Below are 225,755 nucleotides of genomic sequence, written 5' to 3'. Positions count from 1 at the left end.
TGACGTCGGTGAGCAATCATCTGACGCTCTATAACAAGGGATATTAGTCCTTCACCTAGCCCTTCTCGCACGGACTGGCGTTGCTCCTGACCTGCCCCGTTGCTTCGAGAATCGCCTGCCTGATGCGCGGATAAGTGCCGCAACGGCAAATGATGCCGTGCATCGCACAGTCGATGTCCTTCGCGTTCGGATGCGGGTTGTTGAGGATCAGCGCGCTCGCGGCCATCAGTTGCGCGCTCTGGCAATAGCCGCATTGCACGACGTCGATACGCGTCCACGCTTCTTTCAGCGCACGCGCTTGCAGTCCGCGCAATCCTTCGATTGTCGTCACGTCATTGGCGCCGATATCGGAGAGCTTTTCCTGGCAAGAGGTCTTTGCTTCCTTGCCGACGAGTACGGTACACGCACCGCACACGCCGACGCCGCAACCGAATTTCGTGCCTGTCATCTTCAGTTCGCAGCGCAAGACCCAGAGCAACGGCGTCGTGGGATCGGAATAGACGTCGACCGTTTTGCCATTGATATTCAGCTTGAGCATGTTGCACTCCCGGAGTACAGCTTCACTTTGAACGGCAACGTGCGAAAGCGCATGCCCGTCAGCGCGAATAGCGCATTCGCGACGGCGGGCGCGATGGGCGGCAGCGCGGCTTCTCCGACGCCTTGCGGATGCCCTTTGGACGGCATGATCTCGACGCAGATGTCGGGGCATTCGTCCATGCGCACGACGTCGAATTCGCTGTAAAGACTCTCGACAACTGCGCCGTTGTCGAGCGTGATTTCTTCCTTGAGCGCAGCGGACAGGCCGAACACGATCGCACCTTCCACCTGCTGCCTGATCAGATTCGGATTGACGGGCAGGCCGCAGTCGATCGCGCAAAATACGCGGTTCACCTTCAACGCATTGCCCGCTTCCATCGACACATCGACGACCTGCGCGACCACGCTGCCGAATGCTTCATGCAATGCGACGCCGCGTGCATGCCGGATACCGTTGTCGGACCATGCGAGGGGCGCACGCCATCCGGACATGCTCGCCACTTTCTGCAGAACGGCAAGATGCCGCGAGTGCCGCGTCAAAAGACTCGCGCGAAACGCGACAGGGTCTTTGTGCGCGGCAACGGCCAGTTCGTCGATAAAGCTCTCGATGAAAAACGCCTGATGCGAATGTCCGACGGAGCGCCAGAAGCCGACGGGCATCGGCAAATCGATCGTGCGTTGCCCGATCCAGACGTTCGGCATTTCATAAGGCTGATCGAACGCGCCTTCGGAAACGGTCTTGTCCAGATTGAGGCCGATGTCGGGGATATGGTAATTGCGCGCCATCCAAGTGGTGACGATCGATTGGCTCACCGATGCGTTATGCCACGCGATCAGTTGGCCCTGCGCATCGAGTCCCGCCTTGAAGCGCGACAGGCAGGCAGGCCGATAGAAATCGTGGCGCATGTCCTGCGGACGCGTCCAGAGCGTTTGCACAGGGCGTCCGTCGGCTTCGCGCGCAATCGCCACCGCCTGCACGATAAAGTCGACTTCGAGCCTGCGTCCGAACGCGCCGCCTATCAGTTGCTGCTGCAAATCGACCTGCTCGGCGTCGATGCCCAACAGCTTCGCGACATGCATGCGCGCGACGGCGGGCACCTGGGTCGCGGCCCATACCGTTGCCGTGCCGTCCTTGATTTGCGCGGTGCAGTTGATGGGTTCGAGCGCCGCGTGCGCGAGATAGGGCACGTGATATTCGGCCATGATGGTGTGCGCCGCACGGTCCAGCGCAGCATCGACGTCACCGTGGCTGTACCACGCGTGGCCGTCACTATCATCGAGCGCCTGTGACAGACGCTCGACGACGGCTACATTGTTCAACCCTTTCGTCGGGCCGTCGTTCCATTCGATCGACAGCACGTCGAGCGCATTCATCGCGACGAACATGTTGTCCGCGATCACGGCGACGCCGCCCGTGCCGCCGTTGTATGCATCGACGGAAAATACGCGTTGCACGCCTGGCAGCGCCGCCGCCACCGAGCCGTCGAATGTGCGCACCGTGCCGCCGAGTGTCGGACACATCGCGATGCTTGCATACAGAAGGCCATCCGGCAGCACATCGATGCCGAAGCGCGCGGTGCCGTCTATCTTCGAAGCCGCTTCGATACGCGTGAGCGGCTTGCCGATCAGCCTGAAGGTCTCCGGGTCTTTCAGCACGGGTTTGCGCGGCAGCGGCTGGCGCGCGGCTTCGGCGGCGAGTTGCCCGAACGATGCACTGCGCCCCGAGCCGTGCAGCACCTTGCCCTTTTCGACGCGGCATTCCGACGCCTTCACGTTCCAGATTTCGGCGGCGGCGCCGATCAGCATCGCACGCGCGCATGCGCCCGCCTCGCGCATCGGTTGCCAGAGATCGTTGATGGTCGACGAGCCGCCCGTCATCGACGTGCCGAAATCGCGCGCGAGCTTGCGCGCGAACCACACTGTGAGTTCCTTGATGACGCCGTCTTCATCGGGACGAAACGGCAAATCGCCGACGACGCTCTCGACGTTGTTATAGATGCCGTCGACGGGCGCATGAGCCACGCGGATGTCGCGCCAGTCCGCATCGAGTTCCTCGGCCACCAGCATCGCGAGCCCCGTGTGCACGCCCTGTCCCATCTCGGCCCGGCACATCATCACGGTGACGGTGTCGTCGTTGGCGATCTTCACGTAGCCGTTGAGCGCCGATTCGCCCGGCCGCACGCGCAAGGGCGCCGATGCGACGATCCGCTGACGCGGCGGCAGCGCCGACCATCCGACGACCAGCGCGCCGACTGCGCCCGCACCGCCCAGCAGGAAGGTTCGACGCTTCAGCATGGCATCTCTCAGAGGAATACAGCACGGACACCAGTAAAACGCACCAGTCGCGGCTCAACTGAAAGCCTGTGTTTTCATTCGCCGACGATGCACCGCTGCATACTTCGATTACCTGTTCGAAAAGCGCCAATTCAGTCCGGTCAAAGTTCATATTAGTGCGCATTCGCCGAATTGCGACGCACTAGATGAAAAAGCCAGTAGAGCCTGAAAAGATTGCGACAGTGCGGAAAAACCCGCATTGCCGGACTTTGCGACGCGAACGCAATGCGCAAAATCCATGCGTGTGAGATCGCCATGAATAAGCGGTTGGATCAAGCCGCATCAGGGCTTGAGCGTAGATACAGCGCGATGCTGCAACGCAATCCGATCCAGTGGCATATCGCTTGCGTGATCCGAGCTAAGCGCTGTGTCACGACGACCGCCTGGTCTCGGCAGTCGCACAGGGAGAAAAGAGATGCCTTATCTGATCGGTTGGTTGCTGGGTGTGCCGCTTATCGTCCTCGTGATTCTGTATTTGATTTTTCACTAAAGACGCACAGCTCACGCGGCCATTGCAGCCGCAACAATAATCGAAGATGCGGGACACATCCGCGCATTCCATCGCAAGCGCGTCGACTGTCGTTCATCCACAGTCGACGCGTTTCATTCGCTATAGAGGCGCATCAAGCGCGATATCGCGCGCGATATCAAACGCCGCCAGCCTGCTTTTTCAGCGCGCCGAGAATGCGCTTTTCGAGCGCCGCGTAGTCATGCCCGAAGTGATGGTCGCCCGATGTGCGGATCACTTCGATACCCGTCTTCGTGAGTGCCGGGCACAGCGTGTCTTCTTCGTGCTCGCCATAGAAGCACTGCACGATCTGCGGCGGCAGACGCTCGAACTCGGGCTTCACCTTCAGCGCCTTGTCGCTGGCGGGCATGCCGAGCCAGCCCGTCACGCGAATCTGGAAGTCCGCTGCGGGCGCGAAGCCGAGCAGCGAAATCAGCGAGACTTTCGCGCGCATCGCATCGGGCAAGCGGTTGTACGCGAACGGCATCACGTCTGCGCCGAACGAATAGCCGATCAACGCGACGTGTTCCGCGTGCCAGCGCGTCGTGTAGGTTTGCAGCACGCGCGCGAGGTCGTGGCTCGTCTGTTGCGGCGAGTGCTCGGACCAGAAGTAACGCAGGCTGTCCCAGCCGATCACGGATACGCCATCTTTCTGCAGTTCTTCGGCAATCGTCTTGTCGAGATCGCGCCAGCCGCCGTCGCCTGAAATCACGATCGCCATCAGGCCGTTCGGATGCGCGGCCGGCAGTTCGATCAGCGGCAGATCGGAGACATCTTCTTCCTTCATCGGCGCGACGCGCAGATGCGGCGTCGTCAGTTCAACGATGCGTTGCGTGCCTGCGGACGCATTAGCATCCGTTTCAACGAAGCCGGGCAAGCCGGGGCCGTGCGTGATGGTCGGGTCCGGCGGGCAGGGGTTGAAACGCTTGTCGAGATCGCGCTGCGCCGCAACCGATACGGCGCCCGCCACGGTGTTCTCGGCCGCCTGCTTCAGCACCGCCATCGCGAGCGTCGCGCCCTGGCCCGAGCCCGCGACGATCGGCATAAAATAGCGGTTCGACTGCACCTGGCGTTCGAGCTGATGACTGACAGCTTCCGCGTCGCCGACGATCTGATGGCAAGTCTCTTTCTTCGCAGCAGAGAGATTCGACGCGTACTTCTTCGTATCGACGCCGACCACCATCGCACCGTTCTTCGCGAGCGCCTCGGCGGCCTGCTGATCCGCAGTGCTCCAGCCGCTTTCGCGCGAGAACAGCACGACGAAGCCGTGCACTTCGCCCGCGGGCTTCGTCACCGTGACCTGGCCATAACGGCCGCCGGAGACGGTTTCATATGCGTGCGCAGTCGGCACGATGCCCGCGAGCGAGCACAGCGAAATGCTCGCCAGTGCGGCGAGCCGGTAAAACTTTTGCTTGATCATGAACGCCGGCCCCCTGCCAGCAATGACAGATCCGCGAGCGTGAAGAACACGCCGACGGACCCCGATGCAGCGAGATAGCGCGGCTCCCATTGAGGCTGGAATTTGCTCTTGAAAGCGCGCAGTCCGCGAAAGTTATAGAAGCGGCCGCCGAAGCGCCACACGATGCCCGCGAGCCGGTGCCAGCGCGATGCGAGCGGCGTCGGCGACATGCCGGAGAACGGCGCCATGCCGAGGCTCAGCGAACGAAAGCCCGCGTGCTTCAGATGCAGCGCGAGCTGGGTGAACAGATACTCCATTGCGTACGGCGACGCTTGCGGCACGTGGCGCATCACGCCGACGGTCGCTTCCGTGTTCAGGTCCGTCGTCATGAACGTGACGAACGCGACGGGCTCGCCGTTCTGACGCACGAGCATCACCGATTGGGCGGCCAGATAGTCCTCCGTGAATGCAGCGACAGAGAAGCTCTTTTCGCGCGCATCGCGGCTGTCGAGCCAGACGTCGGAAATCGCGCGCAGCGTCTCCATCGATTCGGGCACGAGCGCCGGCTCGATCACTTCGACTGTGAAGCCATCGCGCTCGCCGCGCTTCAACGCATAGCGAAGATGCGCGCGATGCGAGCCCTTCAGATCGAATTCGTCGAGCACGACCTGCGCTTCCTCGCCGAGCTTCATCAGCGTGAGACCCGCGTCGAGATAGAGCGGCAGCGCATTCGCGCGCACCTGATAGAACGCCGCGCGCCCGCCATGCGCATGCGCGAGCGCGACGAACTCGCCGATCAGCTCGGCCCACTCGCAGCGAGGGCCGACGGGATCGTGCAGCGCGGCCCACGTGCGGCCGTATTTCGCGTACATCAGAAAGGCCTGGCGCGACTTGGAGAAAAGAAAGCTCTTGTCGCCCATCAGCGCGAGACCGGCGTCGCTGCGTTCCTGCGCGCGGAAGATGCGGGCTGCGTCCTCGAGATCCTGCTTCGCCGGCTTTACGAAGCGGCCCGCTGCAGGACGCAGCAATTGCCAGAACGAGAACGTCGCGGCGAACAGGCTGGCCGCAAGCGTCGCGCGCAGCGCGCGCGGCGCGCGTTCGTCGAAAGCGAATTGCCACCACAGGTCGCGCGTATAGGGCACGTCGCGGAACGCGAACAGCATCACCCACACCGCGAGCATCACCACCATCATCACCGACACCAGCCAGGCCATCGTGAACGGCTCGGCAAACAGCGACGAGCGGCGGTTGAAGCGCGAGCGCGTCGCGAGAAGCAGCACGATCAGCGTGGACAGCACGCCCGCTTCGACGAACGCGAGACCCTTCGTCAGCGACAGCGCGAGACTCAGGACAGCGAGTCCGAGCGTGAGCCACCATGCCGCATCGAGACGCCGCAACAGGCCGCGCGCGACGAACAGCAGCGCCACGCCGACGAGGCTGCACAGCAACTGCGAGCCTTCGAGCACCCACAGCGGCAGAAAGTCCCGCAGGATCGCGATGCGATGCCAGAATGCGGGCGTCGCGCTGGAGATCACCAGCATGCCGCCGACGACGAACGTCACGAGGCTCAGAAAAAGCGGCGCAAGCTGCGATACGGCCGCTGCGTGATGCAGCGGCAGATGCTTCTTCAGCGCGCGCCCTTCGAAGCCGGCCAGCAGCGCCGCCGACACGATCAGCGGCAAGCCGAAATAGATCGCGCGATAGGCGAGCAGCGCGGCGACCATATAGTGCGTCTGCACGCTGCTGCCGAGCGCGAACACCATCGCCGCCTCGAACACGCCGACGCCGCCCGGCGTATGGCCGATCAGGCCGAGCAGCATCGCGGCCGCGTAGATCGTGATGAACGACATGAAGCTCACGTCCGTGTCCGGCAACAGCGCCCACAGTGCGAGACCGGCGGCGATCACGTCGAGCGCGGCGAGCAGGACCTGCGCGACGAAGTCGCGGCGCGACGGCACATCGAACGCGAGCCAGCGCCAGCGCGTGCGAATTTGCCGCGTGTTGTGGCCGCACGCGAGCGTGATGAGCCCGAGCAGCGTCAGCAGCGCTGCGCCGCCCCACGCGAGCGCGCCCGTCGGGCTGTGGAGCATCGGCGCGAGCGTCGTTGCGTCGCACAGCATGCCGAGCGCCGTCATCAGGACGAGCGCGAGCGCAAGCGAAACGCTCGTGAACACGGTCATGCGGCCAATCTGCGCGGGCGTCACGTCGGCGACGGCGTAGACGCGCGCGCGCACCGCGCCGCCCGTCAGCGCGCCGAAGCCGGTCACGTTGCCGAGCGCCGAGCCCGCCGTCGCGCCGATCCAGAGCGCCGCGCGCGGCACCGTCTTGCCGACGTAGCGCAGCCCGACGGCATCGCGGCCCGCGAGAGCGATATAGCTGAGCACGGTTGCGCCGAGCGCGGCCGACCACTCGCCCGCCGTCAGTTGCCGCAGGTGGCGGATCACCGAGCGATAGTCGACAGCCTGCGACAGATGCTGGAAGACGATCAGTAGCAGCACGCAGACGCCCAGCGACAGTACGGGCGACAGCAGCCGCCGGCTGCCGGACGTGGCACACGCTCGCTGAAGCAGCGCGGCCGCGCGGCTCGAAAAACGGGGTTGGTCAGACATGGATGAATTCGGGTGTTGCCTGGATGCGCAGCAATGGTCTCGTTGCGTCCGCATCGAATAGGGTTGGATTTCGAAGCGATACGGGGCTATAGCCACCTTGGCTTCGTCTTTTTCAACTCTTTACAAACGGACAACGGCAATTTGCCCAAAAGGTTGACACCGGGACGAACCCGGAGACGATTTTTTGCGGTTTTCGCTTAAGAAACCCTGATGTGGCCGGCAATCGGCCTGACATTGAGGCGGATCTTCCCGACGACGATTTGTCCCGACCGGGCGCTGCCCAGAACGCGCGGCGGCGTGCCGACCCGCATGGCGGCTTGCTCTCAGGCCGGCGCAGAGTCGACGGATGTACCAGTTGGAACAAATCCTGGCGATACCGGTTTTCGTGTTCAGGCCGATTGAGCCCGCGCGCACGATACCAGATTTGTCCTTACGTGTACCCTTATTTGACATTTCATCTGCTTTCATCACCATACGGATCTGAAAGCAGACGGAACGGCAACTGTCAAATCGATACCATGTGATGCCCGCGATCCGACTCACGCCCAAGGATCGTTGCCCGTCTCCCAACACTCCTGCGCCTTATCGCCCGCCTGGCCTTGTTTCCGCCAGCGTCAGACGAATTGGCATGTTCGATGCCTTGTGACAGGTGCGCCAATCGCAGCGCAACGCAAGGAGACACCATGAAATCTCTCGACAATCCGCTCGCCGCGTTGATCTGGGCGATACGGTTCCTGTGCCGCCATGTGCTGTATCTCGGCATCGTGATCCCGCTCGTCCTCGTCGCGGCGTTCTATCTCGGGCCGCGGATCATCGCGCTGTGCGGCGCATGGTTCGACCCGATGACGCTCGTCGAGCCGATCGCGGTCTCCGACGATTTCAAGCACCGGGGCTATACCGATCAGACCTTGCAGCATGTGCTCGTCGATACGCTCGGCGATCTGCGCAAGGAAGCCGAATCCGTCACGCCCGCAAACGATACCGAGCACGTGCTCTCCGAGTTCAAGCTGCCTGACATCACCGTGCCCGGCACCGATCTGTCGATTCGGCCGCTGATCGAATTCGCGCGCACGCTGCTCAAGCGCGACTCGTCGGTGTACGGCACGGTCGTCGGCACGCCGTCGTCGTTCGCGATGATGCTCACGCTGCGCGATCCCGACGGACGCACCGTCGCGCTCGGCAACGGCGTGTCGCCCGAAGCGGCCGCGCACGCCGACGCTTCGAGCGAATCGCAGGCGCTCACGCACGCGCTGCGGCAAGCGGCGATGACGATTCTTCAGCATCAGAGCCCGCTGCTGTACGCGTCGTATCTGACGCAGATGGAGCAGAAGCGCTGCCTGAAGGGTGGCGCGGGCGACGCGCCCTGCCAGTTCGACGACATGCGCGAGCGCTTCGAACGGCTCGCAGCGGGCTCGGGGCGCGATGCGACGGGCGCATCCAAAGAGGATGCCGCGTGGGCGCTGCTCGCACTATCGAAGCTCGACACCTACGCGCGCGACTACGAAGGCTCGATCCGGCACGCGCGCCGCATCGTCGACATGAGCGGCGAGCTGCACGCGTGGAAGAAAGTGCGTCCGTGGGCGTACTACAACTGGGGCGTCGCGCTCGCCGACATGGGCTGCTACCAGCACGCCGCCGACGTGCTCAAGCGCGCCGTTCAACTGCACAAGGACTACGCGCCCGCGCACAACGCACTCGCCCGCGCGTGGCTCGGGCTCGCGCAGATGCCGGCGCTCGCGGGTGCCTCGATGCAGTCGGGCACCGACTACATCGACTATCGCGCCGCCGCCGTCAACGAACTGCGAGTCGCAATAGCAAAGAATCCCGGCTATCAGGAAGCGTATGTGAATCTCGGCGACGCGCTGCGTCTGCCGTCGATGAAGACGGGTTTTGTCTCGCCCGCCGCAATGGACGAAGCACGCGACGCGTATCGCACGGCCGTTGCACTGAACATCGACGACGCCGGGCGCGCGTATGAGCGGCTCCAAGCGCTGCACGACAGCGTGTTCATGAAGGTCGCGGCGCGCATCACGCGCGGCCGCGCGCAATGCTCGACGGGAATGGCGCGCTCGCTGCTCGAATCGTGGGGATGCAGCGATGCGCAGATCGCAGCGGGCGCGGACCCGAACTCGGCGAGCATGCAGCCCGTCGCGATGCAGCCCGAAGCGCGCGCGAAAGCGTGCAACAAACCTGAGTTGATGCTGCCGACAACCGCGCCGACGAACAGCGTCAACGCACGCGGCACCGGCATCATCGAAGTGAAGAACATCGACGCGACACCGACGCCACATGACTCAACGCCCGCTGTCGATCCCGTTCGCAAGACCGTCGCGCAGCAGCGAGGCTGAGCGCATCAGCGCTTTAACCAAAAAGCGCCGGTCCATTGATCGAACCGGGGGCTTTACACACGTGCTCGCGATCGGCTCAATCGGCTCACGCTCAATGCGCGCCCGCCGCTGCCGCGCCGCCACCGCCCTTTGCTGGCCGCGTCAGCCAGATCAGCGGAATGATCACGATGAAGATCATCGACGACAGCCAGAAGATGTCGTTCAGTCCGAGCATCGCGGCCTGCGCATTCATCGACTGCTCGAAGAACGCGACAGCCTGATTCATGCTGCCGCCGAGCGTCGAGTGCACGTTCGCGATCGCGTTCGTGTACGCGGGATTGTTCACGTACGACTGCTCCGCGAGTTGTGCGTGGTGCAGGATGGTCCGGTTGTTCCAGCCCGTCGTGATCAGCGACGTGCCCACGCCGCCCGCGAACACGCGCACGAAGTTCGACAGACCCGCGGCCGCCGGAATCTTGTCGGCGGGCAGGCCCGACAGGATGATCGCCGTCAGCGGCACGAAGAAGAGCGCCATCGGAATGCCTTGCAGAAGCGTCGGCAGGATCAGCGTCCATGGGTCGACGCCCGTCGTGTACTGCGAGCGCATGAAGAACACGCCTGCGAAGCCGATGAAAGCGAGCGTTGCGAGCACGCGCGCATCGGACTTCGGCATGATCTTCGCCATCACGGGCGCGAGCAGCACGGCGAAGATGCCGAGCGGCGCGGTCACGAGACCGGCATCGACGGAACGATAGCCCAGATAGCCCTGAATCCATTGCGGCAGGATCACGAGGTTCGAGAAGAACACCGCATACGCGACCGAAATCGCAATCGTGCCGCCGCGGAAATTGCGCACCGCGAACAGGCGAATATCGACGATCGGATTCTTCTCCGTGAACTCCCAGATCAGGAAGAACAGGAAGCTGATGGCCGCAATGACGGCGAGTGTGCAGATCACAGGCGAGTTGAACCAGTCGAGGTCCTTGCCCTTGTCGAGCATGATCTGCAGCGACGCGACCCAGGCGATCAACGACAACAGACCGACTATGTCGATGGGCAGCTTGCGGGCCGGCGATTCGCGGTCGCGGTAGATGATCCACGTCACGGCGGCGGCGAACAGGCCCACGGGAATGTTGATGTAGAAGATCCACGACCAGCTGTAGCTGTCGGTGATCCAGCCGCCCAGCGCGGGGCCTGCGATCGGGCCGACGGTCGCCGTCATCGCCCACAACGACAGCGCCGTCGAGCTTCTTTCTTTCGGATAAGAGCCGAGCAAAATCGCCTGCGATAGCGGGATCAACGGGCCCGCGACCGCGCCCTGCAACACGCGCGCGGCAAGCAGCACGATCAGATTCGGCGCGACGCCGCACAGCCACGACGAGAACACGAACAGCAGGATCGCGGCGACGAACAGCTTGACCTGGCCGACGCGCTGCGTGAGCCAGCCCGTCAGCGGAATCGCGACGGCATTGGCCGCCGAGAACAGCGTAATGACCCACGTGCCTTCGTCGACGGACACGCCGAGATTGCCGGAGATGGTTGGAATCGCGACGTTCGCAATCGACGAATCGAGCACGTTCATGAACGTCGCAAGCGCGACGGCGATTGTCGCGAGGACCAGCTTGCCGCCCGAGAGCGGTGGCGGTGAAAGTTGCGTCGAGGGATTCATGTCAGTTCAAGTCAAAAGTTTTCTATCGGGCGGCGGCTTTTATCTGACTGATCAGATAATTGGGCGAACCGGGGCGCGGATGTGAGCCGCGTCCCGGCGTGTGAACTAGCCGGCGCGCTGGGACGAGCCGACGCGCTTGTCTCGCTTGTCTCCTTTCTCGCCCTTGTCATCGCCCGCGTCGCGCTTCGCAAGCGGCCGCGACGATGCTCCGCTGGCCATCACGCCTTCATGCATCGGCACGCTGTTCTGCGCGATGATCTTCTCGATCTCGGCATCGGCCTGCGCGCCGTATCCGTCGAACACATCTGTGTGATACGTGGTGTTCATCGCCGTGCCGAGTTGCGCGCCGGTGTCGTCGCGCGTGTCGACGTCGACTTCCATTGAAAGGCCGATACGCAGCGGATGTGCTTCGAGTTCCTTCTGGTCGAGCTGGATGCGCGCGGGCAAGCGTTGCACGACCTTGATCCAGTTGCCCGTCGCGTTCTGCGCGGGCAGCGTTGCGAACGCGCTGCCCGTGCCCGCCGAGAAGCCGACCACGCGGCCGTGATACTGGACCTTGCTGCCATACACGTCGGCCGTCAGCGTCACGGGCTGACCGATGCGCATGTTGCGCAACTGGCTTTCCTTGTAATTCGCATCGACCCACACGCCGTCGAGCGGCACGATCGCCATCAGCGGCGTGCCCGGCGACACGCGCTGGCCCACTTGCACCGAGCGCTTCGCGACATAGCCGGTGACGGGCGCGGGCAGCGTGTTGCGCGCATAAGCGAGGTACGCGTCGCGTACTTTCGATGCGGCGGCCAGCACGTTCGGATGCTGCTCGATCGTCGTGCGGTCGGTCAACGCGCGGTTCGCTTCCGCCTGTTGACGCGCGGCATCGAGTGCGGCCTGCGCCGCTGTCACGGTGTCGCGTGCATGTGCAATGTCTTCTGCCGACACCGCGCCCGTATCGGCGACGGCCTGGCGGCGGCGCAGATCGTCTTGCGCGCGCGCCAGATCGGACTGCTTCTGCGCAATGTTGGCCGCGTAAAAATCGTTGTTCACGTACAGGCTGCTCACTTGACGCACCGTCTGGCCGAGCGTCGCTTCGGCGTTGCCGAGCGCGACCTTCGCATCGGCGTTGTCGAGCTTCACGACGGAGTCGCCCGCTTTCACGATCTGCGTGTCGTCGGCATTCACGGCGACGACGGTGCCCGTCACTTGCGGCGTCAGCTGCACGAGGTTGCCGCTGACATACGCGTCGTCAGTGGTCTCGTGATAGCGGGCATATGTCATGTAGTACGCGCCATACGCCGCCGCCGACACGACGACGGCGACGCCCAGCAGCGCCAGCATAAGCTTGCGCTTGCGCGTGTTGGGCTCGTTCGCGGCGGCATCGTGTTTCGCGGGCGCTGCGGCCGTGGCTGGCGTGTCTTGCGTCGCTTGACGCTCCGGGGTATTGAGTTCGCTCATTTCGATTCTCCAGGCGGATTCGGTGAGTTGCCGCTCAGCGCGCGGCGACGGCAGGCGTGTTGGGATCGGACGCATTCGACGCATCGACGAAGCCGCCGCCAAGCGCGGAGGCCAGCGCGATCTGCTGATCGCGGCGGTCCATGCGCAGGTTTGCGACGGCCTGATCGGCGGAAAGCGCGTTGACGTCGGCATTCAGCACGGTCAGCTGGTTCGTGAGACCGGCCTTGTACTGCACCAGGGCGAGCTTGTCGGCCTGGCGCGCGGCGTCCTGCGCGTTCTGCGCATCGACGAGTTGCCCGTCCGTCGAGCGCACATCGGCGAGCTGCGTCGCGACTTCGCTCAACGCGGTGACGAGCGTCTGGTTATAGGTCGCGACGGCGTAGTCGAAATCGGCGTAGCGGCCCTTCAGTTGAGCGCGCAGTTCGCCCGCATCGAAGATAGGCAGATGGATCGCCGGGCCCACCGACGCCGTGCGGCTCGCCGCCGTCAGAAAGCGCCCGAAGCCGAACGCGTCGAGACCGATCGCGGCGCTCAGGTTGATGTCGGGATAGAACTCTGCCTTCGCTTCCTTGACGTCGTGCGTCATCGCATCGACGCGCCAGCGCGCGGCCACGATATCGGGGCGGCGGCTCACGAGATCGGCAGGCAGATTGTCGGGCAGACGCACTTCGTCGCCAATCCCGAGCGTCGGACGCGCGATCTGCAAGCCACGGTCCGGCCCCGCTCCGAGCAGCGCGGCGATCTGATAGCGCGTCGTGAGAATCCGGCCGTCGAGCGCCTTCAGCGTCGCGCGGCTTGTCGCGAGATTGGCCTGCGCGGTCTTGCGCTCGACTTCCGTATCCAGCCCCGTCGCGATGCGGCCCGCCGTGATGCGGTCGATCTGCTCGCGCTGCGCGATCTCCTGTTGCGCGATGTCGCGCAGCACATACAGGCGCGCGAGCTGGTTATATGTGCGGGCAATCGACGTCGTCAGCGTCAGCTTGACGAGTTCCGCGTCGGCCTGGCTGGCCTGAAGCTGCGAGACAGCCGACTTCAATGCTTCGCGGTTCTTGCCCCACAGATCGAGATCGTACGAAGCGCTCAGCAAGCCCTTGTTTTCCGTCTGCCACGAACCGCCGTAGGGACGCGGCACGAGCGCCGTGCTGGAGAACTGCTGGCGCGTGAGCGAGTAGCTCGCGTCGACGCGCGGCATCGTGCCCGCCTTCGCTGTTTCGCTATACGCCGAAGCAGCCGCGACGCGGGCGCGCGCCTGGTCGAGCGTCGGGCTGCTCTTCAGCGCTTCGTCGATCAGCGCCTTCAGTTGCGCATCGCCGAACTGATCGGCCCAATTGGCGGCGGGCCAATGGCCCTGCTCGGCGGGAATGCTCTGCTGCGTCGCGTACTGCTGCGGCTCGGCCGTCTTCGCGTCGCTGTGGATGCCCGCGTAGTTCACGCACGCCGACAGCACCGCCGCGAACATCACCGACACACCCACTTTCAGCACGCGCGACGCGCGCTGTCTGGTGTTTATTTGATCGTTTGACTGATTGCTCATTTTCTGACCTATCAGATAATTGGATAAAAAATTGCTCAATCGTCGAGGAATTTTCGAAGCAGACGGCGCAGTTCTTCGAATTCCGCTGTGGTGAAGCGCCCGAGGCGCGCGTTCAGCACTTCAGGCGCGATCCCGGCGATGCGCAGCGCCACCTCGCGGCCCGCGTCCGTCAGTTCGAGATTCACGACGCGCCGGTCGTCGATGCTGCGCGAGCGCGTGAGCATGCGGAGCGCTTCGAGCTTGTCGAGCATGCGCGTCATCAGGCCCGTGTCGATGCCGAGGTGCCGCGACAGCATCGCCGGCGTCGTATCGATGCCGCGCATCAGCGACAACAAAATGCCCACATGGTGCGCCCTGATGTTCAGGTCCTTCACCGCTGCATCCATCTGCGTCATCACGACGTTGCGCGCCTTGCTGATCGCGCAAATGACGTCTTGCGTCAAACGGAAATCGTCTTTTGGATCGTGCGACATCTCTGACTCCGTGCTATTTGCAAGAACAATAATTGACATGTCAGATACAGTCAACGGCGCATACGTGAAACTCATTGTTCCATCAGATGCGACAGTCCTTTTTCAACCGGAGAATGCGGGCGCGGGCCGAACGGCCGCGCAGACCGTGTTCACTCGCCCAGGAATTTGCGCAGCAAGCGGCGCAGTTCGGTGAGTTCGGCCTTCGTGAAGTCCTTGAGGCGCGCGTTGAGCACGTCAGGCGCGATTTCGGGAATCTGATCGGCGACGGCGATGCCGTCTTTCGTCAGCGAAAGATTGACGACGCGACGGTCTTCCTGATCGCGAGAGCGCACCAGCAGCCCTCTCGTTTCGAGCTTGTCCAGCATGCGGGTCATCAGCCCTGTGTCGATGCCGAGCATTTTCGACAGTTCGAATGGGGTCGATGCGAGTTTCTGTCTGAGCATCAGCATGATGCCCATTTGCTGGCCGGAGATGTCGAGTTCCTTGAGGGCCGCATCCATTTCGGTGACGATCAGGTTGCGCGCCTTCACGAGCTGGAAGCCGACACTCTCCCTCACCTTGAAATTGTCCTTGGTGTAATGACGCACGCGAGGTCTCCTGGAACATACGGCAATCTGATTGACTTATCAGATACTACCAAATCAGGTCTCGCGGGCCGCTCGAAACATGCTCACTTCAATCCGAGACGCTTCGCGAGCCGGTTCAGGTTCGCGCGATCCATGCCGAGCGTGCGCGCGACGGCGGCCCAGTTGTGGTTGTTGCGTTCGAGCGCGTCGCTGACTAGCGTTCGCTCGTAAGCCGTGACGGCGCTGCGGAAATCGGTGTGACCTGCTTCGCCTGTGTCCGTCGAAGACGAACTCAATGCAGGCGCGGACAGATCACCACCAGGGTTCGCCGACATGCCGAGGTCAGCAGCCGTCAGCGTCAGAATGCGCGGCCGCTCGCGATGGCGCGACAGCGCCTTGAACGCGCTGCGCCCGATCATGTGCTCAAGCTCGCGCACGTTGCCCGGCCAGTTGTACCCAAGCAGCGCGGCCTGCGCGTCGTGCGCGAGCCGGATGCTGAGTAACCCGAGCCGCGCGCGGTTCTCTTCGAGGAAGAAGCCCGCGAGCAGCAGCACATCGCGTCCGCGTTCGCGCAGCGGCGGCACGCGCAACGGGTAGACACTCAGCCGGTGATACAGGTCCGCGCGAAAACGCCCGGCGCGCACTTCTTCGGCCAGGTCGCGATTCGTCGCGGCGATAAGCCGCACGTCCACCTTGTGCTCACTGTCCGAGCCGATGCGCTGCAACTGCCCGTTCTGCAGCACACGCAGCAGCTTCGCCTGCACGCCGAGCGGCAGTTCGCCGACTTCGTCGAGAAAGAGCGTGCCGCGGTCGGCCAGTTCGAATTTGCCGCTGCGGTCCGACGACGCGCCCGAAAACGCGCCGCGCACATGCCCGAACAGTTCGCTTTCGACGAGCGTATCGGGCAGCGCCGCGCAGTTGAGACTGATCATCAGCTTGTTCGCGCGCGGTGAGCCGCTGTGAATCGCGTTCGCGACGAGCTCCTTGCCGACGCCCGTTTCGCCCGTGACGAGCACCGTCAACTCGCTGTTCGCGACGACGCGGATTTCGTTGACGAGTTGCTGATGCGCCGCGCTGCTGCCGATCAGATCGCGACTGCTCTGCCCGCTCGCCTGGCGGTATGCCTCCGCGCGTTGACGCTCTTCTTCCGTGTTGCGCTCGAGCGTGTGGATGCGCTCCGCGACGCTCACCGTGGCCGACGCGAGGCTGAGAAACGCCCGCAGCGCATCCATGTCGATGGTGTCGAAGCGCTCCGGATCGAGCGCATCGAGCGTCAGCAGGCCCCACGGCCTGCCGCCGATGAACAGCGGACAGCCAAGGCAATCGTGCACTTCGAGATGACCGCTCACGCCCTGCACCAGGCCATCGTAGGGATCGGGCAAAGCGGAATCGGCGGGAAAACGCGTCGGCCCGTGAGTCGAGAGCAGCGCTTCGAAACGCGGATGATCGCCGACGCGAAAGCGCCTGCCGAGCGTATCGCCGCTCAGGCCGTCGATCGCGAGCGGAACGAGCGTGTCTTCGTCGAGACGCAAAAGGGCCGCTGCATCGCCGGGAAAAAGCGTGCGCAGCGTCGTCAGCAGACGCCGATAGCGCTCGCGTTCCGGCAAGTCGCGCGTCAGGTCCTCGACGAGCGGAAGCAGCGCATCGAGCACCTCGGATGCAGTCAATTTGACTTCGTATGAAGTCTGTTTAACCCTTGTCATATCCACAGACGATTTTTCCAACCCTTTGATTTTACGACACTCACAAGCTGGCCCGATACCTGCATTAGGTGATTACCCGAAAACCCGCCCCATTGGCGGGCGCCACTCACCCCAACTGCGAGGAACAAACTCATGCTGTCAGCCGAACAACGCGCCATCATCAAGGCAACCGTGCCCCTGCTCGAAAGCGGTGGCGAAGCGCTCACCACGCACTTCTACAAGATCATGTTGTCGGAGTACCCGAGCGTGCGCCCGCTGTTCAACCAGGCTCACCAGCAATCGGGCGATCAGCCACGTGCGCTGGCGAATGCGGTGCTGATGTACGCGCGTCATATCGATCAACTCGAACAACTCGGCGGACTGGTTTCGCAAATCGTCAACAAGCACGTCGCGCTGAACATCCTTCCCGAGCATTATCCGATCGTCGGCGGATGTCTGCTGCGCGCGATCCGCGAAGTGCTCGGCGCGGAGATCGCAACGGATGCCGTGATCGAAGCATGGGCCGCGGCCTATCAGCAACTGGCCGACCTGCTGATCGGTCTCGAAGAGAAGGTGTATGTCGAAAAGGAAACGGCCAATGGCGGCTGGCGCGGCACGCGTGAGTTCGTGGTGGCGCGCAAGGTCAAGGAGAGCGACGAGATCGCGTCGTTCTATCTGCGCCCGGCCGATGGCGGCGATGTGCTCGAATTCCGTCCGGGCCAGTACATCGGCCTGCGCCTGGTCGTCGAAGGTGAAGAAATCCGCCGCAACTATTCGCTGTCGGCTGCGGCAAATGGCCACGAATATCGGATCAGCGTGAAGCGCGAGCCCAATGGCAAGGGTTCGAACTTTCTGCATGACTCCGTGCACGAAGGCTCGACGCTGGACCTGTACGCGCCGTCGGGCGATTTCACGCTGGAGACGAGCGACAGGCCGCTCGTGCTGATCAGCGGCGGTGTCGGCATCACGCCGACGCTCGCGATGCTCAACGCCGCGCTTCAGACGTCGCGTCCGATTCACTTCATCCACGCAGCGCGTCATGGTGGCGTGCATGCGTTCCGCGATGTCATCGACGATCTCGCAGGTCGTCATCCGCAACTCAAGCGCTTCTACGTGTACGAGAAGCCGCGTGCCGACGATGAGGCGCATCATGCGGAAGGCTTGCTCGATGAAGCGCGTCTGATCGAATGGATGCCCGCGACGCGCGACGTCGATGTGTATTTCCTCGGACCGAAGCCTTTCATGAAGGCCGTGAAGCGGCATCTGAAGGCGATCGGCGTGCCCGAGAAGCAAAGCCGTTACGAATTCTTCGGGCCTGCTGCCGCGCTCGACTGAGCAAGCTGATTTTTGTTGTAGTGGTTGTTGTCTGGTAGGGCTACCCTGGTAGTACTTTGGAAGAGACGCGTGCCTGGTCTCTTCCTTTTTTGTTTTTACGGCCTTCGCGAAAGCAAAAGCAGAAGCTAAAGCGCTTAGCGATCGTCTTCATGAATCGACGACGGATGCCGGCACATCGCATCGACTTCTATTTCCATATACGGATAGAGCGGCAACTGCATGAGCAGATCATTGAGTTGCGTGGGACTTTCCACATCGAACACGCTGTAATTCGCATACAGCCCGGCGATACGCCACAAGTGTCGCCAGATTCCTTCCTTCTGCAGCCGCTGCGCCATGGCTTTTTCATTGGCCTTCAATTCGTTCGCGCGCTCCACAGGCATATCGGGCGGCAGCTTAACGACCATCTTCACGTGAAATAGCATTCGGGTACTCCGCTTGTTTAGAGTGACTTTCGGGTGGCTTTCGTGTGATTGCGCGACATTCGCTACACGCCGCGCTTTCAATGCACGCGACCGCCTTAAGCGGCGGCCGCATTCAACCATTCGACGATGCTGCGCGATCAGGCGCGAGCGCGCTCCACTTCACTCGTCGGCACGTCGTTGCGCTCCTTGACGAGATTGAAGTCGAAGTCGATCAGCGCGAACTGGCCGTCGATGCCATAAGGCTTGCCGGTAGCGCCCTCTTCCTTCTTCAGCGCGGGCACGAGACCTTCGCGCGTGGCGAACGCAAAATCGTCCCACAGATACGGATCGCCTTCGATATTGATCTGCGTCGTCAGCTTGCGATAGCCTGGCGCCGACACGAAGAAGTGAATGTGCGCGGGACGATGGCCGTGACGCCCGAGCAGATCGAGCAGTTGCTGCGTCTTTCCTTCGGGCGGCACACTATAGCCGATGGGCACCACGCTGCGGAAGCTGTAGTTACCGTTTTCGTCGGTGCGGATCGAGCGGCGCAGGTTGTATTCGGGTTGCGACCTGTCGAAGTGCGAGTAATTGCCGAGATGGTTCGCGTGCCACACTTCAACGAGCGCACCGCGCAGCGGCTTGCCGTCTTCGCCCGTCACGCAGCCGCGCATCACGAGCGTTTCGCCCGGCTCGTTGCCGTTGTCCAGACGCGCATGGCCCGTCGATTCCGGCGCGCCCGCCACATACAGCGGACCCTCGATCGTGCGCGGCGTGCCACCCGCGACACCAGCTTTCTTTTCCGCTTCGTCGAGACGGACGTCCAGGAAGTGCTCGAAGCCAAGACCCGCTGCCAGCAGGCCGAGCTCGCCGCTTTGGCCCGCTTCGCCGAGATAGTTCAGCGCCGACCAGAACTCGTTCGGCGTCACATCGAGTTCGTCGATCGTGATGAACAGATCGCGGATGATGCGGTTGACCACCTGCTTCGTACGGGCGTTGCCTTCGTGCGTGGCGCTCTCGTTGATCGTGTTCAACAGGGCGTCGATGGCTTTGATTTCCATGGGGATGTCTCCTTTAGTCCAATCACTGACGACGATGCTTAACGGGCCGTGTCAGCACCGTCATAGCTTCACTACACTCGCGCCACGCTTCGTGTCGCGGCGCAATCTCTCGATCTTGTCGAGGTCGAGTTGAATGCCGAGGCCCGGCCCTTGCGGCAACTTCAGCGAGAAGTTCTCGTAGCGCAGTGGCTCGACGAGAATTTCTTCGGTGAGAAGCAATGGCCCGAAGAGTTCGGTGCCCCACTTCAATTCGCGGAAAGTACTAAACAGTTGCGCTGAAGCGATCGTGCCGAGTGCGCCTTCGAGCATCGTGCCGCCATACAGGTCGACGCCCGATGCGAGCGCAATCGCGGCCACGCTCGCCGCGCCCGTCAAACCGCCGGATTGCGCGATCTTCACGGCGAATACATCGGCGGCGTGGGTGCTGGCGAGAGCGAATGCATCGACGGGGCCGTGCAATGCTTCGTCGGCCATGATGGGCACCTTCGATAGATGCGTGAGACGCTTGAGGCCGCGTCGGTCTTCGGCGGCAATCGGCTGTTCGATCAGATCACAGCCCGCATCCGCGAGCCGCTCGATGGCCCACAGCGCTTCGGCCTGGCTCCATGCCTGATTCACATCGACGCGCACTTGCGCGCGCTCGCCCACGGCCGCCTTGATCGCGGCCACATGCGCGATGTCGTCAGCGGGCGCACGCGCGCCGATCTTCAGCTTGAACACACGATGGCGCTTCATTTCCAGCATCTGATGCGCTTCGTCGATATCGCGGCCGGTGTCACCGCTCGCGAGCGTCCACGCGACTTCGACGGAATCCGTCACGCGGCCGCCGAACAGTTCCGACAGCGGCACGCCGAAGCGTCGAGCTTGCGCGTCGAACAGCGCCGTTTCGATCGCGCACTTCGCAAAGCGATTGCCTTGAAAGCTCTCGCGTAGCTTCGCCATGATCTGGCCGGGGCGCGTCGCATCCAGGCCTTTGAGCATCGGCGCGAAGTAGGTGTCAATATTGGTCTTGATGCTCTCCGGGCTTTCCTCGCCATAAGCGAGACCGCCGATCGTTGTCGCCTCGCCCCAGCCCGCTATACCATCCGCGCATTGAATCCGGATGAGCACGAGGACCTGACAATTCATCGTGGCGACGGACAGGCGATGCGGCCGGATCGTGGGAACATCGACGAGAATGGTGTCTACGGCTTGTATCTGTATGGGGCTTGGTATCATACGGCTCTCCTGCTGTTGGTCCCATACTAGGGGCGTCAGCGGAATCCGTCCAAGACCGATTGAGTCTGTTTCCATACCTTCAGGGCATAGATGGAACTGCGTCAACTTCGCTATTTCGTCGCGGTGGCGGAAGAAAGGAACTTCACGCGCGCCGCCGAACGGCTGAACATGACGCAGCCGCCCCTCTCGCGGCAAATCCAGCAGATCGAAGACAGCGTGGGCCTTGCGCTCTTCGAACGTGGCGCGCGCCCACTCAAGCTGACGGAAGCCGGACGCGTCTTTTACGCGCAGGCGAAGCGCCTGCTCGAAGAGAGCGACGAGTTGCTGCCGCTCACGCGGCGCCTCGCGCAACTCGCCGAGCGCATCGTCATTGGCTTCGTACCGTCGACGCTGTACGGTCCGTTGCCCGAGGTGATCCGCGCATTCAGGGAAGCGGCGCCGCTCATCCAGATTTCGCTGATCGAGATGTTCACGATCGAGCAGTTGAGCGCGCTAAAAGGCGGACGCATTGATGTCGGCTTTGGTCGCCTGCGTTTCGACGAACCGCAGTTGGCGCGCGAGGTGCTCGTCGAAGAAACGCTGATCGCCGCATTGCCTGCTGGCCATGCGCTGGCGGAAAACGGGACATTGACGCTCGATGCGCTCGCAAAAGAAACGCTGATCGTCTATCCGTCCACGCCGCGGCCCAGTTACGCGGACCAGCAGCTCTCCGCATTCCGCGATCATGCCGTCGAACCGGCAACCGTCCATGAAGTGCGCGAGTTGCAGACCGCGCTCGGTCTCGTCGCCGCGCAGGTCGGCGTGTGTCTCGTGCCGGAGAGCGTCAGAGGTTTGCGCGCGCGAGGCGTGACGTATCGTTCGCTCGATGACGCGCAGGTGTCGTCGCCGATCATCATGAGCCGCCGTTTGCAGGATCAAAGTCCCACGACCGATCTGTTCTGCTCGATCGCGCGCGATCTGTTCAGGCGACCGCTAACCGTCTAGTACGTTTAGCGTTGCCCGAGGGTATTGGAAGAAGATTCGCTGACGACATTCCACGCGATCACTGCCATGTGTGATGCGCGCGATGCACGCGAAAAGCCCAACGCGAGCAAAGCACCCGCCTTGAGCAGGCATTCGATCAGCGATTGCGAGAAAACCCACACCGACTCGCCATCCTTTTTAGACGATTCGACCGACGGCGCTTTGAAGAACAACAGTGACATACGTGAAAGCCACTATGTGACGCTTCCGTTTTGTTCAGGCTCTCGCCCGAGCCACGGCGCCACGCAGTCCGCGACGACAACGAACATCAGCGCCACTGCGCCGATTGCAAACAGCAAACGATGATTGCCGCCACTCGCGTTGAAAATCGCCGAATACGTGTAGCCCGCAATCGCCTGAAATGCTGCGAAGGTCGTCGTCACCCGGCTCCATACCACGTGCTGCTTGCCGTGGTCATGCACGACTTCGTGGATGCGCGCGAGCATCGTCGGCACGATACCGGGCGGATAGCTGCCGACCAGCAGCGTGAGCGCGCCGACCAGTAGTCTGTTGCTCGACATCGCCAGCGCCGCGACCGCCATGACTTGCAGCAGCGACAGCACGCGGATGGCGAAACGTCCGCCCAGGCGGTCTGCCACGAATCCATATACAGGCGCGCCGAAGATCGCGCCCACGCCATAGAGAATCCAGTACGAAGCGCCGATATGCGCGCCCGCGCCGAGCCCGCGCGCGATGAAGTCAACGAGAAAGACCATGGTGGGAACGAGGCCGAGCGCCATCAATGCGTACTCGACGTAAAGCACGCGGACTGTCGAAGGCTCGCGCGTCTTCACAGTGTGAGACACCGATGAAGCGTGCAACAGGTGCCTTGCGGACGGCCATCCGTGCCACGTCGCCAATGTGAGAGCGGCGGACAAGGCAGCGATGCCGATCCACGTGTTCTGCAAGCCGAGGTTGAGCAGCAAAGGAACGATCGTGCCCGACGCTGCAATGCCGACGCCGAGTCCGAGGAAGATCGCTCCGCTGGCAAGCCCCTTGCGAGCTGCAGGCACGTGCGGCAGCACGGTCGCGGCGACCAGCACCATGATCGTTCCGCCTGCCACGCCCGACATCAATCTCCAGAAGAAGAACCACGCAACCGATACCGGCAACGCACACGCAAGAAACGCCGCCGTAACGAGCAACATCATCGCTCTCAATGCCGACGTGTTCGTCACGCGATGCGCAAGAGGACGTCCGAGCAACGCGCCGATCAGATAGCCGGCGAGATTGGCCGCGCCGAGATACACGACATCCGATGCCGCAAACCAGTGCGCTTGAATCAGCGGTGGGATGAGCGGCGTATAGGCAAAGCGCGCGAGTCCGATACCGACGAGGCTCGCACTGAAACCCGCAAAGATATGTCGCCATACGGCGACACGGCCTGTGTCAGCCGTCGATGAGAGAGATGCATCTGTAGACATGGTGAAGTGTGTTCCGCTTGAAGCCGCGCGCTGCGTGACAGTTTTCCAGGGAGGAGAACGAGCCGCTCGCTATGTTTGACTTAAATGTCAATGATGCGAATTCTAGACACTTGTGACAAACATCGCAAGCGGAATGTGACAGCAGCATCCATCACATCGAACCGTAGATCGATTGCGATGAACGGAGACCAAAATCTCGCTATATGGGAAAGGGCCGGCTACGAGGCTTTCATACGTTAACGGTGGCACGCGCGATGTTGCTTTAGCAGTTCCAGCAGAGCGTTCACTCTCGAAAACTACGATTTTTATGGTCTTGGTTATAAACGCACGTTCGTATGCGCAGGGCATTCGTGGCGGCAGGAGCACATCAGCCCGGCGTTCCGGACAGCCATTGCAAACGTGCCCGGCAAGACCATGACTGCGATCCCGTCGATGGCGAAGAGCGCGTGTATCACGCGAGTGAGAGCTGGACGGAGGCGCCGGTCGGGTCACCATCTGGTCAGCGAGAACGCCGGCAAGACCAGGCCTGCGAAGCTGCTTGCCATCTTTGTCGCGGACGACAACGATAAGAGTCTCGTGACGCGGGACAAGAAGTAGGTCAAGCGCATATTTGACTTATCGAACCAGAGCAACAGCACGCAAGGGACGCGCAAACTTCAAGCATTTGTTGCCCATTGGTAGTGGCTATCGGCCATCGAATCGCGCGCGCCTTATCCAGCTTGCGATGCATGCGCTCATCGTCTCCTGCCGCGCGTCGACCGATCCCTTATCAGGCGAAATTGCCTCTCGATTGGCGAAGCTTAGCTTGCCGTATTGCGGTCTGAACGTCCAATATAGAGTCATGGCGCAGCGATGCCTCGAATCGATGCCGCGTATCGATGCGCCATGCAGGCATGTCAAACAAATTGCCTTGCGAGCCACACCGTACAACAACGTTGACGTCAGCAGCAGCACCTCGGCCGCGCGATCGCGAGCCGCCAGCCAAACTCTGTGACGGAGGTGAATGATGACTCGTCCGGTCGAAGAAGATATTGTTCGACGCGCATTGGTGGGCGTTTTGATGCCCACACCCTCGACGCTCGAATCGACCAGAAAAGCGCAATACGGTCCAAAGAAGAAATTCCGCATGACCAAACGGCCGCCGCCTGAAGCGCTGGAACCTGTCGAAGTGGAACCGCCGCCCGCGCATATTTCAATTCTCGAACTTCTATCGTCGAAAACGCTTAGCGTGTGCTGGAGCGACCCGCGCTCGGGCCATTACGCGGATCAGGTATGGCGAATCGGCCTCGCGCGCAAGGACGCCTTTTGCGTGCTGACGGGCAGGCCGATTCGACGCGGCGATCCTGTGTTCCGTCCGCGTGCATGCGAAACGTATTTCCCCGCAAACCGTAATCGAATGATTCTCGCGTCGGAAGTGCCCGGCTATGCGAGGGGCATCGTACTCGATTAGTTTCGACGGTCGATTCGTCCGCGCATAGATGTATATAAGGAAGTGGAGAAACTTAAATACTTCTGCGTCGGTGTCATACGCTTGACTTCTTTCCTGTTCAACGGCGGCCAGATGGCCGCTGTTTTCTTTGGCGCGTGCGATGCGTTCTGGCGAAACACTGTTTCCGGTTTTCGTCATGAATGCTCCCACCGTCTACCTCGATAACAGCGTAAGCCTCGCTGCATAAGGGCTCTCGCGTCTTCACACGAATTCCGGATGTCACGACGCCCGGAATCTCTATCCGCATCCCTCCGTTGCATTGAATTCACAATGGAAACGTCTCTCGTGCTACAGAGGACGCGTGCTGTCGAGCGGGTGCAGCTCAAGCGCATCGTCGACGGCGAGTTCGTGCGCAATGAAGTCGATCAGCGCGCTGACGCGCCGGCTCGGCACCGCGCCCACATAGACGGCGAACAGATCGACGCGTTCACCGATGAATGCATCCAGCACGGTTTCGAGCCGGCCGGACATCAGCTCGTGATAGAGGTCCCAACGGTTCTTGAGGACCACGCCATAGCCATTGACAGCCCATTCGCGCAGCACGCTGCCATCGCTCGCGACGCGGTTTCCCGATACCTTCACCGACACCTTCTTGCCGTCGATGATGAACGGCCAGTCCGACAGCGGCCCATCGGGCCGCGCGAATATCAGGCAATTGTGCGAAGAAAGCTGCGACGGGTGCATCGGTTTGCCGTGCGCCGTCCAGTACGACGGCGCCGCGCAGACGACGAGCGGGCCCGTCAGCAGCAGCCGCGCCTTGAGCCGCGAATCGATCAGAGGTCCGTTGCGCAACGCAAGGTCCAGACGCTGATCGACGAGATCGACCACGCCGTCCGTCAATAGCAACGACACCTGCACTTGCGGATGCAGGCCCATGAACTTGTCGAGCAATGGCACGATGCGGGTCCGGCCAAAATCGTTGCTGGCCGTCAGACGGATCGGTCCGTTCAAGGGGCCGTCGTCGCGCAGGCTCAGTATTGCGGCATCCCAGTCGGCGAGCACGCGGCGCGCATCGTCGAGAAAACGTTGACCTTCGTGCGTGAATGATAGCCGCCGTGTCGTGCGCGTAATGAGCCGCGCACCGACTTCCTCTTCCAGCTTCTGCAGCGCAAGCGTGACTGTGGAAGTCGAGATCGTGCTCTTTCGCGCGGCCGCGGAAAAACTCCCGGCTTCGGCGATTTCGACGAACAGCCTTAACGCGTCCAGCCGGTCCATCTTCGTGTCCGTTCGAAAGAGTCGTAGCAGTATGGGTGTTTGCTTCGGCGGCTCTTGCTATATACGCGCGCGCATATGGCGACGGTGGCGCGCCATCGGCGCACGCCACGAATCGACACCTGAGTATCGAATAATTCGATCGGCCTCTAAAGACAAACTAGCGCCGAAATCGGTCCATTAACGCTTTTCCCGAGCCCATATTATTTCGCCTCGGAGAACTTTCGCGCGGACGAATACGTGCACGGTCATTCTGAACGCGTACCGGTCGTTCTTTCAGGTTCTCCGCGCAAACCGCATCATTGCCACGTACAGCACCGCGCCCGCGACCGCACCGATCAGCCAGCCGAAATTGTTTTCGGGCAGCACGTGCAGCAACTGCGTGCACAACTCCCAACCTACGGAGATGCATCCAGACAGCACGAGCGCCGCAACCCCCACCTTGTTCCAGCCGCCGTCGTAATAGAAACGACCCGTCGGCGCCATCGTATAGAGTTCGGCCGTTTGCACCTGCTGTTTCTTGATCAGATAGAAGTCGGCCATCATTACGCCATACAGCGGTGCGAGCACCGAGCCGAACACGCTGACGAAAATCGTAATGGCCTTTGGACTGTCGACAAAAATCCACGGGCAAACGAGCACGGCAAGAATGGACGCGATCAGGCCGCCGCGCTTGAAGTCGACATGCTTCGGGAAAAGATTGGCGAGATCATAGGCAGGCGAAACAAAATTGGCGACGATATTGATGCCCATTGTCGCCACGATAAACGTCAGGCTGCCGATCACTACGGCCACCTTGTTCTGGATGTGCGCGACGATTGCCACGGGGTCCATGATCATCGAACCGAATACGCTCGCGCTACCCGACGTGACGATTACCGTAATGATCGCAAAGACGATGAAGTTGATGGGCAGGCCAAGGAAATTGCCGACTTTCATCTGCTGCTCGCTTCTTGCGAAACGCGAGAAGTCGCCGAAATTCAGCAGCAACGCAGCGAAATAACTGACCACGAGAAGTATGGCATTACCCATGCCCACAAACTGTTCCGTGCCCGTCAGCGTTTTACCGCCAAGAGTCAGGCTCAAGCTGCCAAGCCCCGCTTGCGAAAGGATCCACGCCATCAGCGCGAACATCACGACGTACACCGCTGGTCCGCAAAAATCGATGAACTTGCGGATCGTCTCCATCCCGCGTTGGAAAATAAAGAGCTGGAAGATCCACATGAAAAGAAAGCTCACCCAGCCCAGGCCATCGAGTTTCAGAAAGCTCACCTCACGCAATGCCGCTGATGCAGGAATGAACAACAGCAGCAGTGTCGCGACGGCTTTGGACGCGAAGTACGTTTGCACGCCATACCAGACGATGCCGACTATGCCGCGAATCATCGCCGCCAGATTTGCGCCCATCACGCCCATGCTGACGCGCGCCATCACCGGAAACGGAATGCCATGCATATAGCTCGGCTTGCCGACCCAGTTCATCAGCATGTAGACGACAAGAATGCCGACCGTCAGCGCGATCAGCACCTGCCAGCCGGAAATGCCGAGCAGAAAAAGACTCGCCGCAAACGTATAGCCGCCGACGCTGTGCACGTCCGACATCCACATCGCAAAGATGCTATAGCCCGTCCATGTCCGGCGGTCGTGTGGAACGGGCGCGAGATCGCGGTTATGCAGGCGCGAATCGGCCTGCCCGGCCAAATCGCCGGAACCGTGCGGCGCATCGAAAAGAGGTGACGTGGACATGGCTTCCCCTGCTGGTTGAAGCATGGCCGTCTCCCGAAGACCGCCATGACTTGACGATGCGACGTGGCGCGCACGCGTGATTCAATGCCGGGCCCGACTGAAATCACGTCCGCGATGACAGGTTTTGTTTCTGCAATATAGGTTGATTGTTTTCGTAATAAAAGCGCCTGTCGATACGCCAAAAAAGAGGCGTGCGAATAGAAGCGGGGAAAGAGACGCGCAAGACCGCGCGAGAACCGCGCAGAGGATGAATGCTTCCGTGACCGATGAACGCGTCGCACAGCGTGGGTTTCGCCGCTGACCATCCCTGCCGGCGCCATCTTGCGAATGACGCGGCTCCCGTCGGCGGAGGGTTATCCGCCTGTCGTTGCAGGCAAGGAAACATGGTGAAGAATATACCGGTGATGCACGGGGATAGGCTTCCTGTCCCTCGTGAAAGGCGGACGTAAGTCGGAATATCGTTCCGGTAGAATTGGAATTCTCCGAACATTCTTCCAGACGCACATCATGCAAGCCCGCAACCGCCCGCTGGACAATCAGGACCGCGCGATCATGCGCGCGCTGCAGAAGAACGCGCGCCTGTCGAATGCGGAGCTGGCCGAGCTCGTCGGCATGTCGACCACTGCATGCTGGAACCGCACGCGTCAACTCGAAGCCGACGGCTATATCCGCGGCTACGTCGCGTTGCTGGACCAGCAGAAGCTGGGCTTCGCGGATGTCGTGCTGATCGAGGTCACGCTCGACCGGCACGACGACGACGCGCTGGCCCGCTTCGGCGCCGAACTCGCGACGCTGCCCGAAGTGCTCGAGGCGTACCTCGTCTCGGGCGAGTACGACTATCTGATCAAGGTGGCCGTCGATGGCACAGCGGGCTACGAACGCTTCCTGCGCGAAAAGCTCTACAAGATCTCCGGCATTCGACACAGCCGCTCGATGTTCGCGCTGCGTTGCATGAAGAGTATTCCCTCGGTGCAGGTCTAGGAAATCAAGCCGACGCCTGTTCCGCGATGCGCTGTGCAGGCACGCCGCGCAGCAATGCGATGCCGCTCATGAACAGCAGTGCTGTCAGCAGATAGAGCGCGTTGTCCATGCTGCCCGTTTGCGTCTTGATGAGACCGATCACCCACGGGCTCACGATGCCGCTCGTAATGCCGATGCTGCTGATCAGCGCGATGCCCGCGGCCGCCGGCTTGCCGGACAGATAACCGGACGGCACGGTCCAGAAGATCGGCAGCGCGGCGAAGATCAGCACGGCGGCAATCGACAGTATGCCGAGCATCGCGGCAAAGCTGCTCAGATGCAGCGTGAGCAACGACAGCGCAATGCCGCCCCCCATCGTGCAGAAGGCGAAATGCTTGCGGCGCTCGCCGTGATGGTCCGAATGACGCGCGATGGCAATCAGCCCGACCGCGCCGATCGCATTGGGGATCACCGTGTACAGGCTGATCCACAGCACGTCGTGCACGCCGAAATCGCGGATCATCAACGGCATCCAGAAGTTGAGTGTCAACGATGCGCACGTCAGCGAGAAATAGATGAACGCAAACAGATAGACGCGCGGGTTGCGCAATGCGTCGATGAACGAACGCGAAGAATGCGAACTCGCGGGGCGATGCTCGGCATCGCGTTGTGTAATCAGATGCTCCTTCTCCTGCTGCGTGAGCCACGCGGCCTTTTGCGGCCCATCGACGAGCCAGAACGCAGCGAGCAGTCCGAGCACGACAGCGGGCGCGCCTTCGATCGCGAACATCCATTGCCAGCCGAACATGCCCATGACGCCCGCCATGTCGCGCATGATCCAGCCGGAGACGAGGCCGCCGAGCACACCGGCCACCGCGACGCCCGCGAAGAAGATCGACAGGATCACGGCGCGCCGCTGCGCGGGATACCAGTAGGTCAGATACAGCACGATGCCCGGAAAGAAACCCGCTTCGAACACGCCGAGCATGAACCGCAGCAGATAGAAGTGCGACGGTTGCGAGACGAACATCATGCACACCGACGCCGCGCCCCACAGCAGCATGATCCGCGTGAAGGTGCGACGCGCACCGAAGCGGGCCAATAGCAGGTTGCTCGGCACTTCGCACGCGACGTAGCCGATATAGAAGACGGCCGCGCCGAGTCCATACATCGCATCGCTGAAGCCGAGATCGTGCTTCATCTGCAATTGCGCGAAGCCGATGTTGATGCGATCGAGAAACGAAATGACGTAGCAGAGAAACAGAAACGGCACGATGCGCAACGTGACCTTGCGATAAAGCGCCGTGTCGTCGTGCTGCGTGGCGGCAGAACCACCAGGCTCATAGGCATGCGGAACGGAGTGGCTCATGGACTGACTCATCAGGATCTCCAGACAATACGGGTCCAACGGACCCAACGGGTCCGGCGTTTGTTGCGCCGTGTTGTGAGGTTGTGAAGGTGTGAAACTGTGAGGCTGCGGGAAAAGCGGCGGCTCGCGTGTGCTTATGCTGCGAACCGCATCAAAAGATCAGGCCGCGACGCGCGGCGTGTCCGCTGCGTGCCCGGCAGCAGCGTGCGCATTCTTTCCGTCGACGCCTTCGCGCGCATATCGAATCGCTTCCATCAGCGTCGCGTGGTCGCCGATATGATTCGCGAGCAGCAGAATCAGCTGCGCGTTGGCCGCCTGGCTTTGCGCTTCATCGAAGTCGCGATGCATGTCGATCAGCGCTTCGTAGAAGTCGTCGGGTTGTGTCAGATTGAGTTGCGTGATGAGTGCCACTGTTGTCTCCTTGCTCCGTTCCCTGTATTCACGCGACGCCTTCCACGCACAATGCCCGCTTGAGCGCAGCTTCGACGCGCGCCGCGTCGAGCGTGCGCCAGCGCGCGCACACATGCTGGTCTGGGCGGATCAGATAGAACGTGCCGGGCTTCGCGTCGTAACGCGAGAACGCGAGACCTTCGGCATCATCGAGCACGACGGCGCCCTTCAGATCACGTATCGAATCGCGCGCGTCATCAGACGAGACGATGACCAGCTTCAACGGAATCGGTCCGTCGTGCAGTGTGTTCAACGCGCTTTGCGTCGCGGTGTCGATGCCATCCTTGTCGCAGAACAGCACGCCCGTGAACACCTCGCCCATTTGCGCGAGCAGCCAGGCGGGCGTGCCGTTCAGCAATACCGGCGCATCCGCGCACGAAGTCCCCGGCACCATCTTGCCTTCGAAGCTGTCGCGATCAGCCGTGTTGAGCGCCGAATCGCGCAGCACCGCTGGCACCGAAAGACGTCCACTGTTCGCGAGCGCACGCGCGAACGGATGCTGACGCGCGAGCTTCAGCACGGCGTCACGGAACGTGCGGCTGACGGGCGACTTCGGCGTGATGAAATCAGTGGAACGCGTCGAATTGCGGATGTTCTCGTCGGCTGCGTATTCGCGTTCGCTCGCATACGTGTCGAGCAACGTATCCGGCGCGCGGCCGTCGAGCACCATCGCGAGCTTCCACGCGATGTTCTCCGCGTCCTGAAAGCCGCTGTTAGCACCGCGCGCGCCGAACGGCGACACGAGATGCGCGGCATCGCCGACGAACACCACGTTGCCATGCCGGAAGCGATCCATGCGCAGACACGAAAACGTGTAGACGCTGACCCATTCAAGTTCGAACTTCACGTCCGGTCCGAGCAGCGCGCGCACGCGCGGCAGCACACGCTCGGGCGTTTTTTCGAGGACAGGGTCGGCGTCCCAGCCGAGCTGAAAGTCGATGCGCCACACGTTGTCGGGCTGGCGATGCAGCAGCACCGACTGATTCGGATGAAACGGCGGATCGAACCAGAACCAGCGCTCGCTCGGAAATTCCGCTTCCATCTTCACGTCGGCGATCAGGAAACGGTCCTTGAACACGCGGCCTTTGCTGTCGAGTCCCATCATGTTGCGGATCGGGCTGCGCGAGCCGTCGGCGGCGATGACATAGCGGCCGCACAACGGATAGTCGCCATCGGGCGTCTCGACGGTCAGCGTGACGAACGCATCGGCGGAACCCGGCTTGCCGTGCTGCTGCAAGCCGACCACCTTGTTCTTCCAGCGGATGTCGATATTCGGCAGCGACTGCGCGCGTTCGAGCAGAAAGCCTTCGACGTAGTACTGCTGCAAGTTGATGAACGCGGGACGATGATGCCCTGCCTCCGGCAGCAGATTGAACGTGTACACCAGTTCGTCCTGCAGGAACACCTTGCCGACGTTCCAGCTGATGCCCTTGTCGACCATTCGGTCGCCGCAGCCGAGGCGATCGAAGATATCGAGCGAGCGCTTCGAAAAGCAGATCGCACGCGAACCTGTCGAAAGCGAGCAATCGTCATCGACGAGCACGACGGGCACGCCGTGCTGCGCGAGATCGATTGCCGTCGCGAGACCGACGGGCCCCGCGCCGACCACGATCACGGGATGCTTCGCCGCGCCGTTGTCCTGTTCGGCGCAGCGCCGGTATTCGAACGACAAGGTCTGGTAGTCGATGCTGCTCATTCTGCTGTCTCCATCCGTCTGCTCTGTGCTTCGTCCATGCAGTCACGCATCACGCCTGAAGCGCGTCCCACATGTCCTTGTCGCGCTGCGCGGTCCAGATGCGCGGATGCGTGATGCCGCTCGCTTCGTCATACGCACGCGACACGTCGAACGGCAGGCAGTGCTCGTAGATGAAGACCTGGCCGAACTTCGGGTCCATCGCCTTGCGCGTGTGCGCCATCGCAGCCTTCAGATCGAGCTTTTCGGCGACGGCTTCGCGGCCGCTTTGCAGCAGCGTCGTGACGAAGTCCTTCGTATAGTCGAGGCCCTTGTTCACGTCTTCGGGCGTGGTCAGCGCGGGGCCACGGCCCGGCACCAGCTTCTCGGCGTTAAGCGCGCGCAGCGCTTCGAGCGTCGCGGGCCACTGTTCGAGCTGCGCATCGCCGCAATAGCACGCGGCCTCGTACTCGACGAGATCGCCCGAGAACAGCACCTTTTGCGAAGGCAGCCATACGACGGTATCGCCCTTCGTATGACCCGCGCCCAGATGCGCGATGCGCACTTCGAGCTTGCCGAGGAACAACGTGATTTCCTTCTCGAACACGAGCGTCGGCCACGTGAGGCCCGGCACCGTTTCGACGCCCGCAAAGAGACGCGGAAAGCGCTCGATCTCCGACTTCATGTCGGCCTCGCCGCGCTCGACGATCATTTCATACGTGCCGCGGCTCGCGATGATCTGCTGCGCGCCTTCGCTGAAATACGCCGACGCGCCGAGCACGCGCACTGCGTGGTAGTGCGACAGCACGACGTATTTGATCGGCTTGTCGGTGACGCTGCGGATCTTCGCGATCAGGTCTTGCGCCATCGCGGGCGTCGCGGTCGTATCGACGATCAGCACGCCGTCGTCGCCGACGATCACGCCCGAGTTCGGGTCGCCTTCTGCCGTGTACGCGTATGCGTTCTCGGACAGCTGCGTCCACGTGATCTTTTTCTCTTCGAGGTCGGCTTGCGATGCGAATGCCTTGGCCATGCTCGTCTCCGTCAATTGATGGGGCGAAGGGCGAGACGGCGCGCGCCGCATGCAAACGGCCGGCGCACTGATGGATGACTGTCTCGCCCCATTGGTTGGAATTCCCGGCGGCTGTTGCTGTCGCGTCGGGTTGATTCCATCTTAGACCCTGTCGATTATTTGTCAATAGCTAAACGTATCGCTATTTGCTAATTTCGCGTTTACCCTGAGCGCTCGCCGGATCGGCGCGATCGTCGGCGGTCGAAGGCGCGCGTTCGTTTAACATGGACCTTTTTTCGGAGCACACGAACGTCGTGAGCGGCATGAGCAAGGCAGCCAAGGTAGCGAAAGCAGCAGCAGACGGCGAAACGGGCGCGGGCAAACAGCAGCGCGGCATCCAGAGCGTCGAAGTCGGCGGACGGCTGCTGCATGCGCTCGCGACGGCGCGTGCGCCGCTCGCGCTCTCCGATCTCGCATCGGCCGCCGACATCGCGCCGGGCCAGGCGCACGCGTATCTCGTTAGCCTCACGCGGCTCGGCCTCATCAAGCGCGACGAACTCTCTGGACGCTACGAGCCGGGCCCGCTGTCATTGCGGCTCGGCCTGATGCGGCTCGCGAACCAGCCTGCGTTTCGCGCCGCCGTGCCGCGCGTCGCGGCGCTCGCCGAGGAGATCGGCTTTAGCGTCGCGATCTGCACGGCCGGTCCGCAAGGGCCGACCATCGTGCGCTACGAGCACGCGGGCTTTCCGCTGCATGTGAACCTGCATGTGGGCACGGTGATGTCGTTACCGGCCACGTCGACGGGACGGGTGTTCTGCACGTTCGTCGCGCCCGCTCAATTGCAGACGATGTGGGCGAACCAGTCGGGCGGCACAGGCGACATCGTCGCGCCCGCCGAGCGCAAAGCGTTCGACGCGACGCTTGCCGCGATCCGCACGCGCGGCATCGAGCGCGGCATCGACGCGCCGAGTCCCGGCATCAGCAGTCTTGCCGTGCCCGTGCTCGATGCCGCTGGCCAGTTGTGCCTCGCGCTGACGGTGATCGGCCCGAGCGGCGCAATCGACGTGGACTGGACAGGGCCGATCGCGCGAGCGCTGCAAAACGCGGCGCGCGAGATCGGCGCGGATATGGTGGCGCAACCAACATGAGCGACGCGATCAACACTCAAGCGTCTAACCCTGCCGACGCAAAACAGCAGCGCGGCATCCAGTCGCTCGACAGCACGGGCGAACTGCTCACGGCTCTCGTCGCGGCGGGCAAGCCGTTGTCGTTGCGCGATCTGGCGGCGGCAGCGGGCATGCCGGCCGCGAAGGCCTTTCCGCATCTGGTGAGCTTGCAGAAGGTCGGCTTGCTCGGGCGCGACGCGTCTGGCTGTTTCGAAGCGGGGCCGCTTGCGCTAGAGCTGGGTCTCATCGGATTGCAGCGCCTGTCGCCGACGCGCGAAGCGGAGCCCGAAATCGTCGATCTCGCGGTGACGACGGGCATGAGCGTCGCGATGGCCGTGCTCGGTCCGCTGGGGCCGACCGTCGTGCGGCTCGAAGAATCGGCGCGGCCGTTGCATGTGAGCCTGCGCGTGGGCACGGTGATGTCGCTCGTCAACACGGCGCTCGGCCGCGTGTTCGCCGCCCATGTCGCCGACGATGTGCGGCACGGTCTGCTCGCGCAGGATCATCTGCGTCTCGCGGGTGCGCAGCGCGCGGAGATTTTCGCGTCGCCGGATACGCGCGCGGCGAAGCTCGCGCCGCCGTATGCGGAACGTCTCGCGCAGATCCGCGAGCATGGCATCGACACCGCGCTCAACAAGCCGATTCCCGGCATCAACACGCTGGCTGCGCCTGTCTTCGATCACACGGGCAGCATCGTGCTCGTGATCGCGCTGATGGGCACGGCGGGGAGCTTCGACAGCGACACCCAGGGCGGCGCCGCGCAAACATTGCTCGCGGCGACGCAACGTTTGTCGCGGCGCTTCGGCTATGTGCATCGCTAAACATCGACGACGAACGCCTGACTAACGAGGCTCAACGAGGCTCGTCCTCGGCGGCCTCGTCCGCTTCGTGCGACAGGCGCGCCTTCGCGTGGCGCATCTTCTCCAGCGTATGCGGTTCGAGCCGCAATGCGACGCCGATCGCGAGCGCATCCATCACGCACAGATGCACGAGCCGCGACACGCCCGGCGTATTCGGATCGACGGGACTCGGCACGCGCAGCAGCAACGGAATATCGACCATCCACGCGAGTCGCGAGCCAACGTTAGTCAATGCAATCGTCGTCGCGCCGCGCTCCTTCGCGATCTGCATGCTTTCGTTCACTTCGACGCTGCGCCCCGAATGCGAGATCGCGAACGCGACGTCGCCGGGTTCGAGCAGGCCCGCGTACAGGCGCTGCAAATGCCCATCCGTAAATGCGCTCGCGGCGATGTCGAGGCGCAGGAAACGCAACGCCGCGTCCTGCGCGACGAGTCCCGAGCCCGAGCCGACGCCGAAGAAATACACGCGGCGCGCACTCGCCAGCGCGGCCATCGCGGCGTTCACCGCGACGGGGTCGATCGCACTGCGCGCCTGCATGATGCCTTCGACGGCCGCCTCGCCGACCTTTTGAATCAGCGCCTGCGTGTCGTCGTCGCGCGCGACGGCCTGCGACGCATACGGCATCCCGCCCGCGACGCTTTGCGCAAGCTGCATCTTGAAGTCGCGCAGGCCGTGCGCGCCGACGGCACGGCAAAAGCGCGTGACGGAAGGCTCGGAGACGTCCGCGCGCTGCGCAAGCTCGGTGATGCTCGCGCGCATCGCGAAGTCGACATCCGACAGCACCATGTCGGCGACCTTGCGCTCGGCGGGCCGCAGCGATTCGAGCGCGCTGCGGATATGAGGAATCAGGTTCGGTGCGGACACCCGTGCGTTCCTTTGGGTTGAAGGTGAATCAACGGCATGTCGTCGCGTCGCTGTGTCGTGCCGTACCGTGCCGTCAGCCGAGTCTGCGTCCGCTCTCCGTGTCGAACAGATGCATGTGCTGCCCGGGAAAGCGCACCGTCACGCGCTGGCCCGGCTCGATCGACGCGCGCTGGCGCATCGTCACGCACCACGACGCGCCGCCGATCTTGCCGTACAGATGCGTTTCCGCGCCCGTCGGCTCGATCACTTCGACGTCCATCGGAATGCCCTCGTTCGATGCTTCGATATGCTCGGGCCGCACGCCGAGCGTGACCTTCGCGCCGGGCTTCGCGATCGTGCCGTTCACGCCGTTCGCGCCCTGCAGCGGAATCTGCGCGCCGTCGCCGAGCTGCAACGCGACTCCGTTCGCCGTGCTCACCACTTCGCCCGCCGCGAAGTTCATCGAAGGCGAGCCGAGAAAGCTCGCGACGAACAGGTTCGCCGGCCGATCGTACAGTTCCAGCGGGCGCCCGATCTGCTCGATGCGTCCCGCGTTCATCACGACGATGCGATCGGCCATCGTCATCGCTTCGATCTGATCGTGCGTGACGTAGATCACCGTGTTCTTCAACCGCTGATGCAGCGCCTTGATCTCGGTGCGCATCTGCACACGGAGCTTCGCGTCGAGGTTCGACAGCGGCTCGTCGAACAGGAACAGCGACGGCTCGCGCACCACCGCGCGCCCCATCGCGACGCGCTGACGCTGGCCGCCCGACAGCGCGCGCGGCAAGCGGTCCAGATAGCCGCTGAGGTTCAGCATCTTCGCGGCCGCCTCGATGCGCGGCCTGAAGCTCGTCGACGCTTCCTTGCGGATGCGCGGACCGAACGCGATGTTGTCGTACACGGACAGGTGCGGATACAGCGCGTAGCTCTGGAACACCATCGAGATATTGCGCTGCTGCGGCGGCAAACCATTCGCGCGCGTGCCGCCGATCGTCAGTTCGCCGCCGCTGATTTCTTCGAGGCCCGCGACCATTCGCATCAACGTGCTCTTGCCGCAACCCGACGGGCCGACCAGCACGACGAACTCGCCGTCGTCGATGTGCAGGTCGATGCCGTGCACGACCTGCGTGTCGCCGTAACGCTTGTAGATGCCGCTCAGTTGCACTGCTGCCATGCTGTCCTCATCGTCGTCGTGCGCGGCGTTGCATGTCGCCGCGTTGCGGTTGTGCGGTCACGTTGCCTGTTCGAAGTCGTTAAAGGCATTAAGGGCGTTAATCGCGCTATAGCGATTCGAGCGTCAGCTCCTCGGCCATCAGACGATTGCCCGCCATCAGGCCGCCATCGACGGGCAGCGCGACGCCCGTGATCACGCGCGCCATCGGCGACGCGAGAAAAAGCACGGCATCGGCGATGTCGTCGGGCGTCGCGAAGTCGCGCAGCGGATACCACTTCTTCAAGTTCTCGAAGACCTGCGGGTTCTTGTCGACGCGCGCCTGCCACGCCTTCGTCTTCACGGTGCCCGGACACACGATGTTCGCGCGGATGCCATAACGCCCGAGTTCGATCGCGAGCGACTTCGTATAGCTGATGAGCCCCGCCTTTGCCGCGCTGTACGCGGGATGGCCGAGCGCCGCCATGCCGTTCACCGAGCCGATCAGCACGATCGACCCGCGCTGCCGTTCGATCATCGACGCGCGCACCGCTTCGACCGTGTGATACGTGCCGTTCAGGTTCAGATGGACGTCGCGCTGCCAGCTTGCGGCGTCCGTCTTTGCGAGCGTCAGCCCGTCCGCTGCGCCCGCGTTCGCGACGAGCACGTCGACGGGACCGCGCACGGCCACCGCTTGTGCCACGCGCTCGCGCACCGCATCGGAATCGCCGAGATCGACGGCGACGGGCGTCACGTTGCCGGCGCCCAGACTGGAAGCAAGTTCGTTCAGCGCGGCTGTGTCGATGTCCAGCGCGAGCACCGTCGCGCCGTCTTCAACGAAACGCCGGCACAACACGCTGCCGATTCCCCCGCACGCTCCTGTGACCAGCACGACACGCTTCATGTCCGTCCTCTCCGCGTTCGCGAACGGCCCGCGCTCCAAGCGCGAGACCGTCAATCGCCGTGTAAATTTCCTACATAGTGCGCATTTTCGGGGCTCGGGAATGATGTGTTCGCTACATACATCGTCAAACCCGCACCGCACAAAAAGCCCATCTTTTACGGCATCTTATGCAAAAAACCCGACGACAAAAAATATCGTCAGCCCTACGTGACAACATTTTTTTTCGTGTGTAGGATTTTTTCAAACAATCAACCCAAGCAGCCGGCTACGGCGGCGGACCATCCCAGGAGAGACGAAATGTCGTTGCATGCACGTGCTTCCCTTACGCTCGGCAAAGTCGCCGCAGCGCTCGCGTTTGCAGGTCTTGCCCTATCGGCGCACGCCGAGACGGTGCGTGTGACGGTCGCGCACTACAGCGACGCGACGGCCCCGTACTTCGAGAAAATGGCCCGCCAGTTCGAGAAGGCCAACCCCGGCACCACGATCAAGATCGAGGACGTGAACTGGGACACGCTGCAACAGAAGCTGCAAACGGATATCTCGGGCAACGCCAACGCCGATCTCGCGATCGTCGGCACGCGCTGGCTGCTCGACTTCGTGAAGGACGACGTGGCCGAGCCGCTCGACGGTTACATGGACGCGAACTTCAAAGGCCGTTTCATCAGCCCGTTCCTCGCGCCCGGCCAGATCAACGGCAAGACATACGGCCTGCCGATCGCCGCTTCGGCGCGCGCGCTTTACTACAACAAGGATCTGCTCGCGAGCGTCGGCTATCCGAATGGCCCGAAGACGTGGAACGACGTGATCGACGCATCGAAGAAGCTGAAGGCGAAGGGCGTCGCCGGTTTCGGCCTGCAGGGCAAGGAAATCGAAACCGACGTGTACTACTACTATGCGCTGTGGACCAACGGCGGCGACGTGCTGAACAAGCAAGGCAAGGCCGGCTTCGATTCGCCCGCGGGCATCAAGGCGGCGACGCTGTACAAGTCGATGATCGACCAGGGGCTGACTCAGCCGGGCGTGACGGGCTACAGCCGGGAGGACGTGCAGAATCTGTTCAAGCAGGGCCGCGTCGCGATGGTGATCTCCGCGCCGTTCCTCGCGAAGCAGATCAAGAAAGAAGCGCCGAATCTGAAGTACGGCATCGACCCAGTTCCCGTCGGCACGAACGGCGCAACGTATGCCGTCACCGATTCGATCGTGATGTTCAAGAACTCGAAGGTGAAGAAGGACGCGTGGAAGTTCCTCGACTATCTGTTCACGAAGGAACCGCGCGTCGAGTTCACGAGCACGGAAGGCTTCCTGCCGACGACGAAGGCGGAAGCCGCCGACCCCGCGTTCAACGATGCCGACACGAAGGCGTTCATCGCACTGTTGCCGCAAGCGCGCTTCGCGCCGACGGTGACGGGCTGGGAAGACACCGCGAAGGCCGTGACGAACGCGATGCAGGCCGTGTATCTCGGCAAGGCGAAGCCCGACGATGCGCTGAAACAGGCGGCCAACCAGGCGAACCAGGCGCTCGGCCACTAACGCGCGCTTGAGCCGTCGTTGAAGATTGGCTATTAGCGTAGTACGGAAGCCGCATCGGCTCGATGTCGATGCGGCTTCAAGTTCGATGAGCGCGCGCTGCGCCTTGTTCATGCGAAGCGTGCGCCGTATTGCATCCGGCCCATTCCGTCCCGAGGGCTTCATGAGTTCCAACGCCCAAGCAACTGTCGATCGAGCGCGCATGAGCCGTTCCATTGCGCCGCGTGCCGCCGCGCCATGGTGGCTGATCGCGCCGAGCCTGATCCTCGCGCTGTTCATCATCAGCTATCCGATCTTCAACATCGTGTACCAGTCGCTGCACGATGTGTCGCGCTTCGGTGCGATTCGCGATTTCACCGGCCTGAAGAACTTCTATACCGTCTTCGCCGATCCCGTGTTTCTCGATTCGCTGCGCCGGACGATCGTGTGGACGGCTTGCGTGGTCGGCGGCACGGTCATCATTTCCGTGCCCGTCGCGCTCGTGCTGAATCAGGACTTTCATGGCCGCGGCATCGCGCGCACGATCGTGATGCTGCCGTGGTCCGTCTCACTGACGATGACGGCCGTCGTCTGGCGCTGGGCCTTCAACGACGACTACGGGATGGTCAACGTCACGTTGCAGCGCCTCGGGATGATCGGCGGGCCGATTCACTGGCTCGCGACGCCCGAGCTCGCGTTCCCGGTCGAGATCGCCGTCGGCATTCTCGTATCGATTCCGTTCACGGTGACGATCCTGCTCGGCGGTCTTTCGTCCGTGCCCGGCGATATCTACGAAGCCGCGCGCATCGACGGCGCAAGCGCGTGGCAGCAGTTCCGCCAGTTGACGCTGCCGTTGCTGCGGCCGTTCGTGAACATGGCGATCCTGCTCAACGTGATCTACGTGTTCAACTCGTTTCCGATCATCTGGGTGATGACGCAAGGCGGCCCCGACAACGGCACGCATATTCTCGTCACGTATCTGTATGAACTCGGCTTCCGGCTCGGGCGGCCCGGACAGGCGGCCGCCGTGTCGCTGATCATGCTCGTGATGCTGTTCGTGTTCTCGGTGCTGTACCTGCGCATTCAGCCGTCGAAGGAAGGAGAGCCCGCATGAACGCGAAGATGAAGCGCACTGTGTGGTGCTGGCTCGCGCTGTCGCCGCTCATCGTGATCGTGCTGTTTCCGTTCGCCGTGATGCTGTTCACCGCGTTGAAGCCCGCGCAGGAAGTGTTCATCTATCCGGCGCGCTGGTTCCCGGTGCATTGGCAATGGCAGAACTTCGTCGATATGTGGACGGCCGCGAACTTCGGCGTCGCATTGCGCAACAGCTGCGTGATCAGCCTGCTGTCGACGGCGCTCGCGCTGGCCGTCAGCCTGCCTGCCGCCTATGCGCTCGCGCGCTTTCCGTTTCGCGGGCGCGGGCTCTATCGACAGTTTCTGCTCGTCACGCAGATGCTCTCGCCGATTCTGCTGGTGGTCGGCCTGTTCCGTCTCGCCGCGATGATTCCGTATGGCGACGGCAATCTCGTCGACTCGAAGATCGGCGTGATCGTCTCGTATGCGGCGTTCAATATCGCGTTCGCCGTGTGGATGCTGTCGTCGTATTTCCAGACCGTGCCGCGCGATCTCGAAGAGTCGGCGTGGCTCGAAGGATGCAGCCGCTCGCGCGCCGTGTTCAAGGTGTTCTTGCCGCTTGCCGTGCCCGCGATCGTCGTGACGGCGATCTTCACGTTTATCAATGCGTGGAACGAGTTTGCCGTCGTCTATACGCTGATCCGCTCGCCGGAGAACAAGACGCTCACCGTGCAAGTCACCGATATGGTGGCGGGCAAGTACGTCGTCGAATGGCATCTGGTGATGGCCGCGACGCTGTGCGCGACATTGCCCGTGTCCGTCGTGTTCGCCTGGCTGCAGCGTTATCTCATGAAGGGGCTCGCGCTCGGCGCGGTGAAGTAGCGCGCGTTGTCGATTCGTTGCGCGAGGGTCGTCGCGGGTCGGGCTGCGGTTATGGTCCGCATCGTCGTTGTGAGGACGAAGCTGCCGCCGTTGTGCTGCGTCAGCCAGCGGCGCTTCGTCCGGTTCGTGGGGGTGCGCGCGTTGCGCTAGCGTCCTCTGTACGTCAGTGTCGCCGGGTCGCTGCGCTTGAAGATCAGGAACCACGGAGAAACGAGCGGCCCGCCCGCGCTATTTGCCGCGACGATGACGTCACAGTGCTTCGTCTCCGTGTCGCAGCGACGAAGCTGCCCCGTCGTCTCGGCCGCATTGCCTGCGATGGGAATGAACAGCTTTCCATCCGGCCCAAAGAGAATGGCCTGGGCAAACGCTCTCGGCGCGCCTGTCTCCCACAGCGGCAGCGAATCGCGAAGCTGGCCCGTTCGTCCGTCCAGCTTCAGAATCCTGTCCACATCGTTCGCGTTGCTGTTGTCCCGGAAGCTCGTGATCCAGAGATCGCCGTGGTCGTCGAATACGAGTCCCTCGGGACGGTGAAAATCGGGCACGGTGTTGCTGGACGCGAACACGTCGATGAACTTCCTCGAGTGCGGATCGAAGCGCAGCACATAGGCGATGAGCGCGTCGGCAGGGTCTGTCGAGAGAGGACAGCCTCTCGCGGCGACATACAACAGGCCATCGGGACCGAAGACCACGCCGCGCGGATAGAAAGCGGGCTTGAAGCCGCGCCGGTCGAGATTGCCGAGGAACGCGCCTGCATCGTTGTATTCGTTCACGTTGCCTTCGTTGGCGCAGTCGTCGCCCCGAAGACCGAGGTCAGCGACGTAAAAGCGGTCGCCCGGATCGCCGCGAACGACTCCCTGTGGAGCAAAGCCAGCACCCCGGTCGGTCGAAGAAACGAGCTTGCCGAGGAACATGCCCGTGTTGCTGTCGAAGCGCAAAACGTCGCCAGCCACTGAGCCGAAGTCCTGATTGACCACGATCAGTTGCCCATCGGTGAAGATCATGCCCATCGGGCCATTCAGGCCTGCCGTCCCCGGCTGCACGAATGTTCCTCGTGACACGCCCGTCGCTGCATCGAAGCGTTTGACCGTGTTGTCGCCGGTATCGCCGACGTAGATGTCATCGGCTCTGGCAATCTGACCGCCCAGCAGGGTGCCGATCACGAGAGCAGCGCCGACAAACAGCGAACGTCGTGCTTTGGTGATGGCCGAGCTGCGTCTTGTGCGCTGACCGTAGCGCGAAAATAACGGAGTACCTGTGTTCATCGCCTGCCTCCATGGGGTTATGCATCGTTGGTGTTGCCCTGTGTGTCCTTGCACGGATGAGCCGCGTGTTCATGACTCATGCACGTGACTTATGCGCACGACTCACGCGGCCCGTGCGCATTACGACGTCGTGCGCATCTACCGCCTGTCGATAAGCCGGCTTTGCTCAAGCCGCGCGTTGCACGCGGCCTTCGCTCAGCTGGTCTTGATTGGGACTTCGCGGCCGAAGGGTCGAAGTGGCGACGACACTCGAAGGACGACACACGAGCATCTGGAGCGAAGGCTGTTGTTCATGGCAGCTCCTTTCGAAGAATCGCCGACAGGCAAAGCGGGCCCTCCGCGCACCTGGACGGATCGATTGACATGCACGCCGGGAAATCGAAGCCGGCAAAACAGGACGGTCTTTCTTTTGGTGATCGTTGTCCGCCTGGCATCCGGCTGGCGCCGGATAGGAGTTACGCGTGTAGTGAATATCGACAACGGCCTTGGCCAGTGAGAGCCAGTCGTTCGAGTCCGTCAAAGCCGTGCGCTCGGGATAGCGCTTGTCGTGCCAGAACAGGCAAACCCTTGATCGACAGGGCATCGAAACGGCAGCGAAAGTCAGTGAGCTTTCACGCAGAAAGAATGCGGCAAGAACCATTTCAATCGTGATACGCGGTGCCTCCGAAGTACCTTCACTATTCGCCAACGTTTCGCCGGCACTGGCCATCTGGACGCTGAAACCCTTGTGGGCGTTGAGCGTGAGTACGCTTCCGCCGAACGTTGCATTCCTGAACAGCGAATACCGGCACACGGGCGCGACGACGCTGCGAGCGCACGCCGGAGCGTAAGTTTGGATCAGCGCCCGCCTGATGCATTCCTGAAACCCTCAGTCAGTTATGATCGTGCAACGCGCGCCCGTATTCGAAACAATCGCTGCGGCTGTTGTCAAAGCGGCTAAGTGCAGCGGATTGATGTCATGGGCATGCAAAACTCACGGACGACAATCCGCCGAACAATGTTCACCACGTTGACACATACGACTCGCTAACATGAGGCGTGACGCGACGGGCAAGGCGATGAGGCGATGCCATATCGGTCTGCGTCACGGCTCACAGGCTCATAGACACAAAGACGGGAGATCGATTTGACCGAGCGCCATCTTGCATTGCGTGCCGTTTCGAATCCTAAAGACCCATTCGAAAGCCTGTTTATCGACTTGGGCGAACACTCGGCCGACAAGGCGCTCCTCGCTCTGACTGATGCAATGCATGCGCAACAGCGGGACATGAATGCGTATGAGTGGATTCTGAGCGCCCTGCCCGGCGCAACGTTGAAGCCCGCTTTCGCAATCGGCACTGTCGGCGAGCTGTATCGGTCGTTCACGAGGCCGGCCGAGTTCGCGCGCTTGAACCGTCTCCACAGGTCGTAGCGAATCATGTGGGCATCGTCCGGAAGCGGCTGCCCCCGTCTGCAAAGTGGTTACCTCAAATTCATCTGAATTGGCCATTTCGCAGAGCCAGTTCAGCGCCTAATCTTGAGGTTGTCGCGCAAGCAAACGCGCTCGATCACTGAGGAAACCATCATGGAACAACGTCTCGACTTCTACAAAGCGAACCCGCACGCAATCAAGGCGATGCTCGCCCTGGAAGAACGCATCGGCAAGAGCGACCTCGAAAAATCGCTGGCCGATCTGGTGCGTCTGCGCGCTTCGCAGATCAACGGCTGCGCGTTCTGCGTCGACATGCACACCACCGACGCGCGCAAGGGCGGCGAAACCGACCGTCGTCTCGCGACGGTCGTCGTGTGGCGCGAAACGCCGTTCTTCACGGCCCGCGAGCGCGCGGCGCTCGAATGGACGGAAGCCCTCACGCTGGTGTCCGAAAACCATGTACCGGACGCGGTGTGGGAAGCAGTGAAGCCGCACTTCAGCGAGGCTGAACTGGTCGACTTGACGCTGCTGATTTCGTCGATCAACGCATGGAACCGCTTTGCGATTTCGTTCCGGAAGTTGCCGTCGTAAGCGCGCTCCAAACCGCGCATCGAGGTCGAAGAGGAAGCGGGCGATGCCCGCTTTTTTCGTGTGTCCGCAGTCTGCGTCGCCGGATCAACGGCGCTATGCTATGGCGTCCAATCAACAATCAACCATCAACAGGAAGACGCTCATGACAAGGACAACGGGAACCATGATTACTTTTCGCCGGCCCGATGGCCAGGAACTGCAAGGCTATCTCGCCACGCCCGACAATTCCGATGGCGCGCCCGCCGTGGTCGTCATCCAGGAATGGTGGGGCTTGAACGATCAGATTCGCGGCGTCGCGAATCGCCTCGCGCAATCAGGCTACCTCGCGCTGGTGCCCGATCTGTATCGCGGCAAATCGACGGTCGAAGAGGAAGAGGCGCATCATCTGATGGATGGGCTCGACTTCGGCGATGCGGCATCGCAGGACGTTGTCGGCGCGATCCAATACCTGAAGCAGCGCGCGGGCCGCGTCGGCGTGATGGGTTACTGCATGGGCGGCGCGCTGACGCTGCTTTCGCTGTGCCAGAGCCCGGATGTGTCCGCGGGCGTCGTCTTCTACGGCTACCCGCCGCTGGATTACATCGACGCTTCGAAGATCAAGGCGCCCGTGCTCGGTCATTGGGCGACGCAAGACGCGGCCTTTCCGATCGCAAACGTGGATACGCTCGAATCGAAGCTGCGCGAAGCAAAGGTCGACGTGCAGTTCCATCGTTATCTCGCGCAGCACGCGTTCGCCAACGAGACGGCTGTCGGCAGCGGACGCATCGCCATCACGCAGTACGACCCTGCGTGGTCGCAACTGGCTTGGGACAGAACGCTGACCTTCTTCGGCCGCACCCTGTGGGCGAAGTAAGCGCGAGCGATTCGCGCGACTGACATCGGGGCGCTGGTGCCTTCGCGGAACTCAGCGCCCGGCGTGGTTTGACGCAGCGCGTCGCCCGTTACAGAACGACTTTGGCGCTGCGCCGAACCACGCTGTGTTCACCGATCAGTCGTCGTAGTGACGATGCTTGTGATGGCGCTTGCCGTGGTAGCCATGATCGTCCGCATACGAGTTGGAACGCGAGACGTTGCCGCCGAGCGCCGCGCCCGCGCCGCCGCCCAAGGCTGCGCCGATGAGACCGCCTCCGCGTCCGCCCATCGCATTGCCTGCCGCCGTGCCGGCGCCGCCGCCCAGCGCGCCGCCGACGATAGCGCCCGTGCGCTCGCGGCGATTCGACGTGACGGCTCCGCCAGCGCCGCCGCCGACCGCGCCACCGATCACGGCACCCGTGCTGCCGCCGACTGCGCCGCCCAACGCCGCGCCGGCCACACCGCCAAGCGCGCCGCCAAGCGCATTGTTCATATCGCCGGCCAGCGCCGGCACCGACGTTGCAGCCGTAAGCGCTGCAATCGCGACCATCTGAATGATTCGGTTCGACATAGAAGGGTCTGTTGTTTTTGAGACGGCGCGAGTATAACCGGACATCTGAAAGGCTCTAGTAACGGCGGCCGCCCTTCCCCGTAAGAGGTGTAACAAAGTTCGCTTCGAATGTTCGCATGCCGCCGGAAGCAAGGCTGGAGCGGCTTCGGGCGGATTATTTCGCGTTCGGCACGACACTTTTCGCTGGCGCAGCGTTGCGTGACAGCGACGTGGGCTTGCACTATTTGATGGACTCCGCTAGCGCTCGAAGCGAGCGACGATCGATCGACGCCCGATCGGCATGGAGGATGCTCGACACGGCATGACGAAACGCGCGCTGCACCGGACCACTCGACACATGTATCCGGTCACGCGCCGCTACACCCACTTGATCAGGAGGGTTCGATGAATATCAGCATCATCGGTGCAGGCAACATCGGCACGGTGCTCGCGCGCCGCCTCGTCGAAAAAGGGCACGCGGTACGCATCGCCAATTCGCGCGGCGGCGCTTCGCTGCAAGCCGTCGCGCAGCAAACGGGCGCAACGGCGAGCAACGTGCCGGACATGATCGCGGACGCCGACGTGATCGTCGTGACGATCCCGCTCGCCAAAGTCCCGCAGCTGCCGAAGGGACTCTTCGACAACGCGAAGCCGTCGGCCGTCGTGATCGATACGTGCAACTACTATCCGCGTCAGCGCGACGGCAGGATCGACGGCATCGAGGCGGGCACGACCGAGAGCCGTTGGGTCGAAGAGCAGATCGGGCATCCCGTCGTCAAGGTGTTCAACAACATCTACGCCGCGCATCTCGAAGGGATGGGCAAGCCGTCGGGCGCGGCCGGACGCATCGCGTTGCCCGTCTCGGGCGACGATCCGAAGGCGAAGCAGATCGTCTTCGGACTCGTCGACGACATCGGCTTCGATGCCGTGGACACAGGCACGATCGCCGATTCATGGCGTCAGCAGCCGGGCTCTCCTGTCTATACGGCCGACCTCGACGCGCAAGGCGTAAACGATGCGCTGGCGCGCGCATCGAAGGAACGCACTGCGGAATGGAAAGGGACGCCCGCCAGTCCAGGCACCTTCGATCATCCCGCGTGATCGAACGGACGTTGCACGACTATCACGCGATCGCGTCTCTTCGCGAACATGCAGAACGGCCGCCTGCTACATGACTCGCGCCATGTAGCGACGGCTATTGCGTATAGCCGAAGCCGGGCTCGAACTGTTTCCCGACGAACGCGATATGCGCGTACATCGCTCGTTGCTCGGCATCGGGATCGCGGTCCCGCACTGCGAAGAGAATGGATTCGTGCTGGTCGAGCCGCATCGCCGATTGCCTGAACGCGTTCGCATTGTTGAGCGTCGCATCGCGTAGCCGCCTCTCACAACCGCCATCGTTTTGGGGTCGTTCATCGGACCACGAAGGGCGTTCGACCTATGCCCTTGATTTGATGACAATCGCTATCCCGAGCGGGAGCAGCCTCCGGATAAACTACGGTTCGCTAGCAGTCGCGTAACAGACGACTGATTGATCCAAGCCGCTCAACCGCGGCGAACCGCAAGATCCCCCGACCATCAAACGAAAGGAGAGACCTCATGCCTGGACTTGAGCGAGGCCGCGCGGCCATGCTTGTCGACTCTGTCTGGCGCATGGTACTTCGCTTCGGATTTCCGCTCGCTCGCGCGTGGTGGCACCTGCGACGGCCTCGCCATGAGGGCGCGCTAGTAGCGATCTACGTCGGGCAGGCGCTGTTGCTGGTGAAGTCATCGTACCGGGCCGAGTGGAGTTTTCCCGGCGGCAGTATCAGGGCCGGTGAGACGCCTGATGCAGCGGCGCAGCGCGAAATGGAGGAGGAGATTGGTTTCTCATCGTCCCCACTACTCCCCGCAGGCAGCGTCTGCGGCACTTGGGACGGTCGAAGAGACCGGGTGCATTTCTTTGAACTGCACCTCGATCGCATACCCGAGTTGCGCCTTGATAATCGTGAGATTATCAAGGCGCATCTGGCATCGCCGGAGGAATTGCAGGGCATCGCGCTGACAGGGGCGGTTGCTGCGTATCTCCGCGGTGATCTCTCCCGCTAGCTGAGCCCTTTTCCTTGGGACATCTTGACGGGTTCTGGTAAAACGCGGCCGCCGCCCGCAGCGGTCGCATATCGTGTCGTGCATTCCTACGGATCAACGGTATCTGACCGCTCCTCCGCCGCCGCGCCATTTTACTTGACATCTAAACTATCAAAACCTAAAGTAAAGGCGAGCACTCCAGTTGGGGAACCAGCATGCGTATCGTCTGTATTGGCGGCGGGCCGGCCGGGCTGTATTTCGGGCTGTTGATGAAGCGGCGCCATCCGGCGCACGAAGTGATCGTCGTCGAGCGCAACCGCCCGTACGACACGTTCGGCTGGGGCGTGGTGTTTTCCGACCAGACGCTCGGCAATCTGCGCGCCGCCGACGCGAAAAGCGCCGACATGATCCTCGACGCGTTCAATCACTGGGACGACATCGAGATCAACTTTCGCGGCGCGAAGGTGCGCTCGTCGGGGCACGGCTTTTGCGGGATCGGCCGCAAGCGTCTTTTGAACATCCTGCAAGAGCGTTGCGAGGAACTCGGCGTGAAGCTGGTCTTCGAAACGCAGGTCGTCGACGACGACGATTACGACGCCGACCTCATCATCGCGAGCGACGGCCTGAATAGCGCGATGCGCCAGAAGTACGCATCGACGTATCAGCCCGACATCGACATGCGCAACTGCCGCTTCGTGTGGCTCGGCACGAAAAAGCTCTTCGACGCCTTTACGTTCGCGTTCGAACAGACCGAATGGGGCTGGTTCCAGGCCCACGCATATCGCTTCGACGATCAAACGTCGACGTTCATCGTCGAAACGCCCGAGCGCGTGTGGCGCGCCGCCGGCCTCGACGAAATGAGCAAGGAAGACAGCATCGCGTTCTGCGAGCGGCTGTTCGCGAAGTATCTCGACGGCCAACCGCTGATGTCGAACGCGAGCCATCTGCGCGGCTCGTCGCAATGGATCCGCTTTCCGCGCGTCGTCAATCGCGAATGGGTGCACTGGAAAACACGCGCCGACAACAAGCAAGTGCCCGTCGTGCTGATGGGCGACGCCGCGCATACCGCGCACTTCTCGATCGGCTCCGGCACCAAGCTCGCGCTCGAAGACGCGATCGAACTCGCGAACAGCATCGATGCGCATCCGCACGATCTCGCCGCAGCGCTCGCGCATTACACGCAAGTGCGCAGCGTCGGCGTGTTGCGCATCCAGAATGCGGCGCGCAATTCGACGGAATGGTTCGAGCACGTCGACCGTTACGCGTCCTTCGAGCCCGAGCAGTTCGCGTATTCGCTGCTCACGCGTTCGCAGCGCATCTCGCACGAGAACCTGCGCGAACGCGATGCCGGCTACCTCTCGTCATTCGAAAACTGGCTCGCGGAGCGCGCGGGCATCGAACGCGATCGGCAAAGGCATTCCATCCCGCCGATGTTCACGCCGTTCAAGCTGCGCGGCGTGACGCTGAAGAACCGCGTCGTCGTCTCGCCGATGGCGCAGTATTCGGCCGTCGACGGCGTGGCGGGCGATTATCACCTGATGCATCTCGGCGCGCGCGCAATGGGCGGCGCAGCGCTCGTGATGACGGAAATGACCTGTGTGTCGCCGGCGGCGCGCATCACGCCCGGATGTCCCGGCATGTACGCGCCCGAGCATCTCGCCGCGTGGCGTCGCATCGTGCAGTTCGTGCATGCGCAAACCGACGCGAAGATCGGCATGCAACTCGGCCATGCGGGCGCAAAGGCTTCGACGCGCGTCAGTTGGGAAGGCATCGATCAGCCCTTGCCCGACGGCAACTGGCCTTTGGTGTCGGCGTCGCCGCAGCAGTATCTGCGCGGCGTCAGCCAATGGTCGCGCGAAGCGACGCATGACGAGCTGCGCGACATCGAAGCGCAATTCGTCCGCGCGACGCACATGGCTGCTGAGGCGGGCTTCGACTGGCTCGAACTGCACTGCGCGCACGGCTACTTTCTGTCGAGCTTTCTCTCGCCGCTCACCAACCATCGCACCGACGAATACGGCGGCTCGCTCGCGAACCGTCTGCGTTATCCGCTGCAGGTGTTCGCCGCGATGCGCGAGGTGTGGCCGCAGGACAAGCCGATGTCGGTGCGCATCTCGGCGCATGACTGGGTCGACGGCGGCACGACGCCTGACGATGCCGTCGAAATCGCGCGCGCCTTCAAGGCCGCGGGCGCCGACATGATCGACGTGTCGTCGGGTCAGGTCAGCAAGGAAGAAAAGCCCGTGTTTGGCCGCATGTTCCAGACGCCGTTCGCCGATCGCATCCGCAACGAGGCGGGCATCGCGACGATCGCAGTCGGCGCGATCTCCGAAGCCGATCACGTGAACAGCATCATCGCCGCGGGCCGCGCGGATTTGTGCGCGATCGCGCGACCGCATCTCGCGAATCCATCGTGGACCTTGAATGAAGCCGCGAAGATCGGCTACTTCGACGTGAACTGGCCGAAGCAATACACGGCGGCCAAATCGCAGCTCGAACGCAATTACGAACGCGAGCGCGCGCAGGCTGCGGAAAATGCGCGTCTGTCGCCGCTCGAACGCGCGCAACGCGCGGAAGGAGCGGTTTGATGAACACCACGCTTGCAGGCAAGCATGCCGTCGTGACGGGCGGCGGCAGCGGCATCGGCGCCGCAACTGCCGATGCGCTCGTTCGCGCGGGCGCGCGCGTCACGTTGATGGGCCGCGATGCGCAACGTCTCGCCGCGCAACGCGAAACGTTGAGCCAGCATGGCGAGGTCGCCGCATGCATCAGCGTCGACGTGTGCGATGAGAGTGCTGTAAACAAGGCATTTTCCGAAGCCGCATCGAATGCCGGTCCGATCGACGTGCTCGTCAACAACGCGGGCCAGGCCCAGGCCGCGCCCTTCGCGAACATGGACATGGCGCTCTGGCAACGCATGCTCGACGTCAACCTGACGGGCGTGTTTCTCTGCACGCGCGCCGTGTTGCCGTCGATGCTCGAACGCGGCTACGGACGCATCGTCAATGTCGCGAGCACGGCGGGACAGATCGGCTACGCGTATGTCGCCGCTTATTGCGCGGCGAAGCACGGCGTGATCGGACTCACGCGTTCGCTTGCGCTCGAAGTCGCGACGAAGGGCGTCACGGTCAACGCCGTGTGCCCCGGCTATACGGAAACGGAATTGCTGCGCGCATCGCTCGATCAGATCACCGCAAAGACGTCGCGCAGCGAACAGGAAGCGCGTGACATCCTTGTGCGCCACAACCCGCAGCGCCGCTTCGTCGAACCCGCCGAAGTCGCGAACACGGTGCTGTGGCTGTGCATGCCGGGGTCCGGATCCATCACAGCTCAATCGATTTCCGTTTCAGGCGGAGAAGTCACATGAGTCAAGCTGCAAAGAAAAAGGCCACCGACGCGGCCGAAGCGAAACCCACGCGCAAAGGCGTCGCGAAGCCCGCGGAAAACGTCGTGGACATGGAGATGAGCACGGGCGCCGATAGCCACATGGGCCTGCGTCTGTGGCTGCGCATGCTGACGACGACGAACCTCGTGCAAGCGGAGTTGCGCAAGCGCCTGCGCAACGAGTTCGACACGACGCTGCCACGCTTCGATCTGATGGCGCAGCTCGAGCGTCATCCGCAAGGGCTGAAGATGACGGAACTGTCGCGCCGTTTGATGGTGACGGGCGGCAACATCACGGGCATTACCGATCAGCTCGAAAAAGAAGGGCTCGTCGCGCGCGACACCGATCCGAACGACCGTCGCTCGACGAGCGTGCGCCTCACGCCAGAAGGCCGCGCGCTGTTCGACAAAATGGCCGTCGCGCACGAGCAATGGGTCGTCGAAATGTTCGGCGGCCTCGATCTGGACGAGAAATCGCGCACGCATCAAAAGCTCGGCAAGCTCAAGCAGCATCTGCTGAACACGATCAAGAGCCAGGAGACGTAAATGACCCGATCCGCTGCCGATGCCCTGCTGGCCGGCAATCGCACGACGCTCGCCGCCTATGACGCGAAGCACTTCGGCTGGTCCGTCAAAGCGGGCGTCGCGACCGTCACGCTCAACCGTCCCGAGCGCAAGAACCCGCTGACCTTCGAATCGTACGCGGAGTTGCGCGATCTCTTTCGACAGCTCGCCTACGCGACCGATGTAAAAGCCGTCGTGATTCACGGCGCGGGCGAGAACTTCTGTTCGGGCGGCGACGTGCACGACATCATCGGCCCGCTGATCGACCTGCCGATGCCGGAGTTGCTGCTCTTCACGCGCATGACGGGCGATCTCGTGAAAGCGATGCGGCATTGTCCACAGCCCATCATCGCGGCTATCGATGGCGTCTGCGCGGGCGCGGGCGCGATCCTCGCGATGGCCTCCGACATGCGGCTTTCCACAGCGCGCAGCAAGCTCGCGTTCCTGTTTTCGCGCGTGGGTCTCGCGGGCTGCGACATGGGCGCCTGTTCGATCCTGCCGCGCATCATCGGTCAGGGACGCGCCGCCGAACTGCTGTACACGGGCCGCTCCGCAAGCGGTGACGAAGGCTACGCGTGGGGCTTCTACAACCGCCTGTGCGCGCCGGAAGCGCTGCTCGACGAAGCGTCGAAGCTCGCCGCCGATCTCGTCGCGGGCCCGACGTTCGCGCACGGCATCACGAAGAAGATGCTGCATCAGGAATGGAGCATGAGCATCGACGAGGCGATCGAGTCCGAAGCGCAGGCACAGGCCATCTGCATGACGACCCGCGATTTCGAGCGCGCGTATCGTGCGTTCGCGGCGAAGTCGCGGCCGGTGTTCGAAGGAGACTGACCTTGAATATCAACGATCCGCACAGCGCATTGGCCTGGCCGTTTTTCGAAGCGCATCATCGTGAGCTGGCAGAAGCGATAGAGACATGGGCCACGCAGCATCTCGCACACGTGCAGCATGAAGATGCCGACGCGTCGTGCAAGCAGTTCGTGCGTGCATTGGGTGAAGCGGGCTGGCTGAAGTACGGTGTCGGCGGCACGCAATACGGCGGGCACGGCGATACGATCGACACGCGCGCCGTGTGTCTGCTGCGCGAAACGCTCGCGAAGCACGACGGTCTCGCGGACTTCGCGCTCGCGATGCAAGGTCTCGGCTCCGGCGCGATCACGCTCGCGGGCACACACGAACAGAAGATGCGCTATCTGCCGCGCGTCGCAAGGGGCGAAGCGATTGCCGCGTTCGCGTTGTCAGAGCCCGAAGCGGGATCGGACGTCGCGGCGATGTCGTTGCAGGCGCGCGCAGAAGGCGACGTCTACGTTCTCGACGGCGACAAGACGTGGATCTCGAACGGCGGCATCGCAGACTTCTATGTGGTGTTCGCGAGAACGGGCGAGGCACCGGGCGCGCGCGGCATCAGCGCGTTTATCGTCGACGCGAACACGCCGGGCCTGGAGATCGCCGAACGCATCGACGTGATCGCGCCGCATCCTCTCGCGCGTCTTCATTTCGACGGCGCGCGCGTGCCGCGCAGCCAGATGCTTGGTGCGCCCGGCGAAGGCTTCAAGATCGCGATGCGCACGCTCGATATCTTTCGCACGTCGGTTGCCGCTGCATCGTTGGGCTTTGCGCGTCGCGCGATGCAGGAAGGACTCGCGCGCGCCGCGTCGCGCAAGATGTTCGGTCAGACGCTCGGCGACTTTCAACTCACGCAAACGAAGCTCGCGCAGATGGCGTTGACGATCGACAGCAGCGCGCTGCTCGTCTATCGCGCCGCGTGGCTGCGCGATCAGGGCGAAAGCGTAACGCGCGAAGCCGCGATGGCGAAGTGGCACGCAAGCGAAGGCGCGCAACAGGTGATCGACGCCGCCGTGCAACTGTGGGGCGGCATGGGCGTGCGAAGCGGCGCGACCGTCGAGCGGCTGTATCGCGAGATTCGCGCGCTGCGCATCTATGAAGGCGCGACGGAAGTGCAGCAACTGATCGTCGGCCGCGATCTGCTGAAAGCACATGCGGCGAGCCAGCAACAGGAGCGCACGTCATGAACGCGTCGTTCGACATGCCCGTGCGCATCCGCTTCGCGCATTGCGACCCTGCGGGCATCGTCTACTTTCCGCAATATCTGGTGATGACGAACATGCTCGTTGAAGAGTGGTTCAACGAGCGTCTTGCCATCGACTACGCGCACATGATTCAGACGCGCCGCGTCGGCCTGCCGATCGTCAAGCTCGATTGCGAGTTCTCGCGGCCGAGCCGCATGGGCGAAACGATCACGCTGTCGCTTGACGTGACGCGTATCGGGCGCCGCTCGATCGGCCTCGCCATCGTTGCGCGCTGCGCGGGTGAAGTGCGCTTTCGTGCAGCACAGGTGCTCGTCACGACGTCGCTGGAAAGCGGCCAGTCGATCGACATTCCCGATGACATCGCGACAGCGCTCGCAGCGTTCGCGCCGCATGCCGTTCAATCCGAGGAGCAACGCTCATGAAAAAGAAACCGCTACTGCCTGCGGGCTGGGTGAAGCCGCGCGGCTATGCGAATGGTGTCGCGGCGAGCGGCACGCAGGTGTATATCGCCGGACAGATCGGCTGGGACGCAGAAGCGCGCATGACGAGCGATCTCTTCGCCGAGCAGGCCGCGCAAGCGCTGCGCAATGTGCTCGCCGTGTTGCGCGAAGCGGGCGGCCGGCCCGAGCATCTTGTGCGAATGACGTGGTACGTCACCGACAAGCGCGAGTATCTCGCGTCGCTCAGGGAGATCGGCCAGACGTTTCGCGAGCTGATCGGCGATTACGACATTGCGATGAGCGCAGTCCAGGTCGTCGCGCTGATCGAGGATGAAGCCAAGGTCGAAATCGAAGCGACAGCCGTGATTACCGACTAGGCCCGCTTCGCATCCGCGCAGACCAACCCGCGCCGCACGGCTTGCAACGATTAGCATGCATGGCAGAGGAGTTTCATGATGGAACCGTCAGCTCACGTCGATACCTTCGCGCGCGACCACTTGCCGCCCGAGGATCAATGGCCGCTCTTTTTGCTCGACAATCCGGACGTCGCGTATCCGGCGCGCTTCAACTGCGCGACTGAACTGCTCGATCGTGCTGTCGAAGGCGGACATCGCGACCGGCCTGCCATCTGGTCGGATGTCGACGGCAAACCGCAGACGACCACTTATGGCGAACTGCTCGCGATGGTCAATCGCAACGCGCATGTACTCGTCGATGAAATGCGCTTGCAGCCGGGCAATCGCGTGCTGCTGCGCGGCCCGAACACATTGCAGATGGCCGCCGCATTTCTCGCTGCATTGAAAGCGGGTCTCGTCGTCGTGCCGACGATGCCGTTGCTGCGCGCAAAGGAACTCAAGCAGATCATCGACAAGGCGCAGATCAGCGCGGCGCTGTGCGACACGCGGCTGACGGAAGAACTTGCGCGCTGCACGTCGCAAGGCGACGAGTTCTTTTGCGAGGGCCTTGAGCAGACGCTGGTCTTTCATGACGACGTGCCCGGATCGCTCGAAGCGCTGGCCGCGTCGAAGCCCGCTGAATTCGACGCGTGCGACACGGCCGCCGACGATGTCTGCCTGATCGCCTTCACGAGCGGCACGACGGGCGCGCCCAAGGGCTGCATGCACTTTCATCGCGACGTGCTCGCGATGTGCGACCTGTTCCCGCGTCACGTGCTCAAGCCCACCGCCGACGACGTCTTCTGCGGCACGCCGCCGCTCGCGTTCACGTTCGGTCTCGGCGGCCTCTTGTGCTTTCCGTTGCGCGCGGGCGCATCGACGGTGCTGATCGAAAAGCAGACGCCCGAAACGCTGCTGCAAAACGTCGAGCGCTTTCGCGCAACCGTGATGTTCACCGCACCGACGTTCTATCGACAGATGGCGCCGTTGATTCCGCGCTTCGACGTTTCGTCGCTGAAGAAGACCGTTTCCGCAGGCGAAGCGTTGCCCGATTCGACGCGCGCGCTATGGCGCGAAGCGAGCGGCATCGAGATGATCGACGGCATCGGCGGCACCGAGCTGATCCATATCTTCATCTCGGCGGCCGGCGGCGACGTACGGCCGCACGCGATCGGCAAGGCCGTGCCTGGCTACATCGTGCAAGCCGTCGACGACGACATGCGCCCCGTGCCCGCAGGCACGATCGGCAAGCTCGCGGTGCGCGGTCCGACGGGCTGCCGCTATCTCGCCGACGACCGCCAGCGCAAGTTCGTGCGCGACGGCTGGAACCTGCCCGGCGACTCCGTCTATATCGACGAGGACGGTTACGTGTTCTATCAGGCCCGTGCCGACGACATGATCGTGTCCGCCGGCTACAACATCTCCGGCCCCGAAGTGGAGAGCGTGCTGATGCAACACAAGGCCGTCGCCGAATGCGGCGTGATCGGCGTGCCCGATGAAACACGCGGGCAGATCGTGAAGGCGTTCATCGTGCTCAATCCGGGCTATAGCGGCGACGAAAAACTGATCGCGGAATTGCAGGAATTCGTGAAGAATACCGTTGCGCCGTACAAGTACCCGCGCGTCGTCGCCTTCATCGACGCGCTGCCTCGCACGGAAACCGGCAAGATCAAACGGTTCGCATTGCGTGCGATGTAGCGCGCCCGCATCTCGACGTTGAGACGAAGGGACGACTGAGGACGCGCGCAGTCCCCATCATCTGATCATGGAGGAGCATCCCGTGGCCGGTTCCTTTATCGAAGTCGCCGCTCGCGATGGCGGCCGTTTCAATGCATACGTTGCGCGTCCGGCGCAGGGGTCCGGTCCGGGCCTCGTGCTGCTGCAAGAGATCTTCGGCATCAACACCTATCTGAAGACGACGGCCGACCGCTACGCGGAAGAAGGCTACGTCGTGCTCGTGCCCGATCTGTTCTGGCGCATCCAGCCGAATGTCGTGCTCGGCTACGAAGGCGAGGACATGAAACGCGCGCTCGACTTTCATGCGAAGTTCGATGTCGACCGCGCAATCGACGACATCGCCGCCACCATCGATACGTTGCGCGCGCTGCCCGAGCACGCGGGCAAAGTGGGCGCGATCGGCTATTGCCTCGGCGGCAAGCTTGCGATGCTCGCGGCTGCGCGCACGGACGTCGATTGCGCGGCGAGCTATTACGGCGTCGGGCTCGAAGCGTATCTGGACGAAGCGAAGCACATTCGCTGCCCGATGGTGTTTCATTTCGCCGAAAACGATTCGTACTGTCCGCCGCCCGTGCGCGAGCAGATCATGGCCGCGCTTCGCACGCATCCGAACATCGAGCAGTATGTCTATCCGGGCTGCGATCATGCGTTCGCGTCGCCCGCGCGCCCGCAATACGACAAGCCCGCCGCGATGATGGCGTACTCGCGCACGCTCGCGCTGCTGCGCAAGGTGCTCGGCCCCGTCTACGATCTGAACACATTGTGGGAACGGCACTGCTATTTCGAGTTCGCGACGCGCGATGTCGACGCCGTCATGCCGACGATGGTCGCGCAGCCCTACGTCAATCACGTGCCGACGATGACGGGCGGCGTCGGTTATGATAATTTGAAGCGCTTCTACACGAATCACTTCGTCAATTCGAATCCGCCTGACACAAAGCTGATTCCAATTTCGCGGACCATCGGTTCCGATCGCATCGTCGACGAATTCATCTTTGCGTGCACGCATAGCTGCGAGATCGACTGGCTGCTGCCCGGTGTCGCGCCGACGGGCAAATACTTCGAGGTGCCGATGCTCGCGGTCGTCTGCTTTCGCGGCGACAAGCTGTATAACGAGCACATTTATTGGGATCAGGCTTCCGTGCTCGTGCAGGTCGGGCTGCTCGATCCGGAGGGCTTGCCCGTCGCGGGCATCGAGAGTGCACGCAAGCTGCTCGACGAAACGCTGCCGTCCAATGAGCTGATGGGCGGCAAGTGGTCGGCGTGATTTGCGCTCCGGTGTTGTGATTTGTGATGAATAGAGGCCGCCGTCCTGCACGGCCTCGTATGGCGTTTCCTCCGCGCGGCGGCGAACAAAAATTGTTGGACTGGGCCGTGTCGATTTCCTCCGCCTTCGATCGTCGTGTGTAGAAGAGCGATGCGCAAATCCGTTGTCTAGTTGAAGTTTCGGGCGGCCCCTGACGAGACTGGAAGCGCATCGACCGCCACGGAGGAACGCGCGCATGACGCATAACATCGAAGGTCAAAAACGCTGGCTGGCACTCGTCGTGCTTTGCATGGGCGTGCTGATGATCGTGCTCGATACGACCATCGTGAACGTCGCCTTGCCGTCGATCGCGACGGATCTGGGCTTTTCCGAAACCGCGCTCGTGTGGGTCGTCAACGCGTACATGCTGACGTTTGGCGGCTTTCTGTTGCTGGGCGGCCGGCTCGGCGACCTGTACGGCCATCGCAAGCTCTTTCTCGCGGGCATTACGCTGTTTACGCTGGCGTCGCTTGCATGCGGGCTCGCGAATTCGCAAGTCATGCTGGTTTGCGCGCGCGCGATTCAAGGCTTGGGCGGCGCAGTGGTGTCGGCCGTCTCGCTGTCACTGATCATGAATCTCTTCACCGAAGAAGGCGAGCGCGCGAAAGCGATGGGCGTCTATGGCTTCGTGTGCGCGGGCGGCGGCAGCATCGGCGTGCTGCTGGGCGGTCTGCTGACCAATCTGCTGAGCTGGCACTGGATCTTCCTCGTCAATCTGCCGATCGGCATCGCCGTGTACGCGGCGTGCATTGCGCTGCTGCCCGCGGGACGCGGACACGCACATGGCGAGTGGCTCGACGTCGCGGGCGCAGCGACCGTCACCGCATCGCTGATGCTCGCCGTCTATGCGATCGTCAACGGCAATGAAGCCGGTTGGCTGTCGACGCAAACGGTCGGGCTGCTCGTCGTCGCGCTTGCGCTGCTCGGCGCGTTTCTCGCGATAGAAGCACGCGTCGTGCATCCGCTGATGCCGCTCGCGCTCCTCACGTTGCGCAATGTCGCGACGGCCAACGTCGTCGGCGTGTTGTGGGCCGCCGCGATGTTCGCGTGGTTCTTCATTTCCGCACTCTATTTGCAGCGCGTGCTCGGCTATGCGCCGTTCCAGGTCGGCCTCGCGTTCCTGCCCGCGAACCTGATCATGGGTTTCTTCTCGCTCGGCCTGTCGGCGCGCATGGTGATGCGCTTCGGCATCCGGCGTCCGCTCGCCGCCGGTCTGCTGCTGGCCTCGCTCGGCCTGCTGCTGTTCGCACGCGCGCCCGTCGACGGTCACTTCGTCATGGATGTGTTGCCCGGCATGGTGCTGCTCGGCATCGGCGCGGGCGTCGCGTTCAATCCGCTGCTGCTCGCGGCGATGAGCGATGTCGATCCCGCCGATTCGGGCCTCGCGTCGGGCATCGTCAATACGTCGTTCATGATGGGCGGCGCATTGGGACTCGCGGTGCTCGCAAGTCTCGCGGCCGCGCAATCGGCGAGCGGCGGCGCGCAGCACGCGGATACGCCCGCCGCGCTGACGAGCGGCTATCACGTCGCGTTTCTCGTCGGCGCGATCTTTGCGGCGACGGCCGGGGCGATCGGCGGCGCGTTGTTGCGGCAGGGCGCGCAATCCGCCGTGCGGCAGGAACGCGGCGCGTTGAAGGAATCGATGGAGTAGTGACGAAGCGCAAGCGCAATCAAATGAACGCTGTCTTCAATCGATATGCTGGGTTCATGCCGAAAGGGGAGTCTTTATGAACGCAGCCGCGAACCCTGCCGGAAGAGCGCTCTGGTTTATCGAAAGCCACTTCGCGGGCGAGCTGTCGCTCGATGAAATCGCCAGTTGCGGCTGCGTCTCGCGCTTTCATCTGTCGCGTGCATTCGAAGCGGCAACGGGTTATTCGGTGATGCGCTACGTGCGTGCCCGGCGTCTGACGGAAGCGGCGCGGCGTCTTGCGCGCGGTGCGCCGGATATTCTCGCCGTCGCGGTCGATGCGGGTTACGGCTCTCACGAGGCATTCACGCGCGCATTTCGCGAGCAGTTCGGGCTCACGCCCGAAGCGTTGCGCGCGCAAGGTCATCTCGACAACATCGCACTCGTGGAGCCGATCAAAATGGAAGAGTCCTTGTTAGCCCATCTCGAGGCGCCTCGCTTCGTCGATGGCACGCCGCTGCTCGTCGCCGGATTGAGCGAGCGCTACAACTGCGAGAGCAGTTCCGGCATTCCCGCGCAATGGCAGCGCTTCAGCGCGATCAACGGCAAGGTGCCGGGACAGATCGGGCAGGTTGCGTACGGCGTCAGCTACAACGCCGACGATTCAGGCAATTTCGATTACCTGTGCGGCGTCGAGGTGGCCGATTTCTCCGGCTTACCCGATGAATTGAGCCGTGTGCGCATCGGTGCGCAGCGCTACGCGGTGTTCACGCATCGCGAGCACATCTCGACGATACGCCGCACGTGCAACACGATCTGGAACAAGTGGCTGCCCGAGTCCGGCCACACGCCCGCCGATGCGCCCAACTTCGAGCGCTACAGCGAGCAGTTCAATCCTGTGACGGGAATGGGCGGCGTCGAGATCTGGGTGCCGCTCAAGACGTAAATCAGCTGTTGCCGCTGCCGACGCTGCCAATGCTGCCAATGCTGCCGACAGGCGCGGCTTCGACTTCGAATGTGTCGCCGGTTTCGAAGAACGTGCCGCCCGCGACGTAGTGGCACGTGCGCATGTCGCGATCGTCGCCGAAGTGCCAGCGGTTGTTCGAGTAGACGCGGCTGTCCGCATAGCACGCGACCACTTCGGCGATGATCAGATCGTGGCGCTGGCTGTCGTCGGGGATCACCTTGCATTCGAACCATGCGACGCAGCCTTCCAGCATCGGCACGTCGATCCTCTGCGCGGCGAACGTTTCGAGTTGCAGCGCCGCGAGCTTGTCGATCTCGACGCCCGCATTCGATCCGACCGCAAGCGTATGGCGCGCGAAGCCGCGCGTCGGCAGCTGCAGGCCGAACACGCCGCTCGCTTCGACGAGTTGCCGCGTCAGCGTCTTTGCGTCGATCACGACGACGACTTTCGGCGGAACGAAATCGAGCGGCATCGCCCACGACGCCGCCATCACGTTCGAGCGGCCTCCGTGCGCGCTGGTGATAAGCGTGACGGGACCGTGATTCAGAAGGCGCGTGGCGCGCGTCAGATCGACGGGTTGGCGGAAATCTTGCATGGATGGCCTTCGCGATATCGATCGCTGCATTCTAGCGAAGCGAGGAAAAACGCGAGGCCGCGTGACAGGGAGGCGTTGACGCTGAAACGAGCGGCGGCGCCGACGCGCCGTCCGCAGGTCCGCGTGGATACGGGAAGTCAGTGCGTAACGGGTGGCGGCTTGCCGTGCGAGATGTCGTGCGGCTTGTGCGCCTCGCCGTTCGCGCCCGGGAAGAATGCGTTCCACGCTGCGCGCACGCCTTCTGCTGCCGTTGCTTCCGCGTCGATGGTTTCCGGTTCGTCCACGCGCGCGGGATCTTCGCTCAATCCGCGCCAGTGTGTGAACACGAGGAGCGGCCTTTCGGTCCATCCGCCTTCCGCGAATTTGGCGAATGCCGTTTCTCCGCTCACAAGCTGGACTTCGTACCACCCGTCCCTGACGGGCGCATAGTCGTCCAGCGGGAACCATGCGGTCGCTTCGATTTCCATAGTGCCGTCTCCTGTTGTGGAAGTGACTCATAGGAAGGCATTGTTCATGCCCCACGGGCGGCGCGCCCGTGCGCGGCGTCGGGTACAGACCTGGTTCGGGAAATGCAGGGCGGCAAGCCCGGAAAACGACGCGCATTCCGCCACGACGCCATCGCCAGATTTACATACTCCCTCGCCGGCGTCCAGCCCGCTAACATATTCGTATTCTTCGAATGTGGCGACGGGATATGTTCGGCGCGGCGGGTGGTTGCGGTTGCGGTTGCGGTTGCGGTTGCGGTCTGCGGTCTGCGGTCTGCGGTCTGCGGCTGTGGTCTGCGGCTGCGGTCTGCGGTCTGTGGTCTGCGGTCTGCGGTCTGCGGTCTGCGGTCTGCGGTCTGCGGTCTGCGGTCTGCGGTCTGCGGTCTGCGGTCTGCGGTCTGCGGTCTGCGGTCTGCGGTCTGCGGTTCCAGTTACGCTCCCGACAGGTCGTGCGAATTGCGCGCTTCGAGTTGTAGCGACTTATTTCGCGCCGCGATCGATTTCGAAGCGCGTTCGCAAGCGGCGGACTTCTCGCGCCGTCAGCTTTTCGCGGTCAGATCAAAAGCCCCGGCGTCGAAAGCCACGCAGTACGCCTGCCAGTCGCTGACGACCTGCGCTTCGCACTGCGTCGCCAGATCGATCAGCGCGAGTTGCCATTTGCTCTTTTCGCCGAACGCGATCAGGTCATCGGCAATGGCGGAAGCCTGCCGTCCGCTGCTGCGAAAGTGCGCCCACGCGACCAGCTCCGCCATGTTGCGCACGACGCTTTCCAGCCGCGGCAGTTTGCCGTTCCAGTTTTCCAGCGTGACGCGGTCCTCGGATGGCTGCAGGCCGCGCAGCACGTACGGGCGCTTTTCGAATTCGACGGCATGCAGGAATGCCTGTGACATGACCTGATTGCGCCGCTGTATCTCGACGACGCGTTCCGCCTCGCTCGCCCATCGAGGTTGCGGCGTATCGACATTCGGCGCGGTCGCCGACGGTAGCGCTAGCTTCATGTCGAGCAGATAGTTGCCGTCCGGCGAGCCCTTGCCTTCGACCAGGATCACGTAGCGGTCCACGCCCAGACTGCCCGTGCCCGCGATACGGCGCGCGACATCGATGATCTCGTAGAAAGCCGGATTCGGCTCGCGCTTCGCAAAGTCGTTCATGAACGCGGTGATTTTCTCGCGCGTTTTATCGGTGACGGGCAACGCCTTCTTGCCGTCGACGCGTAGCGTCCGCTTCTTGCCCTTCACTTCGGTGCGCCGGTTCAGGTGATCGACACGCGAGCGCTGATGCAGCGCAGCGAAAAGCTCGGCGACCATCCCTTCAGCCGTTTCCTCTTCGATCCAGCGCGCCTTGCCGAAACGCAGCGCGGCCGCGTATGAATCGACGGCGATGTGACACAGCGCGAGCGCTTCCGCGCGGCTGAGCTTCAGATCGTCGGCGGCGACGAGCACGCTCGTCAGCAGACGGATCATCTCGAACAGGCACGGCGCGAGACAGGCCTCGTCGAAATCGTTGATGTCGAAGTAGATGAGCCGGTTGTCGCCTTTGTAGCTGCCGAAATTTTCGAGGTGCATGTCGCCGCAAATCCACGCATGCGGCGAGCTTTGCAGCACGCTGCCCTTGGACAAACGCTTGTAGAACAGATGACACGTGCCGCGCAGGAACACGAACGTCGACGTGCGCATGCGCGCGTACTTCATCGCAAGGCGTTCGGGGTCGCGCCCGGCATTGAAGCGGGAGATTTCGTCGACGACATCGAGCATGCGGCCCTCTCGAGGATGGTGTTCGATCACTTTCATTCTGTATCGACAGCCTTTCAGTTCCAAACGTTCGCGGGCGAGACTCCATGACGCCGCGATGCGTACGGCTCGCGTGTCGCTATGCGGACTGCAAGCAACCATCGTTCCGTGTCCGCTGTCGTGATCGCCGCTGGCTCCATCGAATCCCGCGAGGCTGGTTCTTACGGATGCACGGCGTTTGCCGTATCTTGCGCGCTTGGCATACTTCAAAACGCAGACACGACGGGAGAGCAACGTGGGGCAGCGAGTCAACGAATACGGCCAGCCGATCGGCGAACCGATGCCGAACTGGCAGCCAGCCAAAGCGCCGGGCAATCAGTCGATGACGGGACGCTATTGCCGGCTCGAACGCGTGAACGTCGAGCGTCATCTCGACGATCTGTACGGCGCCTATAGCGCCGCGCCCGACGCCCGCGACTGGACGTACCTTTCCGTCGGCCCCTTCGATACGCGGGAAGCGTACCGCGACTGCCTCACGGCCTTCGCTGCGTCGCCTGATCCGCTGCATTACGCCGTGATCGATCTGGCGACGGGCAAGGCCGTCGGCACGCTTTCGCTGATGCGTATCGACAAGACGAACGGCGTGATCGAAGTCGGTTTCGTCGTGTTCTCGCAGCGCCTGCAAAAAACGCGCATGGCAACGGAGGCAATCTTTCTGCTGATGCAGCGCGTGTTCGACGATCTCGGCTACCGGCGCTTCGAATGGAAATGCGATGCGCTGAACGCGCCTTCGCGCGCCGCGGCGGCCCGCTTCGGCTTCACGTTCGAAGGCATCTTCCGCCAGGCCGTGACCTATAGGGGCCGCAATCGCGACACCGCGTGGTTCTCGATCATCGACAGCGAATGGCCGGCGCTGCGCGCGGGCTTCGCGGAATGGCTCGATGAAGCGAACTTCGACTCACAAGGCACACAGCGGCGTACGTTGCAGGCATGCATGGCGGGCCGGCGCGAGTAGCGAGCGCTCGGCTGCGAGCGGCCAATGCGGGCCGCCGGGCTGTTCGCAGCGCGTCTTGTCCCGCGCCCCGACTGCTTAGGACAAGACGCGCGCCGTTGTACGCCAATTCACAGCGCGATATGCGAGGCGGGCGTCCCGTCGTCACATCATCAGGAATGCCTTCAGGCTGCGGCGGATCGCATCGAGTTCGCCTTGCGCGACGCGCTCTTCCCGGTACTCGCCACGCCGCGCGACCCAATCGAGCGTAGTGATCTGATCGATCAACGCGACGCACGGCTTCGGCAGCGCGGAAACCGGAATCTCCGTCGAAAATCCGCGCGCCTTTGTCGTGCAGGGCACGGCCACGACGCGGTGCGTGGGACCGTTGTGTGCCTCGTGTGAAAGCACGACGACGGGCCGTGGATACCCGCCGCCCTGCTCGTGCCCGATCACGGGTTCGAGCCTGATCCACAACACATCGCCGATCTCCGGAACGCCGTTTTTCATGTTGCTCCTTACCAGTCGTCCTGGTCCGTTGGGTCGGCAAGTTCGGAACCCACCGCAGCGCCAGGATCGATAGTCGGATGCATGTCGTTCGGCCTCGCCGCGAGTTGCTCGCGATACTCGTCCCAACTAAACGTCTTGACGGCAGGCGTTGCGACCAGCGCGCCGTCCGTCACCACCATGTCGACTTCCTGATCTTCGCGCAGGTGCAATTCGTCAGCCAGGCTTGCGGGAATTCTCACCGCAAGACTGTTTCCCCACCGCTTGATTGTCTGAATAGCCATAGCACCACCTTCGCCCGAGAAATTCAGATACACGACTTCCTCCTTCACAAGGCCCATGAGGGACTGGAAGCGCCGCGTGTATCTACTATGTAGATACTATAATGCTACGCGGCGCGGGTTAATGTGTCAACACCGTATCTACGTGCGATCCTATGTGCGATTGGGTCGTTCGTACGACCGGTGCAGTCGCGTAGTGAATGTCGCATCAATGGCGGCTCCGCACCATTCGGCCAGAAGGCATAGGAGAGTTTTAAGAACCGATGGGATGAAGGCGGCCTGACGCTCGACGGAAGACTCCCGTCGCGTGGCCCTTGTACGTTGTCTGTTGCTCTTCGACGTAGCCGCATTTTTGCGCGACCCGCCGCGACGCCACGTTGTCTGGCGCGATGATGCAGACGGTGTCGCCACCCGGCCACTTCGCATCGGCCCACGTCAACGCGCCGCGCACCGCTTCCGTCGCGTAGCCTTGCCCGTGCGCGGACGGCATCAGCACCCAGCCGATTTCCGGCGCGCCATCGAGCGGCGGATCGATCTCGCGCCGATAGTCCGCAAAGCCGACCTCGCCGACGAATCGTCCGCTGTGCTTCTCGCGAATCGTCCAGTAGCCGTATCCCAGCGCGGCCCAATGTCCGACGTAACGCAAAAGCCGCGACCACACTTCTTCGCGGTTAAACGGCTTGCCGCCGATAAAGCGCGTGACGATCTCGTCGGACCACAACGCAAGACTCTCGTCGAAGTCCTCGACGACATGAGGACGCAAGATCAGTCGGTCGGTTTGAAGCTCAAAGGAGGACGGGGACATGGCGCGCTTTCGATCCGCAAACAGGAAAGCGCCGATCATCGCAGAAACGCGCGCTAAAGTGCGTCGGCTGCGGTGGCCCGAGGCCCGCGCCCAGAGTTGATGCGCATAAACTCGGACGCTGACCGCCGGCGTCAGGGCGCGCGAAGTGGCACCGCTCAATGCACCGAGAAGCGAAGCGCCACGGTTCAAACAAGCGCCCGCTTCGCCCGCAAAAATTCACGGCTGCGCGTATGCCGCTTCGAGGGCGTTCACGTCCAGCTTGACCATTTGCATCATCGCTTGCATCACGCGCCTGGCCTTCGTCGGGTCCTTGTCCTTCAGCATCTTGCCGAGCGCGGTCGGCACAATCTGCCAGGAGATGCCGTAGCGGTCCGTGAGCCATCCGCATTGCTGCGGCACGCCGCCGCCTTCGAGCAGCTTGTCCCATCGCGCGTCGACTTCCGCTTGCGATTCGCACTTCACGAACATCGAAATCGCTGGAGAAAACGTGAATTGCGGGCCGCCGTTCAACGCGATGAACTCGCGGCCCTCGATATGGAACGTCATCGACAGCACGCTGCCGGGCGTGCCCGGTCCCGCTTCGCCGTAGTGCATCACATCGTCGATGCTCGAATTGCTGAAAATGCCTGTGTAGAACTTCACGGCTTCCTCCGCCTTGCCGTCGAACCACAGGCACGTCGCTATCTTGTCCATCGGATCTCCTTAATTGTTGTATCGCACGAGGTCGGGACAAAGCGATGCGCGGGCGCCGCCTCGGACTGCAACAACGCCGCCGACGTCGCCCGCCATCACCAAGTCGCCACAATCGCGCTTCCGAAGTCGCCGCGCAACGTCAGTCCATCGCGCAGCGCATTATGAACGCGGCTTTTCACGGCCGCGCGCCGCGTCCGCCGCTCGTCGAGGGCGACGCCACTGACGCCACTGACGGCACTAACGCCACTAACGCCACCGATGCCACTAATGCGACTGACGCTACTGACGCCCCTGCGCCATCTGTTCCATCGCCTGCTTCATTTCTTCAGGCGTGACATCGCGCTTGTGCGTCGCGACCGACCACCGATGGCCGAACGGATCTTCGACCTGGCCGTAACGGTCGCCCCAGAACATGTCGGCGGCGGGCATCGTCACCTTTGCGCCGGCCGCTTCCGCTTGCGCGATCGTGGCGTCGGCATCGTCGACATACAGATGCAGTACGACAGGCGAGCCCTTTAGCGCCTTCGGCCCTAGCGACGCGCCGCCGCCGCAATCGGGCATTTCATCGACGAGCATCAGCGTTGAATCGCCGATCTTCAGCGACGCGTGCATCAGCTTGCCGCCGGGACCCGGCAAACGGACCTGTTCGATTGCGTTGAAGGCTTTCTTGTAGAACTCGATGGCTTCCGCCGCGCCCGCGACGATGATGTGCGGCGTCAACGAGTGCATGCCCTCGGGGATGGGCTTGACGGCTGAGGTGGACATGATCGTGTCTCTCCTTTGTCGACCGGAATCGGCGTGTCGACGGAAGTTGGCGCTCTAGTGGCGGCTCCCGTCCCATGCCTTGCTCTGATCGCATGCAAGATGGTTGCAGAATGATGGGGTGGATGAGTGACGAAGCTTCGCCGTGCAGCGAGTCTTCACCACTATGACGAACAAACCACCTTCAGATCGACACGCGCAATCGATTTTTTTTCGTGGGCATCGAGCGACATCAAAGCGTCATCGAAGCGGCATCAAGCAGCATCAAAGCGCGCGATCAAGCCGGCCGCCAATGGCCCGGCACCCACTCCCAGTGATTCCCTTCCCATCGATAGTGGCCCTTCACCCAGCGATAGCCCGGCGCGGGCGGCGCAGGCATGACTTCCGCGACGGGCGCGGGCTGCGGCGGCCGAGCCGGCTCGACGACGTAGCAGGCCGAAAGCGTCGATGCGCACAGCGCGCCCAACAGCATCGTGCGCAGCTTCGGGGACTTCAGATTCGACGTGGACTTCAAGATTTTCTCCCTGTTAGTTTTCGAGTTCAGGAAACACAAAACCGATCGCCGCCAGCGACGAAAGCTATACCCGAATCAGCCCCGTCATCGGCTGCGGACTGCGCTCCTGCGCGAACAGCGTGCGCGCGGTCTGGTGCGGATCGAGTCCGAGACTTTCGCTCGCAACGCCTGTAATCAGCGCATCCAGCGACGCCGTCGGCTTAAGATCGCGTGCCTCGTACAGATCGCTCTGACGCAGCCCCGGCCAGTCTGCGACGACGCGCCCGCCCGCCACGGCGCCGCCGATCACCATCGCCACCGATGCCGTTCCGTGGTCAGTCCCGCCCGTGCCGTTCGCTGCCGCCATGCGGCCGAATTCGGTGGCGACGAGCACCGTGGTCTTGCTCCACGCCGGTCCGAGCCCGTCGCGCAATGCGGCGAGCATCGTGTCGAGCGCCTTCAGTTGCGCGGCGAGTCGCGGCATCTGCGCGCTGTGCGTGTCCCAGCCGCCCGTTTCGATCATCGCTATGCGCGGGCCGTCCTCGCGCGACAGAAAACCGGCCGCCAGTTTGCCCAGACTCGCCGGGTCCTGACGCGCGCCGGCATCGCCCGCGAGGCCGCGCGCCGCCATCGCCGATTCCCACAACGGACGCAACTGCGCATCCTGCTCGTAAAGCTGCGACACGCGCGCGAGCAGATCGTCGGGCGCCTGCGGCAACGCGGAAGGCGCATACGACGCGACGCTCGCCGGACCGCGCAGCGCCATCGGCACCGTCGGCGCGAAGGCGATCGCGCTCTCGTGCGTCGTTGCGCGGGTCGTCGCCCCGTTCGTCGCGCCGTTCGTCGCGCCGTCCGTTGCGCCGTTCGTTGCGCCGTTCGGCGCGCGGTTCGACGCGCGATTCGCCGGATTGGCGCCCGGCATCATGCCGACGAGGCGATTGAGCCAGCCGTCCTTCGCCTGATACGGCGACACGCCGCCCGTCTCCAGCACGTTTTGTCCGTCGAAATGCGAGCGGTCCCGATACGGCGAAGCGACGGCATGCACGAACAGCGCCTCGCGCCTGTCATACATCTGCCCAATCTGCGTCAGCGACGGATGCAGCGCGAACAAGCCGTCGAGCTTTGACGACGATGACGTATCGACGGTCAACGCGCCGCGCAACGCCGCATACGCCGGATCGGCATAAGGCACGACGGTGTTCAGACCATCGGCTGCGCCGCGCTGGATCACGAAGACGAAGCGGCGGTCGGACGCGACGCGCGCGAGGACCATCTGCGGCGCGGCGAGCATCGCGCCCGCGCCGGCTGCGGCCACACGGATGAAACTGCGGCGGGTGAGCATGGCTATCTCCGTTGAAAGTCGGGCGACACGAGCAGCAGCGCGATTGCCGTCGATGCGCTTTCGGCACGCGACACGGCCTGTTCCGTCGGCTCGCTCAACGAACCCGCCATCAGCGTCCGCCCCAGCGAGCGCGGATCGATCCGGTCGCCGATACGCGACGCAAAACGCTGCGCGATCTCGACGCGGCGCACCAAGGCATCGGGTGCGGCCCAGCTCGCGGCGATGTCGTCATACCCAGCAGGGGAACCAGGGCGCCACACCTGCTGGCCGAGCTGCGTGAGAACGGGCGCCATCTGCACGGCGCCGTTGCCGTTGCTCGTGTTGTTCAAGTCGCGCATGCCGAGCCCGCGCAGCGACGAAATCGTCCATTCCCACGGCGACTTGAACTTGACGGCAGCGGGCAACCACGCGGCTTCGCTGTCGATCAACGCGCGATAGACGGTCGGCAGATCGCCGCGGCCGCGCATGAACGCCGTCGCCAGCCGGTCGACGACATCGGGCGGCGGGTTGTCGGCGACGAAGTGGCGCGCGAGCTTCGTTGCGACGTGCGCGGCCGTGGCGGGCGACGTCGAAAGATCGTGCAGCACGGCCAGCGTTTGCCCTTCGCCCGGCTGATCGTAGCGGCGGCCCATGATCGTCCGCGTGCCCGGCTCGTGCAGTTGCGCACGGAACACGAATGCGCCCGGCGGCGCGTTGTTCGGCTGCGGACCCTGAGCGCCCGCGATGCTCCAGCCCGTCATCGCGCGCGCGAACTCGGTGACGTCGTCCTGCGTATAGCCGCTACGCACGCCGAGCGTGTGCAGCTCCATGATCTCGCGCGCGAGGTTTTCGTTGAGGCCGGGCTTGCGGTTCGGATTGCGCTGCGCGGCGCGCATGGCGGCGGCGCTGTCGGGACCGACCGAGCGCGTCTGATCGAGAAAGAGCTGCATCGCGGGATGACGCTCGACAGCCACCAGCATGTCCTCGAACGGGCCGAGCACATGTGGGCGGATCGCTTCCGCCTCGAACGCGCCCGCGAACGGCGCGACCTGGCCTTTGTCGACGGAGACGGCGAAGTGATTGGCCCAGAAGTGCACGAGCCGCTCGATGAAGGGCGCGGGTGTCGTCAGCGCGCTCGCGACGCGGGCGTTCACGGCCGAACGGTAGGTGTCGCGTGCTTCCATCCGCACCGCTTTGTTCGCGGCCTGGCGGGCGGCTTTCTTCGCATCGTCGGCGTTCGCGGTGTTGTCTGCGATGACGGGCGCGCTGCCGGCGTTCGTGCCACTCGCGAATGCGCTCGCCGCGTTCGTCGAACTGGACGCCGCGTTCGCCATCGCCCGCTCGCGTTGTTGCGCCAGTTCAGCCGCGATCGCCAGCGACGTCGGCTGATCCGCCCATGCTGCCGGCATCGGCTGATACGCGTCGAACTGTGCGACGAGCCAGGCCTTCGGATCAGCGGGCGGCGCTTCGTCGGCGCGCGCGCCAAGGCCGAACCGGTTCATCGCGATCGCAGCCGCGCTCAACGGCGGGGCCGTCATTGCACCGGATGAATTGGCCATGCTCGCTCCTGTTCAGCTGTGATGCGCTTTCTCGATGTGCGTTAAACGGTGCGTGCCGCGCTTCCCCGTCGCTGCTGTTGTCAATGTTTCGCCGATGTTTTTTTCGCCCGGCGACGCAGCGCAGTTCATTCGCTCGCGGGCTCGTCGCCTTGCTCCTGCTGAAGGCGCTGATCAAGCTGTCGCTGCGCCTGCTTTGCCTGTTGTGCCTGTTGCTGTGCCTGCGCGATCCGCCACTGGCCGCGCTCCCTGAGTCCTTCGGCGAACTTCACGCGCTCATCGGGCGACAGCGTCGCGGCGAAATCCGCGACGCTCTGCTCGACACGCGAACGCAACGCGATATCGGCATCGCGCGTGCGGTTCAGCGCCGTGTCGAGCGCCGCGCGATCCAGTTGCGGCGCGGACAGCAGACGCAACACCTCGCGCCGCTCTTCGTGGCCTTCGCGCGCATAGGGCCGAGCCTCGCGTCGCGCGGCCTTCAGCGTATCGACGAACTGCTGCTGCCGTTGCGCCGACAACCCTTCCGCCGCGAAGCGCAGCGCGCGCGGCTGCGGCTGCGCGGCGACCGTCGTGCGCCCATGCGCGATGAACCATTGATACGCGCCGACCGCCACGCCGCCGATCATGAACACGTTGAGCACCAGCGAGCCGATCAACAGAAATTTCCAGCCGCGTCCGCTCATTCGCCACTCCAATCGGCGGCGTTGCCGCCAAAGCCCGTTGTCAGATACGAAGATTCCGATGCCGGCGATGGCGTGCCCGTCACGAGGAAGAAAGACACGGCGAACGCGCCCGCGAATCCGCCGATCAGGCCAACGCCCGCGAACGCCGCACCTGACCACCACAGTCCGGCGTGCCGCGAGCGCCAGCCGGGCAGCGTCAACCAGCGCGGACGTTTTCTCGCGGATGCCCGTGCGGGCGCAGGTGCCGACGCCATAATGCGCTCGATGAACGCAGCGTCCGGCGCTTCGACGCTATCGCTCGCGAGCCACGCATCGAGTCGCGCGGCTTCGGCGAGCAGCGCATCAGCTTCGCTCCGATGCTGGTCGGCCCACGCGCTTGCGTCCGCCCGCTCCGCCGCGGGCCAGTGGCGCGCGTCGGCGCCGTATGCATCGACGATGGCGCGAAATCTCTCTGGTGTCATCGCAAGTCCCTCGTTCCGGCGAGATCGTCGCCGGCCAGTCGAGCGCGCAGAGTGCGGCGGGCGCGGGCGAGCAGGCTTTCGAGCGCGTCGACGGTGATACCCATCAACGCGGCCGCCTCGATGTTCGACAGTTCCTGGTAGTAGTTGAGCACGAGCGCCTCGCGCTGACGTGCCGGCAACGCGGCGAGCGCCGCGCGTACACGTGCGTCGCGCGACTGCGCTTCGAGTTGCGCATCGGGCGCGGCAACGGGGTCGGCTTCGTCGGGCACAGCGTCGACGGGCTCTTCGCGATGCCGGCGCAGACGGTCGTAGCAGAGGTTCAGCGCGACGCGATGCAGCCACGTGTCGAAACGCGCTTCGCCTCCGCGCCAGTTCGGCGCCTGCTTCCAGATGCGCACGAACGCTTCCTGCGCGACGTCTTCGGCTTCCATACGGTCTCCCAGCATCCGCATCGCGAGCGCCAGCAGACGCGGCAACTTGCGCGCGACGAGCACACGGACGGCGGCCGGCTCCTGCCTGCCGAGGCCCGCAACCAGTTCCGCGTCCGGATCGTGCCCGCTCAACGCGCGCCGCTCCGCTCGCGCCGCGCGCGCGGCGCGGATTCTCTCGCGACAAGACGTTCTGTCACTTGCCGTCGCTCCGTGTCATGGGTGACTTCGCGTGGACCGCATGGACCGTATGGACCGTATGGACGCAGCGAACCCTATCATGTGCGCCTTTCGCGGCACCTACGCGGGACGCCCGCATCCGCTCGACGATCCGATCAATACACGACGACGGCCGGCCGCGCCGGCACCACCACACAACCCGCCAGCATCACGGTAAGCAACACGAGCAATAGCCGCTTGTTCATCGTCCCCTCCCTGCTTGACGCACCGTTGCCGCGCGATCAGAGCGCCCAGTGGCCTGGCGCCCAGCGCCAGTTCGGACCGCGCGCGACCCAATGCCCCGGCACCCAGCGATAGCCGACCCGCACGCCCTGCCAGCGTCCCGGCACCCACACATAGCGGCCATGAGCCCAGTGCCAGTAGCCCGGGTCCCACGCGTAGCCTGCGCGCGGCGGCGGCACGACTTCGGCGCGCGGCGGGGGCGGCGCCATCGGCGCGACGATCACCTGAGCGAATGCCGCCGAAGCGCTCAGCGCGAGCACGCCCGCCGCCAGCAGGCGCAAGAATATCTGCGTGTTCATTGCGTTCTCCCCTGGTCCGGTTGCCGGTCTGAAAATCGTCCGGTTCATTGCTTGAACGCGCGGGCGAGGAAAATCCGTCGCGAATTACGTGAAGTTTTTCGGCGCGGCGGCCTGGTGGCGCGAGCGCCGGGGAATGGGTATCGTCAGGAGTGACCTTCACGCAACAGGAGACGCGAGTGACGAACAACGACTGGTTCTCGAAGTTCTCGACGAGTCTTTCCTCGATGGCGGGAAAACCCGCGACGTTCGTCATCGCGGTCGCGCTCGTCGTCGTGTGGGCCATCAGCGGACCGATGTTCCATTTCAGCGATACCTGGCAACTGGTGATCAACACGTCGACGACGATCGTCACCTTCCTGATGGTGTTCCTGATCCAGAACACGCAAAACCGCGATACGGCCGCGATGCAGATCAAGCTCGACGAGCTGATCCGCGCGCTCGACGGCGCGCACAATGCGCTGCTCGATCTGGAGGAGCTGAACGAAAAGGAGCTCACGCGCTTTCGCCGGCGCTACGAGCAACTTGCCGAAGACGCGCGCAACGCGCTGCGCTCGGGCGGCGTCGACACCGACTCGCCGTTCATCGATGAAAGCGACGACGATGACGAAGGCAGCCGCCGCGATAACGACAGCGCCCGGCGCCATACGAAACGGCCGTGACCGATGCCGCAAGTCCGTCCGCCTGCCTTGCACGACGATGCCGAAGGCCGCTCGCTCGCGCGGCGGTATCCGCGCGGTCTGCGCATCGACCCGCATTCGCATACGTGGGCGCAGGTGCTGTATGCCGTCTCGGGCGTAATGTGGGTCGAAGTCGGGCGCGAGGCGCTCGTCGTTCCGCCGCAGCGCGCCGTCTGGTTGCCCGCTGGCACCGAGCACTCGATCCACATGATGAGCGACGTCGAGATGCGCAACCTGTATCTGCAGGACCGCAGCATCGGCCATCTGAGCGCGCACAGCGATGTGTTCGAGATCAACGGCCTGTTGCGCGAGCTGATTGCGTCGATCGCCGAACACGAAAAGGCGCGCACACGCGACGACGATTATCTCGGCGCCGCATACCGGCTCGCGATGCTCGAGCTCGCGCATGCGCCGCGCTCGTCGCTGCGCATTCCGCTGCCCGATGCATCGGACCGCAGGCTCGATGCGCTGTGCCGCGCGGTGATCGACGATCCGTCGAATGCAATCAGCTTCGAGCAGCACGCGGCGTCCGCGGGCGCGAGCGTGCGGACGCTTCCGCGGCTCTTCACGCGCGAGCTGGGCATCGGATTCGCGGAATGGCGCAGGCAGGTGCAACTGGCCGTCGCGGTGTCGGGGCTCGCGGAAGGGCGTGCCGTCGGCAGCATCGTGCGCTCGCTCGGCTATCTGCCGGGCAGCTTCAGCGACATGTTCCGCCGCGAGCTCGGCGCGCCGCCGACCGACTTCGATCCGCACGCGACGCTTGCCGTGTCGGCCGGGATGAAGTCCTGAAGCGACGGGCCTTCTTCGCGCTATCGGGGGCGCGGCGGCAGTTTCGGCAAGCGCGCTCGCCGCTGTTGAGCGAGAATTCGGGAGCGTCGGCGGCACGGACAGGCGGATGCCTGTCGCCGCTACGGCCAAACCTTAAACATGAGGAAACGTGAAATGAGCAAGGGATACTGGGTCACTGTCTACCGGAAGACGAATGACGCATCGGCGCTGGCGGCCTATGCGCAACTCGCGGCGCCCGCCATAACGGCTGCGGGCGGCAAGTTCATCGTGCGCGGCGCCGCCGACGAAGTGCGCGAACAGGGCTTGAAGGAACGGACGGTCGTCATCGAGTTTCCGACGTACGAGCAGGCCGTCGCGGCCTACGACAGCGAAGCGTACAAGAAGGCGCTGGCTGCGCTCGGCAATGCCGTCGAGCGCGACTTGCGCATCGTGCGCGGCGCGGAGTAATCGCTATCGCCGCGATGCTCGTGATGCTGCGCTTGCGTCGCGGCGATCGCGCGAGTTTGCGCGCCCGCGCAGTGCGAAGTCAGTAGCGAATGACCATCGGCAGGCCGGTGCCGTCGCGTGGTTCTTCGTCGGGCAGCATGACCGCGCTGCCCTTCGCGATGCGCCGGGCGCTCCACAGCACGGCAAACGCATCGAGCACATCGTCTTTCTGCACATGGCGCGAAATGCGCTCATCGAGCGCGGCTTGCAGCGACGCGCCGAACACGGGGGCGAGCAGCGCTTTTCTTCGAGCGTGCCCGTCCGCCGTCGTCTTTCCTTCGATCAATCCAGTCTCCTCACCGCCTTGCTCCGCCTGAAGCTGCATGAAGGCCAGCTCGGGATGAACCTCGAACACACGCGATACGTCGCGCGCGCTTGCCCGCAACGCTTGATCGACGTCGGCGATCTTGGGAAGTATGTTGAAGGCCTGTTGCGAAATGCCTTTCCCCGTGGCTTCGCGGTTCAGTTCGCACGCTTGCCGGAACGATTCCGCGTCGAGCGCCTGACGCACAGGCGTCTGGAACACCGACGCGCTGCGCGGCCATTTGAGCCGCTTCCTCGCTTCGGCATCGCACGCGCGATAGCCGGACGACGACAGCCCGATCGGCATATCGACGGCCACGATGGCGGGCGCGGTGGCCCACGCGAGCACATCGGCAAACGACGCGCAGATGCGCACCGAAATCGCACCCGTCCGCGCGTCCTGCATGACGGCATACCAGCCGCCCTTGCAGCCGTCCACGCCGACGATGTCTAACGTTGGACTGGCATCGTCACGCATGGCGATCGTTTCCGGTGAATCGTCGTGAGTAAATGAGCGAAGCTCGACGATACCGCTTCCCGTGCCGTCTGTCCGATATTCGAAAGCACTTGTCTGAACGGCGTCGTGCCTGTCACCTAGACTGCCGCCATACGCTGCATCGCCCGTGCGACGCGGCAAGCGAATCCATCGAATCCGACAGCATCCAGGAGCGGCAATGAAAGCGATCCAGTTCAAGTCTTTTGGCGGTCCCGAAGTCCTCGACTACGTCGACGTCCCTACGCCCGCCGTCGATAGCGAAAGCGCCATCGTGCAAGTGAAAGCGGCCTCGGTAAATCCGAGCGACGTGAAGAATCTGTCCGGCCACTTCGCGCACACCACGCTGCCGCGCATTCCGGGGCGCGACTTCAGCGGCGTCGTGGTCGAGGGCCCGGCTGACTGGATCGGCGCCGACGTATGGGGCACGGGCGGCGACATCGGCTTCACGCGCGACGGCACGCACGCGCAGTTCATCAAGATTCCCGCGGCCGCGCTGTCGCGCAAGCCTCATTCGCTGACGCACGAACAGGCGGCGGCGATCGGCGTGAACTTCGTGGTCGCGTGGCTGGGTGTGATCGATTACGCGCAGCTGGTCGCGGGCGAAACGGTTGCCGTCATCGGCGCGAGCGGAGGTGTTGGCGGCGCGGTCGTGCAGATCGCGAAGTCGCGCGGCTGCCGGGTAATCGCCGTCGATCGGCGCGAGCCCGATGCGGATTCGCCCGCCGGCCGTCTGATCGACCACTACGTGCCGATCGACGACAACGCCGCGCGGCGCGTCAAGGAACTCGGCGGCGCGGACGTCGTGTACGACGCGGTCGGCGGCGTCGCGTTCGAGACGGCGCTCAAGCTCGCGAAGTGGCGCGGCCGCGTCGTCGAGATCAGCGCGACGGGCAAACGGCGCGTCGACTTCGACCTGATCGACTTCTACCACAACGAAACGCAGCTCTTCGGCGCGGATAGCGCGAAGCTCGGCGTCGCCGACTCCGCGCGGATGATGACGGAGCTGGCCTCCGTGTTCGAGAGCGGCAGATTGCAGGCGCCTTCGATCGCGCACAACTTCGCGCTGGAACAGGCACGCGACGCTTACGCGGCCGTCGCGGGCGGCACGCGCGGGCGCGTCGTCATCGCGATGTGACGCAACGTCATCACTTCCGGCGACTCGTAAGAAAGCCTATATCGTGTCGCTGGCGGCGGGCGTTGCCGTCGGCCTGCTGTACAACGTCATCGACGTGAAATCGCCCGCGCCGCCCATCGTCGCGTTAATCGGCTTGCCAGGCATGGTCGCGGGCGAGCACGTGATTCCATTCGCGCGCATGGTGTTCGCGCGCGTCACGAGTTGATGCGCCGACGCCAACGCGAAGCGCGTCTCGACGGCAACTCAAAGCGCCTACTGCATGTGTCGTGGTGCGCCGCTCATTTCGCGCGCGCGTTCGAGCAGCAGTTCGCGTTCGCGTGCATTGCGCGTCATCGAAGCGGCGCGTTCGAACTCGGCGCGCGCTTCGTCGTTGCGGCCGAGCTTTGCGAGCAGGTCGCCCCGCACGCTCGGCAGCCAGTGATAGTTTTTCAGCGACGGTTCGCCCACCAGTCCATCGACGATTTCCAGCGCCGCCGTCGGCCCATACGCCATGCCGACAGCAACAGCGCGATTCAGCTCGACGACGGGCGACGGCGCAACTTCGGCAAGCGCATCGTAGAGCGCGACGATCTGCGTCCAGTCGGTATCGGCGGCTGTGCGGGCGCGCGCGTGACACGCGGCGAGCGCCGCCTGCAACGTGTACGGACCGCTCATGCCGTCGAGCGCCTCCGAGCGATCCAGCGCGGCGAGCCCGCGCCGGATCAAGAGCGGGTCCCAGCGGCTGCGGTCCTGATCGAGCAGCAGCACGGGCCGCCCTTGCGGATCGACGCGCGCATGCGTGCGCGATGCCTGAATCTCCATCAACGCGACGAGGCCGTGCACTTCGCTTTCGTCAGGCATCAGGCCGGCCAGCACGCGCCCGAGACGCAGGGCTTCTTCGCATAGCGAAGGACGCATCCAGTCGTCGCCTGCCGTCGCCGAGTAGCCTTCGTTGAAGACCAGATAGATCACTTCGAGCACCGACGCGAGCCGCACCGCGCGATCGTTCGCCTGCGGCACTTCGAACGGCACTTTCGCCGCCGCGAGCGTCTTCTTCGCGCGCACGATGCGTTGCGCGATGGTCGGCTCGGGCACCAGAAACGCGCGCGCGATTTCGTCCGTCGTGAGGCCGCCGAGCAGGCGCAGCGTGAGCGCGACGCGCGCGTCCTTCGACAGCACCGGGTGACACGCGGTGAACACGAGCCGCAGCAGATCGTCGCCGATGTCGTCGGCGCGCGCGGCGTCGAGTGCATCGACGAAATCCGGCACGATGTGCGCCTCCATCGCGTCCATGTCCGCGCCGAGCTCCTGGTGCTTGCGCGCGTGCAGCGCGTCCTGCCGCCAGCGGTCGAGCGCGCGGTTCTTCGCGGTCGCCATCAGCCATGCTCCGGGGTTGTCGGGCACGCCCGCGTCGGGCCACGTTTCGAGCGCGGCGACCAGCGCGTCCTGCGCCAGCTCCTCGGCGACGCCCACGTCCCGCACGATTCGCGCGACATGAGCGATGACCTTCGCGGATTCGATCCGCCAGACTGCCTCGATCGCACGGTGAGTCGCAGCCGTCGTCACGGCCGGCCTCAGGAAGCGTCGGCCGACGGCATGACGGCGTTCGGGTCCATGTACACCAGCTCCCAGATGTGGCCGTCGATGTCCTCGAAGCCGTGTCCGTACATGAAGCCATGATCCTGCGGCGCGCGCGGCACCGCGCCGCCCGCGGCCCGCGCCTTCACCACCAGCTCGTCGACCTGCGCGCGGCTGTCGCACGAAATGCAGATGAGCGCCTCCGTGCTCTCCTTCGGATTGCACAGCGTCTTGTTCGTGAAGGTCTGGAAGAAGTCCTTTGCGAGCAGCATCGCGTAGATGTTTTCGCCGATCACCATGGCGGCCGCCTGCTCGTTGGTGAACTTCGGTTCGAAGGTGAAGCCGAGTTGCGAGAAGAAGGTCTTCGACTTCTCGACGCTGCTCACGGCCAGATTCACGTAGATTTGTTTGTGCATGATTGCTCGTCCGTATCGTCTTGAATGCACGGTTGTAGCCAGGGCGCGGCTCGCTTCGGCTGCGCGCGAGTTCAGTGATTCGCGCCTTCGATATTGCGAAAGCGGTCCATCGCCTGGCTCGGCTCGAAGTCGTCGAGGTCGTACATCTGACGCACTTCGATTTCGCCGTCCGCCTGCTCCCCGAACGGCGCGGGGAAGCGTCGCGCCCATTCCATCGCTTCTTCGCGCGAGCGCACCTGGATCACGGTGTAGCCCGCGACCAGTTCCTTGGTTTCGGCGAACGGGCCATCGATCACGCTGCGCTTGCCGCCCGAATAGCGTACGCGCCAGCCCTTCGAACTGGGCTGCAAGCCAGACGCATCGAGCAGCACGCCCGCCTTCTGCAGTTCTTCGTGGTACGTCGCCATCGACGCAATCAGTTCTTCTTCCGGCATCTTGCCGGCTTCGCTGTCCGCGGTGGCTTTCACCATGATCATGAATCGCATCGCCATCTCTCCTGGAGTTACGGAAGCCCTTGGCGGCTTCTTACTTCCACGACGAGCGGCGCGCGATCCGATCGACATCTGCTGGCGCCAGGGAAAACCCTCGCTGCGGGCGGGCCGTGCTTGTTTGGCTCGCGTTCGGCCCGCGTTCGGCCCGCGTTTGGCTAGCGTTTGGCTAGCGTTTGGCTAGTAGTCGTAGCACGGCGCGACCCTGCGGATCTCGATCGTGCACCACTCGGCGGCCGGGCAGTCCTTGGCGAGCGTGAGCGCTTCGTCATAGGTATCGACGTCCAGCAGAAAGAAGCCGCCGACCATTTCCTTCGCTTCGGCAAACGGGCCGTCGATCAGGCGCGTTTGCCCGTCGCGCTTTTCGAGGCGCACGCCCTTGTTGACGCTGGACAGCGATTCGGCGGCGATCAGCTGGCCGCGCGACTGCAGATCCGCGCGGTATTTCAGCATGCGGTCGTAGACGGCGCGGCCCGCGACTTCGCCGCGCTCTTCACGTTGTTCCGTAGGTTCGACGATGAGCAGCATGTAAGACATGAGGACTCCGATTTCCGGTTGTCGGGACCGCTGCGTTCGAGGGATGCCGTACTTCGTGGGACGGGTTGGCGCGGCGGACGATGGCGCCAGTGCTGGTTCTGCTGGCGAAGGCAGTCTAGCAAAGTGACGGCGCGCCTGGAAACGTCTGCTGCGCGCGAATGGGCATTCCGCTGACAGAATTGGCACGGCGTTTGCACCCCCAAAGGTATGTTGGATCATGCAGGGGTACGACATGTTGAAGCGCTATACGGCCCTGCTGCGCGTCGCGGCCGCCGCGGCGGCGGCATGCTTGCCGCTCGCGGCGGGGTGCACCCTCGGCGGCGCGGCAGCGGGCGGATATGTGGGCCATGAGACGACGCACAGCACAGCGGGCACTGTCGGCGGTGCGGTCGCAGGTGGGATCATCGGCCATGAACTCGGCAAGTGACATCGTTTTGAAAACATTTAAATTCGTGAAAAAGGCGGTCATTCTTCGAGAATGCCGCCTTTAATGTTTGTTGAATCTTGTCGTTGCCGATTTAAATCGCGTATTTGCAAATCTTTGTTCTTCTTGTTTATCTATTTTTTCTGTCGGATGCCACTTGAATTTCGATAACCATTTCGCTTCCTCCGTTTTATTTCGAGATTAAATTATTTAATTGACGATCCACTAACTCACCAAAAGTTCATTCGTTATTTTGCTTGATGTCATATTTTGAGCGAATTATCCATTGACGCGACAAAGCCCGTATCCATACGCCTCTTGGTAGTTCAGCCAACGGAACATGAGTAAATTGCAAAACATTGTTTGCGTTGCCTGATCCTGTTTATCCCGAAATAAAACGTCATTCGATTTTCGTTGTCGCATTACAACATCTAGAATTAATCTCAATAAAAACGACATCGCATTTGCGAATATAAAATTAAATCAAATCAATCGACTGTATCGGTAGTCGCCTTTTATTTCCAATTCAGAAATACACCATTTCCGATTGCGACATAAGTAGATAGTTAGGGGCCCTTTCTATACTTGCGCTTCCCCAAACAGGGCAAGTGCAGTGGTCTTGCTTCGCACGGGACGTGGCACGCATAGCTTGTCCGTTTCTATTCAAGCCTCGTATTGCCCCTTGAACTGAAGGAAGCACACATGAAGAAGATTCTGATCGCGACGGCAGTTGCTGCATCGTTCGCCTCGGTCGCACACGCACAAAGCAGCGTCACGCTGTATGGCACGCTGGACGCGGGTTTGACGTATACGAGCAATGTCGCTCACCTGAACAGCGCCGGCGACGTCGTGGGTAACGCACAATGGGCACTCGGCAGCGGCTCCGTCGATGAAAACCGCTTCGGCCTGCGCGGCGTCGAAGACCTGGGCGGCGGCCTGAAGACGATCTTCACGTTGGAGCAGGGCTTCAACCTGAACAACGGTTCGCAGGCGCAGGCAGGCAAGATGTTCTCGCGCCAGGCATTCGTCGGTCTGTCGAGCCAGGCCGGCACCGTTACGCTGGGCCGTCAGTACGACGAGATGCATGACTTCGTCGCACCGCTGGCCGCTACGGGCAGCTGGGGCGGCTCGAACTTTGCGCACTTCGGCAACCTGGACATGCTGGACGACAACAGTGGCGTTGCGACCAACAACTCGATCAAGTTCACGAGCGCCAACTACGCTGGCTTCTCGTTCGGCGGCACGTACGGCTTCTCGAACAGTTCCCGGTTCGCCGCAAACCGTGAATACAGCTTCGGCGCGGGCTACGAGAACGCAGGTCTGCGCATCGGCGCCGGCTACCAGCAGCGCAACAGCCCGAACATCAACGACAAAGGCGCATCGGATCTCGTCGATCTGTCCAGCGTTGGCCAGCTTGATCTGGCGGACGTGACGTTCCGTCAGCGTTCGTTCGGCGCCGGTGCCAGCTATGCATTCGGTCCGGCTGTTGTCGGTCTGCTGTGGACGCAAGCCCGCTTTGACAACTTCACGGGGAGCAGCGCGTCGATCCACACGAACAACTACGAGATCAACGCGAAGTACAACTTGACCCCGGCGCTTGGCCTGGGCGCTTCGTACACGTACACCAATGGTGCCGTCGACGAATTCCACTTCCACGCCAACCAGATCGGCCTGCAAGGCGACTACGCTCTGTCGAAGCGTACCGACATCTATGCACAGGGTGTGTACCAGCTGACGAGCACGGCACACGGCGATCTGATCCCGGCCGTCATCGATAACGGCAGCGCAACGGGCGTCTCCTCCTCGCGCCGCCAGGCTGTCGCATCGGTTGGCATGCGTCACCGCTTCTAATCGCACACGAAGCGCGGCAGGTTGATGCGTACGATCGACCTGCCGTAAGCGCTCGGGCCGCGAGGCGACCACAACGCCCCCACGTTCTTCGGAGCGTGGGGGCGTTGCCTATTGGGCCTATGGGTGTTTTAAAACGCGCTGAACGCGCTGAAACTCACAGAAAGAACAGAGACTTAAGCCGACAAAAACCAGAAGCGCGAAGCGTCAAGCCATCCGCTTCAATTCCTTCTGCAACCTGTCGAAGTTCTCTTCATTCGCCTTGACGGCAAACGTCTTCACCTGAGCGCAGACAGCGGGCGTTTCGAAGAGCATGCGAAACGTGACGCGCGTCTGCTCGTCGCTCACTGCATCGAAGGTTGCGGCGACGCGAAAATATGGCCCCGACACGTGATCGAACACGATCCGCTCGGGCGCGGCAATCTCGACGAACACGCTGTGATTCTTATAGTCGACGCCATCCGGTCCGTGCATCACAAAGCGCCAGTTGCCGCCCGCACGCAGATCGAATTCGTGGAATGAGTTGGTGAAGCCCTTCGGTCCCCACCAGTGCGCGAGATGCGCCGGGTCCGTCCAGGCCCTGAATATGAGATCGCGCGGAAAATCAAACACGCGCGTCGATACGATTTCCAGATCCGCGATCGGCGGAGCCAGGTCGCCATCCTCGGACATGAGACAGCCTCCTTCGAACAATACGCCGCATCCGCCGAACGTCCCGCGGATGAAATCAAGCATAACGCATTGTCCGAAGCAGCGAACGCGCAAGCACCATCACGCGCGCGCGGAAAAGCGCGGCGAATGCGAGGTGCCGAACGTTGGAACGCCTAACGTCGGATCAATAGACGGAAATAGCCCGCAAAGATCAGACGGCAGCAACCGACTCCGCCGACGGCTCGATGGGAATCACCCGCCGCGTCGCGGGCGCGCCGCACTGCCGCAGCAGATCGCGCAGCTCGTTGATCACAGGAAAGACTTCGTGGTTCCAGTCGGCGCCTTGTGCATCGTGTGCCTCCTGCTCGCGTTCGACGATCCAGCGGTCTTCCGCGAAGATGCGCTCGGTGAACCACACCAGCAGCGGCCATGCGATGTCGAGCAGCACGCCGATCTTCGGCCGCTTGATGGACAGCAGCCCGAACGTGCGATTGGTCCGCTGCTCGCGGTCGAGCGGCACGTAGCAGATCCACAGGTCCATCACGAGCGAGCCTTCGGACGTGCGAATCTGCAGCGTCTGATACGGATACTGCGTGCGGACGGTCATCACGTCGTTGCGCTCGATGTTCGAATCCGGACGGCTCTGCCCGAACACGAGCGCCTCGCCGATCGGCTGCTGGCCCGCTTCACGAGAAAACGTGTAATCGACCTCGACCCAGTTCTCGCCGCGCCGCCGGCCAAGCGACCGCGCGCGCATCTTGCCCATCTGCTTGCGATGCAAGAACTGATGGTTCATGTCCATCAGGTTTTCGTGCATGAACGAGTAATGGCACGCGACTTCGCGCCCGAAGCGACGCGTCTTGTAGGCCTTGTCGTCGACTGAGCCGAGCGGCGGTAGCGGCACCGTTTCGGCGAGTTGCGCATCGCCGGTAAACACGAAAACCAGTCCTTCCGATTCGCGGCACGGATACGCGCGCACGCCGTTCGGCAGGCGTTCGCGGCCCAGGTACGGCACGTCGATGCATTTGCCCGTGCAGTCATACGTCCAGCCGTGGTAACAGCAGCGGATCGCCTCGCCGTCGACCACTCCGCCATGCAACGGCACCTGTCGATGCGCGCAGCGGTCCTCGAGCGCGAACACGTTGCCCGACTCCGTGCGCACCAGCACGATCGGATCGCCGGCAAAGCGGACGCCATGCGCCTTGCCGCGCTTCACTTCGCGCGACCATGCAAGCGGATACCAGTGATCGGGGTGGATATCGACGCGGCGAAGATCGCGCACGGCGGGTTTAGTGTTATCGACGGTATTGCTGTCCAACGGAGCGACGACATGCATGTATGAAGCCTCCTGGCACAACGGTCGACTGGTCGCCGGGACCAGGCCGGTTTGATTGTTGGAAAACCGATGTCGCCTTTCAGTCTACTAGAAGTCGCCGCTGAAATTGATGAGGGCTTACGGCAGGCAGGCGCGATCGACCGCGCGTCGACGTGCGCAGCAGGCGCGAACGACTGCACCGCGGCGATGCCGCGGTGGCGCCCTCGAGGTCGTTCGAGGTCGTTGCAGGTGCAACGCTCCGAAGCGCCTCGATGCATTACAGGATCGCTTCAACGCATTACAGTTCGACAGGCGCGCGCAACAGCCGTTCAATGCTTGCGCCCCGTCGCGCCGACAAGACCCGAGCGATGCTGTTTGCCCCACGACCGGCCGCCGCGCAGAAAATGCAGCCAGCCGAGCACCGCGCCCGTGTGCCGCAGCAACTGGAACGTGAACGGCTCGGCGATGGCGGCGGCCACCGCCATCCGCAGACTAGAACCGCTCGTCTGCCCCGTCCAGCGCCCGTACAGGTGGATGCACCACACGTAGAACGCGAGATCGATGGCCGTCTTGAGGCCGATCACGCTGAAGATCGACACGACGATCAGGCCATGTCCGCCAGCGATGAAACCGAGCAACAGCGCGAACGCAGTCAGTCCGTAGACGGGCTGCATCGTGTCGAATGCCTTGATGGGGAGCATCAGGCGGCCGAGCGTGCCGTAACGCGCATCGCCCGTCATGTCGCGGTTCCAGTATTGCGTTTGCAGGAAGCCCGCGAACCAGCGGCGGCGCTGGCGCAGGAAAGCGCCGAGCGTCGCGGGCGCTTCCGTCTGCGCGTGCGCATCGCCGACCACGCGCACGTCCCATCCCAGACCGCGATCAACGGAATAGCGGCGCAGCCGATGGATCAGCTCGTAGTCTTCGACGAGACATTGCGCATCGAAGCCGCCGACAGCGACAAGCGCATCGCGCCGGAACGACGCAAACGCGCCCGACACCAGCAACAGGCTGTCGGCGCGCATCCATGCAAAGCGGGCGATGAAGTTGCGCATGTACTCGTAGGTCTGAAACCACTGGAACACGCGCCCGCTCGCCGTGCGGTTGCACACGGGCACGAGAATGCCCGTCGCCGCGACCAGCTTCGGCGCCTGCGCGAACGCCGCGCGCATCGCGAGCGCGGCGTCGTCGGCGAGCAAGGTGTCGGCGTCGACGGTCATCACGGTGTCGGTCGTCATCACGTCGATGGCCGCGTTGAGCGCGAACGCCTTGCCGCCGTGCGGCACGCGCAGCCAGTACAGATTCGGATAGCGGCTGCTCGGCGCACTCAGTTCGCCGAGCGCCGGCTCCGTCAGACGGAAGCGGCCGGTAAGCAGATCGCGTGTGCCGTCCGTGGAGCCATCGTCGGCGATCACGATCTGCGACAGGCCATGCGTTTGCCTCAGCAGCGCGGCGAGCGTCACGGGCAGCACGGCCGCCTCGTTGTGCGCGGCGACGATCACGCCCATCGTCGGCAGATGCGCGGCGTCGGCGCAACGATGCGCGGGCAACGAATGGCGGATCAGCGGCCAGGTTTTCACGGTAACGAACGCAAGCAGCAGCGTGTCGTAGACGACATACGCAATGCCCGTCGACCACGCGAGCGCGCCATGCAGAAAGAAGGCTCGCGCGAACAGCAGCAGCCACAGCGCGGTCACGCTGCCGTGAATCACGATGCTCTGCCAACTCGCCTTGCGCGGATTGATGCGGGGCGATACCGCCTCCAACGCGTCGCGCAGCGACAGCCTCGAACGGCCACCACCCGTGCCGCAAGCGCCCTCGCAAACGCCGCCGCGCGTGAGCGTGGCGTCTTCGATTACGTCGACATCCATCACGGCACCATCCGCTTGAAGACGGACTTACGGTCGAACAGCTCATGCTTCAGCGCGCCGCCGATATGCATCGCAAACAGCGCATACAGCGCGTAGCCGAGGTACGTGTGCAGCGCGCCGAACCTGTCGTGCAACGGCTCCTTGACGGCGGGATCGAGATTCATGATGAGCCCGATGCGCGGAAACGGCACGACGCCGAACAGATGCATCGGGTGCGTGGCCGCGTCCTTCCATGCGGAATCGTGCATCCATCCCGACAGCGGCAACGCGATCATCAGGAAATACAGCAGGAAGTGCGCGACGTGCGCGGCCATCCGTTCCCACGACGGAAACTCGCGCGGCAGCGGCGGCGGCCGGTGCGACACGCGCCACAGCACGCGCAGCAGCGCGAGACCGAGCACCGTGATGCCGATCGACTTGTGCGTGTCGATGAAGGGGCGAACCCAGTCGTCCGGCAGCGAATCGGCGGAAACGCCGAGCGCGACGTTTGCGATGATGAGAACGGCGATGAGCCAGTGCAGGATCATCGCCGTGCGTGTGTAGCGCGCTGGCGGCAATGGCGCGTAAAGCGCGTGCGTGCCGTCGCGTGTGGCCGTGCGTGATGACGTGGATGTGTCCATGAAAAGTTTCGTTGGATATGGGTAGGGGCGGCGAAAGCCGCATGCAAGAACGCAAGACGACATGCGGGACCGCGCTGCATGCGCGCACCGCTGTCGTCTCGTCAGCAGAACGCCCCACTATGCCTGTTTATTCCTTCGACGTGCGAGCCCGGCGCTGCTGTCACGTCCGCGTCGCGTTTCCATTTGTTTCACGCGCACCTCGATGGTTCAAGAGGCGGTTCACGCGAACTGGTCGATGCCTTGCACCAGACGTTTGGCGAGGCGCGGCTCGCGCAGCTGATCGAGCCACCATTGCAACGCGCGACCTCCCTGGTCACCGCGCCACCCGACATACAGCACGTTGGGCTCGCGCGGATCGGCGGTTTCTTTTTCGACGAGCTCGCCGCGCTTGAGCAGCGACGCCACGCGATGACGCGGCAGCCAGCCCGTCCCGAGCCCATCGCGCTGCGCGAGAATTTTCGCGCGCATGCTGGGCACGGCGAGCGACATCTGTCCGCCGAGCAGCCCATACGCGCGCCCGCTCGCGCGCGACGAATCGGCCACGACGATAGCGCGCTGTTTCGCGATCTGGTCGCGCCGCAGCGGCTCCTTGATGCTCGCGAACGGATGACGCGGCGACACCGCGAACACCCAGTCCACGACGCCCAGCTCGAACCAGCGCAAGCCGGCGATCGCGGGCGGCTCGTTGGTCGCGCCGACGATCAGGTCCGCGCGGCCGTCACGCAGCGCCTCCCATGTGCCGCTCAGCTCTTCCGTCGTCACGCGCAGCCTGACGCCCGACTGCAGCGCGTCGAACGCATGGATGACGGGCATCAGCGTCTCGAACTCCATCAGCTCGTCGGTGACGATCCAGAGCCGGTCTTCCCAGCCGCTCGCGATCTGCCGCACGCGCTGCGTCATGCGCGACACGTCCTGCATCAGGCGTGCGGCTTCTTCGGCGAGCAATTGGCCTGCGGGTGTGAGTTGCAGCCGGTAGCGGCGGCGATCGAACAGCAGCGCGTCGAAGCGCGTTTCGAGCTGACGGGCAGCGTGCGACACCGTCGACGGCGCCTTGCCGAGCCGTGCCGCCGCGCGCGACAGACTGCCGGTTTCGCGGATCGCTTCGAGCAGTGCAAGCTCGTCGTCGGTCAACATGTTCGATCCCGTCGAATGATTTCATCGGGAAAATCGTACGGCAAAACGCGCGCGGTCGTCGAAAATCATAGGATCTAGGGGAACGGACGAAGCACGCGATCGTCCCGTTTCCCAATACGCCCGATACGCCGTCCGCAAAGCGAGCGGGCGTCGAACGCACAGGATGAAAGGAGCAGCGACATGGGACTGTTAGTCAACGGCCAATGGCAGGACAGGTGGTACGACACGTCGTCGACGGGCGGACGCTTCGTGCGCACGGACGCCGTGTTCCGCAACTGGGTCACGCCCGACGGCGAAGCGGGCCCGAGCGGCAACGACGGCTTCGAGGCGGAAGCGGGCCGCTATCATCTGTACGTGAGCCTCGCGTGCCCGTGGGCGCATCGCACGCTGATCATGCGCGCGCTGAAGGGCCTCGAGGACATGATCAGCGTCTCCGTCGTGCACTGGCTGATGCTCGCCGACGGCTGGACCTTCGACGACGGCCCCGGCGTCGTGCCCGACGCGATCAACCACGCGCCGTATCTGCGCGACGTCTATCTCGCCGCCGACCGCCACTACACCGGCCGTGTGACGGTGCCTATCCTGTGGGACAAGCATCAGCGAACGATCGTGAGCAATGAATCGTCGGAGATCATTCGCATGCTGAATTCCGCGTTCGACGAAATCGGCGCGGAGCCGGGCGACTTCTATCCGCCGCCACTGCGCGCCGAGATCGACGCGATCAACGCGCGCGTCTACGACACGGTCAACAACGGCGTATACAAGTCGGGCTTCGCGACCACCCAGCGCGCGTATGAAGAAGCCGTCGTGCCCCTCTTCGACACGCTCGACTGGATCGAGCAGAAACTGTCGACGCAGCGCTTTCTTACGGGCAACCGGCTGACGGAAGCCGATATCCGGCTGTTCACGACGCTGATCCGCTTCGATGCCGTGTACTTCGGGCACTTCAAGTGCAACCTGCGGCGCATTGCGGACTATCCGAATCTGTCCGCGTACACGCGCGACATCTATCAGCATCCGGGCGTCGCGGGCACGGTGAACTTCGAGCACATCAAGCGGCATTACTACGAGAGCCATCGCTCGGTGAATCCGACGGGCATCGTGCCGCTCGGTCCCGTGCAGGATTTCGATGCGCCGCACGACCGCGCGCGGTTTGTGTGAAGGGGAGCTGGCTGCATCGCGCCGCACTCGAACGGGCAAGCGATAAGCCCGAAAGCTCAACCATGGGGCCGCGAGTACGTTGCGCTAGACTGTCCGCAGGCGTGGCCATCCGTCGGCCACGCATCGGCCACACCCGCACGGAGACCCTCATGCTACGCAAGCCACGCACCGCTTCCCAGCTTCAGGACGAAGTGAGCCGGCGCATTCATCGCGCGCCGGAAGTCGTCGACGACGGCGTGAAGATCAGCGTACCGCGCCCGCAATTGCAGAAACCCGATGCCAGCGGCTGCAACTGGACGATGAAGCACTTCGGCAACGCGATCGGCTTCGAGCGCATCGTCGACGATGCTCTAAAGACGGTGCAGAAGGAATACAACCTGTCGGAAGAAGCGAAGGACATCAACAGCCTGTTCGGTGATCCCCCGAACAGCTGACGCGTTGCCTCTCGCCTTTCGGCTCAGGCCACGGCGGCGAAGGCGTTCTCGATCTGTTGGGCGTCCGTCGGCCGCACGACGCGCGCCACTTCGACGCCATCGCGCATGAAAACCAGCGTCGGCCAGAGCTTGACCTTGAAAGAGCGCCCGAGCGGCCGGCCCGGCCCGTCTTCGATCTTCAGATGGCGCGTGCCCGGATGCGGGCCGAACCCCTCCGCGATCACAGGCTGCGCGCCCTGACAATAGCCGCACCAGTCGGTGCCGAATTCGACGACGGTCACGCCCGCGAGGGCGTCGACATCCGCGCGGCTCGGCGCGGTCTTCGAGTATTGATTCGCGGTAGTCATAAGCCTCCATGCGCCGGACGATCCGGCGTGCCAGCCCTGCATGCCGCAAAGGCCGCGCCACATGCGATGTTGCCCGTTATCCGCCAAACGTGCTGACGGCGCTGACCCAAGCTGACCGATCCGCCGGTATCGACGCCCGCAGCGTCAGCCCACGCGCGAGCGCCGCGCGCGCACCGCTTGCGCCAGCGTCTGCAGCACCGGCTCGGTTTGAGCCCAGCCGATGCACGCATCGGTGATCGACACGCCGTGAGCAAGCGGCACGCCCGGCTTCAGATCCTGACGGCCGGCTTCGAGATGGCTCTCGATCATCACGCCGATAATCCGCTTCTCGCCGCCCGACAACTGGTTCGCGAGATCCTGCGCGACTTCGATCTGGCGCTCGTGCGACTTGTTGGAATTCGCGTGCGAGCAGTCGACCATCACCTGTTCGCGCAAGCCGACCTTGCGCAACGCGGCGCACGCTTCCTCGACACCGGCCGCATCGTAGTTCGGCCCTTTCTTGCCGCCGCGCAGAATCACGTGCGCGTCGTCGTTGCCGCGCGTCTCGAAGATCGCGGCCATGCCCATCTTCGTCATGCCCATGAACGCGTGGCTCGCGCGCGCGGCGACGATCGCATCGGCGGCGATCTGCACGCCGCCGTCGGTGCCGTTCTTGAAGCCGATCGGGCACGACAGCCCCGACGCCAGTTGCCGGTGGCTCTGGCTCTCTGTCGTGCGCGCGCCAATGGCGCCCCACGCGATTAGATCCGCGATGTACTGCGGGCTCAGGAGGTCGAGAAACTCGGTGCCCGTCGGCAGGCCGAGTTCGCTGATTTCGAGCAGCAGCTCGCGCGCGCGGCGCAGCCCCTCGTTGATGCGGAAGCTGCCATCCAGACGCGGATCGTTGATATAGCCCTTCCAGCCGACTGTCGTGCGCGGCTTCTCGAAGTAGACGCGCATGACGATCAGCAGATCGTCGCGCAGCGCATCGGCGGCTGCTTTCAGCTTGTGCGCGTATTCCATCGCCTGGTCGTGGTCGTGGATCGAGCACGGACCGACGACGACTACGAGTCGGTCGTCACGGTCGTGCAGAACATCGGCGATTTCAACGCGGCTTTTTTCGACGAGCGTCTGCACGCCGGGCGGGCAAGGCAGTTCGTCGAGCAGCAGCGCGGGCGAAATCAGCGGACGCACTGCGCCGATGCGGGTGTCGTCGATGCGCGTGATGTCCTGGGTGGAATCGGCGACGCCGGCTTCCTGATCACGTGTGGGGTTGTCGATGCGGCTCACAATGTTCTCCGGCTCTGCATTTTGGGGCGACGTCGATTATCGCACTCGCGGCACCCCGGTCCACGCGCGCCCGCGCTGGACAGATATGAAGATCACGCGCCGTTCATCAGCTGGATCAGATAGGACTTCCACACTTCCGGATGCGCGAGCGTCTGATGTCCGTACGATTGCGCCGTCTCCGGCATTTCGACGTAGCGTCCCTGCGGCACTTTGCCGATCAGCCGCTGCGATGTTTCGGGCGCTTCAGGCCTTAGAGCGCGTCGTAACGCGCCTTGATCTGCTCGAACATCGTCCAGAACGACGCGGGCGCGGTGCCGTTGAGGCGCTCGCGCAGCACGTCGAGATGGCTGTGCCAGCCCGGACCGACGTCGAGTTGCTCTTTGCGGCCGGACAGGTTGCGATGCGTGAGCACGAGCTTCACCTGATCGCCTGACTCCGACAATTCGAAGGTCACTTCGGAGAGATTGTCCTGAATGCTGCCCCACGTGAACGCGAGCACATGAGGCGGCTCGAAGCGCAGCAGCCGGTGATACGAATCGTGCCCGCCCGCGTACTGGCGATACGGTTCGGGCGGCAGCTCCGGCGTCGCGGCCAGCAGCGAGTGATCGAAGCGCATCACGAATTCGCCGCCGGGCTGCGCCGGCATGGCACCCGACGCGAGCCACTGGCTGCGCTTGTCGGACTCGGTCAGGTACGCCCAGACGCGCTCGATCGGTCCGGGCAGCAGGCGTTCGAAGCGCACGACCTGCGTGCCGTCGAAAGCGCCGAGTGGTTCGTTCAGGTTCATCGCTTGTCCCCCTGTCGACAAGATGCTTACGGTGGATTGCGCAGCAGGTCTTCGAGCACGTCGAGCCGGCTGCTCCAGAAGCGTTCATAAAAGCGCAGCCACGCATCGGCGGCGGCGAGCGGCGCCGGTTCGATCCGGCAGATATGCGAGCGCCCTTCCACGCGGCGCTGGACCAGCCCTGCGCCTTCCAGCACCTTCACATGTTTCGATGCGGCCGCGAACGACATCGCGAACGGCGCCGCCAGTTCACCGATGTTGCGTTCGCCGGCGGCAAGCTGCGCGAGCATCGCGCGCCGGGTGGGATCGGACAGCGCGTGGAACACGCCGTCGAGTGCGGACTCGTTCATGAACCCGAGTATAGACGGGGCTTCGGCGTTATTCAACCATTTGGTTGAATATCATTGGCCGGCGGCCAGCGAGCGGATCGCCGCGCCGAGTTCGGCGACGAGCCTGTCGGCCTTGTCCGGATGCACGCCCGCATAGCCGAGCATGAAACCGTTGAATTGCGCGGCGTCTTCGCCCTGATGGCAGTACGCGCTCAGCGGCGACACGGCGATGCCCTTGTCGCGCAACGCGATGCTCACGTCGCGATCCTGCAATGGCGCGTCGAGGCGCATCGTCAGATGCATGCCGCTGCCATCGGATGAAACCGTCACGAGATCGCGCATGTGCTGATGAATCGCGCTGACCATCGCCTCGCGCCGCTGCTGGTAGATGCGCCGCATCCTTCGCAGATGGCGCGCGTACTTGCCGCTTTCGATGAAGTCCGCGAGCGCGATCTGATCGGCGATGCGTCCCTGGCGCGACATCTCGCCAATCACGCTGCCGATTTCCGGTGCGAGATTGGCCGGCACGATCATGAAGCCGATGCGCAGCGCCGGGAACATCGTCTTGCTGAACGTGCCGAGATAGACGACGGGCGTCGCGGGCCGCAGCCCTTGTACCGACGGCAGCGGCGGACCGCTGTGGCGCAGTTCGCTGTCGTAGTCGTCCTCGATGATCCAGGCGCCGCGCTCGACGACGTTGTCGATGATCGACCAGCGCCGCTCCAGGCCCAGCACGCAGCCGAGCGGATATTGATGCGACGGCGTGATGTAGACGAGGCGCGGCGGCGTGCGTTGCCAGTGCTCGTCGGTGGGCGCGATCCCGGCGGCGTCGACGGGAATCGGCACGACATTCAGGCCCGCCGACTGAAACGCGATTCGCGCGCCGTGATAGCCGGGGTTCTCGAGCCACGCGGTGTCGCCCGGATCGGCGAGCATGCGAGCGCACAGGTCGAGACTCGTGTGCGTGCCCGACGTGATGAACACCTGATCGGCGGTGCAGCGCACGCTGCGCGACACGCGCACGTATTCGGCAACGGCGCGCCTGAGCGAAGGATGCCCCGCGTAGTAGCCGTAGCCGAGATCGCGCGCATCGACCGAGCGCCACGCGCGTTCCATCGATGCGCGCCATTGCGCGACGGGAAACTCGTCGAGCGCGGGCACGCCCGCCTGAAACGGCGCATGCATGCCCGTCGCGCCGCCCGCGCCACGCGTGCTGCCGCGATCGGGCGGCAGTGCCGCGACGCGCCGCGACAGCCGGCTGACGGGCGAAGCATCGAGCGCCTCCGCATTGGCCCCAGGAACCGCGACACAACTGACGATCGACCCGTGGCGGCTCGCGGCGATAAAGCCCTCTTCGGCGAGCCGTTCGTAGGCGTACAGCACGGAGTTGCGCGCGATGCCAAGCTGCTCGGCGAGCGCGCGCGTCGGCACGAGCTGGGTGCCGTGGCGAATGTCGCCGTTCAGAATCGCGTGACGCAAGCTTTCGTACAGCAGCATCTGCTGCGTGAGCTTGCGCCCGGTCGCCTCGCTCGCGAAGCTCGACATCAACAGCCCGTAGTCCAATTGCGTGGCTCCATATTTTGCTTCCGACGTGGAGCTAACAATGGTGCCACAGAAACCCTATGCTTCGACGATACCTGCCGATTACAAGGAGCGCCACCCATGACGCAAGCTGTAAAGATCCGCCCTGTCGTTCCCGCCGACTACGAAGCGTGGCTGCCGCTGTGGGACGGCTATAACCGCTTCTATGGACGCTTCGACGAAACGGCGCTGCCGCTCGACATCACGAAGCTTACGTGGGCGCGCTTTTTCGACGGACTCGAACCGATGCACGCGATGGTCGCCGAGCGCGGCGACGGCGCGCTGGTCGGCCTCGTGCATTACCTGTATCACCGCAGCACCTTGATGGCGGGACCGACGTGCTATCTGCACGATCTGTTCACGCTCGATTCGGAGCGCGGCAAAGGCGTCGGACGCGCGCTGATCGAAGCCGTCTACGCCGCCGCGAAGGCCGCACGCGCCGAGCGCGTGTACTGGCTCACGCACGAGACAAACCGCACCGCGATGCAACTCTACGACAAGGTCGCCGAACTGTCGGGCTTCGTCGTCTATCGCAAGCCGCTCTAGGCGAGATCGCTGACGAGCGACGCTCGCACTTCGTCGGGCACCGTCTGCACGTCCACCGGATAGTTCGGATGATCGCAACCGATGTGCAGGCCCGCGCCGTCGCGAAGGCGCGCCTTCATCGACGGCGTTAGCTCGAAGCGCACGAAATGCACGGCTGAAGTCTTTTCGTTGTTCTCGCGTTCGAGGTCTTCATCGGCGATCGCATAGACAGGCTCTTCGCCGTCCACCTTAATGAATACGCGGTCCTCGATGCCGATCAGGCGGGCCAGCGCCGCGCGCCGTTCGACTTCGTTCGCATACTCGATCTGCATCGTCGCCTTGAAGTTGCTGCCGTCGGGCACGAGTGGTACATACGCTTCGAGTTCGCCCTGAATGCCGTCCTCGTCGAAGATCCTCTCGATGTGCAGCATCTCCTGGATCTGATAGCGGATCGTCAATTCGTCTTCGAACAGGAACGTCACGTGATTGCCCAACCTGACAAGGCGAAGCTTCTTGTGCTCGATGATCTGATCGCGCATCGTCTTGCGCGCCTTCGCATAGTTTTCGAGCGACAACAGGGAGTTCCTTGCGATGCTCATCGGTATCCTCGCTGATTGAAGATCAAAGGCCGTACGCTTTGCGCAGCAGCGTCAACGGGTGCGCGAGCTGCGTCTTCGGCAAGCCGTTCTCGTCGAAGCCCTGTTCGATGTGATGGCCCGCGAGCTGGCAATCGGACGAGATGAAATCGGGCTGCGCCTGCGCCATCGCCTTGAAGACGGGCGTGCCGATCTTCATCGCCATCGCGTGAAATTCCTTCTTCACGCCGAACGTGCCCGCATGGCCCGAGCAGCGCTCGACGACCGTCACCTGCGTATCGGGCACGAGCGCGAAAGTCTCCGATGTCTTGCGCCCGATGTTCTGCACGCGCGCGTGACACGGCACGTGATACGACACCTTACCGAGCGGCGTGTTGAAGTCGGTCTTCAGCAGCCCATCGCGATGACGTGACACGAAGTATTCGAACGGGTCCCAGAACGCTTCGCTGACGGCGCGCACGTCGGAATCGTCGGGGAACATCAGCGGCAATTCGTGCTTGTACATCAGCACACAGCTCGGAATTGCGCCGATGATCGCATAGCCGTCGCGCGCGTAACGCGCGAGCACGGGCATGTTCTTCTCTTTCTTCTCCGCGACGCCCGCGAGATTGCCCTGCTCGAGCAACGGCATGCCGCAGCACGCTTCGCTCGATACGAGTTCGTACGGAATGTCGTTGTGCGCGAGCACGGCCAGCAGGTCGTGACCGATGCCGGGCTCATTGAAATTCACGTAACAGGTCGAGTAGATCGCCACTTTGCCGGGCGTGCGCTCGCCGTCCTTCACCTGCACCTGCGGCGATTTCCTTGCCGCGCTGCGAAATTTGCGCGACGCGAAATCGGGCAGCCATGCCTTCTTGTCGACGCCGAGCGCCTTTTCCATCAGCCCGCGCGCCGCGCCCGTGTGATTCACCGCGTTGACCGTCTGCGTGACGATGGGAATGCCCGCGAACGTGCCGAGCGCATCCGTATTCGACAGAAACTTGTCGCGCAACTCGACCTCGCCGCGCTTGTATCTCGCCGCCTTCGCACGCAGCATCAGATGCGGGAAATCGACGTTCCAGCTATGCGGCGGCACATACGGGCATTTCGTCATGTAGCACAGGTCGCACAGATAGCACTGGTCGACGACGGCGCCGAATTTCTTCTTGTCGACTTCATGCGCTTCGCCCATGTCCGTTTCGTCGACGAGATCGAACAGCGTCGGGAACGTGCCGCACAACGACACGCAACGGCGGCATCCCGCGCAGATGTCGAACACGCGCGTCAGTTCCTGGTCGATCGCATCCTGATCGTAGAAAGCATCCGATTGCCAGTCGAGCGGATAGCGGATCGGCGCTTCGAGACTGCCTTCCTTGTGAGGCATCGCGTGCGTCTCCTGTGTCGACGGGAGTTGGCTCTTTAGAGCCTACTCCCGTCCCATGCAGCGCGGTCGACCGGAGTTTGACTCTTTAGAGCCTTACTCCCGTCCCATGCAGCGCAATCGACGGGAGTTGGCTCTTCAGCGCCCTACTCCCTTCCCATGCGTTCGTTCTTCTGCGCGCAATCGATGGATGCGCAACCGCACGCGCAAGATCGCGATCGTCTCGCTTTTTCTTGCTTCATCCCGCGTCGGTGTTGTTGCGCCGCTTCGTGTTGCGCTTCGGCCCGCTAGCCTGCCGTCTCCCAGCCAGACTGTCGCACGCAGACTGACCACAATGGAGCGCGCCGGCCACGGATGCCGGCGCCCGCGGCTTCAGTCGACCAGTGCGTCCAGTGCCTTCGTATAGCGATTCGCGTGACTGCGCTCGGCCTTGGCGAGCGTTTCGAACCAGTTCGCGATTTCGTCGAAGCCTTCCTCGCGCGCGGTCTTCGCCATGCCCGGATACATGTCGGTGTATTCGTGCGTTTCGCCCGCAATCGCCGATTGCAGGTTCTGGCGCGACGAGCCGAACGGCAGTCCCGTTGCCGGATCGCCGACGACTTCGAGATATTCGAGGTGGCCATGCGCGTGGCCTGTTTCGCCTTCGGCTGTCGAGCGGAATAGCGCGGCGACGTCGTTCTGTCCCTCGACGTCCGCCTTCGCTGCAAAGTACAGATAGCGGCGATTGGCCTGCGATTCGCCGGCAAATGCGGCCTTCAGATTCTCTTCAGTTTTCGAACCCTTGAGTTGCGACATCTGAGCCTCCGTCCAAAGCCTGTATTGTGGGAACGCGCGTGCTTTTCATGGTCGACCACCGGCCAGACGCGCGCACCTGTGCCGTTCATTTAATCTAGGTGCTCAGCGATGCGTTCCCAATTGGGTTTTTCAATCTTCGCGATAGCTGTTTGTCTTGCATAACCTCAGGCCCGGCATAGACTGAGTAACGCATCACCTGCATCACCTTTTTCACCGGGGGACTGTCTAATGCGGCTGACGATACTGATCAACGGTTCGGACCCCACCGTCAATCACGATTACGCCGTGCTATGGCTCGACACCGACGAGCGTCGCTGGTCGAGAGAAGCACACGATGGGATCGACCTGCCCCCTTGGGGCGAACTTCATGACGAAGGCGGCGTCACCAAGCTCTGCGCACCCAGCGCAGACGCACCCTTATGCACGTTGAACGGCCTGCACGTGGACCGGCGGCAGCAGGTCAGTTCAGCGCAAGGCAGCGCGGCGTGGTCATCTGACCGCACGCGTTCGCCGATGAACGGCTTCTGGCGTCTGCAGGCCGTCGACCGGCTGCCTGTTCACGCCGAGCACAGCGTGTTCGGACGCTGAATCCAGCCCGGACCGCTTCGCTTTCGACTGATTCCTTTCGCTTCCACTACCTGAGCCCCGCCCCGCCGACCGTCGGCGGGCGCGGATTCTCATTCGCTTCGCATTCTTCCCTCGCGTTTCCGCACGCCCGCGAAACGCGCAGAAATTGCCGCTCGCCGACGCAGTCGTTACGCTTTTGCCGATTGCCGCGGCGATGCCGCGCGAACCGCATGCAGTACTTGCGCCGCACGTAGCACGCACGGCTATACTTGCGGCCCCTCATTCGCTTTCACATCCATGAAGAAGTGGTTAGTCAGTCTGCTGATCGTGGCCGCGAGCCACGTATCGGCGGCACCGTCCTGCACGGATTTCACGCCCGACGCCCAATGGCCCGTGCTGACGAACGCAAAGATGGCGCCGAAGACGCGCATGCTGTGCTATTCGGATTTCGCTGTCCTCCACTCCGGCATCACGCACGGCCCATTGTGGTCCGCCGAGCATCTGACGCGCGACCATATCGAGGCCGCAAAGGACATGGTCCGGACGAACAAGTTTTTCGAAGACTCGCGCCTCCCCGATGGCGAAGGCGCGACGCTCGCCGATTACAAGCGCAGCGGCTTCGATCGCGGCCACATGAGTCCCGCGGGCAACCGCTGGAACGAGGAAGCGATGGCACAATCGTTCTCGCTCGCGAACGTCGTACCGCAGAATCGTGTCAATAACCAGCACCTGTGGTCGCACATCGAGACGGCCGTGCGCGCGCTGTCGAAGAAGTACGACGACACGTATGTCGTCACCGGGCCGCTTTTCACGGGCTCGCAACTGCAAACGATCGGGCCGACGCGCGTATTCGTGCCGACGCAACTCTTCAAGGTCGTCTACGTGCCATCGAAGAAACTCGCGTTTGCGATCGTCGCGGACAACGTGGCGACCGACCGCTACGACGTGAAGACCGTTCACGAGCTCGAAGCGATGAGCGGCATCCGTTTTCCGGGCATTCCGGAAAAACTCAAGGACCAGCGTCCGGGAGGGCTGAAAGGTGTTTAAAGCGTATTCGAACGACGACGATGTGCTCAACATCCAGGGCGACGCGCTGACGGTGTCGAACGGCACCACACGCGTCGTCGTGAACGGCACGCTCGACATCACGAAGGACAAGCGCGGCCTGAAGGCGGCGCTCGCGCTCAAGGAGGCGCTCGACAGCGTCGTCGCCGTGTTGCAGGCGGACGCGCATCTGCCCGGGCAGATCAAGGAAGAGCCCGACGCGAAGCCGGGCGTGATCGACAATCCGTTCTAGTGCTTCGACGCGGCGCGATCGGCGCCCGTCAACGCTGCGCGGCAACCGCTCAGCTACGCGCCGCCCAGCTATCCGTCGACGCAGCAAACGCGCTCAGCTTCTGCGCGTCGACGATCTCGATCTCGGCATAGCGCAGCGCGAGCGCGCCTTGCGTTTCGAACTGCCGCAAGATCTGATTCGTGGTTTGACGCGACAGCGCGAGCATCATCGCGAGGTCTTCCTGCGGCACTTTCAGCACGCGCCGCAGCGTGCCCGCGTCGCCATATCCGCCTGCCATCAGCAATAGCCGCCGCGCGATGCGTTGCGCAGCGGGCAATAGCGCGGCCTCTTCGATCGCATCGAATGCGAGGCGCAGCTTGTGCGTCAGCAGCAGACCGAACGCATGCCAGAACGCGGGATGGCGTTCGAGCATCGACGAAAGCGCCGCGCGCGGCACATGGAACAGCAGCGTATCGCGCTCCGCATAGGCGTCGTGCGTGCGCGGCTGGCCGTCAAATAGCGCGATCTCGCCAAACCAGTTCACCGGCTCGATCACGGCGAGCAACGCTTCGTTGCCGGCCGCGCTCGCCGCGCCAATCCGCATCAGGCCGTCGAGCACGCAATAGAAGCCGTCGTCGGCATCGTCGCGACTAAAGAGGCGCTGGCCCGCCGACAGCCGCCGCGTGCGCCCGAGTTCGAGCAGTTGCATACGCAGCGCATCGGGCGCGCCGCGAAACCACGCGCTGCGTTCGAGCAGCGCGACAAGTTCGGGCGGGTTCGATGGAATCTCTGGCGTCATCGTTCGAAGCGCGGTCCGTCGGTTGGGTCGGTTGGGTCGGTCTGAAAGGCGGGATTGTCGGCTAGCCGAATGTGTTGCGGCCCGCCGACCGCGATTATGATGACTTTCAACGAGGACGGGCATCCATGAGAACGCTCACTGACCAGCTTGCGCAATACGCAGCCTATCACCGCGATCGCCGCAACATCGCAACCCACTTCGTCGGCATTCCGATGATCGTTCTGGCGCTCGCCGTGCTGTTGAGCCGGCCCGCGTGGACGTTTGCAGCGCTGCCGTTCCCGGTATCGCCGGCGTTGGCGCTGGTCGTGCTGAGCGTGGCCTTCTACATAGCGCTCGACGTGCCGCTCGCTATGATGATGGCCGTCCTTTACGCGTTGTGCCTCGCGTGCGGCGCCTGGCTCGCCGCGCAGCCGACGCTTTCATGGCTCGCGTCGGGCGCCGGTCTCTTCGTCGTGGGCTGGATCATCCAGTTCGTGGGACACGCCGCATATGAACATCGCAAGCCCGCATTCGTCGACGATCTGATCGGTCTCGTGATCGGGCCGCTGTTCGTGCTCGCCGAAGCGCTGTTTGCGTTCGGATGGCGCCCGGCATTGCGCGATGCAATCGAAGCGAAAGCCGGTCCGACGCGCATCAACGCCGCGCGCGGCCACGCATGAGCGCCGCGATCGGATGACATCGCACGCGCACGAGCGCGGCGCAACCAAGCAGGCGCAGCGATTCAACCCGGCGCGAGCAGACGCACGCTATGCAGCGCCGTCAATCCGACGGCGATCCAGATCGGCACATAGGTGGCAAGCTGTTGAGCTGTCAACGTCTCGCCGAGCAGCGTCACCGACACGATCACGAGCAATACGGGCTCCACATAGCCGAGGATGCCGAAGAGCGCCATCGGCAACAGACGGCTCGCCTTCAGATACGACGCGAGCGCGACCGTACTCAGCGCGCCGAGGCCGGGCAGCAGCAACAGCCACATGTCGATGCGCCCCGACAGCAGTGCGAGCGAGCCGCCGTTGAGCGCCATCGCGAGCGCGAACGGCAGCATCAACGACACTTCGAGCGCGAAGGCCGTCAGCGAATCGGCGTTGATCTTGCGACGCAGCACGAAATACGGCGGATAACCGAGCGCGACCAGCAGCGTCGGCCACGAGAACGCGCGCGTCACCCATAGCTCGTGCAGCACGCCGAGCGCCGCGCAGGCGACGGCGAGCCATTGCAGCGGCTCCAGCCGCTCGTGATAGTAGAAGCGGCCGACGAGCACCATCGTCAATGGCAACAGGAAATAGCCGAGCGACACTTCGAGCATCCGTCCGTGCAGCGGCGCCCATAGAAACACCCACAGCTGCACGCCCAGCAGCGCGGCGCTGACGGCCAGCGCGAACGCCGTGCGCGGCTCGCTGAACGCGCGCTGCACGAGCGCGCGCAACTGCGGCAGCCGCGAGCGCAGGACAATCAATATGAGAGCGCCGGGCACGGTCCAGATCACGCGCCACGCGAAGATGTCGAGCCCTGTCAGCGGTGTCAGCAGCTTCGCGTACACAGACATCAGCGCAAACAGCATCGATGCCGTCACGGACAACGCGATGCCGCGCCCCGGTTGATATGCGTTCATCGGCGCGTCCACTTCGAAAGGTGATGCGTGCAAGACGCGAGGCGGGGCTCGATTGCGCGAGTGATGTCGTCCATTGTTTAAGTCTTGTTTTAACTGCGCGGCGCGCGTGTCCCTGAATGTGGAACGCGGCCATCGCGTGAAGCGCGCATTCTAGACGGTTGCACGCGCCACGGGGCGCGTTTTTGGCCGAAATGCCTGCGTGCATATTCACGCACGATGGACTATAAAACCTAACTCGATCTCAACGCCGCGTGATGTCGGCGAATCTTCGGTGGAATGACGGGCGCGCTCCTGTTCAGGTCGTGCGCCGCTCGTGCGCGGTTCTTGCTTGATTGTGACGTTTAACGCCGCCAGCACGCGGCTTTCAATCTGCTTCACAGACGTGAGAACGCAGACACGCCCCGGTCATCGAACGCGCTCACGCTAGCCTCGCATGAACGCAGGCCGGTCCACTCACTCCAACGTATCTGCTTTCCGCAGTCCTCAAGTCATCACTGGAAACGAGCCAACACGGAGCCAACATGACTCAGCCAGCCGTATCGCATCATCTGTCGCACGACGTATCGCCGGAGTTTGCCGCTGCCGTCCGCGCTGGCCTCAGCAAGCAGCCTCAGAAGGAATTGCCGTCGAAGTACCTGTACGATGAAGTGGGATCGGCGCTCTTCGAAGTCATCACCGCGCTGCCCGAATACGGCGTCACGCGCGCCGAAGAACGCCTGCTCGCACAGCACGCGACCGATATCGTCGCGCAGTTGCCGCACGATGCAATCGTCGCGGAACTGGGCAGCGGCAGCGGCCGCAAGACGCGCCGCATCCTCGAAGCGCTGTGTAAAAAGCGTCCCACTTCTTACTGCCCGATTGAAATTTCGCGCACCGCTTTGCAATTATGTCGCCGCGAACTCGGTGACATCGAACGCATCTCCATCGTCGGCTACGAGCGCGACTATCTCGCGGGGCTCGCCGAAGTGAGCAAGCGCCGCGCCAAGGACGAGCCGCTGCTCGTGCTGTTTCTCGGCAGCACGATCGGCAACTTCGGCAGGCTTGCCGCCACGCGTTTTCTGCGCGACATCCGCAACATGCTCGCGCCCGGCGATGCGCTGCTGCTCGGCACCGACCTCGAAAAGCCGGTGCCCGTGCTGATTGCCGCGTATGACGATCCCATCGGCGTGACGGCCGCGTTCAATCTGAACCTGCTTGCGCGGATCAATCGCGAGCTGGATGGCGACTTTCCACTCGACGCGTTCGAGCACGTCGCGCGCTTCAACGCGGACGTACGCAGCGTCGAAATGCATCTGCGCGCAAAACGGCATGTGAGCGCGCAGGTGCGCGCGGCGAAGCTGTCGGTCGAACTGGAGGAAGGCGAGACGATCTGGACGGAAAGCAGCCACAAGTACCGTGCGGAAGAACTGCATGCAATCGCCGACGACGCGGGCTTCGTGTGCAGCCATCAATGGATCGAGCGCGACTGGGGGTTTGCAGAGAGCCTGCTGGTGGCGCGCTGATACGTCAGCATGAAAAAGCGCGCGGTGCCGCGCGCTTTTTTCTGCTTCATTCATTCAAGTGATTCGCGTGCTTCGTACGCGTCAGTGCTGCTCGAAGCGTTCGAAACGCTTGTCGCTCGCGCGCTCTTCGCCTGTCACTTCCGTGACGCGCGCCGCCGGCGGCCCGTGACGCAGCCATGACAGCATCCGGTCGACCTGATTTGCCGGCCCTTGCAGCATCGCTTCGACGGAACCGTCCTCCAGGTTCGCCACCCATCCGCGGATACCTAGCGCATGCGCCTGGCGCACAGTCGCGTGACGAAAACCAACGCCCTGCACCATGCCGCGCACGCGCACGTAATACGTTTCGAGCCGCGAATCGAGATCCGTGCCGGACATGCTCTCACCTCCTTATGCGTTTCCATGCGTTCACGCGGGCATTCTAGTCGCGCCGCGTGGGCTTTGCTTGCTGACGGGCACGCGAGCACGACGCGCGCCATCGACAGTCCTTCAAGCGCAACACGTACAATCCGACCTCTGCGATACGCCATTCGCGCAGCCATTCGGGCAACAACAGAGAAAACGGCAAAAGGGAACCAGCAGGCAATGACCGATCAGACTCGCGATCTCGTACTCGTCACCGGCGCATCCGGTTTCGTCGGCTCGGCTGTCGCGCGCATCGCGCAGCAAAAGGGCTTCGCGGTGCGCGTGCTCGTGCGTCCGACGAGTCCGCGCCGCAACGTCGAATCGCTCGACGCGGAGATCGCCGTCGGCGACATGCGGGACGAAGCGTCGATGCGCGCGGCGCTGCGCGGCGCGCGCTATCTGCTGCACGTCGCGGCGGATTATCGGCTGTGGGCGCCCGACCCGAATGAAATCGAACGCTCGAATCTGGAAGGCACGGAAGCGACGATGCGCGCCGCGCTGAAAGAAGGCGTCGAGCGCATCGTGTACACCAGCAGCGTCGCGACGCTAAAGGTGACGAGCTCGGGCCAGTCGGTCGACGAAACCTCGCCGATGACGCCGCAGCAGGCGATCGGCGTGTACAAGCGCAGCAAGGTGCGCGCAGAGCGCGCGGTCGAACGGATGATCGCGAACGACGGGCTGCCCGCCGTCATCGTCAATCCGTCGACGCCCATCGGCCCGCGCGACGTGAAGCCGACGCCGACAGGCCGCATCATCGTCGAAGCGGCGCTCGGCAAGATTCCCGCGTTCGTCGATACGGGGCTGAACCTCGTGCACGTCGATGACGTCGCGATGGGCCATTTCCTTGCGCTCGAACGCGGCAAGATCGGCGAACGCTATATCCTCGGCGGCGAGAATCTGCCGCTGCAACAGATGCTCGCCGATATCGCAGGCATCGTCGGGCGCAAGCCGCCGACCATCGCGTTGCCGCGCTGGCCGCTGTATCCGCTCGCGATGGGCGCGGAAGCCGTCGCGAAGTTCACGAAGCGCGAGCCGTTCGTGACCGTCGACGGATTGAAGATGTCGAAGAACAAGATGTACTTCACGTCCGCGAAAGCCGAGCGCGAACTCGGCTATCGCGCGCGGCCGTATCGCGAGGGACTGCGCGATGCGCTCGACTGGTTCCGCGACGCGGGTTATCTGAAGACGTGATGCAGACGCGGCGATCTGCACGTACGCTTTGTTACAACTCGATGCCGACACGAAGTTTAACGTCGGCGCGCAGAAGGTAAAATCGCGGGTCTTACCAGAGAACTACGCATGAACCTTCACGAACAGATTGGCGCGCTCGAAACGGGCGTCGATCAGCTGATTCAGGCTTTCACGACGTCCCGGCAACAGGTCGAGGCCGCCTCTTCCGCCGTCGAAGCAGCGGCCGCCGCCGTCGAAGCGCCCATCGAAACCGCGCAAACTTCGCAGACTTCGGAAACTGCGGCTGAAGCACGAGCCGACGAGCCGCGGGAAGCCGATGCAGCGGCTGCCGACGAAAAGCCGACGCTGCATATCGAACGTCCGAGCCAGAACGAAATCACGATGACGATCGGCGGCAAGTCGGTCACGCTGCATCCGTCGCAGGTCGGTCAGCTGGTCGAGGAACTGTCGAACGCGCGCGCGTCGATGGAGCCCGAAGTCCCGCCGAATCTGCCCGCCGGCTGGCGTTTCGTCTCGACGAAGAATCCGGTGATGGCCGTGCAGAAACAATCGAACGGCGACCGTCTGCTGGTGCTGCGTCACACGGGTCACGGCTGGGTGCCGTTCCAGTTCTCGCCGGACATGGTCATCCAGATGTACATGATGCTCACGCAGAAGTGATGCGCGCGGCGGCTCGTCGATCCGTCGGCCGCGCGCTTCGTTTCGTCGCGCCCGTTCAGTGCGAATGCGGCAGCAGTGAATTGAGCAGGCTGGATGCGCGCTGCGAAACGCTGGGCTTGTCGGCGGCATCGTCCACGGGGCTCACATAGACGACGGGCCCGATACACAGCGACGTCCAGCGCGCATCACAGCCGCCGTCGCGCGACGGCAGCGGCTGGTCCGCGCCCGATGCCGCGGCCGCCTCGGCGTCCAGCACGTCCGCGAACGTCTTCACGCGGCCATTGACCTTCTCCGCGTACGCCTGCGACCCGCCATAGCTCTTCAACGCGGCATTCATATCGCCGCCCGCCGATTTCACGTAGCCGTACAGAATCGCCGAGCCAACTTCGATGTTGGTCTCCGGATCGGTCAGATCCTTCACGTCTTTCAGCATCCGCCTGTGCGCGCCGGGCACGACCTGCATCAGCCCCGTCGCGCCGTTGCCGCCCTTGGCCTTTTCCTTGAAGCGCGATTCGATCGAGATGATCGCCAGAATCAGTGCGGGCGGGAGCGCATACTTTTCCGATGCGGCGCGCACTGCGTTCGAGATCTGCTCGGCCTTCTCCTTTGCGAGGCCGAATTTCTGACGCAGATACGCGGACATGTGGTCGTGGCCGGTCTGGTCGTCCGCCAGCGCGGCCTGCATGAGGCCCAGCGACAGCACGATCAGGCAGACGAGCCGTCTCATTGATTCGACCCGGCGGGCGCCTGCACGCGCGCCTTCCACTGGCCGCCCTTGCCGCGCCAGTAGCGCACGGCGGAGCCGAACGTCGCGCTGACATAGAACAGCGCGACGAGCGGCAGGAACGGCGCCCACAGCGGCGAGCGGTTGTAGTAGCGCAGCATCGGCGCATACGCGCAGCACATCGCCGCCCACGCGAGCCAGGCGGGCCAGCCCTTCGGTCCGAGCACGATGGCGACGACGGGCGGCACCAGATAAATGATCGTCATGCCGAGCAGCGTGCCCGCGAGCAGCCACGCCGAATAGCGCAGCTGCGTAAATGCGGTGCGCGCGATCATGTTCCAGATCTCGCGCCAGCTGTCGTAAGGGCGCAGCGACACGCTATGCGCCGCCACGTCCAGACGGATCGGGTGACGCCCCTCGCCGCGATGCTTGATGCGCGCGGCGAGGCTGCAATCGTCGATCAGTTCCGCGCGAATCGATTCGATGCCGCCCGCTTCTTCCAGCGCCGTGCGGCGTACCAGCATGCAGCCGCCCGCCGCCCCGGCCGTGCGATTGCGCGGATTGTTGACCCACGAGAACGGGTAGAGCTTCGCGAAGAAGAACACGAAGGCGGGAATCAGCGCCTTTTCCCAGAACGAATCGCAGCGCAGGCGGACCATCAGCGAGACGAGATCGCGCTTTTCTGCGTCGGCGCGCATCACGAGTTGCGTGAGCGCGTCGTCGGGATGGCCGATGTCGGCGTCGGTGAGCAGCAGATACTCGGGCACGTAGCCGAGCGTCCGCACGGCCTCGATGCCCTGCGACTGCGCCCATACCTTGCCCGACCAGCCTGTCGGCAGCGGCTTCGCGCCGATCACCGTCAGCCGGTCCGGACACCTGAGCGCGAGCGCGGCGGCACGGGCGGCGTCGGCGGTGCCGTCGGTGCTATGGTCATCGACGACGATCACATGAAACTCGCCCGGATAGTCCTGCGCGAGCAACGACGTGACAGCCCGCGCGATCACGTCCGCCTCGTTGCGCGCCGGCACCACGGCTGCGACGCCAGGCCACGTATCGCGCGTGCCGGGCGCGAGCGGCGCGGCAGGATGCGCGCGCCAGAAGCCGCCGCGCGCGAACAGCAGCACACACCAGATCAGGAGCGAGAGACACGCCAACAGAAACAGAACCGCCGCAATCATGCATTGCCCCTCTTTGGAAGCCGCGCTGCGATGCGCGGTTGCGGACGCGCGCGGCAACACCCGCCGCGACGACGCGCCAATCGTGGAAAACGAGCGCTGGCCAGCCACCGAATATGTGATAGCTGGCTTGTTCGATACGTTCAAGAATGCGCCATCTGGTAGAGATGTCGCAGAAAATTCAAAACCTGCGCGCAAATGTTGCGCTGCGTGCGCCTCGCGCCGCGAGGCCCGCTAGTTTAAGGGTTCACGCCATCTGGTGCAGCGAGTCATTTTTGCCACGCGAAACGCCACAGTACAAAGCGTCAAAAAAGCAAACAAACGGCGATAGCGTTAGAATGCGCGTTTGGTCTCGAGTATCGACTTTCGTCGGATTTAAGACAATTAACTATACAGACGCGGCGAACAGGTCCTTTTTACCGATCTGGCCGGAAACCCGCGTCAGTCGGAGTTCGCCAGCCTATGCGAGTCATCCTTGCCCAACCCCGCGGCTTTTGTGCGGGAGTCGTGAGGGCGATCGAGATTGTCGATCGCGCTTTGCAGCAACATGGCGCACCTGTTTATGTGCGTCACGAGATCGTCCACAACAGGCACGTGGTCGATAATCTTCGCCGCAAAGGCGCGCGTTTCGTCGAAGAGCTCGATGAAGTGCCGCAGGGCGCGGTTGCGATTTTCAGTGCCCACGGTGTTGCTCAAAGCGTAGAACGTGACGCGCAAGCGCGTGGTCTGGATGTGCTGGACGCCACCTGCCCGCTCGTGACCAAGGTGCATGTGCAAGGACGGCAATATGTTGCGGCGGGCCGCACGCTGATCCTGATCGGCCACGCGGGCCATCCCGAAGTGGAAGGCACGATCGGCCAGATTCCGGGGCCTGTGCTGCTGGTGCAAAGCGAAGCCGACGTCGCAAAGCTGGAGCTGCCTGTCGATACGGCGCTTGCCTACGTCACGCAGACTACGCTTTCGGTGGACGACACGCGCGGCATCATCGATGCGTTGAAGCGCCGTTTCCCGGATATCGTCGGTCCCGATACGCGCGATATCTGCTACGCGACGCAAAACCGCCAGGCCGCCGTGCGCGAGCTCAGCTCGCAGGTGGACGTGTTGCTGGTGGTGGGCGCAACGAACAGCTCGAATTCGAACCGCCTGCGCGAAATCGGCAGCGAATCGGGCGTGCCCAGCTACCTCGTCGCCGACGGTTCCGAGCTCAAGCCGGAATGGTTCGCAGGCGTCGGAACGGTCGGCCTGACGGCGGGCGCGTCGGCGCCGGAAGAAATGGTCGAGAACGTCATTGATGCGCTTCGCACACTGGGCCCCGTCGACGTGACGACGATGGCGGGACGTGAAGAAAAAGTTGAATTCAAGTTGCCGTCGAAACTGACGCAACCACTCGCTGCACGCGAAGTTTAAAGGAGGACGATTTGTCTATTCCGATGCTGCAAAAAGTCCGGGTTGGCGCGTACATCATGCGTCAGCACCTGAAGGGCAACAAGCGCTATCCGCTCGCGCTGATGCTCGAGCCGCTGTTCCGCTGCAACCTCGCGTGCAACGGCTGCGGCAAGATCGATTACCCCGATCCCATCCTCAACCAACGTCTGTCGCTGGCCGAATGCCTCGAAGCCGTCGACGAATGCGGCGCACCCGTCGTCTCAATCGCGGGCGGCGAGCCGCTCCTGCACAAGGAGATGCCGGAGATCGTCAAGGGCATCATGGCGCGCAAGAAGTTCGTGTACCTGTGCACGAACGCGCTGCTGATGGAAAAGAAGATGGACGACTACGAGCCGAATCCGTACTTCGTCTGGTCGGTGCACCTGGATGGCGACCGCGAAATGCACGACCACTCGGTCTCGCAGGACGGCACGTACGACAAGGCCGTCGCGGCCATCAAGGAAGCCAAGCGCCGCGGCTTCCGCGTGAACATCAACTGCACGCTGTTCAACGACGCCGTGCCGGAACGCGTCGCCGCGTTCTTCGACACGGTCGGCCCGATGGGTGTGGACGGCATCACGGTGTCGCCGGGCTATGCGTATGAGCGCGCGCCCGACCAGCAGCACTTCCTGAACCGCGAAAAGACCAAGCAGCTGTTCCGCGAAATCTTCAAGCGCGGCGACAACGGCAAGAAGTGGTCGTTCAGCCAGTCGAGCCTGTTCCTCGACTTCCTGGCCGGCAACCAGACGTACGAATGCACGCCGTGGGGCAACCCGGCGCGCACCGTGTTCGGCTGGCAGAAGCCGTGCTATCTGGTCGGCGAAGGTTACGTGAAGACCTTCAAGGAGCTGATGGAAACCACCGACTGGGACAAGTACGGCACGGGCAACTACGAGAAGTGCGCGGACTGCATGGTCCATTGCGGCTTCGAAGCGACGGCCGTGATGGATACGGTCTCGCATCCGCTGAAGGCGTTCAAGGTCAGCCTGACTGGCGCGCGGACGACGGGCGAATTCGCGAAGGACATTCCGCTCGACAGGCAGCGTCCCGCCGAATACGTGTTCTCGCGTCACGTCGAGATCAAGCTCGACGAGATCAAGCGCGCCGGCACTGGCAAGAAGGTGCAGACCTCGGCAGCCGCGTTGAACTGAAGCTGATCCAGGCCGAATGAAAAAGAGCGCAACGGTTCAAACCGTTGCGCTCTTTCTGTTTGTGCCTTGCTGTTTGTGCCTTATGTGACGCGCGAAGCTACGCGATCGAGTCTGCCGTCAGCCGGCGCTCCGTGCATTGTGCTGCGTGAGAAACTTGATCAGACCGTCGATGCCGCCCTTCGACAGCTGCTCCTGGAACTGCGTCTGATACACCTGGATCAGCCACGCGCCCATCATGTTGATGTCGTAAATCTTCCACCCGTTCGCCGTTTTTTCCAGGCGGTAGTCGATCGAATCGTCGCCGCCGTTGCTCAGCACGTGGGACTGAACGACGGTGTCTTTTGCATCGGCCGACGCGTTCGCCGGCTGGAAGCGGAACTTCACGTCCTGATCGCGCAGTTGCGACAGCGATGCGGCATAAGTACCGACGAGCAGCTTCGTGAATTGCTCATACAGTTGTTTTTGCTGTTCGGGCGTCGCGGTGCTCCAGGCTTTACCGACTGCGATGCGCGTCGTGCGCTGAAAGTTCGTCGCGGGCACGAAATGCGACTCGACTACTTGCGTGATCTTCTTCATGTCGCCACCGCGTGCCTGCGGGTCGGCCTTCATCGCATTGACCGTGCCTTCGACCGCGCTCTTCACGATCGCATCAGGCGCGCTTTGTGCGAAAGCCGCGGTGGAAACCACGGCGGCTGCCAGAAAAGCAGAGATATAACGTTTCATACGCTCATCGGGACAGTTAAAAGAATGACCCCGCGCGGAACAGGCCGCTTCCGCCGCGGGGGTACGGGCCAGTATACCGGCTTTGACGGTCCGCACTGCGTTCGCTTACGCGACCTTGCGTCGGCCGCGTCGGTATACTTGTGCCCTCGGCCAATAACACCAATCTGACTAGGTCCCGCTCGCGTACATGCTGAAGTCCTCAATCGTTCGCCTCGTTGTCTGGTCGGTGCGCCGTCCGCTGCAGGTCATCGGGCTGTCGCTCGTACTCGCCGTGCTGAGCGCCATTTACGTCGTTCATCACTTCAAGATCAATACCGACACCAGCCGTCTCGTTGAGAACGATGCGCAATGGTCCGCGCTGGAAAAGCAGATCGACAAAGCCTTCCCCGATCGCGGACAAACGCTGCTCGTCGTCGTCGAGGCGGGCGCGCCCGAATACGCGAACGCCGCCGCCAACACGCTCGCCACGGAACTGCAAAAGGAAACGAAGGAGTTCGTCTCGGTATCGCAACCGGGCAGCGGACCGTTCTTCGAAAAGAACGGCTTGCTGTTTCCTTCCGTCAGCGAAGTGCAATCGACGACCGGGCAACTCGTCAAGGCACGTCCCCTCATCAACTCGCTCGCGCACGATCCGAGTCTGACGGGTCTTGCAGGGACGCTGACAACGAGCCTGCTGCTGCCGCTGCAGATCGGCCAGGTGAAGCTCGCCGACATGAGGAACCTGCTGTCGCGCAGCGCGACCGTGATCGATCACGTGCTCGCCAACGAGCCCGCCGTATTCTCGTGGCGCGCGCTCGTCGACAAGGACGCGGCGAAGGTGCCCGCGCGCGCGTTCATCGTGGTACAGCCCGTCGTCAACTACGCGGCGCTGCAAGCGGGCGCGCATGCGTCGGAAGAGATTCGCAAGACGGCTGCATCGCTCGATCTCAATACGCAGTACGGCGCGCACATCCGGCTGACGGGCGAACAGCCGCTCGCCGATGAGGAGTTCGCATCGGTGCAGGACGGCGCGGAGATCAACGGCATTGCGACGTTCTTCGTCGTGCTCGGCATTCTGTGGCTCGCGCTGCGCTCGGGACGCCTGATCTTCGCCGTGTTCGTCACGCTGTTCGTGGGCCTCGCGATCACGGCCGCGCTCGGCCTGATGATGGTCGACGCGCTGAACATGATTTCCGTCGCGTTCATGGTGCTGTTCGTCGGGCTTGGCGTCGATTTCGGCGTGCAGTTCGGCGTGAAGTATCGCGAGGAGCGCAATCGCGACGACCGGCTCGCGGCGGCGCTCATTCACACCGCTTACAGCATCGGCGTGCCGTTGACCCTCGCCGCCGTCGCCGTCGCCGAGAGCTTCTTTTCGTTCCTGCCGACGGCCTATCGCGGCGTGTCGGAGCTGGGCAAGATCGCGGGCGTCGGCATGTTCGTCGCGTACGTGACCAACATGACGCTGCTGCCCGCGCTCATCAAGGTGCTCAATCCGCCGGGCGAGCCCGAGTCGCCGGGCTTCAAGTTCCTCGCCCCCGTCGACGACTTTCTCGACCGCAACCGCACGCCCGTATTGATCGCGACGGCCGTGGCGATCATCGGTGCATCGCCGCTGCTGCTGCATCTGCGCTTCGACTTCAATCCGCTGCATCTCAAGGACCCGAACACGGAGTCGATGGCGACGCTGATCTCGCTCAACGACGCGCCCGAAGCCGCCGTCAACAACGTGCGCGCGCTCGCGCCTTCGCTGGCGGCCGCCGACGCGATCGCCGCGCGGCTCTCGAAGCTGCCGCAAGTCGGCCGCACGACGACGCTTTCCACGTACATTCCGCCCGACCAGCCGCAAAAGCTCGCGCTGATTTCGGCGGCCGCCCAGCAGCTGTTGCCCGCGCTCACGCAAAAGCCCGCGCCGCCCGCCACGGATGCCGTGCGCGTCGCCGCGTTGAAACGCTGCGCAAACCAGCTCGCGCTCGCCTCCGAGGATCATCCCGGCCCCGGCGCGGCCGAAGCGAAGCATCTGTCGGATACGCTGATGAAGCTCGCGAACGCCGACGTCTCGACGCGCGACCGCGCTGAACGCGCGATGTCGGTGCCGCTGAAGATCTCGCTGAACCAGCTGACGACCTTGCTGCAGCCGTCGGAAATCACGCGCGAGAACGTGCCGAAGGACATCGCGGACAGCTGGGTGTCGAAGACGGGCCAGGCGCTCGTCGAGATTTCGCCGAAGGTGCCGCCCGGCACCGATCCCGGCGACGACGTGATGCTGCGCAACTTCGCGAAGGCCGTGAAGACGGCGGAGCCCGGTGCAATCGGCGGGCCGATCTCGATCCTGCATTCGGCGAACGTGATCATCACGGCGTTCCTGCAGGCAGCCGCGTGGGCCATCCTGTCGATCACCGTGCTGCTATGGCTCACGCTGCGCCGGTTCGGCGACGTGCTGCGCACGCTCGTGCCGCTGCTGGTGTCGGCTATCGTCACGCTGGAGTTATGCGTCGCCTTTGACATGCCGCTGAACTTCGCGAATATCATCGCGTTGCCGCTGATGCTCGGCGTCGGCGTGGCGTTCAAGATCTATTTCGTGATGGCATGGCGCCGGGGACAGACGGGCCTGCTGCAATCGAGTCTCACGCATGCCGTGCTGTTCAGCGCGGCGACCACGGCGACGGCGTTCGGCAGTCTGTGGCTGTCGCACCATCCAGGCACATCGAGCATGGGACGGCTGCTTGCGCTGTCCCTTGTCTGCACGCTGACGGGCGCTGTGGTATTTCAGCCGGTATTGATGGGCAAACCGCGCGCTCGCCGCGCACTGAAGAAACAACAAGGATAGAGCCGCATGAAGATGCGAACAGCCGCGCTGGCGCTGGCCGCCGCGAGTTTTGCGACGGGGTGTGCAACGGGACCGGACCGGAAGCCCGGGGACCCGCTCGAGCCGATGAACCGCGCGATTTTCACGTTCAACGATGCACTCGATCGCACCGTCGCCGTGCCGATCGCGAAGGGCTATCAGAAGGTCACGCCACAGCCGCTGCGCCAGGCGATCAGCAACTTCTTCTCGAACCTCGGCGATCTGGATAACTTCGCCAACAGCCTTCTGCAATTGCACATCAAGGATGCAACGGAAAGCCTGATGCGCTTTGCGATGAACTCGACGTTCGGCATCGGCGGCCTGATCGATTTCGCGACGCCTGCCGGCCTGCCGAAGCACAAGCAGGACTTCGGCCTGACGCTCGGACGCTGGGGCGTGCCGTCGGGCCCGTATCTGGTGCTGCCGCTCTTCGGGCCGAGTTCGTTCCGTGACGGCCTCGGCTATTTCGTCGATTTCCGCGCGAATCCGATGACGTATCTCGACGCGGAGTACAAGTACCCGCTGTACTTCCTGCAGTTCGTCAGCGTGCGTTCGGATCTGCTCGGCGCGACGACGCTGCTGGAACAGGCCGCGCTCGACAAGTATTCGTTCGTCCGCGACGCCTACACGCAGCAGCGCCGCTCGTTGCTGCGCAGCGCCGGTGCGCCCGCTTCGAATCTGCCGAACTATAGCGAGCCCGAGGATTCGGGCGCGGAAGCGCCTTCGGGGGCATCGGGCGTGGCGCCGTCGACTGTTCCGGGTGCGGCGCCCGCGGGCTTGCCGAACTACGAGGAGCCGGGCGCCGCGCCGCCGGAAGGCGCGTCGGGCGCAGGCGGGGCAAAGCGGACGCCGCCCGCCAATGACGACGGCCTGCCGAACTACGAAGATCCGGGCGACACGTCCGCGCCGGCACCCGCCTCGACGACGGCGCCCACCGGCGGCACGCCCGCGCCTTCGATGTCGAACCCGTCGGGGGCAGCGCCGGGGCAAGGCGCGGCTCCCCCTGCAAAGCAGCCGGACGCGTCGCCCTCGCCTTCGCCTTCGCCCTCGCCCGACAAGTCCCCTTCGCAATAAGCCGCTTCGTTTAGTCCCTGTCGATGCGAAAAATCCCCGGCTGGTCATGCAACCAGCCGGGGATTTTTTCGTATGGCCGACTCAGCTAGCCGAGGGATAGCGACGATAAACCGCCGCGCCGCGCGTCAATGCGCAGCGTCCGCTTCCTGATCGACGGCATCGAGCGCATCGAGCGCATCGACCGCATCGACCGCATCGACCGCATCGGCCGCATCGACGTCTTCCGAAGCCTCAAGCATCGCCGGTTGCTGCTGCATCGCGCGCAGTTTTTCGCTGTAGCGCTCGAACGCCTCGTCGGCATAGCGGATCTTCCTGCGGCCGTGCGGTGCCGGATTCACAGATGCGTCTCACATGGGACGAAGTTCAAGCGCGCCGTTGGCATTACCTCCAAAGAGTGCAGAGAAGCCGACCTGGACCGGCTGCCCGAAGCGCTGCGTCTACTCCTCGACGGTGAGGACCTGAGCGAATTGAATCCATCTGATACCTGATACGGATGCTGCCGTCCTGTTGCTGGTCGCGCCGACAGTGCCTCCACGCGACGCATAACTTAATGTAATAGCGCGGCGAAAATAAAGCGCATTGACGCTCATTTATCGCACACCAATACTCAGTGCACAGCGAAGGCAGTCCGATCGAAGAGAAGCAACAGCGGAAGCATCGAGCCCGGCAGCGATGCTGAGCGGCACCCCGCCTTCACGATTGACGACAACGCACTTGAGCAGTTCACGCGCTGACAGGCAGCCGAATGAGCGCAAGGTGTCCCAACAGATTTGATGCTATGAACCCGGTAGAAAGAATGTTCGATCCTGCGGTGGAAGCCGAAGACAGACTGTCCAACGCCAGTACATGGGAAAGTGGCGGAAAGCTTTGGGCGAGTAGCGAGCAGCAAACTTTGACATGCTGTCGTGTGGTTGACGAAACCCACGACGTCAAGAGCTTTGAATTCCGTGTGGGCGATGGTTCACCCGTGCGTTTCGAACCGGGTCAATTCATGACTGTCTCGGCGAACGTACAAGGCCAGGCGGTCGAGCGCTGCTACACGATTTCTTCTCCGCCTACGCGCCCCTTCCTGTTGTCCATCACTGTGAAGCGAGTGCCGGGCGGCATCATGTCGAACTGGCTTCACGACAACATGAGGCCCGGAAGCCAGTTGCGCGCGTACGGCCCATCGGGAAGCTTCACCCCGACAACTGCTCCCGCCGCGAAGTCGTTATACCTGTCGGCTGGCTCAGGGGTTACGCCGCTGATGTCGATGACACGTGCGAGCATCGACCTCGGACTGGACCGGGACATCGTGTTCGTTCATAGCGCCAGGACGCCTGCAGATATCGTTTTCCGGAAAGAGCTGCAACGGCTCGCCGAGCTGTCTCCCCGGCTTCGCACGTTCTTTCTGTGCGAAGGCATCGGGGATGAAGCAGGTTGGTCGGAACCGACGGGTCGACTCAGCCTGGAACTCCTGTCCGAATGGGTGCCCGACTATGCCGAGCGCGAAGTGTTCACGTGCGGTCCGGCTGGCTACATGACCGCCGTGCGGGCATTGCTTCATCAGGGTGGGCTCGACCCGGCGCGCTACCACCAGGAAAGCTTCGATTTCGCCGCTGCCGTTGTGCCGGAAGCCGCAGCACCGGAGAACGACGCCGCTCAGGAAACCTTCACCGTGAAGCTTTCGCGCTCTTCGAAGACATTCACGATGTGTGCTTCGGAGACAGTACTCTCCGCTGCAAGAAAAGCCGGAGTTGCAATCCCGTCGTCTTGCAGCCAGGGGATATGCGGTACCTGCAAGACCAAGGTGCTCGAAGGCACAGTCGACATGAATCACAAAGGTGGGATTCGCGATAGAGAAGTTCAGAAAGGATTCCGCCTGCTCTGCTGCAGCCGGCCGACATCTGACCTGGTGCTGGAGCTTTGACTGTCACTCGCATCTCTTTTGCCAAACGAAAACAGCATTGGATACTGCGCGGCGGCCTAAAAACCGACCGCCTGGGCCGCCCGTTACTTCGTGCAACCCCGCACTCACGATAATGTCAGGAGCAGCAAAGAATGACGGATGACCAGCTCTTCGATGCAGGTACCACAGTCGAATCCGGCGGAAAGGAAAGCGTGCTCCGCGATGTACGGTCTTATCGACTCGCTCGCGTACAGGAGCAATTGCGCAAGCACAAATGTCCGGCCATTCTGCTCTACGACCCGGTGAACATCCGATACGCGACCGACACGTCGAACATGCAGGTCTGGGCGGGCCGCAATCCCGCGAGATACGTCATGGTCTTCGCTGACGGTCGCATCGTCGCGTGGGAGTTTCACAGCAGCGAGCATGTATGGGACGGGCTGGACCTGAACGTCGAACTGCGCGGCGCGCTCAGCTGGACGTTCTTCAATGCAGGCCATGGAGCCGAACGCCGCGCTGAAGCCTGGGCCGCCGAGATAGTCGATGTGTTCCGGAAACACGCTCCAGGCGACGGTCTGTTGGCAGTGGACCGGCTCGACCCGTTCGGCACGGCCTGTCTGGAGAAGCACGGTATAACCCTGCTGGACGGCCAGGCCCTGATGGAGACCGCCCGCTTGATCAAGTCGCCTGGCGAGCTGGTTCTAATCGGCGAATCTTTACGCACGGCCGAAAAGGGAATCGAGCGCATGCGACACGAGCTTCGTCCGGGACTCACCGAGAACGATATCTGGGCAAACCTTCACTATGAAAACATCCGGAACGGTGGCGAGTGGATTGAAACCAGGCTGCTCGCCTCCGGTGACCGAACCAATCCCTGGATGCACGAATCCTCCAGCCGTGTATTGCAGGCCGGCGACCTGCTGGCGTTCGACACGGACATGGTTGGGCCGAACGGTTACTGCTCGGATATCTCGCGCACCTGGCTGGTCGGTGACGGCCGTCCTTCCGACGAACAACGCAAGCTGTACGAACTTGCATACGCGCAGGTCCACTTCAATATGGACGTTCTGCGTCCGGGCATGACATTCCGTGAGTTCTCGGAAAAGGCATGGAAGATTCCGGAGCAGTACATCAAGAACCGGTATTGCTGTCTTGCCCACGGCATCGGGATGGTCGATGAGTATCCGTCGATTGCGCACCAGGTCGACTGGGAAAGCGCGGGTTACGACGGCCTGTTCGAAGTTGGCATGACGGTGTGCGTCGAAAGCTATATCGGCGCGGAAGGCGGTACTCAGGGCGTGAAGCTCGAGCAGCAGGTGGTGCTCACCGAGAACGGTTGCGTCTCTCTCACCGATTGCAGCTTCGAGACCGACTGGCTGTGACGCTCTTCGAACAGGGGCGCATCCGCGTTCCATCTGCACATCACATCAGGAGACAGCATGTCAGGCAATCGCGGAGTCGTTTACGTTGGACCAGGGAAAGTCGAGGTTCGTAGCATCGCATTTCCGGAGTTGGTAGACCCCGCTGGTCGCAAAGCGAATCACGGCGTCATCCTCAGAGTCGTCGCCACGAACATTTGCGGCTCCGACCAGCACATGGTTCGAGGCAGGACAACGGCGCCCGCGGGGCTCGTCCTCGGTCACGAGATAACTGGTGAAGTGATTGAAGTCGGCTCCGACGTCATGACGTTGCAGAAAGGCGACCTGGTCTCCGTCCCGTTCAACGTGGCTTGCGGCCGCTGCCCGATGTGCAAGGCTCAAAACACCGGCGTCTGCCTCAACGTGAATCCCGCGCGTGCAGGGGGGGCCTATGGCTACGTCGATATGGGCGGGTGGATTGGCGGCCAGGCCGAGTACGTGATGGTGCCGTACGCGGACTTCAACCTCCTGAAGTTCCCGGACCGCGACCGTGCCCTGGAGAAGATTCGCGACCTCACCTGTTTATCGGACATTCTGCCGACCGGCTACCATGGTGCGGTGACAGCGGGCGTCGGACCCGGCTCGACGGTTTATGTCGCGGGTGCAGGCCCAGTCGGGCTCGCCGCCGCAGCGTCCGCGCGACTGCTTGGCGCGGCCGTCACCATCGTTGGCGACGTCAATCCAACGCGGCTCGAACACGCACGCCGCGTCGGCTTCGAAACCGTCGATCTTTCAGAAGATGCCTCGCTCGCCGAACAGATTGCCAATCTGCTTGGCGAGCCGGAAGTGGACTGCGCCATCGACTGCGTCGGATTCGAAGCACGCGGGCATGGTCACTCGGGTTCGCAGATCGAGGCACCTGCCACCGTACTGAACTCGCTGATGGAAATCACGCGGGCCGCTGGCAAGATCGGTATCCCGGGCCTGTATGTGACCGACGATCCCGGCGCTGCCGATTCCGCCGCGAAGCATGGTAGCCTGTCGGTGCGTTTCGGTCTGGGCTGGGCGAAGTCGCACTCTTTCTTCACCGGCCAGACCCCGGTGATGAAGTACAACAAGAATCTGATGCAGGCGATTCTATGGGACCGGTTGAATATCGCTGAGGTCGTCAACGTGACCGTCATCGAACTCGACCAGGCGCCCAGCGGTTACGCGGAATTCGATTCGGGTGTTCCCAAGAAATTCGTCATCGACCCGCATGGCACTCTGAAAGCCGCAGCCTGATACATTGCCGATAGCGACGGCTGCGAAAGTCGTCTGCAAGTTTCCAACGTGAGCGTTTTGCAGCCGGTCACGAGACCGGCTTTTTTTTGCCGAGCCCGACGGGATTCACTGGCAACCTCCGCCACCTTGTATCTGTTCTGGCGCATCACCTGTCGTCTGTGCGCCGTGCGTTGAGCTAAAGCGCAGCCATCAAGCTCTGCCATGCCTTCGCTCGCTTCGGCCGGATATGCTTCGACGCTCATCCGCAGAGATGGAGTTGATTGGACGACGGAGCTTGCCAGGTCGCAGTGCTCTCACAGTGGCTTAGGCACGCTCATTTCGCCGGCGCGACGTTTCGGGCAGCGTCCGGTGGCGGCACATCACACGCGAAGCTCTGCGCGGTCAGCGAGTCTGAATAGACGGTCCAGCCAGCCGCGTCGGTCGCGAGCACGCGGATGGGCCGTCCGACCGTCGGCAGGTCGCCGCGTCGGTAGAGACACGGTAGCTCGTAATAGAAATCAACGAAGCCGTACTGGTCCGCCGGCGGCGTGCCCGGGACGCCGATGTCCTTCGTGCGGCCTGGCAGGTCGGCGACGCGGAGGACGACCGGACGGTTGGCCGAGAAGCCCACGCCGAAGAACTCGACTTTGTCGGTGACGCCATGGTCCTGTGCCGTGCCGGGATATTCCCGGGCGTAAAGCCTGGCGCCCGGTGGCGGATGTGGAGTCGCACAGGCTGCGCAGAGCGCCGAGAGAAGGAACGCGACACGTATCGTGCGCATTTTCCGGACAATGCTCATGTGCCGTGCTCCCGTGACCCAGCCGTCAACCGCTAGTCATTTAAAAACGGCGTTGGCTCAGTGCCCCTTGCGTCCGCACACGCCGCTCTCGCTCACGCTGCGGGTCGTTCAGCGGGTCGGTGCCGCGCCATCGCGAGCCGCCTGGACCGTCGATTGCCGGCATGTTTCATCAGACGATGGGCGACGCTACCTGATACAGAACTACGGTTCCAAAACGCCTCGCAAAGCCGGCTTGATGTGGCATTTCACAGATCGGTACCGGATTACACCGTTGCCTCCAGTGAACGCTGGTGCGCGGACCTCCGAGAGCGTTCCAAGTGTGCTTCTGCCGTTAATAAGGCGGCCGATTGTAGTATTTGTGCATCCGCTGGCCCCACGCTGCATCCGCCATGGACGGCCAATTGTCGCCATCGAATGCTGGTGCGTCCCTGATTTGTTGGGCACTCATGTCGAGACGGAAACACTCATTGGCGATATCAAGCGTTAATGCGCTCCACGGAATAGCCCGGAGTGTGAGGCATGTGCCCAGGAATTCTCCTTCGGCCAGCACCACATAGACAATTCGACCGTCGCGCATATCCACCATGATTTCCAGCACCCGTCCAACGTCGTTGCCGTCGACAGAAATCACGCTCACGCCTGCGAACGTCGACGTCGGCATCACGGCAGGCATCTGTCTGTCTATGGCACCGACGGTCTTGCCGCGGCTTTCATCGATACGAGACCCGTTCCCATGATTGAGAGGTCTCATACGTTCCCCCTTAAACAGTGAGCGACTCTAGCACCATAGCAATGGTCGCGCCCACTGAAGTGCAAGCAGCGTCTTCAGCCCAAAAAGACAGTCGGTGTACCTGTAACCATCGCGAGAAGTTGACGCAGCGCCCTAAAGACCGCGGACGCCTGTTGGGGCGCACGGGCACGGGAATGACCGCCCCAGGCGACCGGCCATCGGCGATGGGAATGCCGGATGCTCGCAAGTATTGCTCGCATAGGGAGAGCGCAGTAATGAGCCGCGTGCTGTTAGTCGACGACGACGCCAATCTGCGAGAGGCCCTGGTAGCGCTCATGACAGCTGCGGGACACGACGTGGTGGTCGCAAGCAACGGCCTCGAAGCATTGGGCGTAGCCATAACGGATACTCCAGAGCTCATCGTTTCCGACATCCACATGCCTGCTCTGGACGGACCGGACATGGTTCGAATGTTGAAGGCTATCCCGCGACTCTGCTGCGTCCCGATTATCCTGATGTCGGGTGTCGATACCGAGGCCAGCGTTCCCGTGGAGCGCATATTGAAGAAGCCATTCGACCCGACCGTGTTGCTCCAATCTGTATCTCAGGTCGCGGCACCCGCCGACAACACACCCGTAGAAGCCCAGTATCGCGAACCAGAGCATCAGCGCGACCAGGCATTGTTTTCCGGACGGGACGTATCCGCCAGCGCTGAAGGTTGCGCGGCGCGTGTCTGTCGTGGATTGCAACTCGTTCATGAACAGGCGGCGCGCGTTGACCTGCTCCGGAGGCGGGGTACCGACGTTAGCCTCGCAGAACAGTCGTATGAGGCGCTTGTCGCGAGCGTTGCCGCCCTCGTCAGCCTCGAAATGGCGGCCGCATCAGCATTGCTTCCCGCCACGTCGCAAGTTGTCGGCGGACAGCGCGATTCACAGGTCGGTCGCCGACAAAAGCGCGGTCCCGGCCATTCCCTTTAGTGGTCTGCCCGTCTGGTTCCTGGCGGCCGAAAGCAAAGCCCGTGTGTTGCCGGCGCCAAGCGATGCGCCTGAGTAATCTGCATTGCCGCACACCCTCTTTTCCAATAGTCCGGTCAGAATTGCCGAACTAGAATGTGATGTGAACTGGCTCTCTCCGATAGAGGACGGCATGCCCAGGCTGTCACATTCAGGTGCTGCGAGCGACGCGCGGCGCGCGCAGATGCTTGCCACCCGGAAACTCGACACACGGCCGCACCGTGCCCCCGACTATGCGGCTGAAAACAAGGCGTTGCATACGTTGGCGAGAGCGCTGAGTGCGTCGGATACCGTCATGCTTCAGACGCTGGTCGATATGGCTCTCGCGCTTTGCGATGCCGGCAGCGCGGGTATCAGCTTGCGAGACCGCGATGCTACGCAACCTTCCCCGTTTCGCTGGGTCGCCGTGTCCGGCCGTTGCGCAGTATATGTGGACCATGTCATTCCATCCGATGACAGCCCTGCGGGCGTGGTACTCGAACTCGACGCACCGCAACTGTTCGCTTTCCCGAAGCGCCAGTTCGCCTGCATGACCGACATCGAGCCGGAGATTACCGAAGAGCTCGTCGTACCCGTTCCCGGCGTACCCGAGCCGTGGGGCGCGCTATGGGTGATGTCACATGACGAGGCACATCACTTCGATCACGAACATCGCCGAATCCTGACGAGCCTGGCGAATTTTACGTGCGCAGCACTGAGCATCAGACAGGCGAATGCTGACGCCGAAGCACGCGCCGCGGAAGCCGAGGCGGCACGGCGCGCGCTCGCCGCAGCGGAATCCAACAAGGACAATTTCATCGCGATGCTGGGTCACGAACTGCGTGGTCCGCTCGCCCCAGTCGACAGCGCACTGGCGGCTGCGCAAAAGCTGGCGGCAAACAGTCCTGTTGTGCTATCCGCTCTCGCCGTTGCCAACCGGCAGGTGGGACAACTGAAGCGCATCGTGAGCGACCTGCTGGACGCCTCGCGTATCAGGACCGGCAAGCTCGCTGTTCATCGCGTGTATGGCCTGCTCGGTGACATCATCAAGGATGCAGTCGGCACTGTGCGGGAGGAAGCTCAAAAGCGTCAGCATCGGTTACGCGTGGAGCAGCCGCCGTATCCGCTGACGGTGTTCGCTGATGCGGGCCGCCTGACGCAGGTCTTTTCGAACCTGTTATGGAATGCCGTCAAATACACGCCGTCGGGCGGTGAAATCACTCTCCGCGTTGAAGCGCCCGACCCAGGCGCGATTCCTGAGCATGACTCAACGCCGAGGGAAGTCGTCATCATCGTTCGCGACAACGGCCTGGGCATCGCGCCAGATCTGCTGCCACACATCTTCGAACTGTTTACACAGGCTCCTGGCGTTCGTATGCGCGCAGAAGGCGGCCTTGGCGTGGGGCTGTCTGTGGTCCGGCATCTGGTGAGTGCGCACCTGGGCGAGATTGCGATCTACAGCGAAGGCGAAGGCAAGGGTACGGAAGTCATCGTGCGGCTACCCATAGTCTGTCGAAGTCAGGTTGAGCACGCCGCGTCCACCAGTCACGGGATACCGCCTGCCCGCATCCTGCTTGTCGACGATATCCCCGATGCGACGGAAGCGCTCGCAATACTGCTGACGCTGGACGGTCACGAGGTGAAGCGCGCACAGAATGGACCGGAAGCCCTGTCACTGGTTGATTCCTTCACGCCGGACGTGGCTCTGATTGACATCAACATGCCCAACATGGACGGTTACGAGCTTGCCCGTCTGCTGAGGCAACGCCCACAGTGCACCTCGACCCGTCTGGTTGCACTCACCGGCTATGCCGGGACGACATCCGAACGCGGTGCCGACGAATTTGACTGCTATCTCGTCAAGCCGCCGTCGCTCGAGGACCTAGGTGAAGTGCTGCGCAGGTAACGCCACCGCCCTGGTCCGTCGATACGGCCGGGCCACAATCCTTTGCGGCCTTTTCCGCGTTTTTCGATGGTGTAACGTTGGCTGACAGGCGTCATCCGGCGAAACACCGACCACCCTGGGCCAGCCTGCAACCGCTTAACTAAACCTCTGCCCTTTGCGTCCGCTGGGCATTTTCGTTCCGTTCTGCTCGTAGTAAGCAGGCACGTACACGTCACTCCGCAAGCAGGAATATTTTGCGAGCAGCGCAAAAAGTACAGATGGCGTCGTTCACTGCTGTGTCTCATGCGCCGCGTCGCTGCCCGCGAGTGCGCAATCAGAGAACCTGGAACAGACGATGCAGTAAAGCACCTGTCGGGTTCGGACGAACTTGTATGACTCGCATACTACTTGTCGACGACGATGCGAACTTGCGGGATGCCCTCAAAGCTGTGCTCGAAGCTTCAGGCCACGAAGTAGTCGTCGCGAAGAACGGACGCGAAGCCTTGCGCCTCACGCGTGACAGCGAACCGCACGTCATCGTTTCTGACGTGACGATGCCGTTGATGGATGGCATCGAAATGACCCGTCAAATCAGTGCGATGCCGGTATTCGAGCAGCTTCCAGTGGTGCTCATGTCCGCGCGTGCGGCCGTCCCGGCAGTCCCTGTCGCAGCCATGCTGCGGAAACCGTTCGCCCCCTCTGAACTGCTGGCCGTGCTTGATGGGCTCGCCACCCGCTCCGTCGCAAACGAAGAATGGGCGTTGGATAGCCCTCTGGCCGGCACGGCGAACGCGGAAGATCAGTTGGGCGGCCTCGCGTTCGCGGTCCCCGGCGATAAAGAGGGCGCTTGGGCCGCCTCAGCGCGCGAGCGCCGCATCCGGCGGGGTATCGAACTGGTCCGTGCCCAGGAGGAAAGGTTGCGCAGGCTGCACCACGGCAGCGTTAATTGGGCGCTCGCAGAGGAACTGTACGACTGCCTGCGCGTCAGCGTTGCAACACTCGTCGAACTAAAGCGCGCATCTCATTCAGGGATGTCACCGCCCATCTGGCGCACCCGGCGCGAGGCGGGGTCGCAGGCAGCCTTCAGCATTCGTTGAGACGCCTATAGCCGGTTAGCCGTCGTCTTTTCGCGCATACGAAGTCCGTCGCGTGAACGGCTACAGTTTCTTCGCCTTTATGCTGTCGATAGCCGCTGCAATCGTCGCGCGATATTGGATCATCACCTGGAGCGCTTTCTGCATTTCGGCGAGAAGCTTTTCGGCCTGTCCCGTATTGTGCCCGTCCCTATCGAGCGCCTGCAGCAACTCGAACTGGCGGCCGATTCGAGACTGCGCCGCAGAAATGGCATCGTCTGCCTGCCGGAGATCGCGCATTTCGTCGTCCAGATTCATTGCGTCCTCCTGATGCCTTGTATTTGTACTTTATGCCGACAGCCAAGGAAAACGGCAGGCGCGACGAGGACTTTCAGGTCTTGCTTTCCGCACCGGCATGGCGTGTCGGGGGGTGCAGCAGCACTGACGGCATCAGGGAGTACAAACATGTCACCAACAGACACCTGCAAGTTTCTTGACTCACTCGGAGACGAGGCGCGAGTTCTCGCGTTGAAGCACTTCCGGACCAGGTTCCACGTTGCAACAAAGCCCGACGAGACTCCCGTCACGGCAGCCGACTTCGAGATTGAACGACGACTGCGAGAACTCATCTTGTCGCGGTATCCATTGCACGACATCGTAGGAGAAGAGGAAGGCGGGGAGATAGGAGACGGCATCACCTGGGTGATTGACCCCATCGACGGCACGAAAAGCTTCGTAGCGGGCATTCCGCTGTTCGGGACGCTTGTAGCGGTGCTTGAAAACCGATTTCCTGTTTACGGCATGATCGAGGTTCCTGCACTGCGTGAGCGCTGGATCGGGTACGGCAACCACACCGTTCTCAACGGTGTGCCGTGCGAGGTTAGTCAGTGCATACAATTGCGCGACGCGCGACTCTGTGCAACGGACCCACGGATTTTCGTCGGCGAAGCATCCGAAGCCTTTGCAGCGCTGTCGCGCGCAGTTCGTATCTCCCGGTTTGGAACCGACTGTTACGCTTATGCCTTGTTGGCCTCGGGCCACGTGGATCTTGTTGTGGATGCCGACCTGGAAATTTGCGATGTGATGGCGCTGATCCCTGTCGTTCAGGGGGCGGGCGGCCTCGTGACTACATGGTCGGGTCGTCCAGTCAACGAACGTTTCGATGGCACGGTCATCGCAGCCGCGACCCAAGAGTTACACGCCCAAGCGCTTCGAGTCCTTGGACAAAAGTAACCCGAACCCTCACCGCATCAACCAGATTTCGCGGCCAAAGGTTAGGAATACTATGCTTGCAATGTGCAATGGTCAGGGGAATGTTGGTACGTGAAAGCGGCTTGCCACGAGCAAATGTCGGGTCGGGTAGCAGCCGTAAAAAGAGCTGCGTCTCAGTATTGAAGTACGCGACAGCTTCGCTGACGGCGCGGCTACGTGGCGCAGCGCCCGCTGCTTTTTTAAGCTGTCGAGTCGCGATATGTGTCGCTACATATACGCCGGGCGTTCTAACGTCAGATCAACTCGTTAGCGCTTGTCGCCATGCGACTCCAGAGCAAACGCTACGGCCTGCTCGAACAACTGTTCGAGTGAACCGAATGCCGGACTCGTTTCCGCAAAGGCCACCCAGTGTCGTAACGACGCCCGCCGTCCGTATGGCTGGAATCGTCTGCAGCCAGATGTGTACAGTAGCGCGGCCACCGAAAGTTCGGGGAGCTTGAGGGCAATCAGATTATCGTCGGCGCAGGCCATGATCTGCCCATGCACAGTGAACGCCGTGCACGCCGACATGGTGAGTTCACTGATAGCGTCGTATTTGCCGGCCTCTGCCCTCAGCGCTAACAGCAATCTGACGTCCTCTCTTCTTGACGTTTTCATGGCTCACCCGCCGTCTATTCCGCTGATGGCCCCCGCACAGAAGAGCGCTCCGTGCTTTCGCCGCAGGGTTCATCTAAACGTGCAGTGGCGCAGCGTTATTCCAATCAACTGCTGTGAGCCGTTGAGGCTTATACGGTGCCAAGCAGCCTTCGTCGCCCTCGCCTTCCGTCGAGGGATGAAATTCCATAACCCTACGAATGGAATGGAATATTGCCATCCGGATGCGAATAGCTCCTATTATCTCTTTTGTTACTATCTATTACAAACCAGCCGACAACCCATGAAAACAACACACACCTTCATCGCTTTTGCCTTCGCCTCGATGGGCATGCTTGCAGCCAACGTGATCGCTGCAGAAGAGTCATACAGCCTTACGCTAAAGGACCACAAGTTCTCGCCCGCCGAGTTGACCATCCCTGCAGGCAAGAAGGTAAAGGTCACGGTGAAGAACCTTGATTCGACGCCGGCCGAATTCGAAAGCGATGACTTCAAGGCCGAAAAGGTCATTCCCGCTGGCAAGCAGGTCGATGTCTTCATCGGACCTCTGAAGGCCGGGACGTATGAATTTCACGACGAGTATCACGAAGCAGAGTCGAAGACCCATCTGACCGTCAAGTAACCGCTCGCGACATCATGCTCTCCACCGCACTCATCGTTTTCCGCGAAGTCCTCGAAGCCGCGCTGGTGGTTTCAATCGTCATGGCGGCCACCAAGGGGGTTCTGAACCGCGGATGGTGGGTAAGCGGTGGCTTGCTCGGCGGGATAGTTGGCGCTGGCCTCATTGCGATATTTGCCGACGTTATTTCCTCATGGGCGTCGGGCATGGGCCAGGAAGTGTTCAACGCTGGCGTCATGTTCATCGCGGTAGTCATGCTCGCGTGGCACAGCATCTGGATGGGCAAGCACAGCCGCGAAATGGCACAACAGATTTCGGCGGTGGGCAAAGCCGTAGCGGCGGGCAGCCGACCGCTTACTGGCCTCGCGATTGTCGTTGGCGTTGCCGTGCTGCGAGAGGGTTCAGAGGCAGTCCTGTTTCTGTATGGCATCGCGGCGGGCGACCCCGGACAGACACCCCAGATGATTATCGGCGGGCTGCTCGGTATCCTCGGTGGTGTTGGTCTTGGCGCCGCAATGTATGCGGGCCTCTTGCAGATTCCGCTCAAGCGCCTGTTTGCGGTGACCAACGCACTCGTTATTCTTCTTGCAGCCGGTATGGCGAGCCAGGGCGTCGGATTCCTGGCATCGGCCGGCCTTCTGCCATCGTGGGGCGAGACAGTCTGGGACACGTCGTGGCTCCTCAAGGAAAGCAGTCTTCCCGGCAAGATGCTTCATACGCTTGTCGGTTACACCGCTCGCCCTGCCGGTATCCAGATCGCGGCTTACATCGCGACACTGGTCATCATTGTGCTTCTCTCGCGCGCGGTGAACCGTCCGCAAGGCTCCGCTCAACGACCCCGACAACCTGCGTAAGCGGCGCAGGCAGCTGTATGACGATGCACGCGTCAGCATCGCCCTCGAACGTTGCGGACGGCAATCAGAACATCACATGGCGACACTCACGCTGGAGCACAGCGCCGCATTGCTTGTCGCACTGAGGGTAGTGGCGTGCAGATACGACGCCATCACCGAACGCAAGTTTTTCGGCTGTCCGGCTTTCTTTGTTGGACGCAGGATGGCGGCCTGCGTATATGGCGACACGATTGCACTCAAGCTTCCACAGCTGTCCGTCACCACGCTCTTAGAGACGCGAGGCTGCAAGCAATTTCAGCCGTATCGCCGCTATCCGATGCTGCGCTGGTTGGCATTCGATGCGAGCAGCCCGGCCTTTGCTTCACTCGAAGAACTGTGAGGAAGCAGTATCGTTCGCTAAAGAACTGGAAGCACCAGGTTCATGAGGCGCCCAGATAGAAAGATGCCCCGGTTGAAACTCCCCCTCCAATAAACCGTCAGATTGCCGGTGGCTATTACCGAGGACGACAACTCAACGAGTGAGCGTCACGACGAGGTACGTGATGTGCAGAACTCCGTTCATCAACAGTGCCCATATCGATAGCCCTGCTTTTCGCGGGAATGCCCGCATTCATGCGGGGGCGATGAACATGATGACCACGCCGGTCAGCGTCTCATCGCGATGTTTCCCACGACGTCAGCATGCTCCCTGTCGCAGGTGAGCCGACGGAAACTCTAGCCCGCTCGCCGTGCAGCCGTCGCGTTCGCATTGCCGCCAGCGGTAGTACGATGTTCGTCTGCACGCCACGCGCGATGCTTCACTGGGCGCTGGCGTGACCTTCCGGATAAGGAGGAGCTATGCGCGTGCTGATAGTCGGCGCAACGGGACTGCTCGGCAAGGAAGTTGTGCGAATGCTGTCGCCTGAACATCAGGTCATTCGTGCCAGCCGCAGCGGACCTGACCTGTCCGTGGACCTCACAGATAAGGCATCCATCGTCTCAATGTACCAGCGGCTCGGAACTGTCGATGCCGTGATCTGCGTCGCCGGCGCGGCGAAATTCGCACCGCTCGAAACGCTCTCGGATGACGACTTTGCGTTCAGCCTGGCCAACAAGCTGATGGGACAGGTCAATCTTGTCCGGCGCGCGGTCGGCCATATCGTGCAAGGCGGGTCGCTGACACTGACTTCCGGCATACTGGCCCAACACCCCATGACAGGGAGCGCGGCCGTGAGCATCGTGAATGCCGGCATCGAGGCATTCGGCAGGTCGGCGGCACTTGAACTGAGGGGCAAGGCACGGGTCAATGTCGTTAGCCCAGGCTGGGTCTCGGAGACGCTTGCAGCAATGGGGCAGGCTCGCTCCGCTGGGGTTCCCGCAGAGGCGGTCGCCCAGGCATACAAACGGTGCTTGCTGGAGGACATCACAGGAGAGGTCATTCAGGTCGCGAAGTGGTGAATGCAACGCCGCCGTCATTCAGCGCTGCCGTCGCAGCAACGACCTTCGACTCCAGACGTTTCGACTCGTAGCAACGCCGCGTTTCGAACTTAACCGCATGCCACGCCAAGTATCGAGGAAACGACCATGAGCCTCGCCGGCAAGACAATATTCATGTCAGGAGGCAGTCGCGGTATTGGGCTTGCCATTGCACTCCGTGCGGCGCGTGACGGCGCGAACATTGTGATTGCAGCGAAGACGGCCAATCCGGACCCGCGGCTTGAGGGCACCGTGCATACGGCGGCAGCCGCCGTGGAAGCCGCGGGTGGAAAGGCGCTTGCGCTGGTCGTCGACATTCGCGATGAGGAACGCGTAAAGGGCGCGGTTGCCCGGGCCGCTGAGGTGTTCGGCGGCATCGACATACTCGTGAACAATGCCAGTGCCATCCGGCTGACGGGAACGCTGGATACGCCCGTCAAGCGGTACGACCTGATGCACGGGGTGAACGGCAGAGGCACGTTTGTCTGTGCCCAGGCCTGCCTGCCTCACCTGCTCAATTCGGCGAATCCACACATTCTTACGCTGTCGCCACCGCTCGTCACCGATGCAAAGTGGTTCAAGGATTTCCCGCCATACACGATCGCCAAATACACGATGAGCCTGTTCACATTGGCACTGGCCGGTGAGTTCAGGGACCGTGGCGTTGCCGTCAATTCGCTGTGGCCAAGAACCGCGATTGCGACGGCCGCCGTGCGAAACGAGATTGGCGGCGCCGATATGATTGCCGCGTGTCGCAAGCCGGAGATAGTCGCCGACGCCGCCCATTACATACTGACCCGTCCATCCAGGGAGTGCTCGGGGAATTTCTTTCTCGATGATGAAGTGCTATTGGCGGCTGGTGTCCGGGACTTCTCGCAATACGATGTCCAGGCTGGCGCGGCATTGCAGGCGGATTTCTTCGTCGAGGCGTTGCCGGGCATGTTACGCGCGGACAATATGGTCAAGGCCAGGTTGGGTTCATGACAACCTCAGCACGACGAGTATCATCGAACAACGGTGCAATCAACGGAGATGCTGCAATGGATGACCGGTTTGATAGACGGGAACTGCTGCTTCACCTCGGCGATATGCTCGAGGCGCTGAGCTGTCTGACCAGGACAGGTCGACCGGATGCGAAGGTGGTGCAGCTCGCGGGTTCACAGGAATCGTTGCAGGAATTCGACTTTCTCCGGGCACTCACCCCGAAGATGACAGTCGCCGATTTCGGCGCACACGTCGCCACCGCGTTTTTTCTGTGGCCAAAGGAACTGCTCGAGACGGACCTCAACCGCAAGGCGCTTGCGTCGACTGTCCAGCACGACCTGTTTGATGGCAACCCTTCCGGCTGGAACGTGTATGTCACCCATATGCAGAAAAAGGTGAAGTGGTTTGGGACCGGGCTTCCCGCGATGAAAAGCGGCGCTTCGAGCCAACCGGCGCACGCTGAAGCTGAGGACGCCAGCCCGGTCGAAGCGTCGGTCGAGTCAGAACCATCCGCCGAGTGGGATGCGCCCGACGAGAAAAAAGGCTGGCCTTGGCCCCAACCGGGCTCGACATCCTGATGCACTGCTGCTTGCGTAAGCCCTTCGCGCTGCCGAATTGGTCCGGACATTGATAGTTCGCATTTGCGGAGGCGGCTTCTGTCCATGCCGGCACATGGCACATAAATCTTTCAGTTATAGATTCGGAGAATCGCCCCGTCCGTTTTCGGCGCCGCTCTCTTGTTGACCTCATTTCGACATCGAATCCGCGCGGCTTGCGGGCACGCGGCTTGACGCGTCAGGGAAAGAGGAGCGCGCCGGAGCGTTCCAGGACGTGCCGGGCAGCGACGAGCGTGCTGCGGGCAGCGCGGGCGTCGGCGGCAACCTGCAGCAAGCCGCCGAGTTGCGACGGCTGACGCGCCAGTTCGCGCAGGATCGGGCCGATGGCCGTCGTGCCGTCGTCGCGCAAACCCGCCGTCGCGGCGGATGGCAGCGTGCGCCACGCCGGATCGACGACGGCGCGGCAGACGGCGAACGGCAAGCCGTTCGCTTCGGCGATCGCGCCCGCGAGGTGAGATTCCATGTCGACGGCGAGCGCGCCCGTCGACGCATGCAGCGCCGCCTTGTCCGCTGCGCCGACGAGCGGCGCGCCTACACCCGCCATCGGCCCGCGCCGCAGTTTTGCGTGCAGCGGTGTCGCGCCGAGCGCGGTGACGATGCGCGCGGACCAGCGCAAGTCGGTGTTGACCTGTCCGAGCGGGCTATGCACGCTGCTCGCGACGATCAGCGCGCCGGGCGCCAGATCGGGCGCCAGCCCGCCCGCCGTGCCGAAGCTGACGATGCCCGCGCAGCCGCGCGCGACGGCTTCGTTCAGCGCGCGTTCGAGCAGATCGGCGCGCGCCGCGAACACGGCCTCGACACCCTTGCCGCGCGCGATGCGCGCCTCGAACGCCATCCCCGTGACGGCGATGACGGGCAGGCTCGCGTTCATGCGATCGGGCCGAGCCGCCATCACATGCCGACGGTGACGCGCTTCTCGCCCGCGCGCGTCATGTTGCGGTAGCGCGCGAGCGCCCACAGCGGGAAGAACTTGCGATAGCCGTGGTAACGCAGATAGAACACGCGCGGAAAGCCCGTTGCGGAGAAGCGCTCTTCATCCCACAGGCCGTGATCGCGCTGCTCGCTCTTCAGGTATTCGACGCCGCGTGCGACAGCGGGATGGTCGACGTAACCGGCCGCCATCAGGCCGAGCAGCGCCCACGCCGTCTGCGACGGAATGCTCGGCGCCTTTTCGTAGCCGCGATAGTCGAGCTTGTAGCTGGTGCCGTCTTCGCCCCAGCCGCCGTCCGGGTTCTGGATCGACACGAGCCATTGCGCGGCGCGTTTGATGCGCGCGTCTTCGAGCGAGATGCCCGCCGCGTTGAGCGCGCACAGCGCCGTCCACGTGCCGTAGATGTAGTTCATGCCCCAGCGGCCGTACCAGCTGCCGTCGTCTTCCTGCTCCTTCAGCAGATAGTCGTACGCACGGCGTGCCGGCTCGCTGGTCGCAGGCATTTCGCCGAGTTGCGCGAGCATCGACAGGCAGCGGCCCGACACGTCCGCCGTCGGCGGATCGAGGAGCGCGCCGTGATCGGAGAACGGAATGTTGTTCAGGTAGTACTGCGTGTTTTCCGGCTCGAACGCGCCCCAGCCGCCATCGCTACTCTGCATGCCGACCACCCACTCGCGGGCGCGCGCAATCGCGTTGCTGTCGACATCCGATTTCGTCAGCGCCGCCGCGCGATGCATGGCCATCGCGACCACGGCCGTATCGTCGACGTCGGGGTAATGGGCGTTGTTGTACTGGAACGCCCAGCCACCGGGACGCGTATCCGCACGGCGCGAAATCCAGTCGCCGCGCACGTCGAGAATCTGCAGCGGACGCAGCCATTCGAGGCCGCGCAGCACGGCCGCTTCGGCGCGCTCGTCGCCCGTTTCGAGCAGCGCATGCGCCGCGAGCGACGTATCCCACACAGGCGACAGGCACGGCTGGCAATACGCTTCGTCCTCGTGGACGATGAGCAGCTTGTCGATCGACTTGCGGGCGATCGCGCGATTCGGGTGATCGGCGGGATAGCCGAGCACGTCGTACATCATCACCGAATTCGCCATCGCCGGGAAAATCGCGCCGAGGCCGTCTTCGCCGTTCAGGCGCTCATCGACGAACGCGACGGCCGCCTTGATCGCGCGCTCGCGCGACGCCTTCGGAAACAGGCCGTCCGTCACGCGCAGCACGCTGTCGACGGTGCGGAAGAAGCCGAACCAGCCTCTGCTCTGGTGGCCTGAGCGCGGCAGCAGGCCCGTCGTCACGGGCGCGCCGCGGAACAGTTCGTCGATGCGCACGCCGCGCGGATTGCGCGCGACGGGGCGCTTCGCGTTCAGCACGAGCAGCGGCACGATCACGGTACGCGCCCAGTACGACACCTTCGATAGATGGAACGGGAACCACTTGGGCAGCAGCATGATTTCGACGGGCATCATCGGCACCGCGTACCACGTCACCACGCCGAACAGCGCCAGCAGAACGCGCGTGAATACGTTCGACGCCTCAGCGCCGCCGTTCGCGAGGATCGCCTCGCGTGCACGGACCATGTGCTCTGCATCCTCCGGATCGCCAATCATCTTCAGCGCGAAATACGCCTTCACGCTCGCGCTGATATCGAGCGCGCCATCGGTGAAGAGCGGCCAGCCGCCGTTGGGCAGCTGGATGCGGCGCAGATAGCGCGCGATCTTCTGTTCGAGTTCGACGTCGGGCGTCTCGCCGAGGTAATGGACGAGCAGCACGTATTCGGCGGGAATCGTCGCGTCGGCTTCGAGTTCGTAGACCCAGTGGCCGTCGTCCTTTTGCGCGGCGAGGATCGCATCAGTCGCGCGCGTGACGGCGGCGTCGAGCGCGTCGACGGGCGCAGCGCCCGTCGCCAGCGCGGCCGCGACTGGGGCGTGATCGTCGATCAGCGTTTGAGGCAGTGCATCGCCCAGCGTCTGGGTCATGGATAGGTCGTTCATCGGCGTTCCATCAGTTCATTCAACAGCGTATCCGCAGCCTTCCGGCCCGAGCGGATCGCTCCTTCGATACCCGCGGGCAGGCCGGTTGCCGTCCAGTCGCCTGCAAGCATCAGATTATTCCAGCGAGTGCGCGTAGCGGGACGGCGCATCTCGTCTTCGGGCCGCGCGGCGATCGTTGCGCGCGGCTCGACTGTCAACTGCCACTTCAGCGGCAGATCGTCTGACAGACCCGTCGCTCGCGCGACGTCCTTCCACAGCGTGCGCGCGAGTTCATCGCGCGGCGCATCGACGAGGCTCTCAGCGTCATACGCCGTCACCGACAGACGCCCGTCGGATGCGATCAGCCAGTCCGCGGTCGCGTTGACGAGGCCCGTCAGCGGCGGGTGGCCGAGCGGCGGCTCGACGGCGTAGTGCGCGGTCACGACGGCGGAAAAGCCATCCGGAGCCTGCACGCCCGGCAGCAGCGCCTGCGCGACGTCCGGCGTCACAGCCAGCACGACGGCCTCGTTTGCGCCGATTTCGACGCGCTCGCCGCCGAAGCGCAGCGCGCTCACGCGGCTCTCCGACGCGTGCGCAAGCTCCAGCGCGTCGAGTCGCGTACCGAGCCGGATCGCCGCGCCGCCGTGCTGCAAAAGGCGCAGCGCCGGTTCGACGAAGGCCGAGCCCAGCCCGTTGCGCGCGATCAGCGGCCGGCTCGCGGCCCCGCCCGCCGCCAGCGTGTCGCGCAACGCGGCGCCCGCGAGTTCGGCCGTCGCGTGGCGCGGCTCGATGTTCGTCATCGCGAGCAGCAGCGGCCGCAGCATGCGGTCCCACAATACGCCGTTGCTGCGCATCGTCTGCGCGACGGTACGACCGGGCTTCGCGAACAGCAGCGGCACGATGGACAAATAGTCCGACCACACCGTATCCGGCACGCGCGCGCCGGCCTCGAAGATCCACGCCGGAAAACGTCCCGGCGACATCCGCACGGTCCAGCGCCGGTTTGTCGCGAGATCGACGAACGGGTATTCGGGCTGGATCGGCCCGACGAGTTCCTCGGCGGAACCGATTGCACGCAGATAGTTCAGCGTCGCCTGCTGACCCGACAGCATCAGGTGATTGCCGCTGTCGACGGTGCCCGCGAGCACGCGGTCGTAGTACGAACGGCAACGGCCGCCCGCCTGTTCGGCCGCTTCGTACAGGATCACCTGCGCGCCGCGCCGCTGCAGCTGCACCGCAGCCGCGAGACCGGCCAGCCCCGCGCCGATCACGTGGACCAGCTTGCGCATCAAAAGAAAGCGTAGCGCGCGACGATGGCCAGCAGCCGCAGCTTCGGCTTGCTGATCTTCGTGCGCGGAATGTCGAAGCCGCGATCCAGCGTGCGATCGAGCAGCACGCGATACACGCCCGACATGATGCGCGGCGCGCGAACCTGCGCGCGCGGCTGCGCATCCATGATCGCGTCGGCGGCGGCGAAGTGCTGCTTCGCGCGCTCGGCGAGCGTTGCGCAGACGCGCGGCAGCGACGGATCGTCGGCGACCGTGAGCGGATTCGACGTCGCAATGCCTTCCCGCGCGAGCAGCTCGTACGGCAGATAGCAGCGATTGATCGCGGCGTCTTCGTCGATATCGCGCAGGATGTTCGTCAGTTGCAGCGCGCGTCCCAGGTGATGCGACAGCTCGATGCCGGGCTGCTCTTCCATCCCGAAAATTCTCACCGACAGCCGGCCCGCCGCGCTCGCGACGCGGTCGCAGTACAGATCGAGTGTTGCTTCGTCGGGCGCACAGATGTCGGCGGCCGCGTCCATCGCCATGCCGTCGATCATCGCGTGGAAGTCTTCGCGCTGCAGGTGAAACGTGTGGATGTGCCGGGTCAGCTCGCGCAGCGACGCGCGCGGCGAGCCCGCGTAGCACGCGTCGATGTCCGACCGCCAGCGCTCCAGACCCGCAGCGCGCTCGGTGCGCGGCAGGTCGCTGTCGGCGATGTCGTCGACGGCGCGGCAGAAGGCGTAGACCTGGTACATCGCGTCGCGCTGCGCCGGCGGCAGGATGCGCATCGCGAGATAAAACGAGCTGCCCGAACTCGCGGCGGCTGCGTCAGTTTGTGTGTCGTCCACGACGAGGTTGGAAACGGCCAAGACGATCTCCGCTGAGACACCCACGACGGGGCGATCAAGAAGTCATGCCTACCCGCAGGGCAAGCCGCCCGCGCGCGCGGACACGCGCGAAACTCCAGCCGCAAAGGCCGGAAAACGCCCAAAAGTATACCAACCTTTGACAGGCGCCGCAGAAAGAGCGCGCGATCGCGCGAGTGCGGCGGGCACGCAGTCGCGCAGTTAATCGGCATGGGATGTCGATCGGATAATGCCGGCGGCATTTGACACAAGTCCAATCAAAGTCGCCTTGTCGCCGTCTGATTATGGCGTCGATTGGCAGTCTATCTCAAATTAGGACTTGTCTGAGATATCTCGAGGTAAATCGCGATTACATTTGTCGTCGCTTTGACGCCGAAGGACGGCTCGCAAACCGCACCGCTGTCTGCCGGGAAGACACGGACATCAAATAGTCGACATTTTCCTGGCATTGATTTTCGGATCGGTTATTTCCGGCGTTAATTGGCCAATGATTTTCGTGTCACGGCTAATTAACTTGAAAAATCCGTCAATTCCGTTTTATTCAAGGAATATCATGAAAACCCATATGTTTTTTGCCGTGCCTCTTCTCGCCGCTTTTGCGTTTTCGCCGCCCGTCTTCGCGACGCGAAACGACGAAGCCGTGATCCGCCAGATGGAGGAAACGTGGCTGCAGGCAAGCATGCATCGCGATAGCGACACGCTCAAAGCGCTGCTCGACGACTCGTATCGCGAGATCACGCCGGCAGGTGCGGCGCGTACCAAAAGCGATGTGCTCAGCGCGCCGCCGTTGCCCGCGGGCTCGACGCAGACGCTGCAAAATGTGGAGGTTCATGTGGACGGCGATCGGGCCGTCGCAGTCGGCGAGGATCACTTCATGGCGCCGAACGGTCAGTCCGCCGTGTTCGCATTCAAGGACGATTTCCTGCGTCGCGACGGCCAGTGGCGCATCGTCGGCTCGCGGATGAGCCGCAAGTGAATCAGCGCAGCGGGCGTCGAACACGCGCGGCTCGCGCCGGCGGCGCCCGGCCCCCCGCGCCGCGAAAACCGCTCAGATGAACGCCACCGAGCGGTTGCGCCCCTGCCGTTTCGCGCTATAGAGCGCGGCATCCGCCTCGTTGATGAGCGCCTCGTAGGCCGGCACGCCCACGCGCGCCGCCGCGCCGCCGACGCTCGCAGTCACCGGCACGTTCACGCCTTGCACATCGACGGCTGATTCACCGATCGTGTTCCGGATCTTCTCCGCGACCTGCATCGCATCTTCGAGCGGCGTGCACGGCAGCAGCAACGCAAACTCCTCGCCGCCGAAACGCCCGAACGTATCCTGCGCACGCACGACATGCGACACGCGCCGCGCCATCTCGCGCAGCACTGTATCGCCGACCATGTGGCCGAACTGGTCGTTGATCTTCTTGAAGTGATCGAGATCGAATAGCAGGATCGACAGATTGCCGCCGTAGCGCTGCCAGCGCGTGTATTCGTCGCGTAGCCGCGCTTCGAAGAAACGGCGGTTCGCGATGCCCGTCAGACCGTCGCGGTCCGCGTATTCCTGGAGCTTCGCGACAGCCTCTTCGCGCTCGCGCTGCACGATGCTCACGTGCGTCACGTCGCACACCGTCACGCAGACGGCCTCCACTTCGCGCTCGCGCATGATCGGCATGAACGTGCAGTCCTGCTGCATGTAATCGACGCCGCCTGTGATCGGCCGGTCATGATCGAACTTGAACAGATACGGGCGCTGCTCCCAGGAACTGAACGCAAAGCTGCCGAGCTGGAAAACGCTTTCGACCTTGCGCGTGAACCACACGCGCGGGAGTTCCGGAAAGCTCGCGAAAATCGACTTGCCGACCACCTGCTGCGCCGACAGTCCGCTGTGATCGTGCATGAAGCGGTTCCACATCAGCACGTTCATCTGACGGTCGAGCACGAAAATGCCGAAGCCGACCCGTTCGACGACCTGGTCGCTCAGCGTTGGAAGCGGGGCATTCATAGGCTGGAAAGCAATGCGTCCAGTGCGGTGCTTAGATGACGGATCGAGTCTTCCGCCATCAGCATCACGAGGTGAGCACGAAAACTCTGATCCTCCAGCGCGAAGTTCACTTCGACCAGCAGCGCGGCTTCCCACGCGAGTACTTTCGGCTGGAAGACGTCGTCGAGCGACATCGCCGAACCGAGCAGGCCCGGCGGCGAAAACACCGGCGTGCGCCCGAGCTGGTCGAGAATGCACGACACGCATGCGCCCGTCAGGATGTTCGCGACGTCGAATATGAGTTCTTCCTGCGACGTCGCCTCGTACGCAGACTTCGAGTACGGGTCGCTCACGAGCGCGCACAGTTGCTCGATGCTGCCCGTGCGGCAGATCACGAGCGCCTCACCCTTGATATCGGACCGGAAGCCCTGCCGGACGGCGCTGACGGGCTCGCTGATGCCCGTCATGTCGCGCAGCGCCTGCGCCGCCTCGCGCACGGCGACCACGCGCACGCGCGGCACGGAAAGTTCGATGAACGCATCGAGCAGGAGCGCGAGGCGCGTCGCGGCCTGGCCCATCGCCAGATTGGCGATCTCCTGCAGCGCGTCGCGCTGGTCTTCGTTTAGGACTGGCTCAGACATACAACCCGTACTCCTTCAGGATGGGAAGCAGCGCCTCCGGGGTCACGGGCTTGGCGATAAAGGCAATCGCGCCAAGCGCGCGCACGCGTTCCCTTGCCATCGGCTGGACATCGGCGGACACGACGATCACGAACGTATTGAGGTCCTCGTGCTGCAGAGCCTCAAGAACCTGATAGCCCGTCATGTCGGGCATCGTCAGATCGAGAAACATCACCGATGCGCGGCCCTTGCGATAATGCTCAAGCGCTTCGCGGCCGTTCGACGCATAAGTAATGTCGACTTTCCAATCCTCCGGCAATGCCTTGGTGAGCACCTTGCGGGCAAGCAGCGAATCGTCGGCGATCACAATGGGCAAAGACATGGCAGTGGACGGGAAACGGAGTGGGCTCGTACGTGTTAACGGCGGCGTGGATTCGATCTTTAGTGGCCGCTCGCGCAGTCGCGCAACGGAACTGCACGCACGAGGAGCAAGCGGCAAGGAGAAGCGGTCGGCACGAGCGATGCTCGACACCGATAGCGGCCCGACGGACGCGCCGTACGGCGCGTGCTGCACGGGCGGCGCGCGGCCGATGCAGTGTGCACGCAATGGACAACGTCAATGACCGGCATTTTCGAAGCCTACCCCGTTGATCATGCTGCGGCGGCAAGACGGTGTTCATGGCTCCGTGATGCCCCGCTGGTCTCCGCGAGGGTTTGGCGGGACTTGCACGGCATGCAATGCCCGGGCCCTCGCGCGGATTTCGCCCGATCATGGCGGGCTGAGTATTTATCGTTGCGCAATTTTCGAAGCAAATCGGCGAAAAGGCAACTCGCCAACGCGCGTTCGTCGAACTAAATCAGCTCAAGTCTGTCGCATATGAGTATAAACATGGCCATCAGCCGAACGGGAGATCGTCTTTTTACTTTTGTGTACGTTTGCGCTTCCGGATTCGTCGCTGATTTGCAAACCTGTCCGGAGTACGCGTTCGAGCCAGGATGGAGCGCGGCCGTTGCGCGCATGGTTGCATTGCGCGCGAATAAGCCGCGCAGCGAACCTATGATGAGAGTTCTTCCGCTTGCCACCCGCCGCCTGCGCGGCCTGCGCCATGACGAAACCTGACCGGCCCGATTCCGTCGACGTCAAAACATCGGACGGGCGCATGCGCGCCGCGCGGCCGGACGAGGCGCTGTTTCCCGCCGTGCCCGAGCACAACTTCGCCGTGCGGCGCATGACGCTGATCGCGCTACTAGTAGCGGCCGTCGTGTTGCCGTGCGTGTTCGTCGCCGCGATGGCGTTCAACGACCTGCGCTCGCGCGAAGCCGATGCGACCGATGCGACGCTGCGCACAGTGCGCGTCGCCGAGGAGCATGCGCTGAAGGTGTTCGACATGAACGAGGCACTCGATGCGCGCGTCGTCGATCTCGTCCAGGGTCTCGACGACGATGGCATCCGTCAGCGCGAAATCTCGATCCACGAAAAGCTGCAAACGATGGGCGGCGGCTATCCGCAGGTCGCGGCCATGTCGATCTTCGGCCGGGACGGCACGCTGCTCGCAAGCAGCCGCTTCTATCCGGTGCCTTCCGTGTCGATCAGCCAGCGCGAAGATTTCGTCGGCATCCGCAACGGCCAGGTGCTCGAGCATGTGTCGAAGGTGATGGTCGGACATGTCGCGGGGGAAGTCGTGTTCAACACGGGCATCGCGCGGCGCGTGGACGACGGGTCGTTCGCGGGCATCGTGTCCGTCGCGTTGAGGCCCAGCTACTTCAATGCGTTCTATCGCGAACTGCTGGGCGGCAGGGATTCGCCAATGACGATGGCGCTGACGCGCGCCGACGCTTCGCTGCTCGCGCATTACCCGGTCACCCCGCTGTCGAAAGTCGAGGCGCCGATGCGCCACAACGCCTATACCGATGCGCTCGCCGAAGGCCGTCGCGCGGGCGTCGTCCGCGTGCGTTCGACACTCGACGGCGAGGGCCTGATCGTCGCGTTTCGCCGCGTCGGCTCGTATCCCGTCTACGTAACGTGCGGCTATCGCACCTCGGCGATCTGGGCTGCCTGGTATCGCCATCTGAGCGTGCTGATCCTGTCGATGTTCGTGCCGTCGATCGTGCTGTGGTGCGTGATCTGGCTGTCGCTCAAGCGGCTCGCCGCCGAAGAGGAAGCGTGGGAGCGCTGGCAGGCAGAGGCGTCGATGCGCCGCTCGATCGAATCGGCGTACCGGCAGTCGCGCAAGATGGAAGCGCTCGGCAATCTCGTCGGCAGCGTCGCGCACGATTTCAACAATCTGCTGATGATCGTTTCGGCCAACGCGCAGATCCTGCGCCGGCGCGGCGCGGCCACGTTCGACCGCGAGTTGTGCGCGATCGAGCGCGCATTGAAAAGCGGCCAGTCGCTCACCCGGCAATTGCTCGGCGTCGCGCGCAAGCAGCCGTTGCGCAGCGAAACGCTCGACGTCGCGCGCTGGCTGCCCGGCTGCCACGATCTGCTGCGCGCGTCGCTCGGCGCGAAGGTTGCGCTGGTGATGGACGTCGGCGCAGACGTGTGGCCGATGCACGTCGACGTCGCCGAACTGGAGCTGGCGCTGATCAACGTCGCCGTCAATGCGCGCGATGCCATGCCGAACGGCGGCCGCTTCACGGTGCGCACGAGCAACGTGAGTTTCCGTCATGAAGACGGCTTTCCGATCACAGGCGATTTCGTGCAGCTGTCGCTGGAAGATACGGGTGTCGGCATGCCGCCCGACGTGCTGTCGCGCGCGTTCGAGCCGCTCTTCACGACCAAACCGAAGGGCATGGGCACGGGTCTCGGTTTGCCTCAGGTCTTCGCGTTCTGCGAGCGTTCGGGCGGCCTCGCGGCGATCGACAGCGCGATCGGCGCGGGCACCTCGGTGCGGCTCTATTTGCCCCGTGCGACGCAAACACCGGAACTCGAACGCCCCGCCGAACCCGTCGCCGAGCGACGGGATGCGCCGCACGGACTGCGCATTCTGCTCGTCGAGGATAACGACGAAGTGGCAGCGGGCACGGAAGCGCTGCTGCAGATGATGGGCCACGAGGTCACGTGCACGTTCAACGCCGACATCGCGGTCGAACGGCTCGACGCCGCGCGCGCGGCGCAGAAGCGCACGGGCGAGCCGCTGCCGTTCGATCTCGTGATTTCCGACATCCACATGCCGGGCAAGCTGAATGGCATCGATCTCGCCGAGCATATCCAGACCTTCGAGACCAGGCTCCCGGTGATTCTCGTCACGGGCTACGCGGAAGAACTGGAGCGCGCGCGCCACGTCGAAGCGCGCATGCTGTCGAAGCCCTTCGATATCGCGCTGCTCGACAAATTCCTGCAGACGCTGCAGCGGGAAATCGCGCAATCGCCGACGCATCAGGCCGGTTCAAACGCACTGCCGGGGATTACCAGCTAGTTGTAAAAGCGCGCCACGCAACGTGGCGCGCGTCGATTGAAGACGGTTTCGACACTGTCACAGGTTCGGTGTGCCGTCCTTCATCGTTCTCGCTGGCTGCATGGCAGCACAACCCGGCATGAACGTTGCGCGTTTCACGGCATCGACGAACGAGCGGCCTCGGCGGCACCGCGGGGCCGTTCAGAAAGCCGCAGGAGACAGCCATGCGACACACCGTGATTGGTCTTTTCGACAGCTACGCGCAAGCCGAAAGCGCGCGCAACATGCTCGTGCAGAGCGGCTTCGCCTCCACCGACATCGAATTGCAGGCGAACCCCGAAACGCCCGCCGATGTCGCCACCGCTCATACGCCCAGCGTGATCGCCAATATCGAACGATTTCTGTCGAGCCTCTTCCAGACTTCGGGCACGACGGCGCCCGAAGCCGAGCGATACACGCAAGCCGTGCGTCGCGGCGCGGTGCTGGTGGCCGTGAACGCCGCGAGCGAGTCGCACGCGGAGCTAGCGCGCAATTCGCTGACGCGGCTGGGCGCGGTCGAAGTCAACGAACGTCCGGCAGAAAGCACGCGCACGCAGGCATCGCGCGACGATGCAGCGCAAGCACGCCGCGAGCATTCGGTAATGGACGAGCTCGGCATCGGCACGCCGGCTGCGGTGCCGACGGCGGCCCAGCCGTCGAGCGATGCGCAGCTCGCCGAAGAAGAAGCGCGCAAGCGTGCCCAGATGGATGCGCTGCACGGCGTGCCGCCCGTCGACGATGCGTCGGCGCAGGCACTCGCCGCAGCGAGCGCGCCCGGCGCCGGCGCGGTGATGCGGCCCGAAACGCCGCAACCGGAACAGCAGGCTTCGACGCCATCACGAACACCGGAACAGCAGCCGACGCAGTCGCGCCAGTACCCCGACTACGCAGCGCCGACCAGCAAGCAACGCGTCACGCCGCCGGGCGAGACGCCTGGGGCGGCGGCCGTTGCATCGGCGGGCGTGGCCGGCTCAGGCGCCGTGATGACGCCCGATACGGCCGAGCCCGCGCGCGCGATGCCTCAGCAGGTGCCCGACGAATTCCTCGAGTACGAGGAGGATTTCCGCGCTCACTACGACGCTCAGTACGCGGACGAAGGCTTGCGCTTCGACGAGTACGTACCCGCCTATCATCACGGCGCGACGATGGCGCGTGAAACCCGCTACCACGACCGGCAGTGGGAAGAAGTCGAGCCCGAGGTCCGCGAGCACTGGGAGCGGGACAGGCCGGAGGGCAGCTGGGAGCGGTTCAAAGCCGCTGTGCGGCACGGCTGGGATCGCGTGACGGGGCATCGTCACACGTAGCTTGCGTGCTCTGCGTGCTGTGACAATCGCGTCCGGAAGGCGAGGCGGCGCCCGGTGCCGGGCGCTGCTGTGCGTTGTGTCGACGCGACGCGTTAGCCGACGTGCCGCTTCACCCAATCAACATAGCGATCGACAAACTTTTGCAGGAACTTGCGCGTGTCGTCGCTTGCGATATTGCCGTTCTCGTCGATCTGGCCAGCCGTGTGTTTGATGAACATTTCCGGCTGGCCGAGCGTCGCCACATCGAGATAGGCCAGCACGTTGCGCAAGTGCTGTTGCGACAACGCCGTACCCGTCGCAGCCGGCGACGTGCCGATCACCGCACCCGGCTTGCCGGCCCATGCACTGTGTCCCCACGGACGCGAGCCCCAGTCGAGCGCGTTCTTCAGCACGCCGGGTATCGACCGGTTGTATTCAGGCGTCACGAACAGCAATGCATTGGCAGTGTGAATCCGCTGCTTGAAGTTGCGAGCTGCTTCTGGGAAATCGTGGTCGTAGTCCTGGCTGTAGAGCGGAAGCGAGCCGATATCCAGAAACTCAAAAGAAAAGTCTGGAGGCGCGAGCGAAATCAACGCCTTTGCCAGATGACGGTTAGTCGAGTCGCGGCGCAAACTGCCGACGACAACTGCAATGTGATAGGCCATGTCTTCCTTCCTCGGTTGGCGCGGAATGCGCGAAAAAAGGGGATGCGGCCGGTCAATCATAGCGGCCGACGAGTGAACCATAGCGCCGAATTGGGCACGCGATATGACACGTTAATCACGCGCAGTGGATAAATCGGGGGACGCACAAGTTATCCACAGATTTTCTGGATAACCCTGTGGATAGGTGGAATCTTTGCCTTATCAATCAAGCGGGTTGCCGGACGGTTGCAAAGCGCGACAAACGGCTCGCGACGATGCCTGCTGTTACAGCTTCGAACTGAACTTGTGGACAAGCGATATTTCGAACTTTATGTGTGAGGCGTCCGGGAGCAGTCTGTGCTCGGATGATATTTCTAGAAAATTTATTGGGAGGATCACATCATGAGCCTGGATCATTCCGGAAAATCCCATGACGAGGCAATCGCCGCGAGAAAGCAGCAGAAGCCTCGCTCGCTTGAACAACCGGGGGGTGATATGGCCGTCGACGGTACGCAAGCCGACGAAACGCATAGCTGCGGTGAGCTGTCCGAGCGCGGGAAGCAGGTTTGGCGCACGGGGAGCGGCCTCGATGGAGGCGGGAAAGTGTGAAGTCGCCGTGCAAATGCGAGATGAAGAGAAGGCGCCTCGGTTCTTGTTACGAGGCGCCTTTTTTGCCTCTTCGGCCGGCGTTTGATTTCTAGCGCTGTGACGGCGGCGTATCGCGATAACGCGCAAAAAATACGCTATGTGATGGCTCGTCGATCTTGACAGCGTGCTGTTCCGTCGATGCAGGATGTTTCGCAAGCATTGCAGCGGGACGGATCGGACGATGTTGAAAATTCCCGCCGCAATTCGGACACACGTTACTCAACTTCGTCAGCGCACAGACCTCGCAAAACGTGCATTCGAAGCTGCAAATCATCGCATCGGTGGCGCCTGGTGGAAGCGCCTTCCCACATCCTTCACACGACTGTCTAAGTTCCAGCATGTCGGTTCTCCCACGCGGGATTGAGATTCGAACGCCGCGCGACGAGGCTTTGCGCGGCTTGTACCGAAGTCTATTGGGATGTGCGCCAGCCAGAGTGTCAGCGATGCTTCAATTGCTGCCACGCTTTGGTCTGTCGCTATCGATGACCGCGGAGATCGGATCGACATCTCTCGCTGGCAATGGATTGTTGATCCGTTTGTTGCGCTCCGTATCGGTCCAGCGTGATGACGGGCAGGCGCGGGTTGCTCGATATAAAGCATCGCAATACGGATAGCTTGTTTGATGCGCGTCGGCCTAATTCGCGAATTCGGGAAATAGCGCCTTCACATTCTCCGGGGGCCGACCGATGACGGCACGTCCGTTGCGAACCACGATCGGACGTTGAAGAAGGATCGGATGAGCGGCGATTGCTTCGTATAACTGAGCGTCGGTCAATGAAGTGTCGGCGAGCCCTAGTTCCTTATAGACCTGTTCCGAATCGCGGATCATTTCGCGTACCGTGCAACCAAGCAGCTGGTTCAGCTGCTTCAACTGCACTACGGATAAGGGCGTATGAAGGTACTCGACGATCTCGACGGGTTCATTCGACGGATTGTAGACGTCGCTAATAAGCTCGCACGCGCCACGGGATTTCGAGCAGCGGGGGTTGTGGTAGATCGTGATCATGGTGGTTTAGGAGGATCGGGATGAAACGGAGGATTTTACGGCTATGCTGCGCGGATCGCTTGGGCGTGACTGGGTGAGCGCCGGAATCTTGAGCGGGGATGGCTCGCGAGGGATAAGCCGCATTTAGCGTTGGGAGGTGCGGTCCGTTCACTCGGTAGTCGAGTCGCGACGGGACAGATCGGTAAGGTCCCCCTTGAATTTATCTGTCCTAGGCGTGGGCACGTTATCTCGGCTGCGGCTGCCACAACATCTAACCATCGGTTTGCGGACAAGCGCTCCGTCGCAGCGCCGTTGATAGTGGGGCTGCCTGCCCTTCGATAAGGGCCTACCAGTTTGGGGGATGTAAAGTCCCGTGCGCGGCACATCTAATGGCAGCGTTTCCGTTGGATTGGAGCGTAGTTGTTCACACCAGGATCGATTGCGTGTTCGCCTGGGCCGCTTTATCGATCCGCAAGCACAACACCGCCAGAAGCTGAGCGCCGCAGCGCTGACGAACGCGACTCTCGTATCGTTTGGTTTGGTTTGGTTTGGTTTGTATGCAGGCGCCTGTTTGCTTCATCACGCAAGTAGTGCCGCCAAGCGCTCCCGGTTTATGCGCATAAACGATTCACGCCTCCCAACGCAAACCGGTTGCCGCGCCGCTCTACTTGGCGCAGACATCTTCGTGATCTCAATCGGCTTTATGCGCATAAACCGGCGGTGCATATGAAGACATGATCGACATACGTCGTCTATCGCATTCGCGGTGAATGCCAGACAGTATCACCGTCTCCCACACCAACGCCTGCAGAGCCCTAATCACATCTTCAACGCCAACCAGCAGATTCTGTTCATACGCGATACACGAACTGCATGGCCGATTAGTCACTCGTCCTTTATGCGCATAAACCCATACCGAACGGCCTATAACCGTTGGATCTGGGCAAAATTGATTGAATTACAAATTCAACAAGGTAAAATTCAGCGGCGTACAAAAAGAGGAGGTGAACGTTGGCAGCAGAAATCATCGCGGTTACACAGCAGAAGGGCGGCGTCGGTAAGAGCACAATTGCGATGCATATCGGCGCAGCCTTTCACGAACGAGGCAAGCGCGTTCTTGTTGTCGACGCTGACGGTCAAAACACCCTCATCCATTGGGCCAGCGCTTCCTCAGATAGCGAGTCCGGTATCCCGTTTCCCGTCGTCAATCTCTCCGAAGCCGGCGCGCAGATCCATCGTGAGATCAAGAAGTTCGTTGCCGACTACGACCTGATCGTTGTCGATTGTCCACCGTCCATCACTGAGAAAGTCTCCGGCGTCGTTCTGCTCGCTGCGACCGTTGCCGTCATTCCCACGTCCTCGTCTCCAGCGGATTACTGGTCGAGCGTCGGCCTCGTGAAGCTGGTACAGCAGGCGCAGGTCATGAACGAAGACCTGCGCGCAGTCTTTCTTCTCAATAAGACCGAAGAGAAGCGAATGCTGACGCGCGAACTCAAGCGCGCATTGGAAGAACTCGGCTTCCCGCTTTTGCGAACCCAGATTCCGACGCGAGAGGCCTACAAGCAGGCAATGGCGCTTGGCCAAACGGTCCTGCAGATGAACGACCGAGGCGCCAAGCTTGCCAGCATCGAAATCCGCGCGTGCGCCGACGAGATCGCCGCTCTGCTTCCCTGAATTTATGCGCATAAAGGTACCTGAATGAAACCGTCCCAATTCGCCAAAGGCTTCCAGGCACGCCCCGATACGACGAGCAGCGAAAAGCGCACAGCGCTCGATCGGCTCAACGCGATCGACGGACTCGTGCAAAGTGCGCCCAAGGCCTCGAACATCGCGGCTTTCACGAGCACGCCCGCATCGTCGTCCACAGTCAACGACGCCGAGCCAGCGGAAGCGGCAAATGAGTCGGTCGAATACCGCAACTGGCGAGCCGAGCACGGCTACCGCCCGGGCCAGATCATTGAACTTCCGCTCAAAGCGATCAAGCCGAGTCCGTTCAATCCGCGGTACTTCTATCTGAAATCGTCGATTGCCGAACTTGCCGTCAACCTCGCCAAGCAAGGACAGCAGCAGGCCATCCACGTCATTCCTGATTACAACAATCCTGGCAGTTACTTCGTCAGCGACGGTGGTCGACGTGTTCGCGCGTTGAAGGAGGCGAACAACGAGACGGTAAGGGCGATCGTGGTCGATCTGCCGATTGGCATCCAGAGCTATAAGCTCGGCTACGATCTCAACGTCCAGCGCGATTCGCAGACGGTGTTCGACAACGCCGTCGTATGGCGCCGCTTCCTGGATGAACAGCACTTCCAGAGTCAAAAGGAACTCGCCGAACATCTCGGTCTGGATGAGTCGACGATCGCAGTCGCACTGTCAATTTCGAAGTTGCCTGAGGCCGTGATGCAGGAGATGGTGGCGCGGCCGGATCGATTCGGTTCGAACATGGCGTACCAGGTTGGCCGGTATCATTCGGCGCGCGGAACCGATTCAACACTTCGCCTGATCAACAAGATTCTTTCGGATGATCTGAGCACCCGCCAGGTCGCGGACATCGTCAAGGGAAGGGCAACCGCGCAGGAGAGTGCGAAACCGGCCGGCCGTCAGCGTTACGCACAACGGCTCGATATCAAGCTCGGTGGTGTGTCCGTCGGCGATCTGAAGTCTTACGGCGATGATCGGCTCGAACTGAAATTGCGCGGGCTGGCGCGTGAGAAACGCGACGAAATACTCCGGCAAATCGAACAGATGTTATCGGAGCAGTAAAGCAAAGCAACGGGCGCGCAGCGGCGGCGCGCCAGCTTGCGCTCAGGCGGCTCGCGACTGACTCAATGTAAATGCAAGCAGATCGCCGTCTGTCGGCTCGCCCCAGGTTCTGCGCGCGAGCCAGTCGAAGAACGCCGTTTCCGTCAGCTTCGACTCCAGCCCGCGTCGACGCCAATCGTCGCGCATGTGGGCACCCAAACCCGGCAGTTCATCTTCCTCGAACGAGTGACGCGCCAGCTCGCGCTCCGCTTCACCTTGTTCGTCGTACAGCGCCTGTGCCTCCTTGCGCCGGTACGCCATATATTCGCCCAGAAGACGCGCTTTCAGATCATCCGCGGGTGCTGCGGCGGCGGCTTTGCCGGCCGGGGTTGAAGGCAATGCGTCGACGGGCGGAGCATAACCCTTCTTCAAGGCGTCCTTGAACAGCGCTGGCGCGCTGCGCACGGGCGGCAGCGTCGTGCTGCGCATCCGCTGCTCCGTCATTTGCAACGCGGCGCGAATACGGTTTTCCTCGCTGTCCGCGTACAGCGTCTGCGCTTCCTTGAGCGGGATGCCGATCTTCACCATGCGATCGACAAGCGTACTGTCGAATACGTTCGGATGCTCGTCGAGCGCCAGCATCGGCTGCTTGCGCTCGGTCACGCGAAACTGGATTTCCGCGACACGGCGGCCTTCGCGATGTTCGATGAGTTCGACAAAGATATTCGTAACGGCATTGACTTCCGCAATCGCGGGGCGCAAATAGTCGCGCTTGAAATATTTGTACTCGCGCTTGGCTTCATCGCCGGCTTCCATGTCGGGCGTGCCTGACAGGATCGGCCGCCACCACTCCCACGCCTCACGCATCGTCAGATGGCTGGGATTGGTCAGGTAGCGCACGCAAATCTCGTACAGCGCCAAACCCGCGCTGCTGCGCAACTGGCTCTGGAACTGAAGGCTCAGCCGCGCGTATTGCACCGGATCGAGCAGTTTCTTTTTGATTTTCGGCGCAAACGAGAACTCCACCCAGACGCGCCGCGTAGCCGGGTCCTCGAGAATTTCGGCATCGGCGATCAGCGTCGAGATGCCCCATTTGCGCCCTGGCTTCTGGCTCGACGTGCCTTGGCTCCACTCGACTTGCACCGACACCATCCGCCGCAGGTGCTCCTTGACGAGTGCCGTATCGTTGGAGTCGAAGGCGGAGTTGGCGACGATGTCGGAAAGCAGCGCGCGATAGGTGTCGCCCGATTCGTCTGCCTGCTGTGCGACCGCGAGCAACACATTGAACAGCTTGCGGGTCAGCAGCGTGATCTTGCCGCTCTTCGGCTGAATGGCAATCGCCTCGACGGCTTTGCGCAATTCGGCGGAGCTTGGGCTCACCACATCGGTTTTTTTCGCGCGCTTCGTGGCCATGCGTCGAGTCGAGAAGAGATTTTCGCGAAAGGATACCGGCTGTGGTGATGCACGTCTATAGCGGTTATCTCACCTACTTGGGGTGAAACGCGTTTACAGCCGCCAACTCACCCGGAGCCACTCCCGAAAAGCCTCACCTTCCGAATTCGGACGCATTTTGTCATGGCATTGATGGATGTGGGATTGTCTGAGATGAGGTCGCCTCGCGCGTACGGCGACCGCCCGAACCGCTTCCCGTAACGGCTCACCGTTGCACAAGTCGCAAATAAACGACGCGTGAAGATGCTGCTGCAGCACCTGGTAGCGATAGACCGCGAACGGCCATTTCGCGGGCGCGTTTATGGCCCATTAGCCGGCCAGTCAGGTCTCGCGTGTCAGTATCGATGGGAGCCGGCCGTCCAACCTACGTCCATGGGTGCTGTGACCAAGTCGGCGGATTAGTAATCGACCGAACGGATCCATCGAAAGACCGTGCTCTTACCGATTGACCAGTCCGCCGAAACGGAGGAAGTCGCGGACCGGAACAGGAATAGACACAAACGCGAAGATGTACAGATGGACTCCCGGCTTTCAGTAGCGATCGGCCCCGGTCGCGCCGCGAATACGTTCCCCGAATATTCTCACCCGTGTGAACGCCAGATCCGATACCGGACAGGCCTCCGGGTCTCATAGACAAATCTGGCGCGCAGAAAAACTCCCGAAAACTCTCACCTGTGGCCGGTCCAGACCAGCTTTTGTCTCACCGCGAATCGACAGTCCGACGTCCTGAAGAAGCTCACCTTTAGCGGATCACGAAGTGAAAAACCCGCAAATTTAGATACTTAGCTGTGCACCTCCGCCATCTGGGTACAGTCTGCGACTCCCGGAAATTCTCACCTCAGTCCTATTCAGTAACGCCGTGATGCCCAAAATCCGATCACCCGATGCTCCCGAAAATATTCACCTTCTCAAGCAATCAACCAAAATGTGGTGCCGTCGTCCAACCCGCGCAAATACGACGTCTCAGCGCGATTGCGGCTTCAATGCCCCTGCATTTCCTCACCTTTGAGCCTGAACCGGCCGAGCATGATTCCCGCAAAGCCTCACCTTTCCGACTTCCGGGCGCAAATACTGGCGCAAGATGTGCGTACGCTTTGCTGTCCTGAATCCGCTCACCTTTGGAGTCAATGCCCGGAACAATGCTCATTTTGCGTACCTGCCGATCGAAACGGACGACGGGCAGCTCCCGAAAAACCTCACTTATCGAGATTGCGCCGCCCAAACGTGAGCGCAAGCGTCCTCCGAGTCCCGAAAATCCTCACCCTGATCTCCGGTTTTCTCCCGCGAGTGCTCACCGACCCACTCGGACGCCCACGAAATCGGCTCAATACCCATCGGAATTGCCCTCCTGAATCCGCTCACCGCTTCTTCCGGCGACGGAAAAGCGCCAACCAGCGTTGACGCGCCATTGATCGACCTAATCTCCCGAAAACGCTCACCTCTGGCCGACTGGCCGATCAGTAGTGTTCCCGAAGCCACTCACGACCCTTCCCGGGCCGGCTCACCCGTCTCCCCGAACCCCATCACTGAACGACCCCGTGAAATCTCACCACGCCTCCCGTAAAGCTTCACCCAATCCCGCGCAACGCCTTATCCTATAAGGCTCTCGCCGAGCGTTAACGTCTTTAACTAAGGTTCAAAGGTGTTTACTTTTATTACTCTCAACGCGTGCCCCGCGAGTTCTGTCGAAAAAAACGCAACACCTCGCGACAACCCTCGCATCGTGAAACAGTGCCAAAACGGCGGGCGATCGACTAAAATGCCGTCATAACAATGACTTACCGACTACTCTTCGATTTGTTTCACGAAGAGGCTCGCCAAATCCGGTTCGCGACAATGAATTTCGATGATCCGGAGCCTCCGTTGTAGCAAAGACGCATGTCGAGCAAAATCCGTAGCAAACGCTACGTAAATTGTTATGATTCGTCGACTTCTGCGAACTTGAGGCAGCCATGAATCTGGACGAAGAACGCCAGGCCATTCGAAAAGAACTCGACACGCTTCGCGCGAATGGTGCGCGTCGACAGGAATTGTCGCTTCACGCGTGCAAGCGGCTCTTTTTCGACCTCGGCATCCGGCCATCGATGGCGGCCGTGCGCGATCTTACGCAAACGGGCAGCGCTAGCGACATACCAAAAGACATCGACAGCTTCTGGGAGCGCATCCGCTCAGCATCGCGCGTACGAATCGGCGGCGGTGCCATTCCAAAGGCGCTCGAGGAGCGCGCGGGTGAGTTGCTTGGCGCGTTATTCGAGGATGCATTGGCGCATGCAAGGGCCTCGCTCGATGAAGAACGTCAGGAACTGAGAGCTTTACTCGCGGCCGCCGAGCGTGACTCACACGAGGGCAAGATCCGACGGGAAGTTTCTCAAGAAGCCATTCAGCGCAGCGAAGCCCGTGCCGACGCCGCGTGGGAACGCGTACGCGTGCTTGAGAGTCAACTCGCCGCAGCCAACACCAATGGATCAGCTTACCAGGAAGGGCTAAAAGCGTCGGTTCGCCGGCTCGAAGCCGAAAATGAGTCGTTAAATCGACGCCTGGACGTCGAGCAATCGACGAATGCAGGATTGCGCGATCGTCTCGACGCGCTGCAGGCAGAAATGCGCCAGAACACCGAGCACTATGCGCAACAGATCAAGGACGCGGTGGCTGAAGCCGAACGCCGGGTCAAGCCGATGCTTGTGGAGCTCGATTCGTTGCGCGCGATGGCAACGACCTATCAGGCAGGCGTGCGCGATGCGAGTCGAAAGGAGTTCGACTTTATTCAGCAGGTCGCGGCCGCGAAAGCACGGGGCGATCGGCTGGACGCTCAGTTGCGCGAACAGTCGGAGGAACTCGACCTCTTGACGCGCCAGATGGCTGCATTGCGCGCCCAGCAGGGCGTCAGCCCCGCCATCGCGGAATTACTGTGTCAGCTGGCGGGTGCGGGAAGGTTGAGTAGCAATGAGCTCGAGTCGATCGGCACAGCCGTCGACGGGCACGTCACTATCCCGCAACGTTGTCCGAAATGCGCCGAAGGTGAACCGGAACTGTCTCAGGTCGATGGGCGTTATGAGCTGCTTTGTCCCGAATGCGAGCATTCATCGGGGACGGGTAGCTCGCGGCTAACGGCCGTGACGCGCTTCATGTCGCCGGCACAAAGCGCTTCCTTGACCTGATCGGTTCGCTTCAGCGCTCCAAGGCGATCAAGGTGAGTTTTTGCGGGACGGCCAAGGTGAAGGTTTACGGGATACGTCTAGCCGTCTTGCCGCATGTCGTCGGCATTCGCGGGAGACGCGGCGGACGCTGCAAGCTGTCATTCTTCGTCGAATTTCTGCTGTTCAGCCCAGTTTTTCCACGCGCGATGCAGTCGATTCGCAGATACGGCCTGCGCGAATCCTAGCCATTGCCCGACGACCTCGACTTCCATCCCACTTTCGAACAGGTCCGCTGCGAACGAGTTGCGCAGCGTATGCGGGCTTGCGCGAGCTTCCCGGGAGTGGCCGATTCCCGATGCTTCCGTCAATGCGTCGACGGCTCGCAGCATGGTCGCCTTGTGCATCGGCCGCCCGGATGGCGATGCCGGGAAAACGAGATCGCCCGGCAATTCCGCTTGCTGACGTTCTTCGAGCCACGTGTTGAGAATGGATACGGCGAACGGCGCCAGGCGCGTCCGGCGCGTAAAAAGCGGGTTCGCCGCTTCGATCACAATCCACGGCGAGCCGGCCGTCACACAACCAAGCCGAAGTGTCCGCGCTTCGCCTGTCTTGATGCCGCCGCCAAGAAATACGGCGATCAACGCGCGATCTCGACGCTCGCGCCAGCGTTGCGCGGGTGAAAGATACGCGACGGGCGAAGAAAGATGCGCGATCAATGCGGACCGTTCGACGCTCGTGAGAAATCCTGTCGGCTCGTTGTCGCGCGCGTTGCGCCATTCCGCTTCGCCATCCTGAGCAATGAAGCGCGCCGGGTTCGTGGATGCGAGCTCGATTTCGCGCACATGATCGAGCACGCGTTCGATTAGCCGCAAATAGCGGGCGCGCTGCGGTTTGCGTATCGAGAGTCCGGCAACGAATTCGGCAATCGAGCGCATGTCGACCGTCACAAGGTTTTTGTGCCGAGCCTGCAGCCATTCGAGGAAAAGACCCCACTGAGCGCGATAAACCTCCGCCGACGAATTGCGGAAATTCTGACTCGCGAGCCACGCGTCGAATGCAGTGCGCGGGTCGACGAGCCAGTCTCGACGTTCCTGATCGAACAGGTCCGTTGTCTCGGGCGATGGGCCAACGGACCCGACGGGATCGGCTGAAGTCATGGTCTATGCTTCCGTTAGTTGCGTGAACGATTGTAGTCGGTGACTTTACGCGCATAAACTCCCGGCGCGGTCCCTCCTGAACTCGCGAAGTCGACACTGGACGCCCCCTTAACCACCCCAAGCTCGACGGACACTTCCACGCGCCGCTCTCCGCGTCCGCATCTCGCCCTTCGACTTCTGCGCTTCATCGTATGCCGCAACGGCAAACGCAAATACGGCTGGCAGCGCATTCGACCGTCCAAAGTCAACGGGATCATCCGTCTCGGGGAATTGAAAATCGGTTGGCCGTTGAAACAGCGCGAGCATGAAGGGATCGTGCCGGCTGGCAAAACCGAGATCGGCGAGCGCTTCCGCTTCGATCGCATGCAGAAGGCGCCAGGTTAGCGGCACCTGCTGCACGATATAACGTGCAGCGATATGCCGGACGATATGTTCGAGGTCACGCGCGGCCGACTTGAAGCGCAGCGCCGCCAGATCCTGTTCTTGGTTGATGTTCATTCTTCGGCTCCGTCAGTCGCGTATACTGTACAAACATACAGTATCTGCCGCAACCCGGCGTATTGCCTAAGAACGCGTCGTACATGTTCAACCGTGGATCACGACCAGCAAGGCCTTCGCTTCGCCCTTACCGGCGTTGCGAATCGCGTGCGGCTCGTCGGCAACGTAGCGCGCCGTATCCGCGGCCTTCAGACGCTTCGTCGTTCCCGCCGCGTCGATATCGATGACGCCATGCAAAACCGTCAGATGTTCGCGCGTACCCGGCTCGTGAGCGCTCGACACCAGTGCGCCGCCCGCCTGGAGCGTCAATTCATACCATTCGAACTTGCCCGCCAGTTCGATCGGCCCCCACACGCGCAGCTGATATCTGGCATCGTGGCCGCTCAGCGTCGGAATGTCGTGCGGACCGGACACCGCAATCGGCTCGGGCGCTTTTTGCGGCGCGAACAGCGAATCCAGACTGACGCCGAGCGCATTCGTCAGCCGCCACGCGACGGCGATCGTCGGATTCGCTTTGTCGCGTTCGATTTCCGACAACATCGATTTCGACACGCCCGCTGCGCGCGACAGATCGTCGAGCGTCATCTTGCGTTCGCTGCGTAACCGTTGAATCTGCTCGCCGACGCGCGGCGGCGCCGCAACCGCTGGCGCCGCGGCGACGGCCGTACCCGACGCCCCCCGGCGCATTCCCGAACTTGCCATTTCCAGACCTATCGTTTAGAGTTGTTCGACATATCGAACTTTAGTTCGAAAAAACGAAAATTTCCGATAAAAACCGATCGCCGACTATAACAGGCCGCCGCGTTGCCGCACATCGTGCGTTGGCGTAGCGTTGAAAAGCCGGCCATTCAAGGAGCCGTTTCATGCGAGACCCTTTCCTCGCGCATCTGCGCAACACGCTCGACCAGATCCGCACCGATGGTTTTCATAAGACCGAACGCGTGATCGCGAGCCCGCAATCGTCGGATATTCGTCTCGACAGCGGCGCCGATGTGCTGAACTTCTGTGCGAACAATTATCTCGGCCTCGCGAACGATGCGCGCCTGATCGCTGCCGCGAAAGAAGGGCTCGACAAGGACGGCTTCGGAATGGCGTCGGTGCGTTTCATTTGCGGCACGCAGACGGTTCACAAGGAACTCGAACATGCGTTGTCCGCGTTCCTGAAAACGGACGACTGCATCCTCTACTCGAGCTGCTTCGATGCAAACGGCGGCCTGTTCGAAACGCTGCTCGACGACAACGACGCAATCATCAGCGACGAACTGAATCACGCGAGCATCATCGACGGCGTGCGGTTGTCGAAAGCGAAGCGTTACCGTTACAAGAACAACGATCTCGCGGATCTCGAAGCGAGGCTGCGCGAAGCCGACGCGGCGGGCGCGCGGTTCAAGCTGATCGCGACGGACGGCGTCTTTTCGATGGACGGCATCATCGCCGACCTCGCAGGCATTTGCGATCTCGCGGACCGCTACGGCGCACTTGTGATGGTCGACGATTCGCACGCCGTCGGCTTTATCGGCGAACACGGACGCGGCACGCCCGAGCATTGCGGCGTGATCGATCGCATCGACATCATTACGGGCACACTGGGCAAAGCGTTGGGCGGCGCATCGGGTGGCTATGTCGCGGCGCGCCAGGAAATCGTCGATCTGCTGCGTCAGCGTTCGCGTCCGTATCTGTTTTCGAACACGCTCACGCCGAGCATCGCGGCCGCATCGCTGAAAGTGCTCGAACTGCTCGCGAGCGACGAGGGCAGGCAGTTGCGCGAACGCGTCCGCGAAAACGGCGCGCAGTTCCGTCAGGCGATGAGCGCGCATGGCTTCACGCTCGTGCCGGGCGAGCACCCGATCATTCCCGTGATGCTCGGCGACGCGCAACTCGCGTCCAACATGGCCGATGCGCTGCTAAAAGAAGGCGTCTACGTGATCGGCTTTTCATATCCCGTCGTGCCGAAAGGCCGCGCGCGCATTCGCACGCAGATGAGCGCCGCGCACACGGCGGAACAGATCGATCGTACCGTCGACGCGTTTGCGCGCGTAGGCCGTTCGCTTGGCGTGATCTGAAACGGGACATCAATCACAATGAAAGCACTGGCAAAACTCGAACGTGCACCGGGCCTCACATTGACCCGCGTGAAGAAGCCCGAAGTGGGTCACAACGATGTGATGATCCGCATCACCCGCACCGCGATTTGCGGCACCGACATTCACATCTGGAAGTGGGACGACTGGGCACAAAAAACGATTCCTGTACCGATGCATGTCGGTCACGAGTACGTCGGCGAGATCGTTGAAATGGGCCAGGAAGTGCGCGGCTTTTCGATCGGCGATCGCGTCTCGGGCGAAGGACATATCACATGCGGCTTCTGTCGCAACTGTCGCGCGGGGCGCAGGCATCTGTGCCGCAACACGGTCGGCGTCGGTGTGAATCGCGAAGGTGCGTTTGCCGAATATCTCGTGATTCCCGCGTTCAACGCATTCAAGATTCCGCCTGAAATCTCCGACGATCTCGCCGCGATCTTCGATCCGTTCGGCAACGCGACACACACGGCGCTCTCATTCAATCTTGTCGGCGAAGACGTGCTGATCACGGGCGCGGGCCCGATCGGCATCATGGCCGTGGCGATCGCGAAGCACGTCGGCGCGCGCAACGTCGTGATCACCGACATCAACGATTACCGGCTCGACCTCGCGCGCAAGATGGGCGCGACGCGCGCGGTCAACGTGTCGCGCGAATCGCTGCGCGACGTGATGAGCGATCTGCGCATGACGGAAGGCTTCGACGTCGGCCTTGAAATGTCAGGCGTGCCGAGCGCATTCACGTCGATGCTCGAAGCGATGAACCACGGCGGCAAGATCGCGCTGCTCGGCATTCCGCCTGCGCAAACGGCAATCGACTGGACGCAGGTCATCTTCAAAGGCCTCGAAATCAAGGGCATTTATGGCCGCGAGATGTTCGAGACCTGGTACAAGATGGTCGCGATGCTGCAAAGCGGACTCGATCTCTCGCCGATTCTCACGCACCGCTTTGCCGTCGACGACTACGAAGAAGCGTTCGCGACAATGCTCTCCGGCGAAAGCGGAAAGGTCATTCTCGACTGGACGGCATGATGTGTGCGCGCGTTCAGCTTGCGGGCGGACGCGCGGCCTCTGTCTGAATGACGACGTGAATGTCATCGCCCACGGCGGGATACCACGTCGTCAGACCAAACTTCGAACGGCTGAACCGGCCGTCCGCGGAAAAGCCGAGCGTATCGGCCTTCGTCAGCGGATCGCGGCCGTAGCCGTTGAACGTCACATCGAGCGTGACCGGCTGCGTCACGCCACGTATCGTCAGATCGCCCGTCAGCTTGCCGCGCGCGTCGCCCGTGCGTTCGAAATGCGTGCTGACAAAACGGATTTGCGGATTGCGCTCGGCATCGAGCATGTCCGGACCCTTCACCATCTTGTCCAGTAGCGCGACGTTCGTATCGATGCTCGCCGCGTCGATCGTCACCGTCACCTGGCTCTTGTCGAGCCCGCCTTGATTCCAGTCGAGCTGACCTGCCACGCGATCGAACCGCATCGTGAAGCGCGTGTACTTGAGGTGATCGACATCGAACGTGACGCTTGTGTGATGCTGATCGAGTTTGTACTGGCCGACGGGCACTCGTGCTTCCGTCGCCGTGACGGTATGCGTGACGACCTGCAACGGTGTGCACGCGCCCAGTGTCGCCGCGAACACAGCGGCACACACAGGGACAAGCAAGGCAACAAGCGCAGGCCGGCGAAAAGCAGTGTTCATGACACTCATCCTTCTGAACGATTACCCGACACGATAATGCAAGCCGCGCGAACGCGCCGATAGGGAACTGGACATTCCACAGCGCACAAAAACTTGACGAAGGAGAATGATCGTTCTACCCTTCACACATGACTACCTCCGATGACACTACCTCCAGCGCGCGCGAACGGCTGCTCGATGCAACGGAAGCCCTGATCTACGCGGGCGGCATTCACGCAACGGGCGTCGATGCGATCGTCCGGCAGTCGGGCACCGCGCGCAAAAGCTTCTACACGCACTTCGAATCGAAAGATGCGCTGGTGGCGGCCGCGCTCGAAAGGCGCGACGAACGCTGGATGACGTGGTTCAGCGAAAGCGCGCTGCGCCGTGGCAAGCTTCCGCGTGCGCGTCTGCTCGCGATGTTCGATGTGTTGCGCGAATGGTTTGCGTCGGAGTCGTTTCATGGCTGCGCATTTCTCAATGCGTCGGGCGAGATCGCTTCGGCTGATGATCCGATTCGCGTCGTTGCGCGCGAGCACAAGGAGCGTCTGCTCGAATTCGTGCGCACGCAATGCGACGAATACGTCGCGTCGACAGGCGGCGACAGCCGGCGCGCGGCGCGTCTGTCGCGTCAATGGCTGATTCTGATCGATGGCGCGATTGGCGTCGCGCTCGTGAGTGGCGACGCCGATGCAGCACTCGATGCGCGCGCGGCCGCCATGCATCTGCTCGATGCCGCAAGCGAAAGCACCCGTTCGCCGAACGGGCGAAGGTCCACCTGACGCAGTTCAACGAGGAAACATCATGGCCGAAATCGAAAGACGTCCGCCCGTCCCGCCGTTCACGCGCGAGACGGCCATCCAGAAAGTACGCGCAGCAGAAGACGCATGGAATACGCGCGAGCCGGAACGCGTGTCGCTCGCTTACACGCCGCAAAGCAAATGGCGCAACCGCTCGGAGTTCCCGAGGGGGCGTGCCGAGATCGTCGCGTTCCTGCAGCGCAAGTGGGCGAAGGAACTCGACTACCGGCTGATCAAGGAACTGTGGGCGTTCACCGATAACCGCATCGCCGTGCGCTTCGCCTATGAGTGGCACGACGATTCGGGCAACTGGTTCCGTTCGTATGGCAACGAGAACTGGGAGTTCGACGAGAACGGACTGATGGCGTATCGGCACGCGAGCATCAACGACAAGCCGATCCGCGAAGAAGAACGCCTGTACCGCTGGCCGCTCGGCCGTCGACCGGACGATCATCCGGGGCTGTCGGATCTCGGCCTTTAAGTCTCACGCATGTTTGTCCGGGTGATTGCGCGTTCAACGCATTCACCTGGCTGTCATCGTTCTTTCGCTATCGTTGCCGTCTGTTGTCGTTTGCGAGCGCGTTGTCGTTCCGAGCGCACACTCCACATCAACTTCATGGTTGTGGGGTACAGTGCGCGACGGGAAAGCAATTAGACACTCATTGCGGACATCGATGACGCCGGCGCGCAACCGGTTGCGGAGAGCACATGCCGTTTGGAAAGATCAAGAACAAGATACGTCGTGCATGCGTGGCGGGGGTGATGGCAGGCATCGGTTTGATGGGGGCATCGGGCGCGCGTGCAGCCGACTGGTGCAGCGGAGGCGTATGGGTCGATGCGATGCTCGCCTCGTATCACATCAACCCGGACCCGGGCACGCACTTCGAGCAGTTCAATCCAGGACTCGGCGTCGAATGCTGGCTCAACGGGCAATGGGCGCTGACGGGGGGCGGGTTTCGCAATTCGTTAAGCCGTCCGTCATGGTACGGCGGCGCCGTCTGGGCACCCGAGTTCGCGCACTGGGGCGTTATCCGCCTGTCTGCGATCGGCGGGGTCATCTCCGGCTACAACTATGGCAGTTGGGGCCTCGGCCACGATCACACGATCGGTCCCGTCGTCGCGCCCATCGTGATGATCGAATACAAGCGCGTCGGCGCGAACTTCATCGTCGTTCCGCCGATTCCTTCCGACAACCTCCCGTTCACGATCGGCTTCCAGGTAAAGGTGAAGTTCTGAGCGGGCTTCACTGAACGCGCGATTTGTCCGTTCACGCGGCTAAGGTGAGGCTTTACGGGACTGGCGCCGATGGTGATCGACAGATGCAACGCGCGATTCACCTCAAGCGCAAAAACCCCGCTAAAACAAGGCGTAAATCGTTCGGCTCGTATATGCGAGCGCATATGAAAAAGTCGCGGATTGCTTCAAAGGTGAGCTTTTGCGGGGATTGATTCGCAAGGCGCCGTACTCCCGAAAGCTCTCACCTTTGCGACACAATCGTGCGCGAACCACACACGCGACGATCACCGCAAGCGTGCCGTCGCCCGTCATAATCGCAGGCAACGCGACCGATCGCATGCAGCGAAGAGCGTCTATGAACGATTCGAAACTGGACTGGAGCGACGTGAGAATCTTCCTCGCGGTCGCTCGCTGCGGCACGCTGGGCGCGGCTGCGCGCCAGATCGGACAGACGCAGCCGACGATGGGCCGACGCTTGCGCGCGCTCGAAGAAGCCGTCGGCCACACGCTCTTTCAACGCACGGCCGATGGCTTCGTGCTGACCGACGAAGGTCGTGCGGTGCTCGTCTACGCCGAGCGCATGGAAGAAGAAGCGCACGCGTTCATGCGATCGCTCGCGGGCAGCGAGCAGCAACTGTCGGGCGGACTGCGCGTCTCGTCATCGGACTGGTACGGCATTCATGTGCTGACGCCTGTATTCGCGGCGTTTCTTGCGCGTCATCCGCAGACGTCGATCGAACTGATCACCGATTCGCGCCGCTACAATCTCGCGCGCCGCGAAGCCGATCTGGTGTTTCGCATCACGCCGTTCGACGAACCCGACATCATCCAGCGCAAGCTGATGCATATGGATTACGCGCTCTACGGACGCATGGATCTCGTCGCGCCCGTGCGCGGCGACGGCAAGGGCCAGTCGCTGATCACGATGGATACCGCGTTCGGCGAGTTGCCCGACGTCGCGTGGATCAGGCAGATGCTGCCGGACGCGCACGTCGCCTACGCGAGCAACAACCGCGGCGTGCAGGCGCGTATGTGTGCCGAAGGCGGCGGCTTCGCGGTGCTGCCGTGCCCGCTCGGCGACAACACACCGGGCTTGCGCCGCATCGATCTCGGCGAAGCGCCGCCGGGCCGCGATGTATGGCTCGGCTATCATCGCGACCTGAAGCGTCTTGCACGTCTGCGCGCGCTGCTCGATCTCGTGATCGAACGGCTCGCGAACGTGTGAGCGGCGAGCCGCTCATCAGTCCAACCATCAATCGATTTCGACGACGATCTTGCCGCGCACGGTGCGCTGCGTGATCGCATCGTATGCGTGTTCGGCCGAGGCCAGATCGAAGCGGCGCGGATCAAGGCGTGGCGTGAGCTTGCCTTGCTCGGCGAGACGCGACGCTTGCGCGAGCATCTCGCCATGATGCGCGCGATGCTTGCCCGTCAGTAGCGGATAAAGCGTGAACACGCCTGAGTACGTCGCCTCGCGAAACGACAGCGGCGCGAGCGCATGCGTGCCCCAGCCGAGCGCGCTCACCACATGGCCGAAATGCCTGACGGCTGCAAACGAAGCATCGAGCGCCGCACCGCCGACGGTATCGACGACAAGATCGAACCCTTCACCGTTCGTCAGTTCGTCGACGTACTGTTCGACGCTGCGCGACGCGTAATCGATCGGCGTTGCACCGAATCGCGCGACGACATCGTGATCGCGCGCGCTTGCCGTCGCAAAGACGCGAGCGCCGAGCGCATTTGCAAGCTGCACCGACACATGCCCGACGCCGCCTGCTCCGCCTTGCACGAGCACGGTTTGACCGGCCCGCAGATGCGCGCGGTCGACGATGCCTGAATACGACGTGATAAACGCGAGCGGCAGCGCAGCGGCTTCGCGCATCGACAGATTGGACGGCTTGTGCGCGAGCAGTTGCGCATCGACGGCCGCGAATTGCGCGAGCGAACCCTGGATGCCGCCGACGCCGCCCGTCATCCCGTACACCTCGTCGCCCTTCTTGAACGCAGTCACGTCCGCGCCGACCGCGACGACCACGCCCGCGAGATCGATGCCGAGCACGAGCGGCAACGGATGGCGCGCATGGGCCGCATTGCCTGCACGGATTTTCGTATCGAGCGGATTCAGACCGCTTGCGTGAATCCGCACCAGCACCTGGCCGCGCGCGGGCTCGGGGATGGGCAGCATCACCGGTTCGAGCGGACCGTTGTACTGGTTGAGCACGAGGGCGTGCATGGACATGATGGGCTCCTGCCGTTAAGTGAATGTTGTTGACGCGAGACATCATCGGCCAACGCGGAACCCTGGTAAATCAACGATTTAGCACGACGGCCAAACGGAAATGCATGGCGTCGAAAGACCGCGCGCGTCGCATCGGCACTCGCCGGTTCCTTACCTGGGTCTACGAATGGAACGCAGGTTCGATGACGCAAATGCGATCAAAGGTGAGAAGATTCGGGAGTGAGCCGAAAGCGCTTCGCGTGCGCACCAATGCCAGTCGCAAACCCTTGTTCCATAAGGCTTTGCGGACAGCATCAACAGTGCGTTGAAGTACGGCGGGCGGCGATAGGTGAGGGTTTGCGGGACCAACGAAAAGTGACGCCAGCGAACACACGCCAGCTCACCTTCGCCTGATCGCGCATTACATCAGACAAGACCGCTGATGTTTCTGCCGTCGCGATGCGACAGCACATCGGCGAGCCGTTCCATCGACACAGGCTTCGTCAGGTGATAGTCGAAGCCTGCCGCGAGCGCGCGCGACTTGTCCGACTCCGACGAGTAGCCCGTCAACGCGATCAGGAACATATGCGCGAGGTTCCGGTTCGAGCGGATCGTGCGCGCCACTTCGAAGCCGTCCATCTCCGGCATGCCGATATCGATGATGCCGACTTCCGGCATTTCCTTCGCGGCGACTCGCACCGCTTCGCGTCCGCCGCGCGCGACGATCACGTTGTGGCCTTCGAGTTCGAGCAGCAGGTGCAGCGCGTCGAGTGCATCGGCGTTGTCGTCGACGAGCAGAATGCGGCTCGGCGCGGTGCTCGTCATGATCGGCAGGTCCGGTGCGAATCCTGGCTCGCGATCGAGAATCGGCAGACGCAGCGACACGATCGTGCCGCGCCCGACGCCCAGGCTGTCGAGTGCAATCGTGCCGTCGTGCAGTTCGACGAGCCGTTTCACGACCGCGAGCCCGATGCCGAGGCCGCCTTCGGAGCGGCGCATGCTCGACGGCGATTGCGCGAACAGTTCGAACACATGCGCGAGCGCTTCGGGGCTCATGCCGACACCGTTGTCCTCGATGACGATCGATACGATACCGCTGCGTTCGGGGTCGATGGCCGGGCTATCCGTATCGACCTGCACGCGCAGCCGCAGCGTGCCGCCCGCAGGCGTGTACTTCGCGGCATTGGACAGCAGATTGCCGACCACCTGGCTGAGCCGAACGTGATCGGCGCGCACATAAACGGGCTCGTCGAGTCCTTCGATCACGAGTCGATGCTTGCGCGCATCGATGTGATGCTTGAGCGCCGTCACGGCGTCATACACGATCTCGTTCAGCGACGTGCGGCTGTACTTGATCGCGAGCTTGCCGTGGCGCAGCCGCGCGGCATCGAGCAGATCGTCGACGAGCGTGCGCAGCTGACGCATCTGCCGCTGCGCAATCGCGAGCACTTCGTTGGCGGGCTTTTCGCCCGCGCACAGCACCTTGAGCGCGGCGATCGAGCTGTCGATGGGCGCCATCGGATTGCGCAATTCGTGGCCGAGCATCGCGATGAATTCGTCCCGACGGCTCGCCGCATCTTCGAGCGCGCGTCGCGCCTGTTGCGCGGCGGCCGCTTCCGCTTCGGCGGCCTGTTGCGCATCGAGCAGTGTCAGCGCCGCGCCCGCGAGCACCGCGAGATTGCCGAGCAGACGCACGTCCTCGCGGTCGAACCGATGGTCGTCGTGCGACGCAACCCAGATCGCGCCTAGCTGTTTCGAGTCGGCGCCGCGCGCGGGAATCGGCGTGATGATGCCTTCCGTCATCATCGCGCCGGCTTCGCACAGGCTCGTGAAGTACCGCTGCGGATCGACGAAGAGTTGCGGCGCGCCGAGCTGCAGCGTCACGCCGCAAGGGCATTCGGCCCACGCCGTCGTCTGGCCTTCGAGGCCCGCGCACGCCCCCGCGACCGCGCGCCAGCGAAATACGGCTTCGCCTTCGCTCGTGGATTCGAGCAGGCTGATGCCGGCGCTGCCCGCGCGGCACGATGCGAGCGCGGCATCGGCGATGGCTTGCAGCAGCGTGTCGCGGCGTCCCGTTTGCGCGCCCGCTACCGTGATCAGCGTCCGCACTTCGGCGGCATGGTCGGGCGCGCGCGCGGGGCGTTCGCTCAGGTCGCCGGTACGCAGTACGCCCGCGCGGCGGGCGTTTTCGATGCCGTCGCTCATGGTGCTGGAAGGGTAATGATTAGCGACGGTCAGATCCATTCAGCGGGGTCCGTAGCCGGCGTCAATACGCTCGTGTGTCGTGAGAAGTGGCCGGCGAGCCGGCAAAACGCCGGCCCGGCCGTTACCGAAGTATAGGCGTTGCACCCACACGGGTGCCCGCATTTCGTAGGGTTGGCAACGTTTGACGCCGACTGGCTCCATGCAGCAGGATGAGGCTTCATCTGATGGAGGACACGATGAGTCACGAGTCCCAGCAGCAAATCCATGAAGGCGGCTGCGCATGCGGCGCAGTGCGGTTTCGCGCAGTAGGCGCGCCGATACGCGTCGGGATGTGTCACTGCATGACATGTCGGCGCGTGCACGGATCGGCGTTCGGTTCGTATGCGATTTTCCGCCGCGACGCCGTCGCATTCACGGGCAGCACGCGCGAATGGCAAAGCTCCGAACAGGGGCGGCGTCACTTCTGCCCGGCGTGCGGATCGGTCGCGTTCATGATGTACGCGGATCGCGACGAAATCGACGTGCCGCTCGGCGCGTTCGACGAGACGGGCCTTTTTGAGCCGGCTTACGAACTGTGGTGCATCCGCAAGGAACCGTGGCTGCCGCGCGGTGTGCGCCCGGAGTACGACGAGGAGCGCACGCGATAGCGCTCGCGTTTCGCGTTTCGCGTCTTGCGTAAGAGGTAAGAAAGCTGGAAGGCGCTGGAAAAAGCGCTCGAAAGAAAAAGGCGCCGCGGCTGGGCTCGCTCGCCGAAGCCGTCGGCGCACCGCGCGGGCGGATCGCTCCGCCCGCGTCTCAAGCAACGATGCGAGCCTACTTCTCGCTCTTCTTCGGAATCTTCGCGCCGGACTTGCGTGCCTGATTCAGCGCAATCGCGACGGACTGTTTCTGCGATTTGCCCGCCTTCTTTTCCGTCTTGATGTTGTGCGAGACGGTTTCCTTCGATGTGCCTCTCTTCAGTGGCATGGCGTTCTCCTTTTCAGTCGATGTGGCCAATGCGCAGCCGTTTCGCTGCGACTTCACCTGTATTCGAGCATGCATTGTTCCCGGCAGGCGCATGCGTCGCTCGCGCGCTGACGATCGCGGATTACGCATGAACGTGCATGCGAATCTGCGCATCCGTTGCCGTCGTAAAGCGCAGCCGCAAAGCAGTCGCAAGCCCCGTCGTGAAGCGCCGCCGACAAAGCGGAACGTGGATTGCTGAGCGTTTCCGGACAGGCTAAACGAAGGAGTACGTCGTGAATACCGTTTCCATTGCAGGCGGCGCGACGGCGGCAATCTTTGCCGGTGCGTCGGTCGCCGCGCCGGTGGTCGCGCCCTCAGTCGCGCCGGTGCTCGCCCCAGTCGTCGCGCCCGCAGTCAACTACGCGCAGACAGACGCGCATCCCGCGACGCAGAGCGACAAGCCGATGTCGACGCCAGGCGCCACTTCCGGCGAACTGAAGACGCCGCAGCCACAGCAGTCGTCGACGCCCGGCATGACGGGCGCGGCCGCATCCGACACGGGCGTTCCGAATCCGGGCCGCGCCCGCGGCGATCAGCGCTTGCCGGGCATCGGCAAGCCGGGCGGCGGCGCCAATGTGCATTGACGACGACAGCGCATCGACGCCGCGAGCATCAGTACAGCATGAACGACCCGCAATGTGCGCGCCCCGCACCTGTCACGCGAGCTCACGCGAGACATTGCGTCATTTCAACCGATATGCCGGCAACAACCCGAGACCGGCATTCAGCCCTGGAGTTGCAAGATGACAAGGCCACGGATGATTTTCCCGAAAGCACGCGACACTGTGGCCTCGAAACCCGAGTCGCCGGACGATTACCAGATCTACGCCACCTACCGCCGCACGACGGAAGGTTCGTACATGGGGCAGTTGAAGGTCGTGCGCAAAACCGACGGGCGGCTGCTGTTCCCTTTTGCGGGCGCGCCCGATATCGGGCCGTTCATCGACGGCGATCAGGCGCGCGAGGCCGCGCAGCGCCACGGCGAAACGGTCGTGAGGTCGGACCTCGACAACCCCGAGCCTTGATGCCGTTCATGCTGGCGGGCGGGCGCTTTGACATCTCGCCGGTCAGAAAAACGGCCGCTTTTGCACGTGTCGTTTTACCGGCAGCCGTTCGCGTTCGGTGCCTATAATCGCGCGACGATTTCAATGCGCCGTGCTGCGCGGCGCGCGGACAATGGAGAGACGCGATGAAGCGGAGTAGCGCAATGGTGATCGGCGTGGGCGCCGAACTCGGTCTGGGCGCGGCGCTGTGCAGAAAGATCGCGGCGAACGGATACCACGTGATCGTCGCGGGCCGCACGCAGGCGAAGCTCGATGCCGTGACGAAACACATCGCGGACCGCGGCGAATCGGCGGAATCGTTCGTGATGGACGGCGCATCGGAAGCCGACGTCATGCGTCTGTTCGACAAGGCGATGTCGCCGCCCGACGATATCGACGTGCCTTCGCTCGTCGTCTACAACGTCGGCAACAACCGTTATGTGCCGTTTCGCGATCTGACGCAAGAGCAGATGGAGGACTTTCTTCGCTCGGGGCCCGTCGGCGGCTTTCTGGTTGGACGCGAGGCGGCGCGGCGGCTCGCGCCGCTTGGACGCGGCACGGTGATCTTCACGGGCGCATCGGCGAGTCTGCGCGGCAAGCCCGGCTTCGCGCACTTCGCGGCGGCGAAAGCGGGGCTGCGGATGGTTGCGCAAAGCATGGCGCGCGAGTTCGGGCCGCTCGGGCTGCATGTCGCGCACGTGGTGATCGACGGCGGCATCGACGGCGAGCGTCTGCGCAACGCACGCCCACAAGTAGCGGACGAGCGCGGCGAGAACGGGCTGCTGAATGTCGATGCAATCGCCGAGGCGTACTGGCAGATTCATCTTCAGCACCCGTCTGTGTGGACGCACGAGATCGATCTGCGTCCCTTCAAGGAGCCGTTCTAAGCGTTCGAGCGCAGGCGGCTGGTTCGACGCTAACCTGCACCCATGCGGCTCTGATCGACGAACGTTTCCGTCGCGTCGTCGATCTTGCGGCCCTTGCGTCCCGTTGGGCCGTGCACGTAAAGCACCTTGACGTTGCTTTGTTCAGGCGTCTGCGCGGGCGGCGGCGTCATTTCGTAGCGCACTTCGCGCGCGTGGTCGCGCAGTTGCAGATTCGGATTGAACACCGAATTGAAGCGCCATAGCATGCGCACGAAATTCGTTTGACCGCGCATCAGCAGCGAAGCCGCTTCGCCTGCGGCACGATAGAGCGCGCCCCAGCCGAGATGCTTGCGGTTGAGCACCTGCTGCGTGCGCACCAGTTCGCCGTAAAACTCGGGTAGCGGCAGCTTCGTCGGCAGCACGGCGTGCTGGATATCGTAGAGCCGGTAATCGAGGCTCGTCAGACGGCGCTGCTCGCGCAGCCAGATTTCCGTGCCCGGATACGGCGTGTTCACACTGATGTTCACGATCTCCGGAATCTCCAGACACCATTGACGGATCGTCTCGAACCGCGCGTGATCCCAGTCGGGATCGGCGATCAGATTGACCGCGACCGTGATGCCGAGCGAGCGCGCAAACTCGAGTGCTTCAAAATTCCTGTCGACGTCGATGCGCTTGCGAAACGCCTTGAGCCCTTCGGCATCGACTGCTTCGAGGCCGATGAACATGTATTGCAGACCGAGCCTGCGCCAACGCTCGAAGACTGCCTTGTTGCGCAAGAGCACGTCGCCGCGCGTCTCCAGATAGTATTTCTTGCGGATGCCGCGCCGTTCCACTTCGCGTGCGATCGCCATGCCGTGATCCGCATGCACGAAGGCGACATCGTCGACGATGAACACGCCCGGCTCGCGGATCGACGCCAGTTCGTCGGCGACGACTTCGGGGCTACGGGAACGATAGCTGCGGCCATAGAACGTCCACGCGCTGCAGAAGGTGCAATCCCACGGACAGCCGCGCGCAAACTCGATCGATGCGCACGGGTCGAGCACGCCGATGAAGTACTTGCGCCGATGCCGCAGCAGATCGCGCGCCGGACGAATGTGATCGAGGCTTTCCGCAAAGCCGGGCGGCGGCCCTTCGCCTTCGCGCGTGACGACGCCTGGAATGCGCAAGAGATCGTCGTTGCGCGCAACGGCATCGAGCAACGCGACGATCTTCGCTTCGCCTTCGCCCTTCAGCACACAATCGATCGCGCCGTCGGCGTGCCTGAGCATGTCCTTCGCCGTGAACGACGCGCTATGCCCGCCGACGAACACGAAGCACTGCGGCTGCTGCGCCTTGACGGCCTTCGACAGATCGATGATTTCGGGAATGTTGGCGAGATAGTTGCCGGAGAAGCAGATCACGTCGGGACGCCACGTGCGCATCAGCCTGTACAGATCGCGATGCGTTTCGACCTGCAGGTCGATCAGGCGGATATCGTGTCCGGCTTCGCGTATCACGGCCGCGACGGTTTCGAGTCCGAGCGGTTCGAGCCGCAGATACACGCGCGTGTACATCAGGCCGCTTGGGTGAACAGCGAGCACCTTCATGAGATCTCCTTGGCGAAGGGGCACGCCGCGAGTCATCGCGTGACGTGCCGTGCTTTCGTGCTGGTATCCCTGGTATGGGTCGACTGCCGAGCCTGTGCGTCCTGCCGGATCTCACCGCGAAGGCTCCATCCGATTCTACTGTTCATCGCTTCAGGCTGCTCGCAAGCGGGCGCATCGGCGTGAAGGTGAGGGTTTTCGGGAGCGCGTGACATGTGCTGCATCGGTGTTGCATCGCTGGCGCGTCGGCGATACCGCGGGCGCATCGCCGCTTCGTGTGCTCATTGCGCCGGATGCCGCCAGTCGTCCCATGCGTCGCGCACGCGTTGCGCGATGCGCTTCCACGGTGGATCGGCGAACAGGATGAGCGCGCCGAGCGCGAGGCATCCGCAGACGAGGAACGTTCCGCGATACCCAAGACCCGCGACGAGCACGCCCGACAACACGCCCGACAGAATCGAGCCGACCCGCGACGCGTTGAAGAACAGCGCCGTGGCCGCACCCGGCGAGCGCGGCATCAGGTCCTGCATGTACGTCATGCCGAGACACGACGTGACGGCGACGACGAACGCATTGAACGCCTGCATCGGAATCAGCACGTTGACCGTGCCCGCTGCCGCGACGGCAATGAAATACACGACATGCACGGCCGCGCAAGCCGCGAGCCAGTTCAGCTTGACGAGCGTGGAGCCGCGCGCGCCGAGCGCGAGCATCATCGGAATTTCAAGGAACGCGCCGAGGCCGAGCATGATCGACACGTCGAGCCGCGTGCCCTTCAGGCCGTGCACGACATAGAGCGGCAGCACGATCATCGTCGCGTTGGCGGCAAGACCGATCAGGGTCAGCGCGACGATGGAGCGCCAGATTTGCCGCTGCGTGCCAGGTGCATGGGGTGGCATATGAGGCGACGAGGGCGGCGGCGCTTCGGCGGGTTCGGGCGTCATCACTTCGAGCGATGTGGCAGGGTCGCCCGCGTAGTGTGTCGGCGCGCTGTGCGGATCGCCGGCGGGCGATTCGCGCATGCGCCATACGATCGCGCCACATGCGGCGAACGACGCGGCGGCGAACAGAAAGAGCCCGTAGAAGCCCGCGCCGGCGAGCACGAGCGCGCCCACCGACGGGCCGAATACCCACGCCATCGACAGCACCGTGCGCAGCGTCGCCAGCGCAAACGCGCGCTCCGCTTCGTCGCGCACGGGCAGCGCGGCGCGTGCGAACGAGAACACCAGCGACATCGCCGAGCCGCCCGCACCGAGAAACGCGACGCCGATTGCCAGCAGCGCTCCATAGTTGCGCACGAAACAAAGCAGCAGAAAGCCGAGCGATGCCGCGATCAGCGCCGCGAGCAGCAACCCGCGATGATGTCCATGTTTGTCGGACCACTTGCCGGCCCACGCGCTTGCGATGACACCGCTCGCCGCAATCAGCGTCATGAACAGACCGAGCTTCAACGGCGTCATGCCCGCCTGCTCGACGCCGAACAGCGACAGATACGGCGCGGTGAACGACATCGCGATGCCCAGCATCAGCGTTGCGCCGGCAAGCGGCATGAAGGAATGGATGCGCGTGAGACGGCCGAAGCGGGAGTTCATCGAGGGCGCGTGTTCGAACTGTGGGATGCGCGCGCGAGCGGGGACGCGGCAAGGAAGAGGCATTGTCGAACGCGAGCGCTTCACGTGCAACGCCCGTTTTGTCATGTTGTGTCATGTTGTGCAAAGAATGCGCGTGGCATTCGAGAGGGGCGAGAGTCCGTGCGGGCGTCAAGGGCAAGCGTTGCGCAATGACACGATGGGCTTAGACTGACGGCCTCGTTTTTACCGACATGTTTGACCGATGCCCAATCTCAAAGACGCAATCGAATCGTACCTATACGCGAAGGACGGCAATCGTCCGCATCTGCTGACGGATGCGTTCGCACACGATGCATCGCTTGCGATGACCGTGAAGACAGCGGCCATCGCGTTTCCGCAGCAGTCACAGGGACGCGATGCGATTGCATCGGTGCTGGTCAGCGATTTCGCGCAGAAGTACGAGAACGTTTATACGTTCTGTGTCGGCGCGATGCCCGTCGAGGAGCAGTGCGAGTTTTCATGCGATTGGCTGGTCTGCATGACGGAAAAGGGAACGGGCGCGGCGCGCATCGGTTACGGCCGCTACGACTGGACGGGCGATTCGCAAGCGCGATGCATGACACATCTGCATATCACGATCGAAGAAATGGCGACGTTGCCGGAAGCATCCGCCGACAGCCTGTTGCGTTGGGCGAGCCGCTTGCCATATCCGTGGTGCGCGCGCGAGTCACTCAAGGTAGACGCGCCCGACATCGACATCGTCAAGCACGTTCTCGCGCAACTGGCCCGCTAGCGAACCAGTTGCTCGCCTTCTAGCACCGCGTGCGCGCCATACGTCCACGCATGATTGCGCGTGCCGTGACCGAACGGAAATCCCGCATAGATGGGCACGTCATACGGCTTGAGCAGATCGACGAGCATATCGTGCAACGTGAAGTCCGCATTGTCCGGCAGCGGACAGCGGATGAAATCGCCGAGCACGAACGCACGCGCGCCGTCGAACACGCCCGCTTCGCGCAACTGCATCATGCTCCGGTCGATGCGATAGGCGAGCTCGGTCACATCTTCGAGCAGCACGATCGCGCCGTCGCAGCGCGCCTGCCATTGCGTCCCCGCAAGACTCGCGAGCACGGTGATGTTGCCGCCCGCAAGACGACCTTCGACGCGCGATGTGCCCGAACCGTGCAGACGTTGCAGCGGAACGGGAGCGGCGCGTTCCTCGCGCAGCTCGGCGAGCATGCTGTCGCGCGACGCGTCGTCGTGTTTCGTTGCGAGCCCGTTCAACGTCGGACCGTGGATGACGCGCACATTGGGCATGCCGTGCAGCGCGCCGAACAGCGCCGTCGCGTCCGAAAAGCCCACGACCGTCTTCGCGCAGGGCACGTCCGGCGGCAACGCGTGCAGGCAATAGACGCTGCCATAACCGCCGCGCGCGATCCACACGATATCGACGGAGGGATCGGTCAGCGCGCGGTGCAGATCGGCGGCACGATCTTCGTGCTTGCCCGCGTGATAGCGATAGCGATCGCGCACATGCGCGCCCACCTGCACACGCAGGCCCCAGCTTTCGAGTAGCGCGATGCTGTGCTCGACGTGCTCCATATCGGGCACGCCCGCAGGCGCGACGACGGCGACGCTCTTGCCCGCGAGCTTCATGTGCCCGCCTTCTTCGCGAGCAGCGCGGCCGTGTCGGGCGCGCCCATGCGGCTTGCGGCGTCGGCGGGCGAGACGCCGTTCGCGTCGCGCGCGTTCGGATCGGCGCCGTGCGCGAGCAGCAGTTCGACCATCTCGGTGCGATTGAACATCGCGGCGATCATCAGCGCCGTGCGTCCATCCGGCGACGCGCCTTCGACGTCCGCGCCATGCGCGAGCAAGGTCTCGACGACATCCTTGAAACCCTTGAACGCCGCGCCCGCGATGGGCGTCTGTCCGTTGTCGTTGCGCAGGTTCGGGTCCGCGCCGCGTTCGAGCAGTACGCGCACGGCATCGGCGTGACCGTGATAGGCGGCGAGCATCACGAGGCTGTCGCCTTTCTCGTTGCGCAGATTCGGCGGCGCGCCTTTCTCGATGACGGCGGCCAGCATATTCGCTTCGCCGCGGCGCGCGCAATCGAATATTTCGCGCGCTACGTCGAGCAGATCGGGATCGATGTTTTCGGGGCTGCGCTTGTCGTCCGTCATGAAGCCTCTCCTCTGTCGACGGGAGTTGGCGAGTCGACGGGCGTTAGCGCTTTAGCGCTTACTCCTGTCCCATGCTTACTCCCGCCCATGCGGTTTCTCTGCGGGTCCCCGGGAGCGGACTTCTTTAGCGCGTGCTCCCGTCCCATGCAAGATGATTGCAGCGATGGTGCGGCCGCTCGCGCGGCGCGTCGGTAACAGCAGAGGATACAGGCAATGTGTGCTTGCCGCTGTCGATGCGCTCCGAGCCCAACGGTGAGAAGGTTCGGGAGCGGAAAGCCGTCGTTGTCAGGCCTGCTTGCGCAGCGTCGGCTCGGCGTCGCCGCTCGCGATGATGCGGTCGAGGCGGGCGCTCGCATCCGTGAGCGCGCTGAGCGGCGCGCGCTGCAATTGCGCGTCGTAAGTGCTGACGATGTGCGCGAGCAGCTCGACGTGCGCTTCGTCGAGACGCCATTCGTCCGTCGCGCGGCCGTGGTCGAACGTGGCCGCCATCGCCTGATCGGCGGTTCGCAGCTGGTCGTACGTCATCGCGCCGTAGCCGAGATCACACAGAAAGCCGGTGAGCAGCATCGTCTGCGTGAGCGTCTGCGCGGCGCTCTTGCTGCCCGCGCCGCGCCGCAGCGCATCGAGCGCGATATGGACGGGCAGGATCAGCTCGGCGGCCATGCTGCGCGGAATCGGCAACAGCAATGCCTTCGCCTGCCGCGCGCGCGCCGCCTGGTTGCCGCCGGGAAACGGAATGGTCTTGGCCATGTCGCCTGCGAGTAGTGGGAGTGCTCTCGCGATAACGGCGCGCGGCGGAAAAGATTAAGGGCTGTCTTCGCAAATTCGCAAACGTTTGTCGAAGACCGACTTTCCGCTTCGGCTGCGTCGCGCTAAAGGTGCTTGTAATAAAAGGTCGTTCCGCAGAGAGATCCATCGGGCATCAACGCGTATTTCGGCACGTCGCCGACCCGCTGCCAGCCCGCGCGCGCATAGAGACGCTCGGCATCGCCGCCCGTTACCGTGTCGAGCACGAGCACGGTCTTGCGTTCGTCGCGGGCCACGGCGTCGGCAGCCGCCATCAGCTGCTGCGCGACGCCGCGCCGGCGCGCGCGGCGATGCACGAGCATCTTCGCGACGTCGGCGCGATGCGGCTGGTTGTCCGGCTGCGCGAGCACCAGTTGCACCGTGCCGACGATGCGCCCGTCGCCGTCCTCGGCGATGAGCAGCGCGCGCTCGCCGCGCTCGACACCGCCCGCGATCATTCGCCAGAACGCGACGGCCTTGTCGCGTGCCAGCGGCTGCATGAAGCTGACGGATGCGCCGCCGTCGACGCAATCGATCAGCACATCGGCCAGATCGTCGACGCATCGCGCCGCTTCATGCGCGGCCACGCGCCGCACGCGGATTGCCTGCGTCATGCACTTCTCCTCACAGATGGACGAGGCGCCATCGACAGCGCCACCAGATAGCGCGCCGGCTTGCGCGTCGGATTGCGGAACACGGTCGGGCAGTCGAGACGCATCGCCACGCAATCGCCCGCTTCGAGCCGCCAGTGCTCGTCGCCCGCCGTGATCTCCATCGCGCCTTCGATCAGCCAGATCTGCTGATGAATTTCAGTGTCGCGCGCGCCCGTCTCGTAGGCGACGCGCTGGCCGGCAGGGAAGTGAACCTCCACTAACTGGATCGGCGAAGGCAGCGCCGGCGACAGGCTGCGGCGGGTGTAGCCGGATGCGGGATCGGTCCATACGGCCTGTGTGGCCGCGCGCGCGAGCGGCGACGGCGGCTCGGCGGGCGTCGCGCGGGCCTCGAATAGCGACGCCAGCGTGACGCCGAGCGCGGTCGCGAGCTTGTCGAGCACGGCGGCCGTCGGGCTGCTCTGCGCGCGCTCGATCAGCGATATGTTCGAGCGGCTCACGCCGCTCGCTTCCGCGAGCGCTTCGAGCGACAGGCCGTGGGCGTCACGCAGTTCGCGCACGCGGCGCGCAATCAGGGTGTTGATGTCCATGTCGTCCAGCATACTGGAACAAAAATCCATCATGCTGGAGAGCACGCGGTTTCGTCACGACCGTATGCGAAAGTGCAAACGGCTTCGTGCACAATGCCCGGACGCCTCCACTCCTCAATCCCTCAAACTCCAGCGAATACCAAACGATCAGCCAGCAATGAGCCGTCGCCGCGCCGTCACAAGCCCGTTCTCGGGAAAATCAATCGGTCGGACCATCGGGATCGCCGCGCTCGCGCTGGCGGGCCTCGTCGTCGCGCTGCTGTGCGCGGCGCTGCTCGGCGGCTGGCTGCTGCTGCGCGGCAGTCTCGCGCAACTGGATGGAACGCAGCGCGCGCCGTCGCTGTCGTCGGCGGTGACGATCGAGCGCGACGCGCTCGGCGTGCCGACGATACACGGCGCGTCGCGTGCCGATGTCGCGTATGCAACCGGCTTCCTGCACGCGCAGGACCGCTTCTTTCAGATGGATCTGCTCAGGCGCGTTGCGGCGGGCGAAGTGTCCGCGCTGATCGGCCCGAACGCGCTCGATCTCGACAGGCGCAACCGCCTGCATCGTTTTCGCGCCCGCGCGCACGCGCTCGTCGAGGTGATGCCCGCCGATCAGCGGCACATCGTCGAGCGCTATACGGCGGGCGTCAATGCCGGGGTCGCCGCGCTGTCGTCGCGGCCGTTCGAGTACTGGATGCTGCGCGCGCAGCCCGAAGCGTGGCGGCCCGAAGATTCGCTGCTGGTCGTCTACGCGATGTACTTCGATCTGCAATCGTTCGAGACGCGGCGCATTCTCGCCCGCGCTGTGTTGCGCGAGCGCGTGCCCGCCGATCTGTACGCGTTCCTGCTGCCCTCCGCGAGCCATTGGGACGCGCCGCTCGATAGCGCATCGACGCCGCCCGTCGAGCCCACCCGTATTCCCGCGACGCGCCCGGACTGGCTATCGGCGACGAAGCCCGTGAGCGCCGCGAGAGACACGGGCTATGCGAGCGACGACACATGCGCGAACGGGTCGGCTGTGGGCAGCAACGGCTGGGTCGTCGACGGCGCGCACAGCGCGCATGGCGGCGCGATCCTCGCGAGCGACATGCATCTGGGGCTGTCGCTGCCGAACATCTGGTATCGCGTGTCGCTGACGTGGCCCGCGCAGGACGGCCAGCCGATGCATGCGCTGACGGGCGTGAGCCTGCCGGGCACGCCGCTCGTGATCGCGGGTAGCAACGGCAAGATCGCGTGGGGCTTCACGAACAGCTACGGGCACTATGTCGATCTGATCGAGCTGCATCGCAATCCCGCCGACCCGTTGCAGTACCGCACGCCCGATGGCGCATGGGCGCGCGCGGACGTCCATCACGAGATGATCCGCGTGAAGGGCGGCGCGAGCGTCGATTTGCCCGTGATCGAGACGCGTTGGGGGCCGCAGTTCGACGTCGGTGAGCGTGCGTATGCGCTGCGCTGGGTCGCGCATGACCGGGAGGCCGTGAACCTCAATCTGCAACGGCTCGAAGACGCGAAGACGATCGACGAAGCACTGCACGTCGCGCAGACGAGCGGCATCCCGACACAGAACATCATGATCGCCGACTCGCGCGGCAACATCGGCTGGACGCTGGCCGGTCCGCTGCCGCAGCGCGACGCGAGCGACGCGCAAAGCGGCCCCGACAGCGACACGCCATACGATTCGGCGACGTACAAAGGCTGGCAGCACTATCTGCCGCCCGCGTCGTATCCGAAGCGGATCGATCCGCCGCTCGGCCGCTTGTGGACGGCGAACAATCGCGTGCTGATGTCGGACGAAGCGGCGCTGATCGGCGATGCGGGCGCGGACCTCGGCGCACGCGCATCGCAGATACGCGACGATCTGCTCGCGGCGCCGAGTCCCGACGAGCGCGCGATGCTGTCGATCCAGACCGACGATCGCGCGCAATGGATCGACGTGTGGCGGCGCGTCGCGCTCGAAGCGCTCGACGCGAGCGCGCTTGCGGGCCATCCGCAGCGCCTCGCATTTCGGCAGCAGCTGCTCGCGTGGAATGGCCGCGCGGATGCCGATGCCGTCGGCTACCGGCTCACGCGCGGCTTCTTCTTCTCGCTGTACGACGCATGGTTCGGCAGGCTCGACGCCGATCTCGCGGGCGCGATGCCGGGCGGCGGCGGCAATGCGCCGCTCGGATTGCGCGTCGCGAGTTCGCGCTACGAAGCCGTGATGGAGACGCTCGCCGAGCATCATGCATGGGTGCCCGACGGCTTTATCGACTGGCGCACGTTCATGCTCGACCGCATCGATCATGCGATCGCGCAGTTGCCCGCGGATGTCGCCGTCGACGATGCGCGCTGGGGCGAACGCAACCGCGCCGCGATCGAGCACCCGTTTGCGCGCATCGTGCCCGCGTGGCTGCCGTGGGCGCGCGGCTGGCTTGGCGCGCCGCATGATCCGCTGCCCGGCGACATCAACATGCCGCGCGTGCAGACGCCGAACTTCGGCGCATCGGAGCGGATGATCGTGTCGCCGGGGCGCGAGCAGACGGGCATCTTCGAGATGCCGGGCGGACAGTCGGGCAATCCGCTGTCGCCGTATTTCCTCGCGGGTCACGAAGCGTGGGTGCGCGGCGAGAAGACGTCGTTTCTGCCGGGACCGCCCGTGCATCGGCTGACGCTCGGGCGTGCCGGGCAATGATCGCTATATTGATGGTTTTCGTGGAGTGACCGTATGGAGAAGGAACGCAGCAGCGATCTCGTCGCGGTGCGCGATCTGTTGCGGCAGTTCGTCAGCGAGCGCGACTGGACGCGCTTTCATTCGCCGAAGAATCTGGCGACGGCGTTGAGCGTCGAAGCGAGCGAATTGCTGGAGCCGTTTCAATGGCTCGAGTCGGGCGAAAAGAGCGAACTCGCCGACGACAAGCTCACGGCGATCCGTCACGAAATGGCCGATGTGCTCGCGTACCTCGTGATGCTCGCCGATCGTCTCGACGTCGATCTGTACGCGGCCGTGCTGGAGAAGATCGAGCTGAATCGCGCGAAGTATCCGGCGCACAAGGTGCGCGGCGATTCGCGCAAGTACTCCGAGTACGACGAGTAATGCCGTTCCGCCCGGTGTCTTCCGCATGGAAAACGGGCGCAAAGCCGCTTGAGGTGAGGAAATACGGGAGCATTTGACCGTTGCCGCAACGGTGAGCCTGCCCGATGCCGATCCGCTCACGAATGCGCTTGTGGTGAGGCTATACGGGAGCCGCGCGACGGTGAGTTGCCCCGCAATCCGCACGGCACTGTAGCCAAAGGTGAGAGTTTTCGGGACGTGGGCACGCAGTGCGGAACGGCTAGCCGGTGACGATCAGCAGCGCGCCCGTGACGGTCAGCGCGCCGCACCAGAGCCAGTCGAAATTGATCCAGCCACGCCGCAGCATGCCGAGTCCCAGATACTGATAGGCCGCTAGCGCAATCGCGCCCGCCGTCGCGAGCGTCACGACGGTGTGCACGGCCGTGACCTGCCCGACCGATTCGAGCGAGCTGCCGACGGGCATCCCCGCGCCGCATAACGGCAACAGCGCGGGCAGCAGCATCAGTCCCGCGCCGTGCATCGTCGCCATGGCCGCCGACCACAGCGCCAGTCCGACGAAGCCCGCCGTCATGCCGATGCGCACGCGTTGCCGGTGTCCGTAGAAATGGTGATACGCGGCCCACGCGATCAGCAGCGCGCCCATGAACATGCGCAAGTGTTCGGTGTGCGTGAAGAGCCCGAGCGCGACGGCCGACGTGGTCAAGAACATAACCGACACGGCATGCCCGAGCGCGAGCGGCGGCAACGCCAACAGCAGCGCCTTGCGGCTGCCGTGCTGAAGCCCGAGCGCGGCGGCGAAGAGCCACCCCATCGCGGGATTCACGCCATGGAAAATCCCGCTGCCGATCACGGTTGCCCATACGCCGTTCATCGCGCTCGCCCTTCGCTGCCGTTTGCGCTCACGGATAGCAATACGAATCCGACGACGCGTCCCCGCCTTCGAGCCGTATCTGATGCGGACGATGCGACTTCGGCCAGTCGACGAAAAAGTCGTCCGCGACCGTGAGCCCGCCGCTCTTGTCCGCATTCAGCCTCACCATCCATCCGTCGATGCCTTCCGTGTAGAACTGCTCGTCGATCACGCCGTACAGCGAGTTCGTGAAGTACACGCGGCTGCCGTCGCGGCTCACTTCGACCATTTGCGGGCCGCCGTTCAGCGGACGTCCGTCCGCGCCCGGATGCGTCGCGCGCGCGGCAATGCCGCCGATGCGCACGGTACCCGTCAGTTCGGGCCGCATCGGATCGGAGACGTCGTATTGCTTCAGATCGCCCGTGCCCCAGCACGACACGTACAGGAAGCGGTCGTCGAGCGACAGCGCGATATCGGTGACGAGCGGCGGCACCGCGCCGAAGCCTTTGAGCAGCGGCGGAAGCTGCGAAGCGTCGGCGGGTTCGGCGGGAATCTCGATGACCTTGCGCGCGGCCCATTGATCGCCGTCGCGATACCACGTCCAGATCGACGCCGACAGGTCCTTCAAGCTGATCACCGAGTTGACGAAGCCATAGGCTTTGGTCGGATCGTGCGCGGGACGCAGTTCGAACACCAACTGGTTTTCCGCGCCGAAGTCGACGACCTGTTTGTGCTTGCGCGTGTTCATGTCCCAGAAGTGCAGGCGATGTCCGTACTGGCCGCCGAGCAGCACTTCCGGCACGAGGCCGTTTTCGAAGGTCGCGGGCAGGCCCCATTCGCTCGTCACGACGGTGTCGTAGCCGAGATGCCACCAGCCGTCGTACGAGAGCTGCTGCGGGCCGCGATCGATTTCCCATTGGCCGCGAATGTCGAACGTTTCGTGGTCCATCAGAAAGATGCCGCCGGGCGCTTCGCCCTGCGCGTTCGCAAGCGCCACTACGTAGATGCCGGCCGGCCCGCAGTGCACGGTATGAGGCCGCGTATAGCCCGCTTTTTCCGCGACTTCGGCGGGTTCGAGCACGCGTACGATCTGCGGATTTCGCTTGTCGGGCTTCGTGTCGAGTATGTGGATGCGCGACGAGCGCAGCCCAGGCACGACGAGATAGCGGCGCTCCGTATGCGGATGCGGCGCGTTCGGGCACAGGCACGAACTGCACGCGTTCCAGCCGAAGTGATGCAGCTCGTCGCCCGTGTTCGGCATCGGCACGCTGCTGACGATGCGGCCGTACTCCGCCGAGCCCGGATCGACATCGACGACGGCGAGCTCGTCGGGCGTCTCTCGCGATGGATCGAAGCTTGCCACATACGCGACGGTTTCCTTCGGCGCGCTGCCTGCCATGCGGGCGGAAGGATAGAAGGTCGGATCGGGTTTCCAGGTCGCCATATCTCAGTCTCCGAAGGATGTTGCGATGCGGCACGCGGTGCATGCGCGGCCGCTATCCGGTTGCGAAAGCGGCGCGCATGCATGAGGTTTTCACTGTAGGCAATTTAACGGCAGAGCGTGGGCCCATTCGCTTCCGGAACGGTTTTTGTGCGTGCGTCGGGAGCGTGGCGGTAGCGCGGCGGCCGCGATTGCAGCGGATCGGACGCGATTGCGGCGTTCACGCATGCGCGCGCCCCGCGCAGATTAAAATAATGCGATTACTCCGTCTTTTCTCGCCGCTTCCAGTCGCAATCGATCATGCGTTCATGGCGTCTCGACCGTCCCGTTTCGCAAGGGCAGCTGGATCTCAGCCGCGCGACGGGGCTCGTGTCGTCGATCGGCAGCGACGACTCGAACGCGCTCGCCGCCGAAGTGCTGAAGCTGCTCGGCGATATCGCCGCGATTTCGCAATGCACGATCTTCGCGTACGAGTTCGGCAACCGGCCGCGCACGGTGTCGGTGGCCGATCATCGCGGCGGGCGCTTTCTGCGCGATGTCGCCGACACGTACGCACGTCACTTCTACGCGCTCGACGGCAATCAGAAGATCGTCTCGTCGGCGCGCAACGACAGGCCCGGCTCGACGCTCGTGCTTCATCAGCAGACAAGCGACGACATTCTCAACGAAGCGTACCGGGCCGCGTGCTATCAGCAGCCGAACGTGTCGGACCGCGTGTCGCTGCTCGTGCAGCCGACACCCGATATCTGGCTCTCCGTGAACCTGTATCGCGACCGCCGTTTCGGCAATTACCATCCGCGCGAAATCGCGTTGATCGAAGCGATGGCGCCGCTGATCGCGCACGCGGCGAAGCATCACTACGCGATCTGCGGGCAGCGCGACATGGCGATCTCGCATCTGATGCTCGCGCGCGTGCGCGGCCTCTGTCCCGAACTGTCGAAGCGCGAGCTCGACGTGCTGACGGGCGTGCTCGAAGGGCGCACCGCGCAGGAAATCGGCGACACGATGGGCATCAAGGCGACGAGCGTCGTCACGTATCAGAAGCGCGCGTTCCGGCGGCTCGGCATTTCGAGTCAGCGGCAACTGTTTGCGCTGTGCGTCGGGCCGGGCAAGGTCTGACGTTTTCCCGTCCTGTACCGGCAAGCCACGATGGCCTACGCTTGACTGACGAACCCGCAGGACGATCAGGTTCGACCCGCTGACGTACACGGGGGAACGGGATATGAAGAGGCAACGCTGGCTGGCGCATGCAGCAGTTCTTGTGTGCGGCATGGGTGCTGCGGCGGCCCATGCCGCCGATACCGTCAACATTCCGCTGCGAGCATCCGCGCAGAATGCAGGTCAGACGGGGAGTGTCGCGCTCGCGTCGCAGGGGAGCGAGACGTCTCTGCTATTCATCATCAGTGGTGTGACGCGGACGACGACGCGTCCTCTGCGCGTCTACACATTCATCTATGAAGGATCGTGTGCAAGCCACGCGGAAAAGCCCGCCTACTCGATGAATCAAACCCTCAGACCCGTCAACGATACGCCGGCCGGGCCGTGGCGATTTTCGAGGAGCGCGCCCATTGCGTACGACAGGCTTGTCGGGGGGAACTATGCGTTTGTGGTTCGAGCGGGCCCTTGGGATGGAGGGATGGATCTTTTCTGCGGTGAGATCGGAACATCGAGTCACGCACTCGGAATGTGAATCGCGGACCAGGCGAGTGACGGGTGACTATTCGTCGATCTACGCCGATGGCGCACGTCTGTTCCTGGCCGGCTGCGCCGCAACTCTCCTGCACGCCGCTAAAAATCCGCGCAAGCCCTATTTCCGCTGACCTATCCGCGTTTTCCCCAGGCCCGCGCGGGGCATGAGTTGTACCCAATTTGAGGACAGGCGGCGCAACGCCGCGCTCCATACTGCGACGCATCGCCACGTGTCGCCAATCGTCGAATAGCGGCCCGTTGAAGCGATTGCATCGGGCCGTTGGTGTCCGAGATAGCGTGACCATCGGAGACATCAGTATGGAATCCACCTCGCGAGCCGGTGCACTGGATGCAACGCCGGCAACCCACGCGCAGCAAGCGCAGCCACAGTCCGTAATCGCCAAGGTATCGCGCCATCTGCTGTGGTTCCTGTTCGTGCTGTTCTTCTTCTCGTTCCTCGACCGCATCAACATCGGCTTCGCCGGCCTGACGATGATGAAGGACCTGGGGCTCACCAGCACGCAGTTCGGCCTCGCGACCACGCTCTTCTACGTCGCGTATATCGCGTGCGGCATTCCGAGCAATGTCGTGCTTGCGCGCGTCGGCGCGCGCCGATGGATCGGCACGATCATGATCGCGTGGGGACTCGCATCGACGGCGACGATGTTCGCGACGAGCCCCGGCACGCTGTACGTGTTGCGCGTGCTGGTCGGCGTGACGGAAGCGGGCTTTTTACCGGGCATTCTGCTGTATCTGACCTACTGGTTCCCCGCCGCGTATCGTGCGCGCGCCAACGCGCTCTTCATGATCGCCATGCCCGTGACGGCGGCCGTCGGCTCGGCGCTGTCGGGCTTCATTCTCGGACTGGACGGCACGTTCGGACTGAAGGGCTGGCAGTGGCTTTTCCTTCTCGAAGGCCTGCCGTCGGCGATTCTCGGTCTCGTGGTCTACGCGTATCTGCACGACAGCCCGCAAGACGCGCGCTGGCTCGACGCGGAAGAAAAGCGCACGCTCGCAGCGACGCTCGCCGCCGAGCACCGCAACGACCCGACCGTGCAAGCGCAATCGGGTCACGACAAAAGCATCGTCAGCGAACTGTTGTCGCCCGCCGTCGTGAAGTTTGCGATCGCCTACTTCTGCCTCGTGAATACGCTCGCGATGGTCGCCGTGTGGACGCCGCTCATCGTGAAGAGCTTCAGCGCCGATGCGAGCAATCGCACGATCGGCCTGCTCGCGGCGATTCCGCAGGTGTGCACGATCATCGCGATGATCTGGTGGGGCCGCCGTTCGGACCGCAAGCAGGAACGCAAGTGGCACCTGATGCTGCCGATGCTGTTTTCCGCGGCCGGCTGGCTGTGCACGGCCTGGTCGCCGAATCCGGCGCTGCGTATGCTCGGCGTGTGTCTCGCGTCGGCGGGTTCGTACACGGCGATGTCGATCTTCTGGACGACGCCCGATCATGCGCTGAGCTTCCGCGCGCGGGCCATCGGCATCGCCGTCATCAACGCGACGGGCAATATCAGCTCGGCGCTGAATCCGCTCGTGGTCGGCTGGCTGAAGGACGCGACGCGCAGCTTCTCGGCGGGGCTGCTCTATTCGGCGGCGCTGCTCGTGATCGGCGCGGTCGTCGTGATGCTGTTGCCGATCGACAAACGTGAAGCGCCGCGCACGCGTGCCGCCTGAAGGTATTGAATCTGGAGCATCGAATGAACAAGGCATTCAAACCCTATCCGTTCACCGCGAAGCAATACAAGGCGCGTGTGCCCGAACTGAAGCAGGGCGTGGACGCGAAGCGTCATGCCGTGACGATCGTCGGCGGCGGGCCCGTTGGCCTCGCCGTCGCGCTCGGTCTCGCGAATCATGGCGTGCGATCGGTGCTGATCGAAGCGGACGATTCCGTCTGCTACGGCAGCCGCGCGATCTGCATTTCGCGCCGCAGTCTGGAGATCATCGAGCGGCTCGGCGCCGTCGAAGGCTTCCTGAAGACGGGCTTGCCGTGGACGGGCGGACGCAGCTTCTACCGCGACACGGAAGTGCTTCACTTCACGATGCCGCAGGACGAAAACCAGAAGCTGCCGCCGATGGTCAACCTCGCGCAATATCACATCGAACAGTTCCTGCTCGACGCAGCGGAAAAGCGCGCCGATCTGATCGACATCCGCTGGCAGACGCGCGTGAAGTCGATCGACGCGCGCGACGACGGCGCGACGCTGCAACTCACGACAGCCGATGGCGATTACGCGCTCGACACCGATTGGGTCGTCGCGTGCGACGGCGGGCGCAGCACGATACGCGAAGCGCTCGGACTGCAATTGCAGGGCACGAGTTACGAAGGGCGTTATGTGATCGTCGATATCGAACTCGACAGCGAGCGTCCGACGGAACGGCTCGCTTATTTCGATCCGTCGTCGAATCGGGGTTCGACCGTGCTCGTGCACAAGCAGCCCGACAACGTGTGGCGCATCGACTACCAGTTGCGCGACGGCGAGGACGCCGAGCAGGCCGTGAAGCCTGAAAACGTGATGCCGCGCGTGCAAAGCCTGCTCGACATGATGGGCGAGAAGGGCGAATGGGCGCCGATCTGGATCACGATCTACAAGGCCAATGCATTGACGCTCGAACGCTACCGGCACAACCGCGTGATGTTCGCGGGCGATGCCGCGCACCTCGTGCCGATCTTCGGCGTGCGCGGCGCGAACTCGGGCATCGACGACGCGGACAACATCGCGTGGAAGCTCGCATTCGTCGTGAAGGGCCTGGCATCGCCGGCGTTGCTCGACAGCTATTCCGACGAACGCGTCGCCGCGACGCACGAGAATCTCAGCTATGGCACGAAGAGCACCGAGTTCATGGCGCCGCCTTCGTTCGCGTTCGATCTGATGCGCAGAGCCGTGCTGAGTCTTGCCGTCAAACATCCGGCCGTGCGGTCGCTGATCAATCCGCGGCAGACATCGGCGATTACATACGCTCAGTCGCCGCTGAATGTTGCGGATGGCGATGCGTTCGCCGCGGGCCCCGTGCCGGGTGCCGTGCTGTCCGAGTATCCCGTGACGATCGCGGAAGGCGGCCAGGCGCGCGAGGCCCATCTGACCGATCTCGTCAGTCCGCGTTTCACTGCGCTGTGCTTCAGCGACGAAGGCGATGTGCCTGCCGGATTCAACGGGCTTGCTGAAACGATGCGCGAACGCGGCGTGCCGTTCAGGATCGTGCCGCTGAGCGCGCGCCTGCATCCCGAGACGAACGGCGTGCACGCGTGGGACCACACGGGCCGTCTGTTCGAGCGTTACGACGCGAAGCCGGGCACCGTGTATCTCGTGCGTCCCGATGGCCACGTGCTGGGCCGCTGGCACAATGCGCGCGCCGCGGAAGTCGAAGCGGCGATCACGCGCGCGCTGTCCTGATCAACTGACTGAACGAATGGAGAACGCGATGACCGATGCAGAACTCGATGTCGTCTATACGCGGCTGTGCAAGACGATGACGCAACTGGGCGAGGCGCATGCGCCGCTGTTTCTCGCGCGTTTTGCGCTGCTGGCGATCCAGAAGGTCGACGATCCGGATGTGTCGCTGAGCCTGATCGATGCGGCGAGCGAAGGGATGGGAGATTAACGGCCGGCCCCTTTTTTGAGATCTTGGGCGGGGGCTCTTCAATACAATTCGTGCCCGGCTGTTTCCCCCAAGTTCGGGAATCATCCCGATCGTTGGCAGTCCGGAAACACCAGGAGCACGAATCAATGCAAGCAATAGAAGCAAGCGCGAGTCAACCGGCGCAAGCCATGCACGGCGATAACAAATAGCATGGCGAGAGGAATACTGGCTGCGGCTTTTATCTGGGTGATCGGCGTGGAGATCGTGGCCTGGTGGTGCATCGACGTGAGCACGCTCGGCGGCGAGGCGTTCTGGCCGGACGTCGTTTGGGGCGTGACGCCTGTTTCGATTCTCGCCGGCATGTTGGCCGGCCGCGCGGGAAGTCGTGGGCGGCTGGACAGGCGCGCGGACAACTGAATCGTGTCGGCGAAGCATGTCGGCGAGGCGTTACGCTGCGGCGTCGAGTGCCGGCCGCACACGTCCTATTCCGGCTCGCCTTCCTCTCCTTTCTCGCCTTTCGCCAGTTCGTTGATCAGCGCATCGACGGCCACATACAGATCGTCGACGATCTGCGTGCCGACCTGCTTTTCCAGCGCGCGATATTCGGTCTCCAGAAGCGGCGCCATCCGTTCGACGGTCTCCGCGCTCTGCGCCGTCAGCGACACGCGCACGCGCCGCTGATCGTCTTCGAAACGCGCTTTCGTCACGTGACCGAGATCCTCCATGCGCGCGAGCACGCCGGCGAGACTCGGGCTCGAAATCGTGCAGAGCGCGCATAGCTGGCGCGGCTCCAGCGGGCCGTTTTCGTGCAGTGCGCGAATGATGCGCCATTGCTGCTCGGTGAGCCCCTGCGCCGTCAGCAGCGGACGAAAGCGCGCCATCATGAGTTCGCGCGCGCGCAACAGCAGCATCGGCAGATTGCGATGCATCGGGCGCGGCTCGGGAGTGCGGGACCGGGTCATGAACGTCGACGTCGAAGCGAGAAAAAAGCGATTCGCTAGGATATAAGCAAAGCGGTCCGCACGACAGTGGCGCGAACCGGTTTTGAGATCTCGAATGCTTTTTTGGCGCTGGCTACAATCGGTCGCTGGGCCGGCTGTCGCGCGACGCCGACGGGAGTCGGACTGTGCGATGCGAAAGCGCCAAACGGCAAACGGCAAACGGCAAACGGCAAACGGCAAACGGCAAACGGCAAACGGCAAACGGCAAACGGCAAACGGCAAACGGCAAACGGCAAAAACCGCAAACCGCAAACCGCAAACCGCAAACCGCAAACCGCAAACCGCAAACCGCAAACCGCAAACCGCAAACCGCAAACCGCCCAGGAAATACCCTTGGATAGCTATCCCCGACCATGCGGTCGGTTTATTCTACGAAACTTCGCTGTTTTTCCCTGATAGTGGGGGCATTGTGTTCGTCCATCACCAGTTCTTCGACGATGCCGATCAGCACGCGGCCGCGCTGCGGGGCTGGGATCAGCGTTACGACCAGATCGGGCCGGGCGCGTTTCGCAGCGCCGTGAAGCAGATCGAGCTGAACGGCGTGCACCTCTTCCATGAGTCCGCCAATTTGCGCGTCGTGCAGCGCGGATACTTGCCGCCTGATCAGATGACCTTCGGCGTTCCGCTCACGGGCGCGGGCTCGTTCACGTTCGGCGGCGCGCGCGTCGATCGCGGCGCATTCGTGATGGCGCGGGGCGGCGAGCCATTCGAGTTTCATTCGCCCGATGAGATGTCGCTGGTCGGCGTCGTGATCGGCTCGGACATGCTGCAAGGCATCGCCGACAGCGCGGGCGTCGATCTGGCCGATGCTCTCTTTCGACGTTCCGTCGTCGATATTCCGAACGCCGCGTGCGCACGCGCCGGCTTGCAGATCGCGGCGCTGCTCGAAAGCGTGCTCGCGCAGCCCGACGCATTCGACGATGCGCGCGCGCAGCATGCGCTGCGCAGCCGCGTCGGCGAGGTGCTCGTCGATCTGCTCGCGTATCACGTGCCGGCATCGACGAACCGGCTCACACACGCGTGCCAGTCCGATATCGTGCGGCGCATTCACGACTTCGTGATCGAGCATCCCGAAGAGCCCTTCGACATTCAAAGCCTCTGCACGCAGTTGCGCGTGAGCCGGCGCACCGTGCAGAACAGCTTTCAGGCCGTCGTACAGACGAGCCCGTTGGCATATGTGCGTTCGCTGCGTCTGTCGCAGGTGCGGCGTCTGCTGCTCGATACGCGGCAGGCCGACCTGTCGGTCAGCGACGCCGCCGCGCAATGGGGATTCGTGCACCTTGGGCATTTCGCCAATGCGTACAAGGCGCAGTTCGGCGAATTGCCTTCGCAGACGGCACGGCGATCGTCACGCGCACCAGTTGCACGATGACGCAGATCGAACTGACACAGGTGGTGCTCAAGTATTTCGACACGCTGTCTGAGCGCCCTGTGAAGGCGGCGAAGAGCCGCTAGCTAGCCGATAACTCACTGAGAACCACAGACGCGAAGTGGTCGCGCAAAACTTAATGCGTCGCGCAAAAAAAAGAATCCGCGCTCGCACGAACGCGGATTCAAACGCACGCTTGAGCGGAGAGTGCAAGCGGCTTGATCGTCGACAGACCTTGACGAGGAGAGAGCGGTCTTTCGCGCTTATGCTGCCGGCCCGCGCTTAGGCATGGTTATGCGCAGGATTGCGGCACGCGCCGATCTGCACATTCGAGTCGTTCCACGCCGAGCCCAGGATGATGCTGCAGAAGTTCAGGCGCTTGTATTCCGGGTCTTTCAGCGCGAGCACATCGGCCTTTACGTTGCCGAACGTCGTCAGCGGCTTATGCTTTGTGCCGTTCGCGAACGCTTCGATGATGTTCTCCTTGAAGCGCTCGCCGCGCGGATGTGCAGCCACCACGAGCTTGCGGTCCTCGGACGAGAATTCGTCATACGCGAGACCCAGCACGTCCATCTCGACGCCCGCCGTCACCAGCGCGACCACGGGCTTCTTGTACTGCGGAATGCCTGGCGTCGTATGCAGCGCGATCGCGTCCCACACCATGTCGATGTCGTTTTCGTCGATGCCATAGCCTTGCAGGAAATTGCGCGCTGCATTCGCGCCGTCGACTTCGAAGCGGTCGTGCTTGCTGCTGTACTTCTCCATCAGGCCCATGTCATGAAACATTGCGCCGATATAGAGCAGCTCCGGGTCGTACTTCAGCTGCTTGCGCTCGCCCGTCAGTGCGCCGAACAGAAACACGCGGCGCGAATGGTGATAGAGCAGATCGGTTTCGGTGTCGCGCACGAGTTGTGTCGCCTCGCGCGCCAGCTTGCTGTCGGGGATCTTGATGCCTGCAATGATTTCGCTCATGTCGGGTTCTCCTGGACGTGTTCGGCGGTGCCCGTTCGCTTTGCCGATGCGAGCGAGCGGCGTGTGACCAAAGTGTAGGGAGAGCCCTTGCGCGCGGCAAAAGCATTGATACGCGCGATGCTGCCAACCGTGCGCGGTTTTCTGCCAACGTCCGCCGATGGCGCTTCAGGTGAGGATTTTCGGGAGCTTCGCAGCGCTTTCGAAGCAGATCACGCGTGCCTGTTTTACGCGTGCCTGTTCCGCGCGCGCACGGTGCGCGTGTACGACGCGATCATCGTCGCGAGTTCCTGCGCGGCGGGCGTGAGCGGCGCGGCCGCGCGTTGCAGCACGCACACCTGCTGCTCGCCTGCGCGTTCGCGCACGTTGATCGTCGTCAGCACGCGTGCAAACGGCCCGCGTTTCGTGACCACCGATGCCTCCAGCGACAGACAATCCGTTTCGCTCACGAGATGCAGCGACTCGAACAGCCCTTCGACCGTCGCGACGATTGTCGGCGGCTTCAGCCGATGGTTCCTGAACAGATCGTTGAGCCGATGCGCTTGCGGATCGTCGGTGAGATTGGGCGAGCGCGTCGCGATCCACGCGCAGTCCGCGAGTTCGGCAAGCGACTTCGCGTGCGCCTTCGGATGACCGCGCCGGCACACGACGACGGGATCGGACGCGTACAGTTTCGTGACGGAGAGATCGGTCGTATCGGTGTGCTTCGACACCAGCGCGATCGCGAAATCGAGCGTGCCTTCGCGTATCCACGAGATCATCATGCGCGACGTGCCCGTCCGCATATGCACGGCGACGCGCGGGAAGCGCTCGCGGAACTCCGTCAGCACGGGCGCGCCCGCGTCGATCAGCGGCTCGGTCGTCATGCCGAACGTCACCTGTCCCGTGTACTCGCCGCGCAGTTGCTGCGCCTCGTGTTCGGCGCGCGCACATTCGCCGAGGATCGTCGCCGCGCGTTGCAGCATCCGTTGCCCGAGCGCGGTCAATGCGATGCCTCGATTCGTGCGCGTGAAGAGCGTCGCGCCGAGCATCGCTTCGAGGTTCTGCAACTGCTGCGTGATGCCGCTCTGCGCGATGCCGAGCGCGCGCGACGCGGCGCGGATGCTGCCGTGCTCGGCGACGGCGGTGAATACGCGTAGCTGCGAAGGGGCATCGTCGAAAGAGGGGAAATGCGGCGGAAATCGCGCGTTCGGTAAAAGTGATCATGATAGACAAATTTGCACTTTTTCGGATCACGGCTGCGCCGTACGATCGAGCGCAACTGCTTCCCTTCCGTCGCCTGACAGCCATGAAGAAGACACCGCTGATCCTTCTCGCCGCATTGTGTTTTGCGAACCACGGCACGAACGCGCGTGATAACGACGCGATCCGCCTCGGCATCGACCCGACCTATCCGCCGATGGACGCGAAAGCGCCCGACGGCAGCCTGAAGGGTTTCGACGTCGATCTCGGCAATGAAATCTGCAAGCGCATTCATGCGCGCTGCGAGTGGGTCGAGCTGGAGTTTTCCGGCATGATTCCCGCGCTGCAGGCGCGCAAGATCGACGCGATCATGTCGTCGATGGCGATCACCGCGAAGCGCGAGCAACAGATCCTGTTTTCAGCGAAGCTGTTCCAGTTCAAGTCGCGTCTGGTCGCGCGCCAGGGCGCTGGATTGAACGGCAGCGCACCCGCGACGCTCGCCGGCAAGCAGATCGGCGTGCAATCGGGCACGCAGTTCGAGTCGTTCGCGCAGACACATTGGGCGCCCGCAGGCGTGCACGTGGTCGCGTACAAAGGCCAGGACGAAGTGTTCAGCGACCTGATCAATGGGCGTCTCGACGGCGCGTTGCTCGGCACCGTCGAAGCGGACTATGGCTTTCTTCGCATGCCGCAAGGCAAGGGCTTCGCGTTCGTCGGCGAGCCGCTCGATATGGGCGATCGCGGTGTCGGCATCGGACTGCGCAACGACGAAGCCGCGTTGCAGGCGTCGATCAACACGGCCATCGCGTCGATGCTGAAAGACGGCACGTACGCGCAGATCGCGCACAAGTATTTCGACTTCGATCCGTACGGCAACTGACCTGCAACCGACCCGCAACCGACCCCGCAACCGACACGCGGATCATCCCTCAAGCGACCGACCGATCAAGCAAAAGTCACATGAACAGGCAATCGATTCCGCTACTCTCGCCGGCCGTCGGCACCTCGCGCGAACTCGTCGCGTTTCATTTCGGCCCGCAAAACAGCGGGCAAAAAATCTACATTCAATCGTCGCTGCACGCGGACGAAACCCCCGCGATGCTCACAACGGTGCTGCTCAAGCGCCGTCTCATCGAACTCGAAGCGCAAGGGCTGCTGAACGCCGAAATCGTGCTCGTGCCCGTCGCGAATCCCGTCGGTCTCGGGCAGCATGTGCTGGGCCAGTTTATCGGCCGCTTCGAAGCGGGCAGCGGCAAGAACTTCAACCGGCATTTCATGCAGTTCACGGCGCTGCCCGATCGCGCGAAAGACCGGCTCGGCGACGATGCGCTAGCGAATCGCAATCTGATTCGCGAACTGGTGCGTGAACAGCTGGACGCGCAAAAGCCGCTCACCGAATACGAGTCGCTGCAACTTGCGCTGCTGAAGCTCTCATACGATGCCGACGTCGTGATCGATCTGCATTGCTCGCTCGAAGCCGTGATGCACATCTACACGAGCGAGGCGGGCTGGCCGGAGATCGAGCCGCTCGCGCGCTACCTGCGTTCGCAAGCGTCACTGCTCGCGACCGACTCCGGCGGCCAGGCATTCGACGAAACGCACAGCCTGCTGTGGTGGCACCTGCAACAGCAGATGCCCGCAGGCAAGCCGGTGCCGACGGGCACCGTCGCGGTGACGATCGAATGCCGGGGACAGCGCGACGTGTCCTACGAAGTCGCGCAACGGGACGCGGATGCCCTCGTCGACTATCTGACGTATCGCGAGGCCATCGAGGGCAACGCGAAGCTGCTGCCCGAACTGCCGATGCCCGCGACGCCGCTGGCGGGCAGCGAGCAGTTCTATGCGCCCGTGAGCGGCATCCTCGTGCATCGGGCGAATATCGGCGACATGATCCGCGTCGGCGATCCGCTGTTCGATATCGTCGATCCGTTGACGGACGAGACCACGACGCTCACCAGCCATACGGAAGGCGTGTTCTACATGCGCCGGGCGATCCGTTTCGTGACGGCGGGCGCGCCGCTTGGCCGGGTGACGGGCACGCGGGCTGTCCGGACGGGCGTGCTGCTCGGCGCATAAGGTTGCCCGGCAAGTTGCCGGCGAGATTGCCGGTCGGAGTTGCCGAGTCCTCGGGCGAGTTTAGGCGCATAAACTCGCCGTGCGTGGGACGCGGCATGCGGCGCGAGCCTCTGCCGCGCCGCATGCCGCAGCACTGCGTCAAGCCACGTTGAACCGCTCGGCCGGGACGCTGCGCGACAGGTTCGGCCCGAGTGCCGCGCGGGCCGATTCGAACGCCTGCCAGTCGGCGTAATCGGGCAGCGACGGAATCGTCGCCAGTTCGCCGCGATCGAAGCCGACGAGCGATGCATCCACCATCTGTTCTGCCGACATCACGATGCCTTGCTCTTCGAGCATTCCGATGGGCACGCCCGCGACATCGAAGAACTCGGTGCGGGTCGCGCCCGGCATCACGGCTTGCACCTTGACGCCCTTGCTCGCCAGTTCGTGATGCAGCGATTGCGTGAACGCGAGCACGAACGCCTTCGTGCCGCCATAGACGCCGTTCAGGATCTCCGGCGCAATCGCCACGATCGACGCGATGTTGATGATGTTGCCGCCGCCGCGCGCGACGAACGCGGGCGCGATTGCGTAAGTGAGCCGCGTGAGCGCGACGACGTTCAGCTTGATCATCGATTCCATCGTATCGACGTCCGCATCCAGCAGCGGCGCGGCCGCGCCAAAGCCCGCGTTGTTCACCAGCGTCGTGATGCTTGCGTCCGTGCGCAGCAGGTTCTCGACGCGACGGATATCGGCGTCGTCGTTGAGGTCGGCAGTGACGATTTCGACCGAGCGGCCCGTTTCGTTCGTGATGCGCGTGGCCAGTTGTTCGAGACGCGCGCGGTTACGAGCGACGACGATCAGATCGTAGCCGCGGCGTGCGAGGCGATCCGCGTACACGGCGCCGATGCCCGACGAGGCGCCCGTGACGACGGCCGTGCCAATGCTTGGGTTCAAAGAATCCGGATTCGAAGAATTCGACATGACAATGCTCCTGAAGAAAGGTGGCAGCAGGTTCGACATCGCGTCGACTGCATGTCCGCAAGATTAGGGGCATACTCACATGGCCTCAATGTCATAGATGCCACCTTTTAGGACATCACTGGAGGGAAGCCATGCTGCGCGTCGGAATCGTTCTGTTCCCCGGTTTTCAGGTGATGAATCTGGGCATGACGACGGTGTTCGAGTTCACCAACCGTGAGGTGAGCGAGCCGTTGTACGAATTCGTGCTGCTCTCCGAGCGCGGTGGGCCGGTGCGCTGTTCGTCGGGCTTTACGGTGACGACCGAGCCTTTCGACGACAGCCGCTTCGACACGATCCTGATCGTCGGCGACAACGACCTGCTGCCGTCGACGCCGTCGCTGATCGAGTTTCTAAAGCGCGCGGCGCCGTCCGCGCGGCGCGTCGCGGCGGCGTGCACGGGCGCGTTCCATCTGGCCGAAGCCGGGCTGCTCGACGGACGGCGCGCCACGACGCACTGGTTTTACGCGGACGACCTGCGCAAGCGTTACCCGGCGGTGAAAGTCGAAGAGGACCGCATTTTCATCATCGACAACCACGTGTGGACGTCGGCGGGCATGACGGCATGCTTCGACCTCGCGCTTGCGTTCGTCGAGAAGGACGCGGGCGTCGAGCTCGCGCGCCACGTCGCGCGCAAGCTGGTGCTGTATCACCGGCGCGCGGGCGGGCAATCGCAGTTCTCCGCGCTGCTCGAACTGGAGCCGAAGTCCGATCGCATCCAGACGGCGCTCTCGTACGCGCGGCGCAATCTGCACACGCCGCTTTCCGTCGAGCAACTGGCAGACGCCGCGCATCTGAGCCCGCGCCAGTTCACGCGGGCGTTCAGGGAGGAGACGGGGCAGACGCCGGCGAAAGCGGTCGAGCGCTTGCGCGTCGAGGCGGCGCGGCTGATGCTCGAGACGGGACGGCACGGCGTCGATGTGGTCGCGCGCGACACGGGCTTTGGCGACCGCGAGCGCATGCGACGCGCGTTCTTGCGGGCGTATGGCCAGCCGCCGCAGGCGATTCAACGGCTGACGCGCGGGATCGAGTGAGCAGCCGCCATCACCTGATCGACACTCACGCGCGCCGCTGCGCAACAACAGCCTGCGGCGCGCGCATTCCAGCCATTCAGATCGTCAGTTTCGAGACCTTGGTGCCCGCGAGCGACACGTCGGCCATCAGTCCCGAGTTCGTCATCACGATGGCTTCGACGGGCGCGGTCGCCGTCGAGGTATCGATTGCGCCGTTCGCGCCCACCTTGATGAGCGCCACCGATGCATCCGCGCCCGCAGACCAGCCCTTCGAGTTCTGGAACGTGTCGAGCGCGTCCTGTGTCATGAACAGGAAGATGAGCGCCTTCGACTGCGCGCCCGCCGTGAGGCCGAACGATCCGGAGACCGTGCTGTAGTAGCCCGCCGTGCTGCCGCCGACACGTAGCGCACCCTCGCCATACTGCCCGCCGACGACGAACCCGACCTGAAGCACGGAAGGAAACACGAGTACGCCGCGCGCCTTCGCCACCAGTTCGCGCGAGCCCTGCACGCTGGTATAGAGCTTCGCCATCGTGCCGTCGACGCTCGCATCGATCGACTGGCGCTTCGACATGTCCGTAGCGGCCGATTCCCCGCTACGCGTCGTGGTGCTGCAACCCGACAGCAACAGACCGCCGTACGCGAGGGCAGCAACACTTGCTGTTACGAAGTGTCTTCTTTGCATTGTCGTTCTCCGTCTATGAAGCATTAGGGAAATGCACATTTGCGCGCGCGATGTCACGCAACACGGCATGCGTCCGCGATCACGCGCGCGGCCCTCCCGATCTCAAGCGCTCGACCCTCGTAGCATTGGCATGACGATCGGGAACAGTAGATCGAAGTGGTCCATCAGCGAAGGATGTTCGGGTGCGTAGACATACGGAAACCCGACAGCCGCGCTGCTTCAACCAATATCAGAAATGCGCGGAACTTGCGAAAAACAGTCGCCTGAATAGCACTAAAGAGACCCGTGACGCCGGGCGATTCTTCATGAGGTAGCGCCAGTGTGTCGCGAGGCGAAACGCCATGCGTGATCGTTTCCCTGGGCGAGCCACCGGAAACAGAAATCGCCGCGTGGCAGCGGCGATTTTCGATTCAGACCTATGCAGCGAAGGCGCGCTGGCGACTAGTGCGACTACTGCGGCGACGCAGTTGCACCCGATGCCGGCGATGCTGCAATCGCGGGCGCGCTGTCGAGTGCCGTCGTTTCGTGCGCGGGCATCATCGGGACGGTGGGGACGAGGGGTGTCAGCGGGGCGATGGGAGCCGCAACCGGCGCTGCGGGTGTTGCAGGCACTGTCGATGTTGGTGTCGCCGTTGCCGTTGCCGGTATCGTAGTTGCCGCCGTTGGCGCTTGCGCGGCAGGCATGATGACGGGCGCCGCGTTGCCACCCAGCGTCGCGGGCATCGGCGTGACGACGAGCGCGGGCGGAGCGGGGGGCATCGGCAGCGGCGTGGCGCTGATGGTATCGCCGGGCACGGGTGAGCTGCGCACCACGTTGGCAAGATAGTGGCCGACGAGATCGAAGAAGCCGTTATAGAACTTGCCCGACTGGATCGTCTCGCTGGAGATTTTCACCATCGCGTCGCTGTTCGAGCGGATAGGCAGCGACAGCGAGCCGAGCACGCTCAGCCCGACGCTCGCCGACGTATCGCTCTTCTTCAGCGCATAGCCGCTCTGCACCGCGTTCGCATAGACGATGCTGCTGTTCGTCGCATCGTCGCCCGCCGTGCAGACGATATGAAATTCGACGGTGAAATGCGAGTCGCTGGCGGGCTGGAAATTCTTGGTCGCGTCGACGGTATCGGGGCGCACGAGCGTCGTCATGTAGCCCTGGCTCAGCAGCGCGCGGCGCGCGCCTTCGCAGGCTTCCGTGCTTCCCACCTGGAACGTGCGTGTATAGGGGCTCGCGCTGCTGTTGACGAAGTCTTCCTGAAGCTTCGCTTTGGGCGGCGTCGAACACGCGGCGAGCACGGCAAGCGCGGGCAGGGTCAGAGCGAGAGCGACTCGGGACGGGCGGCTGAACATGGCGAAAAAAGCGGACTACGAGACGTCGGACGGCAAGCATTGTAGTGCGGTTTCAGCCAAGCCGTTATTACGGGCGGCGATGGGCGTGCGGGACGCAACGCATACCGCAACACGTGTCGCCGCATCTGGCGACAGAAGCTGCAACGCGCGTAAAACGGGGCGCGGACGCGCGCCCGCGCTGCACATGGCCGCAAGCGAGGCCACAACCCGTTCGCCAGCGCATGACGAACGATTTCGCAAGCTGCGCAGCCCCCAACGCACCCGGCTTTGCGCAACGCGCGGCAGATCGAGCGAAAACATTGTTCCGACGAATTCATCCGACTTGACCGTCACCTTGCCGCCATGCCTGTGCACGATCTGCGGACGATGTGCAACCCGAGCCGGAGGCATTCGCGCGACCGTTCGCCGGCGCCGTTCGAGCCGAATGCCTCGGACAGGTGCGGCAGTACGCCGGCGGGAATCACGCCGCGATTGCTGATCGTCGGTCTGATCCAGTTCGGTGCTTCGCCGTCGACCTCGACGGCAATCGCGCTGTCGTGCTCGCCATGGTGCAATCGTGGCCACGGCCATCAGCATTTCGTTTGCTTCCAGCAACTGGCGCGTGGTCGGCAGCTGATCGGCGAGCTGCCGCTTGTGCTGCTCCAGCTGCCCGAAATACGTCGACGTTCGATTGCAGGACGCGCGGATCGAATGCACGCGAACGGTATCGCGTGCGGCTCTGCGAACTGAACGACGATTACTGGCTTGCGCCTTGCCCGATGCCCGCCTTCTTCTGCGCGTCTTGCAAATCCTGCGGGTAATTCGGATCGTTGCGGGACGGTTTATAACCCGCGTCCTCGAGCTTCTTCAGTTCTGCGTTGCGCTTTGCGCGCGCTTCCTTGCTCGCCTGCTTGCGCTGCGCCTTGGTCGGCTTCGCGGTTGACGCGGCTGCGCCCGCCGTGCCCGTGCTGCCCGAGGCGTCCGTGTTTTGGGCGAACGCAGGCGCGGCCGCGCCGACTCCCAGCGAGGCCGAGGCGAAGAGGACAATCAGTTTTCTCGCGATGTTCATTGCTTTCTCCTGTGCCATGGAAGATGGTTGCTGGTCTCACGTCGGACGACACGCCGATCCGGCCAGTCCAATGTATCCGACACGCAGGGATCGCGCCTGGAAGGGGGCCGCGTTTGTTCCGGTCGTTCCAATCATCCGCGATCGTCCCGGTAAAATCGGGCGGACCTGTCGCACTGCTCTTGCAGACACCATCCAGAACGAAGGGAGACCCGATGTCCATTGCTGCCACCGTTTATCGCGGCGCCATCGTCGAGAACACGCACGTCGCGCATGTTGCCGTCGTCGATACGGAGGGACGGCTGTTGGCTTCGTGCGGCGACCCGTCGCGCGTCACGCTGGTGAGATCGGCGGCCAAGCCGGCTCAGGCGCTGGCCGTCGTCGAAACGGGCGCGCTCGAACGCTTCGGTTTCGACGAAGCGGACCTCGCGCTGATGTGCGCCTCGCATAACAGCGAAGAGCGGCACATCGAACGCGCGCGCAGCATGCTCGCGAAGGCGCAGGCCACCGAGGCCGATCTGCGCTGCGGCGGCCATCCGCCCATTTCGGATGACGTCTACCGCGAATGGATTAAACGCGACTTCGTGCCGGGCCCCGTGTGCAGCAACTGCTCGGGCAAGCACGCGGGCATGCTGGCAGGCGCGCGGGCGATCGGCGCGGCGCTCGCGGACTATCACCTCGCCGGACATCCGTTGCAGCAGCGCGTGAAGCGCACCGTCGCGCAGGCGTGCGATCTGCCCGACGACGGCGTGCAATGGGCCATCGACGGCTGCAATCTGCCGACGCCCGCCTTCGCGCTCGACCGGCTGGCGCGTCTCTACATGAAGCTCGCGCGCGCGGCCGACGCGCAGGCGCCGTCGGGTTCGCGCGACGACGAGGCGCTTGCCCGCATCTATCGCGCGATGACGTCGCATCCGGAGATGGTCGCGGGCGAGGGGCGGTTCTGCACTGCGCTGATGCGTGCGTACAAGGGCGCGCTGGTCGGCAAGCTCGGTGCCGACGCGAGCTATGCGATCGGCGTGCGGGCTTCGGCGCAGACGGCGAAGCTCGGTGCGAAGGGCGCGCTGGGCATCGCCGTGAAGGTGGAGGACGGCAACTCGACGATTCTCTATGCGATCGTCGCGCAACTGCTGACGCAACTGGGTATCGGCGATGAAGTGCAGCAGCGCGCGCTCGATCCATTCCGCCTGCGAACCATGCGCAATACGGTCGGCCTCGAAACGGGCCGCGTCGAAGTGGCGTTGCGGCTCAGCACGGTCCACTAGAACCGGCTCGACCGGCTAAGACCCGTCGGAGCCCGCCTGGTTAGAGGGCGGGTCGTCATCGTCGGGGGCGTCGAACATCGCCTGGCATTGCGGCGACAGCTTGTCGTAGTGGGCCTTCATGCACGCTTCGATCTTCTGCCTGTTCGGGATGTGGATCGCGCAGAACTTGATCGCGTCGTGCTTGCAGGCCCTGGTCTGTTCGTCGCGCGTGGCGGCCGTGCCGACGTTCGCCGCCGCCACGCATGCAACAAGGAAGGCTAGTGATTTCAGCTTCATTGCCGTGGTCCGTGTCGAGGTGAATGCGCTTGTTGCTTCTCTGATCACGCCTCTTGTCGTTCGGTTCGAGGGTGGCCGCCGGCGCCGCTCGCGTTCGATTCGAGCAAAGCAGCCCGTCCGATGACGATCAAGCAAAAAATGAACCCAACCCCATTGGTCGTACACGTGACGATATGAGCCGATCGACATGACGCGCGCCGCGCAGACATCGTTGAAGCAGAAGGTGGCGCGTGTCCCCCATGCTATGCTTGCATGGCCCATACGGAGCGATCGCGCGAGCCTGATCGATGGCGCGCCGCAACGGGATCGGTCCGGCCATCCGCATACGCACGGTTAAAACAAATAGATCATGGACTACCGGCATCTTCAGAAACGCAAAAGCCTGCATGCGCGGATCGTGCAGGAGCTCGGTATTGAGATCGTCAGCGGCCGGCTGCTGCCGGGCGAACGGTTGCCCGCCGAGGCGACGCTCTGCGAAAAATACGGCGTGAGCCGCCCCGTGCTGCGCGAAGCGACGCGCGTGCTCGTGGCAAAGGGCCTCGTGATTTCGAAGCCGCGCGTGGGCAGCGTCGTGCGGCCGCGTGAAGAGTGGCACATGCTCGACCCCGACGTGCTCTACTGGACGCTCAACAGCATCCCCGAAGGCGAGTTCTTTCAGTCGCTGATGACGGTGCGCCGGATCATCGAACCGGCAGCGGCCGCGCTCGCCGCAACGGCGGCAACCGACGAAGACCTCGCGCGCATCGGCTGCGCATATGAGCGCATGGAACGCGCGCAAACGGCCGGCGATCTGCTCGAGCCGGACCTCGAATTTCATCGCGCGATCATGGCTGCGACGCACAACGACATGCTCGGCTATATCGGCAACATGATGTCGCTGGCGCTGTCGGAATCGATCAAGCTGACGAGCCGCCATCCCGACACGTATGCGCTGTCGCTGCCGCGCCATAAAGCGATTTTCACGGCGATCGAGAACCGCGACCCGCTCGCCGCGCGCCAGGCAAGTCTCGTGCAGCTCGAAAACGCGCGCGCCGACGCCGATACGATTCTCGGCATCGACACGCAGACGCCGGTGCGTACCGCGTGAAGTGAGTCGCGCAGCCGCGTCGTGCCAGCACTGCTGTCAGCGCTGATTTCAACGCAACATGAACGACATCGCTGACAGACAGTTCAGCGTGCGCACAGCGTGCTCGACGGATGGTGTCGAAAAGCGCAGTGTGACGCCGTCCACGCGTTCCAGCGACGGCATCTGACCGAACAGATCCGCGAGCGCAGTGGTTTGCACGCGCAGTTCGATATCGACGGGCTGGGGCGTTGCGCGTTGCAAGGCGTCGCGGCCTGCATGGCTCGCGACGACATCTGTGGCTGCTTGCCTGATCGCGATGCACGCACGCTCCGGCGTCAGCGTCGAGCCGCTTGCGTAACCCGTCGCGTGCTTCGTGACCACGAACGTCGCCTCGGGAAACAACGGCTTCGTTTCTTCGGCGAATACATCGTCGCCGGAAAGCAGCGCGACGCGCGCGCCGTATTCGCTTGCGAGCGCGCCGTAGAGTCCCGCTTCGCCCACCTCGCGACCGTTCATCTTCACATGCGTGAATGCAAAGCTGTTGATCGTGTGAGCGAGCACGCCGCGGCTTTGCGCCATCGCGTGATAGCCGATCATGAACACGAGTTGCGGACCGTATTCGAGGCCCGCCGTCATGCCGAGCGTGCGCGGCTTGCCGAGTATCACGTTCGCGCGCGCATCGAGCATGTCGGGCAGCAGATTGCGAAAGCCGCCGTGCGAGTCGTTGACCCACACGTGCGTGGCGCCGCCCGCGAACGCGCCTTCGATTGCCGCGTTGGCTTCGAGCGTCATCCAGCGGCGGGCGCGCTCGTATTCGCTGTTGCCGGCGCGCGTCTGCTCGGGATTGACGACGCCCGCGACGCCTTCTATATCGACGGAGATCAGGACTTTCATGCGTTGCGTTGCTTGAGACGTTGTTCTAGATCGGGCACTGCGTCATGCAGCGACAGACGTGTGTGGCCGTCGCGACCCGTGACCGACGTAGCGGACCATAGCGCATCGACGATCGCCTGCTCGACGCTATCGGCGCACGCATGGAACAGCGGATCGAGGCGCGCATCGTTGAGGAGCGGCGGCGTCGCGATGTAATCGCCTTCATGCGCGACGGTCCAGGCCGTCGAGAACGCGAGCGCGATGTCGCCGCTGCCGTGTCCGTAGACCGAGCCCGTGCGCGCGAGACCGGCGGCGGCGCGCATCGAAAGACGCTTGAGCTGGCGCGAGTCGAGTGGCGCATCGGTGGCGACGATCATGATGATCGAGCCTTGCTCGGGCTTCGTTGTAGCCGCGAGTGCCGCCTGCTTGCGCAGCGCAAGTGCGAGTTCGCGGCCAACAGGCACGCCGTCGATGGTCAGCATCGGCAGACGGCCGAAGTTCGCAAGCACCAATGCCCCGACCGTGAAGTCGTGGCCGGCCGCGCTAACCAGGCGCGAGGAAGAGCCGATCCCGCCTTTGAAATCGAAGCACGACATGCCGCGCCCCGCGCCGACCGAGCCGCGTTCGAACGAAGCGGCCGCTGCATCGAGCGCCTGTGCGTAGTGCGTCGGCTCAATCGCGGGCGCCTGAATGTCGTTGAGATACCCGTCGTTGCATTCGAACACGAGCGGATTGACGGTCGGCCACCCGCGCCCGATCTGCGGATTGCTCGCGATAGCGGCGCGAATCTGCGCCTGCGCGACGGCGGCGACACCGAACGTGTTGGTCAGCGCGATCGGTGTTTCGAGCACACCGAGCTCGTCGATCTGCACGAGGCCGATGCTCTTGCCGAAGCCGTTGATCACGCTCGCGGCAGCAGGCACCTTGTGACGATACGGATCGTCGCGATGCGCGCGGATCACGGTCACGCCCGTCTGGATCGCGTCTTGATCGAGCGTGCAATGACCGACGGTCACACCGGACACATCGGCGATCGTGCCAAGCGTGCCCGAAGGCAGCACGCCGATATGCTGCATGTGCGGAATCTGCGGCGCGTTCATGGCCGGTCCAGCTTCGGATCAAGCGCGTCGCGCAAGCCATCGCCGAGCAGGTTGAACGCCAGCACCGTCAGGAAAATCGCGAGACTCGGGAAGAGCGCGATATGCGGCGCCGTGACCATGTCGGCGCGCGCTTCGTTGAGCATCGCGCCCCACTCGGGCGTCGGCGGCTGCGCGCCGAGTCCGAGAAACGACAGGCTCGCGGCCGTGATGATCGACGTGCCGATGCGCATCGTCAGATACACGATCACGGACGAGATCGTACCCGGCAGAATGTGCCGCATGATGATCGTCCAGTCCGATGCGCCGATGCTGCGCGCCGCTTCGACATACGTCAGGTGCTTGAGCATCAGCGTATTGCCGCGCACGAGCCGTGCGAACGCGGGGATGCTGAACACGGCCACCGCGCAGATCACGTTGATCATCCCGTTGCCGAGAATCGCGACGATGCCGATTGCGAGCAGGATGCCCGGGAACGCGAACAGCACATCGGCGACGCGCATCGTGATGCGGTCCCACCAACCTTCGTAATAGCCCGCAAGCAGGCCGAACAACGTGCCGACGATCGCGCCGATCGCCACCGAAACAAACCCCGCCGCCAGCGAGATGCGCGTGCCCGCGACGATGCGGCTGAAGATATCGCGGCCCAGCGAGTCGACGCCGAACCAGTGCGCAGCGGATGGCCCTGCGTTCAGCGCGTCATAGTCGAAATAGTTTTCGGGGTCGAACGGCACGATGTGCGGCCCCGCAATCGAAACGGCGACGAGCAGCAGCACGAACACGCCCGCCGCGAGAGCGACATGCTGCTTGCGGAACTTGCGCCAGAACTCGCTCCACGGCGTGCGGATCGCACGCTCGCCGTGAGGGGATGCGACGGCGCGTGTGTTGTCGGCGGTCGTGCTCATGCGTGCCTCACTTGAAACGAATGGTCGGATTGATGACGGCATACAGCACGTCCACGACCAGATTGATGACGATGAATTCCAGCGAGAACAGCAGCACTTCGGCCTGAATCACGGGATAGTCGCGCATCGCGACGGCGTCTACCAGCAGGCGTCCCATGCCCGGCCAGTTGAACACCACTTCGACGACGATCGAGCCGCCGAGCAGAAAGCCGAACTGCAAGCCCATCATCGTGACGACGGGAATCATCGCGTTGCGCAGGCAATGCTTGATAACGACCCATTGCTCCGCGACGCCTTTCGCACGTGCCGTCCTCACGTAGTCTTCGTTCAGCACCTCGACGAACGATGCGCGCGTGAAGCGCGCCATCACGGCGGCGACGGCCGCGCCGAGCGTAATCGACGGCAGCACATAGCTGCGCCACGACCCGTCGCCGACGATGGGCAGCCAGCCGAGCTGCACTGAGAACACTTCCATCAGCAGCATGCCGAACGCGAACGCGGGGAACGAAATGCCCGACACGGCGAGCGTCATGCCGAGCCGGTCTGGCCACTTGTTGCGCCACACGGCCGACACGATGCCGATCGCCATGCCGAAGATCACGGCCCACACCATGCTGACGAGCGTCAGCATCAGCGTCGGCATGAAGCGCTCGCCGATCTCCGCGGCGACGGGGCGCTTGCTGCGTGTCGACGTGCCGAAGTCGCCATGCGCGATGCGCACGAAGAAGTTCGCGAACTGCTGCGGCATCGGCTTGTCGAGGCCGAGATCGGCGCGCACGAGCGCGACCGTTGCATCGTCGGCTTCGGGGCCGGCCGCGAGCCGCGCGGGATCGCCGGGCAGCAGGTGCACGAACAGGAACACGAGGCCGGCGACGATCACGAGTGTCGGCAGCAGGCCCAGCAGGCGTTTGACGAGAAAGTTCAGCATGAGAGCGATCCGCTATCGAAGAGCATGCGCGGCGTGAAGCGAACATGCCCGTCCCGAAACGCGCGCTTCGGAACGGGCATTGCGCGCTTACTTCACTGCGATTTCATCGAAGTTGAACGAGCCGTCCGGCGCGACATACGCGCCCGACAGACGCTTGCTGCGCGCGTAGACGATCTTCTCCTTGACGAGGAAGATCCACGGCGCGTCGGTCCAGATGCGCTTTTGCGCGTCGCCGTAGAGCGCGGCCTTCTGCGTGCGGTCCGTCGTTTCGAGTGCCTTCGACAGATCGCTGTCGACGGTATCGTTCTTGTAGTAAGCCGTGTTCACGAGCTTCGGCGGGAACGACGACGACGCGAGCAGCGGCGTGATGCCCCAATCCGCTTCGCCCGTCGACGACGACCAGCCGATGTAGTACATGCGCACGGGCGCCGTCGCCGGGTCTTGCGCGCTTTCCACCTTCGCGACGCGCTGGCCTGCTTCGAGCGCCTCGACGCTCGCCTTCACGCCGACTTGCGCGAGCTGCTGCTGCACGAACTGGATCGTCTTTTGCGACGTCGAGTTGTTGTACGCCGACCAGAGCGTCGTCTCGAAGCCGTTCGGGTAGCCCGCTTCCTTCAGCAGCGCGCGCGCTTTTGCCGGGTCATACGGCCACGGGCCGAGCTTCGTCGCGTAGTCGACGCCTTCGGGAATCACGCCGTCGGCGGGCACCGCATAACCGGAGAACGCGACCTTCGCGAGCGCTTCCTTGTTGATCGCGTAGTTGAGCGCTTCACGCACCTTCGGGTTGTCGAACGGTTTCTTCGTCGTGTTCAGGCTGACGTAGCGGTTGATGATCGACGGCGTCGCGATGATGTCGACCTTCGGGCTCGACTGCAGCGTCGCTGCCTGCTCGAACGGAATGCGGAACGCGAAGTCCGCTTCGCCCGTGCGCACGAGCGCGGCGCGCGTGTTGTTGTCGACGACGGGCTTCCAGTCGATTTCGTCGATCTTCGGATAGCCCTTCTTCCAGTAGCCAGCAAATTTCTTCACGGTCAGATCGCCGGCGGGGTCCCACTTCACCAGCTCGAACGGCCCGGTGCCGACGGGATGGAACGCGATGTCCTTGCCATACTTCCTGATCGCGTCGGGAGACATCATCACGGCCGACGGATGCGCGAGCACGTTGACGAACGCCGAGAACGGCGCCTTCAGCGTGATCTTCACCGTGTACGGATCGATCACTTCCGTCTTTTCGATGCGGCTGAACATGTTGTAGCGCTTCAGCTTGTTCGCCGGATCGGTGATGCGGTCGAACGTGGCCTTCACGGCGGCCGCGTTGAAGTCGGTGCCGTCCTGGAACTTCACGCCCTGGCGCAGCTTGAACGTGTAGACGCGCGCGTCGGGGCTTGCTTCGTAGCTCGTCGCGAGCACGTTGACGAGCTTCATGTCCTTGTCGAAGCCGAACAGGCCCTGGTAGAAGGACTTCGAAACGGCTTGCGAGAGCGTGTCGTTCGCGTCGTAAGGATCGAGCGTCGTGAACGTCGAGTCGACGGCCATCACGGCCGTCTGCGCCGCATGAGCGGCACCGGACGCGAGCATCGCAAAGACCAGCGCGCCGCTCGTCACGAGCGAACGCAGGCGCAACGGTTGAAACATCGAGGGCGTAGTCATCGGTTCTGAACTCCACTGAGCAAAGGAACTGCTTGTTGTCATGCCGCTGGTCCGCGCGGCTTCTGTGTGCTGCCGGTAATGCGCGATGGGCCTTGCCTGCCCGATCGAAAAGCTAGTAAGCGCCGCCGATCCGATGCGCGGCTACGAAATGATCCGGCCCGACGGCGACGAGCGGCGCGACAATGGGTTCGTCGTCGAGTGTGCGAATCGGGCTCGGCAGTTCGTCGGCAGCGAGCATGCGCTTCGCGTGGCGGCGCGCCGGATCGGCGACGGGCACGGCGCCCATCAGCTTCTTCGTGTACGGATGCTGCGGCGATTCGAACACCGCGCGGCGCGGGCCGATCTCGACGATCTGCCCGAGATACATCACCGCGACGCGATGACTGACGCGCTCGACAACAGCCATGTCGTGCGAGATGAACAGATACGCCACACCCAATTCGCGCTGCAGATCGAGCATCAGATTGACGATCTGCGCCTGCACGGAAACATCGAGCGCCGACACCGATTCATCCGCGATCACGACTTTTGGATTGAGCGCGAGCGCGCGCGCAATCGCGATGCGCTGACGCTGGCCGCCGGAGAATTCGTGCGGATAACGGCGCGCGGCATCGGCGGGCAGGCCGACCTTGTCGAGCAGCCACGCGACGCGGTCTTGAGCCGCCTTGCCGCTCGCGACGTTGTGCACGAGCAGCGGCTCCATGATCGAGAAGCCGACCGTCAGACGCGGATTGAGCGACGCGAACGGGTCCTGGAAGATGAACTGGATATCGCGCCGCAACGCCTGCAACGAAGGGCCGTTGAGCGAGCTGATGTCGTTGCCGTCGAATTCGATGCTGCCGCTCTGGCTTTCGACGAGACGCAGCAGCGAGCGTCCCGTCGTCGACTTGCCGCAACCCGATTCGCCGACGAGCGCGAGCGTTTCGCCCGCATGCAGATCGAAGCTGACGCGCTCGACGGCATGCACGCGGCCCGTCAGCTTGCCGAACAGTCCGCTGCGCACCGGAAAGCGCGTGACGAGATCGCGTACGCGGAGTATCGGCTGTGCAGTTTGCTTCTGCGTGGCTTCGGCTTGCGCGGCGCGTGCTTCGCTCGAAGGCTGCGCATGCTCGCCATCGAGCGTGAGCAACGGAAACTTCGCGGGCGCATTCGTGCCCTGCATCGAGCCGAGCTTCGGCACGGCGGCGAGCAGCGCCCTCGTATAAGGATGCGCGGGCGCGGCGAAGAGCGCGCCCGATTCGCCTTCTTCCACTTTCTCGCCGCGATACATCACGAGCACGCGATCCGCCACTTCAGCAACGACGCCCATGTCGTGCGTGATGAAAATCACGCCCATGTTCATCTCGTCCTGCAGGCCGCGTATCAATTGAAGGATTTGCGCCTGGATGGTCACGTCGAGCGCCGTGGTCGGCTCGTCGGCGATCAGCAGCGACGGCTTGCACGACAGCGCCATCGCGATCATCACGCGCTGCCGCATGCCGCCCGACAGTTGATGCGGATAACGCGCGGCCACGCGGCGCGCTTCGGGAATGCGCACGAGATCGAGCAGACGCAATGTTTCCGCGTGCGCATCGCTGCGGCTCATGTTCTGATGCAGCGCGATCGCTTCGCCGATCTGATCGCCCACCGCGAACACAGGGTTGAGCGACGTCATCGGCTCCTGGAAGATCATCGCGATGTCCGCGCCGCGAACGCCGCGCATCGTCGCTTGCGAGGCCTGCGCGAGATCGAGCACGGTGCCGTTGCGCCGGCGGAACGCGATGCTGCCGTTTGCGATGCGTCCGCCGCCGTATTCGACGAGGCGCATCAACGCGAGCGACGTCACCGATTTGCCCGAACCCGATTCGCCGACGATCGCAAGCGTCTCGCCGCGATCGACGGTGAGCGACAGGTCGCGCACTGCGTCGAACGTGCTTTCGCCGCGACGGAACGACACCGTCAAACGGTCGATATCGACGACGCGTTGCGGCGGCAGGCTATCGAGCGGACGTGGCTGTTTCGGCGTGTTCGTCACGATGATTTCTCCTGGCGTCTGTGGCAATGAAGGCATGCGGCACGTTGTGTCTAGCGGTAGATCGCCGTAACGGGCGCTTCGCCGACGCGCGCATAGCCGCGATACATGCCTTCCGTGTTGAACGGCAATACGACGTTGCCGTGCGCGTCGACGGCGATCAGGCCGCCGCGTCCGTCGATGCGCGGCAGGCGGTTCATCACGACATCGTTCGCCGCCTCTTCCAGCGAGACGTTGCGATAAGCCATCTGCGCGGCGACGTCGTAGGCGGCGACCATGCGCATGAACATTTCGCCCGAGCCTGTGGTCGACACGGCGCAGGTGGCGTCGTCGGCATAGCAGCCGGCGCCGATCAACGGTGCGTCGCCGACGCGGCCCAACTGCTTGTTCGTGATGCCGCCCGTCGATGTGGCAGCCGCGACGTGGCCGTACAGATCGACGGCGACCGCGCCGACCGTGCCGAACTTCCGGTTCGGATCGATCGGCTCGTGCGGCAACGCATCGTCTTTGGCTTGCATCGCTGGCGTTTGCGCGGCGAGCGTCGCGCCGTCGTGGTCGAGCATCGCGCGCTGCTGGTCGCGCGCGAGCTGCCACTGACGATGGCGCGCGTCGGTGTGGAAGTACGACGGGTCGACGAACTCGAGGCCCTGGGCTTGCGCGAAGGCTTCTGCGCCCTCGGCTGTGAACATCACGTGCTCGCTGTATTCGAGCACGTGACGTGCGGCGACGATCGGATTGCGCACGCGCTTCACGCACGATACGGCGCCCGCTTGCAGCGTGCGGCCGTCCATGATCGACGCGTCGAGTTCATGCGTGCCCGCCGACGTGAAAACAGCGCCGTGTCCGGCGTTGAAGAGCGGGCAGTCTTCGAGCAGCCGCACGGCTTGCGTGACGGCGTCGAGCGCGCTGCCGCCGTCGGCGAGCACGCGTTGCGCAGCGGCGAGCACGGCGCGCAACTCGGCGTGATAGCGGGCTTCCGCATCGGGGGCCATCGACGCGCGCACGATCGTGCCCGCACCGCCGTGAATCGCGATTACCGCTTTGGACGTCATTGCTTTTTCTTCGCTCGGTTAGAGGTTGGTCGCGGGGTCGGCCGCGCATTTGCCCGCGTGGCCGTCTTCGTGGTCGCCTGCATCGCGGACGTTTCGGTAAGCCAGGGGAGCACGAACGCCGTCATGTCGGCGGCTGCCTGGGCCGAACGCTTCGCGCGATACGCGACGGCGTCGCACAGCGCTTCGATCACCGCGAGCACGGTCGCTTCGGACGTCGCGGCAAGACGCCGCTCCGCGCGGATGAAGAGCGAGCGCGTGGCCAGCGCCGCGAGCGGCGACGCCGGGCCGTCCGTCAACGCGAGCACGTCGGCGCCAAGGCCGGCGGCACGGCGCGCAAGCTCGATCGTGTCGTCGACATAGCGCGGGAACGCGATCGCGATCACCAGATCGCCGCTGCGCGCGTTGAAGAGGCGGCGCGCGGCGTGCGTCGGTCCGCCGATCAGCGCGAGCGACTGCACGTTGTCGTGATACGGCAGCAGGTTGTGCTCCATCAGGCTCGCGAGGAAGGCGCTCGCGCCCGAGCCGAGGATGAACACGCGCCGCGCGCCGATGATCGCTTCGACGGCGGCTTCGGCGGCTGCGCTGTCGATCGCGTTGCGCGTCGTGCCGAGATTGGTGGCGGCCTGTTCGAGCGATGCGCTGAAGAGTTCGTCGCCATTGGTCTGCGACTCCTGCGCCGAGCGCAAGCGTTCGACGGGCGCGAGCGTCGCTTCGAAACCGCGCACCAGCGCTTCGCGAAACGCCGGATAGCCGTCGAAACCGAGCGCGCGCGAAAAGCGGTTCGCCGTCGCGACGGATGCGCCGACGGCCGTCGCCAGTTCGTCGATACGCATGGTCGCCGCGCGAAACTGATTGGCCAGCACGAACTCGCCCATGCGCCGGTGGACGGGCGTGAGGATCGGCATCGCGGCCGTGATGCGGGCGGCGATGGCAGGCTCTGAGGCGGCGGAGGGCGTCGGGTGACGGGGCATCGGGTGGTGCGGGTTGTGTGCGTGGTCGGCAATGTAAGGAAATTTACAGCGAATGTATACGGAGAAAATAAATTTTCACAGGGGGTAGGGGTTTTCACGAGGGAAGTGCGTGGGTCGCTTGGGCGTTTGTGAGAGGAGAGGCAGGGCGATCGTATCGGCCCTTGAGGTGTTTCTGCGAGACGCACGGCGGCGTGAGTGCGGAAGCAGGCGCGGCCGCGCGCGGATGGAAGCGGCGCCGCCAGTCGGATAGCGGCGCCTTTTATTGACGGGTGGCAAGAGCTACGGCAGTGCGCGGTAGCGTGGCGGAAGCGTCGTGCTTTTATCCTTCGCCCGGTTCGTCAGCGCTGATCGATCCCGTCACAGTCGGCGCTGCGGGCTTCGCCTTCGGTGTAGCCGCAGCGGGCGCGCTGGCCGCGCCAGGCGCGCTCTGCTGTGGCGCATCGTGCCTGACGGGCTCCGGCTTCGCATCCACGAGTTCCAGCACGTTGTCGCGCACGACGATCTTCACCGGGTCGGTTTTCTTCCACTGCTTTTTCGGCACCAGCAGCTTCCACGTCGAATCGCGATCGGGGTTGCGGAAGAACGCGACGACACCTACATACTGCGCATCGTCCTTCATCGGTTCGTTGATGCTCGCGCTGGCGTTGGGGCGCAGCACGACGTCTTTCGTTGCCAGCAGATCCGCCTTCAGCGCTTCGAGATCGTCGGTTTGCAACTGCGTGTACTCCAGTTGCTGGAAGCTTTGCGCATCCTTCAACTGATACAGACGCACGACCGTCGACAGCGACTGCCCCGAGGCGCTCTCGTTCAGCGACGCGCGGCTCACGAGATCGACGGTCATCGTCTTGACCTGCGTCGTGAAGACCCATTTGGCCGCATCCGCTGTGCTATCGGATACGGCCTGGGTTAGGCCGCAAGCCGCCAGGCCGAGGGCAGCCATCGCATAAGCGCCCATGCCGAGCGCATTCATCATCCTGTTCATTTTTTATGACTCGCTGGTGTGTTGTGTCGATCAGCGCATCGGCGCATGAGCTTCGCTGCTGCCCGTCCATACGCCCAGTTGCACGCGCGTGCGCCCGCCGTTACGTGACGACGCGCGGCCCGGCAAGCGGGTCGTGAAGCCGAGGCGTACGTCATCGGCGTTGAGCGCCTGTTGCGGCATCAGCCGGGGATCGACCTGCATCTCGAGATGCGCCAGGGCCTCATAGCCCAGATAGAAGCGCAGCAGCGTCATCACCTCGCGATGCGCCGCGTGGTCCGGAAGCAGCGCCAGCACGGCTTCGCGCGTGCGCGGCGTGAGCGCGATGCGCACGCTATTGCCCTTGTCGTAAAAGCCGCGGCCGAGCAGGCAGGTCTCGCCGAGCGCCATGCGCTCGCCGTTGTCCGCCTTGACCCAAACGGGATGAAACTCGTCGACGTCGACATCCGTGTCGGGCACGGCGTGCCGAAGCACGCCGGCCAGTCCTTCGGCCGTGCGGGTCTTCTGTCCCGCGAGGCCGAGCATCGACAGCAGCTTGCGCGTGCCGAGCGCGCGCGCCGTGTCGGGCGTGCCGATGCCGAGCCCCGCGAAGCTGAGCAGATAGCGCGAGACGTCATCGGTGCCGTCTTTTCTGAAGCCGGCCGGATAGCGGTACTTGCGCCACACGCGGTAGTGCTGCGTGACGATGCGGTGATGAAAGAGATCGAGAAACGCGGCGAGCGGCTCGGCGCCTTCGAGGTTCTGTGCGATCTCGTCGGCGAAATACGTCGGCATGCGCGCATCGACGCCGTACAGGCCGAGAAAGGTCGTGACTACGGCAGGCGGCCTGGACGGATCGTCGACGTCGTATCCGATCGCATCGATCTCGCGACTCGGGAACCCCAGCCGCGCGCGCGAGCGAAAGCGCACGGGCTCGGTTGTCGGCGAGTCCGTCGTGCCGATCGGTGCGCGATCGGGCGCCGAGAGCTCGATCAGCTCGCAGAAGCGGAAGAAGTTCATCTGCGTCGCGTGATCGAGCAGCGCGGCCAGCAGCGGACGTGCCGCATCGACGGCCTCGCCGCTGCCGCTGCCGCTGCCAGGCGGCGGGAGTTCAGCATGCGGGCCGTTCAAAACGGTGCTCCTTCACCTTTCGTATCGGGCCATTCGATGCGGCGTCCCGTGGGCTGCGAGACGATCACGAGTTTCGTGTACAGGTTCAGCGATGCATAGAGCCCGAGGAAGCGGTTCAGCATGCCGCCGAACAGTTCGAGATCGCCGTCGCCGGCAAAGCGGCTGCTGTCGATCGTCACGACGATTTCCACGCCGCGCTGCAGGCCGCCGCGTACGAGCTTTTGCAGCAGCCGGTGCTGGACATCGGTGATGGCGTCGATGCGCCGCCGGTTCAGTTCGCCGTCCGTCCAGTCGTAGAGCGCGAGGCTGCCGCGCAGGATTTCCGCGTTCAGCAGCGACAGGTAATTCGGCGCGAGATGCGAGAGCACGCGCCACTGGAAGCGGTCGGCCGTCGGCGGATAGACGGGTAGCGTCGGCGCGCACAGGTTGCGCACGGCGCCGATATTCGTGAAGCCGCCGCGCATGCGCGTAATGCCCGCTTCGCGCAGCGCCTTGCGCGGCAGCATGCCGTTGGTGCCCGTCACCGACAGCGAAAGCGTTTCGCGGGGCAGCGTGTCCGCGCGCTCCCACGCATGTCCGCCGAGCGCCAGCCATGTGTCGAACCGGCCCGCGGGCCCACGCCGCACGCGCGTATGGAAGTAGCGTTCCGGCATCTCGTGGCGCAACATCCCGCCGCGATGGCGGAACGCGGCGAACGGCACATACGCGAAGCGTTGGCCCGTGCCCGCTTCGAAGCCCTGAACGGAGTCGACGGAATAGACCTCGACGCTCGCGCCATATTGCTCGCGCGCGTTCACGCGATACTCGGTTTCGAATTGCGTCACGGTGACGGGAGCGGCTTCGAGTGCGAACAGGTTGATGATCGGCGTGCAGTACAGGCGCACGTTGTCCGCGCTGAAGCGCATGTCGTCGGGGTACGGCTGCGCCAGCACGATCTCGACGTCGAAGTACGTCGCGGATGCGGGAATGGACTGCACGTCGAGGCCGAGCAGATCGACGAACATGAACTTCTCGGGGAACGTAAAGTATTCGAGCAGCAGCTGATAGCCGCCGAACGCGTTATCGGCTTTCGGCCACAGCCGCTCGTCGGTGGCGAAGCCCGCGGGTTCGATGCGCAGGCCCGGCATCGGTTGGGGTGCGCCCGGACGGTCCGCCGGAAAGCCGGGCACGCGCACCTGAACGGCCAGCGGAGCAGCCGTGAGCGCGGCATACAGTGCGAGCGCCACCGGCCGCTCGGCATTGAGATAGAGCCGCAGACGCGGCACCTGCAACTGTTCGCGCCGCGCCTGCGGCTGAAGTTCGAGCCGCAGACGGATCACCGAGCGGCCGTCTTCGCGGGCATAGGTGTTGGCCTCCCTGAGAAGCAGCGGATACAGGTCGACGGCTTGCGTCGTCCGGTAGATGCATTGCCCGGCATCCTCGCCGATCGGATCGGACAGTGCTTCGAGGCCTGGCGGCAGTGTCTCGTGCTTCTGCAATGCGCCGTGTATCGGGATCATCTCAAGGATGGAGAGCGACGGGATCATGCGCAGATAGTGCGGCCACAGCATGCTCACGAGGCCTTCCGTCAGTTCGGGCAACTCGTCGTCGAGCTTGTGACGCAGCCGCGCCATCAGGAACGCGAAGCCTTCGAACAGACGCTCGACGTGCGGATCGCGATCGCCGACGCGATCGATATTGAGCATGCGGGCGCGGTCCGGAAACGCGCGGGAGAATTCCTTGCCCGCGTCGCGCAGGTAGCGCATTTCCGCTTCGTAATAGCGCAGGATGTCGCTGTCTTTGGTAGGTGAACTCATTATTGAATGTGCCTGAATGCCAGTGGAGGCGGTCGCCCGATCAGGCAAGCGTCACGGCGCGAGCCGGATCGATTGCCGTCAGCTCGCCTGTCAGTGCGTCGATGCGCATGCCGAGCGCAGTCTTGTCCGCGTCCTTGCGGTTGATGCGCATCTTCAGCAGCCTGAGCAGCTGGTGCTTGACCTCGAAAGCGAGCGACGGCTCCCACGCGGCGAGCTGGAAACGCCGCGCGGATTCGTCGAGCGATGCGAGCAGATGCAGCGCCGTGTCGGGACGCTGCGCGCGTTCCGCGATGCGCGCCATCACGAGCTGGCGCAGGAAGTGTTCGCGTTCCCCATGTTCGCCGCCGTGCGCGGGCAGCCGTTGCAGCCAGGCGAGCGCGGCTTCGATGCCTTGAGCGCTCGCGAGGTCGAACGCCTGGGCTTCCGTTTCGGCCCAGTCGGTGTCCGCCGATGCGACGCTGATGGGCGCGACTGCTTCGCCCCTTTCGACATCGCGCACCGTCGCATGACGCGCGATCCATTCGAGCGTTGTGTCGTCGGCGAAGGGCAGGCCGTCCGCGAACGACAGACGCTCGAGGCCCGGCAGGCGTTCGAGCATCAATGCACAGTCGGTCGCAACGAGTTCGCGCACGCGTGCGTATTCGCCGCCCGCCTGCTCCTGCGCGGCGAATGCGTAGTACTGCAGGTCGAGCCAGAAATGGTTGGCGCCTTCGGCGAACGCCATTTCGACGCGTTCGAGCAGTTCAGGCCATTGCTTCTGCAGCAGCAGCCGTTTCAGGTTGGCGCGCAGTTCGGCGCGCGGCGCGACGAGGCGCGTCTTGCCACTCGCTTCGTGGGGCGGCACTTCCGTCAGCGTGTCCCAGCGCACGCACCGTATCAGCCGGTAGGCGGCCAGATAGCCTTGCGGCTGTTCGCGAAGGAACTGCGCCATATGACGGGCACGGTCGAGCAGATCGCTCGTCGATGCGACCGTGGTGGCGGCGGGCAGACTGGCGGAGGGAACGGCGGCGATTGATGTTGCCGCTGCGTTCGGGCTGGCGGGGGCTATATCCGATACATGCGGCGTTTCGAGTCGGCTCTCGAAGCGGCGAAAGAGCGGTTCCAGCGCCGGACGTGCCGTTTCGGGCCATTGCGATGTGCGCTCGACGATCAGCGCGATCGCCGAGAGCGTGCGTTCGAGCAGCGTCCCCGTCAGTCCGTGCACGCGATCGAGCCGGTCCGCGAAGGTGGTTCCGGCGAGCCATTCGAACGCCATCTTGCGCGTCGCGACGCGTTCGGGCAGCAGCGTGTCCCCGAAACGGTCGACGAGCGCCGACAGCAGTTCGAAGCCGCAGGCCACGCCTTCCGCGCCGTCGCGGCGCATGCAGCCGTAGATGTAATAGGCTGCGACGCGTACATCCTTCGCGCCGTGCTTCAGCAGCCGTTCCGCTGTTTCGACGATCTTCGCATCGTTGATGTCGGTGAGTTTGGCAACTTCTTCCTTGATGGCGAGAAAGTCATCGTCGTAGGCGGGATCGGCGCCTGTCGGCGCGTCCTCGCTGATCGGTCCGAGCCAGTCGTCCCAACGCGACTGCGCCGAGCGCGCGAGGTCCGAAGGCGCGCGCGTGCCGAATAGCGCGTCGAGGAGGTTGGAGAATTTCATTTGTTTTCTTTTTTGTGTTGTGCGCCGCCGGTTCACTCAGCTCTGCGGCAAAGGCATGGCGGCGCGTTTGCCTGCATCGAGTGCGGCTTTGGGCAACGGCGGTGGACTGTTGTCCCTTGCGGTATTCGTCGCGCCGGGAGAGCGCGTCATGAAGATGCGCGACGGCAACGCGAAGCCCCTGAGCGCGAGCAGTTCGAGCGGACCCTTGCCTACATCGGTGCGCATCGTGTAGCTCAGCGCGTGCGTGTCGCTGCCCAGCGCGGTCTTGCCCGGCTCGCTCGCGATAAGCGTATCGATGTCGTAAGCCGGGTCGCTGGCGGACTTCGCCGCTGCGGGCCTGATCTCTTTCACGAAGGGCGATGCCTGCCAGGTCAGCACGTACGTCGCGCTGTCGACAGGCTCCACGCGCGCGTGTTCGAGCATGCGCACGAGCGCCCAGCGTCCGTCGAATTCGAGGCTGCGGTTCGTGCCGGCCTTCTCCGTTTGCCATTCGAGACGCGTCCCTGTCTTCTGCGGATCGTTCGACGGCCAGTTCATCGCCTGCCAGGTTTCCTGCTGGTTGAAGTAGTGCAGCTTCTGGCCATCGACGGTGAGCAGCGTGTCGGTGATACCGGGTGAAGGCACCGGCCTGATGTCGAAGCGGTATTGCGGTTCGCCCTGCGCAAGCAGATGCCCGGCGATGCGTTGCAGCGTGTTGATCGCATTGAGGAACGACGGCTCGAAGGCGAGCGAAGTCGTGCCCGCGGTGACGGGCACCCATTGATCGCCCTGCAGTTCCAGCACGCCCGCGAGCTGGCTGGCGAGAAACGCGGAGATCAGGCCGCCCTGCGGACGCAGGAAACGCGCAAGCTCGGGCAGCGACGCGTCGTTGCCTGTGCTGGCAAACGGATAGCGTCCCGCAAAGGAGCGGTTCCACGTCGAGACGATCGTCTGCTGCCACGCTTCGTTGAGGCTGGCCTGAGCGGGTTGCAGCACCGTCTGCAGCGCCTGCGCGACGGGGCGCACGAACAGCGAATCGCCCATGCCGGCCCATTGCGCGCCGAGGCTCGCCGCGATGAGGCGCGCGTAGGACTGGGTGTCGGCCAGCTCCGAGCCCTTGCCCTGGAAGAGCGTCTGCGCGACCTGTCTGGCCTGCGCGTCGGCGTCGGGACTGTCGCCGATCTGCTGAAGGCGCAGCCGCAGTGTCGTGACACGCTCGAGATAGCGTTGCAGGCTCAGATCGCTGTAGCCGGTGCTGGCCGCCTTGCCGCTGGACGGCGCGTCGCCGGCGTTGCCCGGCGCGACGAGCCGCAGCACGGGACCGAACGACGGTCCGAGCGGTCCGGCGGGATCGGGCCGCGCGGCCTGCGGCTCCTCAGTCTTGCTGCTGCGGAAGATGTTCTGCGCCTTCGTGACAAGCGTGTCGGAGAGCGAATCTTTCTGCGCACCGGCGCCGCCCTGCCAGTCGAGCGCCTTCATCAGCGCGATCAGCGGCGACTGGCGCGCATCGGCCATCGCCTTGAGCTGGCCGATCGCGGCGGGCATCGAGGGCGCGCTCTCCCACTGGATCGTGTTCATGAAGGTCTGCCAGCGCTCGGCGTAGTCGGCGAAGTAGCGGCTCGTGAGCGCAGCCTTGAGGGCTTCGGGCGACGACGCGGACTGGTTCTGCTGTGCGCCGTTCGCATTGCCTGCGCCGGCCAGGACCCAGTCGCTGGCGGTGCCGTTGTGCTTCGCCGCGTCGTCGATGGCCTGAGCGATCGTGCCTTCCCACGCCTCGCGCGTGAACACGCCCGGCACCGAGGCCGACGTGCGGAACAGCCCGCGCGTGTCGGTGCCTGCCGTCAGCGAAGCGAGGGTCTGGTCCGGGTACTTGCGGCCGACCGAATTCAGGATGTCTTCATAGATCGTGTCTTCGGAGTTCTTCACGCCGATGACCGCGAGCAATGTCTGACGCGAGCCGCTGACGACGTCGTCACGCGTTTCGATGCGCCAGTCGGGATGCTGCTTCAGGTGCTGCGCGTAGAAAGCGAGCAGACGTTGCGAGAGGTCGAGTTTCTCGCCCGGGGGCAGGTCGGCTGTCGTGTTCCAGTAATGCGGCAGGAGCGGCGTCATGAAGGCGGGCTCGGCGTGCGCGGGCTCGGCCATCATCAGATAGGTCTTGAGCGCCTTGTGACCGTCCTGCGCGAGCCGGTTGACCTGATCGTCGAGCTGGACCGTCTGCATCTGGTTCAGGTCGACGAGCTGTGCTTCGAGGTTCTGCTGGACGGGCGTGATGAGCGCGTCGCGGGCGGCGCGTGTATAAGGCTTCCAGACGGCGGCGAGTGCTTGTGCATCGTGGTTCAGGCCGAAGCGGGTGAACAGCGGTGCGTGGTGCTGCACGCGCTCTTCGTAGAAGTCGATGCGCTGCTGAACCGGGAGCAGGCTGCGCAGGCGGCTGGCGGAGTCCGGGGCCGTGTTCAGGTTGCGCACGGATTCGCTGGTCAGTGTGAGCTCGCGGGCGTTGGTGGCGGCCGAGACGAGCATGCATGTGGACCACAGGGCGACTGCGATTGATGCGGCTGTCGTGAAGATGGTGAGGGGGTGCGAAAGCGTGCGGCGTCCTGATGTGCGTTTCGCTGCATCAGCAAGGTGGCGCCACAGCGGCAGGTAAATGTCGTCGCTTGCGGGTTCCGTGCGGCCAGTGGACGGCCATGGCACAAAGAAGGAGCCCGCGAAAGGCAGCGGCCGGCGCTGCCAGGCGGACAAACCGGCGATCCATTGCGACAGCGGTGCGCCGCGGCCGTCAAGATGCGCAGAAAGTTCGGCAGTCTGATCATCGCGACTGTTGTGAGTCAGACGCCATACACCTTGGTCCGCGAGGCGGTCACGCAACGTCATCAGCGCGGCTCCGATTGCATTGGCATCGGCTGCGCCCTTGAATTCGCAACCTGCCACCGGCGCGCCCGCAGGATGGATGTGATCCGAACCGGACACATCGAGCACATAGACGGGCGCCGTCCAGCGCAGCAGACCGGTTATACGCGCAAGGCTCATTCCCCATGTATTCGCGCCACGCGATGAGTGCGGCAAGGGAGCATCACCATCGAGTGTGAGCACGACGGCATCAACCGGCCGACGGCATCGCAGCCGGCGGATCTGGCGCAGCCACACTTCGTCAGGACGGCCGTCCGGCCCCGTCCCGCCCCACAGCAGCACGGCGGCGTCGGTGACTAGGGAGCCGCGTGTTTCCAGTTCCGGCATCAGTCGTCCCACGACTGCGCTGTCGCCTGCGACGAGCAGCCACGGCTGCGCGTATGTCCAGCGGAACCCGTGTCTTTCCTTAAGCTGCAACTTCAGTTCCTTTGCGCGAGCGACGGCCTGTGCGGCCCGGTCCTCCGCAGCGGCTGCGGCGGAGTCCGCCGGCGTGGGCGGCTCGACGCCCTGGTCCTTCGAAGCCTGCTGTATAGCGAGGCGCACCTGCCTGCGCCTCGGCAACACCACTGCGAGCGCTGCCGCGGCCAACAGCGCGGCACCGATGAGAACCGGACGGTAGCGCACGAACCACGCGGTCAGATCTTTCACATCCACGGTGTAGAGGATCGCGGCGGCAAGCACAGCCACGATTGCGGCGACCACGAGCCACCGGCCCCAGATATATTTCTTGTCGTTCTTCAAACGGTTGTTCCTTTGTGAGGCAAAGGCGATGGTGCTGCTGCTGCGACCACGCACAGATGCACCGGCTCAGATTCCGGTTCGCGCCAGACGACCAGTTGCGGTCCGGCTTCCGACGACGCTGCCAGTGCCGTGGCGAGCGCAATCCAACCGCTGGCCGGCCCGGGTTTGCCCACGATGCCGTCGAGCAGACGTTCCTCCGCGAGAGCCTTGGGATCAGGCGTGAGCGCCGAGCGGATAGCGACCGATTCATCGTCGCAACCGGTAGACCATACGTGCGTCAGACGGTCAGGGGCGACCTGCATCTGCATGAGTTGGGCGAGCCCGGCTTCCAGTGTCTCGGGGAGGGTTGTCATGGGGCGTAAGACCGAGTCGGTCTGGGTGGCAACGGGTTCGACCAGGAACGCGGCGGCGCCCTCGCTGAAAGCATGTTCTGCCTCGTCTTCTGGCCAGAGTTGCGCTGCAACGACGAGCTGTGGCTCCGCATCACCCCGATCAACCTGTTCCGCAAGCCACTGCGCAGCACCGGTCGCGGGTCGCGTTTCGATCCGCAAGACGGCTTCAGGCACAGTGCGGCTGAAGATACGGTGTACTCGCATCGTCCAGGCTTTCGTTTGTTCGGGCGCTAGGTCATCGAGCATTAATGTGACGGCGATCTCGCGCCGGGCCTTGAGCGCGTCAGCGAATCGCACAGCAACGAGGTGAAGCAACCTGGTGCGCCTGAACGCCGTCGAGCGCTCTTTTGCCCACGGGAAGCCAATAGCCCGTTCCCTGTTCATCGGAAAGTCGGAATTCGCCGTTGAAAACGGAGCATGCTCATCCGTAACCGGCAGAAAGACCTCGCTTTGAACGACACGCAGATGACGGCGGCACCAGTCGCGCCACAGTTTCACGATTCGCTGTTGCTCCCGCTCGGATTCTTCCGCGACGGTTTGCTGTGCTTCCCAGCGGTTCAACGTCAGGCCAAACGCCAGTGCACACGCCGCCAGTGGCGCCCCAATCAGGAGGCTCCAGAACTGGATCGTCTGCGTCGGCTTGCCGTGCGGCCACAGCAGCAGCACGGCGCCGATCGCGCCTGATGCAATGGCAGCGAGCGTCGGGAGCAGTACGCGTATGGAGATCGGCTTAGGACGCTCGACAGATATCAGCGTCGGGATAGGCCACGGCATAAAATATATCGTTCGAGAAAGTTAGTTATTGCACGCGCAACCGCATTGCTAGTATTCAACTTACAGACGTTCATCTCTTGATTCCGTGTCGATTCTTTTATAAGAAATCGGCACCTTCAATTGGCCACGATAAAACGTCAACCGGATAATTAAAAAATTTGGCGACGAGCCCCTATCAACCGCATAGACAAAGGTGCAATCAACAGTAGCAAGATGCGTCAAGGTCGAAAATATAATCTTCATGACTCTCTTGCTAGCAGGCTTAATCCATGTATTCAGTGCGATATCCGGTGAATTTGTCTCCGTCAAAGTCAAAACAAAAATGACCATTCGTTCTTGCGTGATAGACGAGAACGGAACCATCGATACAAATCTTATTGCTTTTTACGGAAAAAACCAGTCTCGGTTTTTTATAACTTGATAATTATTCATATTGATGTGATCTGAAAAGTAATCAAATGGCAGAGGGTAGGCGATCCCCGTAAGTGTATCGATTGCCATCAGACTATTTCCGTAATATTCGGAAGGTTTCCATTCCTTGATTTCTAATAGTATGTAGTGGTTGTTAAAATTACCCACACCACTGGCAATCGCATTTTTTATTTCAGAAATATGCCTGCCGTCACAAAAACTAACGGGAGAGTATGGAAAAAAGCACATGTCGTGAGCATAAGCAATCTCGACATGGTCGAATGAATGATTGCGCGCAGCTTCCAACGATCTCGCATGGGAAGCAACGGAGCTTAGGCCCAATGCCGCCACCAGAATGAAAAAGCGAACGATATACTTCATGACATGTCAGCGTGATTCATTTTTGGCGAGAATATCCCTCGTTGTAGCGACTCTCATCGATTCATGGATAAGCGAGACTTCCTTAACGGGCGAAAGGCTTATGCGTCGAGTTCTCTGAAGATTTTGCTATGAAATCAATTGGATTTGGCCTCGCTAATGACGCGGTGCAATGCCTAAGCCGGTCGATTTCAAGCGATTTGACCGTACCCATCCGCTTACATTGGAGCCCGTTTTCACATCTATATAAACAACTGATGTGTAATATCCATACGTGTAGTAAGCATCAATCTTTTGATGCGGGAGAATAAAAACACCCGCCATCTTACATTTCACATCTGGCGCAGAATAAAATTGCAACCGCCCGTTCCCTGCAACCTGACGCTCCGAGTCGGCACCCGGAACATACATTTCACGCTTTTTCACGAGACTATCAAACTCGCCGCACTCGGCCGCCTGAGTTATTCGCCAAAAAGAAAAAACGGCTAGCAGAACCACTCCGAGGCGCATTGCAGTGCTTTTATACTTCTCACTGATCAAAACACGAACCATATCTGGCTCTCTTAAAATCCCCGTATTGAGCTCGAATCGGTTGCTGACTCAAGACAAGACCACATTTCAATACCCGCTTCGTTGCCGGGACTTTTAGCGCTGAATGTGTCTTTGCAATATCTTGTTTTGTAGGTGACCCAATACCGTTGAACTTCTTGCAGCTTAAATTTATCTGAATTGGGAAGACTCTTTATTAAATTGATGTACTCTCGATTTAGGGCAGTATCCGCTTCCTCATAGTTTGATTTCGCACATCGCTCCATTTCTCGCGCGATTTCACTGTCACATGCGGATCTCGCAGTTGCGGCAGTCGAAAGGAGTAGAACTACTAGGATCCAGATGTATTTCATGCATTACCTTGCTGATGAATTGTCGAGGTCGTTCAAGGTCGAATCTCACTGAAAATCTTCGCAATGGTTTATAGTTTTGGTTATAGGCTTAGCCTTTTTCCCCTCGTCACTTAACAAAAAAATCCTTTCTCTGCATTCTTCTTTAGACGTTGCCCCTTGCTCAATATGATATTGGGCGACCAGCATTTTACTGTCAGGTCGACTAACCAGACTGGTTACGTATGACCGTCCATCAAACGTTTTAGGGGAATGTCTTTCATCATTTGAGAACATATCGAGCGCATTCGATTCAGAACCGCTTGCCAAGTCTGAAAGAGTATAATATCTGCAACCAGCCCCGCAGCTATGGCTTCCGATATAATATTTTCCGGCAAAATTTATTTCAGGCGGTGCTGTCAACTTACCCATATCGTCACGCCACTCCCCGTCTGTTTTTTTATAATAGTTCGGCACTTTCAAGTGCCCATTGTAAACTTCGACTGGATAATCTGAAAAATTCGGTATAGTACCACTATCCGCCGCATAGGTGCAGACACACTGGCTAGCAAAAGCAAGAAGAAGCGTCAGCACCAAAAATATAGCTTTCATTGCGTCCTCATTTAATCAAATCGTCAATGCCACCAATTGAAACGGCCAAATCACTTTTCCCGGATAACTCATCACGAAGGTATTCCGAAAATTTTTCGACTACCGTGTTCATACCAACACCACCTTGTCCGTAATTGTTTCCTGGCAAGCTTGCCCATTCAAGATTGCAACCGTCCTTGATGACAGCTTTTTGGATTTCGCCGCTTTTAATGTCTTCCAAGGCGTGACGCTTATATTTCAACAAAATAACGCAGTACCTATCTTGAGAAGCCGGGTTAAAGTCGGTAATACCATATTTCCTTCGATATGCCACGTATGCGGGATCGTCCCAGTTATATCCCATTACCTGATATGCGCCGGCTGCGGTAGATCGCAAGGTCTTCCCTTTGCTGTTCGTCCGAGTTATGAGGATTCGAGGGTGATCGCTGAAATCGCGTCCATAGTCTTTGACAAACGACTGCCCCCCAAATAGACGCTCGTAACCGGCGGGTCTTTCCGTACCTTCTCCAACTCGGATCATTCTTAAAAACGCGCGTACCCTTGCTTCCTCGATGGTCAGACCAACTCCGCCTGCCCCAGCGAAATTCCCCACCAATCCAACCGGATGAATGTGCCAAACGTCAGGGTCAGCCGGAAAGCCCTTGACGGCCTTCACCTTGTCCCACCATTGCAGTTTCTCGATACGCTCCAGTTCGGCCTGCCAGATGTGTTTTCCGTTGCCCATCACCTTCGACAACTGATCCCAACGACTCATATCGCCACCCCACTCACTCTGATAGCGAACGATCAGATGCGAGACCGCCTCCGCGAGCCAAGGTATCGTCAGCGCTTTCCTAAGATCGGCCGGTGTCACCGTCCCCTTGCCGTCGCCCTGGCGGTTGGCTGCTCTTTCGAGCTTTCCGATCAACAGCCCTGCGTTTACCGTCGCCGCGACTGTGCTGAACGCCTCTTCCTCGCCATCCAGCAGCTGTTTGGTGACATACAAGTTGCGCCTGTACAGGTCGAGCACCGGAATGCTGGTCGTATCAACCGTATCGAACCCCGGCCACGACCACGGGCTTTCCCATTGAGTATCGGGGTGGTCCTTTTCGCACACCCAGCCCAAGATCGTCATGCCGTTCATGTCGCCGCCGGGAATCTGCCACCAGTGGGAACCATGATCGTCCGTCGCGTTGCTGTTATCGATGGACTGGTCAAGTTGGCCTCGCGACAGCACCTGCTGATACCCAACGGCCTGTGACGGTGCGTTGGCGATCCGCAGCGGGAACGTCGACCACGCCCGGACCACCGAACTGGCCGCTTTGCCCGCGACACTGCGCTCGACCCATAGCGGGCTGCCTACCGGCGTGCCACTGGCGTGATGAGCGCGGCCGTGACCATGACCGTGTGCGGCCGACTGCGCCGGAAGCTGGGTCGGCTGCACCTTGGCCCACCAACCTTTACCCGGATCGTCCTTGGTTAGCGTGAGCAAGAGTCCCGCCCTTACAAGGTTGTTGCTGTCCGGCTCGGCGGCCTTGACGAGCTTCGCTCCCTGCCGGATCACCAGCAGTGTCTTGCCGCTCTCCGGCAGCTTTTTCGCACGCTCCTGGCTCTTGCTGATGAAACTTTCCAACTGTGTACCGGCGAACACCTCGACGTGAAGCATCGGGTGCATCGGCTTTGGTGGCAGCTGTTGCGATTCGCGATACCGCTGGTACTCCCCCAGATAGCCCACCACGTCGCCCGCCTTGACCGGATAAGGTGTATCGAGCACGACAACCGTATCCAGAGGCTTGGGATCAACGACTGCATCGAGTTTTCCGAGAGAAACACAGCCAGTCGTGGCGCGTGGGTCCTGCATGCCACCTGCGACGGCTGCAACCGGCGTCCCTTTTGTGATGGCCGCGATCTGCGCCCATCCGGTGGCCGCATTACCCGCTACGCTGAGTTCGCCACCACGCGGCAACAGACCGATGACTGTCCCGTTGGCCCTGTCCCGAATAGCGATACCGATCTGACCGGTGTCTGGATTCTGCGATGCGTCCGCTGCGAGGGTTGCTGGGACTGTGTACCGTAGCGTCTCGTCAGTTGGCGCTACGAGCGGACCGATGCTCCCAGGTGTCGGGCCTGCGGCGAGACCGGCTAGCCGCGCATCGTTTCCCGCTGGAGTAGCGTCCAATGTGGTTGAATCCACGTCGAAGCGGAAGGGCGTATTGAGCTGGGGGGGCAGCGCCTGGCGGTCGTTCGTCTTGCTGCCCACGCGGAAACGTTTATCTCCCCGCCAGAAAGGCAACGGATGAATCGATGACGCAGACTGGGAATTGCCGTCGCCTGCCTGCACGGCCGCCTGATAACCCGCCCAGTCGAGCTGGTGCATGTACAGGCTGTAGAACTCCAGCACCTCGTCGGCGGGCGGCTGATACGACGGCGTACCGTCGGCGCTCGCGGTTGATGCACCTGAAGCAGGTGCTGCTGCCGCTGCTGGCGCAATCGAAGGCTTAGGTTCAGGCGGCAGCACGAGCTTGTGGCGCACCAGCACGAATCCAGTTGAATACAGGGCGTAGCGCTTGGGCGTGGTCGGATAGGTCAACTCGGGATACTTCGAGTCCAGCCGGTAGGCCACGACCTCGCCATCGGCGATGACCCTGATGCCGTCACCCTGCTTGAGCGCCCCGCCGGTGGCCGCATCGAAATGAATGCCGCCGTGGAACATGCCGTTTGCACCCAGCGGATAAAACCCGCCGTCAGCACGGGCCAGCGCCTTGAGCCACGTCTGCGGATCGGCGGTGTTGCCGTTGGTCGGCGCAAATGGAAAGCTCCAGTTCAGGGGCTGCCACTGCGGTGTCGGTGGTGTTGCTGGTGCAGCCGGTGTGGACGGGTGATGAGATTTACCGTGATGTGTAGCCATTGAAATCGTCCGTCACCGTCAGTTCGAGTAGTTGTCCGCCCGGCCTTGGGGGATCGAGCCATCGCCGTGAGGCAGGGTGGGATTGGCGTTCATGGATTGCGCGCCCTTCTTCTGTATCGTGATGACCTTCAGGAAGAGATCACCAGGACCGCCCAGCGTGACGTTGCCGTCTTTGAGTTGCACAAACGCTCCGCCGCATTCAAGAACGAGTTCCTTCTTCGCGCTGATGCGCACTGTGCCGTTGACGCTCGCCACCGTCAGATCCTTGTCGGCCAGCAACGACATCGCATCGCTCTGGGCCTGCACCTCGACTGGCCCTTTCGCGGCGAACAGCTTCACTCCAAGCTTCTGCGCGAACATCGACACCAGTTCGCCCGCGGCCACCGTGAAGCGCTTTGCGACGCTGATATCGGCGTTCTTTCCCGCTACCGCCGAGATACTGTCCTGTGCCGCGACCTGCACGCCACGGCCGGATGCAATGGCAATCGAGGCGGGCGCGCTCGCGAGCAGCCCCGGCTGCTTCAGGCCGTCGAGGTCATCCTTCACGCTTTGCTGTGCGTCGATATCCGCAGGTGCGGCCTTCGCACTGCGCGCCGACCCGGCCAGCGCCTTCGCCAGTTCCAGCGCGCGCTCAAGCTGCGCGACGGTTTCCTGCATGTCGAGCTGCTGGCCGGTCGCGCCGGGGCGATCGTACGCCGTGAGGTGCAGCCCCTTGCCCGCACGCTGCACGCCATAGCCGGAGGTGCGCAGCTCATAGCCTTCGCCCCGATACGCCAGCTTCTG

217 protein-coding genes and 4 pseudogenes (1 of these 221 running past the window's edge) are annotated in these 225,755 nt (G+C 63.0%); 95 read left to right on the top strand and 126 right to left on the bottom strand.

All coding sequences use genetic code 11. The features are described 5' to 3' along the window. Positions 1-47, top strand: the final stretch of a protein-coding gene (locus BMW76_RS05770) for a BON domain-containing protein (RefSeq protein WP_090864001.1). The gene continues 307 nt to the left of window position 1, outside the view; 47 of the gene's 354 nt are visible here — the last part of the coding sequence; its start codon lies off the left edge, out of view; it ends in the stop codon at positions 45-47. An 8-nt stretch (positions 48-55) separates the two neighbouring features. Here BMW76_RS05770 and BMW76_RS05765 read toward each other — a convergent pair whose 3' ends face one another. The 4 genes from BMW76_RS05765 to mprF all read right to left on the bottom strand — a co-directional run bounded on the left by BMW76_RS05765 (position 56) and on the right by mprF (position 7,387). Next, positions 56-538: a (2Fe-2S)-binding protein gene (locus BMW76_RS05765; protein ID WP_090863999.1), complete on the bottom strand. Its 483-nt coding sequence runs from the start codon at positions 536-538 to the stop codon at positions 56-58. Next, positions 526-2,832 carry a xanthine dehydrogenase family protein molybdopterin-binding subunit gene (locus BMW76_RS05760; RefSeq protein ID WP_090863997.1) on the bottom strand — a complete coding sequence of 769 codons (2,307 nt, stop codon included), beginning with the start codon at positions 2,830-2,832 and terminating at the stop codon, positions 526-528. The genes BMW76_RS05765 and BMW76_RS05760 overlap by 13 nt, the downstream gene beginning before the upstream one ends. Positions 2,833-3,518: 686 nt before the next feature. Next, the gene (locus tag BMW76_RS05755; protein ID WP_090863995.1) at positions 3,519-4,799 is read right to left on the bottom strand and encodes a virulence factor family protein; all 1,281 of its coding nucleotides are present in this window, start codon (positions 4,797-4,799) and stop codon (positions 3,519-3,521) included. After that, positions 4,796-7,387, bottom strand: coding sequence for a bifunctional lysylphosphatidylglycerol flippase/synthetase MprF (gene mprF / locus BMW76_RS05750; RefSeq protein ID WP_090863993.1), 2,592 nt, complete (start codon positions 7,385-7,387; stop codon positions 4,796-4,798). The genes BMW76_RS05755 and mprF overlap by 4 nt, the downstream gene beginning before the upstream one ends. A 683-nt stretch (positions 7,388-8,070) precedes the next feature. Here mprF and BMW76_RS05745 point away from each other — a divergent pair. Then, positions 8,071-9,735 carry a tetratricopeptide repeat protein gene (locus tag BMW76_RS05745; RefSeq protein ID WP_090863991.1) on the top strand — a complete coding sequence of 555 codons (1,665 nt, stop codon included), beginning with the start codon at positions 8,071-8,073 and terminating at the stop codon, positions 9,733-9,735. A gap of 91 nt (positions 9,736-9,826) precedes the next feature. On the opposite strand, the gene BMW76_RS05740 is transcribed toward BMW76_RS05745, so the two are convergent. The 6 genes from BMW76_RS05740 to norR form a co-directional block, all read right to left on the bottom strand. Continuing rightward, positions 9,827-11,383, bottom strand: a complete 1,557-nt coding sequence (locus BMW76_RS05740) for a DHA2 family efflux MFS transporter permease subunit (RefSeq protein ID WP_090863989.1) — start codon at positions 11,381-11,383, stop codon at positions 9,827-9,829. A gap of 105 nt (positions 11,384-11,488) precedes the next feature. Beyond that, complete coding sequence (locus tag BMW76_RS05735; protein ID WP_245763122.1) at positions 11,489-12,835, bottom strand: HlyD family secretion protein; 1,347 nt, start codon at positions 12,833-12,835, stop codon at positions 11,489-11,491. Between the two features lie 34 nt (positions 12,836-12,869). Then, a complete protein-coding gene (locus tag BMW76_RS05730) occupies positions 12,870-14,369 on the bottom strand; it encodes an efflux transporter outer membrane subunit (RefSeq protein ID WP_090863988.1) in 1,500 nt (499 codons plus the stop codon). Between the two features lie 35 nt (positions 14,370-14,404). Then, positions 14,405-14,842, bottom strand: a complete 438-nt coding sequence (locus BMW76_RS05725) for a MarR family winged helix-turn-helix transcriptional regulator (RefSeq protein ID WP_090863986.1) — start codon at positions 14,840-14,842, stop codon at positions 14,405-14,407. A 149-nt stretch (positions 14,843-14,991) separates the two neighbouring features. After that, a complete protein-coding gene (locus tag BMW76_RS05720) occupies positions 14,992-15,429 on the bottom strand; it encodes a MarR family winged helix-turn-helix transcriptional regulator (protein WP_090863984.1) in 438 nt (145 codons plus the stop codon). Between the two features lie 83 nt (positions 15,430-15,512). Continuing rightward, positions 15,513-17,111, bottom strand: a complete 1,599-nt coding sequence (norR, locus tag BMW76_RS05715) for a nitric oxide reductase transcriptional regulator NorR (RefSeq protein WP_090863982.1) — start codon at positions 17,109-17,111, stop codon at positions 15,513-15,515. A gap of 132 nt (positions 17,112-17,243) precedes the next feature. On the opposite strand from norR, the gene hmpA reads away from it, so the two are divergent. Further along, a complete protein-coding gene (gene hmpA / locus BMW76_RS05710; RefSeq protein ID WP_090863980.1) occupies positions 17,244-18,425 on the top strand; it encodes an NO-inducible flavohemoprotein in 1,182 nt (393 codons plus the stop codon). Between the two features lie 134 nt (positions 18,426-18,559). Here hmpA and catC read toward each other — a convergent pair whose 3' ends face one another. From catC to BMW76_RS05695, 3 genes are all read right to left on the bottom strand, one after another. Continuing rightward, positions 18,560-18,850: a muconolactone Delta-isomerase gene (gene catC, locus BMW76_RS05705; protein ID WP_090863978.1), complete on the bottom strand. Its 291-nt coding sequence runs from the start codon at positions 18,848-18,850 to the stop codon at positions 18,560-18,562. 137 nt (positions 18,851-18,987) lie between these two features. After that, positions 18,988-19,890 (bottom strand): catechol 1,2-dioxygenase, encoded by a 903-nt coding sequence (gene catA / locus BMW76_RS05700; protein WP_090863976.1) that lies wholly within the window; start codon positions 19,888-19,890, stop codon positions 18,988-18,990. 60 nt (positions 19,891-19,950) lie between these two features. Further along, positions 19,951-21,108, bottom strand: a complete 1,158-nt coding sequence (locus tag BMW76_RS05695) for a muconate/chloromuconate family cycloisomerase (RefSeq protein ID WP_090863974.1) — start codon at positions 21,106-21,108, stop codon at positions 19,951-19,953. Between the two features lie 90 nt (positions 21,109-21,198). Here BMW76_RS05695 and BMW76_RS05690 point away from each other — a divergent pair, with 90 nt between their 5' ends. Continuing rightward, a complete protein-coding gene (locus tag BMW76_RS05690; RefSeq protein WP_090863972.1) occupies positions 21,199-22,092 on the top strand; it encodes a LysR family transcriptional regulator in 894 nt (297 codons plus the stop codon). Positions 22,093-22,097: 5 nt separating this feature from the next. Here the strand turns inward: BMW76_RS05690 and BMW76_RS05685 are convergent, their stop codons facing one another. Both BMW76_RS05685 and BMW76_RS05680 read right to left on the bottom strand, forming a co-directional pair. Beyond that, positions 22,098-22,313 (bottom strand): hypothetical protein, encoded by a 216-nt coding sequence (locus tag BMW76_RS05685; protein WP_090863971.1) that lies wholly within the window; start codon positions 22,311-22,313, stop codon positions 22,098-22,100. Positions 22,314-22,325: 12 nt separating this feature from the next. Next, complete coding sequence (locus tag BMW76_RS05680; protein WP_090863969.1) at positions 22,326-23,555, bottom strand: YbfB/YjiJ family MFS transporter; 1,230 nt, start codon at positions 23,553-23,555, stop codon at positions 22,326-22,328. Positions 23,556-23,915: 360 nt separating this feature from the next. Here BMW76_RS05680 and BMW76_RS41780 point away from each other — a divergent pair. Beyond that, positions 23,916-24,152, top strand: a pseudogene (locus BMW76_RS41780) (cupin domain-containing protein); the annotation flags it as partial. Positions 24,153-24,681: 529 nt separating this feature from the next. Continuing rightward, entirely contained in the window at positions 24,682-25,005 is a 324-nt protein-coding gene (locus tag BMW76_RS05670) for a DUF3331 domain-containing protein (protein ID WP_162849230.1), read from the top strand. Positions 25,006-25,332: 327 nt separating this feature from the next. Here BMW76_RS05670 and BMW76_RS05665 read toward each other — a convergent pair whose 3' ends face one another. Next, on the bottom strand, positions 25,333-26,259 hold the full coding sequence (locus BMW76_RS05665) for a LysR family transcriptional regulator (protein WP_090863966.1): 927 nt from the start codon (positions 26,257-26,259) through the stop codon (positions 25,333-25,335). Positions 26,260-26,532: 273 nt separating this feature from the next. Beyond that, positions 26,533-28,002: an NCS1 family nucleobase:cation symporter-1 gene (locus BMW76_RS05660; protein ID WP_090863965.1), complete on the bottom strand. Its 1,470-nt coding sequence runs from the start codon at positions 28,000-28,002 to the stop codon at positions 26,533-26,535. 507 nt (positions 28,003-28,509) lie between these two features. Here BMW76_RS05660 and BMW76_RS05655 point away from each other — a divergent pair. Next, a complete protein-coding gene (locus BMW76_RS05655) occupies positions 28,510-28,983 on the top strand; it encodes an Lrp/AsnC family transcriptional regulator (protein WP_090863963.1) in 474 nt (157 codons plus the stop codon). Positions 28,984-28,987: 4 nt separating this feature from the next. Here BMW76_RS05655 and BMW76_RS05650 read toward each other — a convergent pair whose 3' ends face one another. The 4 genes from BMW76_RS05650 to BMW76_RS05635 form a co-directional block, all read right to left on the bottom strand. Further along, positions 28,988-30,331 (bottom strand): MFS transporter, encoded by a 1,344-nt coding sequence (locus BMW76_RS05650; RefSeq protein WP_090864335.1) that lies wholly within the window; start codon positions 30,329-30,331, stop codon positions 28,988-28,990. A 159-nt stretch (positions 30,332-30,490) separates the two neighbouring features. Continuing rightward, positions 30,491-30,742: a DUF2783 domain-containing protein gene (locus BMW76_RS05645; protein WP_090863961.1), complete on the bottom strand. Its 252-nt coding sequence runs from the start codon at positions 30,740-30,742 to the stop codon at positions 30,491-30,493. 28 nt (positions 30,743-30,770) lie between these two features. After that, a complete protein-coding gene (locus BMW76_RS05640; RefSeq protein ID WP_090863959.1) occupies positions 30,771-32,477 on the bottom strand; it encodes an FAD-dependent oxidoreductase in 1,707 nt (568 codons plus the stop codon). Between the two features lie 49 nt (positions 32,478-32,526). After that, a complete protein-coding gene (locus BMW76_RS05635) occupies positions 32,527-33,486 on the bottom strand; it encodes an MBL fold metallo-hydrolase (RefSeq protein ID WP_090863957.1) in 960 nt (319 codons plus the stop codon). 263 nt (positions 33,487-33,749) lie between these two features. Between BMW76_RS05635 and BMW76_RS05630 the strand changes: the two genes are divergently transcribed. Both BMW76_RS05630 and BMW76_RS05625 read left to right on the top strand, forming a co-directional pair. Continuing rightward, on the top strand, positions 33,750-34,613 hold the full coding sequence (locus BMW76_RS05630) for an IclR family transcriptional regulator (protein ID WP_090863955.1): 864 nt from the start codon (positions 33,750-33,752) through the stop codon (positions 34,611-34,613). Continuing rightward, positions 34,610-35,452, top strand: a complete 843-nt coding sequence (locus BMW76_RS05625; protein ID WP_090863953.1) for an IclR family transcriptional regulator — start codon at positions 34,610-34,612, stop codon at positions 35,450-35,452. The genes BMW76_RS05630 and BMW76_RS05625 overlap by 4 nt, the downstream gene beginning before the upstream one ends. 31 nt (positions 35,453-35,483) lie before the next feature. Here BMW76_RS05625 and BMW76_RS05620 read toward each other — a convergent pair whose 3' ends face one another. The 3 genes from BMW76_RS05620 to BMW76_RS05610 form a co-directional block, all read right to left on the bottom strand. Continuing rightward, positions 35,484-36,356 carry a MurR/RpiR family transcriptional regulator gene (locus BMW76_RS05620; RefSeq protein WP_090863951.1) on the bottom strand — a complete coding sequence of 291 codons (873 nt, stop codon included), beginning with the start codon at positions 36,354-36,356 and terminating at the stop codon, positions 35,484-35,486. 73 nt (positions 36,357-36,429) lie between these two features. Next, a complete protein-coding gene (locus BMW76_RS05615) occupies positions 36,430-37,512 on the bottom strand; it encodes an ABC transporter ATP-binding protein (protein ID WP_090863949.1) in 1,083 nt (360 codons plus the stop codon). A gap of 106 nt (positions 37,513-37,618) precedes the next feature. Further along, a complete protein-coding gene (locus BMW76_RS05610) occupies positions 37,619-38,392 on the bottom strand; it encodes an SDR family oxidoreductase (protein ID WP_090864333.1) in 774 nt (257 codons plus the stop codon). A 297-nt stretch (positions 38,393-38,689) separates the two neighbouring features. Here BMW76_RS05610 and BMW76_RS05605 point away from each other — a divergent pair, with 297 nt between their 5' ends. The 3 genes from BMW76_RS05605 (at position 38,690) to BMW76_RS05595 (ending at position 41,854) form a co-directional block, all read left to right on the top strand. Next, positions 38,690-39,922 carry an ABC transporter substrate-binding protein gene (locus BMW76_RS05605; protein WP_090863946.1) on the top strand — a complete coding sequence of 411 codons (1,233 nt, stop codon included), beginning with the start codon at positions 38,690-38,692 and terminating at the stop codon, positions 39,920-39,922. 199 nt (positions 39,923-40,121) lie between these two features. Further along, a complete protein-coding gene (locus tag BMW76_RS05600; protein ID WP_090863944.1) occupies positions 40,122-41,012 on the top strand; it encodes a carbohydrate ABC transporter permease in 891 nt (296 codons plus the stop codon). Then, on the top strand, positions 41,009-41,854 hold the full coding sequence (locus tag BMW76_RS05595) for a carbohydrate ABC transporter permease (protein ID WP_090863942.1): 846 nt from the start codon (positions 41,009-41,011) through the stop codon (positions 41,852-41,854). The genes BMW76_RS05600 and BMW76_RS05595 overlap by 4 nt, the downstream gene beginning before the upstream one ends. A 146-nt stretch (positions 41,855-42,000) precedes the next feature. Here BMW76_RS05595 and BMW76_RS05590 read toward each other — a convergent pair whose 3' ends face one another. After that, a complete protein-coding gene (locus tag BMW76_RS05590; protein WP_218162526.1) occupies positions 42,001-43,116 on the bottom strand; it encodes an NHL repeat-containing protein in 1,116 nt (371 codons plus the stop codon). 1,564 nt (positions 43,117-44,680) lie between these two features. Here BMW76_RS05590 and BMW76_RS05580 point away from each other — a divergent pair. Both BMW76_RS05580 and BMW76_RS05575 read left to right on the top strand, forming a co-directional pair. Further along, the gene (locus BMW76_RS05580; protein WP_090863938.1) at positions 44,681-45,118 is read left to right on the top strand and encodes a carboxymuconolactone decarboxylase family protein; all 438 of its coding nucleotides are present in this window, start codon (positions 44,681-44,683) and stop codon (positions 45,116-45,118) included. 142 nt (positions 45,119-45,260) lie between these two features. Beyond that, positions 45,261-45,971 (top strand): dienelactone hydrolase family protein, encoded by a 711-nt coding sequence (locus BMW76_RS05575; RefSeq protein ID WP_090864329.1) that lies wholly within the window; start codon positions 45,261-45,263, stop codon positions 45,969-45,971. A gap of 135 nt (positions 45,972-46,106) precedes the next feature. Here the strand turns inward: BMW76_RS05575 and BMW76_RS05570 are convergent, their stop codons facing one another. Further along, on the bottom strand, positions 46,107-46,541 hold the full coding sequence (locus BMW76_RS05570) for a hypothetical protein (RefSeq protein ID WP_090863936.1): 435 nt from the start codon (positions 46,539-46,541) through the stop codon (positions 46,107-46,109). Between the two features lie 384 nt (positions 46,542-46,925). On the opposite strand from BMW76_RS05570, the gene BMW76_RS05560 reads away from it, so the two are divergent. After that, positions 46,926-47,621 carry an NADPH-dependent F420 reductase gene (locus tag BMW76_RS05560; protein ID WP_090863932.1) on the top strand — a complete coding sequence of 232 codons (696 nt, stop codon included), beginning with the start codon at positions 46,926-46,928 and terminating at the stop codon, positions 47,619-47,621. Positions 47,622-47,715: 94 nt separating this feature from the next. Here the strand turns inward: BMW76_RS05560 and BMW76_RS42420 are convergent. Continuing rightward, positions 47,716-47,886, bottom strand: a pseudogene (locus tag BMW76_RS42420) (FCD domain-containing protein); the annotation flags it as partial. Between the two features lie 233 nt (positions 47,887-48,119). Between BMW76_RS42420 and BMW76_RS05555 the strand changes: the two are divergent. The 12 genes from BMW76_RS05555 to BMW76_RS05500 all read left to right on the top strand — a co-directional run bounded on the left by BMW76_RS05555 (position 48,120) and on the right by BMW76_RS05500 (position 61,040). After that, positions 48,120-48,608 (top strand): NUDIX domain-containing protein, encoded by a 489-nt coding sequence (locus BMW76_RS05555; RefSeq protein WP_090863930.1) that lies wholly within the window; start codon positions 48,120-48,122, stop codon positions 48,606-48,608. A gap of 194 nt (positions 48,609-48,802) precedes the next feature. After that, positions 48,803-51,175, top strand: a complete 2,373-nt coding sequence (locus BMW76_RS05550) for a bifunctional salicylyl-CoA 5-hydroxylase/oxidoreductase (RefSeq protein ID WP_090863928.1) — start codon at positions 48,803-48,805, stop codon at positions 51,173-51,175. Continuing rightward, entirely contained in the window at positions 51,175-51,954 is a 780-nt protein-coding gene (locus BMW76_RS05545; RefSeq protein ID WP_090863926.1) for an SDR family NAD(P)-dependent oxidoreductase, read from the top strand. The genes BMW76_RS05550 and BMW76_RS05545 overlap by 1 nt, the downstream gene beginning before the upstream one ends. Then, positions 51,951-52,517, top strand: a complete 567-nt coding sequence (locus BMW76_RS05540) for a MarR family winged helix-turn-helix transcriptional regulator (protein WP_090863923.1) — start codon at positions 51,951-51,953, stop codon at positions 52,515-52,517. The genes BMW76_RS05545 and BMW76_RS05540 overlap by 4 nt, the downstream gene beginning before the upstream one ends. Beyond that, positions 52,518-53,369, top strand: a complete 852-nt coding sequence (locus tag BMW76_RS05535; RefSeq protein ID WP_090863921.1) for an enoyl-CoA hydratase family protein — start codon at positions 52,518-52,520, stop codon at positions 53,367-53,369. 2 nt (positions 53,370-53,371) lie between these two features. Then, positions 53,372-54,571 carry an acyl-CoA dehydrogenase family protein gene (locus BMW76_RS05530; protein ID WP_090863920.1) on the top strand — a complete coding sequence of 400 codons (1,200 nt, stop codon included), beginning with the start codon at positions 53,372-53,374 and terminating at the stop codon, positions 54,569-54,571. Next, complete coding sequence (locus tag BMW76_RS05525) at positions 54,568-55,011, top strand: acyl-CoA thioesterase (RefSeq protein WP_090863918.1); 444 nt, start codon at positions 54,568-54,570, stop codon at positions 55,009-55,011. The genes BMW76_RS05530 and BMW76_RS05525 overlap by 4 nt, the downstream gene beginning before the upstream one ends. Continuing rightward, positions 55,008-55,406, top strand: a complete 399-nt coding sequence (locus BMW76_RS05520) for a RidA family protein (RefSeq protein ID WP_090863916.1) — start codon at positions 55,008-55,010, stop codon at positions 55,404-55,406. The genes BMW76_RS05525 and BMW76_RS05520 overlap by 4 nt, the downstream gene beginning before the upstream one ends. A gap of 78 nt (positions 55,407-55,484) precedes the next feature. Continuing rightward, positions 55,485-57,122 carry an AMP-binding protein gene (locus BMW76_RS05515; protein ID WP_090863913.1) on the top strand — a complete coding sequence of 546 codons (1,638 nt, stop codon included), beginning with the start codon at positions 55,485-55,487 and terminating at the stop codon, positions 57,120-57,122. Positions 57,123-57,204: 82 nt separating this feature from the next. Beyond that, entirely contained in the window at positions 57,205-58,428 is a 1,224-nt protein-coding gene (locus BMW76_RS05510; protein WP_090864327.1) for a dienelactone hydrolase family protein, read from the top strand. Positions 58,429-58,663: 235 nt separating this feature from the next. After that, positions 58,664-60,118 carry a DHA2 family efflux MFS transporter permease subunit gene (locus BMW76_RS05505; protein ID WP_090863911.1) on the top strand — a complete coding sequence of 485 codons (1,455 nt, stop codon included), beginning with the start codon at positions 58,664-58,666 and terminating at the stop codon, positions 60,116-60,118. A 76-nt stretch (positions 60,119-60,194) separates the two neighbouring features. Further along, entirely contained in the window at positions 60,195-61,040 is an 846-nt protein-coding gene (locus BMW76_RS05500) for an AraC family transcriptional regulator (protein ID WP_090863909.1), read from the top strand. 1 nt (position 61,041) lies between these two features. Here the strand turns inward: BMW76_RS05500 and BMW76_RS05495 are convergent, their stop codons facing one another. From BMW76_RS05495 to BMW76_RS05480, 3 genes are all read right to left on the bottom strand, one after another. Further along, positions 61,042-61,656 (bottom strand): flavin reductase family protein, encoded by a 615-nt coding sequence (locus BMW76_RS05495; protein WP_090863907.1) that lies wholly within the window; start codon positions 61,654-61,656, stop codon positions 61,042-61,044. 137 nt (positions 61,657-61,793) lie between these two features. Continuing rightward, a complete protein-coding gene (locus BMW76_RS05490) occupies positions 61,794-62,123 on the bottom strand; it encodes a hypothetical protein (protein ID WP_090863905.1) in 330 nt (109 codons plus the stop codon). A 557-nt stretch (positions 62,124-62,680) separates the two neighbouring features. Then, the gene (locus tag BMW76_RS05480) at positions 62,681-63,895 is read right to left on the bottom strand and encodes a DUF2252 domain-containing protein (RefSeq protein WP_090863902.1); all 1,215 of its coding nucleotides are present in this window, start codon (positions 63,893-63,895) and stop codon (positions 62,681-62,683) included. 271 nt (positions 63,896-64,166) lie between these two features. Here BMW76_RS05480 and BMW76_RS05475 point away from each other — a divergent pair, with 271 nt between their 5' ends. Next, positions 64,167-64,886 carry a GNAT family N-acetyltransferase gene (locus tag BMW76_RS05475; protein WP_090864324.1) on the top strand — a complete coding sequence of 240 codons (720 nt, stop codon included), beginning with the start codon at positions 64,167-64,169 and terminating at the stop codon, positions 64,884-64,886. Positions 64,887-65,027: 141 nt separating this feature from the next. Here the strand turns inward: BMW76_RS05475 and BMW76_RS05470 are convergent, their stop codons facing one another. From BMW76_RS05470 to BMW76_RS05415, 12 genes are all read right to left on the bottom strand, one after another. Beyond that, the gene (locus BMW76_RS05470) at positions 65,028-65,372 is read right to left on the bottom strand and encodes a type II toxin-antitoxin system PemK/MazF family toxin (protein WP_090863900.1); all 345 of its coding nucleotides are present in this window, start codon (positions 65,370-65,372) and stop codon (positions 65,028-65,030) included. An 8-nt stretch (positions 65,373-65,380) separates the two neighbouring features. Beyond that, complete coding sequence (locus tag BMW76_RS05465) at positions 65,381-65,686, bottom strand: AbrB/MazE/SpoVT family DNA-binding domain-containing protein (protein ID WP_245763121.1); 306 nt, start codon at positions 65,684-65,686, stop codon at positions 65,381-65,383. Positions 65,687-65,903: 217 nt separating this feature from the next. Beyond that, positions 65,904-66,455 (bottom strand): GNAT family N-acetyltransferase, encoded by a 552-nt coding sequence (locus tag BMW76_RS05460; protein ID WP_090864321.1) that lies wholly within the window; start codon positions 66,453-66,455, stop codon positions 65,904-65,906. Positions 66,456-66,671: 216 nt separating this feature from the next. Continuing rightward, positions 66,672-67,148 (bottom strand): VOC family protein, encoded by a 477-nt coding sequence (locus BMW76_RS05455; RefSeq protein WP_090863897.1) that lies wholly within the window; start codon positions 67,146-67,148, stop codon positions 66,672-66,674. A gap of 279 nt (positions 67,149-67,427) precedes the next feature. Further along, positions 67,428-67,913, bottom strand: coding sequence for a VOC family protein (locus BMW76_RS05450; RefSeq protein ID WP_090863895.1), 486 nt, complete (start codon positions 67,911-67,913; stop codon positions 67,428-67,430). Between the two features lie 274 nt (positions 67,914-68,187). After that, complete coding sequence (locus BMW76_RS05445; protein WP_090864319.1) at positions 68,188-68,382, bottom strand: YXWGXW repeat-containing protein; 195 nt, start codon at positions 68,380-68,382, stop codon at positions 68,188-68,190. Between the two features lie 106 nt (positions 68,383-68,488). Further along, positions 68,489-69,745, bottom strand: coding sequence for a DUF1501 domain-containing protein (locus BMW76_RS05440; RefSeq protein WP_090863893.1), 1,257 nt, complete (start codon positions 69,743-69,745; stop codon positions 68,489-68,491). A 2-nt stretch (positions 69,746-69,747) separates the two neighbouring features. After that, positions 69,748-71,283, bottom strand: a complete 1,536-nt coding sequence (locus BMW76_RS05435; protein WP_090863891.1) for a DUF1800 domain-containing protein — start codon at positions 71,281-71,283, stop codon at positions 69,748-69,750. A 125-nt stretch (positions 71,284-71,408) separates the two neighbouring features. Beyond that, positions 71,409-71,963: a periplasmic heavy metal sensor gene (locus tag BMW76_RS05430; protein ID WP_090863889.1), complete on the bottom strand. Its 555-nt coding sequence runs from the start codon at positions 71,961-71,963 to the stop codon at positions 71,409-71,411. Further along, positions 71,960-72,424 (bottom strand): hypothetical protein, encoded by a 465-nt coding sequence (locus BMW76_RS05425; RefSeq protein WP_090863888.1) that lies wholly within the window; start codon positions 72,422-72,424, stop codon positions 71,960-71,962. The genes BMW76_RS05430 and BMW76_RS05425 overlap by 4 nt, the downstream gene beginning before the upstream one ends. Then, complete coding sequence (locus BMW76_RS05420) at positions 72,421-73,026, bottom strand: RNA polymerase sigma factor (protein ID WP_090863886.1); 606 nt, start codon at positions 73,024-73,026, stop codon at positions 72,421-72,423. The genes BMW76_RS05425 and BMW76_RS05420 overlap by 4 nt, the downstream gene beginning before the upstream one ends. A gap of 287 nt (positions 73,027-73,313) precedes the next feature. Beyond that, on the bottom strand, positions 73,314-73,613 hold the full coding sequence (locus BMW76_RS05415) for a YXWGXW repeat-containing protein (protein ID WP_090863884.1): 300 nt from the start codon (positions 73,611-73,613) through the stop codon (positions 73,314-73,316). A 224-nt stretch (positions 73,614-73,837) separates the two neighbouring features. Between BMW76_RS05415 and BMW76_RS05410 the strand changes: the two genes are divergently transcribed. The 3 genes from BMW76_RS05410 (at position 73,838) to BMW76_RS05400 (ending at position 75,526) form a co-directional block, all read left to right on the top strand. Continuing rightward, the gene (locus BMW76_RS05410) at positions 73,838-74,272 is read left to right on the top strand and encodes a low affinity iron permease family protein (RefSeq protein ID WP_407668893.1); all 435 of its coding nucleotides are present in this window, start codon (positions 73,838-73,840) and stop codon (positions 74,270-74,272) included. Positions 74,273-74,275: 3 nt separating this feature from the next. Next, positions 74,276-75,079, top strand: coding sequence for an AraC family transcriptional regulator (locus tag BMW76_RS05405; RefSeq protein ID WP_090863880.1), 804 nt, complete (start codon positions 74,276-74,278; stop codon positions 75,077-75,079). A 153-nt stretch (positions 75,080-75,232) separates the two neighbouring features. Continuing rightward, positions 75,233-75,526 carry a DUF1330 domain-containing protein gene (locus tag BMW76_RS05400; protein ID WP_090863878.1) on the top strand — a complete coding sequence of 98 codons (294 nt, stop codon included), beginning with the start codon at positions 75,233-75,235 and terminating at the stop codon, positions 75,524-75,526. 79 nt (positions 75,527-75,605) lie between these two features. Here BMW76_RS05400 and BMW76_RS05395 read toward each other — a convergent pair whose 3' ends face one another. After that, a complete protein-coding gene (locus BMW76_RS05395) occupies positions 75,606-76,346 on the bottom strand; it encodes a DUF429 domain-containing protein (RefSeq protein WP_090863876.1) in 741 nt (246 codons plus the stop codon). Between the two features lie 196 nt (positions 76,347-76,542). Here BMW76_RS05395 and BMW76_RS05390 point away from each other — a divergent pair, with 196 nt between their 5' ends. Together BMW76_RS05390 and BMW76_RS05385 are read left to right on the top strand one after the other, a co-directional pair. Further along, positions 76,543-77,499 (top strand): quinone oxidoreductase family protein, encoded by a 957-nt coding sequence (locus BMW76_RS05390; RefSeq protein ID WP_090863875.1) that lies wholly within the window; start codon positions 76,543-76,545, stop codon positions 77,497-77,499. Positions 77,500-77,542: 43 nt separating this feature from the next. Then, entirely contained in the window at positions 77,543-77,704 is a 162-nt protein-coding gene (locus BMW76_RS05385; RefSeq protein ID WP_245763120.1) for a DUF1427 family protein, read from the top strand. A gap of 47 nt (positions 77,705-77,751) precedes the next feature. On the opposite strand, the gene BMW76_RS05380 is transcribed toward BMW76_RS05385, so the two are convergent. The 4 genes from BMW76_RS05380 to BMW76_RS05365 form a co-directional block, all read right to left on the bottom strand. Next, entirely contained in the window at positions 77,752-79,044 is a 1,293-nt protein-coding gene (locus tag BMW76_RS05380; RefSeq protein ID WP_090863871.1) for an RNA polymerase sigma factor, read from the bottom strand. A gap of 8 nt (positions 79,045-79,052) precedes the next feature. Continuing rightward, a complete protein-coding gene (locus BMW76_RS05375) occupies positions 79,053-79,472 on the bottom strand; it encodes a VOC family protein (protein ID WP_090863869.1) in 420 nt (139 codons plus the stop codon). A 71-nt stretch (positions 79,473-79,543) separates the two neighbouring features. Beyond that, the gene (locus BMW76_RS05370; RefSeq protein WP_090864317.1) at positions 79,544-79,957 is read right to left on the bottom strand and encodes a YciI family protein; all 414 of its coding nucleotides are present in this window, start codon (positions 79,955-79,957) and stop codon (positions 79,544-79,546) included. A gap of 183 nt (positions 79,958-80,140) precedes the next feature. After that, entirely contained in the window at positions 80,141-80,497 is a 357-nt protein-coding gene (locus tag BMW76_RS05365) for a YciI family protein (RefSeq protein ID WP_090863867.1), read from the bottom strand. A 232-nt stretch (positions 80,498-80,729) separates the two neighbouring features. On the opposite strand from BMW76_RS05365, the gene BMW76_RS05360 reads away from it, so the two are divergent. Both BMW76_RS05360 and BMW76_RS05355 read left to right on the top strand, forming a co-directional pair. Then, positions 80,730-80,924, top strand: a complete 195-nt coding sequence (locus BMW76_RS05360; protein WP_090864315.1) for a glycine zipper 2TM domain-containing protein — start codon at positions 80,730-80,732, stop codon at positions 80,922-80,924. 699 nt (positions 80,925-81,623) lie between these two features. Continuing rightward, positions 81,624-82,772 (top strand): porin, encoded by a 1,149-nt coding sequence (locus BMW76_RS05355; protein ID WP_090863865.1) that lies wholly within the window; start codon positions 81,624-81,626, stop codon positions 82,770-82,772. A gap of 204 nt (positions 82,773-82,976) precedes the next feature. Here BMW76_RS05355 and BMW76_RS05350 read toward each other — a convergent pair whose 3' ends face one another. The 5 genes from BMW76_RS05350 to BMW76_RS05330 form a co-directional block, all read right to left on the bottom strand. After that, complete coding sequence (locus BMW76_RS05350; RefSeq protein ID WP_090864313.1) at positions 82,977-83,441, bottom strand: SRPBCC family protein; 465 nt, start codon at positions 83,439-83,441, stop codon at positions 82,977-82,979. Between the two features lie 190 nt (positions 83,442-83,631). After that, complete coding sequence (locus BMW76_RS05345; protein ID WP_090863863.1) at positions 83,632-84,756, bottom strand: aromatic ring-hydroxylating oxygenase subunit alpha; 1,125 nt, start codon at positions 84,754-84,756, stop codon at positions 83,632-83,634. A gap of 308 nt (positions 84,757-85,064) precedes the next feature. After that, on the bottom strand, positions 85,065-86,603 hold the full coding sequence (locus BMW76_RS05340; RefSeq protein WP_090863861.1) for a glycosyltransferase family 2 protein: 1,539 nt from the start codon (positions 86,601-86,603) through the stop codon (positions 85,065-85,067). Continuing rightward, a complete protein-coding gene (locus tag BMW76_RS05335) occupies positions 86,603-87,223 on the bottom strand; it encodes a cytochrome b (RefSeq protein ID WP_090863859.1) in 621 nt (206 codons plus the stop codon). The genes BMW76_RS05340 and BMW76_RS05335 overlap by 1 nt, the downstream gene beginning before the upstream one ends. Positions 87,224-87,442: 219 nt before the next feature. After that, positions 87,443-88,357 carry a LysR family transcriptional regulator gene (locus BMW76_RS05330; RefSeq protein ID WP_090863856.1) on the bottom strand — a complete coding sequence of 305 codons (915 nt, stop codon included), beginning with the start codon at positions 88,355-88,357 and terminating at the stop codon, positions 87,443-87,445. Positions 88,358-88,537: 180 nt separating this feature from the next. Between BMW76_RS05330 and BMW76_RS05325 the strand changes: the two genes are divergently transcribed. After that, complete coding sequence (locus tag BMW76_RS05325; protein ID WP_090863853.1) at positions 88,538-89,518, top strand: glutathione S-transferase family protein; 981 nt, start codon at positions 88,538-88,540, stop codon at positions 89,516-89,518. A gap of 149 nt (positions 89,519-89,667) precedes the next feature. After that, entirely contained in the window at positions 89,668-89,952 is a 285-nt protein-coding gene (locus BMW76_RS05320) for a hypothetical protein (protein ID WP_090863852.1), read from the top strand. Positions 89,953-89,975: 23 nt separating this feature from the next. Here the strand turns inward: BMW76_RS05320 and BMW76_RS05315 are convergent, their stop codons facing one another. The 5 genes from BMW76_RS05315 to pdxR form a co-directional block, all read right to left on the bottom strand. Further along, the gene (locus tag BMW76_RS05315) at positions 89,976-90,299 is read right to left on the bottom strand and encodes a thioredoxin family protein (RefSeq protein WP_090863851.1); all 324 of its coding nucleotides are present in this window, start codon (positions 90,297-90,299) and stop codon (positions 89,976-89,978) included. Positions 90,300-90,443: 144 nt separating this feature from the next. Continuing rightward, positions 90,444-91,568, bottom strand: a complete 1,125-nt coding sequence (locus BMW76_RS05310; RefSeq protein ID WP_090863849.1) for a 3-deoxy-7-phosphoheptulonate synthase — start codon at positions 91,566-91,568, stop codon at positions 90,444-90,446. Positions 91,569-91,818: 250 nt separating this feature from the next. Then, entirely contained in the window at positions 91,819-92,355 is a 537-nt protein-coding gene (locus BMW76_RS05305; protein ID WP_090863847.1) for an SRPBCC family protein, read from the bottom strand. Positions 92,356-92,381: 26 nt separating this feature from the next. Continuing rightward, positions 92,382-92,702: an ArsR/SmtB family transcription factor gene (locus tag BMW76_RS05300; RefSeq protein ID WP_090863845.1), complete on the bottom strand. Its 321-nt coding sequence runs from the start codon at positions 92,700-92,702 to the stop codon at positions 92,382-92,384. A 51-nt stretch (positions 92,703-92,753) separates the two neighbouring features. After that, positions 92,754-94,244: a MocR-like pyridoxine biosynthesis transcription factor PdxR gene (pdxR, locus tag BMW76_RS05295; protein ID WP_090863843.1), complete on the bottom strand. Its 1,491-nt coding sequence runs from the start codon at positions 94,242-94,244 to the stop codon at positions 92,754-92,756. A 99-nt stretch (positions 94,245-94,343) separates the two neighbouring features. Between pdxR and BMW76_RS05290 the strand changes: the two genes are divergently transcribed. Continuing rightward, positions 94,344-94,808: a GNAT family N-acetyltransferase gene (locus BMW76_RS05290; RefSeq protein WP_090863841.1), complete on the top strand. Its 465-nt coding sequence runs from the start codon at positions 94,344-94,346 to the stop codon at positions 94,806-94,808. Here BMW76_RS05290 and BMW76_RS05285 read toward each other — a convergent pair. The 3 genes from BMW76_RS05285 to BMW76_RS05275 form a co-directional block, all read right to left on the bottom strand. Then, positions 94,805-95,386 carry a DUF3501 family protein gene (locus tag BMW76_RS05285; RefSeq protein WP_090863839.1) on the bottom strand — a complete coding sequence of 194 codons (582 nt, stop codon included), beginning with the start codon at positions 95,384-95,386 and terminating at the stop codon, positions 94,805-94,807. The two genes, BMW76_RS05290 and BMW76_RS05285, sit on opposite strands and share 4 nt — an antisense overlap. Positions 95,387-95,408: 22 nt before the next feature. Continuing rightward, positions 95,409-96,746: a heterodisulfide reductase-related iron-sulfur binding cluster gene (locus BMW76_RS05280; RefSeq protein WP_090863838.1), complete on the bottom strand. Its 1,338-nt coding sequence runs from the start codon at positions 96,744-96,746 to the stop codon at positions 95,409-95,411. A gap of 369 nt (positions 96,747-97,115) precedes the next feature. Beyond that, complete coding sequence (locus BMW76_RS05275; RefSeq protein WP_090863836.1) at positions 97,116-97,538, bottom strand: rubrerythrin family protein; 423 nt, start codon at positions 97,536-97,538, stop codon at positions 97,116-97,118. A 228-nt stretch (positions 97,539-97,766) separates the two neighbouring features. Between BMW76_RS05275 and BMW76_RS05270 the strand changes: the two genes are divergently transcribed. The 3 genes from BMW76_RS05270 to BMW76_RS05255 all read left to right on the top strand — a co-directional run bounded on the left by BMW76_RS05270 (position 97,767) and on the right by BMW76_RS05255 (position 99,402). Next, complete coding sequence (locus tag BMW76_RS05270) at positions 97,767-98,126, top strand: DUF3564 domain-containing protein (protein WP_090863834.1); 360 nt, start codon at positions 97,767-97,769, stop codon at positions 98,124-98,126. Between the two features lie 276 nt (positions 98,127-98,402). After that, positions 98,403-99,152 carry a DNA/RNA non-specific endonuclease gene (locus BMW76_RS05260; protein ID WP_090863830.1) on the top strand — a complete coding sequence of 250 codons (750 nt, stop codon included), beginning with the start codon at positions 98,403-98,405 and terminating at the stop codon, positions 99,150-99,152. Further along, entirely contained in the window at positions 99,145-99,402 is a 258-nt protein-coding gene (locus BMW76_RS05255) for a hypothetical protein (RefSeq protein ID WP_090863828.1), read from the top strand. The genes BMW76_RS05260 and BMW76_RS05255 overlap by 8 nt, the downstream gene beginning before the upstream one ends. Before the next feature lie 49 nt (positions 99,403-99,451). Here the strand turns inward: BMW76_RS05255 and BMW76_RS05250 are convergent, their stop codons facing one another. After that, complete coding sequence (locus BMW76_RS05250) at positions 99,452-100,180, bottom strand: Crp/Fnr family transcriptional regulator (RefSeq protein WP_090863826.1); 729 nt, start codon at positions 100,178-100,180, stop codon at positions 99,452-99,454. 125 nt (positions 100,181-100,305) lie between these two features. On the opposite strand from BMW76_RS05250, the gene BMW76_RS05245 reads away from it, so the two are divergent. Next, positions 100,306-100,839 carry an Mpo1 family 2-hydroxy fatty acid dioxygenase gene (locus BMW76_RS05245; RefSeq protein WP_090863824.1) on the top strand — a complete coding sequence of 178 codons (534 nt, stop codon included), beginning with the start codon at positions 100,306-100,308 and terminating at the stop codon, positions 100,837-100,839. A gap of 62 nt (positions 100,840-100,901) precedes the next feature. On the opposite strand, the gene rarD is transcribed toward BMW76_RS05245, so the two are convergent. Then, entirely contained in the window at positions 100,902-101,792 is an 891-nt protein-coding gene (rarD, locus tag BMW76_RS05240; protein WP_090864311.1) for an EamA family transporter RarD, read from the bottom strand. A 521-nt stretch (positions 101,793-102,313) separates the two neighbouring features. Here rarD and egtD point away from each other — a divergent pair. After that, complete coding sequence (gene egtD, locus BMW76_RS05235; RefSeq protein WP_090863821.1) at positions 102,314-103,294, top strand: L-histidine N(alpha)-methyltransferase; 981 nt, start codon at positions 102,314-102,316, stop codon at positions 103,292-103,294. A gap of 81 nt (positions 103,295-103,375) precedes the next feature. On the opposite strand, the gene BMW76_RS05230 is transcribed toward egtD, so the two are convergent. Beyond that, positions 103,376-103,672, bottom strand: coding sequence for an acylphosphatase (locus tag BMW76_RS05230; RefSeq protein ID WP_090863819.1), 297 nt, complete (start codon positions 103,670-103,672; stop codon positions 103,376-103,378). Between the two features lie 207 nt (positions 103,673-103,879). Here BMW76_RS05230 and hpnA point away from each other — a divergent pair, with 207 nt between their 5' ends. Beyond that, the gene (gene hpnA / locus BMW76_RS05225) at positions 103,880-104,890 is read left to right on the top strand and encodes a hopanoid-associated sugar epimerase (protein ID WP_090863816.1); all 1,011 of its coding nucleotides are present in this window, start codon (positions 103,880-103,882) and stop codon (positions 104,888-104,890) included. Between the two features lie 108 nt (positions 104,891-104,998). Continuing rightward, the gene (locus tag BMW76_RS05220) at positions 104,999-105,550 is read left to right on the top strand and encodes a hypothetical protein (protein WP_090863814.1); all 552 of its coding nucleotides are present in this window, start codon (positions 104,999-105,001) and stop codon (positions 105,548-105,550) included. Between the two features lie 55 nt (positions 105,551-105,605). On the opposite strand, the gene BMW76_RS05215 is transcribed toward BMW76_RS05220, so the two are convergent. Both BMW76_RS05215 and BMW76_RS05210 read right to left on the bottom strand, forming a co-directional pair. Continuing rightward, a complete protein-coding gene (locus tag BMW76_RS05215) occupies positions 105,606-106,277 on the bottom strand; it encodes a lytic transglycosylase domain-containing protein (RefSeq protein WP_090863812.1) in 672 nt (223 codons plus the stop codon). Further along, positions 106,274-107,452: a glycosyltransferase gene (locus tag BMW76_RS05210; RefSeq protein WP_090864309.1), complete on the bottom strand. Its 1,179-nt coding sequence runs from the start codon at positions 107,450-107,452 to the stop codon at positions 106,274-106,276. Before BMW76_RS05210 ends, BMW76_RS05215 begins: the two co-directional genes overlap by 4 nt. A gap of 459 nt (positions 107,453-107,911) precedes the next feature. Here BMW76_RS05210 and ispH point away from each other — a divergent pair, with 459 nt between their 5' ends. Both ispH and hpnH read left to right on the top strand, forming a co-directional pair. Next, a complete protein-coding gene (ispH, locus tag BMW76_RS05205; RefSeq protein WP_090863810.1) occupies positions 107,912-108,856 on the top strand; it encodes a 4-hydroxy-3-methylbut-2-enyl diphosphate reductase in 945 nt (314 codons plus the stop codon). An 11-nt stretch (positions 108,857-108,867) separates the two neighbouring features. Next, positions 108,868-110,025: an adenosyl-hopene transferase HpnH gene (gene hpnH / locus BMW76_RS05200; RefSeq protein ID WP_090863808.1), complete on the top strand. Its 1,158-nt coding sequence runs from the start codon at positions 108,868-108,870 to the stop codon at positions 110,023-110,025. A gap of 117 nt (positions 110,026-110,142) precedes the next feature. On the opposite strand, the gene BMW76_RS05195 is transcribed toward hpnH, so the two are convergent. Then, complete coding sequence (locus BMW76_RS05195; RefSeq protein WP_090863806.1) at positions 110,143-110,748, bottom strand: MlaC/ttg2D family ABC transporter substrate-binding protein; 606 nt, start codon at positions 110,746-110,748, stop codon at positions 110,143-110,145. A gap of 187 nt (positions 110,749-110,935) precedes the next feature. Between BMW76_RS05195 and hpnN the strand changes: the two genes are divergently transcribed. The 6 genes from hpnN to fdhA all read left to right on the top strand — a co-directional run bounded on the left by hpnN (position 110,936) and on the right by fdhA (position 119,176). Then, positions 110,936-113,554, top strand: coding sequence for a hopanoid transporter HpnN (hpnN, locus tag BMW76_RS05190; protein ID WP_090863805.1), 2,619 nt, complete (start codon positions 110,936-110,938; stop codon positions 113,552-113,554). A gap of 6 nt (positions 113,555-113,560) precedes the next feature. Next, positions 113,561-114,646, top strand: coding sequence for an MlaA family lipoprotein (locus BMW76_RS05185; protein ID WP_090863803.1), 1,086 nt, complete (start codon positions 113,561-113,563; stop codon positions 114,644-114,646). Between the two features lie 128 nt (positions 114,647-114,774). Continuing rightward, the gene (locus tag BMW76_RS41005) at positions 114,775-115,134 is read left to right on the top strand and encodes a hypothetical protein (RefSeq protein ID WP_177200310.1); all 360 of its coding nucleotides are present in this window, start codon (positions 114,775-114,777) and stop codon (positions 115,132-115,134) included. Between the two features lie 290 nt (positions 115,135-115,424). Then, entirely contained in the window at positions 115,425-116,555 is a 1,131-nt protein-coding gene (locus tag BMW76_RS05175; RefSeq protein WP_090863801.1) for a hybrid-cluster NAD(P)-dependent oxidoreductase, read from the top strand. A gap of 131 nt (positions 116,556-116,686) precedes the next feature. Then, positions 116,687-117,916 carry a M24 family metallopeptidase gene (locus tag BMW76_RS05170; protein WP_090863799.1) on the top strand — a complete coding sequence of 410 codons (1,230 nt, stop codon included), beginning with the start codon at positions 116,687-116,689 and terminating at the stop codon, positions 117,914-117,916. 57 nt (positions 117,917-117,973) lie between these two features. After that, positions 117,974-119,176: a formaldehyde dehydrogenase, glutathione-independent gene (fdhA, locus tag BMW76_RS05165; RefSeq protein WP_090863797.1), complete on the top strand. Its 1,203-nt coding sequence runs from the start codon at positions 117,974-117,976 to the stop codon at positions 119,174-119,176. A gap of 313 nt (positions 119,177-119,489) precedes the next feature. Here the strand turns inward: fdhA and BMW76_RS05160 are convergent, their stop codons facing one another. Together BMW76_RS05160 and BMW76_RS05155 are read right to left on the bottom strand one after the other, a co-directional pair. After that, positions 119,490-119,954: a hypothetical protein gene (locus BMW76_RS05160; protein WP_143062212.1), complete on the bottom strand. Its 465-nt coding sequence runs from the start codon at positions 119,952-119,954 to the stop codon at positions 119,490-119,492. Between the two features lie 331 nt (positions 119,955-120,285). Further along, positions 120,286-120,705, bottom strand: a complete 420-nt coding sequence (locus tag BMW76_RS05155) for a PRC-barrel domain-containing protein (RefSeq protein ID WP_090863793.1) — start codon at positions 120,703-120,705, stop codon at positions 120,286-120,288. A 254-nt stretch (positions 120,706-120,959) separates the two neighbouring features. Here BMW76_RS05155 and BMW76_RS05150 point away from each other — a divergent pair, with 254 nt between their 5' ends. From BMW76_RS05150 to BMW76_RS05140, 3 genes are all read left to right on the top strand, one after another. Further along, complete coding sequence (locus tag BMW76_RS05150; protein WP_177200309.1) at positions 120,960-121,661, top strand: response regulator; 702 nt, start codon at positions 120,960-120,962, stop codon at positions 121,659-121,661. A 169-nt stretch (positions 121,662-121,830) separates the two neighbouring features. Further along, positions 121,831-123,582, top strand: a complete 1,752-nt coding sequence (locus tag BMW76_RS05145) for an ATP-binding response regulator (RefSeq protein ID WP_090863789.1) — start codon at positions 121,831-121,833, stop codon at positions 123,580-123,582. A gap of 371 nt (positions 123,583-123,953) precedes the next feature. Continuing rightward, positions 123,954-124,658, top strand: a complete 705-nt coding sequence (locus BMW76_RS05140; RefSeq protein WP_090863787.1) for a response regulator — start codon at positions 123,954-123,956, stop codon at positions 124,656-124,658. A gap of 60 nt (positions 124,659-124,718) precedes the next feature. Here the strand turns inward: BMW76_RS05140 and BMW76_RS05135 are convergent, their stop codons facing one another. After that, positions 124,719-124,952 (bottom strand): hypothetical protein, encoded by a 234-nt coding sequence (locus BMW76_RS05135; protein WP_090863785.1) that lies wholly within the window; start codon positions 124,950-124,952, stop codon positions 124,719-124,721. A 147-nt stretch (positions 124,953-125,099) separates the two neighbouring features. On the opposite strand from BMW76_RS05135, the gene BMW76_RS05130 reads away from it, so the two are divergent. Further along, the gene (locus tag BMW76_RS05130) at positions 125,100-125,867 is read left to right on the top strand and encodes an inositol monophosphatase family protein (protein ID WP_090863783.1); all 768 of its coding nucleotides are present in this window, start codon (positions 125,100-125,102) and stop codon (positions 125,865-125,867) included. A 285-nt stretch (positions 125,868-126,152) separates the two neighbouring features. On the opposite strand, the gene BMW76_RS05125 is transcribed toward BMW76_RS05130, so the two are convergent. After that, positions 126,153-126,503, bottom strand: a complete 351-nt coding sequence (locus BMW76_RS05125) for a hypothetical protein (RefSeq protein ID WP_090863781.1) — start codon at positions 126,501-126,503, stop codon at positions 126,153-126,155. A gap of 280 nt (positions 126,504-126,783) precedes the next feature. On the opposite strand from BMW76_RS05125, the gene BMW76_RS05120 reads away from it, so the two are divergent. From BMW76_RS05120 to BMW76_RS05095, 6 genes are all read left to right on the top strand, one after another. Further along, positions 126,784-127,122 carry a cupredoxin domain-containing protein gene (locus tag BMW76_RS05120; RefSeq protein WP_090863779.1) on the top strand — a complete coding sequence of 113 codons (339 nt, stop codon included), beginning with the start codon at positions 126,784-126,786 and terminating at the stop codon, positions 127,120-127,122. 14 nt (positions 127,123-127,136) lie between these two features. Continuing rightward, a complete protein-coding gene (locus BMW76_RS05115; RefSeq protein ID WP_090863777.1) occupies positions 127,137-127,973 on the top strand; it encodes an FTR1 family iron permease in 837 nt (278 codons plus the stop codon). Between the two features lie 76 nt (positions 127,974-128,049). Then, positions 128,050-128,352 (top strand): TfoX/Sxy family protein, encoded by a 303-nt coding sequence (locus BMW76_RS05110; protein WP_090863775.1) that lies wholly within the window; start codon positions 128,050-128,052, stop codon positions 128,350-128,352. Between the two features lie 458 nt (positions 128,353-128,810). Continuing rightward, the gene (locus BMW76_RS05105) at positions 128,811-129,410 is read left to right on the top strand and encodes a short chain dehydrogenase (RefSeq protein WP_090863773.1); all 600 of its coding nucleotides are present in this window, start codon (positions 128,811-128,813) and stop codon (positions 129,408-129,410) included. Between the two features lie 126 nt (positions 129,411-129,536). Continuing rightward, positions 129,537-130,412: an SDR family oxidoreductase gene (locus BMW76_RS05100; protein ID WP_090863771.1), complete on the top strand. Its 876-nt coding sequence runs from the start codon at positions 129,537-129,539 to the stop codon at positions 130,410-130,412. A 56-nt stretch (positions 130,413-130,468) separates the two neighbouring features. After that, positions 130,469-130,990: a hypothetical protein gene (locus tag BMW76_RS05095; RefSeq protein WP_090863769.1), complete on the top strand. Its 522-nt coding sequence runs from the start codon at positions 130,469-130,471 to the stop codon at positions 130,988-130,990. A gap of 217 nt (positions 130,991-131,207) precedes the next feature. Here BMW76_RS05095 and BMW76_RS05090 read toward each other — a convergent pair whose 3' ends face one another. Genes BMW76_RS05090 through hpnD form a run of 4 tightly spaced genes read right to left on the bottom strand, consistent with a single transcriptional unit; the run spans position 131,208 to position 136,070 of the window. After that, a complete protein-coding gene (locus BMW76_RS05090; RefSeq protein ID WP_090863767.1) occupies positions 131,208-131,921 on the bottom strand; it encodes a phosphorylase in 714 nt (237 codons plus the stop codon). Next, a complete protein-coding gene (gene shc / locus BMW76_RS05085; protein ID WP_090863765.1) occupies positions 131,921-133,954 on the bottom strand; it encodes a squalene--hopene cyclase in 2,034 nt (677 codons plus the stop codon). The genes BMW76_RS05090 and shc overlap by 1 nt, the downstream gene beginning before the upstream one ends. After that, the gene (gene hpnE, locus BMW76_RS05080; protein ID WP_090863763.1) at positions 133,951-135,222 is read right to left on the bottom strand and encodes a hydroxysqualene dehydroxylase HpnE; all 1,272 of its coding nucleotides are present in this window, start codon (positions 135,220-135,222) and stop codon (positions 133,951-133,953) included. The genes shc and hpnE overlap by 4 nt, the downstream gene beginning before the upstream one ends. After that, a complete protein-coding gene (hpnD, locus tag BMW76_RS05075) occupies positions 135,222-136,070 on the bottom strand; it encodes a presqualene diphosphate synthase HpnD (protein ID WP_090863761.1) in 849 nt (282 codons plus the stop codon). The genes hpnE and hpnD overlap by 1 nt, the downstream gene beginning before the upstream one ends. Positions 136,071-136,620: 550 nt before the next feature. On the opposite strand from hpnD, the gene BMW76_RS05070 reads away from it, so the two are divergent. Next, a complete protein-coding gene (locus BMW76_RS05070) occupies positions 136,621-137,043 on the top strand; it encodes a nuclear transport factor 2 family protein (protein ID WP_090863759.1) in 423 nt (140 codons plus the stop codon). Between the two features lie 72 nt (positions 137,044-137,115). Here BMW76_RS05070 and BMW76_RS05065 read toward each other — a convergent pair whose 3' ends face one another. Genes BMW76_RS05065 through BMW76_RS05055 form a run of 3 tightly spaced genes read right to left on the bottom strand, consistent with a single transcriptional unit; the run spans position 137,116 to position 139,035 of the window. Next, complete coding sequence (locus tag BMW76_RS05065; RefSeq protein WP_090863757.1) at positions 137,116-138,054, bottom strand: GGDEF domain-containing protein; 939 nt, start codon at positions 138,052-138,054, stop codon at positions 137,116-137,118. After that, a complete protein-coding gene (locus tag BMW76_RS05060) occupies positions 138,051-138,674 on the bottom strand; it encodes a chemotaxis protein CheC (protein WP_090863755.1) in 624 nt (207 codons plus the stop codon). The genes BMW76_RS05065 and BMW76_RS05060 overlap by 4 nt, the downstream gene beginning before the upstream one ends. Further along, positions 138,667-139,035, bottom strand: a complete 369-nt coding sequence (locus tag BMW76_RS05055; RefSeq protein ID WP_090863753.1) for a response regulator — start codon at positions 139,033-139,035, stop codon at positions 138,667-138,669. The genes BMW76_RS05060 and BMW76_RS05055 overlap by 8 nt, the downstream gene beginning before the upstream one ends. Before the next feature lie 507 nt (positions 139,036-139,542). Here BMW76_RS05055 and BMW76_RS40185 point away from each other — a divergent pair. The 3 genes from BMW76_RS40185 (at position 139,543) to BMW76_RS05045 (ending at position 143,394) form a co-directional block, all read left to right on the top strand. Next, positions 139,543-139,773 carry a hypothetical protein gene (locus BMW76_RS40185; protein ID WP_143062210.1) on the top strand — a complete coding sequence of 77 codons (231 nt, stop codon included), beginning with the start codon at positions 139,543-139,545 and terminating at the stop codon, positions 139,771-139,773. A 40-nt stretch (positions 139,774-139,813) separates the two neighbouring features. Beyond that, positions 139,814-142,072 (top strand): hybrid sensor histidine kinase/response regulator, encoded by a 2,259-nt coding sequence (locus tag BMW76_RS05050; protein WP_407668892.1) that lies wholly within the window; start codon positions 139,814-139,816, stop codon positions 142,070-142,072. 203 nt (positions 142,073-142,275) lie between these two features. Continuing rightward, positions 142,276-143,394, top strand: a complete 1,119-nt coding sequence (locus BMW76_RS05045) for a hypothetical protein (protein ID WP_090863749.1) — start codon at positions 142,276-142,278, stop codon at positions 143,392-143,394. A gap of 92 nt (positions 143,395-143,486) precedes the next feature. Here the strand turns inward: BMW76_RS05045 and BMW76_RS05040 are convergent, their stop codons facing one another. Further along, a complete protein-coding gene (locus tag BMW76_RS05040) occupies positions 143,487-144,038 on the bottom strand; it encodes an NADPH-dependent FMN reductase (RefSeq protein ID WP_090863747.1) in 552 nt (183 codons plus the stop codon). 381 nt (positions 144,039-144,419) lie between these two features. On the opposite strand from BMW76_RS05040, the gene BMW76_RS05035 reads away from it, so the two are divergent. Continuing rightward, positions 144,420-144,626: a hypothetical protein gene (locus BMW76_RS05035; protein ID WP_087736585.1), complete on the top strand. Its 207-nt coding sequence runs from the start codon at positions 144,420-144,422 to the stop codon at positions 144,624-144,626. An 88-nt stretch (positions 144,627-144,714) separates the two neighbouring features. On the opposite strand, the gene BMW76_RS05030 is transcribed toward BMW76_RS05035, so the two are convergent. Both BMW76_RS05030 and arsC read right to left on the bottom strand, forming a co-directional pair. Continuing rightward, positions 144,715-145,005 carry a DUF1272 domain-containing protein gene (locus BMW76_RS05030; protein ID WP_090863745.1) on the bottom strand — a complete coding sequence of 97 codons (291 nt, stop codon included), beginning with the start codon at positions 145,003-145,005 and terminating at the stop codon, positions 144,715-144,717. Between the two features lie 294 nt (positions 145,006-145,299). After that, positions 145,300-145,671: an arsenate reductase (glutaredoxin) gene (gene arsC / locus BMW76_RS05025; RefSeq protein ID WP_090863743.1), complete on the bottom strand. Its 372-nt coding sequence runs from the start codon at positions 145,669-145,671 to the stop codon at positions 145,300-145,302. A gap of 990 nt (positions 145,672-146,661) precedes the next feature. On the opposite strand from arsC, the gene parA reads away from it, so the two are divergent. Both parA and BMW76_RS05015 read left to right on the top strand, forming a co-directional pair. Next, positions 146,662-147,324 carry a ParA family partition ATPase gene (gene parA, locus BMW76_RS05020; RefSeq protein WP_090863741.1) on the top strand — a complete coding sequence of 221 codons (663 nt, stop codon included), beginning with the start codon at positions 146,662-146,664 and terminating at the stop codon, positions 147,322-147,324. Positions 147,325-147,348: 24 nt separating this feature from the next. After that, the gene (locus BMW76_RS05015) at positions 147,349-148,410 is read left to right on the top strand and encodes a ParB/RepB/Spo0J family partition protein (protein ID WP_090863740.1); all 1,062 of its coding nucleotides are present in this window, start codon (positions 147,349-147,351) and stop codon (positions 148,408-148,410) included. Between the two features lie 42 nt (positions 148,411-148,452). On the opposite strand, the gene BMW76_RS05010 is transcribed toward BMW76_RS05015, so the two are convergent. Continuing rightward, complete coding sequence (locus BMW76_RS05010; protein ID WP_090863738.1) at positions 148,453-149,802, bottom strand: replication initiation protein; 1,350 nt, start codon at positions 149,800-149,802, stop codon at positions 148,453-148,455. A gap of 1,991 nt (positions 149,803-151,793) precedes the next feature. On the opposite strand from BMW76_RS05010, the gene BMW76_RS05005 reads away from it, so the two are divergent. After that, positions 151,794-152,999, top strand: a complete 1,206-nt coding sequence (locus BMW76_RS05005) for a DNA-binding protein (RefSeq protein WP_090863736.1) — start codon at positions 151,794-151,796, stop codon at positions 152,997-152,999. A gap of 137 nt (positions 153,000-153,136) precedes the next feature. On the opposite strand, the gene BMW76_RS05000 is transcribed toward BMW76_RS05005, so the two are convergent. The 3 genes from BMW76_RS05000 to BMW76_RS04990 all read right to left on the bottom strand — a co-directional run bounded on the left by BMW76_RS05000 (position 153,137) and on the right by BMW76_RS04990 (position 155,335). Next, positions 153,137-154,135 (bottom strand): tyrosine-type recombinase/integrase, encoded by a 999-nt coding sequence (locus BMW76_RS05000; protein ID WP_090863734.1) that lies wholly within the window; start codon positions 154,133-154,135, stop codon positions 153,137-153,139. 108 nt (positions 154,136-154,243) lie between these two features. Continuing rightward, entirely contained in the window at positions 154,244-154,627 is a 384-nt protein-coding gene (locus BMW76_RS04995; protein ID WP_177200314.1) for a DUF2471 family protein, read from the bottom strand. Between the two features lie 93 nt (positions 154,628-154,720). Continuing rightward, positions 154,721-155,335, bottom strand: coding sequence for a helix-turn-helix domain-containing protein (locus BMW76_RS04990; protein ID WP_090863731.1), 615 nt, complete (start codon positions 155,333-155,335; stop codon positions 154,721-154,723). A 161-nt stretch (positions 155,336-155,496) separates the two neighbouring features. Here BMW76_RS04990 and BMW76_RS04985 point away from each other — a divergent pair, with 161 nt between their 5' ends. Then, complete coding sequence (locus BMW76_RS04985) at positions 155,497-156,696, top strand: glycine C-acetyltransferase (RefSeq protein WP_090863729.1); 1,200 nt, start codon at positions 155,497-155,499, stop codon at positions 156,694-156,696. Between the two features lie 18 nt (positions 156,697-156,714). Continuing rightward, on the top strand, positions 156,715-157,743 hold the full coding sequence (tdh, locus tag BMW76_RS04980) for an L-threonine 3-dehydrogenase (RefSeq protein WP_090863727.1): 1,029 nt from the start codon (positions 156,715-156,717) through the stop codon (positions 157,741-157,743). 13 nt (positions 157,744-157,756) lie between these two features. On the opposite strand, the gene BMW76_RS04975 is transcribed toward tdh, so the two are convergent. Beyond that, positions 157,757-158,416 carry a YceI family protein gene (locus BMW76_RS04975; RefSeq protein ID WP_245763119.1) on the bottom strand — a complete coding sequence of 220 codons (660 nt, stop codon included), beginning with the start codon at positions 158,414-158,416 and terminating at the stop codon, positions 157,757-157,759. Positions 158,417-158,544: 128 nt separating this feature from the next. On the opposite strand from BMW76_RS04975, the gene BMW76_RS04970 reads away from it, so the two are divergent. The 4 genes from BMW76_RS04970 (at position 158,545) to BMW76_RS04955 (ending at position 161,656) form a co-directional block, all read left to right on the top strand. Continuing rightward, entirely contained in the window at positions 158,545-159,177 is a 633-nt protein-coding gene (locus BMW76_RS04970; protein WP_090863725.1) for a TetR/AcrR family transcriptional regulator, read from the top strand. A 22-nt stretch (positions 159,178-159,199) separates the two neighbouring features. After that, a complete protein-coding gene (locus tag BMW76_RS04965; RefSeq protein ID WP_090863723.1) occupies positions 159,200-159,676 on the top strand; it encodes a nuclear transport factor 2 family protein in 477 nt (158 codons plus the stop codon). A gap of 227 nt (positions 159,677-159,903) precedes the next feature. Beyond that, the gene (locus tag BMW76_RS04960) at positions 159,904-160,431 is read left to right on the top strand and encodes a hypothetical protein (protein ID WP_090863721.1); all 528 of its coding nucleotides are present in this window, start codon (positions 159,904-159,906) and stop codon (positions 160,429-160,431) included. A 355-nt stretch (positions 160,432-160,786) separates the two neighbouring features. Beyond that, a complete protein-coding gene (locus BMW76_RS04955; RefSeq protein WP_090863719.1) occupies positions 160,787-161,656 on the top strand; it encodes a LysR family transcriptional regulator in 870 nt (289 codons plus the stop codon). A 27-nt stretch (positions 161,657-161,683) separates the two neighbouring features. Here BMW76_RS04955 and BMW76_RS04950 read toward each other — a convergent pair whose 3' ends face one another. Beyond that, positions 161,684-162,670: a zinc-dependent alcohol dehydrogenase family protein gene (locus BMW76_RS04950; protein WP_090863717.1), complete on the bottom strand. Its 987-nt coding sequence runs from the start codon at positions 162,668-162,670 to the stop codon at positions 161,684-161,686. Between the two features lie 405 nt (positions 162,671-163,075). Beyond that, positions 163,076-164,854: a hybrid sensor histidine kinase/response regulator gene (locus BMW76_RS04945; protein ID WP_090863715.1), complete on the bottom strand. Its 1,779-nt coding sequence runs from the start codon at positions 164,852-164,854 to the stop codon at positions 163,076-163,078. Positions 164,855-165,090: 236 nt separating this feature from the next. On the opposite strand from BMW76_RS04945, the gene BMW76_RS04940 reads away from it, so the two are divergent. Then, positions 165,091-165,501 carry a GFA family protein gene (locus BMW76_RS04940; RefSeq protein WP_090864306.1) on the top strand — a complete coding sequence of 137 codons (411 nt, stop codon included), beginning with the start codon at positions 165,091-165,093 and terminating at the stop codon, positions 165,499-165,501. 166 nt (positions 165,502-165,667) lie between these two features. Here the strand turns inward: BMW76_RS04940 and BMW76_RS41000 are convergent, their stop codons facing one another. Next, positions 165,668-165,820: a DUF6496 domain-containing protein gene (locus BMW76_RS41000; RefSeq protein ID WP_177200307.1), complete on the bottom strand. Its 153-nt coding sequence runs from the start codon at positions 165,818-165,820 to the stop codon at positions 165,668-165,670. A 272-nt stretch (positions 165,821-166,092) separates the two neighbouring features. Here BMW76_RS41000 and BMW76_RS04935 point away from each other — a divergent pair, with 272 nt between their 5' ends. The 3 genes from BMW76_RS04935 (at position 166,093) to BMW76_RS04925 (ending at position 167,789) form a co-directional block, all read left to right on the top strand. Then, the gene (locus BMW76_RS04935) at positions 166,093-166,443 is read left to right on the top strand and encodes a hypothetical protein (RefSeq protein WP_090863713.1); all 351 of its coding nucleotides are present in this window, start codon (positions 166,093-166,095) and stop codon (positions 166,441-166,443) included. 159 nt (positions 166,444-166,602) lie between these two features. Then, complete coding sequence (locus BMW76_RS04930; protein ID WP_090863711.1) at positions 166,603-166,884, top strand: DUF6723 family protein; 282 nt, start codon at positions 166,603-166,605, stop codon at positions 166,882-166,884. A 164-nt stretch (positions 166,885-167,048) separates the two neighbouring features. Then, positions 167,049-167,789, top strand: a complete 741-nt coding sequence (locus tag BMW76_RS04925) for an SDR family NAD(P)-dependent oxidoreductase (RefSeq protein ID WP_090863709.1) — start codon at positions 167,049-167,051, stop codon at positions 167,787-167,789. Positions 167,790-167,818: 29 nt separating this feature from the next. Here the strand turns inward: BMW76_RS04925 and hpnR are convergent, their stop codons facing one another. Then, a complete protein-coding gene (gene hpnR / locus BMW76_RS04920) occupies positions 167,819-169,360 on the bottom strand; it encodes a hopanoid C-3 methylase HpnR (protein ID WP_090863707.1) in 1,542 nt (513 codons plus the stop codon). A 278-nt stretch (positions 169,361-169,638) separates the two neighbouring features. Further along, the gene (locus BMW76_RS04915; RefSeq protein WP_090863705.1) at positions 169,639-170,949 is read right to left on the bottom strand and encodes a sugar efflux transporter; all 1,311 of its coding nucleotides are present in this window, start codon (positions 170,947-170,949) and stop codon (positions 169,639-169,641) included. Positions 170,950-171,190: 241 nt separating this feature from the next. Here BMW76_RS04915 and BMW76_RS04910 point away from each other — a divergent pair, with 241 nt between their 5' ends. Beyond that, positions 171,191-171,721, top strand: coding sequence for a hypothetical protein (locus tag BMW76_RS04910; RefSeq protein WP_090863703.1), 531 nt, complete (start codon positions 171,191-171,193; stop codon positions 171,719-171,721). On the opposite strand, the gene BMW76_RS04905 is transcribed toward BMW76_RS04910, so the two are convergent. The 5 genes from BMW76_RS04905 to BMW76_RS04885 form a co-directional block, all read right to left on the bottom strand. Next, complete coding sequence (locus BMW76_RS04905; protein WP_090863701.1) at positions 171,718-172,584, bottom strand: LD-carboxypeptidase; 867 nt, start codon at positions 172,582-172,584, stop codon at positions 171,718-171,720. The two genes, BMW76_RS04910 and BMW76_RS04905, sit on opposite strands and share 4 nt — an antisense overlap. Then, complete coding sequence (locus tag BMW76_RS04900) at positions 172,581-173,108, bottom strand: ankyrin repeat domain-containing protein (protein WP_090863699.1); 528 nt, start codon at positions 173,106-173,108, stop codon at positions 172,581-172,583. Before BMW76_RS04900 ends, BMW76_RS04905 begins: the two co-directional genes overlap by 4 nt. A gap of 285 nt (positions 173,109-173,393) precedes the next feature. Next, complete coding sequence (locus BMW76_RS04895; protein WP_090863697.1) at positions 173,394-173,858, bottom strand: hypothetical protein; 465 nt, start codon at positions 173,856-173,858, stop codon at positions 173,394-173,396. 122 nt (positions 173,859-173,980) lie between these two features. Beyond that, positions 173,981-174,508, bottom strand: a complete 528-nt coding sequence (locus tag BMW76_RS04890; protein WP_090863695.1) for a GNAT family N-acetyltransferase — start codon at positions 174,506-174,508, stop codon at positions 173,981-173,983. Then, positions 174,505-175,095: a helix-turn-helix domain-containing protein gene (locus BMW76_RS04885; RefSeq protein ID WP_090864304.1), complete on the bottom strand. Its 591-nt coding sequence runs from the start codon at positions 175,093-175,095 to the stop codon at positions 174,505-174,507. The genes BMW76_RS04890 and BMW76_RS04885 overlap by 4 nt, the downstream gene beginning before the upstream one ends. 157 nt (positions 175,096-175,252) lie before the next feature. Here BMW76_RS04885 and BMW76_RS04880 point away from each other — a divergent pair, with 157 nt between their 5' ends. Further along, positions 175,253-177,754, top strand: coding sequence for a penicillin acylase family protein (locus BMW76_RS04880; protein ID WP_090863693.1), 2,502 nt, complete (start codon positions 175,253-175,255; stop codon positions 177,752-177,754). A 33-nt stretch (positions 177,755-177,787) separates the two neighbouring features. Next, positions 177,788-178,156, top strand: a complete 369-nt coding sequence (locus BMW76_RS04875) for a nucleotide pyrophosphohydrolase (protein ID WP_090863691.1) — start codon at positions 177,788-177,790, stop codon at positions 178,154-178,156. Positions 178,157-178,394: 238 nt separating this feature from the next. On the opposite strand, the gene BMW76_RS04870 is transcribed toward BMW76_RS04875, so the two are convergent. Next, complete coding sequence (locus BMW76_RS04870) at positions 178,395-179,006, bottom strand: hypothetical protein (protein WP_090863689.1); 612 nt, start codon at positions 179,004-179,006, stop codon at positions 178,395-178,397. Positions 179,007-179,034: 28 nt separating this feature from the next. Beyond that, positions 179,035-180,429, bottom strand: coding sequence for a selenium-binding family protein (locus tag BMW76_RS04865; protein ID WP_090863687.1), 1,395 nt, complete (start codon positions 180,427-180,429; stop codon positions 179,035-179,037). A 297-nt stretch (positions 180,430-180,726) separates the two neighbouring features. Here BMW76_RS04865 and BMW76_RS04860 point away from each other — a divergent pair, with 297 nt between their 5' ends. The 5 genes from BMW76_RS04860 to BMW76_RS40180 all read left to right on the top strand — a co-directional run bounded on the left by BMW76_RS04860 (position 180,727) and on the right by BMW76_RS40180 (position 186,120). Then, positions 180,727-181,545, top strand: a complete 819-nt coding sequence (locus tag BMW76_RS04860; protein ID WP_090863685.1) for a helix-turn-helix transcriptional regulator — start codon at positions 180,727-180,729, stop codon at positions 181,543-181,545. 888 nt (positions 181,546-182,433) lie between these two features. After that, positions 182,434-183,798: a 4-hydroxyphenylacetate permease gene (hpaX, locus tag BMW76_RS04850; RefSeq protein ID WP_090863682.1), complete on the top strand. Its 1,365-nt coding sequence runs from the start codon at positions 182,434-182,436 to the stop codon at positions 183,796-183,798. Between the two features lie 23 nt (positions 183,799-183,821). Continuing rightward, entirely contained in the window at positions 183,822-185,516 is a 1,695-nt protein-coding gene (locus BMW76_RS04845; protein WP_090863679.1) for an FAD-dependent oxidoreductase, read from the top strand. 28 nt (positions 185,517-185,544) lie between these two features. Continuing rightward, complete coding sequence (locus BMW76_RS04840) at positions 185,545-185,724, top strand: hypothetical protein (protein WP_090864302.1); 180 nt, start codon at positions 185,545-185,547, stop codon at positions 185,722-185,724. A 189-nt stretch (positions 185,725-185,913) separates the two neighbouring features. Next, on the top strand, positions 185,914-186,120 hold the full coding sequence (locus tag BMW76_RS40180) for a hypothetical protein (protein WP_143062209.1): 207 nt from the start codon (positions 185,914-185,916) through the stop codon (positions 186,118-186,120). 65 nt (positions 186,121-186,185) lie between these two features. Here the strand turns inward: BMW76_RS40180 and hpaR are convergent, their stop codons facing one another. Continuing rightward, positions 186,186-186,632: a homoprotocatechuate degradation operon regulator HpaR gene (gene hpaR, locus BMW76_RS04835; RefSeq protein ID WP_090863677.1), complete on the bottom strand. Its 447-nt coding sequence runs from the start codon at positions 186,630-186,632 to the stop codon at positions 186,186-186,188. A gap of 481 nt (positions 186,633-187,113) precedes the next feature. Between hpaR and BMW76_RS04825 the strand changes: the two genes are divergently transcribed. Continuing rightward, positions 187,114-188,076 carry a helix-turn-helix domain-containing protein gene (locus BMW76_RS04825; RefSeq protein ID WP_090863675.1) on the top strand — a complete coding sequence of 321 codons (963 nt, stop codon included), beginning with the start codon at positions 187,114-187,116 and terminating at the stop codon, positions 188,074-188,076. A gap of 279 nt (positions 188,077-188,355) precedes the next feature. Here the strand turns inward: BMW76_RS04825 and BMW76_RS04820 are convergent, their stop codons facing one another. Both BMW76_RS04820 and BMW76_RS04815 read right to left on the bottom strand, forming a co-directional pair. Further along, positions 188,356-189,045, bottom strand: coding sequence for an HD domain-containing protein (locus tag BMW76_RS04820; RefSeq protein ID WP_090863673.1), 690 nt, complete (start codon positions 189,043-189,045; stop codon positions 188,356-188,358). A gap of 224 nt (positions 189,046-189,269) precedes the next feature. Then, positions 189,270-190,187 (bottom strand): annotated as a pseudogene (locus BMW76_RS04815) (LysR substrate-binding domain-containing protein); the annotation flags it as partial. A 143-nt stretch (positions 190,188-190,330) separates the two neighbouring features. Between BMW76_RS04815 and BMW76_RS04810 the strand changes: the two are divergent. Beyond that, positions 190,331-191,104, top strand: a complete 774-nt coding sequence (locus BMW76_RS04810; protein ID WP_090863669.1) for a transporter substrate-binding domain-containing protein — start codon at positions 190,331-190,333, stop codon at positions 191,102-191,104. A gap of 80 nt (positions 191,105-191,184) precedes the next feature. Next, a complete protein-coding gene (locus BMW76_RS04805; RefSeq protein ID WP_090863668.1) occupies positions 191,185-192,300 on the top strand; it encodes a succinylglutamate desuccinylase/aspartoacylase family protein in 1,116 nt (371 codons plus the stop codon). A gap of 138 nt (positions 192,301-192,438) precedes the next feature. On the opposite strand, the gene BMW76_RS04800 is transcribed toward BMW76_RS04805, so the two are convergent. Further along, positions 192,439-193,263 (bottom strand): SDR family NAD(P)-dependent oxidoreductase, encoded by an 825-nt coding sequence (locus BMW76_RS04800; protein ID WP_090863666.1) that lies wholly within the window; start codon positions 193,261-193,263, stop codon positions 192,439-192,441. A gap of 131 nt (positions 193,264-193,394) precedes the next feature. Between BMW76_RS04800 and BMW76_RS04795 the strand changes: the two genes are divergently transcribed. Then, positions 193,395-194,333, top strand: a complete 939-nt coding sequence (locus BMW76_RS04795) for a GlxA family transcriptional regulator (protein ID WP_090863664.1) — start codon at positions 193,395-193,397, stop codon at positions 194,331-194,333. 76 nt (positions 194,334-194,409) lie between these two features. Here the strand turns inward: BMW76_RS04795 and BMW76_RS04790 are convergent, their stop codons facing one another. The 4 genes and pseudogenes from BMW76_RS04790 to BMW76_RS04775 all read right to left on the bottom strand — a co-directional run bounded on the left by BMW76_RS04790 (position 194,410) and on the right by BMW76_RS04775 (position 197,389). Continuing rightward, positions 194,410-194,997 (bottom strand): BPSL1445 family SYLF domain-containing lipoprotein, encoded by a 588-nt coding sequence (locus tag BMW76_RS04790; RefSeq protein ID WP_090863662.1) that lies wholly within the window; start codon positions 194,995-194,997, stop codon positions 194,410-194,412. 450 nt (positions 194,998-195,447) lie between these two features. Further along, a complete protein-coding gene (locus BMW76_RS04785; protein WP_090863660.1) occupies positions 195,448-196,341 on the bottom strand; it encodes a DUF2242 domain-containing protein in 894 nt (297 codons plus the stop codon). A 273-nt stretch (positions 196,342-196,614) separates the two neighbouring features. Then, positions 196,615-197,038: pseudogene (locus tag BMW76_RS41775) on the bottom strand (ATP-binding protein); the annotation flags it as partial. A 39-nt stretch (positions 197,039-197,077) separates the two neighbouring features. Beyond that, positions 197,078-197,389, bottom strand: a complete 312-nt coding sequence (locus BMW76_RS04775; RefSeq protein WP_090863658.1) for a DUF4148 domain-containing protein — start codon at positions 197,387-197,389, stop codon at positions 197,078-197,080. 212 nt (positions 197,390-197,601) lie between these two features. Here BMW76_RS04775 and BMW76_RS04770 point away from each other — a divergent pair, with 212 nt between their 5' ends. Beyond that, complete coding sequence (locus BMW76_RS04770) at positions 197,602-198,651, top strand: asparaginase (protein ID WP_090863656.1); 1,050 nt, start codon at positions 197,602-197,604, stop codon at positions 198,649-198,651. A gap of 15 nt (positions 198,652-198,666) precedes the next feature. On the opposite strand, the gene BMW76_RS04765 is transcribed toward BMW76_RS04770, so the two are convergent. Next, a complete protein-coding gene (locus tag BMW76_RS04765; protein ID WP_090863654.1) occupies positions 198,667-198,927 on the bottom strand; it encodes a hypothetical protein in 261 nt (86 codons plus the stop codon). A 349-nt stretch (positions 198,928-199,276) separates the two neighbouring features. Between BMW76_RS04765 and BMW76_RS04760 the strand changes: the two genes are divergently transcribed. Beyond that, on the top strand, positions 199,277-200,014 hold the full coding sequence (locus BMW76_RS04760; protein WP_090863651.1) for a FadR/GntR family transcriptional regulator: 738 nt from the start codon (positions 199,277-199,279) through the stop codon (positions 200,012-200,014). A gap of 48 nt (positions 200,015-200,062) precedes the next feature. Here the strand turns inward: BMW76_RS04760 and BMW76_RS04755 are convergent, their stop codons facing one another. The 20 genes from BMW76_RS04755 to BMW76_RS04670 all read right to left on the bottom strand — a co-directional run. Next, a complete protein-coding gene (locus BMW76_RS04755) occupies positions 200,063-200,887 on the bottom strand; it encodes a M55 family metallopeptidase (protein WP_090863648.1) in 825 nt (274 codons plus the stop codon). Continuing rightward, positions 200,884-201,966, bottom strand: a complete 1,083-nt coding sequence (locus BMW76_RS04750) for a DmpA family aminopeptidase (protein WP_090863646.1) — start codon at positions 201,964-201,966, stop codon at positions 200,884-200,886. Before BMW76_RS04750 ends, BMW76_RS04755 begins: the two co-directional genes overlap by 4 nt. After that, positions 201,963-202,868: a glutathione ABC transporter permease GsiD gene (gsiD, locus tag BMW76_RS04745; protein ID WP_090863644.1), complete on the bottom strand. Its 906-nt coding sequence runs from the start codon at positions 202,866-202,868 to the stop codon at positions 201,963-201,965. Before gsiD ends, BMW76_RS04750 begins: the two co-directional genes overlap by 4 nt. Positions 202,869-202,875: 7 nt before the next feature. Next, positions 202,876-203,796, bottom strand: coding sequence for a glutathione ABC transporter permease GsiC (gsiC, locus tag BMW76_RS04740; protein ID WP_090863641.1), 921 nt, complete (start codon positions 203,794-203,796; stop codon positions 202,876-202,878). Between the two features lie 87 nt (positions 203,797-203,883). Then, complete coding sequence (gene gsiB, locus BMW76_RS04735; RefSeq protein WP_090863640.1) at positions 203,884-205,446, bottom strand: glutathione ABC transporter substrate-binding protein GsiB; 1,563 nt, start codon at positions 205,444-205,446, stop codon at positions 203,884-203,886. A gap of 112 nt (positions 205,447-205,558) precedes the next feature. Further along, positions 205,559-207,496, bottom strand: coding sequence for a dipeptide ABC transporter ATP-binding protein (locus BMW76_RS04730; protein WP_245763117.1), 1,938 nt, complete (start codon positions 207,494-207,496; stop codon positions 205,559-205,561). A gap of 14 nt (positions 207,497-207,510) precedes the next feature. Further along, positions 207,511-208,509, bottom strand: coding sequence for an isoaspartyl peptidase/L-asparaginase family protein (locus BMW76_RS04725; protein WP_090863638.1), 999 nt, complete (start codon positions 208,507-208,509; stop codon positions 207,511-207,513). Further along, entirely contained in the window at positions 208,506-209,480 is a 975-nt protein-coding gene (locus tag BMW76_RS04720) for a MurR/RpiR family transcriptional regulator (RefSeq protein WP_090863636.1), read from the bottom strand. The genes BMW76_RS04725 and BMW76_RS04720 overlap by 4 nt, the downstream gene beginning before the upstream one ends. A 319-nt stretch (positions 209,481-209,799) precedes the next feature. Next, a complete protein-coding gene (gene tssJ / locus BMW76_RS04715) occupies positions 209,800-210,462 on the bottom strand; it encodes a type VI secretion system lipoprotein TssJ (protein ID WP_245763116.1) in 663 nt (220 codons plus the stop codon). 30 nt (positions 210,463-210,492) lie between these two features. Next, on the bottom strand, positions 210,493-211,458 hold the full coding sequence (gene tssG, locus BMW76_RS04710) for a type VI secretion system baseplate subunit TssG (RefSeq protein WP_090864298.1): 966 nt from the start codon (positions 211,456-211,458) through the stop codon (positions 210,493-210,495). A gap of 107 nt (positions 211,459-211,565) precedes the next feature. Beyond that, positions 211,566-213,365 (bottom strand): type VI secretion system baseplate subunit TssF, encoded by a 1,800-nt coding sequence (gene tssF / locus BMW76_RS04705; RefSeq protein ID WP_090863632.1) that lies wholly within the window; start codon positions 213,363-213,365, stop codon positions 211,566-211,568. Positions 213,366-213,405: 40 nt separating this feature from the next. Further along, positions 213,406-215,007 (bottom strand): type VI secretion system protein TssA, encoded by a 1,602-nt coding sequence (tssA, locus tag BMW76_RS04700; RefSeq protein ID WP_090863630.1) that lies wholly within the window; start codon positions 215,005-215,007, stop codon positions 213,406-213,408. 36 nt (positions 215,008-215,043) lie between these two features. Next, positions 215,044-218,640 (bottom strand): ImcF-related family protein, encoded by a 3,597-nt coding sequence (locus tag BMW76_RS04695; protein WP_090863628.1) that lies wholly within the window; start codon positions 218,638-218,640, stop codon positions 215,044-215,046. After that, a complete protein-coding gene (locus BMW76_RS04690) occupies positions 218,637-219,806 on the bottom strand; it encodes a hypothetical protein (protein WP_090863626.1) in 1,170 nt (389 codons plus the stop codon). Before BMW76_RS04690 ends, BMW76_RS04695 begins: the two co-directional genes overlap by 4 nt. Before the next feature lie 384 nt (positions 219,807-220,190). Continuing rightward, positions 220,191-220,598 (bottom strand): hypothetical protein, encoded by a 408-nt coding sequence (locus BMW76_RS40175; RefSeq protein ID WP_143062208.1) that lies wholly within the window; start codon positions 220,596-220,598, stop codon positions 220,191-220,193. Positions 220,599-220,751: 153 nt separating this feature from the next. Then, positions 220,752-221,147: a hypothetical protein gene (locus BMW76_RS40170; RefSeq protein WP_143062207.1), complete on the bottom strand. Its 396-nt coding sequence runs from the start codon at positions 221,145-221,147 to the stop codon at positions 220,752-220,754. An 11-nt stretch (positions 221,148-221,158) separates the two neighbouring features. Beyond that, on the bottom strand, positions 221,159-221,497 hold the full coding sequence (locus BMW76_RS42750) for a lysozyme inhibitor LprI family protein (protein WP_090863624.1): 339 nt from the start codon (positions 221,495-221,497) through the stop codon (positions 221,159-221,161). Between the two features lie 45 nt (positions 221,498-221,542). Beyond that, positions 221,543-222,085, bottom strand: a complete 543-nt coding sequence (locus BMW76_RS04680; protein ID WP_245763115.1) for a hypothetical protein — start codon at positions 222,083-222,085, stop codon at positions 221,543-221,545. A 7-nt stretch (positions 222,086-222,092) separates the two neighbouring features. Beyond that, on the bottom strand, positions 222,093-224,972 hold the full coding sequence (locus BMW76_RS04675; protein WP_090863622.1) for a glycoside hydrolase family 24 protein: 2,880 nt from the start codon (positions 224,970-224,972) through the stop codon (positions 222,093-222,095). 18 nt (positions 224,973-224,990) lie between these two features. Further along, positions 224,991-225,755: type VI secretion system Vgr family protein (locus tag BMW76_RS04670; protein WP_143062206.1), on the bottom strand; the 765-nt coding region annotated here is incomplete at its 5' end.

Origin of the sequence: Paraburkholderia diazotrophica (assembly GCF_900108945.1) — a bacterium.
GTDB lineage: Bacteria > Pseudomonadota > Gammaproteobacteria > Burkholderiales > Burkholderiaceae > Paraburkholderia > Paraburkholderia diazotrophica.
The sequence above is the reverse complement of the archived record's forward strand: the minus strand, read 5'-3'. Positions and strand labels throughout refer to the sequence as shown.

What these genes read in the sequence shown, in the direction of transcription:
- BMW76_RS05765 (WP_090863999.1), bottom strand. Translation starts at nt 538, where the DNA reads ATGCTCAAGCTGAATATCAATGGCAAAACGGTCGACGTCTATTCCGAT.
- BMW76_RS05760 (WP_090863997.1), bottom strand. Translation starts at nt 2,832, where the DNA reads ATGCTGAAGCGTCGAACCTTCCTGCTGGGCGGTGCGGGCGCAGTCGGC.
- BMW76_RS05755 (WP_090863995.1), bottom strand. Translation starts at nt 4,799, where the DNA reads ATGATCAAGCAAAAGTTTTACCGGCTCGCCGCACTGGCGAGCATTTCG.
- mprF (WP_090863993.1), bottom strand. Translation starts at nt 7,387, where the DNA reads ATGTCTGACCAACCCCGTTTTTCGAGCCGCGCGGCCGCGCTGCTTCAG.
- BMW76_RS05745 (WP_090863991.1), top strand. Translation starts at nt 8,071, where the DNA reads ATGAAATCTCTCGACAATCCGCTCGCCGCGTTGATCTGGGCGATACGG.
- BMW76_RS05740 (WP_090863989.1), bottom strand. Translation starts at nt 11,383, where the DNA reads ATGAATCCCTCGACGCAACTTTCACCGCCACCGCTCTCGGGCGGCAAG.
- BMW76_RS05735 (WP_245763122.1), bottom strand. Translation starts at nt 12,835, where the DNA reads ATGAGCGAACTCAATACCCCGGAGCGTCAAGCGACGCAAGACACGCCA.
- BMW76_RS05730 (WP_090863988.1), bottom strand. Translation starts at nt 14,369, where the DNA reads ATGAGCAATCAGTCAAACGATCAAATAAACACCAGACAGCGCGCGTCG.
- BMW76_RS05725 (WP_090863986.1), bottom strand. Translation starts at nt 14,842, where the DNA reads ATGTCGCACGATCCAAAAGACGATTTCCGTTTGACGCAAGACGTCATT.
- norR (WP_090863982.1), bottom strand. Translation starts at nt 17,111, where the DNA reads ATGACAAGGGTTAAACAGACTTCATACGAAGTCAAATTGACTGCATCC.
- hmpA (WP_090863980.1), top strand. Translation starts at nt 17,244, where the DNA reads ATGCTGTCAGCCGAACAACGCGCCATCATCAAGGCAACCGTGCCCCTG.
- catC (WP_090863978.1), bottom strand. Translation starts at nt 18,850, where the DNA reads ATGCTATTTCACGTGAAGATGGTCGTTAAGCTGCCGCCCGATATGCCT.
- catA (WP_090863976.1), bottom strand. Translation starts at nt 19,890, where the DNA reads ATGGAAATCAAAGCCATCGACGCCCTGTTGAACACGATCAACGAGAGC.
- BMW76_RS05695 (WP_090863974.1), bottom strand. Translation starts at nt 21,108, where the DNA reads ATGATACCAAGCCCCATACAGATACAAGCCGTAGACACCATTCTCGTC.
- BMW76_RS05690 (WP_090863972.1), top strand. Translation starts at nt 21,199, where the DNA reads ATGGAACTGCGTCAACTTCGCTATTTCGTCGCGGTGGCGGAAGAAAGG.
- BMW76_RS05685 (WP_090863971.1), bottom strand. Translation starts at nt 22,313, where the DNA reads ATGTCACTGTTGTTCTTCAAAGCGCCGTCGGTCGAATCGTCTAAAAAG.
- BMW76_RS05680 (WP_090863969.1), bottom strand. Translation starts at nt 23,555, where the DNA reads ATGTCTACAGATGCATCTCTCTCATCGACGGCTGACACAGGCCGTGTC.
- BMW76_RS05670 (WP_162849230.1), top strand. Translation starts at nt 24,682, where the DNA reads ATGACCAAACGGCCGCCGCCTGAAGCGCTGGAACCTGTCGAAGTGGAA.
- BMW76_RS05665 (WP_090863966.1), bottom strand. Translation starts at nt 26,259, where the DNA reads ATGGACCGGCTGGACGCGTTAAGGCTGTTCGTCGAAATCGCCGAAGCC.
- BMW76_RS05660 (WP_090863965.1), bottom strand. Translation starts at nt 28,002, where the DNA reads ATGTCCACGTCACCTCTTTTCGATGCGCCGCACGGTTCCGGCGATTTG.
- BMW76_RS05655 (WP_090863963.1), top strand. Translation starts at nt 28,510, where the DNA reads ATGCAAGCCCGCAACCGCCCGCTGGACAATCAGGACCGCGCGATCATG.
- BMW76_RS05650 (WP_090864335.1), bottom strand. Translation starts at nt 30,331, where the DNA reads ATGAGCCACTCCGTTCCGCATGCCTATGAGCCTGGTGGTTCTGCCGCC.
- BMW76_RS05640 (WP_090863959.1), bottom strand. Translation starts at nt 32,477, where the DNA reads ATGAGCAGCATCGACTACCAGACCTTGTCGTTCGAATACCGGCGCTGC.
- BMW76_RS05635 (WP_090863957.1), bottom strand. Translation starts at nt 33,486, where the DNA reads ATGGCCAAGGCATTCGCATCGCAAGCCGACCTCGAAGAGAAAAAGATC.
- BMW76_RS05630 (WP_090863955.1), top strand. Translation starts at nt 33,750, where the DNA reads ATGGACCTTTTTTCGGAGCACACGAACGTCGTGAGCGGCATGAGCAAG.
- BMW76_RS05625 (WP_090863953.1), top strand. Translation starts at nt 34,610, where the DNA reads ATGAGCGACGCGATCAACACTCAAGCGTCTAACCCTGCCGACGCAAAA.
- BMW76_RS05615 (WP_090863949.1), bottom strand. Translation starts at nt 37,512, where the DNA reads ATGGCAGCAGTGCAACTGAGCGGCATCTACAAGCGTTACGGCGACACG.
- BMW76_RS05610 (WP_090864333.1), bottom strand. Translation starts at nt 38,392, where the DNA reads ATGAAGCGTGTCGTGCTGGTCACAGGAGCGTGCGGGGGAATCGGCAGC.
- BMW76_RS05605 (WP_090863946.1), top strand. Translation starts at nt 38,690, where the DNA reads ATGTCGTTGCATGCACGTGCTTCCCTTACGCTCGGCAAAGTCGCCGCA.
- BMW76_RS05600 (WP_090863944.1), top strand. Translation starts at nt 40,122, where the DNA reads ATGAGCCGTTCCATTGCGCCGCGTGCCGCCGCGCCATGGTGGCTGATC.
- BMW76_RS05595 (WP_090863942.1), top strand. Translation starts at nt 41,009, where the DNA reads ATGAACGCGAAGATGAAGCGCACTGTGTGGTGCTGGCTCGCGCTGTCG.
- BMW76_RS05590 (WP_218162526.1), bottom strand. Translation starts at nt 43,116, where the DNA reads ATGAACACAGGTACTCCGTTATTTTCGCGCTACGGTCAGCGCACAAGA.
- BMW76_RS05580 (WP_090863938.1), top strand. Translation starts at nt 44,681, where the DNA reads ATGGAACAACGTCTCGACTTCTACAAAGCGAACCCGCACGCAATCAAG.
- BMW76_RS05575 (WP_090864329.1), top strand. Translation starts at nt 45,261, where the DNA reads ATGACAAGGACAACGGGAACCATGATTACTTTTCGCCGGCCCGATGGC.
- BMW76_RS05570 (WP_090863936.1), bottom strand. Translation starts at nt 46,541, where the DNA reads ATGTCGAACCGAATCATTCAGATGGTCGCGATTGCAGCGCTTACGGCT.
- BMW76_RS05560 (WP_090863932.1), top strand. Translation starts at nt 46,926, where the DNA reads ATGAATATCAGCATCATCGGTGCAGGCAACATCGGCACGGTGCTCGCG.
- BMW76_RS05555 (WP_090863930.1), top strand. Translation starts at nt 48,120, where the DNA reads ATGCCTGGACTTGAGCGAGGCCGCGCGGCCATGCTTGTCGACTCTGTC.
- BMW76_RS05550 (WP_090863928.1), top strand. Translation starts at nt 48,803, where the DNA reads ATGCGTATCGTCTGTATTGGCGGCGGGCCGGCCGGGCTGTATTTCGGG.
- BMW76_RS05545 (WP_090863926.1), top strand. Translation starts at nt 51,175, where the DNA reads ATGAACACCACGCTTGCAGGCAAGCATGCCGTCGTGACGGGCGGCGGC.
- BMW76_RS05540 (WP_090863923.1), top strand. Translation starts at nt 51,951, where the DNA reads ATGAGTCAAGCTGCAAAGAAAAAGGCCACCGACGCGGCCGAAGCGAAA.
- BMW76_RS05535 (WP_090863921.1), top strand. Translation starts at nt 52,518, where the DNA reads ATGACCCGATCCGCTGCCGATGCCCTGCTGGCCGGCAATCGCACGACG.
- BMW76_RS05525 (WP_090863918.1), top strand. Translation starts at nt 54,568, where the DNA reads ATGAACGCGTCGTTCGACATGCCCGTGCGCATCCGCTTCGCGCATTGC.
- BMW76_RS05520 (WP_090863916.1), top strand. Translation starts at nt 55,008, where the DNA reads ATGAAAAAGAAACCGCTACTGCCTGCGGGCTGGGTGAAGCCGCGCGGC.
- BMW76_RS05515 (WP_090863913.1), top strand. Translation starts at nt 55,485, where the DNA reads ATGGAACCGTCAGCTCACGTCGATACCTTCGCGCGCGACCACTTGCCG.
- BMW76_RS05505 (WP_090863911.1), top strand. Translation starts at nt 58,664, where the DNA reads ATGACGCATAACATCGAAGGTCAAAAACGCTGGCTGGCACTCGTCGTG.
- BMW76_RS05500 (WP_090863909.1), top strand. Translation starts at nt 60,195, where the DNA reads ATGAACGCAGCCGCGAACCCTGCCGGAAGAGCGCTCTGGTTTATCGAA.
- BMW76_RS05495 (WP_090863907.1), bottom strand. Translation starts at nt 61,656, where the DNA reads ATGCAAGATTTCCGCCAACCCGTCGATCTGACGCGCGCCACGCGCCTT.
- BMW76_RS05490 (WP_090863905.1), bottom strand. Translation starts at nt 62,123, where the DNA reads ATGGAAATCGAAGCGACCGCATGGTTCCCGCTGGACGACTATGCGCCC.
- BMW76_RS05480 (WP_090863902.1), bottom strand. Translation starts at nt 63,895, where the DNA reads ATGCTCGATGTCGTCGACGAAATCTCCCGCTTCAATGCCGGGCGCGAC.
- BMW76_RS05470 (WP_090863900.1), bottom strand. Translation starts at nt 65,372, where the DNA reads ATGAAAAACGGCGTTCCGGAGATCGGCGATGTGTTGTGGATCAGGCTC.
- BMW76_RS05460 (WP_090864321.1), bottom strand. Translation starts at nt 66,455, where the DNA reads ATGTCCCCGTCCTCCTTTGAGCTTCAAACCGACCGACTGATCTTGCGT.
- BMW76_RS05455 (WP_090863897.1), bottom strand. Translation starts at nt 67,148, where the DNA reads ATGGACAAGATAGCGACGTGCCTGTGGTTCGACGGCAAGGCGGAGGAA.
- BMW76_RS05450 (WP_090863895.1), bottom strand. Translation starts at nt 67,913, where the DNA reads ATGTCCACCTCAGCCGTCAAGCCCATCCCCGAGGGCATGCACTCGTTG.
- BMW76_RS05445 (WP_090864319.1), bottom strand. Translation starts at nt 68,382, where the DNA reads ATGCTGTTGGGCGCGCTGTGCGCATCGACGCTTTCGGCCTGCTACGTC.
- BMW76_RS05440 (WP_090863893.1), bottom strand. Translation starts at nt 69,745, where the DNA reads ATGCTCACCCGCCGCAGTTTCATCCGTGTGGCCGCAGCCGGCGCGGGC.
- BMW76_RS05435 (WP_090863891.1), bottom strand. Translation starts at nt 71,283, where the DNA reads ATGGCCAATTCATCCGGTGCAATGACGGCCCCGCCGTTGAGCGCGGCT.
- BMW76_RS05430 (WP_090863889.1), bottom strand. Translation starts at nt 71,963, where the DNA reads ATGAGCGGACGCGGCTGGAAATTTCTGTTGATCGGCTCGCTGGTGCTC.
- BMW76_RS05425 (WP_090863888.1), bottom strand. Translation starts at nt 72,424, where the DNA reads ATGACACCAGAGAGATTTCGCGCCATCGTCGATGCATACGGCGCCGAC.
- BMW76_RS05415 (WP_090863884.1), bottom strand. Translation starts at nt 73,613, where the DNA reads ATGAACACGCAGATATTCTTGCGCCTGCTGGCGGCGGGCGTGCTCGCG.
- BMW76_RS05410 (WP_407668893.1), top strand. Translation starts at nt 73,838, where the DNA reads ATGGCGGGAAAACCCGCGACGTTCGTCATCGCGGTCGCGCTCGTCGTC.
- BMW76_RS05405 (WP_090863880.1), top strand. Translation starts at nt 74,276, where the DNA reads ATGCCGCAAGTCCGTCCGCCTGCCTTGCACGACGATGCCGAAGGCCGC.
- BMW76_RS05400 (WP_090863878.1), top strand. Translation starts at nt 75,233, where the DNA reads ATGAGCAAGGGATACTGGGTCACTGTCTACCGGAAGACGAATGACGCA.
- BMW76_RS05395 (WP_090863876.1), bottom strand. Translation starts at nt 76,346, where the DNA reads ATGCGTGACGATGCCAGTCCAACGTTAGACATCGTCGGCGTGGACGGC.
- BMW76_RS05390 (WP_090863875.1), top strand. Translation starts at nt 76,543, where the DNA reads ATGAAAGCGATCCAGTTCAAGTCTTTTGGCGGTCCCGAAGTCCTCGAC.
- BMW76_RS05375 (WP_090863869.1), bottom strand. Translation starts at nt 79,472, where the DNA reads ATGCACAAACAAATCTACGTGAATCTGGCCGTGAGCAGCGTCGAGAAG.
- BMW76_RS05370 (WP_090864317.1), bottom strand. Translation starts at nt 79,957, where the DNA reads ATGCGATTCATGATCATGGTGAAAGCCACCGCGGACAGCGAAGCCGGC.
- BMW76_RS05365 (WP_090863867.1), bottom strand. Translation starts at nt 80,497, where the DNA reads ATGTCTTACATGCTGCTCATCGTCGAACCTACGGAACAACGTGAAGAG.
- BMW76_RS05360 (WP_090864315.1), top strand. Translation starts at nt 80,730, where the DNA reads ATGTTGAAGCGCTATACGGCCCTGCTGCGCGTCGCGGCCGCCGCGGCG.
- BMW76_RS05355 (WP_090863865.1), top strand. Translation starts at nt 81,624, where the DNA reads ATGAAGAAGATTCTGATCGCGACGGCAGTTGCTGCATCGTTCGCCTCG.
- BMW76_RS05350 (WP_090864313.1), bottom strand. Translation starts at nt 83,441, where the DNA reads ATGTCCGAGGATGGCGACCTGGCTCCGCCGATCGCGGATCTGGAAATC.
- BMW76_RS05345 (WP_090863863.1), bottom strand. Translation starts at nt 84,756, where the DNA reads ATGCATGTCGTCGCTCCGTTGGACAGCAATACCGTCGATAACACTAAA.
- BMW76_RS05340 (WP_090863861.1), bottom strand. Translation starts at nt 86,603, where the DNA reads ATGGATGTCGACGTAATCGAAGACGCCACGCTCACGCGCGGCGGCGTT.
- BMW76_RS05335 (WP_090863859.1), bottom strand. Translation starts at nt 87,223, where the DNA reads ATGGACACATCCACGTCATCACGCACGGCCACACGCGACGGCACGCAC.
- BMW76_RS05330 (WP_090863856.1), bottom strand. Translation starts at nt 88,357, where the DNA reads ATGTTGACCGACGACGAGCTTGCACTGCTCGAAGCGATCCGCGAAACC.
- BMW76_RS05325 (WP_090863853.1), top strand. Translation starts at nt 88,538, where the DNA reads ATGGGACTGTTAGTCAACGGCCAATGGCAGGACAGGTGGTACGACACG.
- BMW76_RS05320 (WP_090863852.1), top strand. Translation starts at nt 89,668, where the DNA reads ATGCTACGCAAGCCACGCACCGCTTCCCAGCTTCAGGACGAAGTGAGC.
- BMW76_RS05315 (WP_090863851.1), bottom strand. Translation starts at nt 90,299, where the DNA reads ATGACTACCGCGAATCAATACTCGAAGACCGCGCCGAGCCGCGCGGAT.
- BMW76_RS05305 (WP_090863847.1), bottom strand. Translation starts at nt 92,355, where the DNA reads ATGAACCTGAACGAACCACTCGGCGCTTTCGACGGCACGCAGGTCGTG.
- BMW76_RS05300 (WP_090863845.1), bottom strand. Translation starts at nt 92,702, where the DNA reads ATGAACGAGTCCGCACTCGACGGCGTGTTCCACGCGCTGTCCGATCCC.
- BMW76_RS05290 (WP_090863841.1), top strand. Translation starts at nt 94,344, where the DNA reads ATGACGCAAGCTGTAAAGATCCGCCCTGTCGTTCCCGCCGACTACGAA.
- BMW76_RS05285 (WP_090863839.1), bottom strand. Translation starts at nt 95,386, where the DNA reads ATGAGCATCGCAAGGAACTCCCTGTTGTCGCTCGAAAACTATGCGAAG.
- BMW76_RS05280 (WP_090863838.1), bottom strand. Translation starts at nt 96,746, where the DNA reads ATGCCTCACAAGGAAGGCAGTCTCGAAGCGCCGATCCGCTATCCGCTC.
- BMW76_RS05275 (WP_090863836.1), bottom strand. Translation starts at nt 97,538, where the DNA reads ATGTCGCAACTCAAGGGTTCGAAAACTGAAGAGAATCTGAAGGCCGCA.
- BMW76_RS05270 (WP_090863834.1), top strand. Translation starts at nt 97,767, where the DNA reads ATGCGGCTGACGATACTGATCAACGGTTCGGACCCCACCGTCAATCAC.
- BMW76_RS05260 (WP_090863830.1), top strand. Translation starts at nt 98,403, where the DNA reads ATGAAGAAGTGGTTAGTCAGTCTGCTGATCGTGGCCGCGAGCCACGTA.
- BMW76_RS05250 (WP_090863826.1), bottom strand. Translation starts at nt 100,180, where the DNA reads ATGACGCCAGAGATTCCATCGAACCCGCCCGAACTTGTCGCGCTGCTC.
- BMW76_RS05245 (WP_090863824.1), top strand. Translation starts at nt 100,306, where the DNA reads ATGAGAACGCTCACTGACCAGCTTGCGCAATACGCAGCCTATCACCGC.
- rarD (WP_090864311.1), bottom strand. Translation starts at nt 101,792, where the DNA reads ATGAACGCATATCAACCGGGGCGCGGCATCGCGTTGTCCGTGACGGCA.
- egtD (WP_090863821.1), top strand. Translation starts at nt 102,314, where the DNA reads ATGACTCAGCCAGCCGTATCGCATCATCTGTCGCACGACGTATCGCCG.
- BMW76_RS05230 (WP_090863819.1), bottom strand. Translation starts at nt 103,672, where the DNA reads ATGTCCGGCACGGATCTCGATTCGCGGCTCGAAACGTATTACGTGCGC.
- hpnA (WP_090863816.1), top strand. Translation starts at nt 103,880, where the DNA reads ATGACCGATCAGACTCGCGATCTCGTACTCGTCACCGGCGCATCCGGT.
- BMW76_RS05220 (WP_090863814.1), top strand. Translation starts at nt 104,999, where the DNA reads ATGAACCTTCACGAACAGATTGGCGCGCTCGAAACGGGCGTCGATCAG.
- BMW76_RS05215 (WP_090863812.1), bottom strand. Translation starts at nt 106,277, where the DNA reads ATGAGACGGCTCGTCTGCCTGATCGTGCTGTCGCTGGGCCTCATGCAG.
- BMW76_RS05210 (WP_090864309.1), bottom strand. Translation starts at nt 107,452, where the DNA reads ATGATTGCGGCGGTTCTGTTTCTGTTGGCGTGTCTCTCGCTCCTGATC.
- ispH (WP_090863810.1), top strand. Translation starts at nt 107,912, where the DNA reads ATGCGAGTCATCCTTGCCCAACCCCGCGGCTTTTGTGCGGGAGTCGTG.
- BMW76_RS05195 (WP_090863806.1), bottom strand. Translation starts at nt 110,748, where the DNA reads ATGAAACGTTATATCTCTGCTTTTCTGGCAGCCGCCGTGGTTTCCACC.
- hpnN (WP_090863805.1), top strand. Translation starts at nt 110,936, where the DNA reads ATGCTGAAGTCCTCAATCGTTCGCCTCGTTGTCTGGTCGGTGCGCCGT.
- BMW76_RS05185 (WP_090863803.1), top strand. Translation starts at nt 113,561, where the DNA reads ATGAAGATGCGAACAGCCGCGCTGGCGCTGGCCGCCGCGAGTTTTGCG.
- BMW76_RS41005 (WP_177200310.1), top strand. Translation starts at nt 114,775, where the DNA reads ATGCGCAGCGTCCGCTTCCTGATCGACGGCATCGAGCGCATCGAGCGC.
- BMW76_RS05175 (WP_090863801.1), top strand. Translation starts at nt 115,425, where the DNA reads ATGAACCCGGTAGAAAGAATGTTCGATCCTGCGGTGGAAGCCGAAGAC.
- BMW76_RS05170 (WP_090863799.1), top strand. Translation starts at nt 116,687, where the DNA reads ATGACGGATGACCAGCTCTTCGATGCAGGTACCACAGTCGAATCCGGC.
- fdhA (WP_090863797.1), top strand. Translation starts at nt 117,974, where the DNA reads ATGTCAGGCAATCGCGGAGTCGTTTACGTTGGACCAGGGAAAGTCGAG.
- BMW76_RS05160 (WP_143062212.1), bottom strand. Translation starts at nt 119,954, where the DNA reads ATGAGCATTGTCCGGAAAATGCGCACGATACGTGTCGCGTTCCTTCTC.
- BMW76_RS05155 (WP_090863793.1), bottom strand. Translation starts at nt 120,705, where the DNA reads ATGAGACCTCTCAATCATGGGAACGGGTCTCGTATCGATGAAAGCCGC.
- BMW76_RS05150 (WP_177200309.1), top strand. Translation starts at nt 120,960, where the DNA reads ATGAGCCGCGTGCTGTTAGTCGACGACGACGCCAATCTGCGAGAGGCC.
- BMW76_RS05145 (WP_090863789.1), top strand. Translation starts at nt 121,831, where the DNA reads ATGCCCAGGCTGTCACATTCAGGTGCTGCGAGCGACGCGCGGCGCGCG.
- BMW76_RS05140 (WP_090863787.1), top strand. Translation starts at nt 123,954, where the DNA reads ATGACTCGCATACTACTTGTCGACGACGATGCGAACTTGCGGGATGCC.
- BMW76_RS05135 (WP_090863785.1), bottom strand. Translation starts at nt 124,952, where the DNA reads ATGAATCTGGACGACGAAATGCGCGATCTCCGGCAGGCAGACGATGCC.
- BMW76_RS05130 (WP_090863783.1), top strand. Translation starts at nt 125,100, where the DNA reads ATGTCACCAACAGACACCTGCAAGTTTCTTGACTCACTCGGAGACGAG.
- BMW76_RS05125 (WP_090863781.1), bottom strand. Translation starts at nt 126,503, where the DNA reads ATGAAAACGTCAAGAAGAGAGGACGTCAGATTGCTGTTAGCGCTGAGG.
- BMW76_RS05120 (WP_090863779.1), top strand. Translation starts at nt 126,784, where the DNA reads ATGAAAACAACACACACCTTCATCGCTTTTGCCTTCGCCTCGATGGGC.
- BMW76_RS05115 (WP_090863777.1), top strand. Translation starts at nt 127,137, where the DNA reads ATGCTCTCCACCGCACTCATCGTTTTCCGCGAAGTCCTCGAAGCCGCG.
- BMW76_RS05110 (WP_090863775.1), top strand. Translation starts at nt 128,050, where the DNA reads ATGGCGACACTCACGCTGGAGCACAGCGCCGCATTGCTTGTCGCACTG.
- BMW76_RS05105 (WP_090863773.1), top strand. Translation starts at nt 128,811, where the DNA reads ATGCGCGTGCTGATAGTCGGCGCAACGGGACTGCTCGGCAAGGAAGTT.
- BMW76_RS05100 (WP_090863771.1), top strand. Translation starts at nt 129,537, where the DNA reads ATGAGCCTCGCCGGCAAGACAATATTCATGTCAGGAGGCAGTCGCGGT.
- BMW76_RS05095 (WP_090863769.1), top strand. Translation starts at nt 130,469, where the DNA reads ATGGATGACCGGTTTGATAGACGGGAACTGCTGCTTCACCTCGGCGAT.
- BMW76_RS05090 (WP_090863767.1), bottom strand. Translation starts at nt 131,921, where the DNA reads ATGGCGGCTCGGCCCGATCGCATGAACGCGAGCCTGCCCGTCATCGCC.
- shc (WP_090863765.1), bottom strand. Translation starts at nt 133,954, where the DNA reads ATGAACGACCTATCCATGACCCAGACGCTGGGCGATGCACTGCCTCAA.
- hpnE (WP_090863763.1), bottom strand. Translation starts at nt 135,222, where the DNA reads ATGCGCAAGCTGGTCCACGTGATCGGCGCGGGGCTGGCCGGTCTCGCG.
- BMW76_RS05070 (WP_090863759.1), top strand. Translation starts at nt 136,621, where the DNA reads ATGAAAACCCATATGTTTTTTGCCGTGCCTCTTCTCGCCGCTTTTGCG.
- BMW76_RS05065 (WP_090863757.1), bottom strand. Translation starts at nt 138,054, where the DNA reads ATGAATGCCCCGCTTCCAACGCTGAGCGACCAGGTCGTCGAACGGGTC.
- BMW76_RS05060 (WP_090863755.1), bottom strand. Translation starts at nt 138,674, where the DNA reads ATGTCTGAGCCAGTCCTAAACGAAGACCAGCGCGACGCGCTGCAGGAG.
- BMW76_RS05055 (WP_090863753.1), bottom strand. Translation starts at nt 139,035, where the DNA reads ATGTCTTTGCCCATTGTGATCGCCGACGATTCGCTGCTTGCCCGCAAG.
- BMW76_RS40185 (WP_143062210.1), top strand. Translation starts at nt 139,543, where the DNA reads ATGGCCATCAGCCGAACGGGAGATCGTCTTTTTACTTTTGTGTACGTT.
- BMW76_RS05050 (WP_407668892.1), top strand. Translation starts at nt 139,814, where the DNA reads ATGCGCGCCGCGCGGCCGGACGAGGCGCTGTTTCCCGCCGTGCCCGAG.
- BMW76_RS05045 (WP_090863749.1), top strand. Translation starts at nt 142,276, where the DNA reads ATGCGACACACCGTGATTGGTCTTTTCGACAGCTACGCGCAAGCCGAA.
- BMW76_RS05040 (WP_090863747.1), bottom strand. Translation starts at nt 144,038, where the DNA reads ATGGCCTATCACATTGCAGTTGTCGTCGGCAGTTTGCGCCGCGACTCG.
- BMW76_RS05035 (WP_087736585.1), top strand. Translation starts at nt 144,420, where the DNA reads ATGAGCCTGGATCATTCCGGAAAATCCCATGACGAGGCAATCGCCGCG.
- BMW76_RS05030 (WP_090863745.1), bottom strand. Translation starts at nt 145,005, where the DNA reads ATGCTGGAACTTAGACAGTCGTGTGAAGGATGTGGGAAGGCGCTTCCA.
- arsC (WP_090863743.1), bottom strand. Translation starts at nt 145,671, where the DNA reads ATGATCACGATCTACCACAACCCCCGCTGCTCGAAATCCCGTGGCGCG.
- BMW76_RS05015 (WP_090863740.1), top strand. Translation starts at nt 147,349, where the DNA reads ATGAAACCGTCCCAATTCGCCAAAGGCTTCCAGGCACGCCCCGATACG.
- BMW76_RS05010 (WP_090863738.1), bottom strand. Translation starts at nt 149,802, where the DNA reads ATGGCCACGAAGCGCGCGAAAAAAACCGATGTGGTGAGCCCAAGCTCC.
- BMW76_RS05005 (WP_090863736.1), top strand. Translation starts at nt 151,794, where the DNA reads ATGAATCTGGACGAAGAACGCCAGGCCATTCGAAAAGAACTCGACACG.
- BMW76_RS05000 (WP_090863734.1), bottom strand. Translation starts at nt 154,135, where the DNA reads ATGACTTCAGCCGATCCCGTCGGGTCCGTTGGCCCATCGCCCGAGACA.
- BMW76_RS04990 (WP_090863731.1), bottom strand. Translation starts at nt 155,335, where the DNA reads ATGGCAAGTTCGGGAATGCGCCGGGGGGCGTCGGGTACGGCCGTCGCC.
- BMW76_RS04985 (WP_090863729.1), top strand. Translation starts at nt 155,497, where the DNA reads ATGCGAGACCCTTTCCTCGCGCATCTGCGCAACACGCTCGACCAGATC.
- tdh (WP_090863727.1), top strand. Translation starts at nt 156,715, where the DNA reads ATGAAAGCACTGGCAAAACTCGAACGTGCACCGGGCCTCACATTGACC.
- BMW76_RS04975 (WP_245763119.1), bottom strand. Translation starts at nt 158,416, where the DNA reads ATGAACACTGCTTTTCGCCGGCCTGCGCTTGTTGCCTTGCTTGTCCCT.
- BMW76_RS04970 (WP_090863725.1), top strand. Translation starts at nt 158,545, where the DNA reads ATGACTACCTCCGATGACACTACCTCCAGCGCGCGCGAACGGCTGCTC.
- BMW76_RS04965 (WP_090863723.1), top strand. Translation starts at nt 159,200, where the DNA reads ATGGCCGAAATCGAAAGACGTCCGCCCGTCCCGCCGTTCACGCGCGAG.
- BMW76_RS04960 (WP_090863721.1), top strand. Translation starts at nt 159,904, where the DNA reads ATGCCGTTTGGAAAGATCAAGAACAAGATACGTCGTGCATGCGTGGCG.
- BMW76_RS04955 (WP_090863719.1), top strand. Translation starts at nt 160,787, where the DNA reads ATGAACGATTCGAAACTGGACTGGAGCGACGTGAGAATCTTCCTCGCG.
- BMW76_RS04950 (WP_090863717.1), bottom strand. Translation starts at nt 162,670, where the DNA reads ATGTCCATGCACGCCCTCGTGCTCAACCAGTACAACGGTCCGCTCGAA.
- BMW76_RS04945 (WP_090863715.1), bottom strand. Translation starts at nt 164,854, where the DNA reads ATGAGCGACGGCATCGAAAACGCCCGCCGCGCGGGCGTACTGCGTACC.
- BMW76_RS04940 (WP_090864306.1), top strand. Translation starts at nt 165,091, where the DNA reads ATGAGTCACGAGTCCCAGCAGCAAATCCATGAAGGCGGCTGCGCATGC.
- BMW76_RS41000 (WP_177200307.1), bottom strand. Translation starts at nt 165,820, where the DNA reads ATGCCACTGAAGAGAGGCACATCGAAGGAAACCGTCTCGCACAACATC.
- BMW76_RS04930 (WP_090863711.1), top strand. Translation starts at nt 166,603, where the DNA reads ATGACAAGGCCACGGATGATTTTCCCGAAAGCACGCGACACTGTGGCC.
- BMW76_RS04925 (WP_090863709.1), top strand. Translation starts at nt 167,049, where the DNA reads ATGAAGCGGAGTAGCGCAATGGTGATCGGCGTGGGCGCCGAACTCGGT.
- hpnR (WP_090863707.1), bottom strand. Translation starts at nt 169,360, where the DNA reads ATGAAGGTGCTCGCTGTTCACCCAAGCGGCCTGATGTACACGCGCGTG.
- BMW76_RS04915 (WP_090863705.1), bottom strand. Translation starts at nt 170,949, where the DNA reads ATGAACTCCCGCTTCGGCCGTCTCACGCGCATCCATTCCTTCATGCCG.
- BMW76_RS04910 (WP_090863703.1), top strand. Translation starts at nt 171,191, where the DNA reads ATGCCCAATCTCAAAGACGCAATCGAATCGTACCTATACGCGAAGGAC.
- BMW76_RS04905 (WP_090863701.1), bottom strand. Translation starts at nt 172,584, where the DNA reads ATGAAGCTCGCGGGCAAGAGCGTCGCCGTCGTCGCGCCTGCGGGCGTG.
- BMW76_RS04900 (WP_090863699.1), bottom strand. Translation starts at nt 173,108, where the DNA reads ATGACGGACGACAAGCGCAGCCCCGAAAACATCGATCCCGATCTGCTC.
- BMW76_RS04895 (WP_090863697.1), bottom strand. Translation starts at nt 173,858, where the DNA reads ATGGCCAAGACCATTCCGTTTCCCGGCGGCAACCAGGCGGCGCGCGCG.
- BMW76_RS04890 (WP_090863695.1), bottom strand. Translation starts at nt 174,508, where the DNA reads ATGACGCAGGCAATCCGCGTGCGGCGCGTGGCCGCGCATGAAGCGGCG.
- BMW76_RS04885 (WP_090864304.1), bottom strand. Translation starts at nt 175,095, where the DNA reads ATGGACATCAACACCCTGATTGCGCGCCGCGTGCGCGAACTGCGTGAC.
- BMW76_RS04880 (WP_090863693.1), top strand. Translation starts at nt 175,253, where the DNA reads ATGAGCCGTCGCCGCGCCGTCACAAGCCCGTTCTCGGGAAAATCAATC.
- BMW76_RS04875 (WP_090863691.1), top strand. Translation starts at nt 177,788, where the DNA reads ATGGAGAAGGAACGCAGCAGCGATCTCGTCGCGGTGCGCGATCTGTTG.
- BMW76_RS04870 (WP_090863689.1), bottom strand. Translation starts at nt 179,006, where the DNA reads ATGAACGGCGTATGGGCAACCGTGATCGGCAGCGGGATTTTCCATGGC.
- BMW76_RS04865 (WP_090863687.1), bottom strand. Translation starts at nt 180,429, where the DNA reads ATGGCGACCTGGAAACCCGATCCGACCTTCTATCCTTCCGCCCGCATG.
- BMW76_RS04860 (WP_090863685.1), top strand. Translation starts at nt 180,727, where the DNA reads ATGCGTTCATGGCGTCTCGACCGTCCCGTTTCGCAAGGGCAGCTGGAT.
- hpaX (WP_090863682.1), top strand. Translation starts at nt 182,434, where the DNA reads ATGGAATCCACCTCGCGAGCCGGTGCACTGGATGCAACGCCGGCAACC.
- BMW76_RS04845 (WP_090863679.1), top strand. Translation starts at nt 183,822, where the DNA reads ATGAACAAGGCATTCAAACCCTATCCGTTCACCGCGAAGCAATACAAG.
- BMW76_RS04840 (WP_090864302.1), top strand. Translation starts at nt 185,545, where the DNA reads ATGACCGATGCAGAACTCGATGTCGTCTATACGCGGCTGTGCAAGACG.
- BMW76_RS40180 (WP_143062209.1), top strand. Translation starts at nt 185,914, where the DNA reads ATGGCGAGAGGAATACTGGCTGCGGCTTTTATCTGGGTGATCGGCGTG.
- hpaR (WP_090863677.1), bottom strand. Translation starts at nt 186,632, where the DNA reads ATGCATCGCAATCTGCCGATGCTGCTGTTGCGCGCGCGCGAACTCATG.
- BMW76_RS04820 (WP_090863673.1), bottom strand. Translation starts at nt 189,045, where the DNA reads ATGAGCGAAATCATTGCAGGCATCAAGATCCCCGACAGCAAGCTGGCG.
- BMW76_RS04810 (WP_090863669.1), top strand. Translation starts at nt 190,331, where the DNA reads ATGAAGAAGACACCGCTGATCCTTCTCGCCGCATTGTGTTTTGCGAAC.
- BMW76_RS04805 (WP_090863668.1), top strand. Translation starts at nt 191,185, where the DNA reads ATGAACAGGCAATCGATTCCGCTACTCTCGCCGGCCGTCGGCACCTCG.
- BMW76_RS04800 (WP_090863666.1), bottom strand. Translation starts at nt 193,263, where the DNA reads ATGTCGAATTCTTCGAATCCGGATTCTTTGAACCCAAGCATTGGCACG.
- BMW76_RS04795 (WP_090863664.1), top strand. Translation starts at nt 193,395, where the DNA reads ATGCTGCGCGTCGGAATCGTTCTGTTCCCCGGTTTTCAGGTGATGAAT.
- BMW76_RS04790 (WP_090863662.1), bottom strand. Translation starts at nt 194,997, where the DNA reads ATGCAAAGAAGACACTTCGTAACAGCAAGTGTTGCTGCCCTCGCGTAC.
- BMW76_RS04785 (WP_090863660.1), bottom strand. Translation starts at nt 196,341, where the DNA reads ATGTTCAGCCGCCCGTCCCGAGTCGCTCTCGCTCTGACCCTGCCCGCG.
- BMW76_RS04775 (WP_090863658.1), bottom strand. Translation starts at nt 197,389, where the DNA reads ATGAACATCGCGAGAAAACTGATTGTCCTCTTCGCCTCGGCCTCGCTG.
- BMW76_RS04770 (WP_090863656.1), top strand. Translation starts at nt 197,602, where the DNA reads ATGTCCATTGCTGCCACCGTTTATCGCGGCGCCATCGTCGAGAACACG.
- BMW76_RS04765 (WP_090863654.1), bottom strand. Translation starts at nt 198,927, where the DNA reads ATGAAGCTGAAATCACTAGCCTTCCTTGTTGCATGCGTGGCGGCGGCG.
- BMW76_RS04760 (WP_090863651.1), top strand. Translation starts at nt 199,277, where the DNA reads ATGGACTACCGGCATCTTCAGAAACGCAAAAGCCTGCATGCGCGGATC.
- BMW76_RS04755 (WP_090863648.1), bottom strand. Translation starts at nt 200,887, where the DNA reads ATGAAAGTCCTGATCTCCGTCGATATAGAAGGCGTCGCGGGCGTCGTC.
- BMW76_RS04750 (WP_090863646.1), bottom strand. Translation starts at nt 201,966, where the DNA reads ATGAACGCGCCGCAGATTCCGCACATGCAGCATATCGGCGTGCTGCCT.
- gsiD (WP_090863644.1), bottom strand. Translation starts at nt 202,868, where the DNA reads ATGAGCACGACCGCCGACAACACACGCGCCGTCGCATCCCCTCACGGC.
- gsiC (WP_090863641.1), bottom strand. Translation starts at nt 203,796, where the DNA reads ATGCTGAACTTTCTCGTCAAACGCCTGCTGGGCCTGCTGCCGACACTC.
- gsiB (WP_090863640.1), bottom strand. Translation starts at nt 205,446, where the DNA reads ATGACTACGCCCTCGATGTTTCAACCGTTGCGCCTGCGTTCGCTCGTG.
- BMW76_RS04730 (WP_245763117.1), bottom strand. Translation starts at nt 207,496, where the DNA reads ATGCCTTCATTGCCACAGACGCCAGGAGAAATCATCGTGACGAACACG.
- BMW76_RS04725 (WP_090863638.1), bottom strand. Translation starts at nt 208,509, where the DNA reads ATGACGTCCAAAGCGGTAATCGCGATTCACGGCGGTGCGGGCACGATC.
- BMW76_RS04720 (WP_090863636.1), bottom strand. Translation starts at nt 209,480, where the DNA reads ATGCCCCGTCACCCGACGCCCTCCGCCGCCTCAGAGCCTGCCATCGCC.
- tssJ (WP_245763116.1), bottom strand. Translation starts at nt 210,462, where the DNA reads ATGAACAGGATGATGAATGCGCTCGGCATGGGCGCTTATGCGATGGCT.
- tssG (WP_090864298.1), bottom strand. Translation starts at nt 211,458, where the DNA reads ATGAACTTCTTCCGCTTCTGCGAGCTGATCGAGCTCTCGGCGCCCGAT.
- tssF (WP_090863632.1), bottom strand. Translation starts at nt 213,365, where the DNA reads ATGAGTTCACCTACCAAAGACAGCGACATCCTGCGCTATTACGAAGCG.
- tssA (WP_090863630.1), bottom strand. Translation starts at nt 215,007, where the DNA reads ATGAAATTCTCCAACCTCCTCGACGCGCTATTCGGCACGCGCGCGCCT.
- BMW76_RS04690 (WP_090863626.1), bottom strand. Translation starts at nt 219,806, where the DNA reads ATGCCGTGGCCTATCCCGACGCTGATATCTGTCGAGCGTCCTAAGCCG.
- BMW76_RS40175 (WP_143062208.1), bottom strand. Translation starts at nt 220,598, where the DNA reads ATGAAGTATATCGTTCGCTTTTTCATTCTGGTGGCGGCATTGGGCCTA.
- BMW76_RS40170 (WP_143062207.1), bottom strand. Translation starts at nt 221,147, where the DNA reads ATGGTTCGTGTTTTGATCAGTGAGAAGTATAAAAGCACTGCAATGCGC.
- BMW76_RS42750 (WP_090863624.1), bottom strand. Translation starts at nt 221,497, where the DNA reads ATGAAATACATCTGGATCCTAGTAGTTCTACTCCTTTCGACTGCCGCA.
- BMW76_RS04680 (WP_245763115.1), bottom strand. Translation starts at nt 222,085, where the DNA reads ATGAAAGCTATATTTTTGGTGCTGACGCTTCTTCTTGCTTTTGCTAGC.
- BMW76_RS04675 (WP_090863622.1), bottom strand. Translation starts at nt 224,972, where the DNA reads ATGGCTACACATCACGGTAAATCTCATCACCCGTCCACACCGGCTGCA.